Genomic DNA, 228,508 nt, shown 5'->3' with positions numbered 1-228,508 from the left:
TCCTGAACACCCTGCGGTCCCCGGATGCCGTGACCAGCCGGGCGAGCCTGCTGCCGTCGAGCCGGCCCTCAATGGCGTCGCCGTCCCAGCCGTCGTGGACGGCCGTGGACAGGACCGCGCCCAGGGCACGGCCCAGCCGGGGCACGTTGATGCCCTGCCTGGCAATGTCGTCGTCCAGCTGCTGCCGATAACCGCGCAGCAGTTCGGCGCGGACCACGTCCGTGGCGTGGAGCTCGCGGTCATAGGCCGTGGTGAACTTTCGGTAGCCGTCCCCTCCGGCTTCCAGCGCATCGCTGCGCCCATACCCGGCGGTGGGGACGGCGTCGTCGTTGCTGTCCTGATCGAAGAGCAGCTGGAACTGCGGCACGCGGCCGCCGGAACGGGAGGGCCGCGCTTCCCGGGCTTCCAGGTGCTCGCTGATGGCAGCGACGGTCTCCGCGATGGCGAGGGCATGGCGGCCGAAGCCCGGCTGGGAGAACCGTTCCCGCCGCAGGGCGGCCAGATGCGTGCCGACGTGCGGGGCAAGCTCGGCCCGGGTGGATTCAATCCGGTCCTCGAAGTCCGGGGACATCGGCTCCGCGGTGATCCTCGCCCGGCAGACCTGGGCCACGGTAAAGAGAATGAGTCCCAGGTCCGTGTCCGCCAGCGTGGACGCCTCGAACGCCCGGGACCATTGCTGGAAGCGGCGGTTCAGGTTGGCCCGGACCCCCGGCATGGCGGCGTCGGCCAGCGACTCGGTACGGAACTGTTCGAGCATCTCAAACACCAGCATTCGTGCCGGCGTTGCGGGGCAGAACTCCGCATGCAGAGCGGCATCGCTGTGCTGCAGCCGCAGCGCCATGCCGTCCGCCGCGCCGCGGAAGGCGTCCAACGTAACGGCGTCCGTTCCCGGGTGGAGATGGGGCGCGGGCATGGCCACCGGGGTGCTCTCCCGGTACAGCGCGGGGCCGCGGAAGTGCAGGCCGCCCTGCCCGCTGAGCCCGCGCATGGCTGCGGCGCACAGTTCAAGGGTCTGCTTGCGGCGGCGCAGCGAGGTGGCTGCGAGCTGCCGGGAGGCGGTCTCCGCCCGTTCCCTCTCCGCCTGCTCCGTCTGTTCCACAAGGGAGGCCATGCGCGGCCCTAGCCGGCCGCGGCGGCAGCGAAGGCGTGGGTTGGCAGGACCTCGGCGGGCAGGTACCCCGAGGTCCGTGGTGCTTCCAGCTCACGGTCAAAGCATCGCTGGAAGAATTCGGCAATGAGCGGCTGCTCGGCTTCATCGCACTTGTTGACGAAGGACAGCTGGAACGCCTTGCCGGGGTCGCCGAAGATCCCGATGTTCTCGGCCCAGGTGATGACGGTGCGCGGGGACATCAGGGTGGACAGATCGCCCACCCGGAAACCGTCCCGCGTCAGCTTGGCCACGGCCACCATGGACGCCACCAGTTTCCGGCCGGCTGCGTCGTCCAGTTCAGGGACCCTCGCCAGTACGATCCCGATCTCGTCCTCCGCCGGGGGATGGTTCAGGGCGGCGACGATGTTCCAGCGGTCGATCTGGGCATGGTTGAGCCGCTGGACGCCGTGGTACATGCCGTTGAGGTTTCCCAGTCCCACGGTGTTGGCTGTGGCAAAGAGCCGGAACCCGGGGTGCACGTCTAGGACCCTGTTCTGGTCCAGCAGGGTCAGCTTGCCGTCGCGTTCCAGGAGCCGCTGGATCACGAACATCACGTCCGGGCGGCCGGCGTCGTACTCGTCCAGGATCAGGGCCACGGGCCGTTGGATGGCCCAGGGGACAATCCCTTCCTGGAACTCGGTGACTTGCTTGCCGTCCTTCAGCACCACGGTGTCGCGGCCCACCAGGTCAAGGCGGCTGATGTGGCCGTCAAGGTTCACCCGCACACAGGGCCAGTTCAGCCGCGCGGCCACCTGCTCGATGTGCGTGGACTTGCCTGTGCCGTGCAGGCCCTGGAGCAGCATCCGCCGGTTCCGGGTGAAGGCGGCCAGAATGGCCAGGGTGACGTCGTGGTTGAAACGGTAGGCGGGGTCCACCTCTGGGACGTGCTCGTCGGCTTCCCGGAAGGCCGCCACCTTGAGGTCGGAATCGAGATTGAACACCTCGCGGACTGAAACCACCTCGTCCGGCATCAGGCAGCTCAGCTGGTCCACAGCTCGTCCTCCACGCCGTCAGTGCGGCCCGCGTCGAGGCCGGCCGCCCCGGCCTGGCTGCCCCCGGTGGTGCTGCCGCCGTCGACGGTTCCTTCCGCGGTGCCGGAACCGGCCTCGGCCTCGATCAGACCGATCGCCGCCGCAGCACGCTGCAGGGCCGGGAGCAGCTTCAGTCCCTTCTCGGGGGTGAGCCGCATGACCGGCGCCTGGACCGCGACGCAGAGGTTGGACACGGTGTTCGTTGTGGGAACCAGCACGGCCACGCACACCATGCCGGGGAGGAATTCCTCGTCGTCGATCGCGTAGCCGTCCCGGCGGACGCGCTGGAGTTCCTCCTCGATCACCTCGGGGTCCGTCACGGTCTTGTTCGTGTAGCGTTCCAGCGGCGCAGCGGCAATGAGGCGCCTGCGCTGTGCCGGGCTGAGCTGGGAGAGGATCATCTTCCCGCTGGCCGAGCAGTGCACCGGCACCCGCGAGCCGGGCTGGAGGGTGATCCGCAGCGGTTCGGACGTTTCGATGCGGTCCAGGTAGACCACTTCGCTGCCGGACACCGCCGTCACGTTGCAGCTCTCGCCCAGTTCCGCGACCAGGTTGCGCAGCACCGCGTGGCGGGCGCCGTGGTGCATGTCATTGATCAGCAGGTTCTCCGCCATGCGCCGCAGCCGCACCCCCGTGCCGTAGTGCCGGCCGTTGTTCTCCCGGATCAGAAGGCCGGAGCTCTCCAGTTGCTGCAGCATGCGGTGCAGCGTGGGCTTGGGTGTGCCCGTTTCCTCCACCAGGCCCTGGAGCGTGAAGAGCTGGTCCTTGGTGGCGATCAGTTCCAGCAGGGAGAACAGCCGCATGGTGGGTGTGTCCCCGGCCAGCTCCGTCGGCGCCTGCAGGGCGGGCTCGCCCAGCCTGTGAATCTCAGCCATTTTGTTGTCCTCCACGTGGTCAAGCCGCACCGAAATTGGCGTCTAGTTCAAGAATATCGTACGCATCGTTCCGAATATTTGAAATACCCGTTGACGTTGTTGTTCTTTTGCCATAATCTCGGCATCATCACCAAAACAGGAACGCTACGTTCCATTTTTTATAATCAAACGTATCTAGGCGAAATCCTGGAGGAGGAGCAATCATCATGAGCCAAGACACCGTCGAACTCTCATCCGTTGCCGACGACGGCACGGCAGAAGCGCTCGTCACCGACTCATCCGAGGGGCAGGGCAAAGGCGCCCCGGCCCAGGCATCGCCGGCCAAGACCGCCCGCGAAGTCGCCAAGGGCGTGCAGAAAATGACACCCTCGGAGGCCTTCGTGGAGACCATGGTCGCCAACGACGTCACTGATATTTTCGGCATCATGGGTTCAGCTTTCATGGACGCCATGGACATCTTCGCCCCCGCAGGCATCCGCCTGGTTCCGGTGGTCCACGAGCAGGGCGCGGCCCACATGGCTGACGGCTATGCCCGTGCCAGCGGCCGCCACGGCGTTGTCATCGGCCAGAACGGCCCGGGCATCAGCAACTGCGTCACCGGCATCGCCGCGGCATTCTGGGCGCACAGCCCCGTGGTCATCGTGACGCCGGAAGCCGGCACCACGGGCATCGGTCTCGGCGGCTTCCAGGAGGCCAAGCAGCTGCCCATGTTCCAGGAATTCACCAAATACCAGGGGCACGTGACCCACCCGGCCCGCATGGCCGAATTCACCGGCCGCTGCTTCGACCGCGCCATGTCTGAAAACGGCCCCACCCAGCTGAACATCCCGCGTGACTACTTCTACGGCGAGATCACTGTGGAGATCCCGCAGCCGCGCCGCGTGGACCGCGGCGCCGGCGGCACCAAGAGCCTGGACGAGGCAGCGGCCCTGCTCGCCACGGCCAAGTTCCCTGTGATCGTCTCCGGCGGCGGCGTCGTCATGGCCGACGGCGTCGAGGAATGCAAGGCCTTGGCCGAGCGCCTGGGCGCCCCGGTGGTCAACAGCTACCAGCACAACGACTCGTTCCCGGCCAGCCACCCGCTCTGGGCCGGACCGCTGGGCTACCAGGGATCCAAGGCGGGAATGAAGCTCATCTCCCAGGCCGACGTCGTGATCGCCCTCGGCACCCGCCTGGGCCCGTTCGGCACCCTGCCGCAGTACGGCCAGGCGTACTGGCCCACCGAAGCGAAGATCATCCAGATCGACGCCGACCACACCATGCTGGGCCTGGTCAAGAAGATCAGCGTGGGCATCTGTGGCGATGCCAAGGCCGTGGCACTTGAACTGGGCAAGCGCCTGGACCAGCTCACCCTCGCCTGCGACGCCACGAAGGCCGAGCGTGCCGCCACCATCAAGGCTGAGAAGGAAAGCTGGGAAGAGGAACTCACCGCGTGGACGCACGAAAAGGATGAGTACAGCCTCGACATGCTCGAGGAGCACAAGAACGAGGACGGCAACTGGCTGTCCCCGCGCCAGGTCCTCCGCGAGCTCGAGAAGGCCATGCCGGAGAACGTCATGATCTCCACGGACATCGGCAATATCAACTCCGTGGCCCACAGCTACCTGCGCTTCGAGAAACCGCGCAGCTTCTTCGCCCCGATGAGCTTCGGCAACTGCGGCTACGCCCTGCCGACCATGATCGGCGCCAAGGCCGCGGCCATGGACCGTCCCGCCGTGGCCTACGCCGGCGACGGCGCCTGGGCCATGAGCATGGGCGAAGTCCTCACCGCCGTGCGGCACGACATCCCGGTTACCGCCGTCGTCTTCCGCAACCGCCAGTGGGGTGCGGAGAAAAAGAACCAGGTGGAGTTCTACAACCGCCGCTTCATTGCCGGCGAACTGGACAACGGCGAAAGCTTCGCCGCCATGGCCCAGACCATGGGAGCCGAAGGCATCGTGGTCGACCAGCTCGACGAGGTGGGCCCCGCTCTCAAGCGTGCGCTCGCCGCCCAGATGGAAGAGGGCAAGACCACGGTCATCGAGATTATGTGCACCCGCGAACTGGGAGACCCCTTCCGCCGCGATGCCCTCGCGAAGCCGGTCCGTACGCTCGAGAAGTACAAGGACTACGTGTAAATCCTCAGGTCAGTCCAGCCTTGCCTGTGGAGGTCTTCCGTGTGGAGGCCTCCACAGGCCTGCTTCTGGAGTTGCAGCAAGACGGAGGCGGACGCCGTGGTCCTGACTTACGGCTCCTCCTGCACGGTGCTGGTCCAGCAGCTCAGTCTTCCAGGGCCCGGCCGCGACAGGGCCAGATTTCTCGGCCCGACCCCATAGAAAAGGACGCTCATGAGTATCCAGTCAACGACCAACTCCCGGACCTCGCAGCAGGCGCTTGACGCCATCGCCACGGTCAGCACCGGCCTGTTCATCGACGGCGAATGGGCCGAAGCGGCGTCCGGGGCCCGTTTCGACGTCGTAAATCCCGCCACTGAAGAGGTCATCGCCACGATAGCTGACGGCGGTCCCGAAGACGCCCGCCGGGCCATCGAAACCGCCGGCCGCGTACAGAAGGAATGGGCCAAGACCTCGCCGCGCGAGCGGAGCGAGATTCTCCGCCGTGCCTACGACCTGATCACGGCCCGCCAGGATGAGCTCGCTCTCATCATGACCTCCGAGATGGGCAAGCCGTTCCCGGAGGCCAAGGGCGAAGTGGCCTACGCCGCGGAGTTCTTCCGCTGGTTCTCCGAGGAGGCCGTGCGGATCGGCGGCGACCTGACCACCACCGGCGACGGCAAGAACCGCATCCTCGTCTCCAAGGAGCCCGTGGGCCCCTGCGTGCTGGTCACGCCGTGGAACTTCCCCCTGGCCATGGGCACCCGGAAGATCGGCCCGGCCATCGCGGCCGGCTGCACCATGGTGTTCAAGCCCGCCAACCTCGCCCCGCTGTCTTCCCTGGCGCTCGTGGACATCCTGATCGAGGCCGGCCTGCCCAGGGGTGTGCTCAACGTTGTCTGCACCACCAAGGCTGCGGAGGTGGTGTCGCCTTGGATGGCCAGCGGCATCGCCCGCAAGGTCAGCTTCACGGGCTCCACCGAAGTCGGCGTGCGCCTGCTCCAGCAGGCATCGCAGCACGTCATGCGCTCCTCGATGGAACTGGGCGGGAACGCCCCGTTCATCGTGTTCGAGGACGCTGACCTGGACCGCGCCGTGGATGGCGCCGTCGCCGCGAAGATGCGCAACATGGGCGAGGCCTGCACGGCAGCCAACCGGCTCTTTGTGCAGCGCCCCATCGCGGACGAATTCGCCCGACGGCTGGCCGCCCGCCTCAGTGCCCTTTCGGTGGGCGACGGAGCCGACTCCGGCACCGACGTCGGGCCCCTCGTCGAAGAGAAGGCACTCACTAAAATGCAGGAACTGGTGGACGACGCTGTGTCCAAGGGCGCCACGGTGGTGTGCGGTGGCTCCCGCCCGGACCGCCCCGGCTACTTCTACACTCCTACTGTTTTGTCCGGCGTCAGCCCGGATTCCGACCTGATGAGCCAGGAGATCTTCGGGCCCGTGGCTCCTGTGGTTCCCTTCGACACCGAAGAGGAAGTCACCCGGCTGGCCAACGACACCCCGTGGGGGCTGGTGGGCTATCTCTTCACACAGGACGTGGACCGGGGCTTCCGCATGGGCGACGCCCTTGAAGTTGGCATGGTTGGGCTCAACACTGGAATTGTCTCCAACCCTGCGGCGCCCTTCGGCGGCATCAAGGCCTCCGGCCTGGGCCGCGAGGGTGGCCGGGTCGGAATCGAGGAATTCCTCGAGACCAAGTACATGGCTATTCCCCGCGTCTAAGCCCAGGCTAAGGCGCGGCCGGCTGCTGCCGTGGGGCTACCAGAAGCTGGTGCCCCACGGCATACCGGGATGTCTGGCGGCAATGTTCTCCGCCGCATGCCTGCCGGACCACAACAGCGCCCGCAGCGGGGCATCAGCCGTTCTGGTGTCTGATGGGCCCCGTCAGGCCGCTATCCAGCGGCGATTTTGGGTCTGCCGTCTCTCCCGGCAATCAGGATCTTTGCTTCCTCGCCGACCACTGCCAAACCCTCCGCAATTGAGCGCGAGGGAATGGCGCCAAAACCAATCCTGAAGCAATTCCGCGGTGCGTCCGGTTGGATGAAATAAATATCGCCACGTTCAATGAGCACTCCGCGCTTTTCTACGGCGCGGACCAACTCCAAGGCATCCAGCCCGGGTGGCCCCTCCACCCAAAGACTGACGCCGCCGGGCGGGTAGGGGCCCTGCTCCCACGGCAGGCACTGCGCGGAGATCTCGGTGACCGTCTCCCAGCGCGTCTTCAGCTGCCGGCGGTGGCGGCGGAGGGCGCGGTGGTAGTCGCCGCTGTCGATCATCAGGGCGAGGGCGCGCTGCATGTGCCCGGGAGGGTGGCGCACCTGGTACCGCCGCACGCGGCGCAATTCGGTGATCAGTTCCGCGGGCCCTACCAGGAACCCGAGCCGCAGCCCGGGGGAGAGGAACTTGGAGAATGTGCCCAGGTACAGCACGTCGCCGGTGGAGTCCAGCGCCTTCAGCGCGGGGCTGGGGCTGCCTTCATAGCGGAATTCGCTGTCGTAGTCATCCTCGATGAGCACCGTTCCGGAAGTGGCGGCGAGCTTGAGCAGACGACGGCGGCGCTCCATGCTCAGCGTGACGTTGGTCGGGTGGTGGTGGCTGGGGGTGACATACAGGAGGGCGGTGCCGCTAAGGGTCCCGGGGAGGCAGAGTCCGTCCCCGTCGACGTCGATGCCGTAGACCTGGGCGCCGGTGCGCAGGAAGATGTGGCGGGCGTCAAGATAGCCGGGGTTCTCGATGCCCACGCGCTGGTGGGGGCCGAGCAGCGTCCTGGCCAGCAGGTCCAGACCCTGCTGGGAGCCCACCGTGATGAGGACTTCATCCGGCCCGGCCTCAATGCCGCGTGCGGGAAGGATCTGGCGGCGGATCATCTCGATGAGCATGGGGTCGTCCGCGCCTACGCTGTCCTGGAGGCTGGCGAAGCGGTGGGGCTGGTACAGGGCTTCGCGCAGGCTCCGCACCCAGGCGGTGGCAGGGAAGCTGTTGACATCCACCTGGCCGGCGACGAACGGGTATGGGTAGGTGTACCAGTCCGGGGTCTTTTCCACCTCCGGGATGTCTTCGTCGGCGTAGCGCCGCATCCGGGAGGACCAATCGATCATCGAATCCGTGGCGGGCACCTCGGCCTCGGCCGCGGCCAGCATTTCCGGGTTGACGAAGATCCCGCTGCGCTCATGGCTGATCACCAGGCCCTCGGTGAGCAGCTCCTGGTAGGCCAGGTTGATGGTGTTGCGGGCAACCTTGAGCTCGGCGGCCAGCTCGCGGGAGCTGGGGAGCCTGCGGCGTGAATCGAAGATACCGACGGCGATGCCGTGCTCGATGACGCGGCGGACCTGCCGGTACAGGGGTTCGCTGGAACTGCGGTCAATCTCTATGAGTGTCCGTGGCACGATTCGCCTCCCAAGCAGCGCGATGAAGTATCAGGACCGAAAGAAGCGGGGGAGTTCAGTATGAACTCCCCCGCCAAGAATTTCTCTTTGTACTTTAGCTACGGGCCAAAGATTCCAGTGAATCAACGACGTCGATGCCATGCGCCGCGCCGACCGCGGTGTTGGTCAGGCGGCCGCCCAGGGTGCTCAGGCCTGCGCGCAGTGCAGGATTCTCGGCCACGGCCCGCTCCACGCCCTTGTCGGCGATCTGCAGAACGTACGGAAGCGTGACGTTGGTCAGCGCGTAGGTGGAGGTATGGGGGACGGCGCCCGGCATGTTGGCCACGCAGTAGAAGACGGAGCCGTGGACGCGGAAGGTGGGTTCCTGATGCGTGGTGGGGTGCGAATCCTCGAAGCAACCGCCCTGGTCAATGGCGATGTCCACCAGTACGCTGCCGGGCTTCATACGGGAGACCAGCGCGTTGGAGATGATCTTGGGTGCCTTGGCCCCGGGGACCAGAACGGCGCCGATGACCAGGTCGGCCTGGATGACCTCCTGCTCGATGGCGAGCTGGTTGGCAGCCAGGGTGCGGACCCGGCCCTGGTACATGCGGTCCGCGGCGCGCAGCTTGTCCACGTTCTTGTCGAAGAGGACCACGTCCGCCCACATGCCGGCGGCCACGGCAACGGCGTTCATGCCGGACACGCCGGCGCCGATGATGACCACGCGGGCAGGTGCCACGCCGGAGACGCCGCCGATCAGTACGCCGCGTCCGCCCTCGGGGCGGGTCAGGCACTGTGCGCCCACCAGGGGAGCCAGCCGGCCGGCCACCTCGCTCATGGGGAACAGCAGCGGCAGCGAGCCGTCTTCGAGCTGGACCGTCTCGTAGGCAATGGATGTGCTGCCGGCGTCGAGCAGGGCCCGGGTGCAGGCCTCGTCGGCGGCCAGGTGCAGGTACGTGAAGATCGTCAGGTCCGGACGCATGCGGTGGTATTCCTCGGCGATCGGCTCCTTGACCTTAAGCAGCAGATCGGCGGCGGCCCAGACCTCGTCGGCCGTCTGAAGGATGGTGGCTCCCGCTACCGTGTACGCATCATCGGAGATGGACGAGCCCTCTCCGGCGCCGGCCTCGATGAACACCTCGTGGCCGTGGGCAACGAGCTCGTGGACGCCGGCCGGCGTGACGGCTACTCGGTATTCGTGGGACTTGATTTCCTTCGGGATGCCGATCTTCATTGTGACCTCCGGGTTGTTGATGGGTTGCGCTGCAAGTAAGTCCGCTGCGCGGGCTGCGCAGCATTATCGAAGTATGGTCCGGTCCAGGATGGGACCAGAAGCACCAGATGCGCGTCGACTGACGGGACCAGACTGGACCCGTCAGACGGGCACCATGTGGCCCTGATGCCCGGGGTGGCCCCCAGCCTAGGCTTCGATCATCGCTACTCACCTCGACAAGAAGGAGATAGTCTTGGACGCCTCAACACTCCGGGCCCAGGCCCGGCGCCACCTCGGACCCCATTTCACACGCAAGGACACCTGGGACAGCGAGTTCCCGATTTTTGTCCGCGGCGAAGGAAGCTACCTCATTGACACCGAGGGGGACCGTTATCTGGACGGCCTCGCCGGTCTCTTCTGCGTGAACATGGGCCACGGCCGCCAGGACATTGCCAAGGCCGCCAGCGAGCAGATCAGCACCCTGGCCTACGCCTCCAACTGGGGCTCGGCGCACCCGCCGGCCATCGAGGCCGCCGCGCTCATCGCGGACCTGGCCCCCGGCGACCTGGGCACGACGTTCTTCGTCAACTCCGGCTCCGAGGCCGTGGAGACGGCCCTGAAGTTTACCCGCCAGTACTTCCGCAGCCAGGGCCAGCCGCAGCGGACCAAAGTCATCAGCCGTGACATGGCATACCACGGCACCACCATGGGGGCCCTGTCCATTACGCAGCTGCCCAAGATCAAGGAGCCGTTCGGCGAGCTCCTGCCGGGCATCCGCAGCGTCCCGAACACCCTCGGATTCACCGGCGACTGCGGCCCGGTCACGGAGCTCGACTGCTTCCGCGCCATTGAGCGGGTGGTCCTCGAAGAGGGCCCGGAAACCGTTGCGGCCATCTTTGTCGAGCCGGTCCAGAACGGCCGCGGAGCCCTCGTGGCGCCGGACGGTTACTGGCCGGCACTGCGCGCACTGTGCGACAAGTACGGGATCCTGCTGGTCTCCGACGAGGTGATCTGCTCCTTCGGCCGGCTGGGCCACTTCTTCGGCCACGGCGTCACCGGCGTGGTCCCGGACATGGTCACCTTCGCGAAGGGCTCCACCTCCGGCTACGCCCCGCTGGGCGGCCTGATCGTCCGCGAGCAGCTGGTCCAAGAGCTGTTCAATTCCTCCACGGGCGGCGTCTTCACCCACGGCGCCACCTGGGGCGGGCACCCGGTGTCCACCGCCGTCGCGGTCGCCAATATCACCGCCATGCGCGACGAAAACGTCCTGGGCAACGTCCAGGAACAGGGCCCCAGGATCATGGAGGCCCTGGAATCCCTCAAGAACTCGCACCGCTGCGTCAAGGCAGTGCGGGGCACGGGCTTCTTCTACGCGATCGAACTCATGGCGGACAGCTTCAGCGGCCGCGAACTGACCCAAGCAGAGTCGCTGAAGGTCCTGCGCGAGGTGCTCCCCGAGTCCTTCAAACGCACCAAGGTGATCCTGCGCGGCGACGACCGCGGCGCCACCATGATCATGATCTCCCCGCCCCTGGTAGCCGACGCTGAGGTCCTGTCAGCGCTGCTGCACGGCGTGGACGGCATGCTCACCGACATCGAGAAGGCCATCCAGCCCTAAACCACCGCATCCGGTTCTTCGCCTGATGTGGCCTCCGCAGGTTCGAGATGAGAGGTACAACCATGGCGACGGCGATTGTTGAGAAGCGCCTCCCGCAGGCAGCGTCGCCCGCGGGAAGTGCACTGTTTGAGCGCTGGCGCCAGGAGCTGTCCGGCCGCGGCCGGGTGGTCGGATTCGCCGACGGCGAGGACGAGCGTGCCGTCCGCGCTGCCAGTGCGTTGTCAGCGGAAGGAATTATCAGTCCCCGCCTCATCGGCAGAGCCAAGGAAATCCGGCGGCTGGCGGCCGAACTGGACTGTGTGCTGCCCGGCGACGCCATCCTCGACGTCGGCGGGCTGGCCGGCGACAGCAGCATCGCCGCTCTGATCGGGGAGGCTTACTCCCGCAAGCCCGAGCAGTTGACCCATGCCAGTCAGGAACCGGTCCATATTGCCGCGGCCGCGTTGCGGGCCGGGTATCTGGACGCCTGTGTTGCCGGTGCCGGGACGCCCACGGCGCTGGTGCTCCGGGCCGCGCTGCGCGTGGTGGGCCTGGACCCCGGCTGCACCACCCTGAGCAGCTCGTTCCTGATGCTGCTGCCCGACGGAAGGGAACTGACGTTCGGCGATTGCGCCGTCGTTCCCGATCCTTCCGCCGAACAGCTGGCGGACATCGCCGCCTCGGCAGCCGCCATGCACCAGGCGCTGACGGGGCAGTCGCCGAAGGTGGCCATGCTGTCCTTCAGCACCCGGGGCAGCGCTATCCACTCACACGTGGACAAGGTCAGGTCCGCGATGGAAATCCTGCGGACCCGCCACCCGCTGCTGCACGTGGATGGCGAGCTGCAGTTGGATGCCGCGCTGGTCCCCGCCATAGGGGCGGCGAAAGCGCCCGGCTCGGAGGTGGCGGGTCAGGCAAATGTGCTGGTGTTCCCCAGCCTGGACGCCGGAAACATCGGCTACAAGATCACCGAACGGCTCGGGGGAGCCGTGGCCGTGGGCCCGATCCTGCAGGGGCTGGCGGCGCCCCTGAACGATCTGTCCCGTGGTTGCAGCGCCGGGGACATCGCGTCCGTTGGCCTGTTGAGCGCCATGCAGTCGCTCTCCGTACTCGACAGAAAGGAGATCCGGCCTGAGCACGGCGCAAGCCCGCTCCGGGAGGATCGTAGACGACCATGACACAAGACGTTGCCACGCCCGTAGGACGCGACAAGCCGGAAGAAAGCGGCAAACAGCGTGGATTTCTCCCGCGAGGCCTGCGGGACAGGCGGCTGCCCGGGCTCGCACTGGCGGCCGCTGCCGTGGCCGTCGCGTGGCTTATCCACGCGGCCGTCCCGGTGCTCCCCTTCCTCACGGTGGCCGTCATCCTGGGCATCCTTTCCGCCAACCTGCCCGGGATCGGCCCGGCAGTCGAAGGAGTCATGCAGCCTGGGCTGGTGCTGGCCGCCAAGAGGTTCATGAGGCTCGGAATCGTGCTGCTCGGACTGAAGCTGAGCCTCATAGACGTCGCGGCCCTCGGCTGGGCGACGCTGGGGATCGTGGTGGGCATCGTGCTGCTGACCTTCGTGGGCACCTTGCTGCTGGGCAAGGCGTTCAGGCTTCCGGGGGACCAGCCCTTGCTCCTGGCCGCAGGCTTTTCCATCTGCGGCGCGTCCGCCATCGGGGCCATGAGCGGAGTGACCAGAACGGATCACCGCGGCACCGTGGTGCCCATCGCGCTCGTGACCCTGTGCGGGACGCTTGCCATCGCCGTGCTACCGGCCCTCAAGGGTCCTCTCGGCTTGGACGAGGTGCAGTTCGGGCATTGGGTGGGGGCCAGTGTCCATGACGTGGGGCAGGTTGTCGCGACGGCGCAGACGGCAGGCACCGCGGCCCTGGCCGGGGCCCTGGTCATCAAGCTCACCCGTGTCCTGATGCTCGCCCCGATGGTCACCGCTGCCGCTTTGGTGCAGCGCTGCCGCAATCGTTCCCGGCGCAATCGTTCCCAGCACAGCGAGGCGGCCGCCGGCATCGAAGAAGGCAAGCTCAAATTCCCACCCTTGATCCCGCTGTTCGTGGCCGGGTTCATGGCGATGATCGTGTTGCGGACGCTGGGAATCCTGCCGCATGCGGTCCTGGAAGGTGCTGCGCTCGCCCAGGACCTTCTGCTCGCTGCGGCGCTGTTCGGGCTGGGAGCGTCCGTGCAAATACGGTCAATTCTTCACACCAGCGGCAGGGCGATCGTCGTCGCCATGCTCTCCTGGGGTCTCATCGGAGTACTCGCCTACGTGGGAGTGCAATTCATCTAGGAACGGACATCATGACCACCTCGGAACTCATCATCGCGGCTCTCATAGTTGCCGTCGCCGTGGTGGCACAGGCCGGCACCGGGTCCGGATTCGGCATCGTCTCCTCGCCGCTGCTGCTGATGATCAGCCCGCAGCTGGTGCCCGGCCCGCTGCTTCTCGTTTCGGTGGTGGTCATGCTGTTCGTGAGCTGGCAGAACCGGAGGGGCCTACGGCACGTGGATCTCAAGGTGGCCATTGCCGGGTGCGTGCCCGGCGCCGTTGCCGGACTATGTGTATTGCCCCTGTTGAACGGCAAATGGACCGGAATGATCGTCGGCGGCCTGGTGGTGGCCAGCGTTCTCACCGGACTCAAGGGGTTCCGCATCCCGCAAAACCGCTTCTCCCTGTTCGCGGCCGGCCTGCTCGGCGGAGTCCTGGGTACGGTTGCCTCCACCTCAGGGCCGCCGCTTGTGGTGGTTTACCGGAGCGAGGACGCGGCCCGCTACCGTGCCAACCTCTCCCTGTTTTTTCTGGTCTCGTCGTTGGTCTCGCTGCTTGCCCTGGCGGGCGCCGGTTCCTTCGGCATGGAGGAGCTGCTGCTCACCGGCTGGCTGTTACCGGGCGTTGCCCTCGGGGCGCTGGCATCGCGGCGGGTGGTGAAGCGGATTTCCGCCGCCGCCATCCGTCCCGCGGCCCTCAGCCTGTGCCTGGTTGCCGGGGTGAGCCTGCTGATCAGAGGCGCTCTGGCCTGACGGGCACGGGTCCCGACGCCGGCGTGTCCTCGGTGGCTGGCTCAGTGTTCTTGCCCGCCGGCAGTGCCTTCAATCCCGCCGCGCAGGCCACAATCCCCGCGATGAACAGCACCTTCAACAAGCTGAAGGGTTCGACGCCGGTGGCCATCGCCCAGCCCACCGTCAGGGCAGCCCCGATCCCCACCCAGACGGCGTAGGCAGTGCCGAGCGGGATGCTGCGGATGGCTAGGCCGAGGCCGATCATGCTCAGGGTGGCGGTTACGCCGAAAACAAGAGTGGGCAGGGGCCGGGTGAAACCGTCGGACTGGCCCAGGGCGGTGGCCCAGACGGCTTCCAGCACGGCGGAGGCCAGCAGCATCAGCCACGCAGCGGAACGCTTGTTCATTACGCCACCACCTTCAGGCCAACCACGCACGCGGCGATGCCGGTGAGCAGTAGCAGGCGCGCCGTCGTCGGACGTTCCGCCTTGGTGATGATCGCGTAGGCGGAGGTCAGCACCACGCCCACGCCCACCCACACGGCGTACGCGGTGCCGGTGGGGATGGACTGCATGGCGATGGCGAGGCCGGCCATGCTGGCGAGGACGGAGACCAGGAAGAGGAGGGCGGGCGCGAGCCAGCGTCGGCCGGAGGCTTGGAATGTCCGGTGCAGGGCTGCGGCCCAGACGGCTTCCAGCGCTCCGGAAAGAATGAGAATTAACCACGACATGACAGATCCTTTGGCCAGTCTTGTCGCGTGCCGGGTACTGAACCGTCGTCCGGAGGGTCCTGTGCGGAGCCTTGTTCCCAGCATAGCAACGCCCGACGGCGGGTGGCCGGGTTGGTGGCCAACCTCACCGCCGGGCGGGGCGGAACCTTAGAGCGCGCCGCCGGCAGCTTCCGGCGCGGAAGAGTCGCGGCCCCCGTTGCCCACGGTTTCGCGGGCGATGAAGTTCTCGATGTCGAACAGGTTGTCCGCGCGCTCGGCGATGTTCAGGAGGGTGGTCATGGCGGCGACCTCCTCCACCTGCTCCTTGAGGAACCAGAGCATGAACTGCTCGCCCAGAGCATCGTCCTCGGTGCGGGCGGCGCGGAACAGGGCCTCGATCGCGGACGTCACTTCCTTCTCCTGCTCCAGCGCCAGGGCCAGCGGCTCGGTCACGGAGGAGAATTCGTTGCGCACGGTGGGGACGCCCGGGATGGTGAATTCAATGTCGCGGTCCAGCATGTACTGCACCATCATCATGGCGTGGTTCCGCTCTTCCACCGACTGCCGGTAGAAGTAGCGGGCCAGCTGCGGGAGGTCCTGGTTGGCGAACCAGGTGGCCACGGCAATGTACTGCTGCGAGGCCGCGAATTCGTTGCCGATCTGGGTGGACAGGAGCGCATTAAAGGGTGTGGAGGTCATAGCCAGAGTCTAGGAGCGCCGCGTGCCGCTGACCAGTGTGGAAAGGCTCAGATAACGAAGGCGAGGCTAGCCTGCAGCGCTGGATCAGGCAGTCACGCGGTCGATCGACACCACGGCCAGGAAGCCGCGGCCCAGAATCTCGGGGGTCCCGGTATCGGAGCCAACGACGGCGTCATACCGGTTGAGTGCCTCGGGTTCCGTGGGGCTGGGGGCAGCTTCGTCGGCGTCGGCTTCCGCGGCGGTTGCAGATTCCGCGGTGCCCGCGGTGGCGTCCGCGGCTTCCGGGGTGACGCTGAGGTTGCCCGTGCTGACGGCGGCCTGGCCCTGCAGAAGTACAGCGAGCTGGCCCTCAAAGACCGGGTGCGCGCGCTTTTTGGAGAGCTCGATGATGGACGTGAAGCCCTTGAAGGAACCCGTCCGGGTGATGACATTCAGGTCGCGGATGTCCCCGGTGGGCAGGTCCCCGTGCGCAGCGGCTTCGCCGGAGAACCTGAAGGGCCGGTACTTCTCCAGCGGGTGTTCGTCGCCGTCCACGGTGAGAAGGAGCAGCTCGCCGTCGATCACGGTCAGCACACGTTCCATGCCCGGGAACGCCGAGAAATCCCCGGCCTTGCTGACGTCGGCGATGCTGACGCGCCAGTCCCAGGCGCCGTCCTGCGCCGAGGCGGCCTTCGGGTGGCTGGCAAGCTCCCGGGTCACCCCGCCGCCGTTGCGCCACGGTTCGGACCTGAGTTCTGCGAAGCGGATGATCTCCATCGGACCAGCCTAGTTTGTTTGGGCGTCCCGGCCACGCGTGGCATGCTGGGCAAATGCGCCAGGGGATCACCGAGGAACAGAGCCGGCTGCTGACATCCTGGCTTGGGGAATTCAGCGTGGTGCAGGATTGTTCGTGGCCCCTGCATGACACGAACGTCCTCCACGTTGTCACGTCGTCGGGCGAAGGGTTCATCGTCAAGGCGAGCACCACAAGTCACCATATCCGCCGCGAGATCGCCGCCCATGCCGGCGGGTTCGAAGGGCTCCGCGGACGCGTCCCGGCGTTACGGCATGCCTCCGTGGAAGCCCGGATCCTGGTTACGGAGTTCCTGCCGGGAGTCCTGGTCGAAGGGACTCCGGCCGAGGATGATCCGGAAACGTACCGCCAGGCGGGGGAGCTGCTGGCGAGGATTCACCGGCCGGCCGGGGACTCGTGCACGTACGCAACAGCCCTCGCGGCAAAGACCCGGGCGTGGATGGACCGCGCCCACGGGCTGCTGCCGGAATCGCAACTGGAAAGCTTTGAACAGGAACTGGATGCCCTACGGCCGGGCGTGGCGCAGCTCGTGGCAACTCACGGCGATTACCAGCCAAGGAACTGGCTGCAGGACAACGGGCAGATCAAAGTCATCGACTTTGGCCGCGCTGAACCGCGTCCGTGGGTGCACGATCTGGTGCGCCTCAGTCACCAGCGGTTCGTTGGCAGGCCCGACCTGGCGGACGCGTTCCATTCCGGCCTGGACAAGATGGTGGCACCGGCGGAGGCTGACCTGTGGCGGCTGGAGAACCTGAACCAGGCCATCGGCACGGTGGTGTGGGCCAACCAGGTGGGCGACACGGCGTTTGAACAGACGGGCCGCGCCATGGTGGAGCGCGTGTTGTCCGGCGCCTGAAATGGAACCGACCCACATCGGCGCAGGGGGCACTTCCCTGTTACTCTCCTCCCGGGGGACGTCACGAAGACAGAGCCTGAAGGAGCCGAAAATGTTCGTCAAAGTCTGTGGTCTCAGTACGCCCGAATCAGTCAGTGCCGCCGTGGAGGCTGGGGCGGACGCCGTCGGGTTTGTCCTGACGGCCAGCCCGCGGGTGGTCTCGCCGTCGCAGGTTTCCACTCTTCTGGCCGATGTGCCGGAAGGCGTGGTTGCCGTCGGCGTTTTCCGGCATGAACCTGTTGCCGATGCCATTGCCATTGCCCGTTCCGCCGGACTCAAATGGGTCCAACTCCACGGGGACCTCACGCCGGAAGACGTCACAACAGTGCACGACGCCGGCATGAAGCTGATCAGGGCGGTCACCATGGCAGCCACTGCGGACGCGTTCGCCGACTGGGGCGAGGAAATCCTGCTGATTGATGCCGCCGTGCCCGGCTCCGGAGAAGCCTGGGACTATGCCTCCATGGTGGACGTGACGGCGCTCCAGGACCGCAAGTGGCTGCTGGCCGGCGGGCTGGATACGGACACCGTGGCGCACGCCACTGCAGCCTCAGGCGCGTGGGGCGTGGACGTCTCCTCCGGCGTCGAGGTTTCCCGTGGTGTGAAGGACCTGGACAAAATCCGCGCGTTTGTTAAGGCCGCCAAGGGCTGAGGCCCGGTCCAAGTTCCAGGGCCTAAGATCAGGGGCCAATCAGGGCAGACCCCTACGTTTTTGTCAGACCCCGCGGGGCACAATGGACAGATGAAGACACTGCTCAACATCATCTGGCTGGTATTCGGCGGACTCTGGCTTGCCTTGGGCTATTTCCTGGCTGGGATCATCTGCTGCCTGCTGATCGTCACCATCCCGTGGGGCATCGCGTCGTTCCGGATTGCGGCGTACACGCTCTGGCCGTTCGGGCGCATGGTGGTGGACAAGCCGGGCGGGACGGGCGGGTTCCCGCTCCTGGGGAATGTCATCTGGCTGGTGGTGGCGGGCATCTGGATCGCAATCGGCCACGTGCTGACGGCCATTGCCATGGCGGTCACCATCATCGGCATCCCGCTGGCCATCGCCAACCTCAAACTCATCCCGGTCAGCCTGATGCCGCTCGGCAAGCAGATTGTTCCCACCAACAGCCCGTTCGTTACCGCGTACCGTTAGCCGGCGGCATTCCCAGGGGCTTCGCTGAACCCGGGGACCAGTCCTTGGGCTTCGAGTTCTTCTGACCGGAGCGCCCGCAGAACACAGAATTCGTTGCCGTCCGGGTCGGCCATGACCGCCCACGTGACCTCCGGCCCCTGCCCGACAGAAATGCGCGACGCGCCGAGGGCTTCCAGCCGCTGCACCTCCTCGGCCTGGTCATCCGGACGCAGGTCCAGGTGCAGCCTGTTCTTGAGCTCTTTCCCCTCGGGAACCTTCACGAACAGCAGGTCCGGGCTGACGCCGTCGGCCGGGCTGCCTGCGGGCGGCTCCAGTACGATTTCGTCTTCCACCTCGTAGGTGCGGCGCCACCCCAGGGCCTTCTCCCAGAAGTCGGCGGGCACTTTGGGGTCAGTGGAGTCGACGCTGACGGCTTGGATGCGCAGGTTCATCCGAGCAGTCTTGCACCGGCCGGGGCGCCCGTAAAGGCTTCGGGCGGTTGCGCGAAGAGTCAGGCCAGCTCGCCCTGCAGGTTCCGGCGGGCGGCGTCGAGCCACAGTTCCCGGGCGCGGTCGCTGTGGAACAAGGGTTCCAGTTCCAGCAGGTGACGGACGACGGCGGCGCGACCGGCCGCGAAGTCGGCGTCGCCGATGTGCGCATAGTCTTCCCGGACGGCGGCCACATACCTGGCGTACGGCTCCGGTTCGCCGCCGAGGACTGACAGGTCCGCATCGCAGAGGAGGGCGCCGTCGTGGTCCCCTGGTTCCGGGCGGTGGTCCGACGTCAGCCTGACCAGCCGCGCCACCTCCTCGACATCGGCGGCCGGGAGCCCCGCGTCCGGGAGGCGCTCCTCGGCGAGGCGGGCCGATTCCTCCTCGTCCTGGCCGGCGACCCCGCGGTACACGGCATCGTGGAACCAGGCTGCGAGCAGCACGGTCCGCGGCGGATCGGCCGGGTCCGCGAGCAGGTCCAAAGCCTCAAGAACTGCCAGCAGGTGCGTGCAGCCGTGATACCGCCGGTGGTCCTCGCTCCAGCGGTCCAGCAGGTCCAGGAAGAGGGCGTCGTGGCCGGGCATGATGGTTTGCCAGCGGTTCAGCAGCGGGACCTTGAGGGACTTGTTGCGCTGCCGGGCCGGTATGCGCAGCCCGCTGGCGATGAGCTTGCGGACCAGGATCCGGCCTTCCACCGGAATGGCGCCCGCAGCTACGAGGTCGTCGAACCGGCGCTCGGCGACGTCGTAGTGGTCGCCGTCGAACGCCCGGTCCGGGACGCCGGCCGCGGCGGCGAACGCGTGCAGTTCCGCCAGCGACATGTCCGAGATGAGGTGCGAAAAGTGCGTGCCGTGGGCTGGCCACACGGGCGGATCCAGGTAAATCGCCATGGGGGAAGTCTAGTGCGGCTCTCCGCAGGGCCGCTCAGGAGCCGGCCGGCAGGATGTTCTGGTTCCCCTGGAAGACGTTCCGTGGATCGAAGTCCCGCTTGACCCTGGCCAGCCGCGCGTAGTTCCCGTTGCCGAACGCGGCACGGATGCGCTCCTGGCCTTCGTTGCCGATGAAATTGAGCCACACCCCGCCCGAGGCATAGGGCGCAATCTTGCCGCGGAAGTCCTTCACCCACGCCTTGGCCAGCTCGCCTTCCTCGGGCGTGGGGGAGATGCCGTACGGGTGGCTTACCCAGGCCGCGTTCCGGTTGATCAAGGGCGTGGCCGCCCCCGCGTTCCCGCCCACGGCGCCGCCCCAGCGGGCGATGAGCTGCTGCGACGTGGCATCGGGAAGGTTCCGCGCCGATTCCACAAAAAGATCCAGAGCCGCATCGGGAAGTTCGTTGTGGTAGTCCGCGCTCCAGTAGTTGTAGTGGTCCGGCGGATCATCCAGGGAGCTGTTGAACTCTGCATAGCCTGTGTCACCCACCAGGTTGACGGCCGGTCCGAGTTCGCGGAACGGCCGGGCATGTTCGGAGCCTTCCTCGGGGTCACCCGCGTAGACGTAGCCAATGGCGACGGCCATTTTTCCCACCAGATGCTCAGGCACAAACGGCTCCGGCGGCGCGGTCATGTACAGCAGCCCCACCCCGACGCCATCGGGGGCTGCGAGGGCCAGGTCCCGGAACGCCCGGGAAACATCAGAGGCTGCCTCCCCAGGCCACAGCCATATCCCGGCGTGGACCACGGGGCCGAGCCGGTGCGCCTGGAACGTGAAGGACGTGGCCACTCCGAAATTGCCGCCACCGCCATGGAGTGCCCAGAAGAGTTCGGGGTTTTCCCGGGCGCTCGCGGTGACGCGCTCGCCGTCGGCCGTCACCAGGTCCACCGAGACGAGACTGTCGCACGCGAACCCGAAGGAGCGCTCCAGCCACCCGGATCCGCCGCCCAGGGTGAAGCCGGCGACGCCGGTGGTGGAGGCCCGCCCGCCGGTGACGGCCAGGGCATGCTCCTGGGTGGCGCGGTCGAACTCGCCCCAGGTGACGCCTGCCCCGGCGGTGACGATGCCGGATTCCGGGTCCACGTCGATCGACTTCATGGGCCGGACATCGATCACCAGGCCGTCGTTGTTCATGGACATTCCGGCCACTGAGTGGCCGCCGGCACGGACAGCAATGGCGAGGGAATTTGCCCGTCCATAGCGCAGGGCTTCGGCCACGTCCGCGTCATTTGAACACTGGGCAATCACCGCCGGCCGCCGGTCAATGCTGGCGTTGAAGACCTTCCGGGCCGGGTCATAGTCGGGGCTGTCAGGCCTGATCCACTTCATCACAAACGCTCCTCAGCGACTGCGGCCCCTCCCCTCCACATAGCGTAGGACTTCGGCCCGGGACGTTCCATAGGCAGCCCAGGTGAACCCTCGAGCGGGAGCGAAACCAGCATTGGCGTCATCTTCGGATACGCGGCGAAAACTACTAAGAAAACCCGCAAATGCGGACTAGGATCATGAAATGCCCACTATTCGCGTATCCGAAGCCGCCCGGTTCCTCGGCGTCAGTGACGACACCGTCCGGCGCTGGACAGAGAACGGCAGCCTCACCCCGGTAAAGGACGACGCCGGCCGGCTGGCAGTCGACGGGCTCGAACTTGCCCGGCACGCCCAGAAGCTCGCGCAGCTTCCCGAGGACCCGCACCGTTCAGGGAGTTCGGCGCGCAACAGGTTCGTTGGCCTCGTCACGGGCATCACTGCGGACAAGGTCATGGCCCAGGTGGAACTCCAATGCGGGCCGTTCCGGGTGGTGTCGCTGATGAGCAGCGAAGCCGTCCGTGACCTGGGCCTGGAACTCGGCTCCGTGGCCACCGCGGTGGTCAAAGCAACCACAGTCATCATCGAAACCCCGCATGGAAAGAGCATCATTTGAGCACCCGCAAACACTGCGCAGCCGCCGTCATCTCAGCCGCCCTTATGCTGGGCCTCGCCGCGTGCGCACCCGCTTCCACGACGCCCACGGCCTCACAGCCCGCCGCGTCGCAGTCCCCGGACGCCGCCGGGCAGGTCTCCGGGACCATCACGGTCTTCGCGGCCGCGTCGCTCAAGGCCACGTTCACCCAGCTGGCCACCGACTTCGAGGCGAAGAACCCGGGCACCAAAGTCATGCTGAGCTTCGCCGGTTCCTCGGACCTGGTCACCCAGATCACCCAGGGCGCACCGGCGGATGTCTTTGCCTCCGCCGACACCAAGAACATGACCAAACTGGCCGATGCCAAGCTCCTGGACGGGACCGCGAAGAACTTCGCCACCAACGTCCTGGAGATCGCCGTCCCGCCGTCCAATCCGGCGTCGCTCGCGTCCTTCTCCGACCTGGCCAAACCCGGCGTCAAGGTGGTTGTCTGTGCCAGCCAGGTTCCGTGCGGGGCCGCCGCGGATACTGTGGCAAAGGCTGCGGGTGTGACCCTCTCGCCGGTCAGCGAGGAATCATCGGTGACGGACGTCCTGGGCAAGGTCACCTCGGGCGAGGCCGACGCCGGCCTGGTCTACGTCACCGACGTCAAAGGCGCCGGAGACAAGGTCAAGGGAATCCCGTTCGCCGAATCCGGCAAGGCGGTCAATACCTATCCCATCGCCACAGTAGGCTCGAGCCGGAACAAGGAACTGGCCGCAGCCTTCATCGCCATGGTGACCGGTGCCGACGGGCAGAAAACCCTCGGTGAGGCTGGCTTCGGCGCCCCGTAGCAACCCGCCCCACAGGCAACCCGGCACCGTAGGCAACCCGCCCCCAAGGAGACCATGAAACAGGCCAGGAACGGCGGATACGGCGGCGTCCCCCGCTGGATTTACATCCTTGCGGCTGCCGGCGGCCTGTTCGTGGTGCTGCCGCTGGCGGCCATGGTGGCCAAGGTCAACTGGGCCCAGTTCATCCCGCTGATCACGTCGGAAGCGTCGCTGCAAGCCCTTGGACTGAGCCTGCGCACGTCCGCGGCCAGCACCGTCCTGTGCATCGTGCTGGGTGTGCCGCTCGCCCTGGTCCTGGCCCGCGGTAGCTTCCCCGGCCAGCGCGTCCTCCGCTCACTGGTCCTGCTCCCGCTGGTCCTTCCGCCGGTGGTGGGCGGCATCGCGCTGCTCTACACGTTCGGGCGGCAGGGGATGCTGGGCCGGACGCTGGAAGTGGCAGGCCTGCAGATCGCCTTTTCGACGACGGCGGTCATCCTGGCCCAGACGTTTGTGGCCCTTCCGTTCCTGGTGGTCAGCCTCGAAGGCGCCTTGCGGACCGCCGGGAACCGGTACGAGGCGGTGGCCGCGACGCTCGGCGCGGGTCCCACAACGGTGCTCCGCCGGGTCACTCTCCCGCTCGTGCTGCCGGGACTCGCGTCCGGCGCGGTGCTGTCCTTCGCCCGCAGCCTGGGCGAATTCGGCGCCACCCTCACCTTCGCGGGCAGCCTCCAGGGGGTGACCCGGACCCTGCCGCTGGAAATCTACCTGCAGCGGGAAACAGACGCCGATTCCGCCGTCGCGCTTTCCCTGGTCCTCGTGGCGGTGGCAGTGGTTGTGGTGGCACTCGCGTACCGCAGTCCCCGCGCCGCCGAACGGGCCCCCACCCTGAGCGGCCAACGTACGACGACGGCGCGCGCCCCGGGCGGTGAAGCCCGGTGACTTTCTCGGTTCAGGCCGCCGTGGCTGGCCGCGGGTTCGAGGTCTCCCTCGCGGTGGGCCCGGCCGAAACAGTTGCCGTTATGGGAGCCAACGGCGCGGGCAAATCCACCCTGCTGAACGTCATCGCGGGCCTGCTGCACCCGGACTCGGGCACGGCCGAACTGGACGGCAGGACCCTGTTCCACCTCAGCGCGGGGCGAGGCGAATGGACGGCTCCGCACCGGCGCGGCACGGCCCTCCTGGCCCAGGAACCGCTGCTTTTCCCGCACCTGAGCGTGTTGGAGAACGTGGCCTTCGGGCCCCGGAGTGCAGGCGCGTCAAAACAGACTGCCCAGGAGTCCGCCCTGAAGTGGCTCGCGGAAGTCGAGGCGACGGAACTGCAGTCCCGCCGCCCGGCCGAGCTCTCCGGCGGCCAGGCGCAGCGCGTAGCCGTGGCGCGGGCGCTCGCAGCCGACCCCGGCCTCCTGCTCCTGGATGAACCGATGGCCGCGCTGGATATCCATGCCGCGCCGCTGCTCCGGCGCCTGCTCAAGCGCGTGCTGGCCGGCCGCCGCGCCATCATCATCACGCACGACGTCCTCGATGCCCTGATGCTGGCCGACCGTGTGGTCATCCTCGAGAACGGCCGGATCAGCGAGGAAGGCCCAACCCGCGGAGTCCTCCAGCGCCCGCGCAGCCGGTTCGCGGCCGGCCTCGCCGGGCTCAACTTTGTGGCGGGCCACATCACCGAACACGGTCTGCGGGCAGGCGCCCTCAACCTCTATGGCCACCACGACGTAGCCGGCCCGCTCCCCACCGGACAGCCGGGCGTGGCGGTCTTCCCGCCGTCGGCCGTTTCCGTTTTCCTCACCGAGGCGCATGGCAGCCCGCGGAACTCCTTCGCCGTGACCATCACCGACCTTGAGCCGCACGGGGACGGGATCCGGGTCCGCGCCGGGGACGGCGGTCAGCTGAGCGCGGACATCACGCCGGCGGCGTCTGTCGATCTCGGGTTGGCGCCGGGCATGCAGGTGTACTTCGTGATCAAGGCCGGCGCCGTGGCCATCTACCCGGGCTGAAGGGGTGGGAATCCGCGGGTAGGCTGGTCAGCGTCGTCCGGACGTGGCGGCGGTATTGGGGGAGAACCATGAAGAAAATTACGACGGCGGCTGCCGCCATTGCGCTGCTGGCGGGCCTGTCCGGATGCAGCCTGTTCCCGTCGCCGACGCCGCTGCCGGACATCGCCCCGGCAACGCCCGCGTCCATGCTTCCGCCGGAGTGCCCCTTTGTGGGCCGGGACGACGTGTCGCCGGTCCGGATCCCCAAGGGCACTCCGCGCGAAACCATCGGCAGCGTCCTGAACGCCTACAGCGGCTGGCTCAACGCCGGCTCCGAGCTGGTCACGGCGTGGAGACCGGGCAAGGCTGTGTCGGAAAACTGCGTCGCCGATCTCGCGGCGAAAAACGCGGAGGCCTATTCGAGAACCCTGTTCACCACCCACAGCGACGTCGCGTGGCAGGAATACTTCGCGTCGGTCAAGGTGATGAACCAGCAGAACCTGGCAGCGGTCCGCATTGCCGAGGCAGGTACGGGCGGGCGGGGCACATTTGCGCTGCTGCAGGAGGTCGATTCGAGCGCCACGGACAGCGGCACGTTCCTGAAGTTCGACGCCGTCTACCGCCCCACCGTTGCCGGGCAAGGCAGCTGGGAGGACCTGGACAAGCCGACGCGCTGGTATGTGGAACTCGTCCCGGCGGGGGAGTTCCTGGTCATCAACTACATCGAAACGAAGCCCGCTGCCGGCTATCCCTGAGTCCGGGTGGTCCGCTCCTGAAATGTAGTTGACTGATTTTGTCATTTAACGTGACAGACTTCACATCTGGCAGTAATGTCGCCTGTGGATCGCCCGCACCGATGGCCGGTCCATCCACTGGAACTGACCCGGCTGACGGCTGACCGCTGATGGCTGCGGGTCCACTCGCGAAGGAGCTACCCGCTTTGAAGATCGCCCGAATCCTGGCCGCGGCCGCAGCGGCCGCAGCGACCGCTGCCCTGCTGACTCCCTTGACCGCCCACGCTGCACCCGCAACCGGCGGTGATTCGGCCAGCCCGGACATCGCCGGAGGCACCACCACCACGATTTCCGCAGCCCCTTACGCCGCCCAGATTTCCTTCGATTCCACCGGGACCAACGTGGGCTGCACCGGCAGCCAGATCTCCGCGAGCTGGGTCGTCACGGCCAAGCACTGCAACTCAACATCGCTGAAGTCCGTCAGGCTGGGCACAACGTACCTGGAAACCGGCGGAACCGTGAAAACCGTGGCCGCCCGCTATGCCTCCAGCACCGGCGATGTCCTGCTCCTGAAGCTTTCAACCCCGCACTACGGCTCGTTTGTGGGGCTCTCCAGTTCGTTCCCGGCTACGGGCGCCTCGGCCAAGGTCTACGGCTGGGGTGACCAGACCGAAGGTGCGGGCACCATGTCCTACTACCTCAAAACGGCCAATGTCACGGTTGCCGGACAGGGGGTGGACACCTACGGAGGGCCTTCCGTTCGAACGCAGTCACAGTCCGGCCACACTCTGGGCGGCGACTCCGGCGGCCCGCTGATCGTGAACGGCAAGCTGGTGGGAGTGCTCTCCACCTCCAGCATCCTGCCGCCGCAGAACCCGTCCGACTACACGCGTTACTACAACGACCACGCCTCGATCGCCGGCAACCTGGCCTGGATCACCAGCGTCTCGGGGGTTGCCGGCTCCTGATCTGATCGGCCTAAACAGACCACCGGGCGGGTGGCTCCTTGGGGGAGCCACCCGCCCGGGATGCTCTAAGCCCGGCGCCCTACATTCCCGGGACATCGAGGGTTTCGTGGATATGGATGGTGGCGCCTTCGCCGGACATGAAGTGCGGGTGGCCTTCCATCAAGGCAACGGCGGCGTCCAGATCCTCGGCCTGGATGAGTCCCTGAGGTCACAGCATGATCCTAGGACTTTGCGGGCTGCTGCGGCAGTGGTGCCGGGAGCGGATTTCCGCTCGGCAGCGCGTGGCTCTGGACAGGCAGTTCGCCGTCGGCAAACATGGCCATGGAGGGAGTATCCTCAAAGTTGAGCGATATAGGCTCAACTTAGCGAAAAATGCACAGCCCGGAAGGAGCTCTCTTTGGACGTCAAATTCACCACCAAGAGCCAGGAGGCTCTTTCGGCAGCAGCCATGAACGCCTCCACGGCAGGAAATCCCCAGGTGGAACCTGCCCATCTGCTTAAGGCGCTGATGGATCAGCGGGAGGGCGTCGCCGTCGCGCTTCTCCGCGCCACCGGCGCAGACCCGGATGCCATCAGTGTGCAGGCGAGCAGTGCCATCAAGGCGCTGCCGGCAACGTCGGGCGGCTCCACGCAGCAGGCCCAGCTGTCCCGGCCCGCGCTGCAGGCCATCCAGAACGCCAAAAACGAGGCCGACAGACTCGGCGATACCTATGTCTCCACCGAGGTCCTGCTGCTGGGGCTCTCTGCCGGCAGTGACGCCGTCGGGCGGTTAATGCGCGACGCCGGAGCCTCCCATGAAGCGTTGCTCGCCGCCCTGCCGGGCGTCCGCGGCGACCGTAAGGTCACCACGCCGGACCCGGAAAACACGTTCCAGTCGCTGGAGAAGTTCGGCACGGACCTCACCGCGATGGCGCGTGCGGGCAAGCTGGACCCGGTGATCGGCCGCGATACCGAGATCCGACGCATCATCCAGGTGCTGAGCCGCCGTACAAAGAACAACCCCGTCATTATCGGCGAGCCGGGGGTGGGCAAGACCGCGGTGGTTGAAGGGCTGGCCCAGCGGATCGTGGCCGGGGACGTCCCGGAAAGCCTGCGGGGCAAGACCCTGATCGCCCTGGACCTCGCCTCCATGGTGGCCGGGGCGAAATACCGCGGCGAGTTCGAAGAGCGGCTCAAGGCCGTCCTAGAGGAGATCAAGAATTCGGACGGGCAGATTGTCACGTTCATTGACGAGATCCACACCGTGGTGGGTGCCGGTGCCACGGGCGAGTCCTCGATGGATGCCGGCAACATGCTCAAGCCCATGCTGGCCCGTGGCGAGCTGCGGCTGATCGGTGCCACCACGCTGGACGAGTACCGCGAGAACATCGAGAAGGACCCGGCCCTGGAGCGCCGGTTCCAGCAGGTGTACGTGGGTGAGCCCAGCGTGGAGGACACCATCGGGATCCTCCGCGGCCTCAAGGAACGCTACGAGGCCCACCACAAGGTGACAATCGCCGACTCAGCGCTGGTAGCCGCGGCTACGCTGTCCAACCGCTACATCTCGGGCCGCCAGCTGCCGGACAAGGCCATCGACCTGATGGATGAGGCCGCCTCCCGGCTGCGGATGGAGATCGACTCCGCGCCGGAGGAGATCGATCAGCTGCGCCGCGTCGTGGACCGGCTCACCATGGAGGAACTGGCCCTCGCGAACGAGAAGGACGCCGCCTCGGTGGAGCGCCTCGCGGCCCTCCGCGCCGACAAGGCGGACAAGAGCGAAGAGCTGGATGGACTCAACGCCCGCTGGGCAGCCGAGAAGGCCGGGCTCAACCGGGTGGGTGACCTGAAGGCGAAGCTGGATGAACTCCGGTCCACCGCGGACAAAGCCCAGCGCGAAGGCGACCTGGAAACCGCGTCGCGGGTGCTGTACGGCGAGATCCCGGCCTTGGAACGCGAACTCAACGCCGCAGCGGCCGCTGAGGAAGCGAACACGGACAAGTCGGGCCAGATGGTGGCCGAACAGGTCACCGCGGACGACATCGCAGAAGTCATCTCCGCCTGGACCGGGATCCCGGCCGGGCGCATGCTGCAGGGCGAAAGCCAGAAGCTGCTGCACATGGAAGAAGAGCTCGGCAAGCGGCTCATCGGCCAGGCGAAGGCTGTCACGGCGGTTGCCGACGCCGTCCGTCGTGCGCGGGCCGGCATCAGCGACCCCAACCGGCCCACGGGTTCGTTCCTGTTCCTGGGGCCCACGGGCGTGGGGAAGACTGAGCTGGCCAAGGCGCTCGCGGGTTTCCTGTTCGACGACGAACGCGCCATGGTGCGGATCGACATGTCAGAGTACGGCGAGAAGCACTCGGTGGCCCGGCTCGTGGGTGCCCCTCCCGGCTACGTGGGCTACGAGGAAGGCGGCCAGCTGACTGAAGCTGTCCGCCGTCGGCCGTACTCGGTGATCCTGCTGGACGAGGTGGAGAAGGCCCACCCCGAAGTCTTCGACATCCTCCTGCAGGTGCTCGACGACGGCCGCCTCACCGATGGGCAGGGCCGCACCGTGGACTTCCGCAACGCGATCCTGGTGCTGACATCCAACCTGGGCAGCCAGTTCCTGGTGGACCAGTCTCTGGACCCGCAGGCCAAGCGCAACGCCGTGATGGCCACGGTGAATGCGTCCTTCAAGCCGGAGTTCCTGAACCGGCTGGACGAGGTGGTGCTGTTCGACGCCCTGTCCGTGGACGAGCTGGCACGCATTGTGGAACTGCAGGTGGCCGAACTCGGCAGGAGGCTGACCGGCCGGCGGCTTACCCTGGAAGTGTCCGAGGGCGCCCGCGCCTGGCTGGCCATGTCCGGCTTTGATCCCGCCTACGGTGCCCGGCCGCTGCGCCGGCTGGTGCAACGCGAGATCGGCGACCGCCTGGCCAAGGCCATCCTGTCCGGTGGGATCGCTGACGGGGACACCGTGCTGGTGGATGCAGCGGCCGACGTCGACGAACTCACCATCGAAGGACTGGAGGCTCTGGCAGGGCCCGACGGCGGTGCTCCGGCCGGCACGGGCCTGGTGGTGCGGCCGAAGGAATAGGCACCCGGTGGGTTAGCCTGCGGTTTGTGCCTGGGAGGGCACAGCGGTGAGTTGCTGTTTGATGTCCTCCCAGTTCGTCGCCACACGGCGTTCCACTATGAGTCCATCCACCACCCGCTCCAGGGTCAGGCTCTCGCTGGTAATGGGGGCTCCGGTCGGGGCGATCCCTTGGAATTCGCCGCCGCTATGCACTGCATGCATGGTCACTCGGCACGCGACCATATCTCCTTCGGCGATTTGGTCCGCCAGGGTGAAGCTGGTCCCGCTGAACGTGATGTTCCAGCCCTTGATGGCCGTCAGCATTGTGTCCCGGTCCACTGGTTCAGTGTTTCCGTGCACGAACGCTTGGAGTTTGGGCGACAGTACCCGGGTGAGCTCGGCCTCGTCTTGGTCCTCAAAGGCCCGGAAGAACCTGCGTACCACTTCCTTGTTCTGGTCAGTAGTCATTGGACTTTCCCTTTCGATGCTTATCCGGGAAGCTCCGGATAAGCACAGATTAGGATCATGCGGCACAGCCCAACTCCGTGTACGCACGTAGTTGGGAGGGGGAATCAGCGACGCCGCGGAGGGTTTTGGTGGAGGACCGCCAAGGTGTCCTGCTCGGGCCCCAGAGCGTGCCGGAACGCGTAGTTGGCGGCAGCCGCGCGAGCTGCCGGGCCCTCAACGCCGATCTTAAGGTAGAGGTTGGCCGCGTGCCGCTCGACTGTCCGCACGCTGAGCCCCAACTCCGATGCGATGGATTGGTTGGTCTCTCCTCCGGCAATGAGGTGGAGCACCTGGGATTCGCGTGGCGTCAGGCGAATGCCCGGCGAACCGGGGGATCCTGCCAATGATCCTGGCGGCGGCGGTTCCTGCAGTTCCTTCACCAGGGAATCGGTCTCTTGGGTCGTCAGAGTTCTGCCCTCCCGGAGGTATTCGCGGAAGGCATCCTCCCCGAGAAGGGCGGTGGCCGTGGACGCAGTACGGACGAAATCGGCCTGGTCCAGCCCTTCTGGATCCTGCCCGCCCTGGCCCTGTCAAAACTCAAGCTCAAGGACATTATGGGTTACACCGTGATCATGATGTTCTGGGTTGGCATCATCTACATCGCTGCCATCCTGCTCTGGGGCTACCTGGGCTAAAGCCCTTCCAACAAGAAAAGAGAACCAATGCTGTTCCTGGTACGCATGGACGTCAACCTTCCCGCTGACATGCCTTCTGAGGAGGCGGCCGCCATCAAAGCAGTGGAAAAGGCCTACTCCCAGGACCTGCAGCAGCAGGGCAAGTGGCGCCACATCTGGCGCGTTGTGGGCGAGTACTCCAACTACTCGGTCTTTGATGCTGAAAGCAACGACGAGCTGCACAACATGCTCTCGGGCCTGCCGCTGTTCCCGTACATGGACATTTCGGTCACGCCGCTGGCGAAGCACCCGTCAGACATCAACTGACGCCCGCTGGTCCGGATCGGTACCAACCGATCCGGACCGGCGTGTTTTGTGGGTTGTTTAGGGCAGCGCGCTGGCGTTGATGACGTTCCCGCCGTCGGCCGTGACGTAGCAGTCCACGCGCCGGTCGCCTGATTCCCAACTGGTGCTGCTGGGGTAGGCCCGCTGGAAGTTCAGCGTGTACTCGTTCGCTGCCGGTGCCAGCTTCGCCGCCTGGCAGGCCTCCAGGGCCTTGGCGGCCAGGGCCTCCCGGCCAGGATAGGAGCCGACGGCGGGGTAGCGGAAGACGGCCACAAGCTGGGCTGAGTGGCCGGTATCGCAGGCCACCACCGTTGACCGCAAAGCCTTCGGGTCAAAATCCTTGAAGCAGTCGCCCAGCCGGTAGTCCGGCGGCTCCACACCCTCACGGGGGAGGGGGAGCGGGGTGGCCAGGGGAGTGGGTGTGGTTTCCACGACCACGGAGCCGCCGTCGCCGGTCGTTTCCGGTGCCCCGGAATCCAGCCACGCGGCGAGCCACACCAGGCCTCCCACCACACCGAGCAGAACCACCACGAAGACAGTCTTCAGGAGCGTAGATGCGACCCGCCGCGGCTTCCGTGCCGGGGGTTCCACGGCAGTTGCCGGAACAGCCACGTGCGGCAATCCGGCGGTGGGCGGAGCGGCAGGTTTGGGCGGGACGGGGCGCGGTTCCTGGTTGTCCATCCGGATACCCCTCCTGGGTGTCGCCTCGGGATGCTGGATTCTCCGGGCACCCGGATCGGCAGCTGATGAAGAGACTCTATCCAACAAAAAAGCCGGGAACCGTGCGCGTCGCGGCGGAAAGGGTACCCGACATGGCGTCCGCGCGCACGGGCCGGGGCGCACCGTGCGCGGAAAGCATGTAATCTAGGTGTTACGACAAATTGACCAAACATTCCGGGGCCTCACCGATAGCCAAGGTGACCACCTCCGGTCCGAGTACAAAAGGGGGTCACGCCATGGGGCGCGGCCGTCAAAAGGCAAAAGCTACCAAGCAGGCTCGGGATATTAAGTACTATTCCCCGAACACTGACTATTCGGCCCTTCAGCGAGAGCTCAAAGGTCCTGAAGGTCGTGCCACGAGCCATTTCGCGAATGACCCGGTTGAACCGGACTATTCGGCTTATGTGGATAAGTACGCGGACGATTTGGAAGAAGACGACGACGAGGTACACACCCGTCGGATCGGCTAGTTGTTGCACGCCGGTCCCGCCGCAAGGCGCCCGGCCCCGCGACGCTGCAGTACGTTCGGACGCCGTTCGTTAGTACAGCGCTTCTTTTCAGCACCCCGGATCCCAGCGGACCCCCGGTGCTGGCCTCAGTTATCAGGCCCGTTGCCTGCGCCGGAACCCGGTGCCGGCGGCGGGCTTTTTGGTGTTGACTGGAGGCGTTGATGCGCTGTGCCGCCCGCGAAAGGACCTCCCATGCCAGGAACCTCCTCATCCCCCAGCTACCGCCATGGTGAACCGTGCTGGGCTGACGTCCAGACCCGGGACGTGGAGGCAGCCAAGGCCTTCTACGCAGCGGTGTTCGGATGGACCTTCAAGGACCTGCCCACGCCCGATGGCCGCAGCTATGCCCAGGCGTTCGTGGGGGAGGACCTGGTGGCCATGGTGGCGCCGCAGAACCCGCACCAGGAATCTCTCGGCACGCACGCCCAATGGAACATCTACTTCGCGGCCGAGGACGCCGGTGCGCTGGCCGAGGAAGTTCCCCACGCCGGCGGCGCAGTGCAGTTCGGCCCTGAGGAAGTGGCGGACACCGGCGTGATGGTGTTTGTGGATCCTCCCGGCGGCGGGACCACCGGCGTATGGCAGCCTGGGACGCACACAGGCTCCGGCCGGTACAACGAGGCCGGTGCGCTGTCCTGGACGGAACTGCTGACACCCGAGCCGCGGGCCGCCGTCGGGTTCTTCCAGCAGCTGTTCGGCCACGAGGTGACCGAGTATCCCCAGGACGACGGCGGGACGTACAGCACGCTGATGGTGAACGGCGCGGAGGTGGCCGGAATCGTCGCGGCCGAGGCGCCTGCCAGGTGGCAGATCTACTTCGGCGTCACAGACGTGGCCGAGGCCGTGCGGAAGGCCGTGGCCGCGGGGGCGGAAGTGCTGATCGCGCCGGAGCCGGATGACGACGATACGCCCGGCGCCACGGCTACCCTCCAGGACCCGCAGGGCGGTGTCTTCAGCCTGCTGGAGGTTTAACGCATCGAGTGCTCCGTAGCCGCCGTTTTCAACGTTCAAAAGGGCGGTTGCGGAGCTCGACGAGGGTTTAGGCGTAGGCGTTGACCAAGCGGACGGCGCCGCCGTCCACACCCTTGGCACCCTGGACGTAGTCCGGACCGGTCTTGAGGATGGAATCCGAGTCCGCGGTGACGGTGCCCATGATCCAGGACGGCACGCCGCGGTCGTTGAGGCGGGCCACGGCGGCGTCGGCGGCTTCGGCGGACACGATGGCCACCATACCCACACCGAGGTTCAGGGTGCGCTCCAGGTCGGCCAGCGGCACGTTGCCCAGCTCGGAGACCAGCTTGAAGATGGCCGGAAGTTCCCAGGTGGCGCGGTCCACGGTGGCCACGAGGCCCTGCGGCAGGACGCGGGCCAAGTTGGCGGCCAGGCCGCCGCCGGTGACGTGGCTGAAGCCGTGCACGGCGTTGGCGCTGTTCACCGGGAAGGCGCGGGCAAGGTCCAGGCAGTCGGCAGCGTAGACGCGGGTGGGTTCCAGTAGTTCCTCGCCCAGCGTGCGGCCGAGTTCGGAGACCTGGCGGTCCAGTGCCCAGCCGGCGTGGTTGATGACGCGGCGGACCAGGGAGTAGCCGTTGGAGTGCAGGCCGGAGGAGGCCATACCAATCACAACGTCGCCGGCGCGGACACGGTCCGGGCCCAGCAGGTCGGAGGCCTCGACAACACCGGTGGCGGCACCGGCAACATCGTATTCGTTCTCGCCCAGCAGGCCGGGGTGCTCGGCGGTTTCGCCGCCCACCAGGGCGGTGCCGGCCACGGAGCAGGCCGCGGCGATGCCACGGACGATGTCCGCGATACGCTCCGGGACAACCTTGCCGCAGGCAATGTAGTCGGTCATAAAGAGCGGCTCGGCGCCCACGACGACGATGTCGTCAACCACCATGCCCACCAGGTCAAAGCCGATGGTGTCGTGGATGTCCATGGCCTGGGCGATGGCGACCTTGGTGCCGACGCCGTCGGTGGACGTGGCCAGCAGCGGGCGCTTGAAGGTCAGCAGGCGGGAGACGTCGTACAGGCCGGCGAAGCCGCCCACGCCGCCGATGACGGAGGAATTGTGGGTGGCCTTCACGGCACCCTTCATCAGCTCCACGGCGCGGTCGCCGGCTTCAACGTCAACACCGGCGGAGGCGTACGTGATGCCTGCGGGGCTCAGGGGGCTGTTACCGGCGGCGGGGGTTGCGGAAGTCATACGGACTCTTTCTTTTCAGCGCCGGGGGTGGTGGCTTCGTGGTGGATCGCGGGCACGTGGTCCTCTTCGGTGAGCAGGTTCTCGAACTCGGCGTCCGGACCCGGATCGCAGCCGGTGGCGCCCGGCTTGTCCGCCGGGTCCTCCTCGGCGTCGATCGCAAGGGCCGCCGTTGCGCCGGGGAGGGCAGAGGGCGACGGCGTGAGGCCGCCGAGGTCGGTACGCTCCAGCAGGTTCTTGCCCAGTTTGTCCGCGCCCGGAAGCTCGATGGGGTACGTGCCGGTAAAGCAGGCGGTGCAGAGGCGCTCGCGCGGCTGCCTGGTGGCGTTGATCATGCCGTCTTCGGAAATGTACGCCAGGGAATCGGCGCCGATGGCCTGGGAGATTTCCTCGATGGTGGCGCCGTTGGCAATCAGTTCCGCGCGGGAAGCGAAGTCGATGCCATAGAAGCACGGCCATTTGACCGGCGGGGAGGAAATCTTGATGTGGACGGACGCGGCGCCGGCCTCGCGGAGCATCCGGACGATGGCGCGCTGGGTGTTGCCGCGGACGATCGAGTCATCCACCACCACCACACGCTTGCCACGGATCACGGACTCGAGGGCGTTCAGCTTGAGCCGGATACCCAGCTGGCGCAGGGTCTGCGAGGGCTGGATGAACGTGCGGCCCACGTAGGAGTTCTTGACGAAGCCGTGCGCGAAGGGAATGCCGGATTCCTCGGCGTAACCCACGGCCGCGGGGGTGCCGGACTCCGGGACCGGGATGACGATGTCCGCGTCCTGGGTGTTTTCGCGGGCCAGTTGGCGGCCCATCTCCACACGGGACTCGTACACGGAGCGTCCCGCGATGGCGGCGTCCGGACGCGCGAGGTAAACGTATTCGAAAACGCAACCAGCCGGCGTCGCCTCCGCGAAGCGCTTGGAACGCACGCCGTCCTCGTCGATGGCGATGAATTCGCCCGGTTCGATTTCACGGATGAAGCTGGCGCCGACGGTGGCCAGGGCGGACTGCTCGGAGGCAACCACCCAGCCGCGCTCCAGCCGGCCCAGGACCAGCGGGCGGATGCCGTAGGTATCGCGTGCTGCGTAGAGGGTGCCTTCGTCCATAAACACGAAGCAGAAGCCGCCCTTGATCTTCGGCAGCAGCTCCATGGCGGTCTGTTCGAGGGTCTTGCCCTCCTCGCCTTCGAGCAGCGCCGTGACCAGGGCCGTGTCCGAGGTGTTGCCCTGCTTCATTTCGCCGCTGAGCTGGCCGCCGTTGCGTTCCATGATCATGGCGTTGAGCTCGGCCGTGTTGGTCAGGTTGCCGTTGTGCGCCAGGGCAACCGTGCCGGTGCTGGTGGCGCCGAGGGTGGGCTGGGCGTTGGCCCAGTGGCTGGCTCCGGTGGTGGAGTAGCGGCAGTGTCCCACCGCCAGGTGCCCGGTCAGGGTGTTCAGCGTGGTCTCGTCGAAGACCTGGGAAACGAGGCCCATGTCCTTGTAGACGTTGATCCGCTTGCCGTCACTGGTAGCTATACCAGCCGACTCCTGACCGCGGTGCTGCAATGCATACAGCCCGTAATAGGTTAGTTTTGCTACTTCTTCACCTGGTGCCCAGACCCCGAAAACGCCACAAGCGTCCTGAGGTCCCTTTTCGCCAGGGAGAAGATCATGAGAAAGTTTTCCATCGCCGCGTGCCACTGGTCGATTATCTCACGAGATGCGGTACGACTTTTCCGCCGCCGGCATTGTGACTGTGCACGGAGGCCGGACGACGGTGTTGGAACCTAGGGCTGCGCGCCGTCGTCGGGCTCTGAATCCGGGACGGCTTCCACGATGGCGCGTTTCTGCCGCTTGACGCTCCGCCGGTCCAGCAGCAGGGCCACCACGGCGCCCAGCACCGCGCCGCCGGCGCCGAACATCACCAGGAAGAAGCCGAACACCGAGCCGCGTTCGAAGGATTCGTCACCGGGGAGCCCGTATGCGACGGCGGCAGCCGCCGCTGCGCCCACCAGGGCGCCGAGGATGAGGAACGGCACATATTTCGGTGCCCGGCGGACGGTGACCTCGCGGCGTTCAGCGGGGGTTTCTTCAAAAGCCATGCCCTCTAGCCTACTCATCATTGGTGTCAGGGCTGTGACGTCCGGGACAGGATCCAGGTGTTGGTGCCGTCCTGGCGTTCGAAGGTCACGGTGGTGACCAGCGCCTCGATGAGCGCCAGGCCGCGGCCGGACTCGGAATCGTCGTCCGGGGTTCCCGGTTCCAGGGGGCCGAACGGCGGATTGGCGAAGAATGCGCTGACCCGGGCCTGCAGGAGCCTGGGCTGGACGCTGATGTCCACTCCCAGCTCCACCGGTTTCTTTGCCTTGGCCGGCTGGGCGTGCTGGACGATGTTGGACGCGGACTCGATCACCGCCGTGGTGAAGGTCATCTGGTCCATGGCCTGGACGAACGGGGCGTCCGCCCAGAGGCCGTCCAGCTCGTTGTGGACGGCTTCGATGGCCTCGGCCGTGGACAGTCCCCGGAAGCTCCGCTGGGCCAGGATCTCAGTCATTGCTGAACGCCTCGTCGGCGGAGGCGTAGGCAGTCAGCACCCGGTCCATGCTGGTCAGCTCGAGCACCATTTTGACCTGCGGCTGGACGGCGGCGATGCGGAGGTCCCCGCCGGCCTGACGGGCGGCCTTGAGGCAGCCGATCAGCGCGCCGAGGCCGGAGGAATCCATAAACGCTGTGTTCTCCAGGTTCACCACGATCCGCGAGGAACCGCCGGCGATCACATCGGTGACGAATTCGCGCAGCTTGGGCGCGGACACCATGTTCAGCCGCCCGTCAGCCTTGACCTCCGCGTACGAATCCTTGACCTCGTAACTAAACTCCATCGGCTTTCCTCTCTCCAGCATCAACGTTCACAGCGGGTTCGTAGCCCTTGTACAAAACAGCTCGGACCAGGATGCTCATGACCACCAGGTCAAAAATAACCCAACCCACGTTCACCAGCGTGCCAAGCGGCTCGGCCAGTCCCGTGGCCAGCCGGATAATCCCGACGACGACGGCCACCGCCAGCAGCACACTCACCACAATCTGGGGCCGGATGAGGCTCCAGCTGGGGCCGCCGGTCTGGCGGGCTTTGGGGGTGACGGCGAACCCGAGGGGGCGGCCGAACCAGACGTTCCGGGCCGCCGTCGAACACGCTTTGATCCAGGTGGGGAACAGTGCCAGGCTGTACTGCTGGCCGCGCCAGGTGGGTATTCCGCGGCCTGCCACCGCGAAAAGCAGCTGGTTCGCGACCATAAACGGGATGAACCGCAGGAAGAAGTCCCAGCTGAGGCTGGACACGGGCAGGACGCCCAGCAGCAGGTAGATGATGGGGGCGGCGAAGTAGACGACCGCCGCATAACCGCTCAGGTAGGTCCACATCGTGGCAAAGTACATCAGCCGCTGGCCGATCTTCAGGCCCTTCTGCACCAGCGGGTTCTCGCGGAGCAGCACCTGCATGGTCCCCTGCGCCCAGCGGAGGCGCTGGGTGAGCATGGTCTTGAGGTCCTCGGGCGCCAGACCGTAAGCCAGGATCTCGTGGTGGTAGACACTTTCCCAGCCCATGGCATGCATGCGCATGGCCGTGGCCATGTCCTCGGTGACGGAGATGGTGGCCAGCGGCATGACCGGCTGGGCTTCGTCGTTCCGCTCCACGTTCAGGGCATCCAGGACAGCCTGCACGGATTCCAGCGCGCCGAGCGGCGACCAGTCACGGGCCGACATGCGCTGGACGGCGTCGTCGGCCACCACCGGGACGCCGGCATCACCCACATAGGCGAGTTCCATGGCGGCGATCTCTTCGAGGTCGGCCTGCAGCGCGGACATGTCAGCCTGGACCAGCGTCTGCACGGCCGCGTCCACGCGGCGGCGGACCCGGTACGTGATCTCGCTCAACGGCTGTCCGGCCGCCAGCTGCTCCTGGGCTTCGCGCGTAGCGGCCTCCACCGCGTCCAGCACTTCAGCTACGAGCGGGGTGTCCATGTCAGCGGATTTCCGCGCCTGGCGGATGGCGGACCGGGAAGCCGTGAGGGCCCGGCGGATGCTCTTTTCAGTCTCCTTGACGTAGCCCACCAGGCCCAGCTGCATCAGTGCTTCACGGCGCAGGATGGCGTTGGAGCCGCAGAAGAACGCCGCGTTCCAGCCGTCCTTGCCCTGCTGGATGGGCCCGTAGAACAGGGGTGCCTGGCTGCCGAGGGGATCGTGGGCGGGCACGTTGCTGAAGTACTGCGGCGTCTGGACCAGGGCCACCCGGCGGTCGTTGAAATAACCCAGGGTTTTTTCCAGGATATCCGGCTCGGGGATCTGGTCGGCGTCCAGGATCAGCAGGAATTCGCCGTGAGTGACCATCAGGGCGTTGTTCAGGTTGCCGGCCTTGGCGTGGCGCGGCACGTTGCTGGTCCAGTCCTCGCTCCGCGTCACATAACCCAGCCCGTGCTCTTCGGCGAGGGCCTTCAGCTCGGGGCGGGCGCCGTCGTCGAGAATCCAGGTGCTGTGCGGGTGCCGGATCTTCTGGGCCGCCAGGGCAGTGGTCATCACCATGTCCAGGTCTTCGTTGTACGTGGTGATAAAGACGTCCACGGTGGCATCGTGGGGCGGCGCGGGGGCTCCCTTGCGGATCTTGAGCTGCCACACGGTCATCCCGAACAGCATCACGTCGATCAGGCTGTAGGTCTCAGCCAGCACCAGGGGCACCGCGATCCACCAGGCATCCCAGTTCAGCGACGACGCCCAGCGCCAGCCCACATAGTTCAGGCCGAAGATGACCGTCAGGACCACCGCCAGGCGGGTCCAGAAGCGCGTCATGCCGGGGCTGGCTCAGGCAGGCGGCGGACCACCACCACTGTGACGTCATCCTCGGCGGTTTCGGCAGGGGCCAGGGCCATGATGGCGTCGCTGGCGGATTGCGCGGAGACCTGGCCGTGGGCGGCGGCGAGCACTGCCTCGGTGAATTGTTCCACCGACTCAAAAACGTCCAGCACGCCGTCGCTGACCACCACCAGGGAGTCCCCCGGGGCCAGGCCGACGGCGGACTGCGGCCAGGCGGACCCAGCCCAGGCGCCCACGGGCGGGCCGCCGCTGGGAAGACGGTCTGCCGACCCGTCGGCGGTGACGTGCAGCGCAAGTCCGTGGCCGGCGTCGACATAGCTGACGACGCCGGATGCAGCGTCCAGCCGGGCGTGGAAGAGGGTGACAAAGGAGTTGGAGGAATCCAGGTCCGCCGCGATAGTGGTGCTGGCGGAGGCGAAGGCCGCGTCCAGGTCCTGGCGCTGTCCCGTGGACCGCATGACCGCCCGGACGGTGGCCGCGATGAGGGCCGCGCCCATGCCCTTGCCCATGGCATCGGCGAACGTCAGGTGCAGGCCCTCGGGCGTCCGGTACCAGTCGTAGAAGTCCCCGCCCACGCTGCGGGAGGGGCGGAAGACGCCGGCGACGTCGTACCCGTCCACCCGGACGTCCTCCTGGGGCAGCAGGCTCTTCTGGACCTCGGTGGCGCGTTCCAGCTCGCTCGCCGCGGCCGTGTCAGCGGCCGTGTCTGCGGCGGACGGCTGCCGGCGGCGGAACAGGGCGTTGATCCTGGACTGGAGTTCGCGCGGGCTGAACGGCTTGCTGATGTAGTCATCGGCGCCGTTGTCAAGGCCGGTGAGCTTGTCCAGTTCGTCGGCGCGGGCGGTGAGCATCACGATGAAGGCATCGGAGAATTCACGGAGGAGTTTGCAGACTTCCAGCCCGTCCACGTCAGGGAGGTTCAGGTCCAGTGTGATCAGATCCGGTTTGGCGCGGCGGACCTCCTCCACGCCGGGCAGGCCGGCCTCGGCGTGGGTGACCTCGAATCCCTGCTTGGCCAGGATCCGGACAAGGAGGCCTCGGATGTCCGGATCGTCCTCAATCACAACGGCACGGCGCGGGTCGGGCATGGAAGGCATGACTCTATTTCTACCGTATTAGGGCGGTGAAGCATGTCATTTGCCGTGACTACGACGGTTGTAGTCGGTGAAGCTCCGGGCATTCCGGGGAGGGCGGCCATCAGTGTGAAGCGGTCTTGCCGGAATACTTGCCCGCCCTTGATGGGACCTTGAGGCTCCTTGGCCACACTCGAAGGACCAGCTTTGAAGGAATGTGCGGATTGCCGGAGGATGGTGCAGGACTTATGGAACCAACGGAATCCGTCAGACTGCCGGGCAGGCTGGCGCGCTCGTGGCGGCTCTTGAAGCAGGGCCGCCGCCCGCGCAGCACCGTTCACTACCTGAGCCATTCCTGGAAGCTCCGCTCGCTGTCCCGCTCGCTGGCCCAAGCCCTGGGGGAGTCCTGGGAGGCCTCGAGCTGGCCGGGGGACCGGCTGGCCGTCGGCGTGGAGCTTTCGGAAAAAGTTGAACAGCTCACCCGCCTCCTCAACCGCGAAACCGAACTTCACGGCCGCCTGGCGGCGCTCGCAAGGTAGCCGTTCCCTGCTGACCCTTTCCGTGCCAAACTTGAGGACAATCAAGTGGCTGGGGGATACCAGGTCAGGAGATTGCCGTGCATTGGTACACAGGGTGGGCTTACCTTTTAGCTGGGCTGATTACCATGGACACGCTTCTGCTGGTCCTGTGGGCGATCGACTCAGACTGGCCCAATCGCTGGTGGAAGAAGCCCTGATCGACGCAGGTCCAGGCGCATCAGGACGCGCGGGAATCCGTTGAGTACCGAATCCGTATCAGCGGCCTTGACGAACCCGGCCTTCTCGAAGAGCCTGCGCGTGCCCACGTAGGCCATGGTGAGATCCACTTTGCTGCTGCCGTTATCCACCGGGTAGCCCTCAATGGCGGGCGCGCCGTAGCTGCGGGCCAGCTCCACGGCACCTTTGAGCAGGTGATGGGAGATTCCCTTGCCGCGGTAACCGGGCCGGACCCGGATGCACCAGACAGCCCAAACATCCAAGCCGTCCACGTGCGGGATCCTGCGGTTGCGGGCAAAACTGGCGTCGGCGCGTGGGTGGACAGCTGCCCACCCAACTACGTCGTCGCCGTCGTACGCCAGAACCCCTGGTGGGGGATCCTGCGCCACCAGCTCCTTCACCAGGTCGCCGCGGGCCGTTCCGCGCAGCGCAAGGTTCTGCTTGGACGGAATGCGGTAGCTCAGGCACCAGCACACGTTGGCATCGGGCCGCTTAGGGCCACCCAGCGTTTTGACGTCCTCGAACAGTGTTCCCGGACGGACTTCGATCGCCATGCCTGACTCCCGGTTGGTGGGCTACCTGTGCCCCGCCAGACTAGACCCCCAGGGACTCCCGCAGGGCAGCGACGTGACCCTGCGCCTTGACCTGGTACTGCGCCAGCGCCACGTTGCCCGCCGGATCCACCACAACGGTGGAGCGGACGAGGCCCTCGACGATCTCGCCGTCGACCAGCTTTTCGCCCCACGCGCCGTACGCGAGAGCTACTGCGTGGTCCTCGTCGGAAAGCAGCGGGAAGGTCAGGTTGAAGTCGCCGGTGAAGTTGGCCAGCTTCACCGGGGCGTCGGGGGAGATGCCCAGGACTTCATAGCCGGAGCCCTGCAGGGATGAGAGGCTGTCGCGGAAATCGCAGGCCTCGGTGGTGCAGCCGGGGGTTGCCGCCTCCGGGTAGAAGTACACGACGACGTTCTTGCCGCGGTAGTTGGCCAGGGAGGTTTCCCTGCCCTTGGCGTCCTGCAGGGTGAAATCGGGGGCCTGGGTACCTGGCTGAAGTTTGATGGTCAGTTGGGGGCTCATGGCGTTCCTTCGGGAGACTCTGATGGCAAAACACAGGAAACCAGTGAATCGGCTTTCCAGTTTAAACAACAACTCCGGCGTCATTTGAGGTATTCCGGCTGGTCCAGGGCAGGGACCTGTGCAGGGGACCCATTTCGGTCCCGCGAATGGCCGGCGATCCATTGACTTGAGGCGCCGGATGGATACGGTTAGAGGTACACATTACTGGTCTCCGCAGTACGTGATCCGCACTACGTAGGCGCTAGCCGGCATCCACGCATAACAGGCATCCACGCACAACCGCTTGGTCCCAGCCCTAAGCGCCCGCCGCAAATAATCCCAAGGCTGTTTCCCCATGACCGCAAATTTCATCAGAGTACTGGCTGTTAAATCCTTTGACATCCCGGACAAGAAGCGGTGTCCGGACAAAGCTGAGTTCGATCTCGTCACCGTTGACGACTACTCAGTGGCCCGCCTCATCCTCGCTCCCGGCTGGCGCTGGTCCGAGTCCGCCAAGCCCACTGAACTGACGGACTTCTGCGAGCACAACCACCTCGGTTACTGTGTCTCCGGCAGTCTTGAGATTCAAACGTCCGACGGCGTGAGGTCCACCATCCGCGCCCATGACACCTATGCGTTGCCTCCCGGGCACGATGAGTGGGTGGTTGGCTCCGAGCCGTTCGTCGCTATTGAATTCCTGGGTACGGCGTCCTTCGGCCGGCCGCGGAGCAGGGGATCCCACGCGCTGATTTGAGCGCGCTGATTTGAGCCGGAGCTTGCCTGGGCTGGAGCCGGTCTGAGTCCGAGCCGGTCGGGGCAGGAACCGGGCCTAAACAGCCACGGGAGTTTCCGCGCGCACGATCCGCTTGAGCCTGGCCACAACCTCTTCCGGCGTACAGTCCGCGTCGAGCTGGACGAAGCCCGGGTATTCCGGCATGGAGCGGTAGGCATCGCGCAGATCCACCAGGTCAGCCAGCGTCTCCGAATCGGTGCCGCGGGCCACGATGCGCTCGAGCGCCAGTGCAGGCTCAACGTCCAGGTGCACCACCGCGTCAGGTTCCGGTAGTGACGAAATCAGCCAGGGAAGCAGGCGGCCGCGCGACAGACCTTTGGCGGTGCGAAGAGCCAGCTGGCAGTGGAGGTGCCGGTCCATCACCACCAGTCCGTCGAAGCGGCTGGCCCGGGCATGCGACATGAGCACGTTGGCCACGCGGAGGGTGGTCTCCACGGCGTCGGCCAGGCGGCGTGGCCAGCGGATGCCCAGCCGTTCCGCCAGCACGGACATGCTCCGCCTGCCGGCGTGGTTGCTGAGCAGCAGGGTGTTTTCGCCGTCAGCCTGGGCCGCATCCACCAAGGCGCGGGCGGCCGTGGATTTTCCCGAGCCGTCGATTCCGGTTAAGACAATAAGCACATGGCCTCCTTTCGCCAATGGTTTAACGGAAGGGACAGCGTGATCGTCCCGTCATGAGGCGGAGGTCACAATAAACTGACATCCGGGCGGTGCCTGCAACGGGCCGGCAACCGCACCAAGGGGAATGGGATCTTCGATGCAGCTAGCCCAGTTTGCCGCGAATACCGCGTGCGTACTTTTGGCCGCGCTCGCGGTTTTTCAGGCCGCCCTGATCGCGGGGGCACCGCTGGGAAGGTTCGCGTGGGGCGGCCAGCACAACGTCCTCCCCACCAAGCTGCGGATCGGCAGCGCCACCTCGATCATCCTCTACGTCCTCTTCGCCTACGTTGCGCTGGCCAAGGCCGGCATGGCGGCCCCGCTGGTGAATCAGGGTTTCACGGGCGTCTTCTGTTGGGTGCTGACGGCCTATTTCGGGCTGGGCATCGTGCTGAACGGAATCTCCCGCAGCAAGCCGGAACGCCTGGTCATGACACCCACAGTGGTGATCCTGACAGCCCTCTACCTGGTCCTGGCCCTGAACTAAGGCCGGCAGCAGGCCCTTGAACCACGGCCGGCACCAGAGGCCCGTACCGGTGGCGTCAGTGCTGTGGTTCGAGGGCGAGCCGCAGCCCGAAACCGATCAGGACGGTGCCGGTGATGCGGTCGATGATCCGGAGGCTGCGGGCGCTTTTCAGCCATTTGGAGGCGAAACCTGCTCCGAAAATCAGGAAGGTCAGCCACGCAAGGCCCAGGACGCAGTGGACGCCGGCCAGCAAAATTCCCATCAGCAGCGGTGGAGTGCCCGGCGGGATGAACTGGGGAATTGTGGCGATGTAGAACACGCCGACCTTCGGATTGAGCAGATTAGTGCCCGTCCCGGTCAGCCAGCCTTGGAACAGCTGATGGCGGGAGGCAGCGGGGACCTCAACGTCGGCAGCTGGCGAGGCGGACGGCGCGTCATTGGTCCGGCTCGTCCACAGCAGGGAGGCGCCAAGCCAGACCATGTACGCGGCGCCGGCGATGGTGAGCGCCCGGTACGCCAGCCCCGATGCTGCCAGCAGCGCCGAAACGCCCACGGCTGCCGCGATTCCCCAGACCATCAGTCCGGTGGAGATGCCCAGGGCCGTGGCGAAGGCGAAACCGCGCGTTCTGGCGAGGGACGAACGGAGCACCAGTGCCGTATCGATGCCCGGAACCAGTGCCAGGAGCCCGGCCACAAGGCCGAACGAGAACAGAGACTGATAGAGATCCACGAGCCAAGGATAAGCCGACGACGGCGGCCAACCGGCCGCCGTCGAACGTCAGCGCAGCAGGCGTCTTAGCTGCAGTGCTTCGTGAAGGCGGCGCCGGCTTCCTGGTACTTGGCCTCCAGCTCGGCGATCTTGGCCTCGTCCGGGGCTTCCTTGGCGGACTCGTCGGTGAACTCGATGATGGATCCGAGCGCAGGCTTGAGGTCATCCGATGCCACAACTTCGATGGGCCGGATCTGGTTGGCGAGACGCACCAGGCCGGTCTTGCCCACGTTGTTCGCGGGGTTCGCCAGGACAGCCTTGACGCGGTCGCAGGTTTCGGGGGTGGAAAGTTTGGTGGGCGTGGTGCATGCAGAAGCGGAAAGCACGAGGCCGGCAGCGATCAGGGCGGTGGCGAGTTTCTTCATGGGTCCCTCAGTAGTTGATTGAGGTTTCGATTGTAAGCAGAGACCACGGCAGGTTGCCGATCCGGGGGCTGCGGAGGGCGGAGTATGACCCGGCAGAGAAGGGGCTCCGGGCTCTGGCGGGCCGGTTCCCAGGGTGCATAGACTGGCAGGACAATCGTGCGGGCCTGCCGCAGGTTGGCCCGTGCGGATCACCTAAATTCAAGGAAGAATCATGGCCCGCACAACCCAGAATTCAGTAAAAGTACAGCGCCGTACCGCCATTGGGTTCATTGCACTCATGGGGCTGTTGGCGCCTGTCCTCCCGGCCTCGGCGTCGCCGCCGGATGACTCAGTCATTGTGCTCAAGGGCGCCACTTCCGCCGAGGGGATCGCCGCCGGCAGTGGAACCACCTTCTACGCCGGCGACCTGGCACTGGGAGACATTTACCGCGGCGACATCCGGAAGGACAAAGCGCGGTTGTTCATCGACGTATCGGACTTTGATTCGCAGCCCAGGGCCGCCGTCGGGATGAAGGCCGATACCCGCAATGACCTGCTGTTTGTAGCGGGTGGCGGGACCGGCAAGGCCTTTGTGTACAACACGGAATCGGGCGAGCCCGTTGCGGACTTCACCCTCGCTCCGGGCTTCGTCAACGACGTCACGCTCACCCGGGATGGTGCCTGGTTCACGAACTCCGCCGCCGGTGAGCTGTACTTCCTGCCAGTGGGCAGGCACGGAAAGCTGGGCGACGTACGGACCCTGAAGCTGAACGGACCGGCGGGAGAGTTGACAGGTCCCTTCAACCTCAATGGCATTGCCGCTGCCAAGGGCGACCGCGTCCTCATCGTCGCGCATTCGACGAACAGAGCCCTCTATACCGTGGATCCGGAGACCGGCGACAGCGCCTTGATTGAGGGTGTGGAGGTGCCGAATGTTGACGGCATCCTGGTCCGGGGTCATACCGTCTGGGCGGTGCAAAACTTCTTGAACCAGATCGTCCGGATTGACCTCTCCAACGATCTCTCCTCCGGCGAGATCGAGGACACCATCACCAGTCCCCACTTCGATGTTCCCACCACGGTTGCGCAATTCGGGAACACCCTGGCTGCCGTGAATGCACAGTTTAGCCAGCCGGCCAGTCCGCATGAAGTGGTGCTGGTGCCGGCCCGCGATTAGGCAGCTTACGTAGGGACGGTGCTGCCCCGCTTGAGCGGTGCGGGGCAGCGCCGCTCGTGCGGGGTCGCGCGTCCGTTGGTGGCGCTGCCAGTCAGCGGTCGCCCAGGTTGCCGCCGAGCGGCGGGATCGTGCCGCCGTCGTCCGGTTTGTGGACGTTGCGTTCAGCCGCGCTGCGGATCTCGCCGTCGGTTGTTCCGTCTGACTCCCCCTCAAGATCCACCAGGGCGCCGGTCTGGTCGAACGGATGCGTGTACCGGTTGTACGCCGACGGCTCGCCTGTCGGGACGGATTCCCGCCACGCCCCGGTGGCGTGGCCCTCGTGTTCGATGAATTCCTTGAACTGCTTCAGGTCGTGCTCCGCCTGGCGGGCCACCAGGTGGAGCAGGTCGCCCACCTTCTCCACCATGCCTTCCGGCTGGTACTCCAGGGTGAGGGACAGCTGGGTTTTGTTGCCGCCGGCGTCGGAGAATTCCACGGCACCTGAGTTCGTGGCCCCATCCGTGGACGCCCACTCAATCCTGCGGTCCGGGACTTGCTCCACGATGGTGGCTTCCCACTCCCGGCGGACCCCGGCGATGTGGGCCACCCACTTCAGGCGGTCGTCACTGAGCTGGGTCACGCTCTCCACGCCACCCATGAACTGCGGAAAATCCTCGAACTGGGTCCACTGGTTGTAGGCCGTACTGAGGGGAACATCGACCACAATCTGCTTCTCCACTTTGCTGCTCACAACGTCTCCTTCGACTGGAACGGGCTGTATATAGTCAGTAGCCTTACCGTATCGCCGTCGGGGCGCGTGGGCCAGAGGGGAGGGCGGCTAGTCTTCGTCCGTGTCGGCGCCCTCGGCGGGTTCCTGCGAGTGCACGCGGATGTCGGTGGGATCCGCGGACTCGTCCCCTTCGGCCGGAGCTTCGCTGTGGATGCGCTGCGCCACTACTGGCTTTTCCTTCATGTCAACCGCTCCCGTGGTGTGTGGAATGTGCCTCAATCATCATTCAGCGCCTCCCGGAGCGGGGTGTCAATAACCTCTGTCCGCGGCTCGTGTTCTGTGCTGGACTGGGGAAGCGCTGTGCCCCGCTTCATCCTGTAAAAGCTCTACGCCCAGCCGGTCCTACCGGCTGTCGGGAAGGAATAATCTCATGGCAACGCAGGAAATCGGATACTTCGTGGGGAGACTGGCAACCGGCTCCATTAACCGCACGCTCGCCAAGGCCCTCATCAAGCTGGCCCCGGCGGACCTTGAATTCACCGAGATCCCTATTAAGGACCTGCCCCTCTACAGCTACGACTACGACGCCGATTTCCCGCCGGCAGGCCGCGCCCTCAAGGACGCGATCGAGGCCTCGGACGGCATCCTGTTTGTGTCCCCCGAATACAACCGATCCATTCCGGGGCGCTCAAAAACGCAATCGACTGGGCGTTGCGGCCCTGGGGCACCAACTCGTTCGCGCGGAAACCCACCGGCATCATCGGAGCTTCGCCGGGCAGAATTGGTACGGCTGTGATGCAGTCCTCGATGCGTAGCGTGCTCAGCTTTCTGGACGCGCCCCAGCTGAACGCCCCGGAGGTCTACATCCACTTCAATCCGGAAGCCTTCTCTGCCGAGGGCGAGGTGCGGGATGAGGGCACGGCCAAGTTCCTGCGGCACTACATGGAGGAATACGGCGCCTTCGTGGAGCGAGTGGTGGCGGCAAACGCACCGGGCCACATCGGCGATCTGGTGCCGGACCCGGAAAAGCTGTCCCGGTAAGTACTGTCCCGGTAAGCGGGTCAGTCCAGGGGTAGGGTTACCGTTACGGTGGTGCCCTGCCCTGGCTTCGAACAGACGCTGACGGTGCCGCCGGCCTCATGGACAGCCACGGACATCAGCCGCAGCCCGTAGCCGTGGTTCTTGCCGCTTAGGGCGAGGTCGCAGTCAAAGCCCGTGCCGTCGTCGGACACCACAAGACGGATGCCGTGGCCAACCGCGGATAACTGGACGGTGAGCTCGGCGGCGTCGGAGTACTTGAAGGCGTTGCTCAGCGCTTCGCGCGCCGACTGGTAGAGGAGGGAAGCGCAGTCCGCCGGGATCTCGATGCCCCAGTGCGGAGTATCCCAGCGGACTGCTGTTCCTTGCTGACGGAGAGGCCCGGTCAACCGGTCAATGCAACCGGCCAGCCCCAAGGTGTGGAAGTCGAGCGGGTGGTGATCAGTGATCACTCCTCCCACCGCGACTACCTCGCCCAGAGCTGATTCGTTCCCCATGAATCTTCCTGCTTCCCCGCCGTTTTCTGTGGTGATGGGTCCAGCCTGAACCGCCAACTGCATGGGTTGCCAAGGGTTGGCTCAAGTTTGGATCAATATTCCGCGGAGCCTGCGGTGATCTGTCCCATGGGCACCGGTGGACGCCGCCCGGCCCCGGCGGTCAGGGCTGCATTGGCCGCTGCGATCAGGAAAATGCCGGCCCACTGCACAACACACAGGGCTTCATCCAGAGCCAGAGCCCCCACCAAAGCCGCGAAAACGGGGTTGATGCTCATCAGAACGCCGAACAGGCTGGTGGGGATGCGGCGCAGGGTGATCACGTCCGCGACGTACGGGACCACGGACGCGAGGACTCCGGCGCCTGCTGCGCAGAGGATAGTGAACGCGTCGGGCTGGTGGTTGATGAACGTCATCAGCCCCACGGGGAGGAAGAGCGCGGCCGACAGGCCGGTGGCGGCAGCCGTCCCCTGGATGCCCGGGATCCGCTTGCCCACTGTCCTGTTCAGGAGAATGTAGGCGGCCCAGCTGCAGGCGGCCACCAGTCCCAGGCCGATGCCCACGTAGTCCGTGGACGCCTCGGGCTGGGTGATGGCCACAACCCCTCCAGCGGCCAGGAGGGCGCAGGCGGCGCTCGCTTTGGTCCGTGAACCGATCAGGGCGAGGGCCAGGGGGCCCAGGAATTCGAGAGTCACCGCGAGGCCCAGCCCGATGCGCTCCACCGCCGCGTACAGGGAGAGGTTCATCGTCCCGAACACCAGCGCCAACAGCAGAACGGGCCACCATTGGTGGCGCGTGAAGGAGACGATGCGGGGCCGGACAAGGGGCAGCAGCACCGCCGCGGCAATGAGCTGACGCGCTGCGACTACGCCCACCGGGCCGATTGCGGGGAAGGCCAGTGAACCGCTGGCCGCACCCAGCTGGTTTGAGAGCGCGCTCGCAACGAGGATGGCGCCGGCCCGGCCTCGGCCGGCAGATAATATGTTATCCATCCTTGGAGTGTGGGGCCGTGCGGGCATGCGCCAAAATGCATAGACGGGCGATCTTATGCGTCCAGCGTATGAATAGAATGGCCTTATGGATATGGAGCTGCGGCACCTGCGTTGCCTGGTTGCAGTGGCCGAAGCGGGCACGTTTACTGACGCCGCCATTGAGCTGGGCATCTCGCAGGCGGCGGTGTCGCGCAATATCGCTGCGCTGGAGCGCGCTTTGGGGGTCCGCCTGATGCACCGCACCACCAGGAGAATTGAGTTCACCGCCGCCGGCGACCGGACCGTCCGGCATGCCCGCCGTGTTCTCTCGATTCTGGAGGCCATCCAGCAGGAGGCGGCCGACGGCGGCGGCACCGTCCGGATCGGCTACGCCTGGTCCGCCCTGGGCAGGCACACCACGGAGTTCCAGCGCAGGTGGGCTGACGCGTTTCCCAACACCGAGCTGCGCCTCATCCGGACCAACACCCCGACGGCGGGACTGGCGGAAGGAACCAGCGACCTCGCCATCCTGCGGAGGGTCCCTGACACAGCGGCCATCAGCCTTGTCCTCATCGGGCTGGAGAAACGCTTCTGCGCCATGGCGGCGGATGACGCCCTTGCCGGAAAGCGAAGCATCACCCTTGCCGAAGCCGCGACCAAACCGATTGCCCTGGACCGGCGCACCGGAAGCACGCGCCTGGACCTGTGGCCGGAAGGCCGGCAGCCGCAGCGCACCATCGCCACGGACGACGTCGACGACTGGCTGACGGTGATCGGCAGCGGCAAAGCGCGGGGCATCACGGCAGAATCAACCGCGCACCAGTACCGGCGCAAGGGTGTTGTGTACCGGCATGTGCGGGATGCCGCCCCGGTCCCCGTTTACGTCGCCTGGTCCAAGACGGACCCGCCCGTGGGTTTCCAGGGCGTCGTCGAGCTGCTCGCGGCGCTCTATTCCTGACCCGGCCGGCGGGCGGGATCCGTTCGTTATCCCCGCAACGGTTCGGTGCCAATCGGGCCGCCGTTGGATCCTTGTGCGGCCGGCAGCATGACAATTTAAGGACCAAAAAAGGTCAGGCCCAAAGGAGGGTGTGATGCGCAGTCCGGCCACGCGAAGCGCGGCAATTCCCCTAGCTATTCTGATGGCGGTGCTGCTGGCGGGGTGCGGCCCGCAGGCAGGACCAACGGCGACGGCAAGTCCCAGCCCCACCGTCACCTCCGCGGCCACCGGAACCACCACTGCCGTGCCAACGACGACAGTCTCGCCGAGCGCCACCGGCACCGCACCGGCGTCGGCCGCCTGGTCCAGCTACACCACGGCAGACGGCCAACTGACGTTCGAACACCCGGCCGCGTGGAGCGTCCGGGACCCGGCCGGCGAACTGCCGGAGGGCGGCGGCGCCTTCGCCGAGGTGGCCAACCAGGCAGGCAAGCCGCTGGCGACGCTCCGGACCAACATGGCCACCGGGTCCATGTGCCTGGAGCGGTTCCCGTACGAGGTGCTGGAGTCTGAAGAATTGCCGCTGCTTGCGCAGGGCGGCGCGGCGCCCTGGTTTGTTTTTGAGACCCGCGGCAACGACGCTGCGCCGGGTCCGGCCAACACGCCGGCCGCGGCCTACGGCATCGCGTGGGCGGCGCCCACGGGCGACTCGGCGTGCGCCATCTTCCACTTCTTCACCTGGCCACCCACCGCAGCGATGTTCGGTGCGTTCTACAACCCTGGGAACAACGTGACGCCAGGGGCCGAGTCCCTGCCGTATCTGGAGCAGGCCAAGAAGTACGCGGAGACCCCGGAGTACCGGGACATCAAGCGGATGATCACCTCATTGCGGCCAGCGGATTAGGCGCCTGGGGTTAGGCTGCCCGGCTCGATGCGGGCCGGCTCAAGGTTCACACAAGATTTGGGCGAGACAGCGTTTTCCGTCCTTGCGTCCGGGCAGATTCGATAGATTGATCCCGGTTTCGGGCCCCCCACCGAAACCCGGAAGCCCCCGCGCTCGAGTCCAACTCGCGTGGGGGCTTCCAACCAAAAACCAAAAAGGGGGGGACGACGGCGAGACCGCGCATGCGAACCACCAACCAGGCAGCAGAGCCTATCGGTGCGTCCTCAGTTGCGCGGTTTCGTCAGGGCAGAGACCCGGCCCGTGCCGTCGTAGCCACCCGCCGGGGACTTGAGCCCGTAGATGCTGCCAACGGTGGGCGCGACGTCGATGGTCCGGGCGGCCTCGGAGGACACCGATCCTTTTACTACCAGCGGGCTGCCGCCTGATATGAAGAAGGGAATGGGCTCTGTGGCGGGGTGACCGTGGTTGCCGGGGATCGGGTTGGACGCGACGTACGGGTCGGAGAAGCGCCAGCCCGCCCGGCAGTAGGCCACCAGGTCTCCGGCCTCGTGGCCCAGCCGCAGGTCCGCCGGCTTGTTGACCGAGAGCACGCTCTCATGGGCTCTGACCAGCTGTTCGACGGCGGCCAGTCCGGCCATGCGGTCCGGCTCGGGGCCGGTCCAGTAGAGCAGGTCCGCGCCGCCGTTCTGGGCAATCGTGATGTTCGACTGCAGCTCCGGACGGGACTGGAGGATGAGGTTGACCGAGATGAGGTTGCTGGGGATGGACCAGTCCATGGAATGGTCGGCAAGCACCATCACCACGCTGGAGTCCCATTTGCCGGCGTTCTTGAGGTGGTCGATGAAACGCCCTACCTGCAGGTCTGTTTCCGCCAGGGCAGCCTCGCGCGCCGCCCGCAGCGTTGTTCCGGAAACGTCTGAGTGGCCTACGCGGTCGATGTCGCCCAAATTGGTGAACACAAAGTCCGGGTCCGGCCCGCTCACCATGGCCAGCAGGGCGTCCATGGTGGCGGCGTCGGGCGCGTGGCCGGTCACCGGAAGCACCGGCTGGGGTTCCCACCGGTAGCTGGCGCGGGCACCGAAGATGCCGTAAAGGTACTTCTTGCTAAGCACGGAGCCGGTCGTCAGGCCGAGCTCCTGCAGCCGCTCCAGGAGGGTCGGGAAGTGCAGGTCCGTGGACCGGTCGAGGTCGCGGACAACGCCGTCGGTCCGGTCGAAGATGGAGTTGGCTGGCACGCCCGAGCGGTCCGGGCGGACACCCGTCATCATCATGGCGTGGTTGGGGATGGTCTCCATCACCGGAAGCGAACGTGCCGCGGGGAAATTGGTGCCTGCATCGCGCAGTGCAGCCAGCCTCGGAGTCAGTGCGGGCGTAATCTCATCGGGCCGGCAGCCGTCCACCACCAGCACGTAGCTTCGCGTTCGTCCAGCGGCGGGGGCAGCCCCGGCGGTGCCCTGTGCCGCTGAAAGGACGACGGCGGCCCCGCCGGCGGCGGCGATTTGCAGGAACTGCCGGCGTCCCGGCGTCGGAAGTCTGCTGCTGGCGGGCGTGCCCTGCTGCGGTGAACGGCTCACTGGAGTCCTCCCTGCGTCGGGGTGACTTTGCCGGAGTTGGCCTGGACGTTGAATGATGTGGACAGCGTAGCTCCTGAGCTGGCGGAGGTGCGTTCAGCGAGGACGTACCAGTCCATCCGAACGCCGGCGGCTGTTACGTCCAGGACGGAGTAGCCGTGCGAGTCGAAGTCCAGGTACTTCACGTGCGGGTTGGCCGCCTTGATGGCGTTCTCGACGCCGACGGATCCGGTCCGGGGCGGAACGTTCAGGATGTCGTCGAGGTTGTCGCTCGTGACGGAAGTGCAGACGAGTTCCGTGGCCACGGAATCGCCGGTGGCCGGGTAGCTGGCCGGATCCGCGGGGATGTCGCAGGCCCAGCCGGAGTGGATGTCGCCGGTGAGGAACACAGTGTCCTTGACGGCGTTATCCCGCAGGTGGCGGACCACGCGGTTGCGGTCCGCCTCGTAGCCGTCCCATTGGTCCACGTTATAAGGCACGCCGCTGATGCTCGTCCCGCCCATCAGCTTCTGCACACCGGCCAGCTCTGCGGTGTTCAGGGTCGAGGGAACGCGGACGGGCGCAATCATGACGGGATTGCCCACCAGCTTCCATTGCGGGCCTGTGGACTTGAGGTTGCCCAGCAGCCACTCCATCTGTGCGGCGCCGGTGATAGTGCGGGCGGGGCTGCTGACGGAGGGATCCGCACCGTTGGCGGCCTGCTGGTCACGGTAGGAGCGCAGGTCCAGCATGGACAGGCTGGCCAGAGAGCCGAAGTCCAGCCGGCGGTACAGTTGGCCCCCCGGCTCATAGCGCACGGGCATCCACTCGGCGTACGCCTGGTGCGCGGCGGCGATCCGTTCGCTCCACGCGCCTTCGGTGCCCTCGGTGTGGTTTTCGGCGCCGCCCTTCCAGGTGTCGTTGGCCGATTCATGGTCATCCCAGGTCACGACGAACGGGGCGGCGGCGTGCAGGGCTTGCAGGTCAGGGTCGGTTTTGTACTGGGCGTGACGGCGCCGGTAGTGCGCCAGCTGTGTCATTTCGTGGGCGGGTTCGTGGGGGCGGACGACGACGTTGCGCGCCTGGTATTCGCCGGGCCCATATTCGTAGAGGTAGTCGCCGAGGTGAAGCACGGCGTCGAGGTCGCCGCGCGCGGCGAGATGGCGGTAGGACGAAAAGTAGCCCGCCTGCCAGTTGGCGCACGACACGACGCCGAACTTCAGCCGGTCCACGGCCGCACCCGCTGCCGGGGCGGTGCGCGTACGGCCCGCTGGCGATACGGCCTGTCCCAGCTTGAAGCGATACCAGTAGTTGGTGGCGGGGGCCAGCCGGCCCGCGACGACCTTGACCGTATGGTCCCGGGCCGCGCCGGTGGCGGCAGTACCCCTGGCCACGATCTTCTTGAAGCCAGCGTCCGCAGCGATTTCCCAGCCGACGGACACATCCGGGCCCAACCCGGTGCCTGGCAGCGCTGCGGGCGCTGGCGTCACGCGGGTCCAAAGCAGCACGCTGTCCGCCATCGGGTCTCCCGAGGCGACCCCGTGGCAGAAGACGCCGCCCTGGGAGGCGGAAAAGCCACTTGCTGCGGTGCTGGAGACCATGGCCCCAGCCACGGCAGCAACCCCTGCTGAGCGCAGAACTTGACGACGAGTAAAGTTAGTCATGCCTTCCAGTATCCGCACGCTCAAAGGGTCAAGGGGCGGCTTTTTGACGTGGTTAGCCAGACGTTCACCCAGTGTTTTCCGTGGCGCAGTCCGTATCCTGGCTTAGCCAGCGCTAGGGAAGCGAGAGGTTCTCCGCGCACATCCCCTCGCTGGTTGGCATCCGCAGTGGATTGACGAGGCCCGCCGTGCCGGCCCAGTCACTGGCCCAGGGACTTCAATCCACTGGCGCAGACGCAGGACCGGCGAATGATGAGCTCTGCGGGGAACAGTTAGACCTTGCCGTCTGAATGGTTGGCAGAGAGCGAGCTGCGGACCATCCGGCTGCCGGTCTTCAGCCAGGGGGCACTGCCGGTGGGCCCGCAGCGGCTCGATCCACGCGACTCGATCCACGCGAGCCCGCCGCGCTGGAGTCCGCAACGTGCGGCGAGCACGGCGTCACCGCCGAGGCCTTCGTCCTGAGCGCCGACGACGGTGCCCTGTTCATTCCGCTCAGCCGCGCCGCCGACGTCGCGGACGTGGCAGCCACGATCCGTGACACCGAACGTTCCCAGGCCGCGAAGATGAACCTGGGCACCACGTTCCGGACCCAGGCCCGCCTGGGGGAGTACCTCGCAGCCCGGACCTCGGATGCGACCATCACGTTCCGGCAGCACCTGCGCGCGTTCGGCGGCGAGATCGAAGAGTAGCGCTGGCTTCAACGCGGTTGGGCCGGCGTCGGCTGCTGTCACTTGCTTAGTTCAGCCAGTTCCTCAACGCTCGTTGTGGAATCCTCTGGACGCCCGTCGGTTTGAACTCCCGGCTCCCGCCTTTTGCCCGGCGATAGCCTGGGCGTCGCGGCAATTAGAAGAGCAGCCACGGCCACCGCGGCGCTCAGGATCAAGCCCGGTCGGTACTGTTCCAGCATCGCGGCCGCATTGACGGCGGCACCTGGTTCGGGCGCATTGCCGTGACCGCTCACCATTGCCGTGGTGACGGCAAGTACCAGGGCGGCGCCGACTTGGGTGCTGGTCTGGATCAGGCCTGCGGCCAAACCTTGCTCGGCATCCCGGATGCCTGCGGTGGCCTGGACATTGATGGACGGGAAGGCCAGGGCGAAACCGACGCCCAGGAGCAGGACGGACGGGAGAATGTCGGTCACGTAATTGGGCGAGGTACCCACACGAAGGAACAGCACGTATCCGAGCGTCAACGCCGCCAGACCGGTCAGGATCAGCCGCGGGGCGCCGAATCTCTCGATGAGCCGGTCCGCGAACGGTGCGCTTGAGGCAACCAGCAGGCCGGTCGGGAGCAGCGCCAGGGCCATGCCAAGGGGGCTCCATCCCAGTACAGACTGCAGGTAGAGCGTCAGGATGAACTGGAAGCTCAGGTAGGAACCGAACAGCCCCACGGCGCTGAGGTTGGCCCGGGCAACCCAGCCTTCCTTGAGGATGCTGAACCGGATCGGGGGGTGCCTGACGCGGTTTTCGATCACGCCGAACGCTGCCAGCACCCCGGCGGAGGCCACGAATCCGGCGATAGTTGCCACAGATCCCCAGCCGTTCCCCGGGGCCGCTACCAGCGTGTACACGAGCCCCAGCATGCCGGCCGCGAGCGTGATGGCGCCCCAGACGTCATGCCCGCTCTCCTGCTCCCCGTTGGCAGCCTGGCCTGCGGCTCCGTCCCGGGGGATGTACCTCAGGCCAAGGATCACAACGGCGACTGCCACCGGAACGGAGACCAGGAAGGTCCAGCGCCAGCTCAGGGCGGTCATGAGGCCGCCTACAACCAGGCCGAGGGAGAATCCGCTGGCGCCGAACGTGGTGAAGATGGACAAGGCACGGTTGCGTTCGCGCCCTTCAGCGAAGTTGGTGGTGATGATCGAGAAGCCAGCGGGAGCCGTGAATGCGGCGGCCAGGCCCTTGACGAAGCGGGTGGCGATCAGCAGGGCCGGGTCATCCACCAGCCCGCCGAGCAGGGATGCCGCGGCGAAGACGCTGAGCGCAATCAGGAAGATGCGCCGCCGGCCGAGCAGGTCCGCCATTCGTCCGCCCAGCAGGAGCAGGCTTCCGTAGCCGAGTACGTAGGCGGAGACGATCCACTGGAGGGATTCGGTTCCGAGATGAAGTTCGTTGCCGATCGAGGGCAGGGCCACGCCGACCATTGATACGTCCAGTGCGTCGAGTGCCAGGACGGTGCACAGGACTAGGAGGAGCATCCATTGTGCGCGCGTCCAACGCACAGCTGTAAGCCGGTCTCCGGCTGTTCTTTCAAGGGTGGAAGTTGAAGTCATGGCAACAACTTATATGACACGTCATTGAATGACAAGGAATATTATGACGTGGACTTTTAATTGGTAATGAACTAGAATCGCTGCATGGCAAAACCGCAGGACCGCCAGTTGGTTGAGCAATGGCGCAGCATCCAGACCACGTATTTCCACACGGCGGGCGCGCTGGAGCGTGCGCTGGAGTCGAAGTTCAGCATCGGCCTGACGGAGTTTGAAATCCTGGACCTCGTGGCCGAAAGCGCCGATGCGGCATGCCGCATGAAGCAACTCGGTGAGCGCACCCCTATGACCCAGAGCGCCATGTCCAAGGTGGTGGACCGGCTCGACAAAGCCGGACTGATTTCCCGCCAGTCCTGTGAAGATGACCGGCGCTCACTGTACCTGGAACTCACCGAGGCCGGCCGCGCGCTCCACAGGCAAGCCGCCATCGAGCACCGCGCCCTGCTCAGGGAAAACCTGGGCAAAGACTAACCGTCAGCCCTTGCCGTCCTGGCCGGGCTCTTCCGCATCCGAGGTCGCGGATTTGAAATGGCGCGTCAGTGATCGTCGATGGAGATCTCTTCGATCTTCAGGTCGAACAGCTTAGCGAGGCGGAAGGCGACTGGGAGGCTCGGGTCGAACTTTCCTGTTTCGATTGCGTTGATTGTCTGCCTCGACACGCTGACACGCTGAGCCAGGTCGGCCTGCGTCCAGGCGCGTTCGGTCCGAAGGTCTGTGAGGCGGTTCTTCATCGGTACCTGATCATGCCGACGGCGAAGGTGATCAGGTAGACGACGCCCAGGAGCGTGGGGAAGCCCGCGAGATTGACGTCGTACGCGACGAGGCCGGCAGCGTCCGCGACGACATAGGCGAATCCGCCGACCCACCCCAGTCCGAAGGTGACCACCCGCGCATCCTGGATGATCTTCCGCTGCAACTCATCAATTCCCCGGAGAAATCGCGTGAAGCCTCGAGGTCAAGCCTTCAGCGGCCACCAACAATTCTTCGACGCGCGCGATTTAGACTGCACCCATGTCCGAAACTGAACGAACCATCACAGACCCGGTCTTCGAGGCTGCCTACGAGGCCGCACAAAAGAGCCTCCGAGAGGGCGGCATCCCGATCGGTGCTGCCTTGGCCCGGGGCGGGGTCGTCATTGCCAGCGGTCACAACGAGCGTGTCCAGCATGGCGATCCAATCGCCCACGGCGAGATGTCTGCGTTGCGGGCTGCCGGACGCCAGAAGAGCTACCGGGACACAACCCTCTACACCACCCTAGCGCCGTGTGCGATGTGTACCGGGACCATTATCCAATTCAAGATTCCGCGCGTGGTGGTGGGCGAGGCCGAGACGTTCTCCGGCGAATTCGAACTTCTCCGCTCACGCGGCGTCGAAGTGGTGGTGTTGAATGATGTCCGATGCGTTGAGATGATGCGCACCTTCCAGGACGAACACCCTGAACTATGGGCGGAGGACATCGCCGAGTAGTCCAGGCACAAAGGAGCGCCGGTGAAATAGATCAGACCCGGCCAAAGCTATCGCGTGCCGCGCATTCATACGCCTGTGGTCTGTGGCGGTCCTGCACCGCAGGCGTTCTTCTCCTTTTTGCCAGCCTCTCGGCGCGCTCGCCTTAGCGGCCACAGCCGTGTGAGCGCGGCTGCGGGGGAGGCCCGTCTGGGTCCTTGTCCTGACCGGCCTCCCCGCGGTGGTGGTGGTGGGCGGGCTGGCGTATGAGCTTCCCGACGGGCCTATACGTCCACCTCGCCGGACAGCACGCACAGTAGGCGCCCCCGCAGGCATGGCGAATACGCTGTCGGAGAACCGGCCCATTTTCCCCGTCGCCCGCCCGGATGAATCCCAGCCACCGGACGTAAACTGACCTTCGCACCACCTCCAGCTCGAACACCAGCGGGACAGAACCATTTGGAGCCGCCATGCTCTGGAAACTGCTTGTTGAATACCTGCGGCCGCACCGTCAGCTGCTGATCGCCGTCGTGATTTTCCAGCTGGCGCAATCCATCGCGTCGCTGTACCTGCCCACCCTGAACGCGGACATCATCGATGAGGGCGTGGCCAAGGGGGTCACCGGCGTCATCCTCAGCCTGGGCGCCCTGATGCTGGAAATCACGCTGCTGCAGATCATCTGCGCCGTGATTGCCGTGTACTTCGGGGCGAAGGCGGCCATGGGCGTGGGCCGGGACTTGCGCGGCGCCATCTTCACCCGTGTGGGGGAGTTCTCCGAGCAGGAAGTCACGAAGTTCGGCGCGCCCAGCCTGATCACCCGCTCCACCAACGACGTCCAGCAGGTCCAGCAGCTGGTGCTGATGGCCGCCACCATGATGGTGGCCGCGCCCATGCTCGCCATCGGCGGCGTGATCATGGCCGTCCGGCAGGACGTGCAGCTGTCCTGGCTGATCGCCGTCGCCGTGCCCGTGCTCATGATCGGCGTCGGGCTGATCATCACCCGGATGGTGCCGCTGTTCCGGAAGATGCAGAAACGGATCGACACCGTGAACCGGGTGCTCCGCGAGCAGCTCACCGGCATCCGCGTGGTGCGCGCGTTCGTCCGCGAGGACATCGAGACCGCCCGCTTCGCCCAGGCCAACGAGGACGTCACGGACACCGCGCTGCGTGCCGGCCGGCTGATGGCGCTCGCGTTCCCCGTGGTGATGCTGGTGCTGAACGTCTCCAGCGTGGCCGTGATCTGGTTCGGCTCATTCAGGATCGAGGACGGCTCCATGCAGGTGGGCACGCTCATCGCGTTCCTCAGCTACCTGATGCAGATCCTGATGTCCGTCATGATGGCCACCTTCATGGCCGTGATGATCCCGCGCGCCGCGGTCTCGGCGGACCGGATCGGCGAGGTGCTGGGCACCGAGTCGAGCGTGCGGCCGCCGCTAAAGCCAGTGAGCAGCGCGGTTCCGTCCGGCGGGCGGCGCCGCGGGGAGCTGGAAATGCGCGACGTCGGATTCGCCTACCCGGGTGCCGACCAGCCCGTCCTCTCCGGGCTCAGCTTCACCGCCAAGGCAGGGCAGACGACGGCGATCATCGGCAGCACGGGTGCCGGCAAGACAACCCTCGTGAACCTCATGCCGCGCCTGTTTGACGCCACCACCGGCTCGGTCCGGATGGACGGCGTGGACGTCCGCGAACTGCACCCGGACCTCCTCTGGGGGCACATCGGCCTGGTGCCGCAGCGGCCCTACCTGTTCACTGGCACCGTCCGCAGCAACCTGCAGTACGGCAAGCCGGACGCCACCGAGGACGAGCTCTGGACCGCCCTGGAGATCGCCCAGGCCCGGGACTTCGTCGAGGAGATGGAGGGCGGGCTGGACGCGCCCATCTCCCAGGGCGGCACCAACGTCTCCGGTGGCCAGCGGCAGCGGCTGGCCATCGCCCGGGCCCTGGTGAAACGGCCCGAGCTGTACATTTTCGACGACTCGTTCTCCTCGCTGGACACCGGCACCGACGCCCGCCTGCGTCAGGCCCTCAAGCGCAGCACCGCCGGCGCCACCCTGGTACTCATCGCCCAGCGCGTGTCCAGTATCGTGGATGCCGACCAGATCCTAGTGCTCGACGACGGCAGGATCGTGGGGCGCGGAACGCACCGCGGGCTGCTGGAGACGTCCGAGACGTACCGGGAGATCGTCTCCTCCCAGCTGGCAGCGGAGGAGACGGTATGAGCACGCCGCACCGGCCGTCGTCGGGCGCTGGTTCCAACGCTGGAACCGCACCCGGCTCGAAAACCGGGACTGCCGACGTCGTACGCATCCCCCGACCGGCGGGTGGACCGGGACGCGGCGGACCGTTCGCGGGGATGAACGTCCCGGCGGAGAAGGCCATGAACTTCGGGCGGTCGGCCAAGCGGCTGCTGGGTACGCTGCGGCCGGAGCGGGCGTGGCTGCTGCTGGTGCTGATCATGGGGGTGGCCAGCGTGACGCTGTCGGTGATCGGGCCGCGGCTGCTGGGGGAGGGCACTAACCTGATTTTCGCGGGAGTAGTGTCGCGGGAGCTGCCCGCCGGGGTGAGCAAGGCGGAGCTGATCGCGCAGCTGCGGGCCGCGGGGGAGAACCAGCGGGCGGACATGCTCACGCCGATGGCGGTGACGCCGGGGGAGGGGATCGACTTCGCGGCGCTGTCGAGTGTGCTGCTGTGGACGCTGGTGCTGTACGTGCTGGCGTCGGCGTTTATGTGGGTGCAGGCGTATGTTCTGAACGGGGTGGTGCAGCGGACGATGTTCGGGCTGCGCGAGGAGATCGAGGCGAAGATCCACCGGCTGCCGCTGCGGTATTTCGATTCGATCCAGCGCGGTGAGCTGCTGAGCCGGGTGACGAACGACGTGGACAACATCTCGCAAAGCCTGCAGCAGTCCATCAGCCAGGCGGTCACGTCGGTGCTGACCGTGGTGGGCGTGCTGGTGATGATGGTCATCCTCTCGCCCACGCTGGCGCTGATCGCGCTGGTGACCGTGCCGCTGACGCTGGGGATCACGGCGCTGATCGCCAAGCGCTCGCAGAAGCTGTTTGTGGCGCAGTGGAAGCACACGGGGGAGCTGAACGGGCAGATCGAGGAGACGTACACCGGGCATGCGCTGGTGAAGGTGTTCGGCCGGCAGCGCGAGGTGGAAGAGCGGTTCCGGCAGAAGAACGTGGAGCTGTACGACGCGAGTTTCGGGGCGCAGTTCATTTCCGGGCTGATCATGCCGGCCATGACGTTCATCGGGAACCTGGTCTATGTGGGGATCGCGGTGGGGGGTGGCCTGCAGGTGGCGTCGGGGGCCATGCAGCTGGGCGATGTGCAGGCGTTCATCCAGTACTCGCGGCAGTTCACCATGCCGCTGGCGCAGCTGGGGTCCATGGCGAACTTGCTGCAGTCCGGGGTGGCGTCGGCGGAGCGGGTGTTATCGTTGTTGGATGAGCCGGAGGAGTCTGCTGATCCTCCTAGTGGTGCTGCTGGTTTTGGGCGTGGCCGGCTGGTGTTTGAGGACGTCTCGTTCTCCTACTCGCCGGACAAGCCGCTGATTTCTTCGCTTTCTTTGGTGGCGGAGCCGGGGCAGACGGTCGCGATTGTGGGGCCGACCGGGGCGGGCAAGACCACGCTGGTGAACCTGATGATGCGGTTCTACGAGCTGGATGCGGGCCGGATAACGCTCGACGGCGTGGACGTCACCTCAGTGCCCCGGCGCGAGCTGCGCTCGCGACTCGGGATGGTGCTGCAGGATACGTGGCTGTTCGGCGGGACCATCCGGGACAACATTGCGTACGGCCGGCCTACGGCTACGGAGGACGAGATCCTGGAGGCGGCGCGGGCGACGTATGTGGACAGGTTCGTGCGCTCACTGCCCGAGGGGTACGACACGGTGTTGGAGGACGAAGGTTCGAATGTGTCCGCGGGCGAGAAGCAGCTGCTGACGATTGCGCGGGCGTTCCTGGCCCGGCCTTCTGTTTTGATCCTGGACGAGGCGACTTCTTCAGTGGACACACGGACCGAGGTGCTGGTGCAGAAAGCGATGCGCGCTTTGCGGTCTGACCGGACGAGCTTCGTGATCGCGCACCGGCTGTCCACCATCCGCGACGCCGACCTCATCCTGGTGATGGAGGCCGGGCAGATTGTGGAGCAGGGGACGCATGCTTCACTGTTGGCTGCGGGCGGGGCTTACGGGCGGCTCTATGAGGCGCAGTTCGCGGCTCCTGTGGCGGAGGTTTAATGTGGCGGAGGTTTAATGCAGTGTGAGACTGCCGACTACTTCAGCTTGACCTGTTGTTTTTTCAGATGCGGGTAACACGCTATGTCGTCATCGAACTCAAGACCGGCAAGTTCCAGCCAGATAGGCAGGCGTTTCCGCGGCCCTGTGTCAGATTGGGATTCAAGAGTGTCCACTGGGGTCGTGCGGGAAACACCTTTTGGACCCTATTCTGACGGTGTTTGAATAGCTGCCTGACGTCAGGTTGGGGTGTACTTCGCATTTTTCGGGAACTGGTCGCCTCCGAGAGTGCTGGCCCGGGCCGTGTGGGGCCCGGGCCAGCACTGATGTCTGCGGAAGACTCAGCTATGCGACGCCGCGGAGTGCGTCCGTGGATTCCTGGTCGATGATCCCAGCGTCATCTACAACAACACCGTAGTGTTCACGGGCTGAAGCAACGGACACATATCCAAAACGGACTTCTTCAGCTACCCGTGCGGCCGGGCGCACCCGGGGATTGCCGAATCCGCCGCCGCCGCCGGCGAGCTGACGATACAGCGTCCCAGCCGGCAGCCCTGTGATCAAGTCTTTGGACTTCGGGATGACCACGTCACCGTCCGGATAAGTGAACTCGATAAGGTTAACCGACCCAGGCATCCCCTCGTTGAGCCCCGGCGCGGCCGATTCGTCTGTATCGCCATCCCCGAAGATGCTGGCCTGGATACTGGGGGCTTTGAACTCGAAGATCGACTCAACACCCAGTCCTCCGCGCCACTCTCCTGCGCCCCCGGAGTCCTGCAGGTATTCAAATTTCCGGATGAAGATGGGCATCATCAGTTCGAACATCTCGGGGTCCTGCGCACCGAGGGCACCACCGGAAGCGATGAGCCCCACATGGTCGTAACCGTCGGCACCCTGGGTCCCGCCTCCGCCGCCCTTACAGGCGTTGATGAGTATGTCCACAAAGGGTGAATCGTTCCGATCTTCCTGGCCGTTCAGAATGGAGCACAGCAGCGGGTTCCAGCCGGCGGTTACCCGCTCCGGAAGGGCCTCGGAGAAGGCCAGCATGATGGCTGAACAGATCTGGTCTGAAAGGTGGTTACCGAATCCTGACGCCGCCGGATATTGGCAATTCAGGATGCTGCCCTCGGGTACTTTGACCTCGATGCAACGCATGATGCCGTCGTTGTGTGGAATTTCCGTATCCGCCAACATAAAGAAGGAAATCATGACGGAGGAGAGGGTCACCGCCAAGGGAGCGTTGACGTATCCGGGTGTCTGAGGATCCGTTCCGGCAAAATCGAAGACGAGCTGGTCGCCCTTGACCGTAATCTCAACCCTGATCTGCATGGTGCTGTCAGGGGTGATGCCGTCGTAATTGACCTGCCACTGGGACTTGTAGACACCATCCGGCATCCTGGTGATGATCTGACGGGCCATGGCCTCGGCAGAGTCGAGCATGCTGTCGACCACGGCTTTGAATGTCTCAACTGAGTAGCGGTCCACCAGCACCTGTAGTTCGCGTTCGCCAACTGTGCAGGCGCCGATCATTGCGCGAATGTCCTCTTCAACGACGCCAAGACGGACATTGCCGAAGATCAGGTCCCATACGTCATCGCGCAGGACGCCGCCGTCGTAGACCTTGACTGCAGTCAGCCTGAGCGCTTCCTGCCAGAGATCCGTGGCGTTGGGGTTGTATGACCCCGGAACCGCGCCGCCGACGTCGGCCTGATGGGCTGTAATGACAACCCAGGCAATGTGTTCCCCCTCATGGAAGACCGGCTTGGTGACCTTCCAGTCGGAGGCCTGATTGCCGCCGGTATACGGATCATTGTGCAGAATCACGTCTCCCTGCTTGACTCTGCCTTTGAATTTTTCGGCGATATGCCGCATTGCCGGCGCAGCGGCATAGCCGAGGATGGGAATGTATTCCGTCTGCTCGATAAGCCGCCCGTCCTGGTCATAAATGCCTAACGAGAAGTCGCGGCCTTCCACTAACAGGGGGGATCTCGTGCTTCGTTCAACCACTACGCCCATGCGTTCGCCAATAGCCTTGATCCGGCTGGCTATGACTGAGGTAAGGATCGGGCTGAGGGCCTTCCTCGCCTGTGCTTGTACCTGTGACATGTCTACTTTTGTCCTTCCGTGAGCAGAGACGAGGCGTCAAAGTTTTTCCGCGTCATGACGTAGCTACCCGAGCCGTCGAGCTCAAGGTCAAAGAATTCCGGGACAAACACCGTCGTGGTTGGTTCCTCAACGATGGCCGGGCCTACAATCTGCTGTCCCACAGGAAGTGATTGCCCGTCGTAAACCGGCACTGATTCCTTCCGGCCCAGCGACTTGAGGTAGACGTCGCGGCGCCCCTTGGGAGCAGCTTCAGACTCGAACCCGGTACCCTTCTCAGTGAGGTCGAGCGCCGGCCTGCGGCCGACCGCTGCCACCCGGAGGCTGAGCATCTCCAAGTCGGCACCGGCGGCTGAAAAACCGTACAGCTGTTCATGCCGGGAGTGGAAAAGCGCGGCGACCCTGCCCGGCCCCGCCGGATCCGCTGGATCCAGATCTGCGGCGTTGAAGCTGACAATCACCTCGTGGTGCTGTCCGATGTAGCGCATGTCGGCAGAAACGATGACGGCGCGATCCTCAGCGGCAACCCCTTCGAGGTCCAGCAGTGCGTCGCCCTCATGGGACATTTCCGTGATCAGCGCGTGTGCCCGGTTCAGGTCGATCTGCGAGAACCTAGTACTGAAAGCACGGACAAAATCGTGTCGCAGGTCGGCCATCAACATACCTGCTGCACACAGCACCGAGGACAGTCGCGGGATGACCACTACAGGTATCTCGAGCTCATGGGCAATCATGCCCGCGTGGACGGGTCCGGCGCCGCCAGCCACCACCATCGGGAATTCCCGGGGGTCGTAGCCTCGTTCTACGGAAATGTTTTTGGTTCCCGCCGCCATCTCCAGGTTGACCATCTCGTAGATACCGGCAGCTGCCTCTTCGACTGAAAGGCCCAGCGGACCGGCGACCTTGTTCGCAATGGCCGCGGCCGCCAGATCACTCCGAAGCTTCACCCGTCCGCCCAGGAAGTAGTCGGGGTCTATATAGCCGAGGACAACGCCGGCGTCCGTAACTGTTGGTTCCTCACCGCCCTTGCCATAAGCAACGGGCCCCGGATCGGCGCCGGCGCTCTGCGGACCCACGCGCAACATGCCGCCGTCGTCGATCCAGGCGATGGATCCGCCGCCCGCGCCGATGGTATTTACGTGCGTTGTCGGCAGGGAGATCACGTGGCGGTTGATCTCGCCTTCACGGGTGATCTGGACTTCACCGTCCTTGACCAACGAGGCGTCAAAGCTTGTGCCTCCCATATCAACCACTGTGCAGTCTGCCCAGCCGCGCTGTGCCACGTAGGCCAATGCGGCCACCGGACCGGCCGCAGGCCCGGACATCGTTATTGAGGCTGGCAGATGGGCCACGGTCGCGGGCAACGTGATTCCGCCGTTGGACTGCATCACCATCAGCGTCCCGTGAGCGCCACGTTCGGCCAACCGCCCGACAATCTTCTTCATGTACCGCTGAACCACAGGGCCAAGGTAGGCATTCATTGCCGTGGTGCTGATCCGTGGGTAGAGCCGAATCTGCGGCAGCACTTCAGAGGAGATGGACAGGAAGACCCCCGGCGCACACTCTTCGATAATCTTCCGGGCTTCCTGCTCATGTGCCGCGTTCTGATAGGAGTGGACGAAACAGACGGCGATGGCCTCAACGCCCTCGGCGACCAGTTCCGCGACTGCTTGACGAAGTGATTCCACTTCCAGGGGTGTCACGACGCTGCCATCTACATCTACGCGCTCGGAAACAGTCTTACGCAGATCCCGGGGCACAAGAGGTGCTGGCGCTACGTACTTGTTGTCGTAAAGGTGCTTTCGGCTCCGAATGCCGCGGCGCATCTCCAGGATGTCGCGGAACCCCTCTGTCGTGATGAGCCCCGTCTTGGCGCCCCGCCCTGTCAAGACCGCATTTGTGGCTACGGTAGTGCCATGCACGATGAGCTCAATCTGCGAAAAGAAATCCTGTTCCGATAGCTCTTCGAGAACCGCCAATTCCGACAGCCCGTTCAGGATCCCATTGGAGGGGTCCGCAGGAGTCGTCGAGGTCTTGTGCTGGCGCTTCGCGCCTGTTGCCTGATTGACCAGCAGGAAATCTGTAAACGTTCCGCCGACGTCGACACCAACTTGATAGGACATTAGTTTCCCTCTCCGATCTGGAATATTTCTTGAGCAATGTTGGAAGCCTGCAGGGGAGCGCCCTGCCGGATGATGAAGGTATCTGCGACGCTTGCCCCTTCAGTGAGTTGTGAATTCACGAAATTCGGGTGCAATGCCAGGACCATGCCCTCGAGCAGCATCGTGTTGTCGCTCTCGGTCAGGACGGGCGTGTCATGGTCGATGCCAACGCCATGACCGTGCCAGATCCCGAAATCGACGCCTTCCGGCGCCGCAATCTTTTCAATCGCGGTTGCTACGTCAGCTGCAGTCTTGCCCACCCGCATCTGGGTTTGCGCGGCCTCATGGGCGGCCAGTGTGGTCTCGGCCATACGGCGCTTCTCGCTACTGATCTGGCCGATGGCGAACAGGCTTGCCTTCTCTACCCAGAATCCGTTGGGCCCGGTGATTTCCACGTAGACGCTGGCGAGATCGCCTTCAACGAGCGGATCAGCCGTTGGAACGTCGTTGAAGTACGGTTTGGTCCCCACCATGATCAGGACCTCACGTGCTCCCCTCCGGCGGACCTCGCGCTGCATGTCCCCCCACAACTCCCAGCCGGAAACTCCGACGGCCGCGCGTTCGTGGAAGACTTGCAGGCCTGCATCGGCAATGACTGCGGACCGCAGGACTTCATCGATTTCCTCCTGGACCTTCACGGCCTTGATCCGGCCCACCAGTGCGGTTGCGTCAGTCAGTTGCGCATTTGGAAGGGCGGCCCGCAGCATTTCGTAGTCTCCGACGGGAACGATGTGACGAAGGCCTACGACCCCGATCTTCCCGCCGTCGGCGTGGTGTTCATTGACGACGGCGGCGATCACCTGGGGAAGGCTGTCCTGGTCAGAGATCACATCACCTTGGCCCGCTGCCCTGACGTCTGTCAGCTGTGTGGCCTGTTTGGCGAACCACGCATCGGAGGTGGTGGGCAGGACCATGATCGGTTCCTCGCCGGGGATGACTACTGCATAAGCCAGACGAACCTGCGGGCAGTAGCCTGTCACGTATTCGAGATACCCGTATTGGGTGATGAGTCCTCGTCCTGCCACGATCAGTGCGCCCAGGCCTTCAGACTTCATCTCGGCCCACAGGGCCTCGATCCGGCCGTCCCGTATCTTTTTCTTTAGCGGGCTAAAGGCTGAAGTCAGCAAACTTGATGTAACCATTTTCGAGCTCCTCATTAGAAAAATCTCAGGATTTTCAGCAATTCTTCATTTCGCGGCGACCGACTCAGGAAGGTCGTCAAACGGCGCCCAGGCCGCGGCGGCGTCGCTGTACGTGGTCCATGTAGACGGCCACGATGAGGATGGTTCCGGTGATGGCCCCCTGCCAGAAGTCCGGGACCCCGGAGAGTGTCAGGCCGTTCTGGAGCACACCCATCATGAGGACGGCCATGACCGTACCGCCCAGCCCGCCGGAACCGCCGGACATGATGGTCCCGCCAAGCAGTACGGCGGCAATGACCTGCAGTTCGATTCCGGTGCCCACGACGGGGGAGGCTGATGTGAGTCTGCCCATCTGAATAATGGACGCCAGTGCAGCCAGCAGGCCAGAAGTCACATAGACGGAGAGCAGGACACGTTGGACCCGGATGCCGGCCAACCGTGCCGCTTCCCTGCTGGAGCCGACCGCGTAGATCTTGCGTCCCCAGCTCGTATGAGCGAGGACAAAGTAGCCAAGGGCCACCACGATGGCGGCGATCAGCACCGGAATGGGCACGGGCCCAAGGCTTCCGTCACCAATTTGGAGGAACAATGGCGCATCCCCGAGCTGGATGGATTTCCCCTCCGAGGCCACCAGGGCAAGACTTCGATATCCGGACAGCGTTCCCAGGGTGACCACAAAGAATGACATGCCCAGGACACCTACCAGGACGCCGTTAAGCAGGCCCAAGGTCATGCCTGCGAGCAGGGTGATGGCGATGACCGCGACCGCAGGGACTCCGGCCTGATACAGAGATCCCGCGATAATTCCGGAGAGAGCCAGGGCGGATCCGATCGACAGATCAGCGCCACCGGTCAGAACGACCATTGTCATTCCCACGGCTAATATCAGGGGAACTGTTTGAAGACGCAGGATGTTTACAAAGTTTTCAATGGTCAGGAAGTTGGGCTGGAATGCGGCAAAGAAGATAATCAGTAAAACAAGGACAATGGAGAGCGTAACTTTTGGGCTGAAGGAAACGATCTTTGCTGCCGGCTTCTGAGCTGCAGGGGTGTTCTTGGCAGAATTCGTGGTCTGCGGTGTTGAGATTGCCATGATCAGGCCATTTCCCTAGCTTGTTCTGAATGAAAGGCCAACGCAGCAATGCGCTCTTCTGTTGCTGATTCCCGATCGAGGTGTCCGACGATTCGTCCCTGCGAGAGGACGTAGATGGTGTCACAAAGGCCAATTAGTTCTGTGAGCTCGGATGAGGCCACCAAAAAGCCCATACCCTTGGCAGCGGCCTGGGCGATCTGTTCGTAGATTTCGGCCTTGGCTCCGACATCGACGCCGCGCGTTGGTTCGTCGAGGACCAGGAGTTTCGGTTCACGAAGGATAGAACGAGCCAGCAGTACTTTTTGCTGATTGCCGCCGGAAAGCGCCTCAATGCGGTCCTCAATGTCGGCGCATTTAACGCCAAATTTTGAAATGGCCTTTCGGGTGAGACTTTTTTCGCGCGTCGCAGACATGACTCCGGCCTGGGAGTTCTTGGCCAGATTGGCGGCGGACATATTCTCCCGTACGGATCTGCCGGGAAAGATTCCCTGAGCTTTCCGGTTTTCCCCGACGAACCCGACGCCGGCTTTCAGCGCCTGGGCGGGGTGCGTGAATCTGACCTCCCGCCCGTCAATCCTTACGGCCCCGGAAGTCCGCGGGACGGCGCCGAAAATGGTCTGGGCCAGAGTGGAGCGGCCGGAGCCCATCAGCCCGGCCAAGCCAACCACTTCGCCTGCGTGCACCGTCATGGTCACGTCTTCGATGAATTCGGCAGCGCACAAAGCCTCAGTCTGGAGGACGATTCGTTCAGTGACCGTCCGTTCCGACGTGAAGACATTATCCAGAACGCGCCCGACCAGCATCTTGACGACGTCCCCGTCTGAGACATCTCGCATGGGGGCCGCACCGCTGACGCACGCATCCCGAAGGACGACGATCCGGTCGGCGATTTCGCGCATTTCACGCATGCGGTGGGAGATGAATACAATCCCCATGCCGTTGTCCTCCTTGAGCCGCCGCAGGGTGCCAAGCAGCCGGTCGGTCTCATCTTCGGACAGCGAGCTGGTTGCCTCGTCCAGCAGCATCAGGCGGGGCCGGCGTGAAAGGACACTGCCGATTGCCACCAGTTGTTGGATATTGATGGGTAGCTGCCCCACGATGGCCTTCGGATCGACATCAATCTCGAGGACATCCAGAATCTCCCTGGCACGTTTCCGGACCTGAGTCCAGTCGACGCCCAACCCGATTCTGCGCCGCGTGGGAAGGGCCCCCAGCAGGATGTTCTCCGCAACGGTCAGGTGAAGAGCGACGGCCAGCTCCTGCTCCACAAGTCCTATACCCGACGCAACCGCATCGCTGGGACTGCTGAACTTCACTGCCTTCCCGTCAACCTGGAGTTGGCCGGAATCGGGCGCCAAATGGCCTGCAATAATCTTCATGAGGGTTGATTTCCCGGAGCCGTTTTCGCCGGCGATGGCGAGTATTTCGCCGGAGGAGATTGAGAGGCTTACGCCGTCCAACGCCGTCGTTCCCGGGTACGTCTTCACCAAGCTATTGATCTCGAGCATCATGGTCCTTCCGAGTCGCTGGAACGGCGGACACTATTTGATGGGGAGGCCAAGGTATTTTCCTTCGGCGATCTGTTTCACCCGTTCGGACCACGGCACGAACGAAGCAACATTCTCCGGTGTGACAATTGCTACATCCATCTGGTAGAAGTGCCCGATCGGCTTCTTTTCCACCACTGAGGTTTGGATGAGACGGCCCAAGGTTTGGCCGACTTCTACTGGCTTGTAGTCCCACGTTGCATCGATGCTTCCGTTCTTCACGGCATCGAGTCCGTCCTGGCTGGCGTTAAAGCCGGTCACAACAACGTTCTTGGACTTGGCGGCGGCAGAGGCCGCGGCTGCCGCGCCGATGGCGCTGGGATCGTTGTACGTATAGATGGCGGACAGAGTCGAGTACTGGGTCAGGAAGGCTTCGGCCAACGGCCGCGCTCCAGCGGCGTCGTCAGTCGGGTTGCCTTTTTGACCGGCAAAAGCCAGCCCATTGTGCGCCTTCAGCTGCTCCTTGAACTGGTCCAGAAGGTAGATGTTTGTGGTCACCGGGGCCGCGATGCCGATCGCGCCGACTTCACCGGTGCCACCCGTCTTTTCCGCGATGAATTTGGCTGCCTCCTGAGCCTGCTGCTTCCGTCCGGTCACTACCTCGGCCCGAATGGGGGCAAGGGCCTCGGCGCCGGCGTCTTCCATCAGCGCATCATGGGCAAACAGCGGGATGCCGGCCTTGTCCGCCCGGCCAAGCACACTCTTCAGCGTGGGAAAGTCCAAGGGAAACACCATAATGGCGTCGACCTTCTGCGTGATGAACTGGTCAATGTCCCCGATCTGCTTGTCGATGCTCAACTGGCTGTCAGCCGTGATGAGTTTGCCGCCGTGCTGTTCGAGCTCGGCCCGGAGGCCTTCGGCAATGCCCTGGATGGTCGAGTTCTGCGCCGTCGGCAGGGTCATTCCCACTGTGAAGACATGCTGTCCGGAGGTGGTGCCGGCGTTCGTGGTCCCACCGCAGGCCGACAGGGCGAGGGACAGGGTCGCGGCGAGAGCAGCTGCGGCTAGGTAACTTTTTTTGCGGAACATGTTGTCCGTCCTTAATAGGTTTAATCTTGATTTCGGAAATGCCCCTGGAATTTGATAGTCCTTCAAGAGGAATACATTCAGAACGGCATTTTCCGCAGAGTCCGACGCTGAAGTCGTCGAAGAAGCTGCAAATACTTCGAGGTGCGGGGCTATTAATTCGAGCGCACCGGCTAGGGTGATGAAAGTACATCAGGAGACGGGGTGTCTCAACAAGGGGTTATAGGTATCGATTAGCGGAGAATTGATAAGCGCAACTTATCAATCTGACAATGCAAACCACTAAGCACTGATTGGGAATTCTTGATCCAATATTTCAAGAAACCGTGAAATGGCTGGCAGGTCGTTTCCGACCCTCCAAGCGGCCACAAGGTTCATCGGGATAATCGGACTCGACAGGGGCCGGATCACGGCGCCGTCGACCCGCACGTGGCTCACGGAATTTGGCACCAGTGCCATTCCCAGGCCAGCCGCGACCAGACTGACCATAACTGAGGTCGCATCGACTTCCTGGTGTACAACCGCCTCAAAGCCGGCCTGTTGATACGCGCTCGAAACGATGGTGAATGTGGCTGGGTCGGCACTGGGGCTGTATTGGATGAACGACTCATTGGCCATGTGTGCCAAGTCGATCGACTCTTCGCCTGCCAGCGGGTGGGAGGCAGGAATGAGGAGCGAAAGGTAATCGGTCCGTACAATCCTCTGATGGAACTCTTCGGAAATGGGGGGCCGCAGGAATCCAATATCGATGGCGTTTGACCGTAGCGCTTCGATCTGACTAGCTGTGGCCATCTCGCCGCGCAGCACCAGCGAAACCCCGCTCATCTTTTCCCCGACGGCGCGCGCGATCCGTGGAAGAAGATCGTAGGTCGCCGAACCCGTGAACCCCAGGGTGAGTCTTCCCGTCTCGCCGGTGGCCACTCTTGCCACAAGATCCTTCACGGACTCCACGTTCGTCAGAATCTCCAGGGCATGTTTCCTGAGTGAAGCCCCAGCGAGCGTCAGTTCCACCTTTCTTGTGGTCCTGATGAAGAGTTCTACATTGAGTTCTTTTTCGAGTAGGCGCACTTGCTGGCTGAGAGCCGGCTGCGCAATATGAAGTCGCTTCGCCGCGCGGTTGAAGTGCAGTTCCTCCGCCAGGACCAGAAAGTACCTGAGGTGCCGGATCTCCATTGATCGCCTCCACGCAGTTGGATTCTGAGCCGGTTGGTGAACCTTTTGTCAGATGCCCAGAGGATCCAGGGTGAAGTTGTAGGACACCTCGTTTCCTGTTCCGTCAGCCTTCTGGCTCGGAGCGATGATCAGCTCGGGCTTCACTGCTGTGGCGATGTCATCGTCGAGATGTTCGTCCCCTTGGAAATAGAGCTGGGCCGTCAGAAGTTCGTGTCCGGGTGCAGAGACTTTGAGGTGGAGGTGGGCCGGACGCCACGCGTGCCAGCCGGCGGCCTCGATCAGTCTGCCGCAGGAACCGTCAGTCGGGATTTGGTAGGGTGCCGGCTGAACGGTGTTGATTTCGAAATGGCCGTTGTCATCGGTGATGATGGTTCCGCGCAGGTTCCACTCCGGCAGTCCGGGTGCATACTGCGAGTAGAACCCGAAGTCATCTGCATGCCAGAGTTCGATTTTGGCGCCGGGTAACGCATGGCCGCTGACATCGGTGACTTGTCCCTGGAAGAGCAGGGGGGTTCCGGGCTCGTCTTCGCGCATCGGCAGGGTGCACACTGCCGCCAGTTTGGGGGAGCCGGGTACATAATATGGCCCCTCGATGGATCCCTTGGAACCTTCGCGGTGGTCGGTCGCAACCTCCTCCACCACGTGTTCAACCCAGACATCCATGAACAGCGGCCACTCGCCGTCCTCACCAACCTGGATCAGCCACCCCTTCACGGCCTGATATTCGTCGTAGGTGACCTTGTGCCGGCGGATCACATCATGGACCGCGGTCAGCACCTCCGTCGCCAGTTGGCTAACCCTTTCCTTGGGTGTCTCCAGGTTGGTGCCATGGTTCTCAATAAAGCGTTCAGTGGCCTTTTCCCCGGACTCGGCGGCCGTGGCTTTAACTTCGGTGACTTCTTGTGACATTGCTAATTCCTCAGACTTTCTGTGGTTGGTTCTCCGATAAGGGTTTTGAGCGGCTGGTCGGTGTCAGCGGCTCTGAAGCGATCGATGGTCGATCCCAGAGTCAGTGCTCGTTTGGCGGCCATGAAGTCGTGGGGACTGTTCACGGCGTCTGCGGCGATGAAGTGTCCGTCGCGGTAGTAAAGGACGGTGAAGTGTTCGGTGTCAGGCTCCCCCCGGACAAGGAAATCGTCGTATCCGTTGGAAAGCCCTGCGATCTGCAGTTTTAGGTCTCCCTGGTCCGACCAGAACCAGGGAACAGCGGGTGCGGCGGGCGGTTCACCTAAGAGGCTTGAGGCCGCCGTTTTGGCCTGGTCCACGGCATTTTGGACTGATTCCAGGCGGATGCTTTCGGCGGGGTAGCGGGGGTGGGGCTGGATGGTGCAGTCGCCGGCAGCGACGATGCCCGGGTTGCTGGTGCGTGCGCCGTTGTCGACGATGATTCCGCGGTCGCATGCCAGGCCGAGTTTTTCGGCTAGTTCCGTGCGGGGTTCGACGCCGATACCGACGATGACGAGGTCTGCCGGGATGATTGTCCCGTTGGACAGTTCTACGCCGGAGACCTTCTTGTCGCTGCCATGCAGCGCCGTGACGCCGGATCCGAGGATGATGTGGATGCCGCGCTTCTCGTGGGCCTTCTTGTAGAAGTCAGAGATGGGAGGGGCAGCGACCCGCTGAAGGAGTCGGTCAAATGTTTCAACGACAGTGACGGCCAGTCCTCGTTGGCGGGCAACCGCGGCGGCTTCGAGCCCGATGAATCCGCCGCCGATGACCACGACGCGGCTGGCTTTGGCCAGTCTGGTGCGCAGGCTCCGGGCATCAGGGATGCCGCGGAGGTAGCAGATACCGTCAAGATCCTTGCCCGGCAGGTTCAGTTTGCGGGGCCGGGATCCGGTGGTGAGGGCGAGCTTGGTGAAGGATATGGCGTGGTCGCGGGAAGTTGTCGCTACGCCGCCGTGTCCTTCCTCGTGAAGGGCGATATCGGTGATGCGGGTGCCGGGCAGGACATCGATCTCGTTTTTCGAGTAGAACTCCTCCGTCCGCAGTGCAAGATTTACCTCGTCCATATCACCGCTCAGGAAGGCTTTGGAGAGTGGCGGTCGCTGGTACGGGGCGTGGTCCTCCGAACCGATAAGGGTCACGGGATCGGTGTAACCCTTTTGGCGGAGGGAGACTGCAAGCTGTAGTCCGGCTTCGCCGGCACCGACGATGAGTGTGCCGGCAGTGCGGCTTCCGGGGCGCTGGTTGGTCATGGATTTCTCACTGTTCTGGAGCGATGTCGATTTCAAGGCCGTCGAGTTCGTCGGTCATGCGGATCTGGCAGGAGAGCCGGCTGGTGGGTCTACGTTCGGCGGCTGCATCGTCCAGCATTTCGTCTTCAAAATCGTCCGCCGGGCCGGTCATGCCAATGCATGATTCGGCGATGTAGACGTGGCACGTGGCACAGGAGAGAGCTCCGCCGCACTCTGCGACGATGCCCTGCACTCCATGTTTTACGGCCGTTTCCATCACTGATGCGCCGAGACGGGCATCGAGGGTGTGTTCGCTTCCGTCCGGAGAACGGAGAATGATCTTTGGCATGGGGCTTAGTCCTACTTATCGGTCCGGAGCGTGCCGGCACCTCCCGGTACGGGGCGGTGCCGGCACGCGGCAGCACTGTTGGAACGGATCAGAACAACTCGAAGTATTCGCGGTGCTCCCAGTCCGTCACGCCGTTGACGTACTCCTCGGCGTTGGGGTTCTCGGCTATCCAGGCGCCGTGACGGGACACCTCGCTCCGCTTGATGGCGACGAGGTAGTCGATGAACGCGTCGCCGAAAGCTTCCCGGTAGAAGGTGTCGGCCTCCAACGCATCGATTGCCTCCGTCAGTGTCGTCGGCAGTTGCGCAACGTCCTGGCTGTAGGGGTCTTCGCTGAGCGGGCCAGGTTCGGTCTTGTTCAGGATTCCGTCCAGACCAGCGGCTGCTTGGGCGGCCATGTAGAGGTACGGGTTGGCGGCGGAATCACCCACGCGGTTCTCGACGTGCGATGAGCGGTCACCGGGGGCTGAGATCACACGCATCATTGCTGCGCGGTTGTCCTGGCCCCAGGTCAGCCGATCGGGTGCAAGCGAATACGGCCGGCGGCGGCGGTAACCGTTGATGGTGGGCGTAGTGAACACGGAGGCGGCAATGCCGTGTTTCAGGGTGCCGCCGACATAGTTCTGTCCCAGGCCGGACAACGGCTCGTCCAGGAACGGCACCATCAGGTTCTCGCCTGTCTCCAGGTCGACGACGGATGTGTGCAGGTGCCATCCGCTGGCATAGAACCCCTCGATGGCTGGCGTGCACATGAACGATGCGAGGTGTCCGTGGCGCTTGGAAATCTGCTTGACCGTCATCCGGAACAGCACCGCGGCGTCGGCGGCGGCCAGGGCGTCGAGGATGTCGAATGTGGTCTCCACCTGGCTGGGTGCCCACTCGTCATCAAGGGTACGCAACGGCAGACCCATGGATACGAGCGCCTTACGGATCGGCCGCAGGATGTCATCGATCTCGTCCAGATGATCGGTGAGCAAGTAGTTGTACCCTCGGGCGACGGGTGCCACCTTCGGTGGATCAGCCGGTGACCCCGGTGCGCCGAGAGATCCGTTCTGGAGCATGTCGTCGACGATTTTCGTCAGGTACCATTCCATTTCGATGCCGGCAATCAGCCGGTAACCGTTCTCGGCCATCTTGTTGAGCGTCTGTTTCAGGATCGAGCGAGGGGCGAAGGGGAACAGTTCACCGTTTGACATGTACAAGTCACAGATGACGACGGCGGTTTCTTCGACCCACGGCAGGACCTTGAAGGTGCCGGGGTCCGGGACCATCTTGACGTTGGGGCTTCCGCCGAGACCTTCTATGGCGAATCCGCCGTTAGCGGAGAACGGGTTCATGACGATCGCGTTGGCCGTATCAAAAAAGAACGGTGCCATGGTGATGTCGATTCCGGATTCCAGTGCTGCCAAGTAGGCGTCCTTGGTCAGGGACTTACCACGGAGCAGGCCGTGCTGGTCGGGGAAGACGAGCCGGACGATCTCGATGCCCTCGGTGTTCAGGGCCTGTCGGCTGCGTTCTGCGGCCTCCAGCTGCTCCTCGTTGTAGAGGCCGTGTTTCTGGATGAACTTACTGCTACTGGTCATGACGCTCCTTAAAGTTGGCACAGCGGTTGAAGCGCTGTTGCGCTGCCGGGGTTGAGTGTTTCTAGAAATTCTTGGTGTTGGCGAGCCAGCCGCCGACGACCCGTTGGGCCTCGGCCCAGGCCGCGTCGTGTGCCGACACTGCCTCGGCCACGAGACCGTCAACGTCGACGCCGTGGTCCCGCAGTTTCGTTTCCTCTACGGAGACTAATTGCCGGACTCCCGCCGGGGAGATTTCCGGATGGAACTGGATGGCCAGTGCCGACCCGAGGCGCCACGCCTGGGGGTACTGGCTCGAAGTGGCGAGCAGTTCGGCTTCGGCCGGCAACACGAACGTGTCTGTATGGAAGGAGAAGAACCGGCCCTGAAGCCCGACGGGTTCTCTCCCCGACTGGTCCGGTGCGGGCAGGACATCGATGAATCCGCATTCCAGCCCCTGGGTGCCAGGGATCGCCTGGCCTCCGAGGGCTTTTGCCAGGATTTGTGCGCCCAGACAGATTCCCAACACGGGAACGTGTTCCTGAACCGCCCGCCGCAGAAACTTCTGTTCGTCGATGAGGAACGGATGCTCCGTGTCCTCATAGGCGCTCTGCGGACCGCCGAGGCAGATTACCGCCGCCGCGTTTTCCGGCTCCGGCAGCAGTTCGCCTGCAAACGGCCGGACCAGCACCGGTTCCATGCCCTGCTCCCGGATGAGCTGGTTTGTCCAGGACAAGTCCGCGCCGTCAAAGTGGGTGATCACCAGGACCTCGCGGCCGAACGTGCTCATGGCTGGGGCCTTGGTTCTATCCTGGACTGCCAAGGCCGCCAATGGTCAGTTCCGGCTAAGGCCCGCATGAGCTCTGTGGCGCTGGCCCGGTCCAGAGCCAGCCAGGAATCGTCTGGTATGACCCCGTATGGAGTGAAATCCCAGATTTTCAGCCGTTTGACCTCGGCTACAACGGGCTGCATGCTTGCGGCCTCGCGCTCCAGGCGCCGTACCTTCTGCTGCAACATGCCGTTTTCCCGTCGCAGCGACTCCAGTTCAGCGGATTGTTGGTTGTGCTCAGTCATTTCTTCGCCGACCCTAGAAAACCAGCGTGAGGTTCTCATGGATGTGTTCGGAGTCCAGCAGGTTGGCCTGCTTGAGCCGGATACGCCAGCCTGCGTCCCCGGCGGTCAGCACGTGCCCGTACCATCCGCTGTAGGTCTTGTGGACCCCGGCGCGGAACTCGTTGACGATGAAGTTGGACCGGATGAAACGCAGCCCCTTGGAGGGTTCGTCCAGAACTTCTACATTGGTGATGACCCGGCGGGTCCGGGACTGCGGTATCTGGCTAAAGGCCAGCCCTGTCCGGAGCCAATAGACCCTGTCGGTGAGTCGGCGGCAGTCATCAAAGGCATGTGAGACTTCCAAACGGGGGTTCCCTCCGCCCGGAGTGATGGGCACCCAGTAAAGGCAATCCGCGCTGAAAAGTTCGAGCCAATCGTTAAAGCGGCCCTCATCGATGAGGCGTGCCTCTTGGGCCAGAAATCCTTCGCCCCGCCGGGCAATTTCGACGGCGGCTACGGGCCAGTCGGAGTTGAGAACGTCCCTGAAGTTGTCCAGATCCGCGTAAAACGATTCGTTCACATGGTACGACCAGCTCGACGTATCGGAGTAGTCCTGGATTTTCTGGCTCATTTGGCTTCTCCGTTCATCAGACGCAACCATTCTTCGTAGTAACCGCGCATGTGGATTTCATCGGTCACGGCAGTGACGATGACACCGTTTTCGTCCATGGTTTGCCAGCCGTCCACGTTCAGACCGCGGTTCATGAGGATCCATTCCTCTTCAGAGACGGCAAGTCCCCGCTGGACCTCTTCGAAATTGGCCTGGTCATCAGGTTCGCCGAAGGCCGGGAAATCTTCCTGGGTGCGCATGCGCATCGTGTTGACTTCTTCGGGTACGCCGCCGATCGATGTTGCATTCCATGTCAGCTGTGTCCGTTCCACACCCAGTGGCTCGATCACCTGGATCTGGTTCCCGATGAGCAGAAGGTTCGGGAAGATGCTCAAATTGATCTGGGCACCGGCGCTGACATCCAGAAGCCGGTCGGCGTCCTCCGGGTACTTGCTGCGGATCATCTCCTCGAACTTTTCCCGCCCGGGCTGGGGACGCTGATTTGCCCAGATACTGCCCGGACCTTCAAAGTTTGGCCGCTGGTCGATGACGCTGTGGCCGTTGCCCAGCGAGTAGACCTTCATGGGGCCGTCGTCGGGGGTCTTGCCGAAGTAGGACATGTCTTTGCTGTCGCCCATTCGCGACGCCATCTCCAGCAGCGAACGATGGGAAAACGAAGGGTGGTAGCCGTCCCCCGCATTGTCGAAGGCAAGCTTCCAATTGCCGCGGTAGCCCATGCGGTGAGCGGCGCTTCGCACGATCACCTCGCCATCCGGGGCGCGGTCGATCCAGTAGTCAAGCCAAGGCTTTGCTTCACCAAGGTAGTCGGGCAGCGACGGCGCCGACTCGCTCAGGGTACCGAAGATAAACCCGCGGTAGGACTGGACCCTGGTGACCTTGCCAAGCCCGAATTTGGATTTGTCGAAATCGGCGCCGTATCCCTGGGGCCAGGGCGCACCGACAAGCTCCCCGGTATTCTTGAAGGTCCAGCCATGATAGGGGCACTGAAAACTCTTGGCGACGCCGGCTTCCTCGCGGCAGACCGTTGCCGCGCGGTGTGCGCAACGGTTGAAGACCGCGTGCAATTCCCCGTGACGGTCGCGGGTTACGACAATCGGCCGCAGCCCCAGTTTGGTTGACACAAACGAATTGGGCTCTGGAAGCTGCGACTCATGGGCCAGGTACACCCAGGTATGGCCGAATACCTTGACCATTTCTTCGTTGAAGACGCGCTCATCGGTGTACAGGGTCCGGTGGACCCGGTCCGCTTGAACATAGCCGTCCCACGCTCTTTCGCGTGTTGCCTCAGCCTTATAGCGTGAGATTTCGGGGGAAACAACCATCAGAATGCCTCCTCAATGTGAACCAGAAGTCTGGTTGGCAGATGGGTTGCAACCGAGCGTAGGGCCCCCATTTTAGGTCCGTCTACAGTCTTGTTTGTTATTTCCCTCAGGGAAATAAGCCGTGCGAATAGTTTCCCGTACTGCATAGTGGGCTATTGAGTGTTGGTGAACATCTCCTGAGGCTTGGCAATCTCCGTTTCGGCGACAATCACGGCAGCGCGCAGCGCCTCCGCGTATTCCGGGATTCTCTTCCGGTTGAAGCGGATGCTTGGGATAGCAACTGAGATGGCGGCAACCGGATAGCCCGCCGGATCCTTCACACAGGCAGCGATACCGGCAATGCCTTGAGCAGCCTCCTCCTGGTTCAATGCGTAGCCCTCCTGGCGGACGGTGACGAGGTGCCGCTTGAGGGACTGCAGGGTAGTGATCCTGGCTGAACGCCACGGGATGAGGCCATCGGCATGGATGGAGTCCAGCTCGGTGCGTCCCAGCTCGGCAAGCAGCGCTTTGCCGCCTGCCGACGAGTAAGCCGGCACAAGGTCCCAGACGCCGGTTCGCACACTTAGCGGCTGGGTGCTTTCCAGTCCATCTACGTAGCTGACGCGTGGACCGTTCAGGACCCACACCTGGATTGTCTCGTTGAGTGTCCTGTTGAGCTCTTCAATGGCCGGGCGGAGAACGATCCGAAGCTGGCCCGGCGAAAGAGTGCCTTGGTGACGGCTGGCGATTTCGGTGCCTGCGCGATAGCGGCGGTCCCCATCCTGGCTTGCGAAGCCGTCGTAGCACAGCGCCACCAACAGGCGGTAAGCAGTTGAGGGGACCACCTCCAGCAATTCGGCGGCATCCTTCACCGCCAGGGATCTTCCTGCACGCAACACCTTGATCAACTGCAAGGCCCTGTGGACGGAATCTAGCGGGGGAGTCTGTTCGTCATTTCGCATAGGGAAATAATGACAGAAATTATTGTCGCATGGGAAATGCACTTGTACAGTTTTCTCATCCGATGCCAGTGATTGGCGTCACAACTCCGGCTTCGGTCTCCCGTGCCTCGCCCACGGCCGACGCAGTCGGCTTAGACAGGCTCGGTCACTCGCTTTCACGTCGACAAGTGCAGACGCTGCAGCTGCGTCCTCAGTGCGTGATCAAAAAGGCATTCCTCACCGAATGCGAAAGGTGGACAAGTGCCCAACTCTCTATCAGAGCGAAACCGCAGATGGGATCTGCTCAACAAATCCATGCAGGAAAACGACGTCGATGCACTCATTTTTGCGGCCAATGATTACCGCGGCCACAAAGGGGCGCTGCGGTACGTTGCCGACTACAACCTTTTGCACCGTTCCGGCAACGCCGTCATGTTCAAGGATGAGGAGCCGGTCGTGGTTCTGTCCGGGAACCTGGTCGGAGCCCGCAAACCGGCTTCGGGGTGGGTCAGCGACTATCGGTGCCCCGGAACCATTGCCAGTGGCCTGGTGGATGCCCTCAAGCGCCGAAAGACGTTCTCCAGGGTCGGCATTATCGGACTTGGCCAGATCATGAAGGTCGACGAGTACCTGGCTCTGACCTCCGCATATCCGCAGGTGGAATTTATCGACTACTCCGCACAGTTTGAACTGATCCGCGCCATCAAAAGTGCTGCGGAAATCCAGGGAGCCCAGGAATCCGCCTACATCCTGGACCAGTGCTTCAGCCGGTTGCTGGAAATTGCCCGCCCCGGAATAACAGAACGGGAAATCGGCGCCGAGATGTACAAGGTAGGACACATGCTCGGTGGCGAAGACCCGCTGTTCCTGACCATGTATACAGAGACCGACGGCGATCAGACCAACGCCACGTTCGGCCCGCCACGGGACCGCGTTCTTAACGCCCATGACGTTCACACCTTTTCGTTTGAAATCGTGGGCCCAAAAGGCTACTGGACCGAGCTGTCCCGGATGGTCACCTTTGCCCCGCCCACGGATGATACCGACCGAATGGCTCGTGCTGTCACTAAGGGCCTCGCTGCCGCGGCCAGGGAAATGACACCGGGCGCTTCTCCCTCAAAGGTCCAACGAGCCGTGCTGCATGCGATCGAATCCGAAGGCGCGAGCTCCTCCTATTGGTCCGGGCATTCGTTGGGCCTGGACGTTTTGGAACATCCATGGATCGGCCTGGATGTCGTCGAGGACGGAACACAGTCAGAGGACACCATGTTGCAGGCCGGCTATCTGCTGGCCGTGCACCCCATGGTGCGGGACGACGCTGCGAAGACCACCGGCTACATGGCCGATTCCTTCGTCATCGAGGATTCCGGGAGCCGCAAACTCTCCGAGCACGCCACTGGTTTGTACCGACTTTCGAAAGGTGAAGTAAATGTCAACGAATATTGAGAACAACATCGACGCGATCACCGCGTCTGTTCTCCAGCGTCGCGTAGACGCCATTGCCAAGGAAATGGCGACCATGCTCATGCGCTCCTCCCGATCACCGATCTTCAACGAAATCGGCGACCTGGTGACCGTGGTCTTCGACAAGGACGGCAACACCCTGGCCCAGGCCGAGTTCGCGGCCATCATCGCCTTTGGTGCCCACCCGGCGCTTGAATACATCATCAAGTACTACGGGGACGACATCTACGAAGGCGATGTCATTATCCACAACGACGTCTACCATGGTGGCAATCAAAACGCGGACACCGGCATTTTCATGCCGATTTTCTCCCAAGGACAGTTGGTCGGGTGGACTGCGGCCAAGGGCCATATGGCCGATATCGGGGGGATGACGGCCGGCGGTTACGACCCTAACGCCCGGGACATATGGCAGGAGGCCCTGCGCATCCCTCCAGTGAAGGTGGCGGAGAAGGGCGTCTTCCGCAAGGACGTCTGGGACTTCATCTCGGCCAACATCCGCTTCGATTTCGTCATGGAAGACGTCAAGTCCATGATCGGCTGCTGCACCATCGGCGGCCGACGGCTGGTCGAACTGATTGAAAGATATACACTGCCGGTCTACGACAACCATATGAACTACATCCTGGAGAGTTCCGCACGCCAGGTGCGGGCCGAAGTAAGCCGTTGGGTGGACGGGCACTATTACGGTGAAAGCTGGATGGTATCCGACGGCTTCGATACCACCAAGCGCTACAAGGTTGCCTGCAACATCGAGATCAAGGGCGACGAAATCACGTTTGACTTCTCCGAAAGCGACGATCAGGCACCCGGAATCACGAATATGCCCCCGGCCTCGGCCAAGGGCGCCGTGCGCATCGCGTTTCTAATGCTCTTGGCCAGCGGGGACATCAACATCCCCACTAACCAAGGGCTCTTCGAACCCATCAAAACGGTCTTCCGGGAAGGCTCAATACTGAATCCGCGTTTCCCAGCGGCCACAGTCTTCGGCAATCAGATGGCCGATGAAGTCGTTGAGTGCATCATGACGGCGCTGGCCGGCATTCTCCCGGATCGCGTTTCGGCCGGATGGAACAAGTACATGTGCACGTCCACCAACGGCGTGGACCCCCGCACGAACGAGGAATTCGGCACGCTCACCGTCTTTCAGCGGACCGGCCCCGGCGGCGTCCAGGGCACCGACGGCTGGGACGCACTAGGTTTCACGGGCACCGCTGGACAGATGCGAGCCCCTGACCCGGAGATGTTTGAACTGACGTCCCCGCACTTTCTGGAATACCACGAGTATCTGCCAGATTCAGCCGGTGCCGGCGAATTCCGTGGCGGTATGGGGACACGTTCCGCGTGGATCAGCTACGGGGAGAACCAGCACGGCGTGACCCTGGGTGACAACGTCCGCTCCGAGGGTGCGGTTCCGGCGCGAGGTCTCTTCGGCGGCAAAGACTCCGGCCTCAATGACATGACTGTCACTTTCCCGGACGGCACTTCCCATATGTGGGGGTCCAAAGAAATCATCGCTCTACCCTCGGGTACCCGCATCGAGTCGCTTCTCGGAGGTGGCGCCGGATACGGCGACCCATTCAACCGGCCAGCCGAGAAAGTCCTGGCCGAAGTCCGGGACGGCATCGTCTCCGCAGAGAAAGCCCGCTCGGAATACGGCGTCGTTCTCACCGCCGACGGGGCCGCCGTCGACACAGCACAGACCACAGCGCTCCGCGCAGAAGCTTAGTTGGAAGGTCAATTACCATGAGCATCAGAATCGGTATCGACGTAGGCGGCACATTCACCGACTTTCTCGTCATCTACCCCGAAGGCCAACGGCGCATCCACAAGACCAGTTCGGTCCCTTCGGACCCGCCGCTGGCGGTGTATAACGGACTGCAGGAGATCGCCGCGCTGGACAAGAAGTCCATCGAGGAATTCCTGGCCGGCGTAGAGCTAATTGTGCACGGCACCACCGTAACCACGAATGCCCTGCTCACCCGCAGAGGGCCGAAGACTGCGCTGCTGGGCACAGAAGGATTCCGGGACGTGCTGCCGATGCGTCACGGCACCCGTGAGGAGCCCTACGACAATCGCCTGGAGCAGCCGGATCCGCTGGTGCCCCGCCACCTGCGCCTCCCGGTCGGGGGCCGTTTCGACTACAAGGGCGACGAAGTCACACCCCTATCCGAGCGGGATGTGCGGGAAGCCGTCGAAATCATGCGAGAGCAGGACGTCAAGTCCGTGGCCATCTCCTTCATGCATTCGCACGCTGCTACGGCTCATGAGGACCGCGCGGCGGAGATCGTGGCGGAACTCATGCCCGATGCCTACATCACCAAGTCCTCCGAGTTGCTGGGTCAAGCCCGCTACTATGAGCGCACGAGCACTGCCGTATTGAACTCCTACGCCGGACCTATCATCAGCGGCTATTTGACCAAGCTGCTGGAGTTGCTCTCAGGGGTAAGGTTCGACGGAATTCTGTTGATGATGCAGTCCAACGGCGGAGTCGCCACCCCGGACCAGCTGGCCAAACGAGCCGCGCTGTCACTGTTGTCAGGCCCGGCCTCCGGACCCACAGCAGGGTTGCTCGTTACCGCCACACACGGCTGGGATTCCTGCATCACCGTGGACATGGGCGGCACGAGCTTCGACGCCGCGGTCGTCAAGGACAACAAGCCCCTGGTGATGACCGACGGGGAGATTGATCGCTGGTCCCTCGCCCTGCCGGCAGTGGACATCCACACGATCGGCGCGGGCGGCGGATCCATCGCGACGGTGGACGAAGGCGGCTTGCTGCGGGTTGGGCCACAGAGCGCCGGGGCCGTGCCCGGACCTGCCTGCTACCGCCGCGGGGGAGTGCATGCAACCACCACGGACGCCGACGTGGTCTTGGGATACATCGATCCGGACACTTTCATGAACGGTCAGATTGGTCTGGACCGGGAGGCCTCCATCCGGGCCATAAAGACCGATGTTGCGGATCCGTTGGGCCTCAGCGTGGAGGAAGCTGCGGCAGGTATCTATGAGATCGTCAACGTCACCATGGCAACGGGTGTGCGGGACATCACCGTTCGCCGCGGCCTGGATCCACGAGATTTCCCGATCGTCGTTGCAGGCGGCGCCGGTCCGGTGCACGCGGCGGCCATCGCCCGGGAACTGGAAATTCCTGTGCTGATCACGCCGCGCGATTCCTCCATCTTCTGCGCCGCAGGCATGCTGGTCTGCGACTTCAAACATGACTACGTCCAAAGCGCCAACCAGCGTCTGCACACCCTCAGCGGCGAGAGCTTGGTTAGCGTATGGAAAGGGATGGCGGAAGAGGGCCGAAACACACTGCTGGCCGAAGGGGTCGCTGAAACCGACATCTCCTTTATCCCTTCTCTCGACCTGCGGTACAAGGGCCAGTGGTATGAACTTAACGTTGAGGTAAACGCCTCAAATCTGGAGGCCCCCGATTTCGCGGAGTTCGCCAAAGCCTTCCACAGCGAACACGAGGTGCTTTTCGGGTACAACAACCTGGAGATGCCGATCGACTTGCTTCATATCCGTCTCTCCGCAATCGGCCACACGCCCAAGGACCGGGTGACCCTGACCGGCACCATCTCCGCCGATGCCGTTCGGGAGCCAAAGCGCCGCAACATCTGGTCTCCCAAGCAGCACCGCATGGTGGAAGTGGACGTGCACCAGGGTGGGCCGATGGGCCCGGGAGAAGAAGTGGAAGGTCCGGCCATCATCGAATTGGGCACGACCACGATTGTGGTCCTCGACGAATACAACACCGTTGTCGACAAAAACGGCTCATTTGTCATGTACCTCCGGGATCAGAAGGAAACACTCAAGGCACGATTGCGTCTCATCTGACTCCTATGTCGGGGCGATCAGCCCTTCAGTCCAAGGAGCCAGCCCTGCCCCAACATAGCTAGGCCTCCACCCCCGGTCCGGGGGCGCACCTCGACGTAGACGAACCAACTCAACAGTCCGGTTGTCGACAAAAAGCGATGCCCGGCGGTGGTCCATGCCCGGGCCCCTCCGGCAACCCTTGTGGTCCCAGCAAGAATCCAGGCGCTATCTGCTGGCTTCCCGGGGAATTCGAATGACGGACCCGTGCTAAGACCAGCATTAATCAGCCAGGAAATTGTATTTAAAGGAGAAACGCAATGACTTCTGAATTATCCCCGAAGACCCCATCACCGAGCCTCAGGCAAAAGATGGAGGACAATGTGCTGAATCCTGTCGCAGAGAACCTTCGCGTGGGTGGATGGTCCCTTCTTTCCAACACGGCAGGGGTCGGAACGACCCTCGCCATGCTGATTATTGGTGGGACCGCCAGCTATATCGTGGGTGTGCAATGGACAATTGCGATGGCGGCGGTATCGGCCATCTTTGGTGCCCTGGTCGGTACGTTCACGGCCCGGGTCAGCCAGAGTACCGGTATGTCATCGACCGTCACGATGCGCTTTCACGGCTTGGGGGCTACCGGATCCGCCCTTGCATCACTAATTTTCGCCTTCATGATTCTGGGATTTCTTGCCTTGGAGAATGTCCTTCTCTACTACGGCACGCTCTTCATGCTGGGCTGGTCGCCGAACCTTGGCAATGCCGTTCTGATTTACGGCGCCCTGACTCTGCTCTGGATCCTACTGACGATGTTTGGCATGAAAGTGGTGCAGAAGACATCGTTCTTCCTGACGATTATCGCCGGCGCGCTCATGCTGTGGGTTGGATTCCTCGCTTTCCAACAGTCGGACCTTTCCGTGGGAAGCGTGCTAAGCGCCCAGCCGTCCTCAATCGGGCCCGTCCAAATTATGGGAGTCCTGAGCAGCATGATTGGTATGGCAGGTGCGCTGGCTCTCGTGGGTGCCGACTTCGCCCGCTACGCCAAATCGCCGAAGGATGTCCGGATTATGGCCATCGGCGGCAACATCATTGTCAACTTCGGCGTGGTTTCATTGGGCGCACTGCTCTACCAGGCCGGCGACACGGTGGTTGCCCGGTTCCTGACGGACCCGGCGAATTCCGATGTTGCCGCAGCCCAGTTGGGCGGTTCAATCTTTGAGAAGGTCCAATACCTGGCCCACTCAAACCCGGGCGCTTACTTCATCATCCTCGGTGGGATCGTTGGTTTCCTGGTCATGTACGCCGCACAGATCAAGGCCCAGGTTATCAATACCTATTCCGGATCCCTCGCGCTGTCCAACCTCTTTGATGCGGTTCTGCGGAGGAAGCCCAACCGCATTCTTATGGTTGTCCTGGCCAACGTGATTGCACTTGTTTCGGTCTGGGCCAACATCCTCGGCGTGCTTCTGCAGTTCCTCGGTCTCCTCGGAATTCTGACCTTCTCGCTTGCCGCACTCGTAATCGCAGACTTCTACATCGTACGAAAGCGCAAGGCCGTCCAGACTGAGCTCGTCGAGCGATTCAATTGGTCGGGACTCATCGCCCTGGTCGTCGGATCTGGTACCTCTTATCTCTTGACCGCCACGGGAATCTTCCCCTTGGGTTTCCTCGTCACCCTCGTACTCACCCCGTTGCTGTACGTGGTCCTTCGACGGACGATCCTCCCGGAGGGATCAGGAACCGACTTCATCGAGGGAACAGCAGCTCTGAAGGAAATTGAAGGCACGGCGGACTTCGAAGATCAGAACGAAGAAGTCACAGCCCCTTGATTCCTCCCGCAGCCATTCAGGCTGATCCGCAGCTGCACCCGGGATCACGCCGGTCCTCCTGAAGGGCAGCCCTGGTTCTGCGATTCACTCACCGGGAGTTACCACCATGGGAGGTTGCCGTCTCTGAGCGGACCCCGCCGGACCGCCGGGGTCCGCTCAGAGATATCGCCGCACCAGGACGTCGGGGTGCCTGCCGCCTGGCATCGAGCCATTTTGACCCGGCCGTGACCGTCGTCATCTTCTGACGGTCAGACGCTGAAACCGTCGTGCCGGGCGGCGGAAGCAGTTTGTGCGAGGCGGCGGCAGGAGGGTCCTTCAGCGGTGGTGCCAACCGACCTCGAGACAGACAGCCGCGGAACCAAACTTCATGGCTAGGCCGAAACCCCGCGATATTTACCCGCTTCTCACTCCACGCCAAACTAGTGACCACGGCGCGGATCACCACTTTGAGATCAAAGGATTTGCGATCATGCAAGTACTGCCCGATTGTCTTGTCATAGCTGTTCACACTCGAACGGAATTGGACGAGGCCCTGAATAGAGCAGTGGAACTATTAAGGCCCGTGGCCATGACCGAACAGGTCGGTATTTCGGTAACGCGGCTTGCCCCTGGCCAGTACGAAGCACGCGTGAACAGTGAAGTTCCACCGGGAACGACAACACAGATCTGGGGCTTGTCCAATAGTGACGGATATTCGCGGCGGCAGCGGTGAGGCGCCCAGCAGTGCACGTCCGAGGCACCACCGAATCACGTGTTCGTGGCGCACACCAGCTGTCGGCATAGTGTCAGGGAAACATGGATCGAAGGATTCGCTCACGCGATGCGAAGTTGAAATGTTCCTGTCCCTGGACCGAGGCCACCGCATCGCGGTCCGCGACCACGAAACCGGCGAATTCTGGCACGGGTCGGTTGACGTGACCTTCCCTGAACAGGGATTTGTATGGGTTATTTCGGATCTCGGCGAGCGGAAGCTTCTCGACATCAGCGTGCACACAATTTGGCGATCAGACAGGCCTCGAGTGTTCGCAGACACAGAGTGAAGGGGCCCCGGAACGGAAACCGGATCCGCCCCGCCGGATAAGTCTTCGCCGCCGAAAAACCACTCACACCGTTGACGGCCGAGCCATTCGACCCCCGTCCAGCCCTGAGGCCGATGGCGGATCGGTTGTCCTTGGTCACCGTTCAAATGGTGAAGTTCGTGCCAGTGCATAGACCCCAGGGCCAGAGTCTCCCTCCGAGCCTCCGAGGTCTTGGTCTTCGAGTTTCCGGAACTGCATGGTGCAGGAGGCTAGGAAGACATCTAAACCGTGCTGTCGCTGGTGGCCGCTGTCATGGGAATCGCACTCGTGCCCATCACTTCCAGAATGATTTCTTTCAAGGTGTCGTCCGTCGCCCGCTTCGGCACGGCTTCGTGACCCTCTTCGATTCACTGCCCAATTCCCAGCCCCGCATCCGCCGCAAAGGAACCACTCCGTGAAAATTGAACGCATTGAGGCCATCCCCTATTCGATCCCCTACGCGCGGCCGCTGAAGTTCGCCAGCGGTGAGGTGACTGCCGCCGAACACGTGCTGGTCCGGATCTACACGGACACCGGCATCTGCGGTATCGCGGACACCCCGCCGCGGCCCTACACCTACGGCGAAACCCAGGATTCGATCGTCTCGGTGGTGACCAAGGTCTTCGCCCCGCAGCTCATCGGGCTGGACCCGCTGGACCGCTCAAAGGTCCAGCAGCTGCTCCGCCGCACGGTCAACAACCCCACGGCCAAGGGAGCCCTGGACATCGCGCTCTGGGATGCCATCGGGATCTCGCTGGGCACCCCGGTGCACAAACTGCTGGGCGGCTTCACCGACAGCATGCGGGTCTCGCACATGCTGGGCTTCAAGCCCGCCGCCGAGCTCCTCGAAGAAGCCTTGCGGTTCCGCGAAACGTACGGCATCAACACCTTCAAGCTCAAGACCGGCCGGCGGCCCCTCTCCCTCGACATCGAGGCCTGCCATGTGCTGCGAGAGGGCCTCGGCGAGGACACGGAGATCTACCTCGACGCCAACCGCGGATGGACGGCGAACGAGGCCATAGAGGTCCTCCGCCGGACCGAAGGCCTCGGCCTGTCCATGCTGGAGGAGCCGTGCGATGCCGGCGAAGCGTTGGGCCGGCGCCGGCTGGTGCAGAGCTCCAGCATCCCAATCGTGGGCGACGAAAGCGTCCCCACCCTCGGCGACGTCTCCCGGGAATTGCTCTCCGGCGGCAGCAACGCGATCTGCATCAAAACCGCGCGCAGCGGCTTCACCGAAGCCCAACAGATCCTCGGCCTCTGCGAAGGCCTCGGCGTGGACGTCACGATGGGCAACCAGATCGACACGCAGATCGGCAGCCTCGCCACGGTCACCTTCGGCGCGGCCTTCGAGGCCAGCTCCCGACGGGCCGGGGAGCTCTCCAACTACCTGGACATGACGGACGACCTGCTCGCCGATCCGCTCAAAATCAACAACGGCGCCATCCGGGTCCGCGAGGCCCCCGGCGTCGGGGCAGCCATCGACGCCGACAAGCTGCAAAAGTACCGGCAGGACTAGGCCTGGCCTGTCCCGGCCACCACCTGCCCTCAGAAAGCCCCCACACCGCAAGGAGAACCACATGCTGTACCTGGTCCGCATGGACGTCAATATCCCGCCGGACATGCCCAAAGAACGCGCCGACGCCATCAAAGCGGAGGAACGGGACTATTCCCAGCAGCTCCAGCGCGAGGGACGCTGGGCGCATTTATGGCGGGTTGTGGGCGAGCACTCCAACTACTCGGTGTTCGACGTCGTGGACAACGACGAGTTGCACATGCTGCTGTCCGGTCTGCCGCTCTTCCCCTACATGGACATAAAGGTCACGCCCCTGGCCAAGCACCCATCCACCGCCGAATAGCTCTCATTTGCTGCCGATGACGTGCTCGGCTTCCGTCTCCCGTCCGTTAGATGACCCGCATGCAAAAAGTCTTCGGCGTAGGCATGCGGAGATGCGGGGCGATCCTCCGAGTTTCCCGCGCTATTGGCCGGTGTGGACGGCTCGAGCATGTCACTTTTTGGCCTCTGTTTCACCGGCGCGGCAGCAATGCCGTGACCCGAGGCGTTCTCCTGGCCGCGGTCTCGTGGGATGGCTGCGCACGCGTCGGAAAGACGGGCGTCAGGCTTCCTGACTATCCGGCAGCCTGGCAGGGTCGCTGGGACCTGTGCGGGCATCGGAGGTTCATCCCTCCGATGGGGGATGCAACTCACGCCGCCCGAACGAGTGATTCCCGGGCCGAACCGGAAAATCTAGACTTCTCAGTAATGTGCAGCACTTCAACGACCGAGGCACCCGCCCCAACGTGAGGAATCAATCCCATGCACGAAGTTTCTATTATCGGAGCCGGACATAGCGGCACGCTGCTGGCCGTCGGGCTGACCAAGGCTGGCTACAAGGTGCGTCTCTACAGCGATAAGGACGCCGAGGGCATCCGGGATAATACATCCCCCACCGGCACCGCTGCCATCTTTGCCGATTCCTTGGCGGTGGAGCGACGTCTCGGTGTAAAGGACTATGGGTTCGAAGCGAATCCGATCGATGGCATCCACGTCTTCTTCAGTCCAAAGATCGGCCAGGAACTCATCGACTTCGGCTCTCCCCTGGGGACAGAGACCGCAGGGGCTGCCGTGGATGTCCGGCTACGTTCGTATGACCGCATGGTCCAGCTGGAGTCGCTGGGGGCCGAGATCCACATCGGCGCCGTGGACGTGGACGGCCTGGAGCGGATAGCCGCGGGTTCGGATCTAACCGTGGTGGCCACTGGCAAGGGCGGCCTGTCCGGGCTCTTTCCCCGGGATCCTGTGCGCAGCGTCTTCACGGCACCGCAACGCAAACTTGCGATGATTCTGGTTCGCGGCATTCCCACTGATGGCTCGGCCTTCTCCAACCGGATTCCCGGCCACACCCCGGTCTGCTTCAACCTCTTCGGTGACGCAGGAGAGATCTTTTGGGTGCCATTCCTGCACAAGAGCGGGGAAAGGGTCTGGTGCCTCGTCTTCGAGGCCCGGCCAGGCGGGCCCTTTGACCGGTGGGACGAGGTCAAGGACCTGGCTGGAGCATTTGCCACCGCAAAGTCGCTGGTTAAGAAATACACCCCCTGGGACTGGGCCGCGATGCAGCATATGGAACCAATGGTGGAGGATTCATTCAGCTGGCTGAAAGGTGCCTTCCCTCCCTCCGTGCGTGCAGGTTCGGGAGCTACCCCCGGCGGACATGCCGTGATGAGCCTGGGAGACAGCACCGTCAGCTATGATCCGATCTGCGGCCAAGGGGCAGGCAGCGGGGTACGACAGGCCGGCCACATCTACGATTCAGTCCTTGCCCGCCAAGACGCTCCGCTGAGCCGCGGATGGATGCAAGAAACGCAGGAAGCGTTTTATCGCAGCCATATCGATCCGACCTACCGGTTCACCAATACTTTTCTCGAGCCGCCAGCCGCCACGGTGCGGATCCTCACAGCGGCGTTTGCCGACCAAAATGTGGCCAGCCAGCTCCTGAAGTCCTTCAACCGTCCGGCGGATGCCTTCCCCATGCTGGCCGATTCCACTGCAGGCAATGACTGGATCCGCCAGCTCACCGGAAAGTCAGGGGGGTCGATAGTTGGTAGGGGCAAGTTGAAGGCCATGGCCGCCATGGCGCGGAACACCCTCAAGGGGCAGAATTTCCAACGGGCTCAAGCTAGCGATCCCGTCCGGGATCGGGCAGGAACGCCCACCTAGTCCAACGGTGACGCGGGGCCGAACAGCAGGAGAACAATGTGCAGAATCATAATGAGCGGGATGCCGCCGAATCCGCTGGCAAGATGATTACCGCCGGCCTTTCGTCCTTCTGCGACGCCATTACGGAAGCGAAATCCCAGCAGGAAATCCAGGACGTTTGTATGTCGGTGCTGCCCGAGATGATCGAGGCCAAATCCTACGGCATCTACTTCTTTGAGAATCCCGGCTCCAGCTCCCGACTGGCCAGCGCCTCCGGTGTCAGTGACAGGTTCCTCAAGATCTATGAGGCGGTGGGGAGAAACCTGGATCCGGTCCTGGACGCGGCACTCACCCGCCGCCGTCCAGTCCACAGCAGGGACCTGATGTCGGAAGAAGAGTGGACCAAGTCGCCATTCTTCAGCGATGTGCTGGCAGTGCATGACATGCAGGTCCTGCTGGAGGCCCCTATTCTCTACCGCGGCCATGTGGTTGGAACGCTCAACTTCTCCGACCGGGATCCGGGCAAGCTGGGCTCCCCGCTGGACTACGCCATGCTCGGGACCATCGGCAATCTGGTCGGCCTGGCGGTGGGAGGCATGGCCGAGCGGGACGAGCTGCTCAGCGAACGGGACCAACTACTGGAGGCCTTCGAGACTTCCGGACAGGCTACGGTGCTCAGCGACACGGGCACCGGCAGGCGCCGCGTGAATGCGGCCGCCCAGCAGATTCTGGCCGTTTTGGAACCGGACAAGCCGGAGGTGTTCTTCGAGGGGCTGATGGCCGCAGCCCGCACCCGGGACGGGCTCTGCCAGCTCTACCGCTGCCAAGTGTCCGTCGGAGCTGAGCTGCGCCAACTGACGCTGCGGAATCTCACTGGCGCCTCCAACGCCAAGGACATACTCGTCAGCATCCTGCAGCTGAGCCGGCCAGCATCAGGGCGGCTGCCGGATCATCTGAGCCGGCTCCTGTCCAAACGGGAGGCCGAAGTGGCGGGAGAGGCCGCGTTGGGGCTGACGGACGAGGAGATTGCCCGGAAGCTGTTCCTGAGCCCCTACACGGTCAAACAACATCTCAAATCGACCTACCGGAAAGTCGGCGTGCATTCCCGGGTGGAGCTGACCCGTGAGGCACTGACTTTCGATCAAAACCTGCCAGAAGCCTGATTCGCCAGACCCCAATGAATACGGAGTACATTATGACCCACCGTGGAAAGAAAATAGTTGTCACCGGAGGTGCCACCATCATCGGTGCGGCGGTGGCCCGGAACTTCGTGGAGGCCGGAGCGCAGGTCGCGATCTGGGATATCGATTCACTCAACGGAGCGGCGGTTGCCGAGAGTCTTGGCGCCGCAGCCAGCTTCACGCAGGTGGACATCACCGACGACGACGACGTCTCGGCGGCCGCTGCGGCCTTCGCCGGGGCGGACGGCTGCATCGACACACTGGTGAATCTAGCCTGCAGTTACCTGGACAACGGGGTGAAGACGTCCCGCGCGGACTGGCTCAGCGCGCTGAACGTCAACCTGGTGAGCGCCGCCTGCCTGGCGGAAGTGCTACTGCCCAACCTCGTCGGCCGGGCCGGCGGTTCCATCATCAACTTCACGTCCATCTCGGCGAAGGTGGCCCAGCCGGGCCGCTGGGTATACCCCGCCAGCAAGGCCGCCATGGTGCAGCTGACCCGCAGCATGGCCATGGACCTGGCCCCGCAGGGTATCCGGGTCAACTCTGTCTCCCCGGGCTGGACGTGGTCCTCGGTCATGGACGCAATGACCAGAGGAGACCGTGCCAAGACGGACGCGATCGCCGCCCCTCTGCACCTGATCGGGCGCACTGCCGATCCGGCGGAGGTGGCCGCCGTTGTCTCATTCCTCGCCTCCGCGGCGGCGTCCTGTGTCACCGGTGCGGACTTCGCGGCGGACGGTGGCTACTCGGCGATGGGGCCCGAGCGCTCCGAGGAACTGATGGCACAGCTCGCCCAATGATCAACCACAAGCAAAGAGGAGACCTCGCATGACAACCATGTTGCTTCACGACCGCCCGGACTTTGACCCGATGGACCTACGCCGTTCCCTCGGCCGATTCGCCACCGGCGTCACTGTCATCACCACCCGGGGTACGGACGGCACGCGAATCGGGATGACCGCCAACTCATTCACTTCCGTCTCTATGGATCCGCCGCTGCTGCTGTTCTGCGTGGCAAACAACGCCCCCAGCTTGGAGCACTTCAAGGCATCAGGGGTCTTTGCGATCCATGTGCTCAGCTCCGAACAGCGTCACCTGTCCAGCCAGTTCGCGCGGCCGGCAGCGGACAAGTTCGCGGGTCTGGAGGTCGCCGTGGATGAGGACGGAGTGCCGGCAATAAAGGGGGTGCTCGTTCGTTTCGCGTGCCGGACTGTCTCCAGCTACGTGGAGGGCGACCACACGATCTTTGTGGGCCGGGTAAATGCGCACACCCGCGGGGAAGGCGATCCCCTGGTGTTCTTCTCCGGGGAATACAAGATCACGGGGGACCATCCGGAAATACCCCCTCTTCGAGGCTCCACCGAGTCTTAGGGGCGTGTGCGTGGCGCACTCGTCTTCGATTGCACACGCCAATGCGCGATTAGGCGGTTCGAGGGAATGATTCCCAACCTCACCCGGGTGACCGCATTGCGAGCTTGATGATCAATTCAGGTCTTACCGTTGGAACAACTCCCGACGTGATGTCCCGCCGCGATAGACAGCTCTACAAGGGGCAGCGGCCCAGGTTGCGTGCACCGTTCACAGGCAGTCCAATCTACAACGGGGTCATCATGACGACGGAAACGCAGGCCACCGCCGTCGCTTCGGGCGCAAGGGCAACAGCCCGCTTCAGGGAGAGCAAGCAGGTCGCCGCCGGCAGAGCCAGGAGCATGTCGGCGCCGCCCTCGCTGGCGGGCTCATCAAGGCCGTCACTGACATAGTCACGGCCGAGAAAGTCACGTACGACGAGTGCAACGCCCTTCAAGACCCGGCCAATCAGCGTCGGTGAGACCGGCGAATGGCCGCTGTTCCTTGTCCGTTCTCATCAAATCTGTCAGTAACGACGTGGGAACTGACAGATTGGATGAGACGAATCGTCGCCCTGGGCGTCTCATTCAAGTTGTCAGTTCCGAATCAGTTTGACGACCTCATCTATCCGCCGCGACGCCGCTGGAGAGGGGTTTCGCGATGAGGTATCCCGGGGCCCGTCCAGATTTACGGCCCTTGCGGTGCCTGAAGCCGGCGGAGAGTTGGTGAAAGCGCTGACAGGTTAACTGAGCCAGCTACAGAATCCGCAGGCTGACCGATTCAATGAGAAAACTGCCAACTATGTTGAGGCCGAACAGTTCCTGGACGTCTGGGCTGAGCACTCCGTGGCGGAGACCTCTACGTAATACCCGCTATCGGCGGGCCGACTGACATGTCGGGCCGGATGGGGAGTGGTCAGCGGGTGCAAGGCGTGACGTGCCTTTCATCGTTGAAGGGTTCGAACCAGTGCTGCCAGCGAGCGTGGAGGATCAACGGCAGCGTCGCCAAGCGCCGCGCCGCCGTCAAGGACGTGGGAGGCCGCAAGCAGCAATTCACGAAGAGCCGGATTCGGAACTCCGTCGTCTAGTCGACGACGGCCAGCCACCCATGTGGCCAGCGATATACAGGCACGTCACCGGCGACTCTCCACTGGAGAATCCCCGATCTGGAGCCCCGCCGATGGCACATGGTGCGGTCTTGCCGGGAGAGTCACCTTTGAGATGAAATCCGCGCTATCGGTTAGCGAGAAATAGCAAGCGCAGCGCGCGCGTGTGCGAGCTGCTGACAAAAACCGTTGCCTCAGGCAACTTTACATAATCTTCACTATCGGCAATCGGGATGGACAGTCACCAGACGAGGGAGTCGCGCATCTGACGCGGGATAGCCGCGACTGCCTGCGAGTTCCCCGGACATGAAGGCCTGGGCTGACTAAGGACTTATCGTTGATTGGGGCGGGCCCGGCCGAGCGAATCGAGGGTGCTGAATAGTGGGGTATTCTTTCGGGCGATCCTCCGGGTGAGCCACACGACCGCCCCAGGCGACCACCCGCCGCCGTAGTACACGGAAACACGGCGCAATGTTCAGGCTCCGCCCGTAATCTGTTTAGATGCCCCGTTTTGCGCTTGATATTGAGTCCGTGCCCCGCCCCGTCCGTTCCCAGGAGCTGCTGGATGCGGTGAACCACCGGGTGGTCATTGCCGATGGGGCGATGGGCACCATGCTGCAGGGCAGGGAGCTGTCGCTCGAGGACGACTTCCTCGGTCTGGAAGGCTGCAACGAGATCCTCAATGCCACGCGACCGGACGTCCTCGCGGACATCCATGACGCGTACTTCGCTACCGGCATCGACGCGGTCGAAACCAACACGTTCGGCGCGAACTGGTCCAACCTCTCCGACTACGGCATCGACGACCGGATCGAAGAGCTCGCCCGGAAGGGCGCGGAGATCGCCCGCGAGCGGGCAGAAGCGGCAGAAAGAACAGACGGCCGGATGCGGTGGGTCCTGGGCTCGATGGGACCGGGCACCAAGCTCCCCAGCCTCGGGCACACCAGCTACGACTACCTCAAGCAGACCTTCGCCCTGCAGGCCGAGGGCCTCATCGACGGGGGAGCGGACGCATTCCTCATCGAGACCAGCCAGGACCTCCTGCAGACCAAAGCCGCGGTCAACGGCTGCAAGCAGGCCATCGTGACCCGCGGCGTCCGGCTCCCCATCTTCGTTACGGTGACCGTCGAAACCACCGGAACCATGCTGATGGGCTCCGAGATCGGCGCGGCGCTCACCGCCCTCGAGCCGCTCGGCGTCGACGCCATCGGCCTGAACTGCGCCACCGGGCCGGACGAGATGAGCGAGCACCTGCGCCACCTCGCCAAACAGTCCTCCGTGGCCATCGCCTGCATGCCCAACGCCGGCCTCCCGGTCCTCGGCCCCAACGGCGCGCACTACCCCCTCTCGCCCAGCGAACTCGCCACCGCGCACGAGCAGTTCGTGCGCGAATTCGGCCTGGGCCTCGTGGGCGGCTGTTGCGGTACGACGCCGGAACACATGGCCGCCGTCGTCGAGCGTCTTGCGCCCTTCCGCACCAGCGCCGCCGTCACCAGCGGCGGCAGGGGCGCCGACGGCAGCCGCGTTCCCACCGAGCGGGAAGCTGGCATCGCTTCCCTCTACCACCACGTGAATTTCGACCAGGAGTCTGCGTACCTCGCCATCGGTGAGCGCACCAACGCGAACGGTTCGAAGGCGTTCCGCCAGGCGATGCTGGAGGAACGCTGGGACGACTGCGTCGACATTGCCCGCGAGCAGGTCCGCGTCGGCGCGCACCTGCTCGACGTCTGCATCGACTATGTGGGGCGCGACGGCGTGGCCGACATGAAGGAGATCGTCTCGCGTTTCGCGTCCGCCTCCACGCTCCCTCTGGTCATGGACTCCACCGAACCGGCCGTCCTTCAGGCCGGGCTCGAACACATCGGCGGCCGCCCGGTGGTCAACTCCGTCAACTACGAGGACGGCGACGGCCCGGACAGCCGCTTCGCGCGCATCATGCCGCTCGTGAAGGAACACGGCACCGCCGTGATCGCCCTGACCATCGACGAACAGGGCCAGGCACGCACCACCGACGGCAAGGTGGCCATCGCCTCGCGCCTCGTCGACGCCCTGGTGGGCGAATGGGGGATGCGCGTCGAGGACATCATCGTCGACGCCCTGACCTTCCCCATCGCCACGGGCCAGGAAGAAACCCGCCGGGACGGCATCGAAACCATCGAGGCCATCCGCCAGATCACCACGAAGTACCCCGGCATCCAAACCACCCTCGGCGTCTCGAACGTGTCCTTTGGACTGAACCCGGCAGCGCGCATGGCACTGAACTCGGTGTTCCTGCACGAGGCCGTGCAGGCGGGCCTGACGAGCGGCATCATCGACGCCGCCAAGATCGTGCCGCTCGCGTCACTTCCGGAGGAACAGCGCAAGGTCGCGCTGGACCTCGTCTGGGACCGCCGCGAATACGATGCCGACGGCAACGTCACCTATGACCCCTTGAACAGCATGCTGGACCTGTTCGCCGGCGTCGACACTGCAGCGCTCAAGGATCAGCGCGCGGCCGAACTTGCGGCGCTGCCCACGGGCGAACGCCTGCAGCGGCGCATCATCGACGGCGAAGGCAAGGGCCTGGAAGCGGACCTGGACCTCGCCCGCAGCGAAGGCATGTCCCCGCTGGCCATCATCAACGACCAGCTCCTCGAGGGCATGAAGGTCGTCGGTGAGCGCTTCGGCGCCGGCGAGATGCAGCTGCCGTTCGTGCTGCAGTCCGCCGAGGTCATGAAGAACGCCGTGGCCCTGCTCGAACCGCACATGGAGAAGTCGGACTCGTCGGGCAAGGGCACCATGGTGATCGCCACGGTGCGCGGCGACGTGCATGACATCGGCAAGAACCTGGTGGACATCATACTCACCAACAACGGCTACAAAGTCATCAACATCGGCATCAAGCAGGGGATCGCCGAGATCATGGCCGCTGCGGAGGAGCATAACGCCGACGTGATCGGCATGTCCGGCCTGCTGGTGAAGTCCACCGTGGTGATGAAGGAAAACCTCGCCGAGCTGCAGTCCCGGGGCCTCGCGAAGAAATGGCCGATCATCCTCGGCGGCGCAGCCCTGACCCGTGCCTACGTGGAGCAGGACCTGGCGGAGCAGTTTGAAGGAACCGTCAGGTACGCCAAGGACGCCTTTGAGGGCCTGGCGCTTATGGAACCGCTGGTGCAGGTGGCCCGCGGTGCTGACCCGGATGCCGTCGGCCTTCCTCCGCTGAAGAAGCGGATCCACAAGGGAGGCCCGAAGTTCACGGTGACCGAACCGGAGGCAATGCCCGGCCGGTCCGACGTCGCCGCCGACAATCACGTGCCCGCGCCGCCGTTCTGGGGCACCCGCATCGTGCGCGGCGTGGCACTGCACGACTACGCTGCCTTCCTCGACGAACGCGCCACCTTCATGGGGCAGTGGGGGCTCAAGCCCGGCCGCGGCGATGACGGCGCCTCCTACGAGGAACTCGTGGAAGCTGAGGGCCGGCCGCGCCTGCGGTACTGGCTGGACCGCATCCTCGGCGAGGGAATGCTCGACGCATCCGTCGCGTACGGCTACTTCCCGGTGGTCTCCGAGGGGGAACAGGTGGTGGTGCTGCACCACGGGGAGGACCGCGACGGCGTCCTCGGCACCGCGGGGCTGCTCGCCCCCGACGGCGGCTCAGGCGGCCCGGTCGGCACCGACCGGCTGCGGTTCGACTTCCCGCGCCAGCGCCGCGACCGGCACCTGTGCCTCGCCGACTTCGTGCGCTCACGCGAATCGGGGCAGATCGACGTGCTGCCGGTGCAACTGGTCACCGCCGGCTCAAAGATCGAGGAGGTGACGTCCGAGCTGTTCGCCGCCAACCAGTACCGCGACTACTACGAGCTCAACGGCCTGGTCATGCAGCTCACTGAGGCGCTGGCGGAATTCTGGCATGCACGCATCCGCTCCGAGCTGGGCTTCGCGGCCGAAGAGCCGAAGGACAAAGCCGGACTATTCAAGCTCGACTACCGCGGAGCGCGGTTCTCACTCGGATACCCCGCATGCCCGGACATGGAGGACCGCCGCAAGGTCACGGAGCTGCTGAAGCCCGAGCGCATGGGCGTGGTCCTCAGCGACGAGCTGATGCTGCACCCCGAACAGTCCACCGACGCGTTCGTGTTCCACCACCCGGAGGCCAAGTACTTCAAGGTGTGAGTTGAAGCTGGTTCCTGGCCTGGCCGGAGCGCGCCTCCCTCGGCGCGGCAGACGGGCTGGCGCCACGCGGGGCAGCCAGAAAACCAGGAGCGGGCCCAGCCGCGAAGGCTTCTGCTTGGCGAAAGAAGGTAACAGTGGCTTCCGGATGGTAGGACGAGCGGACCTGCCTTGCTTAACAGCCGCATAGCACAACGTCCTGGACGAGCGGGTTCGCTTCGCGGATCCCGTCGTCGCCTCTCTGGCGGCACCAGGCGACAATCTAGTTTGACCCAAATCAGTGGCTCTCCGTCTCAGATGGGCGCCCCACGTCGAAATTGACGTAGCCGATGCCCGAGCAGCCATGACGATGGTCAACGAAGTCTGCAACGGCGTCGATCCGGCGTACTGGTCGATATGCCTAGCTGCCTTCGGAAGTCCGATGCCGCTGAGATGTTTGACATCACCCATCCGCGAGCGCAGCCGCCCCGAATTGACTCTGTCAGTACTTTAGTTAATCCAGTTGGAGGCTAGTCATGAAAAAAGCGCTCGCTCAACTCTTCATCGCCACTGCTATAGCCGGAGGCCTAATGGCTGGGACCGCGGGGGTCGCATCGGCCGCCCATTGCCAGAACGCGGAGATGACCTCGCCCGGGTTCTCTTACTTCGGCAATGACCACGTCCAAGAGGCGACCCACGCTGAGGGCGGAAACCCCGGGCCTCATGCCGGGACGTCAGGGGCCTCCAACTGCCAGTCGACTACGGGAAGCCCGTCAGAGCGCGCACCCGGACAGAACTAACTAGCCTAGGAAACCCTGCCCAGCACCGGACGGACCTGTTCCTTAGTGAGAGCTCGTCCGCCCGGTGCCGGGCAGGATTTGAACCGACCGGCTTGCGAGCAGGGAGGTGGGCTGGCTCCTGAAATTCCTGAGATTAGGAGCCAGTCTCCTTCACCGTACCGTGAGGCAGGCAGTGCTGAATTTCATGGCTCGACGGGTGCATCGGATGGCTTCCTGGGTAGGAGAAAACCTCCCCGAGATTGAGGTTCACGCGTGGCGAGTTTCGCGCAGCGTGCGGGTTTGGGTTCCAAGGTTGACCTCAGACCTTGAGTTTTAGCCGGTCCCTCGTGTCGGTGGCTGGAGCCTTCGTGGCCTGCCCACCCATGCCGGCGACCGGCTTCACCCGCCGCAGCGCGGCGAGAATGGCCCGCCCCACCACAGCGATTCCGACGATTGTGGTGACGGCACGCACCGTGTCCCAGCCCGCCGTCGACGTCACCAGCGAGTAGAGCAGGAAGCTGGCGAGGTTGGTTTCCAGCGGCGCGCCGGGCACGTAGGAAATGCCCGTGCCGGCGCCTACCGCGAAGGGCCAGAACCACAGGTTTGTCAGGAGTCCGAACAGGTATGACGCCACGATGCCGTAGCCGCAGAGCATCCACAGTTCCGCCTTGCCCCGCACCCGCCGGGGGAGCAGGCCCGCCCCGGCGCCCACCCACGCACAGGCGAAGATCTGGAACGGCGTCCACGGCCCGATCCCGCCCCACAAGGCGCTTGAGAGGGCAATTGTGGCGGCGCCGAGAAGCATGCCGAAACGGGGACCGAAGGCCCGGCCGGCCAGTATCAGCAGGATAAAGACTGCCTCCACGCCCCCGACGCCGGTGCTCGCCACCCGTATCGCCGAACCTACGGCGGCCAGGACGCCGAGCAGCGCCACCGTGTGTGCCGAGCTCACCGACCCGTCGAGGGACACAACGACGGCGACGACGGCGAGCGGCGCGATCGCCAGCGCCGCGTAGGGGAGGGCCGCGGCGGCATCCTCCGGGAAGGCCGCGGCGAGCAGCGGCCAGCAGAACGCCGCGAGGGCCAGAAGGTTTGCGGCGGCGAGGACTGCGAGCTCGGCAGCCCGCGGCATCCGGAGGCGGTGCCGTCTTACCGCGCCCTGGGATTCTGTTGGTTCGTCGATGGTCCGTTGCCTCGGTCCGGCATTTGCCTGCCGGGGAAGCAGCGGGACCGGTTCCAGAGCATCGGCCGGCACGGAAGAGGGTGCGACGCCGTCATGCATCGGGAGGATCCGGGCGCCGAGGCCGTGGGCAAAGTCGTGGTCATGCGTTGCGATCAGGACAGCGGTACCGGAGTCCGCTGCGGCCCGCAGCGCGGCCGAAACTGCCGTGCGCGCCGCGGGATCGAGCCCGCGCGTGGGCTCATCGATGAGGAGAACCTGGGGATCGTCCATGGTCTGCAGCGAGATGGCTAGGATCCTGCGCTCCCCTGCTGAGAGGTCCCGGGGATGCTCATGTCCGATGGGGATCGTGACGTCGCCGCGCAAACGGGCAAGGCGGGATGCTGCGGACCCAGGCGCAGGTTGCGCGCCGTTCTTCCGGTGCGCAAGGCGCCGCTCCGCCGCACGAAGCTCCCCCGCGACGGTATCCCTGGTGAAGAGGTCGTCGGAGGCGTCCGGCACCAAGGCGACCCGGCCGCCGTCGGCCGTGCCGCCGTCGTACGTAGTTGATCCGCCCGTACCTTCACCAAGTGCGAGTGCCACCAGGAGGGACGACTTCCCGGCCCCGTTCGGCCCCACCAGGGCCACCACTTCGCCGCGGTGCAGCGTCAGGGACGCGTCGCGCACGAGCGGCTTGCCCTTGCGGTGCACCGCAAGATTTGCCGCGGTCAGCACGGGCGCGTGCTCTGCTGGCCCTGCCGGCGTTGGACCGGCAATGACGGAGGGAGGAGCGGAGGGCGCGGCACCCGGTAGCAGGGCGCCGTCCTCGATGGTCCACCACGAATCGGCAACCGGGATGAACTGCGCAGCCCTATGCTCCGCCACGATGACACAGACACCGCTGTCGTGGGCGAGGTCGTTGAGCACGGCGATGACGTGACGGCGTGCCGAGGCATCGAGGTCGGCCAGGGGCTCGTCAACCAGGAGCAGGGGAGGTTGTTCCACCACGGCGGCGGCGATGGCTACGAGCGTTGCCTCACCCGCCGAGAGGGTGCTGAGATTTCGGTCCAAGAGCGCCGTCACGCCAATCTGCCCAGCAACTTCCAGCACGCGGGCCTTGGTGGACGCGGATGGCATGCCGCGCAGTTCCAGGGCGAGAGAGATTTCGTCCCGGACCCGGGTACTGGCAAAAGCGGCGCGGGAATTCTGCAGGACGACGCCGATGAGGCGCGCGGTGTCGCGCGGCGGCGTGGTGGCACGGTCCAGTCCGGCGACGCTCAGTGTGCCGGTGACCTCTCCACCGTCTACGTGTGACAGGAGGCCGGCGATACCCCGCAGGATGGTGGATTTTCCGGAGCCCGTGGGCCCGGTGATGACGGTGACTGACCCGGCCGGGGGCTGGAAAGCGGCGATCCGCACCTGAGCGTCTCCGATGCGGAACCGGGCGTCGCGCACCAGAAGCGGGCCGCCGTCGTAGTTCATGGGCCGGTGCGTCGCCCGGCTGCCGAAGCCGCGCAGCTCCAGCGCCGCGGCAACCCGGACCGCGTGCTCAAGGGTGCGCTCGAGCACGGGCACCAGGGCGCGGGGGCCAAAGCGTTCGCCCCGCAACCGGAACGCCAGGCGCACGGAGGTAACGGCGTCGGCAAGGGCAGGGAGTGCCGCCCAAGCCACCACAAGCGTCCGGGCCAGGCCCTGCATGGGGCCGCGGCGGGCCATGTGCACGAAGCCGCGGGCCACGTCCACAAACGCGTTGAGCAGGCCGAAGCCGAGGAACATCCCGGCAATCGGCAGGGAGGACAGGACCGCCGCCCCCAGGCCTTGTCCCGTGACCGGACCAAGGAAGACCACGTGGGCGTACGGGGCAGGCAGCCGAACCGCCGGCAGGTCGAGCAGGACCGGTCCGCCAATATCCGCCCCGTTGAAAAGAATGCGGTAGATGACCCGCGCCGCGATGAAGACGACGGCGAGAGCCGCCGCCGCGCGTAACGGCGCGGGTCGAAAGGTCATGCCGCGGGGGCGGCCGGGTTGCCGTCGACCGTGAAGAGCAGTTCCAGGCTCTCGCCCGGGCTCACCTTCAGGGTGGCGAGGCCTTCCTGCGCGTATGCCCAGGCACCGGAGGCGGGCTTAACCCAGAGTGACCAGTAGGCAAAGGCGGCGGGCATCTTGCCGCACTCTTCCCGGTATGTTCCGCCCTTGTGCTTGATGTCGAAGTCCGCGGCGGGCACACCGTTCACCCGGCACGCCAGTTCCTTCGGATAGGTCACCGTGCCTTCGGTTTTCACGTCGGCTTCCTCGAGCACCTCGGATGCGAGCGTCGGGGCGTCCACGGGTACGCACACGGACTTATCAGCCGCGTCCTGCTTCAGGGCGCCCGAATCGACGATGACCTTCACGCCGTCGCAGGGCCCGGAGGCGCTGGGTGAGGCGGTTGCCGATGGCGCCGGGGCGGAGCTGGTTGGCGGGGTGGCGGCCGGTGCGGAGCAGGCGGCGAGGGTAAACAAGAGACCGGCGGCGGCGAGGGAGCTCGCGGCGGCGGTGCGCATCTTAGTCAAAGTCACCTGTCAAGGGTAGGTCGTTGCCTGCCCGGAGCGGGATGCCGTCGCGTTGTGTGACGTCAGGTCGCCACTGGCCGTGGCACCACACGGAAGCGGACGAAGGCGGGCGCCGACCCGCCGTCGTCCGCTTCCTGACGTTACACGAACGGAAGTCACATGATTCCTGTGGTCACGGGCAGGTTCAAGGCAGCGCCGGAGGGCAACGCATCACCGGTTTATGGCCGGCCCTTCGGCTCTACCGGGATGACGATGGAAGGCCTATCTTTGATCTGTCACAGACCCAGGGAAAGGAACAACGATGTTCACCTTGCAGATCAGCTATCCAGTCCGGGACTACGAGGCTTTCAAGAAAGTATTCGACAGCGATCCTGCGGGCCGCGCCGCCTCGGGCGCCAGGTCTGTCCGGCTGTTCCGGGATACGGACGACCAGAACAGCGTGGCCGTGCTCCTTGACTTCGACACCAAGGATGCTGCGACCGTCTTTCTGGAACGGCTCCGCAGCGAGGTGTGGGACAAGCCCGAGGTGATAGGGCAGCTGATGACGGCAGCGCCCACTGCAAGGATCCTGGAGGAAGTGGCCCGCGAGGGTGAGGGTGCGGGCTGACCACTGAGTATCCGGGGTTCCCGCCGAACCACTTCATTGCGGCCCGAGAGGGCGGTCAAACCAGCGGCCACGGGTAGCGCATGCCGGTGCGGTCAACCGGCAGTACCCCTTCGCGCAGCAGGCGCTGCACCCGGCGCTCCAGGGCGGTGACCTCGTCGTCGTCGAGGAGCTCGGCCACGTTGGGAGGCACGGCCTCTGCCAGCGGTGCTATGTCCTCGAGCAGGGCGTCCGGGATGGGTTCACCGGCGAAGTCCCAGATCACGGTGCGCAGCTTGAAGCTGGCCGAGAAGCACAGTCCGTGGTCGATGCCCCACACCCGGCCGTCATCGCCGCGCAGCACGTGCCCGCTTTTACGGTCGGTGTTGTTGGTGACGTAATCGAACAGGGCGATGCGGGCCAGCTCGCGATGGGTCTCGGGGGCGTCGGCGTACAGCGTGAAGTAATGCTCTTGAAAGTCGCACTCGATGAACCACTGCAGCGAACCGACCCCCAACGGCGCCTCCTCGCGGATCACCGTCGGCGGCACGAGGCCCCACCCCAGCGACTCGCTGAGCAGGTAGGCGGCGCGTTCCCGCCGATAGAGGCCGGGTTCGAAATCGGACAGCGGCCGTTCCCCGGCCTCCGGCTTGTAGACCGCGTACGCGGAGTGGTCCGCGCCGGAGACCTGGACGAAAAACGTCTCGTTGCTGCTGCGCGGGATGCGTCCCACCAGCTCGACTGTGCCCTCGGCGAGCAGCGTCAGCTCCCGGGCGGACACCGTCTGCCCCGTTTCACCGTCTGTCCCACCGGAAGTTTCCACTCACGGCCCCCGCAGTCCGCTCAGCGGTTCCGACGTCGAATTCACCATCAGCACGGCCGGGGCCTGGTCCTCCACAAACGAGATGGCCGAAACCGAGCCCGGGCTGATGACGATCCGCTGGAAGAGGTCCAGGGGCGTGCCCAAAGCGTGGGAGACGGCGGCCTTGATGGGATCGGCGTGCGAGAAGCACACCACCACGCCACCAACGTGGGCCGTGCGCAGTGCCTCCAGCGATCCAACAATCCGCGCCTGCATTTCTGTGAAGCTCTCGCCGTTCGGGAAGCGGAAGGTCGAGGGGCTGTGCTGGACGGTTTGCCATTCCGGCAGCGCGGCCACGTCCGCCAGAGTAGCCCCCGTCCAGTCGCCGAAATCGCACTCGAGCAGGCCGTCGTCGTGCTTCACTTCTTGTCCTGTGCGCGCCGCCGTCGGCTCCGCCGTCTCACAGGCGCGCTCCAGCGGCGAGGAATAGACGGCGTCCACCCGAAGGTCCCCGAGACGCTCCGCGACCTTATCAGCCTGGGCGCGGCCGGCATCGGACAGATGCAGCCCCGGCGCCCGCCCCGGCAGCACCCTGCCCGTCGTCGGCGTCACCCCATGGCGCACCAAAAGAATCAAGGTCCCCGGCGCACCTGGCGGCGGTCCCGGTGGTGGTGCCGGTACTTCCGGCTGTGTGGCTGCAGTCATCAGGATCAAGCGTAAGACGCACCCGAGGCAAGTGAGCAGGGAATCTCAACAAATCCCTCGATTCCCCGCCCGGTGGAGGTCTACGGTGGAGGGGTGAGTGATCGCCCCGATATCTTCACTGTTGGTGAACTGCGTGCCTCCGGCCACGTGCACAAGGACCTGCGCCGCGAAATCCGCGACAACCTGCTCGCCGCGCTCGCCGCCGGCCGCGATCCGTGGCCCGGGATGTTTGGCTTCAGCCGGACCGTCCTGCCCCAGCTGGAGCGTGCCCTGCTCGCCGGGCACGACGTGGTCCTGCTCGGCGAACGGGGACAGGGCAAGACCCGGCTCCTGCGCACCCTGGCCGGGCTGCTGGACGAGTGGTCGCCCGTAATCGAGGATTCGGAACTCAACGAACACCCGTACGAACCCATCACGGAGCAATCCCGTGCCCGCGCTCTCACCGAGGGGGACCGGCTGCGGGTGGCGTGGCGCCATCGCTCCGAACGGTACGTCGAAAAGCTCGCGACGCCGGACACCTCCGTCGCCGACCTGATCGGCGACATCGACCCGATGCGGGTGGCCGAGGGCCGGCGCCTCGGCGACCCGGAAACCATCCACTACGGACTGGTCCCGCGCTCCAACCGCGGAATCATCGCCATCAACGAGCTGCCCGACCTCGCCGAGCGCATACAGGTCTCGATGCTCAACGTGATGGAGGAACGCGACATCCAGATCCGCGGCTACGTGCTGCGGCTGCCGCTGGACGTCCTTGTGGTCGCGTCCGCCAACCCGGAGGATTACACGAACCGCGGCCGGATCATCACGCCGCTGCGGGACCGCTTCGGCGCCGAGATCCGCACGCACTACCCCCTGGAGCTCGACGACGAGGTGGCCGTCATCAAGCAGGAGGGGCACCTGGTGGCCGGCGTCCCGCCCGTCATCCTCGAGATCCTGGCCCGCTACACCCGGGCCCTGCGGCAGTCCCCGGCGATCAACCAGACCTCAGGGGTGTCCGCCCGGTTCGCGATCGCGGGCGCCGAAACCGTCGCCGCGGCAGCCCTTCGCCGGGCCAGCGTGCGCGGCGAGGACGAGGCGGTGGCCCGGATCATCGACCTGGACGCGGCGGTGGAAGTCCTTGGCGGCAAGATTGAGTTCGAATCCGGTGAGGAAGGGCGTGAACAGGAAATCCTCGACCATCTCCTGCGCATGGCCACCGCGGAAGCCGTGCGGGCGCACTTCCACGGCATCGATATGGGCCAACTTGTGGCCGCGCTCGACGGCCACACCACGGTGACCACCGGGGAACTGGTTACCGCGCGGGAGTTCCTGGCGAACCTCCCGTCCCTCAACGGCTCCGGCCTCTACGACCAAATCAGTGAGCGCCTGGGTGCCACGAACGACGGGCAGCGAGCCGCCGCCGTCGAACTCGCTTTGGAAGGCCTCTACCTCGCCCGGCGGATCGCCAAAGAGTCCGACGACGAGGCGACGGTTTACGGCTAAGAAGTTCCACAGCTGAGGACAGGAGGGCCATGAGCGTTCACAACCGATCCCGGTACAGCCGGTACCGGGGCGGACCGGATCCGCTCGCCCCGCCGGTGGACCTGGCCGAAGCACTTGACGCCGTGGCCGAGGACGTCATGGCCGGCTACTCGCCCCGGCGCGCCCTGCAGGAGTACCTGCGCCGCGGCGGCCGCAGCCGCGAAGGCCTGGACGACCTCGCCGCCCGGGTCCAGCGGCGCCGCAAAGACCTGCTGGGCCGGCACAAGCTGGACGGCACCCTCAACGAAGTCCAGAAACTGCTGGACACCGCGGTGCTGGAGGAGCGCAAACAGCTGGCCCGCGACGCCATGATGGACAACACCGACCGATCCTTCCGGGAGATGCAGCTGCAGAACCTGCCCCGGTCCACGGCGGCGGCAGTCAACGAACTGGCCTCCTACGATTGGCAGTCGACCACGGCACGGGAAGCGTACGAGCGGATCAAGGACCTGCTGGGCCGCGAGGTCCTTGACCAGCGGTTCGCCGGCATGAAGCAAGCGCTCGAGAACGCCACGGACGAGGACCGTGCGGCCGTCAACGAGATGCTGCAGGACCTCAACGAACTCCTCGACAAACACCGGCGCGGCGAGGACACCGACGCGGACTTCCAGAACTTCATGGCCAAGCAAGGCCGCTTCTTCCCCGAGAATCCACAGTCTGTCGAGGAGCTGATCGACGCCCTCGCCCAGCGCGCGGCAGCCGCCCAGCGGATGCTGCAGTCCATGTCCAAGGAACAGCGGGAGGAACTGATGAACCTCTCCGCCCAGGCGTTCGGCTCGCCCGAACTCATGGCCCAGCTCGGCCAACTCGACGACACCCTGCGCGCCCTGCGCCCCGGCGAGGACTGGACCGGATCCGAACGCTTCGAAGGTGAGGAAGGGCTCGGCCTGGGCGACGGCACCGGCGTGCTGCAGGACCTCGCCGAGCTGGACGAGCTGTCCGAACAGCTCTCCCAGTCCTACAACGGGTCCAGCCTGGACGACCTGGACCTCGACGCCCTGGCCCGCCAACTCGGGCAGGATGCCGCCGTCACGGCGCGCACCCTCGCGGAGATCGAGCGGGCAATGCACGACGGCGGGTACCTCCACCGCGGGGCGGACGGGGATCTCCGGTTGTCACCGCAGTCCATGCGGCGGCTCGGGAGGGCGCTGCTGCGGGATACCGCCAAGCAACTGTCCAGCCGGCAGGGGCGCCGGGACACGCGCGTTGCCGGGGCGGCCGGGGAACAGACGGGCTCCAGCCGCCCCTGGGAGTTCGGCGACGCCGAGCCGTGGGACGTCACGCGAACCATCACCAACGCGATCCGCCGCACCATTGCCGACGGCGGCGACCCGGGCAGCGGACTGCGCCTCGCCGCAGACGACATCGAGGTGGCGGAAACTGAGGCGCGCACCCAGGCCGCCGTCGTCCTGCTGGTGGACGTGTCCTTCTCGATGGCCGCCCAAGGACGCTGGGTGCCCATGAAACGCACCGCGCTCGCCCTGCACCACCTCATTTCAACGCGCTTCCGCGGCGACCGGCTGCAGCTGATCACGTTCGGCCGCTACGCGCAGACCACGGACATCGGCGAGCTCACCGCCTTGCCGCCCTTCCAGAACAAGGGAACCAATCTGCACCACGGCCTACTGCTGGCGGGCCGGTTCTTCCGCAAGCACCCGTCCATGCAGCCCGTCCTCCTAGTGGTGACCGACGGCGAACCAACCGCGCACCTGCTGGGCGACGGTGAGACCTGGTTCGACTACCCGCCGCACCCGGAGACCATCCGGATTACCGTGGCCGAACTGGACCGCCTAGGGCGTGCCGGCACACAGGTCACGTTCTTCCGGCTCGGCGACGATCCCGGCCTCGAGCGGTTCGTCCAGCGCATGGCGCGCCGGGTAGGCGGCCGGGTGGTGGCGCCCGACGTCGGTGACCTGGGGGCTGCCGTGGTGGGGGAGTACCTCCGCGCCCACTTCCGCGGCCGCCCCTACGACGACGCCGACTGGGCCAAATAGAAGGCTGTTCGGCACTGATTCTTACAGGCGGAGTTCCATGAACACGCTGTTGGGATCCAGGACATAGTCGGCAAAGGGAAGGCACTCGCTGAAACCGTTGCGGACATACAGGCGCCGAGCGGGAGCGAAGTAGTCCTCGGTTCCTGTCTCAAGGTAAATGCGCCCGAAGTTTCGGGTCCGGGCTTCGTCCAGGATGTGCCGGAGCATGAGCGTCGCCACCCCTCGCCCACGCGCCCCCGCTGCGGTGCGCATGGACTTGATCTCGCCATGTTTCGCCGGGCTGTCCGGGAAATCGAGGAGCTTGAGCGCGCCGCAGCCAAGGAGCTCATCTTCCTCGCGGGCCGTCCAAAACGTGATCGACGGTGCGGACAGCGCAGAATGGTCCAGCGTGTGCACACTTTCGGCGGGCGACGTGGCGAACATGTCTGCCAGGTGCTCGCTCAGTAGTTCATGGACATCCGCTCGTGTGGGGTCGCCCTTCGCAATGTGAATCATCGCCTCCAATTTACCGGTGCCCCATCCGCTCCCTGGGACCTGAACTATATTCGGACAAGGGAAGGGCCGGATTGCATTGAGGACAAGGAAGGCGGGTCTCTGAATGGCGGGAATGCCACCAGCCACGGTGGAAGTGGATGACGCCGTCGTCCAGGGACTCGTCCGGGACCAGCGGCCCGACCTTGCGGATCTTGCTCTAGTGCGGGTTGCGAATGGCTGGGACAACGCGACCTTCCGGCTCGGCGATCAGCTGGCCGTCCGGCTGCCGCGCAGGGCGGAGGCCGTGCCGCTGATACTGCATGAGCAGCGATACCTTCCCGACATAGCCCGCCGCTCCGCGGTGGCGGTTCCTGTGCCCGTCCATGCCGGCCGGCCGACGTCGGACTTTCCCTGGCCGTGGAGCATCGTGCGGTGGATCCCTGGCGCAGCCGCGGCCGACGTCGACCCAGCTGAGCGCGGGCCGGCCGCTGAAGGCCTGGCTGAATTCCTCCTGTCGCTCCACGCGCCCGCCGAAACCGGCGTCCCCGTGAATCCTTTCCGCGGCGTGCCGCTGAAAGATCGTGACTCGGCGGTGGTGGAACGGCTCGGGGACCGCGAACGTTACCCTCAGGCAGCAGCACTCGGCGCCGTATGGGCGCAGGCCTGCGCCGCTAATGCCTGGGATGGTCCGGCGATGATGCTCCACGGGGACCTTCACCCGGGCAATATCCTGCTGGCGGACGACGGCTCGCTGGCCGGCATCATCGATTTCGGCGATGTCGGGGCAGGGGACCCGGCCGTCGATCTTGCGGTGGTATGGCTGATGTTCGACGCCGGCGCCCGCCACCGCTTCATCGACGCCTTTGGCCCTGCGTTGGAAGGGGACACCTGGATGAGGGCCCGGGGCTGGGCTCTCATCCTGTCCACCGCCATGCTGAGCAACTCCGACGACAATCCGCGGATGTTCGCCGTAGGCGAGTTCGGGATCAGGCAGGTCCTGGAAGGCTGACTTGGGGAACCTCCACACTGAAGGTAGCGACGGCGGAGGGTCCCGCCGTCGTTATCATCAATGGCGGTGGCGGGGACTATTGACCCCTCAAGAGCGATCCGCAAGCATGAGATATGGCGTGGACGGCCTCGCCGAGGAGATTGAAATGGGAGCGTCCACTTAGCTGAGGGCGGGCGGGAAACGGCGGATAACGACCTGAATTAGTGCGCTGGCCGTGTTGGGCGCATGGCTCCCCGGAGCAATACCAGTGATCCAGGTGGCTCGCCCTTCCGCTACCCGGCGTTTCCGGAGCAGGTCGTTCTGACTGCTTCCGTCTCCGCGGCTGCCGCCATCCAGGCAGCCGTGGATCGGTTCGGCCGGATCGACGTCCTGGTGAACAACGCCGGTAACTTCTACGCCGGGTTCTTCGAGGAAATCACTCCGGCGGACTTCCGGGCACAGATCGAAACCACCATGTTCGGACCCATGAACGTCACCCGCGCGGCCCTGCCTGTCCTGCGCGCCCATCGCTCCGGCCTGGTGGTCACCATCTCCTCCACCGCTGGCCTGGCGGGCGGGGAGTTCCTGTCCGCCTACGCCGCGTCGAAGTTCGGCGTGGAGGGCTGGGCGGAATCGCTGGCCCCCGAGGTGGCACCGTTCGGCATCCGCTCCATGATCGTGGAGCCGGGGTTCTTCCGCACCGAGCTGCTCACGCCGGAATCCACCAGCTACGCGGAAGCCACCATCGGGGACTACGCCGAACGCACCGCGCAGACCGTTGCCGGCTGGAAGGGCATGAACGGCCTGCAGGGCGGGGACCCGGCCAAGCTCGCCGACGCGCTGATCCAGCTGGCCGAACTGGACGAGCCCCCGCCGCGGTTCGCCGTCGGCGCCGACGCCGTGGGCGCCTTCGAGGCCCGGGGCAAGGCCCTCCAGGTCCAGGCCGACGCCCACCGCGAACTCTCCAGCAACGTCGCCCATACCGACGCCTGACAAACGAAAGTGAACGACGGCGGGTGCCTCCCGCCGTCGTTCACTAAGTAATCTGCGACGCCCCCGATCCAGGAGCAAGAGTCGCTAGTCCTCAATGGTCACGCCGCGCCAGAACGCGATCGGGTCCACGCAGAAGGCCTGGCCGTCACTCGGGTGTTACGTAAGCGCCTGCGATGCCGCCATCAACCAGGAAGGTTGACGCGGTGATGAAGGATGAATCGTCGCTGGCGAGGAAGGCCACTGCTGCTGCCAGTTCTTCCGGTTCAGCGAACCTGCCCAAGGGAACGTGGACGAGGCGGCGGGCTGCCTTCTCGGGATCCTTGGCGAAGAGTTCCTTCAGCAGGGGCGTGTTGACGGGTCCCGGGCAGAGTGCGTTGACCCGGATTCCCTGTCGGGCGAATTCGACGCCGAGTTCCCGGCTCATGGCCAGCACTCCGCCCTTGGATGCGCTGTAGGAGATCTGAGAAGTGGCAGCACCCATGACCGCAACGAACGACGCAGTATTGATGATTGAGCCCTTCCCTTGCGCCTGCATGTAAGGGAGGGCGTATTTGCAGCAGTAGAAAACGGAGGTCAGGTTCACTTCCTGGACCCTGCGCCACGCATCGATTCCTGTATCGATGATTGAGGCATCGTCTGCCGGCGAGATTCCGGCGTTGTTGAAGCTGATGTCCACGCTTCCGTACGTTTCATTGGTGACGGCGTAGAGGTTCTTTACTTCCTCTTCGCTGGTGACATCCACCTTCACGTAGAGGCCGCCCACCTCGTCGGCTGCGCGCTGCCCAGCGGTGGGGTCCAGGTCGGCGATGACCACGTGGGCGCCTTCTGCGGCGAAGCGGCGGGCTGTGGCCAGTCCGATGCCGCTGGCGCCGCCGGTGATGACAGCGCTGCGTCCCTTGAGGCGGTTGGAAATTACTTCAATCATTTTTTCTTCCTTTTGTGGTGAGGACGTTATGGATTGGTGGAGATGAACACGTTTTTTGTTTCGGTGAACGCGTTCAGGGCGTCCGGGCCGAGTTCCCGTCCGAGTCCTGACTGCTTGAATCCGCCAAAGGGTGTGGAGTAGCGCACCGAGGAGTGGGAGTTGACTGAAAGGTTTCCCGACTCGAGTCCCCGGGCCATCCTCAGCGCCTGACCGATGTCCCGCGTCCAGATGGATCCGGACAGGCCGTAGATCGAGTCATTCGCCAGGCGGAGTGCGTCGGCTTCGTCCTTGAAGGGAACGACTGCCACGACGGGGCCGAAGATCTCCTCATGCATTACCCTGTCCTCGCGGGAGGGAGTAAGAACGGTGGGGGGGAACCAAAACCCCTTGCCGTCCGGCGCGGATCCCTGGAAAGCCACAGATGAGCCGTCCGGGACGAAGCCGGAGACTGTGCGGTGTTGGGCTGCGGAAATCAGCGGCCCCATGAACGAAGCCTCGTCGCCGGGGTCGCCGACCCGGAGGGCTTTCACTACGGGTTCCAGGAGCTCGAGGAAATTTTCATAGACGCTGTCCTGGACCAGGATTCTGGAGCGGGAGCAGCAGTCCTGCCCGGCGTTGTCAAAAGCGCCTCCGGGTGCTGCTGCAGCAGCGGCTTCGAGGTCCGAATCCGCGAAGATGATGTTGGCGCTCTTGCCGCCCAGTTCCAGGGTCACAGGCTTGACCTGCTCAGCGCAGCCGGCCATGATCCGTTTACCGACGTCGGTTGAACCGGTGAAGACAACTTTCCGCACTGCAGGATGGGTCACGAATCGTTCCCCGACGACTGAGCCCTTGCCCGGGATGATCTGCAGGACTCCTTCGGGCAGGCCTGCCTCCCTTGCCAGCTGTCCGAGCCGGATGGCAGTCATGGGAGTCAGTTCCGCCGGTTTCAGAACGACAGTGTTGCCAGCGGCAAGGGCGGGGGCGAAGCCCCACGCGGCAATGGGCATGGGAAAGTTCCAGGGAACGATTACTCCAACGACCCCGAGGGGTTCGTTGAAGGTGATGTTGACCCCTCCAGCTACTGGAATCTGCTGGCCAAGGTGCCGCTCGGGGGCTGCGGAGTAGTACGTCAGGACATCGCGGACATTCCCGGCTTCCCAGCGGGCATTACCGATGGTGTGCCCGGCGTTGCGTACCTCCAGCTGGGCAAGATTTTCCACGTCGGCGTCTACTGCCGCAGCAAACCTGCGCAGCAGGAGAGCCCGGTCTGCGGGGGCAACATGGCGCCAGGTCTCGAATGCCTGGACGGCTTTTTCGATTGCCCTGTCGGTGTCCTCAAGTGTTGCAAGGGTTATGGTCTCGATTACCTCTTCCGTTGCCGGATTCAGTACGTCAAACGTGCTGGTGGACATTGCCGGGGCTCTCCGTTCGATTTTTGCGGTAGTTGGTTGCAGCCTCAATGAACCCATTGAAAAGCCGGAGGTCGTTGGGATTCTGTTCCGGGTGGAATTGGACCCCTAGTGCCCATCCGCCCGTTGCCGTTTCGAGGGCTTCCACCGTGCCGTCGGCCGCCGCCGCCGTGACGGAAAGGCCGTCAGCGATCCGGTCCATGGCCTGGTGGTGGTAACAGGGTGCGCTGGCCGATGGTCCCAGCAGATGCCGGCTGATGCTGCCCGGCGCCGTCGTGAACTCCACGTTGCCGAATACACCCGGTGCCGGTTGGTAGTCCGCCTCCGGGTTCACATCGGGGATGTGCTGAATCAGCGACCCGCCCATGGCGACATTGAGGATCTGGGCTCCCCGGCAGATGGCGAAAAGGGGGACTTCGGCGTCCAAAGCTGCCTTGGTCAGGGCGATATCGTGCACGTCCCTGGCCGGTTGGGCGCGGGTGAGCCGGTGGGGCTGCGCCCCGTACTGTTCCGGGCCCACGTCGCTGCCTCCGGAGATGATCAGTCCGTCCAGGACCTCCACGATCGATGGGTCAGTGCCGACGGGCGGCAACAGGACAGGAGTGCCGCCGGCAGCGACGACCGCCTGGACGTAGGTTCCCGGCAGAACTGCCGCATCCGCTGTCCAAACGCCCCAGGAAGCGTTCTGAAAGTAGGTTGTCAGCCCGATCCGTGGGCGGTAGCTATCAGAGCCGTTCAAAGACACGCTTGCGCTCCCAGTCCGTTACGGCGCTGTCAAAAGCCTTCAGCTCGACATCCGCTGCGAAGACGTAGTGGTCCACAACTTCATCGCCGAAGGATTTGCGTGCAATCTCGCTGTTGGTCAGCAGCGCACGGGAGTCCCGCAGGTTGGTGGGGATGCGATCCGCGTCGGACTGGTAGGCGTTACCGGTCATGATCGGTTCGAGGGGGAGCTCATTCTCGATACCGTGGATGGCGGCGGCGATAAGCGCGGCGGCAGCGAGATAAGGGTTGACGTCCCCGCCTCCAACGCGGTTTTCCACCCGGAGGCTGGGACCGCGGCCGACGATGCGCAGTGCACAACTGCGGTTGTCCAGCCCCCAGGCGATGGCTGTGGGAGCGAAGCTGCCTTCTACGAAGCGTTTGTAGGAATTGATGTTCGGGGCCACGAAGTAGGCCAGCTCCTTCAGCCCGGCGAGTTGGCCTGCGATGAAGTGCTCCATGACAGGGCTGAAGCCATGCTCGCCGTCCCCGGCCAGGACCGGATTGCCGTCCAGGTCGGTCAAGCTGAAGTGGATATGGCAGGAACTGCCTTCACGTTCGTTGTACTTCGCCATGAACGTAATGCTCTTGCCCTGTTGCGCGGCGATTTCCTTGGCCCCGTTTTTGTAGAAAACGTGGTTGTCGCACGCAGTAAGCGCTTCTGCGTATCGGAACGTGATTTCCTGCTGGCCCAGGTTGCACTCGCCCTTGGAAGATTCAACGACCAGGCCTGCCTTTTCCATGCCCGTTCGAATGCTTCGGATGACCGGTTCCAGCCTTGCCGTGGCCAGGAGGGAGTAGTCCACGTTGTAGCGGGTTGAGGGGGTGAGTCCCTCGTATTTTTTGTCCCATGCTTCTTCGTAGCTGTCGTCAAACATGATGAATTCGAGCTCGGTGCCGATATGGGCGCGGTATCCCAAGGCCTCCAGGCGTTCGATCTGCGCGCGCAGGATCTGGCGTGGGGACTGGGAGACGGGGCGACCGTCCAGCCAGAAGATGTCGCACTGGATCATGGCAGTGCCTTCCAGCCACGGCACCCGGCGCAGGGTGGAGACGTCGGGCCGCATCACCATGTCTCCATAGCCGTTCGCCCACGAGGACATGGAGTACCCGTCAATGGTGTTCATCTCCACATCCACGCTGAGTAGGTAGTTGCAGCCTTCGGCCCCGTGCCCGAGCACGTCTTCGAGGAAAGACCTTGCCCCGCAGCGTTTACCCTGAAGGCGTCCCATCGAATCGGTGATGGCAACAACAACGGTGTCGATGTCACCGGAGGCGACCAGGTCCCGCAGTTCATCGACGCCGAGTTGGCCTTGGGAGGATGTTCCGGTTGTTTGATTCGTCATTTGATTTCCGTAACTTTGATCGTATTTATGAGGGAGAGGTTTGGACCGTGACGGGACGCGTGTCAGCTTTTGAGTTCGGCCTCGGCTGCGGCCAACTGCGCGAATTCCTCTTCGGGAGCGCCTGCAACGATGCGGTGCCGGCTGTAGAACCAGTAGTAGAGGAGCGCCGCGCCGAAGATTGCAGCTGTTATGGATGCGGCGAATACGTCGACCACAAATGTTGCGACGACCGCGACCGCAGCAAGAACCAGCGCGATTGAGGTGGTGGCGACCCCGCCGGGTGTCCGGTAACCGCGGGGCAGGTCCGGTTCCTTCCTCCTCAGCACAATGTGCGAGAGGTTCAGGAGGACATAGGAGACTGTTGCACCAAAGACGGCGATGTTGATCAGGAGTGCGCCGTCACCGGTTACTGCTGCCAGCAAAAAGCCGATTGAGCCAGGGACGATCAGTGCCCAGTAAGGGGTCCGCCGTTTGCCTGTCAGGGACAGCCATTTGGGAAGATACCCTGCCCGGGACAGCGCGAAGAGCTGGCGGGAATAGGCATAAATGATGGAGAAGAAGCTGGCTACGAGCCCTGCGAGGCCAGCATAGTTGACGAAGTCTGCCAGGAAAGTGTTGCCACCGTACGCCAGGCGCAGGGCCTCCGGGAGGGGGTTATCGGATTCACTCATTGCCGCTGACCCTGCGGCGCCCGGAACGAGTACGAGCATCAGGGCCCCAAAGACGACCAGGATCACAACAGCGACCATGATGCCCCGCGGCATGTCCTTCTTCGGATTGGCCGTCTCCTCAGCGGCCAGGGGAACCCCTTCGACTGCAAGGAAGAACCAGATGCCATACACGAGTGCACCGACGGCGCCGCTGATTCCCATCGGGAGAAAAGCGCTCGAGGTGGGCGAGCCGTCAGGGACTATGTCAAAGAGGTTCTGGGCGTTGAAATGTGGGATCAGGCCCACGACGACGGCGGCCAAGGCGACGACGGCGACTGCGGTGATGCCGAAGATCATCTTCAGAGCCTCTCCCACTCCGCGGAGATGGATGCCCACAAAAACAGCGTAGGTCACCAGATACACCGGCCAAGAGTTGGTCAGGCCAAAGAGTCCCAGCGCTTCAACGTAGCCGCCAATGAAGATGGCTATCGCAGCCGGCGCAACGGCGTATTCAATGAGCACGGCCATTCCGGTGGCGAATCCGCCCAAGGGGCCCAGTGCGCGACGGGCGAAGCCATATCCGGCGCCTGTGGCAGGAAGCGCCGAGGACAGCTCGGCGAGTCCGAAAGCCATGCAGGTGTACATGACGCCCATAAGAACAAATGCGATGAGGAGACCGCCCCAGCCGCCTTGGGCGAGGCCGAGGTTCCACCCTGCGAAGTCGCCGGAGATGACATAAGCAACTCCGAGTCCGGCAAGCAGGATCCACCCCGCGGCCCCGCGTTTCAGTTGCCGGTGCTGGAGATATCGCTTGTCGTCGGTAAGCTGGGCTGAATCAGAGGATGCCACTGTAGTTCCCATCGTCCAAGGGTATTGGTATGAAATAAGACCATAAGCTCGTTACAGTGTGTGCCAGATCACGAGCACGGTCAAGGGGTTCCTTGATCTCGGCCAACTTTTCCCCGGTTCAGCTGTGCTTCCGGCCGGTGCGGCGGTTTTCCCGCTTCAATGGGCCCTCTGCCATAGGCCTGTTTTTGGACCGATTAGGATAAGCGTATGGAAGAGGAACTGCTCGGAAGCCCCGCCCCGATTCTCCGCCCTGTCCGGCACGGCAACGCCTTCGAGGAGACCATCGAACGCTTGCTCCAGAACATCAAACTCGGTCTGTTCGGTGTAGGGACCAAGCTGCCAGCTGAGCGGGAACTTGCAGAGATGCTGGGCGTATCGCGCGCCACCCTGCGGGATGCCCTGGCCGAGCTGCAGAAGGCCGGATACGTTGAAGTTCAGCGCGGCCGCTATGGAGGAACGTACGTGTGCAGCCGCCCCCCTGCAGGTTCGGGGTCCTACCCGGAACTCGATCCGGCCGAGGTAGACGACGTCCTAACCTTTCGCGGCGTACTCGAGCCGGCGGCCGCATCCTTGGCGGCCAGGGCGACGTTATCACCTGCCCAGCGCGGTCACCTGCTAAGGACTTTGGCCGAGGTGGCCAGTGCACCTGCGAATCTGTACCGGCCGAAGGACGCAAGGTTCCATGTGGCGATCGCAGAAGTGGCAGGATCGCCAAGCCTTGCAGTCGCGGTGGCGGATGTCCGCTCAAAGGTAAGTGACCTGCTGGACCGGATACCTCTTATCCAACCCAACCTGGAACATTCCAACCGGCAGCACCAGGAAATCGTGGACGCCATACTCCGGGGCGACGATGAGGCAGCCTTCAAGGCGGCGCAAGATCATCTGCAGGGAACAGCGTCGCTGCTACATGGATTCCTCGGATCTTCCCAGCCTGAAGTTTCTCCGCGGCCGACTGCACCACAGCGTTGAGTTGACAGGCCTTCCCCGCTGACCGCGACACCGCAGCGCTGGGGGAGTGGCACCCACCGCGAGCGGACGATGGCGAGAGATCCCGCCGTCGTCCGCTCTACCTGTTGCGAAGCTTAGGGTCAACTATCTCTGTCCGGATCACTGCCGCCAGCGTCTGGACCGTTGTGGTGATTCCGGTATTCCGCTTGATTTCCTTTCGGATGATGTCCAGCACCGAGTCGGACAGGATGACGTCCAGCAGCGCATCCGGCGATGTTGCCGCGCGGTGCTTCCACAGCTCATCGATCCGACGGCGCTTCAGCGCCTCCCGGTGGAGGAAGAACATTTTGTCCGCTTTTGCCTCCAGCGATTCAGGGCCGAGGAGGTCAACCTCGAAGGCGAGATTCAAAATCACGGGGAGCCCACCGGTCAGGTGGTAGGCCTGCCAAACCTGGCCGTTGGTGAGGATCATCCATTCCACACCCTCGTTGACCGCATACATTTGGACCTGGCGAAGGTGGCGCTCATTGAGTTTCTGGCTCACCCGCTTGACCTCTATGAAGGCAATCAGCTGCTTGTCAATTCTGACGCCGTAGTCCGCGAAATCCTGCCTGACCATGTATTCGGTGGTCAGGTCGCGGAATTTGTCATAGCCCAAACCCTCGCAGAGCATGTCCGTAATCAAAAGGCGGGTGTCGCCCTCATTGGCATCACGGGTGAGGAGATCGTGGAGTGGTTTGGTGAATCGCTGAACGGCGTCTTTAACCTGCTCATGGGCCTCGGACTCCCACTTCGGTCCCTTGGCAATTGGGGGAGCGGGTTTGATCTCCGCGATGACTGTGACGGCTTCGGCGGCGTGGCTGCTTCCGTGTTCCGTGTCCGGGGAAACGACCGCCACGAGGCTTAATTCCATCGCCGGCGGCGCTGGCGCGTCGGCTGAATTTTCGTCGGGTGGAACGACTTGGAGAGCGTGGGCCGCACGCACGGGCCGCGACAATTCGTCGGGGAGCTGGACATGTGGGTCCACAACACCAAAAGCCGCCTGTTTCAACAGCCACTGGATTGTCGGCAACCATGGCTGGACGGCCTCCCTGCTCACACCCGGGGCATCAACGGTCCTCGCCGCGGAGATGGCCTCCAGATCGGCGATGCGCGGAACAAGGTGACCCTGCCCAGCTGCTTCAGTCGCCCACTGAGACAGCACCTGCAGACGCGCCTGATACTTGATGTCTGTCATTTTTCCCCCATTTGAATTCAATCCCTACTGGAAATTGACTTCGTGTGAATGCCTTCCGGCAAGAGCCGTCCTGCTTTTGAGATTCGCCAATTAGACGAGACCATACACGGCCGCCTTGTCCGGCTCCGCCCGCGCCACGGCTTCGCCATCACCTCGATTCCGGCTAGGATCGCTCTCGAACCCGCCTGATCGGCATGGTCCGCGTCCTCGCCCCCACTAACTTCACATGTACGCACGGAACTAGCGCACGGCCGGAGTCGTTGGGACCTGAGAACTCGAGTATTCAAACTAGCTGGAGGTTGAGAAAATTATGGGATTGAGCTTGCAGAAGGGCCAGTCGCTGTCGCTGACCAAAAAAGACGGCGGATCGCTCACTAAGACCAAGATGGGGCTGGGCTGGGACTCGGCGGCCCCGGTCAAGAAGGGCTTTTTCGGAAAGGCCAAGTCGGTGGAGGTCGACCTCGATGCGTCGGCCATTTTCTTCGACGCGGCTGGCAAGTCGCTGGATCAGGTCTGGTACAACCAGCTGCAGAGCAAAGACGGCTCCACGCGTCATACCGGGGACAACCTGACGGGCGACGGCGACGGCGATGACGAGACCATCCTGGTCAATTTGGAGCTCGTCTCCCCGGCAGTGGCACACATCGTCTTCGTCATCAGCAGCTACACCGGCCAGACCTTCGACCAGGTGCAGAATGCCTTCTGCCGGCTGGTGGACGACTCCACGCCAGGAAGCCCGGAAATTGCCAAGTACCAGCTGACCGACTCGGGGACCCATTCGGCCATGATCATGTCCAAAGTATCCCGTGACGGCGCGGGCTGGACCTTTAAGGCCATCGGGGAGCGGGCCCAGGGCCGCTCGGTCGCGGATCTGATCGCACCAGCTGCCGCCGTCCTCTAGTCGTTCGAGGCTCCCTTCTGCCGTGTGCTGAACCAGGACACGGATCAGGAAGTGGTCCGCTACGATTTGAGCGAGGACGCGGCACCTGAAACGTCGATGATTTGCGCCGAGATTTACCGCAACCGTGCCGAATGGAAGTTCCGGGCGGTTGGCCAAGGCTATGCCACGGGCCTCCACGGCATCGCCACCGATTTCGGCATTTCGCTGGACTAGTTCGCAAGATCGATTCAACACGAAGGATATGGTACAAACATGGCAGGACTAACCCTTACCAAAGGCAGCAATCTGTCCCTGACGAAGAGCGCACCAGGCCTGACGAAGGCTGTGGTCGGGCTGGGCTGGGACCCGCGTACGACGACGGGAGAACCTTTCGACCTCGACGCCTCCGCCCTCCTGGTGGCGGCCGACGGCAAGGTCCGGTCCTCCGCGGACTTCATTTTCTACAACCAGCCCGCTGCCGCGGACGGCTCCGTCAGCCACCTGGGGGATAACCGGTCCGGCGAAGGCGCCGGCGACGACGAACAGATTCTGATCGATCTCTCCCTGGTTGCTGCCGACGTCGAGCGTGTTGTCATCGTGGTCTCCATCGACCAGGGTGAAACGCGCGGCCAGAACTTCGGCCAGGTGCGCAGCGCCTACTGCCGGGTGGTCAACCAGATCGATGAGAAGGAAATCGTCCGCTACGACCTGAGCGAGGACGCGGCGCCCGAAACGTCGATGATTTTCGCCGAGGTCTACCGCAACAACGGGGACTGGAAGTTCAAGGCCGTCGGACAGGGATACGCCACCGGACTCGCCGGCATCGCCAAGGACTTCGGCGTCGACCTTAGCTGATTAGTGTCCCGGACTGATTAGAGTCCGGACTGACTACTTCGGCTCCGCATCGTTTCCACCTGAGGTGGTGTCCCGGCCAATCGAAACCGGGACACCACCGACCTCTTGAAAAGGCAGCATCATGAATTCTCCGTTGACTCCCCCCGACGCCGCAGAGGCTTCATTGGTGCTTCAGGCTCCGGACGCCCCTGCCATAGTTCAGCCCGAAGACGCTCCCGGCATGGTGCCGGTCCCCGACGAACGACGGGCCGAGATCAATAGGCAGGCCAGGGAGTTCGTGGCCGGTCTGGCCCAACTGGACGCGCGCAGCCCGGAGTTCTCCGCGCAGGTCGATGGCATCAATAAGATCGGCAGCGCCGAGATCACAGCGTCCAGCAACTCCTCCAGCAGGCTGCTGGAGCGTTCCTCGACGTCCATTGCCGGCGCCAAGAAGTCCGGGAACAGCGCTCAGGTTGCGGTCGCCAACACCCTGGGTGAGCTGCGGAGCACGGTGGAGGAGCTCACTCCCAACCAGGCCAACATGAGCGTTGGCAAGAAGATCCTGGGCTTCATCCCCGGCGGCAACAAGCTGGCCAAGTACTTCCAGAAGTACGAGTCGGCGCAGACCCAGCTGAACCAGATCATCAAGGCCCTGATGACGGGCCAGGACGAGCTGCTCAAGGACAATGCCAGCCTGGCCAACGAAAAAGTCCAGCTCTGGGAAACGATGCAGGCGTTGAGCGAATATGCCGTCTTCGCCAAGGCACTGGATGCCGCCTGCATGGAGAAGATCGACTCCACCCGCGCCGCCGGGCAGATTACCGAGGCGCAAAAGATGGAGGCGGACGTCCTGTTCCCCGTGCGTCAGCGCCACCAGGACATCCTGACCCAGCTCGCCGTCTCGGTGCAGGGGTACCTGGCGATGGACCTGATCCGCAAGAACAACGTTGAACTGATCAAGGGTGTGGAGCGGGCGCGGACCACCACCATCTCGGCCCTGCGTACGGCGGTGATCGTGGCCCAGGCCCTGGCCAACCAGAAGATGGTCCTGGACCAGATCGACGCCGTCAATACCACCACCAACAACATGATCTTGAGCACCAGCGAAATGCTCAAGGACCAGACTTCCCGAATCCACCAGCAGGCGTCCAGCTCCGGGGTCAGCGTGGAGACGCTGCAGAAGGCCTTCGACAATGTGTTCGCCACGATGGATGCCATCGACACCTTCCGGTCGGAGGCGGCCAAGAACATGGAGAGCACCGTCGGGGCCCTCGAAGCCAGCGTGCTGAAGGCCAAGCCGTACCTGGAACGCGCGCGGCAGGGCAAGACAGACTAAGTGACGGCAGAAAGCAGCAGGCGGTAACGCAGTGATTGGTAAGTTCATCGGCTCCCTGTTCGGCGGCGCCCCCGTGCCGGGCATCACCGAACAGGCTCCCGAGCCAACGGCCGACGCCGAGATGGCGCAGACCGCCGGATCCCTGGACAACCTGCGCAGCGCCATCCGGCGGGCCGGCGCTGAGCTGCCGACGTCGGTGTCCTCGCAGTTGCGCCAAATCGACGATGTGCTCCGCCCGCTGGTGAGCCATATGGTCGAGCAGGGGGCTTCGATGGAGCAGCAGGTGCTGTTGAATTCCATCGTCTGCAGCTACATCCCGGATCCCCTGCGCACTTATCTGGCGCTCCCGGACAGTGCCAGGACTGAGGAATCCGGGCCGACGCGGCTGCTGGCGGAACAGTTCGCCACGCTCGAGGAAATAGCTCGTGACCTGGCCAACCAGGTGCGGATCGGTGCCATTGCCGAGCTGTCCACCCACGGCCGGTTCCTCGAGGATAAGTTCGCGCCGTCCAGCCTTCGTCTGGAAGGCCGCTGATGGGCAATCTTGTGGCCGGGGCCAACGCCGCGCTGACGGCCGAGAACCCGGGACTGAGCAAGATCCTGGTCGGCTTGGGCTGGCAGTCCATTCCCAGCCGGGGGCCCCAGTCCGAGCCGGTTCCGCTGGCGATCATGTGCGACGCCGGCGGCCGTGCCGTCTCGAACGATCACCTGGTGTTTTTCAACCAGATCGCCAGCCCGGAGGGCTCGGTGGCCTTCGCCGGCACCGAGGACCAGGAGCAGATCGACGTCGACCTGTCCCTGGTGCCGGCCGGCGTCGCCAAGATTACGTTCATTGTCTACGTGGACCCCGATCTCCGCGGGCCAGGCACCTTCTCCGCCATCCGCAACCAGTACATCCGGGTGGCTACCGCACAGAATCAGGAGCTCGTGCGCTTCGATATTCCCCAGTCCCCGCAGGACAACATCACCGCCATGATGTTCGGCGAACTGTACCGCCACCGCGAAGACTGGAAGTTCCGGGCCCTGGGCCAGGGCTACACGACTGGCCTGCGCGGCGTGGCAGCCGACTTCCGGTTCGATGTCTAGGCGATGGCACTGAACAGGTCCAGCACCCGCACGGACATCACGTACCTCAGCCGCCGGGTCAAGCCGGCCGCCCGCGCTGAAACATCCGCCCCGGCAACAGCGCCGCCGTCGTCTCCGGTGTCCCCTGCGGCCGTGACGTCGCTGTCCCTAAGCCGATCGTCCGCGCCCACATCGCCAGCACCAGCCACGTCAGCGGCGACCCCATGGGCCGGAGCCCGGCCTGCAGCCGAGACCCGGCCCACCAGGCTCTTTCCGGCTCCCGGGATCGGCGAGACGAGGCTGCTCAACGCCCAGACACCGATGATCCGCCTCGACCGGCGCCAGTCGGCGATTGGCAGCCTGCTGGTGACGGGGGCAACCTCGGCGGCATGGGAAAGCCCAGAACGCGTGACCGGGGCAATGACCGTGGACGGCGCCGTCTCCGGCACTTCCATCAAGTGCTCGGGAAACCGCCCGCTTGTGGGCTACATGGACGGGACCGCCGTCGTGGCACTTCGGCATATCCGCGAGCTGCGCCGGGCGCTTTTTATCGGACAGCCTTCGGCCCCGCTGACCGTGGAGATCTTCGACGGCGGCACCGGGACGCTGCCCGCGGCCAGCGGGGAGCTCAGATACATCCTGTCCCTGACCGCGATCGATGGAGTCATCGAGCTGCGCGCCGAACCGGTGCCGGCCCGCGCCGACGCCGCCGAGCTCTGGCAGGAATTCGGCTTTTCCATGACCACCAACGCTGCCGCCCGTCGGCAGGGACACTGACGGGACGGCATGCGCCATTTCAGTTTTCTTAGCGACGAGAATGCCTCGCGCCTTTTCCACATCGCTCCGCAGGAGCTGAGCCTGGGCTCGGCGCCAGCGGTGCTGGCCGTGGCCTTGGGCGCCACGCTCTACACTCCGGCGGACCGCCCGAACCTGGCTCAGGATATCCGCAAACAGGCTGCCCGCGGCTGCCTGAGCATGGTGATCTGCCTCGAGGATTCCATCGCCGATGATGCGGTGGACTCTGCAGAGACCAACGTCGTGAACACGCTGACCCGGCTGCATGCCGGTTCCGCCGGGCCGCGCCGCGGGAGCGGCATCGGCAGCGACGACGACAGGAGTGGCGACAGCGGCAGCGACGCTGTCGGCGCCTTCCACTCCGACGAGGGGCCGTTGCTGTTTCTCCGGGTCCGCACGCCGGAACAGATGCTGAGCCTGGCCAGCCGCTGCGGTAAGGCACTGGACCTGCTGGTGGGCTTTGTCATTCCGAAGTTCGAGAATGAGACCGGCCAGGCCCAGCGGTTCCTGGATGCCCTGCATACCATCAACGATTCACGCGGGGGCGGCCGCAGGCTGCGGATCATGCCCATCATGGAATCTCCGCTCGTGATCCACGGCGAGACCCGGGCCAGGACTTTGTCCGGTATCTGCGACGTGCTGCAAGCCAACAAGGAGGATGTCCTGGCCGTCCGCGTGGGCGCCACGGACATGTCCAGTGCTTTCGGCCTGCGCCGCTCCCGGGACCTGACCATCTATGACGTCAAGGTGGTCGCCTCCGTGATCGGGGACATCGTGAATATGCTGGGCCGGCCGGACAACGGATTCGTGATCTCCGGCCCGGTCTGGGAGCACTACAGCAACAGCGAGCGGGTGCTGCGCCCCCTGCTGCGGCGCACTCCCTTCGCCGACGCAAATGAGATGCCGCTGCGCGATCGGATTCTGACGGCCAACCTCGACGGGCTGATCCGCGAAATCGAACTGGACCTGGCCAACGGGCTGCTGGGCAAGACGGTCATCCACCCCACCCATGTCCCGCTGGTCCATGCCATGTGCGTCGTCAGCCACGAGGAATACGTGGACGCGCTGGAGATCGCCGGCAAGAACGGCGGCGGCGCCTCGGCCTCGCCGTACGGCAACAAGATGAATGAGATGAAGCCCCATCAGGCCTGGGCCGGCCAGACGCTGCTGCGTGCCGCAGCGTTTGGTGTTGCCGCCGAGAACATCACTTACGTTGACCTTCTGGAAGCGAGCATGAATTGAGCCAGGACATCTGGACCGGCGGTTTTGTGCGGGACGCCCTCGGCGTCGGCATCACGACGGACCACTCCGCGAGCCTGCTGCCGGTCGAGGACCTCGTGGGACTGGCACTGCGCCGCAACCCCAAGCGGGCCCACCTGCTGGTGTCCCGGGTGCTCGGCAAACACGTCCCCTCTGAACCCGGGCTGGTCATAGCCGCCGGTGAGTTGCTGGGAGTGCTCGTCGGCGAGGCTCTGTCCGATACCCCGGAATCCGTATCCGTCACTCCGACCATTGCGGCCGGGCTCGCCGCGCTCCTGCGCGGGGAAACGCACGACGGCGGCCGGCGGGCCGCGTTGCAGAGCCTCCGTCTGCAGCTCGCCGGGTTGAAGACCCGCAACCCGCAGATCATTACCATCGGCTACGCGGAGACGGCCACCGGCCTGGGACGGCTTGTGGCTGACACGATCGGCTCGTATTACATCCATTCCTCCCGGCACGCCCCGGCGGGCGCCGCCGCCTACGGGTCCTTCGAGGAATCACATTCGCACGCCACCTCACACCGGCTGCTCCCCACGGATCCGCGGCGCCTGAACGCCCCTGAACCGGTGGTGCTGGTCGACGACGAACTCAGCACCGGGGCCACGATCATCAACACCATCACCGAACTCCACGCCTTGGCTCCCCATCCCAGCTACACGGTGGCTGCGCTCGTGGACCTGCGGACACCGGGGGACCGGGCCCGGTTCGACGAACTCGCGGAGCGGCTCGGGACCCGCATCCGGGTGGTGGCTCTGGGCACGGGGCAGATCACCCTGGGCGCGGACATTCTCCAGCGTGCCGATGAGGTGGTGGCCGCACTGCCGCAGGCGCCGGCAACCCCGGATTGGGCACCCGGAACGGTGACCTTCCTCAGGCCCGGGACGGTCGGCGCAGCTGTCCGCAGCGACCGGTTCGGCAACGGCGGTTCCCCCGCCGCGGCTACGCTGGCCGACGTCGGGGAGTCGATCCACCGGGCCCTTCCGCAGGCGGCCGGCGCGGAGTCCGTGCTGGTCCTGGGCAGCGAGGAGTTCATCCACGTGCCCCTGGCCGTGGCCGATGCACTGGACCGGCTGAATCCGGACCGCGGCGTCCGGTTCTCCACTACCACCCGATCCCCGATCGTCGCCCTGGACCGCCCGGATTACGCCATCACGGGCACGGTGCGGTTCGCCAGCCATGACGTCACCGTGGACGGCCCCGGTGTGCGCTTCGCCCACAATGTTTCCTCCGTCGGCCGCAGATTCGGCACGATCGTCCTGATGCCCGAACCCGGGACCCCCGCGGAGGTCCTCTCGGGTCCCGGCAGCGTGACGGAGGCGCTTGTCGCCGTGTGCAGCGCGGTCGTGGTCGTCCTCCTGCCCGCCTCACCCGTCCTCCCGGCGCCGCTGGCCGGACCGGCGTTCGGTTCCTACGCACCGGAGGAAGTCACCTGGTTGCTCCAGGACATCGGTGATGCCGCGCTGGAAGCGCCCGCGGCCGATCGTGAAGCCGCGATGCAATCGGGCGGGGCGAGCTATGCAGAGTCCCTGCCGATCGAATATTCGCCCTCGCAGCAGTACCAGCAGCTGTACCGGGACGCCTTGAAACGCTCCGCCGCGCGCGTCGCGCAGGCCGTGGGCACCGTGACCGAGATGGCGCTGGCCGCGCGCCGGAACCGGCCTGTGTTGGTTTCCCTGGCCAGGGCCGGCACACCGGTCGGCATCCTGATGCGCCGCTGGGCCCAGCAGATCCACGGCATCGACCTTCCCCACTACACGATGAGCATCGTGCGCGGCGTCGGGCCGGACCAGACGGCCCTGCGATACCTGGCCGCCCACCATGACCCGGAGCAGATCCTCTTTGTGGACGGCTGGACCGGAAAGGGCGCGATCACCCGCGAGCTCTCGGCCGGCCTCGACCGCTTCGCCGAAACCGGCGGTGTTGCCTTCCCCAAGGACCTCGCCGTGCTCGCCGATCCCGGGCACTGCGCCGCCATGTACGGCACGCGCGAGGACTACCTCATACCCTCCGCCTGCCTGAACTCGACGGTGTCCGGGCTCGTGTCCCGCACGGTCTTCAACACGGAGTTCATCGGCCCCGACGACTTCCACGGGGCCAAGTTTTACCACCAGCTGCGCGGTGACGACGTCTCGCGGGAGTTCTTGGCCGCCGTCTCTGGCCATTTCCCAACCGTCGAATCGTTCGCCCGGGCAGAAGCCGGGGCGCTGCTGGCCGCGGACCGGACGCCCACCTGGGCCGGCAGGCTCGCCGTGGAAAGCCTCGGCCGGGAACACGGGATCGACGACCTGAACCTCATCAAACCCGGAGTCGGCGAGACAACACGCGTGCTGCTGCGCAGGGTGCCGTGGAAGATCCTGGTGCGTCCTGATGCCGCGCCCGAGATAGCCCACATCCTGCTGCTGGCTCAGCAGCGCGATGTACCGGTGCTGGAGGTGCCGCACCTGCCCTTCAGCTGCGTGGGGCTCATCGATCCGACGTTCAGCGGGGTATCCGGCGCTGATGGAGTCACTGCGGCGGCCGCCCTGTGAATTCCGTCCTGCTGGCCTCGGACCTTGACCGGACCCTCATCTACTCCGCGAAGGCCTTCTTTCTGGACGTCCCCGACCACCTGGCACCGGACATGGTGGTTGCGGAGCTCCACGAGGGGGTGCCGATCTCGTTTATGACCCGCACCGCCGAGCGGCTGCTGCTCGAACTGACCCGGACAACCATCTTCGTCCCAGTGACCACCCGGACCGAGGCCCAGTACCGGCGGGTCCGGCTGCCCGGTGCCGTGCCTGAATACGCGGTCACCACCAACGGCGGTGTCCTGCTCAAGAACGGCGAGCCGGACATCGAGTGGCAGACCACAGTCGGGCAACGGGTCTCGGAGGGCTCGGCGCCGCTGGCCGTCATCGAGGAATTTTTGTCCCGGGAGGCCTACCGGTCCTGGATTCTCCGGCTGCGCCAGGCCGAAGAGCTCTTCCTCTACGCCATCGTGGACCGGGAGCTCATGCCCGCGGAATTCGTGCGGGAGCTGGACGCATGGTGTGCCTCGCTCGGCTGGACGGTGTCCGTCCAGGGCCGCAAGCTCTACTGTGTGCCGCACGCGGTGACGAAGAACAGCGCCGTCGCAGAAGTCGCCCGGCGGACTGGGGCCTCCCGGGTGATCGCCGCCGGGGATTCGCTGCTGGACGGGCCGATGCTGGCCGAAGCTGACGTCGCCTTCCGTCCCTCCCACGGAGAACTCGCCGACGTCGACTTCCGCAGGGATCACCTGCGCGTCACCGATGCCCGCGGCATCCTGGCAGGCGAAGAAATCTCCCGACGCATACATGCGCTGGTCCAGCGCTGAGCACACGTCTACAGGCGGCCACCTGCCCAGCCTTGGCCTGACCAGGAACTCGGCCGTGATGTACGGGCCCAAGGGCCTGCGCTTCAATGCAGTGGACCCCGGCCCCACCATCACCAACATCAACGGGGCCATCCTTGCGTCCGACGGCAGGAGGTCCCGCCGTCGTCCGCTCGCCTTTGTAAATCCTCATTGTGGTGGGCGCCCAACAGGGCCACCATGTTCGTATGGACGCTGAAACACCGAAGGCGGCGGAGCTGAACCTTCCCCAGGCCTTCCTCCTTCTGGCAACGAACGACATGAACGGCAAACCTGAAGTGCCGGTGTTCGCACTCAGGACCACTGTGGCAGGTGCAATACTGGCCGAGCTGGACCTGATCGGTGCGATCGAGCTGCAGGGGAAGCGCGTCAGGGCCACCGGAGACGCCCCGCAAACGGATTTCCAGCGCGAGCTGGAAGTCATCCGTGGCAAATCCCGGCCCCACACTCCCAAGGGGTGGGTGGGTATGCTGGAGGGCCGCGCCGTCGTGCAGCGTGTCTACGAGGGCATGGCGTCACTGGGCATCGTGGAACATGTCGGCGAAAAGCACCTGGGCCGGTTCCGGGCCGTGCGGTACCCGGAGAAGGACCACGCTCCGGAGGCGGCGCTCCTGGAAAAGATCCAGGCCGCCCTCAGCGGCCCGCCGTCCGATCTCGAGGCGCCTGATTCCACGGCGTCCGACGCCGGGACGGCCGATGTGAGGACGACTGATGCCAAGGTGCCTGCTGCCAAGCCTGATTCGAAGGCGCCCGATGCCAGGATCATCGTGCTGATCGCCCTGCTTCAGGCGGCCGGAATGCTCGGCAAGCTCTTCCCGGCGGCAGATCTGACCCGGGCAACTGAGCTGTCGAAGGACTATTGGCCGTCCCGCGCGGTGGAGGACGAACTTCGGATGATCAGACTGGCGGAGCAAGAAGCCGCAAACCTGTGATGCTTCCCGAAACCGCTAGGCATGGGAGTCGCCGGCCGGCGTAGACTCCAGCAGCCCGCCGTGGGCCTGACCAAGAGTTCGGCCGTTATGTTCGGGCCGAAGGGCCTGCGCTTCAACGCCGTGGCTCCCGGCCCCACCATCACCAACATCGTGGCCAACTGGGGGATCCCAGCTCGCGGCCGAACGCCTCGGACCGCTGATGCAGGCCACCGTCCCCACGCCCGCCACCGCGGCGCAGCTCGCCGCCTCCATCGCCTGCATCCTCAGCGACGACCGCACCAACGTCAACGGAGCCATCCTGGCGTGCGACGGCGGCTGGTCGGCGCTGTAGGGGAGCGGCACCAAAAGCAAGCGGACGACGGCGGGACGTCCCGCCGTCGTCCGCTTTCCCCATCTACGCCCGTAGTTCACGCGCCACCCGTGACGCAGGAAGGCCGGGAGCGGGAGGGGCACCCATTTGTGGAACTCAACAGATGCTTGACTGCGGGGTTTCACGCTCAGATAATGCAACTTAGGGTCCCGACTGCCCATCCCGAGGCCCATTTAGGGAGTGCGCCATGCGTCCTGGCTTCCGGATTATCGTGGCGACGTTGCTCGCGTTGGCGACAGTAGGCGCCATCTATTTGTTCACCAGCGTGGACTCACTTGAGACAGGCCAGCGGCCCCAACCCCTCATAACGGACTCACAGCCAACGACGCCGACCCCTTCTCCGACACCGACTCCCGCGCCGACACCCACTGACTCGATCTTGCTGCCAGTGGTCGAGAACGCTGGGTTTTCAGGGTCAGGGGACATTTCGGATGACTCTGCCATCTGGGTTGACCTGGCGAATCCCGCCAACAGCGTAGTGGTTGCTGATAACAAGGCGACTTCCGGTGGTGGCATTGGTGTGTTCGGGATGGACGGCAGCTTGATACACTTCCGGGGCGACGGGATGATCGGCAACGTTGACCTGAGGCCCGGGTTCTCATTATCGGGGCAATCAATTGTGCTGGTCGGGGCGAATAACCGGACGAACAACACCCTGGCGTTGTGGTCGTTGGATACAACCAGCAGAACGCTCACGCCGGTCACTGCCCGCAGCATTCCCACGTTCGCGCCGAACTACGGTTTCTGCATGTACCGCAGCGTTAGCGGCAGGTTCTATGCCTTTGTCACACCCAACGGCCCGGGTACGGTCCAGCAATTCGAATTGATTGACAACGGCGCGGGCAAGGTTGACGCCGTCCCCGTCCGATCGCTGCCGATCAGCAGTATCACGGAGAGCTGTGTGGCTGATGACGAACTCGGCCACCTGTATGTCGGCCAGGAGGACGCGGCCATTTGGAAGTACGGCGCCGAACCCGGCGCTGGAGCTGGCCGACTGTCCGTTGACGCTGCGGGAGCAGGGCGCCTCGTGGCCGACATCGAGGGGATGAGCATCGTTTATGGCGCAAACGGTTCCGGATATCTCTTCGTGTCCAGCCAAGGCGACTCCAGCATAGCCATCTACGACCGCGCGGGAAACAACCCGTTCATCAGGAAATTCAAAGTCGGCGCCAACGGGACAATCGACGCCGTGACGGGCACAGATGGCATCGATGTGACCAGCCTGAACGCGGGGCCGCAGTTCGAACAGGGGCTTCTAGTAGTCCATGACGAAACCAACCCCGGCGGCGCCACCTCGAATCTGAAATTCGTTCCGCTGAGTGCCGTCCTTGGGTGACATTCGCCCTGATGGGCACACCGACGCTATGAACGCCGACGCCCACAAGATTCAGCGCATCTATCTCACGTTGACGCTAGCCAACTGGGGATCCCGGTTCGCGGCCGAACGCCTCGGCCCGCTGACGCAAGCCACCGTCCCCACGCCCGCCACCGCGGCCCAGCTCGCCGCCTCCGTCACCTTCCTGCTCAGCGACGACGGCACCAACGTCAACGGCGCCATCCTCGCGTCCGACGGCGGCTGGTCGGCGCTCTAAGGGAGCGGCACCAAACGCAAACGGACGACGGCGGCGGGAGGCCCCGCCGTCGTCCGTAACTGGCCGGCAGGAGGGTTAGAGGTCCAGCACCAGGACGGGGCACGTGGCGCGGGAGACGCAGACCATCATGCAGCTGTTTTCGGCTTTTTCTTGGTGGGTGAGGACGGAGTCGCGGTGGTCGACCGTTCCCTCGACAATGGGGGTTTCGCAGGTGCCGCAGGTTCCTTCGCCGCAGGAGGAAAGGATGCGTGTGCCAGCCTCTTCGAGTACACGGAGGACGGATTTATCCGCCGGGACGGTCAGCCGCACGCCGCTCGCTGCCAGTTCGATTTCGAACGCCACATCCTGCGCGGTGTCCACCTTCTTGGCCGTGAACCGTTCCAGGTGCAGGGACCCGGAGGGCCATTTCTCGGCACAGATTGCCTCGACGGCGGCCAGGAGCGGCTCCGGACCGCAGGCGTAGACGGCCGTGCGGCGGTCCGGTGAGCCCAGGGCCGTGTGCAGATCGATGATCCCTTTCTGGTCCTGGGGCCACAGCGTGGTTCGGGTGCCGTGGGCTATTAGCTCATCCCTGAAGGCCATGGAGGAAAGTGTCCGGCCCCCGTAGACGAGGGTCCAGGGCTTCCCCTGCTCCTGTACCTCACGGATCATCGCGGCAATGGGGGTGATTCCGATACCACCGGCGACGAACAGGTAGCCGGGGGCTTCGACGAGCCGGAAGTGGTTCCGCGGACCGCGGACAGTCACCGCATCGCCGGCGGCCAGCAACTCGTGAACGAACTGCGAGCCGCCGCGGCTGTTGGGCGCATTGAGGACACCAACGACGTAGCTGCTCCGATCTGCCGGATCGCCGCAGAGGGAGTACTGCCGCGTCAGGCCGTTCGAAAGAACCAGGTCGATGTGGGCGCCGGGACGCCACGGCGGAAGGTCTTCGCCGTCCTGGTGCTGGAGGGTGAGGAGTACGACGTCGTCGGCTGCGTGGGTTTTCGCAGCGACGCGGGCAACGAAATGGGCCTCTTCGAGGGTGAGGTCCGAAATTGGCCCGGAGATGGTCTCTGTTTTGCTCATGGTCCTGCTCTCAATCTGAAAGTCGTCGCGTGGGATGCGGTGCGGGGAAGTGTGTTCTAGTACTGCGTGAGTGACAGGCGGCTGAGCCGCCCGCCGATGAACCACTCGGTGACGTAGAGCCAGTGACCGTCGACAGCGATTCCGTGGGGGCTGTTGAAGAACCCCGGGTCCACAACCGGTCCGTCCAGGCCCTCGGGAGTGCTGCGGTTGGGCCAGGCATCGTCCTCGTTCGACCGGGGCCGGGCCCGTTCCAGGACGCGGGTGAATGCATCGCCGTCGAACCTCGCGACTCCGCCGAAGAGTTCGGTGACGTAGATCCGGTCCCCGACGAGAACGAGCGAGGACGGGCTGTCCAGGACGCCTTCGCCCAGGATCCGCGACTGCATTCCGTTCCGGTCCATGACTACGATTCTGCGGTTGGCGCGGTCCGCCACATAGATTTCGAGGTGCCCGTGGTCAGTCCGCAGGAGTATCCCGTGGGGGCAGGCGAAGGCGGTGCCTGTTTCAGCGCCGTCTCGCGTACCGAGGTAGTGGCCCGAGGCGTCGAAACGGTGCACCAGGCTGGCGCCGTACCCGTCGGCTACCCAGATGTCACCGCTACCGGTGTATCGGGAATCGTCGATAGCGATCGACGTCGGACGCCATTGCTCCGTGGCGTATTCCGGCAGTGGCGGGCATTCCAGTTCGAGGAGGACGCTTCCGTCCCTGTTCAGGATCACTGCGCGCCCGGGCGAGAAGTGATCGGCGTAGGCCGACGCATTGGCGGGATCTTCGACGAAGCGGTGCCCGGGGTCGGCCACCGCGATGACTTCCTCGCCGTCGCGTTCGCAGGTGAAAATGCTGTGCATTTCGGTCAGGGACGTTGGGATGGTTTCGGCGCCACCTGAAGGGTCGATAACCAACAGGTCGCGGCCCTCCGGGTGGGCGCAGAGGATTCTGCCGTCGCTGAGGACGGCGACACCGGAGTGCATCCAGCCGCGTGACTGTGGCAGCAGGCCGGAGAGGTCCTCCCAGCCGTTGACCTCAGTCAAGGAACTTCACCGGAAGCTTTGCGAAGCCGCGGACCATTTGCTTTGCCCAGCGCTCCGGCAACCCGACGACGCGGATCTCAGGGCCTTCGAGGAGAGTCTCCACGAGGACGCGTCCGGCAAGCCTGGCCAGGGGTGCGCCCAGGCAGGCGTGGATGCCGTCGCCGAAGGTCATGATGCGGTTCTCCGGCGTCAGCTCGCGGCGGATATCAAAGAAGTCCGGGTTCTGGAAGACCCGGTCGTCCCGGTTGGCGGAGCCCAGCAGGAACATCACACGGGAGTCCGCCGGTATGGTCACGCCGGCGATGGTGATCTCGGCGGTGGTCTGCCGGCAGAGGTTCTGGCCGGGGGTGTCGAAACGGAGTGTCTCCTCCACAAAGGCGGGAATGGCGGCCGGGTCCTCCGCTAGGCAGCGCTGGAAGGCCGGGAACTTGTCCAGGGTGGCCACGAGGTTGGTGATGAGGGCGGCGGGCGCGTCGATGGCTGCCGACAGAATCAGATGGGCGAGGCCCACCTGTTCATCCGGCTGCACCTTGCCGGCGTGCATGCCAGCAATGATCTGGGTGATGGCATCCGACCCTGTGGCGGTGCCGCCGGCTTCGACCTCTTCGCTCCGCTTCCCAAATACTTCCGCGATGTGCTCTTCGGCTTCCTGATTGGAGACGGCGGCGTCGTCCGGCACGCCGAACTCGCCGACCGTCCGCACCATGGAGCGCAGGAGATGTTCCTGTAGCATTCCGCTGTCCTCGGCGGCCATGCCAATCATTTTCGTCGCCGCACCGATCGCCAACGGAAGCGCCACCTCAGTGGCAAAATCACCGCCCCCGTTCTCACGGAGTTCCGTGATCAGGTGGCGGGCCAGTTCCCTGATGCCGTCTTCCTTGGCCAGTATCTCGCGACCGACAAAGACGCGACGGACGGCCGATCGCAGAGAGGTGTGCCGGGGAGCGTCGACCATGATCAGGTTGCCCGCCCCATAGGACGCATGGGTACCGTCCATGTCATTGCCCAGGGCGCTGGAAAGCTGCTCGTGGTTTCGCAGGCCTGCCTGGACATCGGTGTAACGCGAGACGACGTACAGGTCGCGGCGCTCGTTGTAGTAGACCGGAGCCTTGTCCCGCAGGATTTTGTACAGCTCATAGGGATGGTCATAAGCGGCGTAGGAGAGCGGATCGTAGAAGACTCCGGGATCTGTCTCCAGGCCGGGATTCGGGCCAATCCTGGGCGCCGTAGCAGGGTCCTGCGTATGTGCTTCTTCGCCGGCGAGTGTGGTGCCGTTGAACGGGCATTGCTGGATGTCGGTGGTGTTCGGATCAGTGGCTAGCGACATTGGTAGGCCCTGCTTTCGTGGGTTTGCGTGGATGAGGGAACGAGACCTCAGCCGTGTGAGGAAGGGGGATCTGAGCGGGATTTCCTAAAGACTAGCACGTGCCAGTTTTTCGTCAAGGGATGTCCTGACAAACCCGGCGGAGAGCCATCTACCCTCCGCGTATAGGATGTCCAAGTGATCTCTAAACGGCCGACCATGATGGACGTCGCCACTCGCGTCGGCGTTTCACGGCAGCTTGTGGGGCTCGCCTTCCGCAATGAGGCCGGCGTCAGTTCCTCGACGAAGGAACGCATCTTTGAGGCGGCTTCCGAGCTTGGATACAGCCCGGACATCGCGGCGCGGTCACTTCGCCGGCGGAGCAGTAACTACATCGGCGTGCTCTTCAATCCCGCCCACTCATCCGCGGACGACATTGTCGAAGCCCTCTATGCGGCGGCCCATGAGCGTGGCTACAACCTGATTCTCGGTGCCTTGACGGCGATGCGGGACGAGCGGGATGCCATCACGGAACTGCTCGGGTTCCGCACTGAGTCCGTCATTCTGATTTCGCCGGAAACGCCTGTGAACGAGCTGCGGAAACTGGCAAAGAGACTGCCGGTGGTCAGCATCGGCAGACCACTGCCGCAGGGTGTCTGCAGTGCTGTCCGGTCAGACGGGCAATGGGGGATCTCGGCGGCCGTGGACCATTTGGTGGAACTAGGGCACCGGGATATTGCCTACGTGCTGACGCGGTCACTTCCCGAATTCGCTGCCCGCCACCAGGGGTATGTGACAGCAATGGACAGGCATGGACTGCCCTCGCGGGTCCGGGAGATTGGCGGGGACTTCACCGAGGAATCCGGTGCCAGCGCCGCCGAGTCGCTTCTCGCGGAGCCTGTCATGCCCACCGCGGTGGTCTGCTCCAACGACCACGCTGCCATGGGCCTGATCCATAGGCTTCTGCGTGCCGGATTGCGGGTGCCCGAGGATATTTCGGTCACGGGCTATGATGACAGCCGCATCGCCAGGCTGTCGTTCCTTGACCTGACGAGCGTCCGCCAGGATCCCGCGGAAATGAGCACGGCAGCCGTTGAGGCCGCCGTTCAAATGATGTCAGACCAGGAGTCAGCGCCCCAGGAACGCATGATCGTTCCCACGCTGGTCATCCGGGGAAGTACCGGCCAGCCCCGGTCAGGGGCGCAACTGCACCCCAGGTGAGCCGGCGCTGACGTCGACGTCCCGGCGCAGCTTCTCACGCGGGAGGTGTATGCCCGCATCCGAAATCCTCACCGTGTGCCCTGCGTCACAAACTAGCACGAGACAGTTTTTATTGAAAAGGTCTTGCACGTGCCAGTAATTGGGCGTAAGAATGTCCTGACAATAAGTCGAAGATCGGCACTCCCAAGGAGCATCAGTTCTGGATGGAGGCAGGCTTCGGCACCTATGAGAAGGACACGACGAAGTGAAACCTATTTCTACGTTCAAGCGAGGACTCGGCGTAATTGCCATGGCGGGCGTGGCAACGCTGGCACTGGCAGGCTGCACCGCAACGTCCAATGCATCATCAACCACCGGCCTGGCCGACAAGTTCGGCAGCCGCGCCGAAAACCGCAGTGTGTACTTCCTGACGTACTACAACCCTGCCGGCGACGCATTCTGGGCCCAGATCCTCAAGGGCGCGGAAGACGCCTCCACTCTCGGTGGCCTGCAGTTGACGCACCAGACCGCCGATGCCGATCCGGACAAAATGGTGGACCTCGTGGCAACAGCCACCGCGTCCAAGCCCGCCGTCATCGTGATGCCGTTCAACGAAGGCGAGAAGTGGGTCAAGGTGGCGTGTGACGCCTCGAAGGCAGGCATCAAGGTGGTCGCCTACAACGTGCCGGCACCCGAGAGTGCCGCCGACTGCGTCAGCGGTTTCGTGGGCCAGGACTTCTTCGAGGTGGGCACGCTCGTTGGCGAGCGTCTGGCTGCGGAGGCCAAGCTGGGCGCCGGCGACAAGGTCCTCTTCCCGGCGGAAGAGCCCGAGCAGAACTACGCCATCCAGCGGGGCGGCGGCGTGCAGAAAGCGCTCGACAAGGTGGGTGCGAAGGGCGAGTACCTCCGGACCTCCGCGTCCGATGAGGAAGCTCTGAACTCCCTTACCTCATGGCTCATCGCCAACAAGGACGTCAAGGCGGTGGCGCCTCTGGGAGGCACCCCGCACCGCAACATCCTGGCTGCCATGGAGGCAGCCGGCGTGAAGGTTCCTATCGTCGGCTTTGACACCTCCCCCCAGGTTATCGACGGCATCAAGGCCGGGGACATCATCGCCACGGCTGACCAGCAGGGCTTCGTCCAGGGATTCCAGTCGCTGATGCAGAGCGCCCTTGCCATCGACTTCGGCCTGGCACCGGCGAACATCAACTCCGGCGGCGTCTCCCTCATCGACAAGACAAACGTGCAAAACCTCGAGGCACCGGACCTCCAGGGCGTCCGCTGGTAACTGCGTCATAAGGGGGACGGGGCGGCGGCAACGCCCCCGTCCCGTCCCCCGTCCGGGACTCAGTGCCCACCTCTTCCATTCCGCGGCATCGACGCCGCTGCCATCGAAAGTTCAGGTCATGTCACCACAAGACACAGGCACCGACCAACACGTCCTCACGGCGCCGTTGGAAACAGGGGCCATCACCAAAATACGCCGTCTTGCCGATAACCAACCAGTCACAACAGCCGAGAAATTCAAGGACTACATCCGCTACACACGTGGCCGCGGAGCCCTCGAAATCGGCGCGATCCTGGCGGTCGTCATCATCGGCTTCGTCATCGCCAGCATCGCCAGCCCCGCCTTCCCGTTCCTGTCGTCCAACAACCTCTCGGGCGTCATTTCCCAGAGCATTCCGGTATTGGCCATCCTGGCCATCGGAGTCGGGATCCTGATGATCGCCGGCGAATTCGACCTCTCCCTGGGCGCGAGCATCGGGTTCTCTTCCATCACGTTCATTCACGTCTCCAACTCGTTCGGCTGGGGCTGGGGGGTCCTGGCCGCAATCGCTGCGGCCACCGGTATTGCCCTGATCAACGGACTGATCGTGGTCATCACCGGCATCCCGTCCTTCATCGCCACTCTGGGCATGGCGTTCTTCTGGACCGGCGCCAGCATCTTCATCAACGGCACCGCGCCGGCACTGCTGCGCAAGGGCAAAGACGAAGCACTCGTCACACTCTTCGCCGGCGATTTCGGCTTCTTCCGCTCGCAGCTGGTCTGGATGATCGTGGTGGGAGTAGTGGCGTGGTTCTTCCTGCACCGCCACAAGCTCGGCAACCACATCTTCGCCGTCGGCGGCAACGCATCGGCCGCCAGGGCGATCTCCATCAACCCGCTCAAGGTCAAGCTTCTCTCCTACGCCCTTTTCGGAGCGATGGTGGGCCTGGCGAGCATCCTGATCTCGGTCCGGACCTCCTCCATGCAGCCCGGGTCCACTGAGGATTACACCCTGATGGCGATTGCCGCTGCCGTGGTGGGCGGAACCTCTCTTCTCGGAGGACGGGGAACCATCATCGGCATGATTGTCGGCGCAGCGCTGATCCGCATCATCGAAAACGGCCTGATCCTGGGCAAGGCGCCCGGCTTCTACATCCAGCTCTTCGTCGGCCTGATCATCGTGGTCGCCGCTATCTTCAACAAGCTCATGGAAGGCAAAGCATCATGACCATCAACGAGGACTACCTGCTCCGGATTGAGGGCATCACCAAGAAGTACGGCGTCAACACCGTCCTGGACGACGTGTCTTTCGACATCGGAAAAGGCGAGGTTGTGGGCCTCCTTGGCGACAACGGTGCCGGCAAGTCGACCCTGGTCAAGATCATGTCAGGCGTGGTCCCAGCCACCGCAGGCGACTTCTCCTGGGACGGCACCAAGCACCCGCACGTGAACAGGGCCCTGACCGAGAGCCTGGGCATCGAAACGATCTTCCAGGACTCGGCACTGGTCCCGCAGATGTCGATTAGCCGCAACATCTTCATGGGCCGTGAGATCACGAACCGCCTTGGTTTAATGAAGATCAAGGAGATGGACGCCATTACCTCCGAAATCCTGGACTCCGTGGTGACCATTGAGGGCATCAAGAGCTCCAAGCAGCTTGTCTCGTCGCTGTCCGGAGGTCAGGCGCAAGCGGTGGCCATTGCCCGGGCCGTCCACTTCAAGCGCAGCCTCCTGATCCTTGACGAGCCTACGTCCGCGCTCGCGGTGCGCGCCACCGAAGCATTGCTGGACTACCTGCGGGCACTGAAGGCCGACGGAATCAGCTCCGTGCTGGTCACCCACAACCTCCACCACGCCTTCGAAGTCTGCGATCGGCACATCGTCATGAACCACGGGCGCAAGATCCTCGACGTTCGCCGCGAAGACACGAGCGTCGAAGAACTGACTGCCGCCGTCGTCGAAGGTGAACTTGGCATCCGCCGATACCGTGAGAACGCCACCGCGGCCTGACCCGACAAGCCGGTGATCACGGGACCCGGCACCCGCCTCGGAAGAGGTTCCTCGGCGACGGCCCTGCCCCTGGTGCGGCAGGGCCGTCGAGTCGAGCAGACGTCACGGTTTCTCCCCGCCAACGGACGTCCGCCGGCTTCCTGCCCCTACCCGTTCGCGACGTCATTCCGGAGGACCACAATGCTGCAGGATCACATCGTCTTGCCCGAGGACCTTTTCGTGGATGTCGACCGCAGAGGTCCCGTTCCCCTCTACTTCCAGGTCTCGTCCTGCATTGAGCAGGCAATTCTCACCGGCCACCTGCCCGCCGGTGCGCGCCTGGAGAACGAGATGGTTCTGGGGCGACGGCTGGGCCTCTCACGGCCAACCATCCGCCACGCGATCCAGGAGCTCGTCGACAAAGGGCTCCTGGTGAAAAGCCGGGGAATCGGCACCCAGGTTGTCCACGGCCAGCTCACCCGGGATGTGGCACTGTCCAGCCTCTTTGAAGACCTGTCCAGGATTGGCAAGCGCCCGAGTTCAAGCGTTCTGACGCACGAACTCGTAACAGCCCCTCCGCACGTTGCCGAAGCCCTCGACACGGGACCTGGCGCGAAGGTCTTCCACCTTCGCAGGGTTCGGCTCGCCGGCGGAGTTCCGTTTGCCATACTCGAGAACTATCTGCCGGAAAGGTTCGCAGCCTTGTCCCCCGGGCAGCTGGAGCAAGGCAGCCTCTACCGGCTGATGCGAGCCCGCGGCGCAACCATGCGGGTGGCCAAGCAGAACATCGGCGCCCGTACAGCCGAGCCAGACGAGGAGCGGCTCCTTGAGATGCCTCCCGGAGCTCCCGTCCTTACCGTCAACCGCCGGGTCTATGACAGCCTCGGGAAGGCTGTCGACATCGGCCGCCATTCCTACCGTCCGGACCTGTACTCCTTCGACATCACACTGGTCGACAAGTAGCCGGGTTAGGAAGAACGACCAGCCCATCGGCGACGAGCCTGCCTTCGTGGATGACGGTGCGGTCGGCGCTGCGGTCCATGACGGTGCTCGTGATGGTCTCGCCGTCAACCAGGACGATGTCGGCCCGGTCTCCGGGAGCCAGCCCCGGCCGGTCGTCGGGACTGGTGAGGCGCTGGACGGTGCGGTCCATGATGGACGCGCCTCCAATGGTGGCGATCGCCGCACAGTGCTCGATCAGCCGGTCCTTGCGCAGCCGGTGTGTGAACGCCAACTGCCACGTGCGGTCGAGCATGTCGCAATTGCCGTATGGGCTCCAGTAGTCCCTCTGCCCGTCCTCGCCCAAACCGACACGGATCCCCGCCTCCGTCATCCGGGTGAGGTCGAATTGCGTGCCGCCGCTTGCGGGGGCGACCGTCGCCCAGGCAACGTCGAGTTCCGCCATCTGCTCCACGAGCCGGGCGGTCACGTCGGGGTGGACATTGGCCAGATCGTAAGCGTGGGACAGCGAGACGCGTCCCTCCATACCCAGCGCGCGGGTGCGTTCGAAGACAAGTTCCGCGCTGAACACCCCCAGGTGGCCTGGCTCGTGCAGATGAATGTCGACGTCGACGCCGTACTTCTCAGCCAGACCGAACACGATGTCCAGATGGCGAACCGGGTCTCGGTCCAGCTGGCAGGGATCAATACCGCCGATGGTCGTCGCACCCGCGCGGAGGGCGGCCTCGAGGAGCGGGACAGTGCCGTCCTCGAGCAGGAGGCCTGCCTGGGGGAAAGCCATGACTTCTACATCGGCGGCGTAGGCGAAGTGCTCCTTCGCGGCCATGACCGCCTCGAAGCGCTCAAGCTTGCAGTCCACGTCGATCTGGGCGTAGGAACGAACGCGGGTGGTGCCCCGCGCAATCATTCGTTCCAGCGTTCCCGCCACTACATCCCCGTAGGGGATGGGGGTGTCGCGCCAGTTTTCCCGGTCGTTGCACATCATGTTCCACACACCGGGCGAGGCTGTGTGCTCCCGGAACGGCAGCCCGATCCGGGTCGAGTCGAGATGGACGTGCACGTCGGTGAACGCGGGCACGGCGATCCGGCCCCGTCCGTCGACTGCGCCGCCGGCGGCGTCTGCGACCACGACGGCGGTCCCCGCGGGGTGAACGGCCACGATCCGCCCCTGCAGAACTTCTAGGTCTACGGCGTCCCCGCCCCAGGGGCGGACGTTGGTAATGAGCATTGTTCATTCCTTTCGGCTGGGCCAAGAGTGACGGCCGGGGAGGCGCCGATCCCGCAGGACCGGCGCCTCCCCTGCCGCAGCATGTACTAGAAGCAGCATGTACTAGAAGTGGAAGGCAACCTGCGCGATGACTGCTGCGGCGACGAAACTCGCCGTGAACGTCATCAGGGCGACGATGACGATCTTCCAGCTCAGTGAGCGCAGGGCCTTGACGTCGCGGCCGAGCGACATGCCGATCAGGGCGATCATGGGCAGGCCGGCAAAGAGGACGTTGATGTGCTGCGTGGTGGAGGCGACGAAGGGGCCGATGGGTAGGAACGTCGCCGAGGCAAGGGTGGCCAGAGCCAGGACCCAGATGCTGGACGGAACCACCGGGACGAGCTTCGCGAGCACAAGCGCGACGGCGGTGAGGGCCAGGAGGATGAGGACGCCGACGGCATCCAGCGGCAGCACGGAACCGGTGCCCAGGGCGTTAAGCAGGAAGCCGGCCACACCGGTCGCGGCGAACGCGACGAGCCACGTCTTGGGCGTCCGTACGACAGTGGGGTCCTCTTCGATGCCGTTGACGTCCACGGTGTCGATGCCCGGTGCCTCACCGGACTCGAGCACTGGGCCGCCCTGGCGTGCCGGGCCTGAGCTGACCGCTTGGGTTCCAGCAGCAGCGCCAATGAGGGCGCCGCGCCGGACACGGCGGCCAAGGTCGTCCCGCCCGAAAATGCGGGACCACATCTTGTAGAGCTTCTGGCACATCGGCAGCGCGATAAAGACACCTGCGTAGAACCCGACGATGTTGGTGACGAGGTTGGACAGTGCGGCGAGGGCCATGATCTCCCCTGCCATCTCCGGATACAGGATGGACAGGGCGCCCACGCCCCCGAGCATCATGGAGGCGGACCCCAGCCCCAGGCCCAACGCGAGGGCCCGGGGATCAAAGAAGTCCATTCCGCCCAGCAGACCGGCCAGGAGGGAGATGAACACGGCGCCAAAGACGCTGCCCAGCACCCACACCGCGAACACGCCGCGGTACTCGGGGGAGCGGACGCCGAAGCGCTGGATGGCGAAGGCAAGGTAGGACTCACGGTCGATCGACCAGGTGGCGCCGATCGCAGTGCGGCCCAAGCCAAGGGCCACCGCGACCGGCAGGGCCAGGATCACCGTGCCCACCACGTGCCCGACCTCCTGCAGGAGGATCGCGGGGCCGAGGCCGGTGAACTTCGTCAGCGACGGGCCTATCTGAGTGCCAAGGCCTGCCAGGAAGAAAACAATGGACACGTCCATCAGGTGTGTGGACACCGCACGGGCACGCCCTCCGATGGGTTTCCATTTCTGGACACCGAGGAATCCGCCGATGAGCACGGTCCACAGGATGGGCATCAGGACGATGGCGGCCGGGCCGAGGTGGAACTTGTGGGTTCCGATGGTGATGGCCACGGCACAGATGGCAGTGGAGAGTGCGATCATCGCGAACCACATGGCGGGGCGGGCACTGAAAGAACGGGACGGCGGCGCGTCCACTAGGGCGGACACGGAGCCGCCTGAGGTCTTCGCTTCATTGCGCATGGCGCAGGCCTTTCGAGGGGGATCAGGGATCAGAACAAAAACATCCCGCATCGCGGAATCCGACGCTTGGTATACCAAGTGACTGTATACTCGTACCCATTGAGAGGCAAGTCACATTTTTCGGCAGTTCGCCTAGGAGGCACGTTGTACAAGAAAATCTCGGCCCGGTATGTTCTGGGGTTCGACGGAACACGGCACACGCTTATCGAGGACGGCGAAGTCGTCTTCGAGGGGGATTCCATCGTCTTTGTGGGGCGCAACTACGGGGGCCCGGTGGATGAGGAGCGCCATTATGGCCAGAGTTTGGTCATGCCTGGCCTGATAGACCTGGACGCCCTCGCCGACATCGATCACCTCATCCTGGACTCGTGGCCCTCGCCCGATGTCGCCGCCGGCCACCTGTGGTCGGAGGACTACTTCGCCAACCGTCGCCGGGACGTGTTCACGCCCTCGGAGCGCGCCACGGTCCGCGAGTTCGCCCTGGCGCAGCTCGCCCTGCACGGCATTACGACCTACATGCCGATCGCCTCGGAGATCCACAGTTCCTGGGCTGAGGGCTTTGATGAGCTCGTGGACATGGCAGAGACAAGCCGGCGGATCGGACTGCGCGGCTACCTTGGGCCGGCCTACCGTTCCGGGGTCCATGTCATCACTGCCGCAGGCGACCGCGAGGTCCACTTCGACGAGGCCCGGGGGCTTGCAGGCCTGCGCGACGCAGAGCGCTTTATGGACTACGCCGCGGGTCTCGCAGACCCGCTCGTCACCGGGGCCTTGCTGCCGTGCCGCATTGAGACGCTGTCCGAAGACCTCATGCGGGAGACGGCGCGGATCGCCAGGCAGCGGGACGCGCTCGTCCGGCTGCACTGCCTCCAGTCCCCGCTCGAGGACGAACTCCTGCAGCATTCCGCTGGACGTGGCGTCCTGGAACTGCTCGAATCCACCGGCCTGTTCGGCACACGGCTTCTCATTCCGCATGGTGTGGTGATCAACGGCAAGGACCCTGCCGCGTCAGCGCCGGGCGGCCCGCTTGACACGCTGGCCCGCCACGGCGTCAGCATTGTCCACTGCCCGCTGACATCGTTCCGCTACCAGAAGCAGCTTGTATCGTTCGACCGGTTCCGCCAGGCGGGCATCAACATTTGCCTGGGTACTGACTCCTTCCCGCCGGATCTTGTGCGCGGCATGGACGCCGGCATGCACCTGACCCGGCTGGTCGAGGGGAGGCCTGACGCCGGGACCCTGGCCGACTACTTCGACGCCGCGACGCTTGGCGGCGCCCGGGCCCTCGGACGGGCTGACCTGGGGAGGCTTGCCCCCGGCATGCAGGCCGACATCACGGTGGTCTCCCTGGCCAACTTCGGCGACGGTGTCGTCGAAGACCCGCTGCGCACGCTCGTGCTTAACGGGACGGCGCGCCAGGTGACCGATACGTTCGTGGCGGGGCGCGCCGTCGTGGTCGGCGGCGCCCTGCCCGGCATCGACCTCGACGCGCTGCGGGTCGAGGGGCAGAGGCTTTTCGACGGGATGCGGGCGGCCTACTCGGTACGGGACGCCCGGCTCCGGGAGCCTGACGAGCTGTTTCCGCCCACCTATCCGCGGGCGGAAATCGCTCAGCCGGTCGCTGCCCCGTAACGACCGCGACCTTCGATTCTTCAGCTGATCAATTCATCTAATCAATCTTGGCTTGGTATACCAAAAGCGGGTATGATGAGGGCACTGAGGGCTGCCAGCACATTGCGGGGGAAGCTCATCCGCCCTCGGTAGAACCACGACTTTGACCTATTGACACCGGACCCGCGCTCCTCGGCAGGGCCCTTCCCATTGGAGAGAACAATGTGCCTGCACGATCACACCCCTGCTGCCCTGCCTCCAACTGCCGTTCCGCGCCGCGGCATCCTGGCCGGGGCGGCCGCCCTGGCGGGAATCTCGGTGGCAAGCCTGGCTGCCCAGCTTGGAAGTGCCCCGGCAGCGAGGGCAGAGGGCAACGCATCAAACCCCGGCTACCCTGACCGCCCCGTCTCGCCCCCGCCCATGATCATCGAGGGCGGCACCATAGTGGACCCCAAGACGGGCAATGCAGTGCAAGACGGCGTCCTGGTGCTCGAAGGAGGCAAGGTCACCGCGGTGGGCACCCGGGAGGAAACACGGCGTGCAGTAGCCGCCCTTGCAGGCCGCGCCCGCATCGTGGATGCCTCCGGCCGGTGGGTCCTTCCCGGCCTCATCGACGTGCATGTTCATGCGAACGCGCTTTCGGATGCGCGGGCCATCCTGCAAGGCGGGGCGACCAGCGTCAGAAGTGGTTCAAGCAGCTTCTATCAGGACGTCGCCCTCGCTGCCCTGCCCACCTGGGCCGCCGGCGCCTCGCCCCGGATGAGCCCCGCCGGGCTGTTCATCTCACCCGATCTCGGGGACTCGCTCCTCGCAGACCCGGACCTTGCACCTCTCGCGTCCCTGTCCGGAGGAGTCAGAGAACCAAGGGACCTTGCCTACCTCACCCGCGTCAACCTGAAACGCGGTGCCCAGGTGATCAAGACCCGAGCCAACCCCCGGGCGGGCCTGGCGGAACAAGACCCCCGCGAACTGGTCTACAACGACGAACAGCTCTCCGCGGTGGTCAAGGCCGCAGGCAAAGCAGGCGTGCTCTGCCACGCCTACAGCGCCGAGGGGATAGATGGTGCCGTCCGGGCCGGTGTGCGCAGCATCGAGCACGGCGTCTTCGTCAGCGAAGAGACCATCTCCCAGATGGCCCGCCGGGGCACTTACTTCACACCCACTTTGGACGCCATCACGAGCATGGCAGGCTCTTCCAACCCGATCCTTGCCGCCCGAGGCAAGGAGTACACGCCCATCATCAAAGCGGCGGTGAAGGCCGCCCATGAAGCCGGCGTGACGGTGGTCGCAGGGACGGACTCGTTCGGATCCGATGTGACCCCGATAGGCACGGAAGCGCGTCTGCTGGCTGAGGCCGGGCTTTCACCACTGGACGCGCTAAGGGCCGCGACAGTCAATGCCGCCGCCCTGCTCGGCTGGAGTGAGAATGCAGGACGCCTGGTGCGCGGTTCCTTTGCAGACGCCGTCATCGTGGACTCTGATCCCTTGAACAGCGCCTCGGCCCTGGAACAAATCAGCGCCGTAGTGGCGCAGGGGGTCCTGGTACGGAATGACCTCTGATCGGTCGTTAGGGATAAGCGCGACGCTGTCCCTTGCCACCGTCCTCCTGCCCGGGCAACGCGCCCGCCCAATCCAGAAAGCCACCCATGACCTTGATTCTTAAAGCCTCCGAGCTCCAGACCCTGGCCGACATGCCCGGGACCATCGCCGCCGTCGAACGCGTCTTTGCCGGACTCAGCCGAGGCACCGCCGTTCAGCCTGCGCCGGATTCCCTCCTCCTGCCGTCCTCGGACGCGAGGTTCTTGCCGATGGCAGCGCTGTCCGGCGCCGAGGAGCTGGCATCCGTCAAATTACTGGCGGACATCCCGGCAAACCGGGAATCCAGCCTGCCCACGCAGCGGTCCACGATCATGCTTGTCTCCCAGCTAACCGGCGAAACCCTGGCCATCCTGGACGGCAAAGTCCCCACACGGGTCCGCACTGCCGCCGCCAGCGCGGTGGCGACGAAGCTCCTCGCGAGGCCCGGCAGCACCACCCTGGGACTGGTCGGTGCAGGCGCCCTTGCCGTGGCACACGTGGAAGCCATGCTGGCCGTCCTCCCGATTGAAAAAGTGGTGGTGTGGTCCCGTTCCGCGGACACCGTGGCCGCCTTCTGCGGCGAGATTTCCCATTGCGGCCTGAACGTCACGCGGGCCGCCAGCGTCCGGGAAGTTGTGGAGGCTGCTGACGTGCTGTGCACCCTCACGCCGGCCGTTGAGCCTTTGGTTAAGGGCGAGTGGTTCAAGCCCGGACTGCACGTGAACGCCGTCGGATCCCGCCCGCGGGCGGACCACCGGGAGATTGATTCAGCGGGCATGGTGAGGGCGCGGGTCTTCGTGGACAGCCTGGCCACGGCCAGAGCCAAATCCGGCGGGCTGATCATCCCGGTGGCCGAAGGTGTGATGAGCTTTGAGGACGTGGTGGCCGAGCTTGGTGACGTGGCGGCGGGGACAAAAGCAGGTCGCCTTGGTGATGAGGACGTAACCTTGTTCAACTCGGTTGGTATCGGTCTGCAGGATCTTGCCATCGGGCGGCTCCTGTACGACGCTGCGCTCCATCAGGGGGTTGGCACCCGCGTGGAGCTGAATAACTGAGTAAGCGCGGAAGTATGCAATAACGGGAGGCATGAATGACAGTCCAAGCGGAAGCCCCCGCGTCCTCGGCTGACACTGCCCGGGCGCGGATCCGGGAATTGATCATCTCCGGTGACTTCGCGCCGGGGTCCCGGCTCAGGGAACGTGAGCTGTCCCAGACTCTGGCTGTTTCCCGGGTACCCGTCCGGGAAGCCCTCCAGCAGCTCGAGGCCGAAGGCTTCATTGACGCCTCCCCACGGCGTGGTGCCACCGTCAAGCAGATCACCCTGCGCGACGTCAACGAACTCTTTGATGTGCGGCTCAGCCTGGAAGTCCTCGCCGCACGCCTCGCCGCCCAGGCCGCCGCCGGAGGCCAGTCGTCGACGCGGCTGCGGCAGATGATGGACCAGGCAGAAGAAGCAACCCTGCGCCACGACCATGCGCAGATACCGCTCAGCAACACAGCCCTGCATGCAGAGATCGTAGCGATGGGGGGCAACTCGCTGTTGGAGTCCGCCATGAAGCCCCTGCTGGGCAGGATGCAGTGGCTCTTCACTTTGACCGGGCACCGAGACCCCCAGGTTCAGTGCGCGGAGCACCTGAGCCTGTGCAAGGCCATTTATGACGGCAAGGCGGACCTGGCGGCGGTGCTGGCCTTCGCACACGTGGAGCTGGGCCGTGAACCGTCGCTCCAAGGACTGGCAGGACGCCTCCCCGAAAGCTGACCGTCACGGGAGTTGACGCTGCTTTGTGCCTGGCGTGGTGGGGAACGGCCCCTAACGCAAGCGGACGACGGCGGGAGGTGCCGCCGTCGTCCGTTCTGACACTTTGCAGTGCCGGAGTGAGTACGACCCGCAGGTACGTCCTTACTCATCCGGAGAGGGCGATGCCGCCGTCTCCGGCGCTTCGGCAGCCGCCTGCGCGTACGACGCCGAGACCCCGCGGTAGACCGGCGTCAGGAAGGCCAGCAAGGCGGCGGCGATCATGATGATCCCAGCCACCAGGAACACCAGGGCGATGCCGCGGGAGACGCCCTCGCCCAGCAGCGGGGCGAGCTGGGCGGCGCCCTCAGCGGACCGGGCGTACGGGATGATCCAGACTTGGGCGATCGGCGCAATGAGGAACGCGGTGATCGGCGCTGCCGCGGACTCGAACGCCATGGCGAATCCGAAGACCCGGCCCTGCCGGGGCAGAGGCACCAACTGCTGGATGACCGTCTGCTCCGCGGCCTCCGCGAAGGGCATCAGGACCTTGTACAGCCAGATGCCGGCGACGAACAGCCATGCCCACTCCCGCAGCGTGAACACCGCACCGAGGAACCCCACCAGGATCACCGCGATGAGCATGGTGCGCAACGGGTTGGATCCGAGCCCGAACTTGCCGATCAGCGCACCGCCCACGATTAACCCGGTGGCGCCGAGCGCAAAGTAGGTCCCCCACAGCTCCACGGGGAACATCTCCAGGCCGTAGGGATCAATCAACGCCATATATACGCCAGCGCTGAAGTTGTTGAACGTTGCGAACAGGATCAGCGCAAATAGTCCGGAAATGGCCAGCACGGCGGCGAGGGAGCCGCGCAGGTCGAATCCGCCGTGCGCGTCGGTGGCTGCGATGCGCATCTCCTCGGGTATGCGCAGCGTGAGGAGGTGCGCGAATGCCAGCGCCGTGAGCACCAGGGCGACGACGATCGTCCAGCCCATGCCCAGCAGTCCCACCGACAGCCCCGAGAGCACGGAGGTGACGAGGAACATCAGGCCCTGCACCATGCCCACCAGCCCGTTGGCGTTGGCCCGGCGATCAGGCTCGATAAGGATGGTGACCGTGGTGGAGAGGGCGATGTTCCGCATGTTTTCCACCACTGCACCGATCAGGATGATCATGGCGAAGATCCAGAACCACGGCTGTGTCAGGTCCAGCATGCTGGCGGCAGGTGTCAGCAGGAACATAACCCCGGACAGGACGAACATCACCAGCGTGAAACCGGCAGCGAAGCGCATCACGGCCAGCTTGCGGTAGCGGTCCACGAAGGTGCCGAAGCTGATGCTGGAAAGGGCGATCAACAGCATGTACGCGCCGCCGATCACCCCGGTGGCGATCACGTTTCGCGTCTCCAGGTAGACCCAGAACGTCAGGGCGAACCACAGGTAGCTGGTGGTGACGTTGGCGAGGGCGGTGTTCACCAGGATTCCGGCGAACGTGCGGGACCGCTGCGCCGAAGTGCGTAACGACGTGTCGATGGCGTCGGCATCGGCCGGGCCTGGAGCCGCTGCGACGCCGGCGGGGGCCGGTTCGTGCTCGGTCATGCGTCCCAGTTTAGTGACACCCGACGGCCGTGGACACGGTCACAGCGATGTTTCTCGCCCAGTGCCGGACAGTCGATCACGCGGGAACCGGCGCCCGCCCGGACCCAACCCTGGCCGTCGGCAGCCACCTCGCCGACACCTTTTAACTGAAACGGACGACGGCGGAAGGTCCCGCCGTCGTCCGCCCCGGCACCCTTGCGCTCTTACTTTATTCGCCGTATAAAGTAAGTATGTTACCTGGATCACAGCGCAGCGCCCCGACGGGGAGGGATGCACTGCGCAGAATCCGGGTCAGCGCCATCTTCAGCACCCTGTTGGAGGCAGGCCCCCTGGCCCGGACAGACCTGGCGCACCGGACCGGATACAGCCCCTCCACGGTCACGGGCATTGTGCAGGACCTCAGCGACGCCGGCTACCTGCGGGTCGTGGGGCAACAGGAATCGACCGGCGGCCGGCGGCGGACCTTGATCGAGCTCAACCGCTCCTCGGTGACCATCGCCGTCGTCGGTCTCCGGGGCGCCCGGATCTGGTGCGCCCTGGTGGACCTGGACGGCAACCGCCTGGATGCTGCTGAACAGGATTTCGATCCCGCGGACCCGGTGGGCAGCACGGCAACCACGGTGATGTCACTCCACCGCCGGGCGGTGATTCCGCCCGTGCACGTGGTGGTGGCACTGCCCGGCGTCGTCGCCTCCGACGGGTCCGTGGCACTGGCGCCCGCGTTCGGACCCGTTGCCCACCTCCGCCTCGTGGACGAACTCGAAGCCACAACAGGGCTCCGCACCACGGTGGAAAATGACGTAAACCTCATCGCCTTGGGGGAGCGGGTGGACGGCGCGGGCAACGGCGTGGAGGACCTGGTCCTGATCCATGTTGCCGAAGGCATCGGGGCGACGATCATCGCCGGCGGAGAGGTCCTGGAGGGATCAAGCCGTTCCGCAGGCGAAATCGGCTTCCTTCCGCAGGGTTTGGCGGCCAGCCCGCGCGGGGAACGCGGAGACTACGAACGGCGCTGGACCGCCGCCGGCATCCGCGAGTCCGGCGCGCTGCTCGGTCTGTCGCTCGCTGAGGAAACGGTGGTTGAATCCCTCTGCAGCGCCGATTCGCCGGCGGCTGTTGGGCTCCTCGAGGATGTCATTCAGGCCTGGGCCTTCGCAGCCATCATCTGCGTTTGCGTGGTCAACCCCGCACGCGTGATCTTCTCCGGCGATGCCGTCCTCCTGACCCGCGATGCGCGGGAAAGGCTCCGCGGCACGGTCCAGAGGTCAGCGCCGTCCCTGACCGAAGTGGTCTTCGCCGAGCTGGGACATGAGGCAATCCTGCATGGCGCCATTGCCAAAGTGGTGAGGAGCCCCGCGACCCTCTTCACCGAGGTCGCCGGATGAACGAACCACGATTCCTTTCCACCCATCAGCCAGACAAAATTATTAGGAGAAACCAATGACGTCACGTCCATTGCGATTCGCGCTGCTAGCTGGCGGCCTCGCACTCACGCTTGGAATGTCTGCCTGCGGACTCGACTCTCCCAAGCCCTCCGGAACGTCGGCCGGTGCCGAGGACACCGGGACCCTGACGATTTACACGGCACGGGACAAAGCCCTCGCTACCGAAGTGGTGGCAGATTTCGAAAAGGCCAATCCGAAGTACAAGGGCAAAGTCCAACTGCTGACACTTGGCGCCCAGGAGGCCCTGGAACGCGTCAAAGCCGAAAAGTCCAACCCGCAGGGCGACATCTGGTGGGGCGGCACTCAGCAGCAGATGCAGCAGGCCGCTGCCGGGCAGGTCCTGTCTCCTGCGCCGAAGGACGTTATCGACGCCGTCCCCGCCGAACAGCGCGACGCTGACGGACTCTGGGTGGGTGAGATGAAGCTGGCCGAGGTCATCTTCTACAACAAGGACATGCTCACCGCCGACCAGGCTCCCAAGGACTGGGATGACCTCATCAGCCCCGCGATGAAGGACAAGATCGCCATCCGCGACGTCCTGGCATCCGGCACCATGCGCAGCATTTATGCGGCGATGATTGACCGCCAATTCGACGCCGCGGGCAGCCCCGACGCAGGCTACGAGTGGCTCAAGAAACTCGATGCCAACACCAAGGTCTACGCCGCCAACCCGACGGACCTCTACCTGAGGATCACACGCCAGGAAGCTGCAGTGACTGCCTGGAACCTGCAGGATGTCATGCTGCAGATCCAGAACCAGAAGGCACCTTTCACGCCGGTCGTACCGGCCTCCGGGGCGCCGATGCTGATTGACGGTGTGGCAAAGATCAAGGATGGCCCGTCTCCTGCCGGAGCGGACGCCTTCCTGTCCTTCCTCATGAGCAAGGAGGAACAGACCAAGCTGTCGGAAACGTACTTCCAGATCCCGACGATCTCACTGCCCAAGGAACCGGCCTGGCTGGCTGACCTGGACCTAAAGGAAATGAAGGTCAACTGGGAACGAGTCAACAAGAGCGAGCCAGAATGGAGCGCTTACTGGGCCGCCAACATCAAGGGCCAAGGCAACAAATAGCACCGCACGGCGGGGCGGCCACCGGCTGCCCCGCCGGACACGACGCCCGGCCAGCACACAACTACCACCCCTGTGGAGCAACCATGACACGCGTCTTCCTCAACGCCATCAGCAAGCAGTACCCGGGGGCCAAACCGGCGGTATCCAACCTCACGGTCACCATTGACGACGGCGAGTTCTTCACCCTGCTGGGTCCTTCCGGCTGCGGCAAGTCAACAACCCTGCGGATGGTGGCTGGATTCATCCAGCCTTCCAGCGGAAGCATCCACTTCGGCGACAAGGACGTCACCAACACGGCACCCAACAAGCGGGACACCGGCATGGTCTTCCAGAACTACGCCTTGTTCCCGCACATGAGCGTCCGGGGAAACGTTGCCTACGGCCTGAATGCGCGCAATGTGCCCAAGCAGGACAAGAACAGGCGGATCGACGAGGCACTCGCCCAGGTGGGACTCCAGGAGTTCGGCGACCGCCGGATCGACATGCTTTCCGGCGGGCAGCAGCAGCGCGTGGCTTTGGCCCGGGCCCTGGTGATCCGCCCGGCGGCCCTGCTGCTGGACGAGCCGCTCTCCAACCTGGACGCGAAGCTGCGCGAGGAAACGCGTACCGAAATCAGGTCCACGCAGAAGGCGGCAGGCACCACGTGCCTCTACGTCACCCATGACCAGGCCGAGGCAATGGCGATGAGCGACCGCGTGGCGGTGCTTAATGAAGGCGAGCTCCATCAGGTCGGGTCACCCCGCGAGGTCTACAACCGCCCCGCCACGGCCTTCGTCGCCAGATTCATCGGCCGCTCCAACGTGCTGCCCTGTACCGTGCTGGGTTTGGACGGCGGCGTCGACGGCGGCTCCGTCAGCGTCAGCCTGGCCGACGGTACCGTTCTCAAGACACCCCGGGTGGAGGGATCGATATCGGCCCGGGTCTCCGCCGGGGACCATGCCGCGGTGTCGCTCCGGCCGGAATCCATCGGCCTCACCGTCAGCCCGGGGAAGGAGACGGAGGGCCAACTCGGCGGGAGGGTCCTTACCGCGGAGTTCACCGGCGCCGTCAATATCTACGAAATCGACTGGCACGGCGAGCAGATCGTTGTTTCTGCGCCGGACACCGTGGACCGCGCCGAACCCGGGGACCTCGTATCGATGGCACCGCACCAGGACCGCGTGTGGCTGGTGGAGCCGTGACGGTCACCGTTCCGAAGATCCGGTTACGGTCCTCCCTCACGTCGTCGGACCGGTTCGTCTACTTCCTCGCCGCCCCGGTGGTTCTGGTGCTCCTGGTGTACATCGTGGTGCCGATGCTTGTCACGGCCACCACCAGCGCCGAGGGCGGGGGGAGCGCCTACAAGGGATTCATCAACGGCTCATCCGCCACGGCGCTGGGACTTTCGGTGGGCATCTCGGTGGGATCGGTCCTGACTACTGGTGTACTCGGGACGGCGCTCGCCGTTCTGCTGTCGCGCTTTGATTTTCCGGGCCGCAGGGTGCTGCGGCTCTTCGCGCTGCTGCCCATGGCGCTGCCTCCGCTGATCGGCGCCGTGTCCTTCTACTTCCTGTACGCCGAAAGCGGCATTGTTCCGCGCTTCCTGGAGCGCTACTTCGGCGCCGACGCCGCGGCGGTCTCCGCCAACGGCGTTTGGGGTGTCCTCCTGGTCCACACCATGACCATGTACCCCTATTTCTATCTCGCCGTCTCCTCGGCGCTGGCCGGATCTGATGCCTCAATGGAGGAGGCAGCGCTGAACCTGGGCGCGAGCCGCTTCCGCATGTGGCGCACGGTCCTCCTGCCCATGCTCACCCCGGCACTGGTCTCCGGAACGCTGCTGACCTTTATGGTCTCGATGGCATCCTTCACCGCGCCCCAGTTCTACAACGTGCAGACCCTGACCATGCAGATCGTCGCCTCACGGACCAGCGGCGCGTACGATGTCGCCGCGGCCCAGGCCGTGGTCCTCTCCGTCGTGTCAATCTTCTTCCTGCTGGCCATGCGCTGGTACGAAAACCGGCGCCTCCACCGCGGTTCCTCCAAGGGAACGCCCCAGGCCGTGAAGGTCCTGCACGGTGTGCTGCCCCGCACTGCTGCCGGCGTCGGATCGTTGCTGCTGGTCCTGTTCCTGATGGCGCCGCCGGCCACGATCGCCCTGCTGTCCTTCACCGTGGACGGGTCGTGGACCACGCAGATCCTTCCGCCGGACTACACCCTGGACAACTTCACCCGGATCTTCACGGACCCCGTCACGCTGCGCCCCATCCTGGTCAGTGCCCAGATGTCCTTCGTGGCCATGATCGGCTGCATCCTGGTCGGGGTCCTCGCCGCCTGGGTGGTCACCCGCTGGAAAGGCCCGGGCAGGGGCCTGCTCGATGTGATGGTGATGCTCCCGTGGGCACTCCCCGGCACTGTGATCGGCGTCAACATCGTCACGGCCTTCGCCACCCCGGGCCCGTTTAATCTCGGCCAGGTCCTGATCGGATCCCTGTGGATCCTCCCGGTGGCCTATTTCGTCCGCTTCCTGCCCCTGGTGTTCCGCTCAGCCAACGCGTCGCTGGCCCAGATCGATCCCAGCGTCGAGGAAGCAGCACGGAACCTTGGCGCGGGTCCCTGGCGTGCCCTGCGGACCGTGACGGTGCCGTTGATGTCCCGCGGCATCCTGGCCGGTGCGCTGATGGCGTTTATCCAGGGCTTCGGCGAATACGTGGCGTCCGTGGTGGTCTACCCGGCCCGCTTTGCGCCGCTGTCCGTGGAGATCTACAACCGCATCTACTCCAACGAGTTCGGCACGGCCGCGGCCTACGGCACGCTTCAGATGGCGTTGATCCTCATTGTGCTGGTCATCGCCCAGCGGCTGGAGACACCCCGCCGCGACAGGAAGGCACTGGGCGGGCAGCCAGCCGGCGCGCCCCTCACTCCCGTTATGGCCCCCACACCCACCTGATCCATGGAACCGGAGATACGAATGAACACCCCAACCGATCCGTCCATGCCGCGCCCCGACCTCAAGGACCAGGAAAACCTCAGCATCTACTGGGACAACCACCTGCGGGACGCGTTCGACGAAGCAGCACCGCACATCTACCCGGGCATGGTCGAAGCCAGCCTGGCCCACGTCCTGATGCTGACCCGGCAGGGCATCCTGCCGCGTGGCCGGGGGGAGGCCCTGCTGAAGGGGTTGCTGACCCTGTGGGCCAGGACCGAATCGGGCGAGCAGGCGTACGTTTTCGATGGCAGCGTTGAGGATCCGTACTACTTCCTCGAGCAGCAACTCGCCGCCGAGTGCGGGATCCCCACCTCCGAACTCGACGTCCAGCTGGCCAGGAGCCGGAACGACCTCGACGCCGGGGTGTTCCGGATGGTCCTGCGCCGCCAACTGCTGGACCAGACAGCCCTGGTGGTCCAGGCGGCCAAGGACGCGGCCGTGCAGGCCGCCGCGAACGCGGACAGCCTGATCATCGGGTTCACCCACCGCCGCCCCGCGCAGCCGACGACGATAGGCCACGTCCTCGCCGGTCTTTCCGAAGCGATGCTCAGCCAGGCAAAGGAAATGCTCAGCATCTACGACGAGCTGAATGTGTCCCCGCTGGGATCGGCGGCGTTCACCGGCACCGACCTGCCGATCGACCCGCTGATGGTGGGCGAGCTGACCGGATTCGATTCCAGCTTCACCTCCAGCTACGAGGCCGTGGCGGGAGCAGAGCACTTCATGCGGCTGGCCGCCGTCCAGGCCCGCATCACCGCCACCGGCGCCCGCTTCGCCCGGGTGCTGCTCGAATGGATGACCTTCAAATGGGTGGAAACGCCAACGGCCTACACCCAGGGTTCGTCGATCATGCCGCAAAAGAAGAACCCCGTGGTGCTCGAGCACATGGTGTCCATGGCCGGCGTCACGGCGGCGGACATGGCAGCCACCTACGCCAACATCGGCTCCGCCTGGTACGAGGACTCCAACAACGCCACCACGGACGTGCAAAAGCATCTCTGGCGCGCCGGGGAACGCGTGGTCCGTTTTATGCGGATGATGGACGGGCTGCTGCTGGACCTGAAGGTGCTCCAGTTGCCGGACCGTGCGGAAATCGTCGCCTCCGGGGCCACCACCACCGCCGTTGCGGAGGCGCTCGCCGCGCGTGGCATCCCCTGGCGGACGGCCCACGACGTCGTCGGCAGCCTGGTGCGCGCCGACGCGCCGGCGGACTGGACCGCGGACGGGGTCGCGAAGGCCTTCGAGGACGCCGGCATCGACGCCGCAGAGGAGCTGGTGGCCACGACGCTGAGCGCCGGACAGCAACCGGAACTGATCCTTGCCCGGACGCAGGACGGAAGTCCCGGCAGTGAGGCCGTGCGCCGCAACGCCGCAGAGTCACAGCAGCGCGCAGACGCTTTCGGCTGTGAGGTCCAACGCAGGCGGAGCCTGATTGACTCGGCCAGGGGACGGCTGATGGCAGCCGCCGCGGATGCCGGAAGAGGCCATTGGTGACTGATGGAATCACGATCATCGGGAACACGAATATCGATGTCGTGGTGGCCGACACCCGGGACCTGCCCGAGCCGGGAACCGAGCGCGTGGTGTCCTCGGTCTCCCTCCGGCTGGGCGGCTCGGCGGGCAACTTCGCTGTCCGGTGCGCCGGCCTGGACTTCCCCACCACGCTGGTCAGCCGCGTTGGCGACGACACGTCGGTGATGGTCCTGGAAGCGGAACTCCGGCTGCCGTCGCTCCAGGCGTGGCTGCTTCGGACCCCGGGTGAACCCAGCGGCATCACCGTTGCCGTGGAGGCTCCGGGGCGCGACCGTGCCTTCATTTCCTCCCTGGGCGCCATGGCGTCGATGACTCCTGACGACATTACGGAAGACATGCTTTCCAGCGGGTACGTCGCACTGGCCGGCTACTTCCTGTTGCCCGGGATGTGCGGCCCCGCGTCGGCGGATCTGTTCGGACGGGCCGGACTGTCGGGCGCCCGGACGGTGTTGGACACCGGCTGGCCACCGGAGGGATGGACCCCGGCCACGCGGCAGGAAGTGCTCAGCGTCCTTGCCTTGGTGGATATCTTCCTGCCCAACGACGACGAACTGCACGGCCTGATGGATGACGGGAACACCGAGCGAGCCGCCCGCCGGTTGTCCGTGACCACGAATACGCTCGTTGCGGTCAAGATGGGCGCTCGCGGCGCTGGCCTTGCCTCCCCTGACGGGGGATGGTCCGCCCAGCCGGCGGCACACGTTAAAGTGGTCGATTCAACGGGGGCGGGGGACGGGTTCAACGCAGCATTTCTCGTGTCAGCGGCACGCGGCGCAGTCTGGCCGGACGCCCTGGCATCCGGAGTGCGCTACGCCACCGAAATGGTGGCCACCGCACCGGAACGCCGGGCCGCCGTCGTACTTCCAACCGCGACACTGAGCTGAGGGGAAAAATAGTGCAAACGGACATCATTAATGGCCGCCCCACCGTCCAGGGGCTTTCCATCATCGACTTCCACTTGCATTTCCGGATGCCCCACGACCCCTTGACCCACTCCCTGGCAGGCGGCCAGTTCGGGCCGGGCGGCGGCGCCGACGCGAGAAACGGCTGCGAGGAATACGACGCCGGTCAGGCCGTCCGGTCCGCAGCCGTCGCCAGGACCTCTGCCCAGTGGCGCCGGAGCTGGGACTTCCCCGACCCCGAACCGTTGTCGGCGGATGCCGGCTGGGAGGCGGAAGCTGACCGCTGGACCAGGGAGCTGGACGACAACGGGATCGAGTACGCCTCCTTCGTGACCGCCGGCGGGAACGATGCGATGGTGGACCTGGTTGCCCGCGGCGCCGGAACGTTCCTGGGCATGGCCGCAATGGCGGACCCGTTCGCGCCGGGAGCTGCCCGGGAGTTCGAAAACGCAGCGGCCCGGGGACTCCGCGGGCTGAAACTGTTCGCGCCCCTTGCTTCGTCGCGGATGGACGATCCGGCGGCAGACCCCGTGTGGGACGTCGCGTCCCGCCGCAACGTCCCCGTTCTGATCCACTTCGGCCACTGCGGATCGGCCGGCGGCATCGCGCAGAATGCGTACAGCAACCCCGCCAGTCTCGAACGCGCTGCCAAGAGGTACCCGGAAGTCACCTTCGTGATCCCGCACTTCGGAATCCAGCACGTCCAGGAGGTGCTCTTCCTGATGTGGGCCTGCCCCAACGTGGTGGTGGATACTTCCGGTTCCAACCAATGGGTCAGATACATGGCGCATCGGCTGACCCTGGAGGACCTCTTCCGCCGTTTCTACGAAACCATGGGATCCGAACGCATCATCTTCGGCTCGGACTCGTCGTGGTTCCCGCGCGGTTTCGCGCGGCGGTACCTCGTGGACCAGCTCAGGATCTGTTGGGAAATGGGAATGCCCGCCGCCGGGCTTCAGCAGATCTTCGGCGAAAATTCCGCGCGGCTCCTCAAGCTGGACGGCTGGCGGCCCGCGTCAGCCGGGCCCTGATAACGCAAGCGGTTGTTCAGGCGTCCAGGAGTCCTCCGCTGGCCCAGCGCCGTACGGCGAGCTTCTCTGCGGCGTCGAACTCCAGCAGAGCCACGCGGCAGAGTTCTTCCACATTCGCCGTCCAGGCTGCCGCGAGGCCTTCCGCCGTCGCCTCGTCGGTGAGCGGGAAATTGACGTAGGCCAGGCCTTGAAGGACAAAGCTCACGGCGTTGCGGGAGACCGGCTGGTCCGCGTTGACGCAGTCGTCCCTCACCATCCGGGACAGTTCGGTGCGGTTGAGCGGATGCTCGCGGAGCCTGGCTGCCATGGCCTGGAACATCTGGCGGAACTGGGCTGCAGAAAGTGCCGGCACATCCGTGACCCTGATGACCTGCTCCTCGATGCCGGGCTGCAGGTCCGCGGGCGCAGGTAGGTCCTCGCTCGAGAAGCGCTTCGCGTCCCAGACCCAGCCACCTTGTGCCGGGGCATATTCGACGCCCTGGCCGATCTGGGACACCCACGTCCCAAACTTTCCCCAGCCGCCCCAGTCCGTCTTCAGGGATGGCTCTGCCGTGAGCGCCCGGTGGGCCACCATCGCGCCGTTTACCGGTCCGGGAGCGGCGCGGACAAACTCGAGGACCTCACGGATGGCGGGTGACGCCGCCTTTTTCTTCGCTTTCGCGGCGGCTGGAACGTGCTGTTCCTTCCCGGACGCCACCGCATGAACCGGCTCGACTGTTGAGCCGTTGAGGATGGCGACGAAGTCGTGGGATTCCACCACGTGGTCCGCCATCTCGCGGTACGCGAAGGCCACGGCGCCGGCTGCGATGACTGTGGTCATCCGGTCAGCAGCCCGGAACCGCTGGATCAGGGACGTGAAATCGGCATCGGCCGAGGCGATGAAGAACTCTTCGATGCCAACGTTCCCGGACAGCGCGTCCATGGCGTCAAGCACCAGATTGATGTCCGTGCTGCTCTTGCCGCGCTGCGTCAGCGACGGGCAGTCGATCACGCGGAAGCCGGCGCGGGTCCAGTAGGTCCGGTACTTCGAATACACCACCGGGTTCAGGTAGCAGTTGCGGATCAGGAACCTGCGGGCGTCCTCTCCGGAACCGCCGGCTGACAACGCGTCAGCCCAGTGCTTAGGGTCCTCGGCAAAGCGCTTCGCCGCGACAGGATCCAGTGCCTGCAGGCCGGTGAAGACGTTGTCGAAATCAACAAACATCGCAGCTCTGATGCCTGGCCTGCGGGACGGTGGGAGCGCCTCATTCATTGGCCCAGTGTGCCAGTAACGTCGCGGACTGGCGACCGTTCTGGCTGCGCCGCGCCAGGAGCTTGTCGATGCCCTGTCCATGCCGAAGTGATTTTTCCCCCTTGAAAAATTTATGGTGATGCTTACCGTAGCGCAGCGAGGAGCGAAGTTGATGAAGCAACAAAATGTACTTGAGGTTGTCGTAAATTTCGCTCACGTAGCTGTTGGCAGAGTCACCGCCGTTGAGTCCCGGAGGCTGATGCTGGGGGTGGAGAATGATTCTATGAGGATCGAATTGCTCCACATCGACGAGTGCCCCAACCTTGCCAAGGCGCAGGAGCGTCTGGAATCAGCCCTGACCGCCTTGGGACACAGCGATATTCCAGTGACCATACGACTCCTGGAGTCCGCGACCGATACAGTGGGCACTGGATTCGCGGGTTCCCCCACGATCACCCTCAATGGGTCCGACATTTTTCCGACCGGTGCCACTGCAGACGACCTGGCCTGCCGGATATACGCGACTCCAAGCGGGCTGGCAGGCCTTCCGACGACCAGCCAAATAACCGAAGCGCTCAAAAACAATGGACTCCGAAGGGACCTGCAGATGCTCCTGCTGCGGCAGGGCGATGAGTCGCAAGAAGCTTCATGCACTCGGAACCGAACCCGCCTACATTTGCCGGCGCTGCGGTTTATGGGTTGCCCTCAGGCTTCGGCCAGACAGCCCTGAAAACACTGCCTGACCTGCAGATTACGAAGCGATGTGCCGCTAGGGCAGTTCCTGCACGCCGGCAGGCGGTACGTCGGCCGCGCCTGTTGGGATCCCGCTCAGCGTGCCAATGTAGTCCAGCGTTTTGGGACTGACATGCCGCACGAGCGCAAGGGCTGCCCGGAGAGCGGCACCTTTGGCGTGGTCCTCGAGCGTGCCACGGAGTTCCGCTACCGTTTCGATGCCCTCACGCTCGAATACTTGCGTGATGTCCTCTACCTGGGCCAGGCGGCCGGGCGACGGCCAGTCGATGACTTCCGAGAGCGTCCCCGAATCGAGGTGCTCGCGGAATCCACTCGTGGTAGCGGCATCCGGCCATTCCGCGACGAGGGCTTCGACGCGCGGCTTGACGGTTTCGTTGTAGTTCTGGCGGCGCTGAAGCGTGGCATCCACAATGATGGCCCCGATGTGGTCCCAGCCACGGCTGATATCGGTCGGGGCATCTGTGCCGGGTGAGTCCGTTGGCGCCGGAAGGTTGGCATCATCATTGTCGATAGTCATACCTGAATACTTTCACGTGCCCGCGAAGGCGGCTGGTCGGCGCCTTAGATCAGCGGTACGGGCGAAAGCGGACGACGGCGGGGCCTCCCTCCGTCGTCCGTGGCGCCATCCCGATACGACACGGTGTCTCCGTCCAAGGAGGCGGGTCCGGCGGACCGCGGGGGAGGATGGCCACCCCAGCCGAGAAATGATCCGGGGTGGTTGCATCGGTCTCGCCAAGGACACGATCCTGTTTGGCCACCTACCCGACATCCTTCTCCGTTAAATGTCAGACCCCCACTAGATGATGGAGTTATGGGAAACGCGGCGGTGGCGAACGCATATGAGGACATCTTTGCCGCCATTGATGTGCTGAATTCCGCACTGGACGGGGATGACGAGTCTGGTTCTGAAGCGTCATCGGAGGCTGATCCTTTGCCTGGCATGGGTGATACGTGCCTGGACATCCTCTCCGGCGCCGCGGGAGTGGAGGCGCGGGTGGCGGGACTGAAGGCCCGGGCTGCAGTGAAATATTCGGACGCCGCCCAAGCCTTCGCTTCGCCCGATGCACCTGTTCGGGCACAGGAGATGGCGGTGACCGCGGAGGTCGCCTGCGTACTGAACATCGGTGACCGTGCTTCGGGGGCCCTGCTGAAGCAGTCTCATATGCTGACGGCTGCCCTGCCGCTGACCCTGTCCGCTCTGCAATCTGGCACCATTTCGTGGCAGCACGCGCGGGCCATGGTGGACGAAGTCGCAACCCTCGACCCGGACGGTGCCGCGGCCCTGGAAGCCCACTTTTTGGACCCGGATGCGCCGAACCCGGCCGGCGGTTGTCCCGCAGGGGAGATGCCGGCGTCCCGGTTCCGTCACAGGGCACGCATCTGGCGCGAGCGCCACCACACCGAGAGTATCGAGAAGCGCCACGCAAAGGGTGTCCTGGACCGCCGGGTGGAGTACGCCCCGGACCAGGACGGGATGGCCTGGCTCTCTGCATACCTTCCCGCCGACCAGGCCGCAGCAATCTGGAACCGGACCACTGCCGTCGCCCGCGGTCTGCAGGGCCCAGACGAGCCCCTGACCCTCACCCAACTCCGGGCCGACGTCCTCGCCGCCGCCCTTCTCAGCAGCGGGAATCCGGCAGAACATGATCCCGGGCAGCTTCCGCCGCCTCGGGCCCACGTTTTGGTGACGGTCCCTGTGTTTTCACTGCTCGGCGCTACCGAGGAGCCTGCGATGCTTGACGGCTACGGTCCGATCCCCGCGTCGATGGCAAGAGATCTCGTGTCGAACGGGGCCGATTCGTTCTACCGCGTCCTGGTTGACCCGCGGGACGGGGCGCCCCTGGAGATCGGTCGAGCCAACTACCGTCTCACCAAGGCCATGCGGAACTGGCTCCGGCTGCGCGACGGTAAGTGCCCGTTCCCGGGCTGTTCCAACCACTCCCTGGACAACGAAGCGGACCACATCCTCGCCTGGCATAAGGGCGGAACTACCGGTGTATCGAATTTGGGACAGCCCTGCCCCAAACATCACCGCCTGAGACACACCAGCACCTGGAGACCCACAGCGGCGAGCAAGAACGAACCACCCGGCTGGATATCGCCCACGGGCCGGCACTACAAGAGCGAACACCAGGATTGGGAACCTCCACACTGGCCAAGAGAACCAAAACCGGAAGCGCGCACGAACGGGCATTGGCTCCCCACGCCGCGCGAAGGTTGCGGCGATCGGGATTTTGTTCACATCGGACTGTCTCTTGGAGAGAACGGCGTGGAACGGTTCCTCCACTCCACCGGTTGATGCGCGCCCAAGGCAGTCTCCCTGTGCCTGTGCCTGTGCCTGTGCTTGTGCCCGTGAACCGTGCACAATTCACGCCCCAGCCTGCCTCAGGGTTTCCGCCGCCGGTGATCGCAACCCGGGCGCCCGGCAATCCTGGAGTCCGGAACCCCCGCGCACCCGGCAACCTTGGCGCCCGGCAACCCCGCCGCGCACCAGAGACGAGCGGACGACGGCGGGACCTCCCGCCGTCGTCCGTGGCGTCTTCCCGACACTGACGCACGGTGGGACGATTTCAGTATGACTGAGAAGATCCCTGACGGCCCGCAGGATCACGGCCCATACCAGCACGCCCACGCCGCTCCGACAACCCAACAAATGCGGACCGTAGGTCAACGCCGCCGAGAGGCGGAGGAGAAACTGGAGCACCACCTCCAGGAAGCCAGCCACAAGGACGATCCGCACCCCGATGTGGTGCCTGAGTCCGAAGGGGCCGGTCCGGTGGATAGTGGGGGCGAAGGATCCCCAGCGGAGAAATGATCCGGGGCACGCTGCTTAAAGGAAGCGCAGGACCACATTGCCCCGCTTGCGTCCGGTGTCCACGAAGCGGTGGGCCTCGACGACGTCGGCGAGGTTGTAGGTCCTGTCGATGACTGCCTGATACTTGCCTTTCTCCGCGAGGCCCACGAGGTGAGCGACGTCGTCGGCGGTGTAGGTGAGCTTGAGGCCGCCAAAAGTGACCAGCTTGCCGCTTCGGCGGCTCTGTCCTCGCGCGCCGAGCATGCCTTTGAGGTCGGCGATGACCAGGAGCAGGGCACCTCCCGGCGCGATGCTCCTTTGTACCCTCGCGAACGGGGCGTTCCCCACGCAGTCCATGACGACGTCGTACGTTGTGCCGTCTGCGGTGAAATCCGCTGCGGTGTAGTCGATGAAGCCGTCCGCGCCGAGTGATTCCACCAGTTCCCTGTTGGCCCCGCTGCTCACAGCGGTGACGTGGCGCCGAGGTGCTTGGCCAGCTGGATGGCGGCCGTTCCCACAGCTCCGGAGGCGCCGTTGATAAGAACCGTGTCGCCGGTCTTGATAGCCGCCATTCCCAGGAACGTTTTCGCCGTGAGTCCGCCGAAGAGCAGCGTGACGGCCTCCTCAAAGCCCATGTTCCGCGGCTTGGCGGCGATGGGCCCATTCGCCGGAACGGACACGTACTCCGCGTGGCCGCCGAACCCTGCGCCGAGCATCGCAATAACCTCATCGCCAGCCCGGAAGGCGGTCACGCCCGGGCTGATGGACTCCACCACCCCGGCCACGTCCATGCCGAGGACACGGGTCCGCGGGCGGAAGAGGCCGAGGGTCAGGGCCGTGAGAGCCCCGAGTCCCTTGGGGACATTGCGGCTGCGGACGCGGTGGTCGGCGACGCTGACCGTGCTGGCCATGACTCTGATGAGCACCTCTCCGGCGCGCGGAGCGGGCTGTGCGATCTCCTCGACGCGGACCACATCCGGCCCGCCGAACCGGCGGTTGGTCGCGGCTTTCATGGTCCGTGCTCCCGCGGCTGCAGCTACCGCCGGCTGGCTTGGGTTCATGGTTTGGCTCCTCGATTTTCCATGAGGTGTACTACGTACACCTATCTGATGGGACTGACATTAGGTGTACTTAGTACACTTGTCAATGGAAGATGTTTGCAGCGTCGGAAGCAGGGAACAGTGACTCAGCAGATTGCCGTGGAACGCCGGCCGCGGTTGAACCGGGATCGTGTGCTGCAGGCGGCCGTCTCCCTCGCCGACGAGGTGGGGATCGGCCCGCTGAGCATGCGCCGCCTCGCCCAAGAACTGGACGTGGTGCCGATGGCGCTGTACAAACACGTGGCCAACAAGGAGGAGCTCCTCGACGGCATGGTGGACGTGGTCATCGGCGAGGTTGACCCTCCCGTTGCCGGTGCTGACTGGAAGAGCACGGTGCGTCTGCGGGTGCTCTCTGCGAGGCGGGTGCTCCAGCGCCACAGGTGGGCCAGGCGCGTCCTGGAAACCCGCACCAACCCGACCCCCGCCGTCCTTGGCTACATGGATTCGTTCATCGGCATGTTCTTCGCCGGGGGCTTCTCCGTTGACCTCACGCACCACGTGATGCATGCCATCGGAAGCCGGATGTGGGGTTTCACGCAGGAACTGTTCGACTCCACGGCCACTTCCGATGACGACGCTCCCGCGCCGGTGGCACCGGAAGTCCAGGCTGCCATGTTCCAGGAAATGTCCGCCAGCTACCCGAACGTCCTGCAAGTGGCGACTGCTGCCAGCCACGATGACGGCTCGGTAGTCGGCAGCGGCTGCGACGACCAGTTCGAGTTCGAGTTCGCCCTGGACCTCCTCCTGGACGGCATCGAACGGCTCCACCAACGGGACTGGACGTCCAGGGGTGCGCGGCTGGAGCGGGGATAAAACGGACGCGGACGACGGCGGGACCTCCCGCCGTCGTCAGCTTGCGCCTGTGGGTATCATCGGAGCACCTGTCCCTTTGAGAGTGGAGTTACCCATGCAGCTCGGCGCTTTTTCGATCAGCCTTACCGTCAAGGACATCGCGGCGTCGGCTGCGTTCTACGAGAAACTGGGCTTCACCAGTTTCGGCGGCGACATCACGCAGAACTGGCTGATCCTCAAGAACGGCGAGACAGTCATCGGCCTCTTCCAGGGGATGTTCGAGAAGAACATGCTGACGTTCAACCCGGGCTGGAGCCAGAACGCGGAAGCGCTGGATGCCTTCACCGATGTGCGCGAGCTCCAGCGGAAACTCAAAGCCGCGGGCACGGAGTTCGTTTCCGAGGCTGATGAGGCGACCACCGGCCCGGGGAGCTTTATCGTCGTGGATCCGGACGGCAACCCGGTGCTGGTGGATCAGCACGTCTGACCTGCCGGCGGCTCACTCTCACTAAGGCGGCGCTTAGCTAGGGCAGCCGCGACGCCCGCAATAATGTGGCTTCACCGGCGCGCTCAGGCTCCAACGGCACGGGGCTAACCAGCGCCGCCGGTCCGCGGTGCAGAACGCCGTCGGAAAGCACCCGGCACCGCACGCCACCGCGTCCGCGCATTGCTTTGTGCGCCCCCGGGGCGAGCATCTCATCCATCCAGACGCAGGGATGGGCGGGCCGCCCGGCCGTGAGCCGCGCCAGGTCTCCCTGGGATTCCAGCGCAAAGTCGTGCCCCAGCAGCGGAGCCAGGTGGGCGCCTCGGAGCACAACGTTGCGCCGGGTCAGGAGCGGGTCAAGCGGCCCCGTTCCCAGCTCTGCGACGATGGCCTCAAGGGACTCGATGGCAAACAGCGTGACTGCCGCGTCCATGTGCGCGGCCTTGCCGAAGAACCGGTCACCGACGATGCCCTTGCCCGCCACCAGCTCCACCCGCCCGGCATCCGTGGTGGGAACATCCGCGGCACCCTCGCGGGCTCGGCCAAAGTAGGCGTGCTCCGGAGATACCAGCAGATGCAGGACCTCCACGTCGTACCGATAGGTTTCCGTCATGCCACAAAACTACTCCGCCGCGCGGGGGCTTAACTGACCGTTCGCGCACGCCCCAAACGCAAACGGACGACGGCGGGAGGTTCCGCCGTCGTCCGCTTGCCTTACTGCTACGCGGGCAGATCGCGCCTTTCGTGTGTCTGCCCGTAGGGGACATCGCGGCTGACGGCGACCGTGTAGCTGGTGTAGCTGTGCTGTGTGACCAGGATGCCGTGGCGGCTTTCCGTCATGGCGTGTTCGCGGGCCATTTCCACGGCGGTGTTGAGGTCGTTTTCGACGGTGTCAGGATCGTGGGCTGTGATTGCCAGGACGAGGTCAGAGTGGCGCTTGATCATGGTGGTCTCTTTCTCGGCGGGATCCCGGGACTCTGGGTGGGCACAGGCTTCCGGGGCCGGGCGTACCCAGGAGGCGGAAAGCGGTCGTTCCAGTGGGGTTGCCCGGCATCTCTGATGGGGCGGTGGCCGGCCGAATTGTCCGGCGGGCTGGATCGGCGGAAGCGTTTGTTCCTACGGATCTGTAGCCAGTGTGCCTGAAGCGACGGTCCCTGGGCAATAGGTGGGCCGAAAAAATCGGGGGAGCCTGACTAAGCGCCAGAGTACGACGGCGGGAGGTCCCGCCGTCGTACGGCTCTAGGCCTAGGCCTGGACCAGCAGGCCGGTGGCGAACATCAGTCCCATGCCCAGCACGATGCCTGCGCCGGTGAGCGGGGTGAAGGTCTTGCCCGCGGTGTCCTTGAGCATTGGCAGGAGTTTGACGGCCACCTGGGCTACGGCTCCGGCTCCGATGCCGAGCAGGAAGGCCGCGAGGGCCGGCTGGTAAACGGTCGCCCCGATGAGGGCTCCGGCGGCCGCGGGGGCTCCTGCGATGAGTCCCAGGATCACCAGGCGGCCCAGGCTGGGGGCTTGTTTGGCGAGCGGGGTGACGATCGCCAGGCCCTCGGTGGTGTTGTGGACGGCAAAGCCGACGATCAGGGAGGCGCCCAGGGCGAGTGAGCCCACCGCGTAGGCGGATCCTATGGCGAGGCCTTCGCCGAAGTTGTGCAGGCCGATGCCGATGGCGATCAGCAGAGCCAGGTGCTGGGGCGGCAGGGCTGAAGGTTGGCCCGCGGTAGTCGAGTTCTGGTGCCGGCGCATCCACGCATCCGTTCCCTCGAGGATGAGATAGGCGGTCACGGCGCCGAGGAAGACGACCATGGGGCCGCCGAACGCGCCGCTGCCGGCCACGAGTCCCACGGCTTCGAGGGTCGCGTCGATGGCCAGGAAGGCCAGCAGCCCGACGGTGACTCCCAAGAGGACGCGGACCCAGGACGCGGACGAACGGCGCACGAACGGCATCCACAGCATTCCCAGGGCCACGGGTATCACGCCAACATAGATCCCCATGAGCAACATAAGTCCGAAGAAGGAGCTGCCGCGCTCCGGACTCAGGGCGGCCGCGTCAATAACCGCCGGGATCTTGCCGCCGTTCGACGTCACCAGCGCCACCTCGTAGGGATCCCCTTCCACCCAGTTGTAGATGATGGTGAGAGTGGTGGACTCCAGCGGCGCCATGGTTTCCCGGGTCTGCGTGAACACGGCGTAGTAGTCCGAGACATTGACCTGCGCGATGGACACCGGATCCGGTCCCTCGTTCCGGACGGTAATGGTGATCTGGCCGGCCGTCAGGCGGACGTCTTCGACGGCGACCTCCTCCTTCGGCGGAACACCCTCGGAGAGTTTGTTGAGACCGGGTGCGTTGAGCAGGGTGAACAGACCCAGCAGGATGGCGATCAGGACCAGCGGTCCAATGCCGAGCAGCCACCGAGGGACGGGCGGCCGCCTGTGGGGTGCTGCGGCCAGAGCGGCAGCTGACTTTTCGTCAAGGCTCATGATGGGCTCACATCGAAGAAGCCCATCCAGCCCAGTTCAGCGAACTCGGTCTTGTGGGCGTGGAACATGTATTTGCCCGGGTACGGGAAGCGGAGTTCAACGATGCCGCGCTGGCCCTGCACCTGGGAGATGGTGTCGGTGTATTCACTGGGAGTCAGCATGGTCCCGGTGGGGTAGTAGTGGAAGAAGTTCCCGTGCACGTGGAAGGAATTGATGGGGTCGTATTCGAGGACGTTGATGAGGTGGATCCGGACGAGCTCGTTTTGCTTGACCTGGACAGGGAAGTCCATGAAATGGAACGGCAGGCCGTTGACGGAGTAGAACTCGTTGTCGTCGCCGCCGTCGGTGTTGTAGCCGTTCATCACCATGACCATTTCGTTGTTGGCTTTCGGCCGGCCTTCTTTGGGTTCGATGATGAAGCCGCCGTAGAGGCCCTTGGCGATGTGCGGCGCCAGTGGTGACTGGTGGCAGTGGTAGAGATGCGTGCCGAATGGTGTGGCATCAAATTCGTAGGTGAAGCTTTGGCCCGGGGCGATGGACCCGGCGCCGATCCCCGGAGTGCCGTCCATCTCGGCCCGGTGGATCCCGTGGAAGTGGATGGTGTGGGGGTGCGCGCCGGCGTTGGTGAAGTGGATCCGGAGGGCATCGCCTTCCTGCGCCCAGAGAGTCGGACCAGGGATCCGGCCGTTGTAGCTCCAACCCGGGAACGTCACCCCAGGGGCGATCTCGAAATCTTTATCCACCGCGACGATGTCCCATTCCCGGAGGGTGCGGCCGTCCGGAAGAGTGCTGGTTTTGCCTCGATCGAAATCGTGCAGGATCGCGGTCGGGTCCATCCCGGCGCGCTCAGGCGGGACCGAACCGCCGGCGAAGCCGGCGTGACCGGCATGGTTCGCCACGTGGCCAGCGTCCGTGCGGGGCGAACCAGCGCCCGCCGCTGAGGAACCGTCCGTGGAGGTCTTCGCTGCCTGACCGGACATCGTGCCGTGTCCGGCGTGATGGCCGGGATCCTTGGAATCCAACGGCACCCAGCCGGCAAGCGCAGGCGCGGCGGCGATGGCCGCCGCTCCCGTGAGCATGGCACGCCGGGTCGGCAGCGTCTTTCCCACTGGTTTCGGCATGCCGTCCATCTCATCTCCATTGATCAAACACTTTTGTTAGACCAGTCTAACATTCATGTTCGGCTGGTAATATGGGGTTATGACCGTCTCCGAGCTGACAGCTGCCGCGCAGGACTACCTGAAGATGATCTGGTCCTCAACGGAATGGGCCGAGGCTCCCATCACCGTTGGCGCCATGGCCGAGCGGATGGCGGTCAAACCGTCAACCGTTTCCGACGGCATCCGTCGGCTGGCAAAGCAGGGCCTGGTCACCCATGCCCCCTATGGCAGCATCGAGCTGACGCCCGCCGGCCGGGCACACGCCGTCGAAATGGTGCGCAGGCACCGCCTCCTGGAGACATTCCTCGTGCAGATTCTGGGATACGGCTGGGACGAGGTGCACGACGAGGCCGAGATCCTCGAGCACGCCGTTTCCGACACCATGATCCAGCGCATCGACGAGAAGCTCGGCTTCCCCACCAGGGATCCACACGGCGACCCAATTCCCTCGGGAAATGGGCTACCGCACCCCCCCGCAAGGGGATCCCCTGACATCCGTGGAACCGGAACGGACGGTCACCATCACAAGAATCTCGGACGCGGACCCGGACATGCTCCGGTACTTCACCCAACTCGGGCTGGGACCGGACACCCGGCTTCAAGTATTGGCACACCGCCCGTATGCGGACGTGACCACGATTCGGGTCGGGGACCGCGACGTTGACCTGGGCCCCTCCGCAGCAGAAGCCATCTGGGTAGTGGCAAACTAAGGGCCCTCCCGGACAGCGTGCCGGGATGGCCCGGTATATGCCCGCCGTGCCCCACACCGCAGCGGCCTGACCGCTGGAAAGATAGAGTGTCACGGTGAAGATTGCCCTGGCTCCCGACGGCGCCGAGCTGGCATGGGCCGAAGAGGGCAGCGGCGAGCCCCTGCTCCTGATCGCCGGCCAGGCAATCGCCATGGACGGCTGGGGACCCACGGCGGAGGCCCTGGCACAGCATTTCCGCGTCATCCGCTTCGACCACCGGGGGATCGGCGGGAGCAGCAATGGCGATGCCGGCCGCTACACCACACGGCTCCTTGCCGCCGATGCGGTTGCTGTCCTCAAATCCGCTCGCGCTGAGTCTGCACACGTGTACGGGCACTCCATGGGCGGGCGGGTGGCCCAGTGGCTCGCCATCGATCATCCGCAGAATGTTCGTACGCTGATTCTTGCTGCCACCAGCGGAGGCAAACTGGCCGGAGGAGAGCCCACCAGGTACGCCATGGAAGCGCTCGTCAGCGGTGATATGGCGCGGCTGGAGCCCCTGTTCTTCGCTCCGGAATGGGCCGCGGACCACTCCGACGCAATACACACTTTCTTCAATTCGAGGGCCACCGCCTGGGCCAAAGCACGCCACTTCCGGGCCAGCCGGGACCACGACGCATGGAGCCGGCTCGGCAGCATCGAATCGCCCACGCTCATCCTCCACGGCACCGACGACGCCCTGACGCCCATGCCCAACGCCGTCCAGCTGCACCAGCACATCCGCCGCTCCACGCTGGTCAAGGTCCCCGGCGCCAGCCACGGCCTCCACCTGGACCGTCCGGAAACCATTCAGTGGATCCGGCAGTTCATCGCCGCTAAAGCGGCCCGTTAAGGCAGAAAGCGGACGACGGCGGGAGGTCCCGCCGTCGTCCGCTCCGTTGGCGTTACGAAGATGGCCGCTCAGCTCGGTTGGAGCACTCAGCCAATCTGCTTGGCAAGCAGATGGGGGGAGTTCAGTCGATTGCCTCGATGCCCAGCCGTTTGAGTTCTTCAAGGTGGTTCCGCATGCTCTGAAGCACCTCGGGGGAATGTGGCTGCCAATCCAAGAACTCGTCAACTACTCGCAGGGACTCTTGGGTGCGGTAGGACCTCGTCGGGTTGCCCGGGAACCTTTTGTCCGTCAGATTGGGGTCATCCTCATAGGGTCCCGTGGGCTCCACGCGGTAGATCCTGCCTGGTCCCTCGCCCACCCCGAGCTCCGCTCCCCAGGTCGCCGCATCCAACGTGGCGGTCAGGTAGATATAGTTCGCCGTCTTTCCCTCCCCGAAATTCGACGTAAAGCCGGGTTTCAGCAAGTCCCCAGGCTTCAGGTCAGCTTTGGTGCCGTAGTAGAAGGGCCCGGGATCCCTGGCCTCGGACGGCATCGGTTCCTTCTCCATGAATGGCCTCTTCGAAAGTGGGCTTCCACTCTAGCTCGCAAACGCCTGACTCCGGTTGCTCCGGCACTTGCGGGAGACTGGCGGGATGGCTTTCGAATCAATACTGCTGGCCGCGATTCCCGCCGGCACCGTGGAGCTGCGCGGTGCGCGGTCCGGTTCCCGCCGGGAAGTCATGCTGCATCCCTTCGAGATCGGACAGATCCAGGTCACGTGGGCGGATTGGGTCGCGGTGTTCGAGAGTGCCGGTACACCCGACTCCGTGCTGAAGACTCCGGCACATCCGATGTGGGCATGCCGTGCAGGGACGCTCGGACCCACGTACGGGCTGCTGATCGGCGTAGGGTCGACATCCGTGGTCCCCTTCCGGTCGGGTGGACACGGCTCCGGGACTGATCCGACGGCGGGAGGTCCCGCCGTCGTGCGTCTGATCGGCTAAGGCCCCAAGTGTCCGTTCGCGCCGGGTTCCGGGGAAGGACGAACAACAACGAGCATGCTGCAGCCGGCGCCGCTGACGTATGGTCCGTGACGCATGCCGGGCGGACGGCATGCCTACATGCCGGGAGTAAGAGCCTTCCCGAGGGTCACATCAGTGAGTTCCCCCGAGAGAATCATGACCTCCTCCGTAGTTGTGGACGATCACGCCGCTGGCTATGGTGTCGGCACCGGGCTCATAGCGTTGGAGCAAGGTCGAGTCTCCGCTAAGAGCGTCCGCAGCGAGTATCTGCTCCCAAATTCCATGTTCGGCGTCGCCGTTCGTCTTCTGCCAGCCAACGTGCGGTTCATGGAACTCCAGCTTTGGTTTGCGCATTGCATCTCCTTCAGTCCCCACCGGCGGTCATTGTTGTATACATAGAGTATGCGAGGGTTGTTCCACATAAAGTGTTGAGATGAGGAAACCAAAGATGACCATCCCAGAGGAAATCGACACACCTGAGATCATCATCGACCGGGACGTGCTCCAGCGAAACATCGACCGTATGGCAACTGCCGTCCGGGCCAAGGGCCTGGACCTTCGGCCACATGTCAAGACGCACAAAGTGCCCGAAATCGCGGAAATGCAGCTGGCGGCCGGAGCCGTCGGGCTGACAGTGGCCACCCTCGGAGAGGCCGAAGTCTTTGCAGAGCACGGGGCCAAAGATATCTTCATCGCGTATCCACTCTGGGTCGGTCCCCGACAGGCTGAACGGCTCCAGCGCCTTGCAGCAAAAGCCAGGATCGCAGTAGGTCTGGACTCACGGGAAGCAGCCGAAACCATGGCCGCGTCGCTGGGCGATGCCGTCGGTGAGATTGAAGTGGTGCTGGAGATCGACAGCGGCCATCACCGCAGCGGGATAGCACCCGACGCCGTCGTCGACGTCGCCCAGGCCGCAGCGCGGGGTGGGCTGCGCGTAACGGGAATTTTCACGTTTCCAGGGCACAGCTATGCCCCCGGCATGCCGTTAAAGGCTATGGACGAGGAACGGTTGGCCCTCGGCGAGGCCGCCGACCTGCTCACCGCGGCAGGTTTCCCCATCACCCACCGCAGCGGCGGGTCCACACCCACCGCCACCCTCACTGCCGGCAACTCCGGAGCCACGGAAGTCCGACCCGGCGTGTACGTTTTCGGAGATGCCCAACAACTGGAACTGGAACGCTGTGCGGCCGAAGACATCGCACTGACCATCGCGGCAACAGTCGTCAGCCGCCATGAAGGCACCGACCTCATACCGCGAAGGGTCATCCTGGACTCCGGCAGCAAGATCCTCGGTGGGGACAGGCCCGGCTGGACCACCGGCTTCGGGCGGCTCCTTGACTACCCGGATGCACGAATCACCGCACTGTCAGAACACCATGCCACCGTTGTATGGCCGGCGGAGGCAACGCTGCCCGCTCTCGGAGACCGGCTGCGTGTGGTCCCCAACCACGTCTGCATCGCCATGAACCTCGTCGACGACGTCACCGTGATCAGCGGCGGCGAAATCGTGGACCGCTGGCACGTGGCCGCACGCGGACGAAACAAATAGCCCCCAAGAAGCAACTACGACGGCGGGAGGTCCCGCCGCCTTGCGTTCGCTCGGCTAGGGCGCCAAGTGTCCGTTCGCGCAGGGTTCCTCAGAGGCCGAGCTCTGCCTTAAGCGCTGCGACGTGGCCCTGGGCCTTAATCTGGTACTGGGTGAGCGTGACGTTGCCTTCGGCGTCCAGCACCACGGTGGAACGGACCAGGCCGTCAACCACTTCGCCGTTCACCAGCTTTTCGCCCCAGGCGCCGTAGGCCAGCGCCACGGCGTGGTCTTCATCCGAGAGCAGCGGGAACGTCAGGGCGAAGTCGCCGGTGAAGGCTGCCAGCTTCTCCGGCGCGTCCGGGGAGATGCCCAGGACCTCATAGCCGAAGGACTGCAGGCTGGCGAGGTTGTCGCGGAAGTCGCACGCCTCAGTGGTGCAGCCGGGGGTGGCGGCCTCCGGGTAGAAGTACACAATGACGTTGCGTCCGCGGTAATCAGAGAGGGAGACCTTCTGGCCGTCGGCGTTGAGCAGTGCGAAATCGGGGGCCTGGGTTCCGGCGATGAGTTTCTGGGTCATGTTTCGATCCTTGACTTGTGGGGCAACCGCCGTGGCCGGCGATCATCTATCGGTGCAACGGGCTGCCTAGATGCAGTATTCCGCGGGTCCGCGGACCGTGCTGCCCGGTCCGGGCACAAACTGGTAGCCGCCCCCGCGCACCGTGGCGATGGCGTGGCGGGCCGAGCCCAGCTTGCGCCGGACGCGGCCAACATACACGTCGATGGAGCGGAATGCCGCGCCGGGGCAGTCCAGGGACTCGAGGACGCGTTGCAGTTCTTCACGTTGAATCGTCCGCGACTGGTTTTCCACGAGGTACCTCAGGAGGCTGAATTCCATGTGGGTGAAGCTGACCGGGACACCATCCAAAAGGACGGTGTCCGCGGCCAGATCCACTGCCACGATGCTCCGCCGCCCGGCCAGGGAGACTGGCGGGGCGACGAACGCGGCGGTGCCGTTTCCGGCGTCGGACGCCGTTTCCGAAACATCAGCGCCGCCGTCGGAAACGTCGGGACCGTCTGAACTCTCGACGCCGGTCGTCCCGGTTCCGGCCGCGGTCCACAGGTGGATTCCGGCTTCCGGAGCGAGCTGGCGGGCACGCGCCAGGACCGCTTGGGCGGCCTGGGCCCAGACCGCCGGGTCGATGTGCTGTCCTTCACAAGGCTGGAGCCACACCGCCAGGCCGCGCGGCTGAAGCCCTGGCTGGAGGCCGGGCCGGGCTCCCGGACTGAAGCCACCGCGGGCGCCGGCGCGCGGCCGCGGGTACGGTGCATGGACGTTGACGGCCATCGCGCTGCGCCTCAGACGCCGCCGCGGCGGATCAGCTTGCCGCTGGGCGTGCGGCCGTCGATCTCGTTGCCGCGAAGGAACGTTTTGCGGACGACGCCGGAGAGCGCCTTGCCGTCGTAGGGCGTGATGGGGTTCTTGTGCTTGAGCTTGGTGACGTCGACGACGAAGGCGTCGTCCGGCGCGAAGATGGAGAAGTCCGCGTCGTAACCGAGGGCCAGCTGGCCCTTGTTGTGCAGGCGGGCCAAAGCGGCGGGCTTCTCAGCCATCCAGGAAACCACCTGTTCCAGGGTAATGCCGCGGTGCCGGGCCTCGGTCCAGATCAGGGACAGTCCCAGCTGCAGCGAGGAGACGCCGCCCCAGGCCACGGCGAAGTCGCCGTTTTCCAGGTCCTTCAGATCCAGGGTGGAGGGGGAGTGGTCCGAGACGATGCAGTCGATGGTGCCCTCCTGCAGGCCCTTCCAGAGCAGCTCGCGGTTGGAGGCCTCACGGATCGGCGGGCAGCACTTGTACGCCGTGGCGCCGTCGGGGATTTCCTCGGCCATCAGGGTGAGGTAGTGCGGGCACGTCTCCACGGTGAGGTGGACGCCGTCGCGCTTTGCGCTCGCGATCATGGGCAGCGCGTCGGAGGAGGACAGGTGCAGGATGTGGGCGCGGGCGCCGGTCCAGCGGGCGCGCTCGATGACCTCGGCGATGGCCTTGTTCTCGGCGCCGCGCGGGCGGGAGGCCAGGAACGTTTCGTAGTGGTCGCCGCCCGGGTGCGGCGCGCGGTCGATGGCGTGGGAGTCCTCGGCGTGGACGATCATGAGCGAGTCGAAGGACTTGAGCTCGGCCATGTCCTCCTCCATCTCGTCCGCTTCGAGGTGCGGGAACTCGTCCACGCCGGAGTGCAGGAGGAAGCACTTGAAGCCGAACACGCCCTCGTCATGCAGGCCGCGGAGGTCCTTCTTGTTGCCCGGTACGGCGCCGCCCCAGAATCCGACGTCCACAAACGCCTGGTCCTCGGCCACCTCGCGCTTGAGCTTGAGGCCTTCCACCGTGGTGGTGGGCGGGATGGAGTTCAGCGGCATGTCGATGATGGTGGTGACACCGCCGGCGGCAGCTGCGCGGGTGGCGGAGGCGAAGCCCTCCCACTCGGTGCGGCCGGGCTCGTTCACGTGGACGTGCGTGTCCACGAGGCCGGGGATCAGGGTTTCGTCGTCGGCCAGGTCAATGACCTGAGTGCCGGTGAGGCCGTTGCCGAACGGCTCGATGGCGACGATCACGCCGCCGCGGATGCCGACTTCGCGGGCGGTGATGCCGGCAGTGGTGAGGATGCGCTGGCCGCGGATGACCAGGTCAAACGAGCCGGCCGCCGGGGTGGTTTCTTCAGACATAGACGTTCTCCTTGGTGTCGGTACGCGCTGCACCCGTAGGCAGGTGCACGCCGATGTGCTTACCTAATTCTTCAAGCAGCGGGCCTGCTTCGGCCATACATTTTTCTACATTGGACTCAAAATCGGTCAGGGCGTGAACGGCTTTGAATCCGGCTTCGGTGAGTTGTTCCGGGCTCAGCGTACTGCGGCCGCAGACGGCAATCACAGGGATTCCGGCACGTGCCGCGGCGCGTGCCACACCCATGGGCGTTTTGCCGAGCAGGCTCTGTTCGTCCAGGCTTCCTTCGCCGGTGATCACCAGGTCCGCGCCGGCCAGCCGCTGCTCCAGTTCAGTGAATTCGAGGACGACGTCGATGCCCGGCCGGCGTGCCGCGGCCAGCGCCGCGATGGCAATGTAGCCGACGCCGCCGGCTGCTCCTGCGCCGGGTGCGACGGCGGCCCTCTCGGCGCGGATGCCGATCTCGCCGCCGAGGACCGAGACGAAGTTCGCCAGGGCAGCGTCGAGGGCGATGACGTCGCTCGGCGTCGCGCCTTTCTGCGGTCCGAAGATCGCGGCGGCACCGCTGGGCCCCAGAAGGGGATTGTCGACGTCGGACGCCAGGGTGAAGCGGGAATCCTCCAGCCGGACGTCCAGGCCGGAGAAATCGATCCGGTCCAGGCGGGCCAGGGCGGCCCCGCCGCCGGGCAGCTCGTTGCCTTCTTTGTCGAGGAAGACCGCCCCGAGGCCCTGCAGGACGCCGGCGCCGCCGTCGGTGTTGGCGCTGCCGCCCACACCCAGGATGAACTTCCGGCAGCCCAGGTCCAAGGCGGCCCGGATCAGTTCGCCGGTGCCCAGGCTGGTGGCGGTGGTGGCCGTCCCGGAGTTCGGGCTGCCGCCTTCGATAACAGAGGGCAGCAGCGCGAGCCCGGAAGCTGCGGCCATTTCGATCACTGCCTCCCGGCCGCGGATAGCGAAGTCGGCCCGGACCGGCTGGCCCATGGGGCCGGTGACCGTGGCGGTTCGGCGGGTGAAGCCGGAGCCGACGGCGGCGTCGAGGGTTCCCTCGCCGCCGTCGGCCACCGGAATGAGCGTGGTCTCAAGATCCGCCACAACCGACTGCAGTCCCGCGCTCAGGCGGCTGGCGACGTCGGGGGCGGACAGTGAGCCCTTGAATTTGTCCGGGGCGATGACCACACGCATTCCGGTACCTCCTTCTTTATGTGTCGAGTACGGGCGCTAGTCCAGCATGGCGATGATCGAAGTGGGGGCGTCCGCGCCGCGGGCCGCCAGGTCCTCGAACTCGTTCACGGCGTTGATTTCCACGCCCATGGAGATGTTGGTGATCTTTTCCAGGATCACTTCAAGCACTACGGGAACCTTGAACTCGCCCATGAGTGCCTTGGCCTTGTCGAACGCGGCCGGCAGATCGGACGGGTTTTCCACCCGGATGGCCTTGCAGCCCAGGCCCTCGGCCACCTTGACGTGGTCCACGCCGTAGCCGTTTGTTTCCGGGCTGTTGATGTTCTCGAACGCCAAGGACACGTTCTGTTCCATCTCGAAGCCGCGCTGCGACTGGCGGATCAGGCCCAGGTACGAGTTGTTCACCACCACGTGGATGTACGGCAGGTTGAACTGCGCGCCCACGGCCAGCTCTTCGATCATGAACTGGAAGTCGTAGTCACCGGACAGGGCAACCACTGTCTCGTCCGGCTTGCCGCGGACCACGCCCAGGGCGGCCGGGGCGGTCCAGCCCAGGGGGCCGGCCTGGCCGGCGTTGATCCACTGGCGCGGGCCGAAAACATGCAGCAGCTGTGCGCCGGCGATCTGCGACAGGCCGATGGTGGACACGTAGGTGGTGTCCTTGCCGAACGCCTTGTTCATTTCCTCGTACACGCGCTGCGGCTTGATCGGCACGTTCTCGAAGTGCGTCTTGCGCTGCAGGGCGCCCTTGCGTGCGGTGCACTCGGCAACCCAGCCGGCGTAGTCCGGCAGGGACTTAGCCGCCTGGCGCTCGCGTGCCAGCTCAATCAGCCCGTCCAGCGCCGCACCGGCGTCGGACGCTATGCCCAGGTCCGGCGAGAACACGCGGCCGATCTGGGTGGGCTCGATGTCGATGTGCACGAACTTGCGCCCGGCCGTGTAGGTGTCCAGGCCGCCCGTGTGGCGGTTGGCCCAGCGGTTGCCGATGCCGATCACGAAGTCGGACGCCAGCATGGTCTCGTTGCCGTAGCGGTGGCTGGTCTGCAGGCCCACCATGCCGGCCATCAGGACGTGGTCGTCCGGGATGGTGCCCCAGCCCATCAGGGTGGGGATAACCGGAACGTTCAGCAGTTCGGCCAGTTCCACCAGCTGCGCGGAGGCGCCGGCGTTGATGATGCCGCCGCCGGCCACGATCAGCGGGCGCTCGGCTGCGGTCAGCATGTCCAGGGCCTTTTCCAGCTGCTTGCGGCTGGCCTTCGGCTTCTGGACCACGATGGGCTCGTAGGCGTCGATGTCGAATTCGATCTCGGCCATCTGCACGTCGAACGGCAGGTCCAGCAGGACCGGGCCCGGACGGCCGGAGCGCATCAGCTGGAAGGCCTTCTGGAAGGCGCCCGGAACCTGGCCCGGCTCCATCACGGTCATGGACATCTTGGTGACGGGGGCGGCGATGGTCTGGATGTCCACGGCCTGGAAGTCTTCCTTGTGCAGCTTGGCCACGGGGGCCTGGCCGGTGATGCAGAGCATGGGGATGGAATCCGCCCAGGCCGCGTACAGGCCGGTGATCATGTCCGTGCCGGCGGGGCCCGAGGTGCCGATACAGATGCCGATGTTGCCATCCTTGGCCCGGGAGTAGCCGTCCGCCATGTGGCTGGCGCCTTCAACGTGGCGGGCCAGCGTGTGGCGGACCCCGCCGTTCTTCCGCATTGCCGAGTAGAACGGGTTGATTGCCGCGCCTGGCAGGCCGAACGCCTCGATGGCGCCTTCCTTTACCAGGATTGCGACGGCAGCGTCAACGGTGCGCATCTTAGTCATTGTGTACTCCTTGAAAGTCTGTTTTTGGGTGTGCTGAAGTAGCCCGGCGAAACCGTCGCGGGGCACTTTGGGGGAGTCGGCGTCGTAAATTACGACGGCGGCCGGCGTGTCCGTGTCGAAGTGCCCCGTCACCGGATCCGGTGGTTGAGCCTGTCGAAACCTACTTGCGGCCGGAAAGCTGCAGGACCTGCTTGAAGAGGCCGGAGTGGTCGAGGCCGCCGTCGCCCTGGTTGACGGTGGCGGCGACGAGCTGTGCGACGACGGCGCCAAGCGGGACGGCGACGTTCGCTTCGCGGGCTGCGGAGGTGACGATGCCGAGGTCCTTGTGGTGGAGGGCCAGGCGGAAGCCGGGGTCGAAGTTGCGGTCCAGCATCTTCTGGCCCTTCTGGTCGAGGACCTTGGAACCGGCCAGGCCGCCGCCGAGGACCTTGAGGGCTGCGTCGGTGTCCACGCCGTAGGCCTCAAGGAAGGCGATCGCTTCGCCGAGGACCTGGATGTTGACGGCCACGATCAGCTGGTTGGCTGCCTTGACGGTCTGGCCGGAGCCGGAGGGGCCAACGTGGACGATGGTCTTGCCGACGGCGGTGAGGACCGGCTGTGCTGCCTCGAAGTCGGCTGCCTCGCCGCCCACCATGATGGAGAGAACGGCGTTGATGGCGCCCTGTTCGCCGCCGGAGACCGGGGCGTCGAGGGGGCGGATGCCGGCTTCTTTAGCATCGTCGGCGAGGCGCTTGGCGACATCCGGGCGGATGCTGCTGGCATCGATCCACAAGGTGCCCTTCTTCGCGTTGGCGAAGACGCCGTCCTTGCCGCTGACTACGCCCTCGACGTCGGGGGAGTCCGGCACCATGGTGATGACGACGTCGGCGTCCTTGACGGCGTCGGCGATGCTCGTGGCACCCTGGCCGCCCTCGGAGACAAGCTTGTCGATCTTGTCCTGGCTGCGGTTGAAGCCGGTGACGGTGTGGCCGGCCTTGACGAGGTTGATGGCCATGGGGAGGCCCATGATTCCGAGTCCGATGACTGCAACGTTGCTCATTCTGGTTCCTTTACTGAAAGTCTGTGTGGTGAATCCGGGTGGGCCGGTGGTTGAGCTTGTCGAAACCTAGCGGCTGGCCCGCTGGCGGATGGCCCAGGCGAACGCGGTTTCCGCCGGTTCCTTGTATTCGAGGCCGATGTAGCCGTCGTAGCCGAGTTCGCGGCTGCGGGCGATCCATTCCCCGAGGGGAAGCTCGCCGGTTCCGGGAGCCCCGCGGCCGGGGTTGTCGGCAATCTGGATGTGGCCGAAGTCCTTGGCGTGGTTTTCGATGACGGCTGCGACGTCGTCCCCGTTGACTGCCAGGTGGTAGAAGTCCGCGAGGAGCTTAACGTTCTCTGCGCCGGATTCAGCCTTGACGCGGGCGATCACCTTAAGGGCGTCCGCTGCCGTGAGGAGCGGGTACTTGGCGGCGCCGCTGACGGGTTCGAGGAGGACAGTGCCGCCGATGCCCGCGACGCCGGCAGCTGCCGCGGCGAGGTTTTCGGCGCCGATGGCGTCCTGCTTCTCGGCCGATTCGCCGTCGACGCGGTTGCCGTAGAGGGCGTTGAACGCCTTGCAGCCGAGGCGCTCGCCGATGCCGGCAACGACGTCGATGTTGTCCAGGAATTCGGTGGAACGTGCCGGCCAGGAGACTAGACCGCGGTCGCCGCCGGGCATGTTGCCGGCGTTGAAGTTCAGGCCCGTTAGCTGTACGCCGGCATCCTTGATGGCGTTCTCAAACCCGGTGACCTGGGCGTCCGTGGGAACGGAGGTGTCGAAGGGCCACCAGAACTCGACGGCGTCAAAACCGGCAGCCTTCGCGGCGGCGGGGCGCTCGAGCAGGGGAAGCTCCGTCAAGAGGATGGAGCAGTTCACTGTGTACGTCATCGTAGGTCCTTCCGAGGAGGGCTTTGATCTATCTTCCGGCTTGCTTGGCTCTTCTCGAGTTTCCGCTTTGTGGAATTTAGATTCTGCTTTATGAAAAGTTTAGGGAAGGTGGGGGCGGGAGTCAAGGGGCTGTGTGGGTCGGGAGGGGGTGGGACAGCAAACTCTTCCCGTCCGGGCATAAGAAACGGGCGACTCCTGGCAGAGCCGCCCGTTCGATTGATCGTACTTAATGCCGCTTGAAGGCGTGCCTGATCTTTTCGCCGGCTTGCTTGAGGTCGGCCCGGACTGCGCGGGCCTTGCCTTCTGCCCTCATGCGGTCGTTTCCGCTGACCTCACCGGCGGCCTTCTTTCCCTTGCCGTGAAGCCTCTCCGCGGCGTTGTGGATCCTGTCACCCAAACCCATTGCGGTCCTCCTTGTGGTGCGGCCGGTTCGGCTGATTGCCGCCTATGCCGCCACTTAAATTGTAGAAAGGAATGGCCCCCACGGACCTGTGGGCAGCCTAAAAGATCTGCGGGAATGCGGGGGATCGAGGTAGTTCTGGTACCGGCCTCGCGGCTGAGTCCGGGCCTTCAGCGACGCCGACGCCGGCGGGCTAATTCCCGGACGGCCGCGCCTGCCAGCGCGATGGCCAATGCCAGGAGGACGGTCGGGCCGGCCCCGCCGTCGGGCCCGAGCGTGGCCGTCAGGATCTGTCGGATCATCAGGACCATCTCCTGCGGGTCCCGCCCCGGCAATCGTGTGCCCAGGACGTAATTGACGGAGATGAACAACGCAGGAACCACCCACAGAGCGGCCAGGTTCACCAGCCACACCACTGCGCGGCAGGCGGGCCGGAGGCCACACCATGCCAGCGCCACACCGACCAGCACCGCGGGCAACCACCGCAGTAGTGTCATAACCGGGGCGGAGAGGTTGCCCGCCCCGGCCAGGTTCCCCGCCCACTCGCCGACCCACGAGCCAAAAGGCACGGCGACGAGTCCGACACCCAGGGCTGTCAGGGCCCTGGACTTCGCCGCGATGAGCAGGAGAGCCAGCATGCCCGCGACGATAGCGGCTAGCACCCCTGCGAGCAGCCCGGCGAAATAGACGCCTGACATCGCTCCGCCCGCCAAGCCGGCGTCGAGCACTGAAAACGCCTGAACTGTCACCGTGGCCTGCACCGCGAGAACGCCGCCGGCGGCACACCAGACAACCAGCCGTCGTCGGACGGGTGACCAGAGCCGCACTGCCAGGCCGGCGGCTGCCCCTCCCGCGGTCATCAGCGCAACGAGCGTGGTGAGTTCGTATTGGCTCAATGGCAGGAGCGACAGGGGCATCTGCTGCGGCAGCAATTCCGCGCCCCAAAGGTTCTGCAGAGGAAGCTGCGCGCCGGTGACCAGCCACGGGGCCAGTCCAAGCAAACCCGCCAGAAGCCCGATCAACAAGGCGAGTGCTACGTCCTTGCCGATGGCGTGGGGTGGCATTTCGGCGCCAGAGGCAGGCCGCGCGGCCTGGTTGTGGTTGAGGTGGCTCACGGAAATCCTTCGGTGTCAGGGATCAGCGTTGGGCCGCGTCGGGGCCGAGAGAACGTGGATCACCCTGAATAATACGTCGAATGGATTAATTACTGCGCGGCACAGGTCGGCACAGGCCGGCACCGCCCGCCAAACGTCAGACGGTCCGTGGCGCCTTGGCCAGGGTCTCGCTGAGTTCAGCAGCGTTCTGCCGCACCACATTCGCCGGACGGCCTGGCTCCGCGCGCCAGCTCTCGGAGAGCGGGCCGAGGTCCACCGTGTCGAAGCCGAACTCGTCATATAGCTTCGTCACGAGCTCGCTGGCCTCGGCGTAGTCGCTTGCGGTGGCCAGGGCGCGGCGGTTCGGGGTGCTGGCAGGCGTGCCGTCCGTGGTGATCTCGCTGTACCGGATGTGGTTGAAGCCCTTCGCCACCTTGGACGTGGGCAGGTGTTCCTGCACCAGCGCGGAGGACGTCGCTTCGCCGGCGTCGAGGGCCGGAACATGGCCGTCGCGCTTCCAGTAGTAGTTGCCGGTATCGATCACGATCTTCCCCGCGAGCGGCTCCACGGGGATGCTGCCGAGGCTCCTGAAAGGAATGGTCACGACGGCGAAATCGCCCGCCGCTGCCGCTTCGGCCGGCGTCGCGGCCCGGGCACGGGGTCCCAGTTCTGCCACGAGTGCGGCCAGCGTTTCGGGGCCGCGGGAATTGCTGATCACCACGTCGTAGCCGAGTTCCACCGCTTTGCGGGCAACCTCGCTGCCAATGTGTCCTGCTCCGATGATTCCGATGATTCCGATGGTTGTCATATCGGGGGCAACACCGGCGCCCGTGGGGATATTTCGCCCCAATGGTCGCGTGCCATACTCAAAACGTGGCGCTGGAGTATTCGTTCACGGCCAGGCTGTGGCTCTATCCCGGAGAAGCCGGGTGGTACTTCCTCACACTCCCGGAGAAGCTTGCCGCGGAGATCCGGGAGGACACAGCACCGTTTCGTCGAGGCTTCGGCTCAGTCAAGGTCACGGCAGTCATCTCCGGGGCCGGCTGGTCCACGTCGCTCTTCCTGGACAGCAAGAGCGGCTCCTACGTGCTGCCCGTCAAAAAGGCCATCAGGACCACGGTCGGCATTGGTGTGGGCGATCAGGTTCACATTCACCTTGAGGTGTCCGAGCCAGCGTGAGCCGCGGACGAGTCGGGTAGTGTGAAATTCACAAGATTCACAAGATACACAGACATTCACAGGAGCCCTGATGGAGAACCCTTTTCGGCCGACCGCGGGAGCGACTCCGCCTGACCTCATCGGCCGCGGGGGAGTGCTCGACGAGTTTGCCTACGGGCTGCGTATCGGATCAGGGGCGCCAGGTCTTCTGACAATCTTTACCGGTGCCAGGGGCATCGGCAAGACCGTGATGCTGGGTGCGGCAGAAGACTTGGCACTGAACAACGGCTGGGCAGTAGTTTCCGAAACGGCCACGGGAGGATTTGTGGGGCGGATCGGAGAGTCGATGCGCCTGCTCACGAACGATCTGGGGGATGGGCCTACAGGCCGCCGGGTCACGGCGTTGTCCGTTGCCGGATTCTCCGTCACGACCCAGCTCGCGCCCGAAGAGCAAGTCGACTGGCGCGCCCGCGGTGCAGCGCTTCTGCGTCTGCTGGCTCAACGCGGGACCGGAATGGTCATTACCGTCGACGAAATCCATGCAGCAGATCGGGCAGAGTTGTCCCGGCTCGCCGCAGACGTGCAGCACTTCATCCGTGAAGGCCTTCCCATTGGCCTCATCTTCGCCGGGTTGCCCGCTGCGGTGTCGGACTTGCTCAACGAAGGCGTGGCTACCTTCCTCCGGCGTGCTGACCGCATCGATCTCCACGCGGCTTCCATCACCGAAGTGGAGCGCTCATTCTCTGAAACGTTCGCTGAGGCCCGGATCCCGTTGAGCGCCAATCTTGCAAGGGAAGCGGCAGAGGCGACCGGCGGGTATCCATTTCTGATCCAGCTAGTCGGCTACCACTTGTGGCAGGAGTCGGAAAGGGCTTCCGACGATCTGGATGCCGAGGCCGTGGCTCGGGCCGTGGCCGCCGCCCGACGCCGGAACGAACGTGTGGTCATCGAAGCGGCACTTTCAACCACGTCCGGCAGGGACCGGGATTTTCTGCAGGCTATGGCCGAAGACCGCCGTGCGTCGTCGACCACGGACATCGGCGCACGCACCGGAATGCGGCCAAACGCGGTAGGCAATTACCGCGCGCGCCTCATGGATGCCGGACTCATCGAACCCGCCGGGCACGGGCTCGTGGACTTCGCCATCCCAGGTCTCCGCGAATACCTGACATCGCACCCCATTGCTCGCTGATTCAGTTCCTGCTCGTGCCGTCAGAGCACCACCGTCCCGGCCGCGCGATCGTGCGGTCCACGGCCTGTGAACACCACCATGGCGATGTAAACCAATGCCGCGGCAGTTGAAGCCTGCAGCCCCAGAAAAACCCACACGGGCGGCGCGGCTTCATAGCCATGCTGGTAGAACGTCCACATCATCTGCCACACGAAGAAATGGGCTGCCTCCCACGGCAGCAGCTTCACCACAGTGCGGACCAGGATCCGGCGGCGGGAAGGCGCCGCACCGTCGATGCCCACCACCGTCAGGCCCATCCGGCGCTTGCCCCAGGTTGCGTGGTGCGGGCCCGACTCGCAGCGATACAGGTACGCACCAACAACGAAGGTCAGCAGAAAGAAGTACAGCACCTGGCTGCCGAGCGGCCCAAGCGTTCCCAGGTTGTCCGGCAGGGATCCCAACACGAGGTAGGCCAGGAACGAGAGCAGCCCGAGGAACGCCATCTACGCCAGGATGACGCCGTAGTCCAGAAGCAAAGCGAGGAGCCGCCGCCCTACCCCGGCCGGCTTGAGGTCCCCCGTTCCGGCCGCCGCTGGAGCCCCTGAAGAACGTGTCATGGAATCACCCTGTACCTTGCCTCGTGTTTGGGGGGATTCTATCGCCGGATGCCCGGCGAAGGTCTATGCGGGCGATAGCCTGAACGTTGAACCCAGCCCCACCCCGGAACGAGGATTTCCCCATGATCACACGCACCGACGTCGACGAGGCCGCTGCCCGGATTGCGGGGAGGATCCGCGTCACGCCCGTGCTGGCGGCAGACCGCGGCGCGTTCCCCGGCGAAGTGTGGCTCAAGTGCGAGTTCATGCAGCACACCGGCACGTTCAAGGCTAGGGGCGCGTTCAACCGGGTCCTAGCCTGCCGGGAGCGCGGCGAATTGAAGGACGACGTGGGCATTGTGGTGGCCTCCGGCGGCAACGCCGGCCTCGCGAACGCGTTCGCCGCGGCCCACGTCGGCGTGCCCGCCACCGTGTTTGTGCCTGAGACCGCCCCCGCCGTGAAGGTCAAGAAGCTCATGGCCATCGGCGCCAACGTGGTCCAGCGCGGGGCCGAATACTCCGAGGCCTATGACGCCGCGATGGCTTACGCCGCCGAAACCGGCGCCGTCTACTGCCATGCCTACGACCAGGCAGAGATCGCCGCCGGGGCCGGTACCATCGGAACCGAGCTGCTGGAGCAGCTGGGCGACGTGGACACCGTGGTGGTGGCCGTGGGCGGCGGCGGGCTCATGGCAGGAGTCGCGGCCGCCGTCGAGGGCCGGGCCAAAGTGGTGGGCGTCGAGTCCGAATCCACGCCCACCCTGCACGCCGCGCTCGCGGCCGGGACCCCCGTGGACGTGGCCGTCTCCGGGATCGCCGCCGACTCCCTGGGGGCCCGGCAGATCGGCCGGATCGGTTTCGACGTGGCCGTCCGTACCGGCGTCCGCGCCGTGCTGGTCTCCGACGAGGACATCGTGGCCGCCCGGTCCCTGCTGTGGGAGCAGTACCGCATCATCGTGGAGCACGGCGCGGCCACGGCCTTCGCCGCCCTGCACTCCGGCGCCTACGTCCCGGCCGACGGCGAACGCGTGGCCGTGATCCTCTGCGGCGCCAACACGGACCCCGCCACGGTCTGAGGTTCTATTGGTCCACCGCGACGACGTCCCTGCCGTTGAGCGGCTGGACCGGCCGGCTGTTGCCCGCGTGCGCCGCGCGCAGTGCGGCGAGCTGCCCGCCTCCCAGCTCGATGGGGGTCTCGAGGAGCAGCCAGCGCACGCCTTCCGAGCAGGGCGGAGTGGTCAGGCTGCCGTCGTACGCGAAGTGGTCCAGCGATGCCGGGAACAGTGCAGGCAAGTCCACGACGCCGGCCGCCACCTTCTGCCCACCGGCTGCGGCCGGCACGCCGTCCGTGAACGGCGCCCACGCCGCATTGGTAGCCCCCACCGTGGCGAGGATCCCGACGACGGCCAGCCCGCCGTCATCGGCCTGGTGGACGAAGTGGAACTCGGCATCGTAGCGGGCGCCGTCCAGCGTGTGCTCGGACGGGGCATGGAAGTGCAGCTGCTTGAAGGCGTACTTCTTGCCGCCAACCGTGATGCCCTGGGCCGTGAGGGCGCGCAGTTCGGTGGTGTGGCCGTTGTCGGTGATCTCGCCTTCGGAGGCGGAATAGTCGACGGCGAGGGGCGCCGAGGAAAGGCCCGAACCGCCGCCGACGTCGATGGGGGACTGGGCGGTGCCCGAAGAGCAGGAGCCGAAGTCGGAGCTCAGGGTGCCCCAGTGTTCAGGGCCCTCGGCGCCGTCATAGGACCAGGTATGGGGAGCTGCGGAGGCGGACGTGCTGCAGCCGGTGACAAGTGCCAGCAGCCCCAGGCTGGATCCAACTATCAAAGACTTCCTGGTCATTACTGTGGCGCTGCGCATTTCCATCCTTCGGGTCGTCGTAGGTCCGCACCGGAGAGCCCGGTGCGGACCTACGACGACTACCACGGGGGCCGGTGGCAGGTCTTGTCACAGACGCTACGCGCAGGATGTGACACCGTGGGGGCCGTCACCCAGGCCTTCCGGAAGTCAGGGCCCCTTGGCGGCGCCGGAAGCGTCCGTGTCTTCTGTTGCCCGCTGGGCTTCCGCAGCGGCCGGCACTTCGGCGCCGAAGCTGCCGAGCAGGGTCAGGGAATCGGCCGACGGCGAGTCCGGCTTCGCTGAATACACCCTCAGCACCTGGTCTGAATCGTCGGGAAGCGTCAGGTCTTCGAAGTTCAGTTCCAGGTCCCCGACGACGGGATGGTGCAGCCGAACGCTGCCTGCGGACCCCGTGGCCAGCCGGTGTCCGGCCCACCATTGGCGGAAGCGTTCGCTGTGCACTGCGAGTTCGCCGACGAGTTGATTGGCTTGGGGGTCGTTGGGGTGCCGGCCGATATCCGCGCGCAGGGTCCCGACGGCTTCGGCCGCCACGGTCTCCCAGTCCCGGAAGAGATCGTGGGAGCGCGGATCGAGGAAGATCCAGCGGGTGAGGTTCCGCTCCGCCGCCGGCATAGCCGGGAATTCCGCAAGCAGAAGGAACGCCAGGCGGTTGCCGGCCAGAACATCTGTGCGGCGGCCCAGGATCAGGGCGGGAACGTTGCCCACGGCGTCCAGGAGTTGGCGGAGAGCCGGCCGAACAACCTGTTCCGGAATGGGTGAATGCTGGGACTTCGCGCAGTTCTCCAGAAGGTCGAACATGTGCGCCTGCTCGCCAGGATCCAGGCGCAGGGCCCTCGCCACTGAATCCATCACCGCCCGGGACGGGTGGATGTTCCGGCCTTGTTCGAGCCGGGTGTAGTAGTCGGTGCTCACGTCCGCAAGGCGCGCGATTTCCTCGCGTCGCAGCCCGGGGACGCGCCTGCCACCGGTGGTCGCGGCTATCCCGGCCTGCTCCGGCGTCAGCCGCGACCGCATTGCCTTCAGGAACTTTCCAAACTCCGCGCTCTGACCCATGCCTTCCATTGTCCAAGCCGGCGTCCCCGCTTTCCAGTGACGAAGGTAGGACTGCCAGTCCTAGGAAAAGGAGGGAATGGCATACCTGCTGACACGGCCTGCCGGCGTGCCTAGCGTTGAATGCATAACCCGCCCGTGCAGGGCTGTTCGAGCAAACAACACAACCACGGGAAGAACTGATGATGTCCCAGCCACAGGAAATTACCATCCCCACCGTGACCCTCAACAACGGCGTCCAGATCCCGCAACTTGGCTTCGGCGTATTCCAGGTCCCGCCGGAAGAAACGCAGCGCATCGTCGAGGACGCCCTCGAAGCCGGCTACCGCCACATCGACACTGCCGCGGCGTACCGGAACGAGGCCGGCGTCGGGGCAGCCATTGCCGCTTCGGGCATACCCCGCGGGGAACTCTTCATCACCACCAAGCTGCGCAACGGTGAACAAGGAATGGCCCACCAAGCCTTCCAGAACAGCCGCCAAGCCCTGGGCCTGGACTACCTGGACTTCTACCTGATCCATTGGCCCGTGCCCGCACAGGGACTCTTCACGGAGGCTTGGAAGGCCATGGAAAAGCTGTACGCAAACAACCAGATCCGCGCCATCGGGGTTTCGAACTTCCTGGCTGACCACCTGGACACGCTCCTGCCGGCGGCGGATATTGTCCCGGCCGTCAACCAGATCGAAATCCACCCCGCCTTCCAGCAGCAGGAACTGGCGGCCAAGAACCGCGACCTGGGCATTGCGGTGGAGGCGTACAGCCCGTTGGGGCAGGGCGCCGATCTGGCAGCGGCCAACGTGAAGTCCTTGGCCGCCAAGTACGGTGTCACACCTGCCCAGATTGTGCTCGCGTGGCATCTCAGCCAGGGCACCATCGTCATCCCGAAGTCGGTCCAGGCCGCACGCATGCGGGAAAACCTGGGCGCTGCCGCCGTGTCGCTAACGCCGGCGGAGGTAGCCGAAATCACGGAAATGGAGTCGGGCGCCCGCACCGGCGGGGATCCCGCCGTCGCCGCGCACAGCCAAATGTAGCCAATCCGCGCCAGGGAAGTGCAAACCAAGAGAGCCAGAGCCCCACCGAACAACCGCGCGCACAAGTTCAGTGCCCGCCATAAATGACAAGAAGAGAACCATCGATAATTCGCTGATGATGGCTTGGGTAGTCGTCCACCTCATAAACAACGACAGCCGCAGCGCCTTGCCGGATGCACCCGTTGTGGCACCACGACAGGCCGGACGCGCACGCAGGAGACTGGCCCGCTTCCAGCGGCGGCTGGCCAGTCTCCTGCACGAAGCCGCGTGGGCAATTGAACCTGAACCGCGGACGGCTACTGAGCCCTGACCGTGAGGCAGGCCCACAAAGCCACACGGCACCCGCCAAAACCTGAGGGGCGGGGGCACCGGAGATCCGGTGCCCCCGCCCCTCATCTTTGGGTTGCTCGGAGGCAGGCCCCGGGTTACAGAACCTTCTCGAGGAACGACCTGATGCGCGGGTTGTCGTTGCTTTCGGAGAAGAACTCTTCAGGCGGCAGGTCGGCGGCGATCGTGCCGCCGTCGATGAACACCACGCGGTCGGCCACCTTGCGGGCAAAGCCCATTTCGTGGGTGACCACCACCATGGTCATGCCGTCGGCGGCGAGGCCGGCCATGACGTCCAGGACATCGTGGACCACCTCGGGGTCCAGGGCGCTGGTGGGCTCGTCGAAGAGCATCACCTTGGGGTTCATGGCCACGGCGCGGGCGATGGCGATGCGCTGCTTCTGGCCACCGGAAAGCCGGTTCGGGTAGACGTGGGCCCGGTGGGTCATGTTGACCTTTTCGAGCAGCTCCATGGCCCGCGCTTCCGCGTCTTTTTTGCTGAGCTTCAGCACATCCATCTGCGGAAGCATGACGTTTTTCAGGGCCGTCATGTTGGGGAACAGGTTGAACTGCTGGAACACCATGCCCATGCGGGAGCGCAGGCGGTCCAGGTCCACCTTCGGCGCCAGGAGGTCCTCGCCGTCGAACACCACGTGGCCGGACGTGGGCATCTCGAGGAGGTTCAGGCAGCGCAGGAAGGTGGACTTGCCGCCGCCGCTGGGGCCGATGACGGCGACAACTTCGCCCGGCTCGATGGTGAAATCGATGCCCTTGAGGACGTGGTGGTCACCGTAGGACTTGGTGATCTCTTTCGTTTCCAGGAGTGCCATTAGATGTAAACCGCCATCTTCTTCTCGATTGCGTTTGCGGCCAGGCCGATGATGTTGGTGAGGACGTAGTACACCAGGCCGATGAAGACGTACACGGTCAGTGCATCGAAGGTGCGGGAAATGATGGTCTGGCCCACCAGGAACAGTTCGCTGATGGTCACGAAGGACACCAGGGCGGAGTTCTTGGTCAGGGACACAAACTCGTTGCCGAGCGGCGGGAGCATGCGCAGGAAGGCCTGCGGGATGATCACGTGGCGCAGCGCGGAGGCGGAACTCATGCCGCAGGACCGGGCGGCTTCCATCTGGCCCTTGTCCACGGACTGGATGGCGCCGCGGACGATTTCCGTGACGTACGAGCCGCTGTAGAGGCCCAGGGCCAGGATGCCGGCCACCATCGGCGAGAGCTGGATGCCCAGCTGCGGCAGGCCGAAGTAGATGAAGAACAGCTGGACGATGAACGGCGTTCCACGGACCACGGAGACGTACACCTTGCCGAGCCAGCGGATGGGCCGGATGTGCGAGAGTTTGGCGAAGCCGCCCATCATGCCGAACAGCAGGCTCAGTGCCAATGAAAGGGCAATGATCTGCAGTGTGGTTCCCAGGCCCTGCATGAGCGGGCCCCAGGAATTGGTGATCGAGGCGACGTTGAAGATGCTGCGTTCCTTGGCGGGACCGGTGGCGGTGCTGGTTTCGTCGCCGAACCACTTGGTGGAGGCCTTGGTGAAGTCGCCCGAGTCCTGCATGCCCTTCAGCGCCGTGTTGAACGCCTCGCGGATGTCCGAGTCGGTCTTCTGGAACGCGAACCCGTAGTTCTCGTTCGTCAGGCGGTCGCCGACCTGCTTCAGGCCGCCCTGCTCGTGGATGAAGTACCGGCCGCCGGGCTGCCCCGTGACCACGGCGTCTGCCTGGCCGAGTTTGACGGAGGAGAACATCTGGTCGTTGGTCTGGACCTGCACCAGCTCGGCCTGGGGCTGGTTCTGGCGGAGCCACTCAACGGACTTGGTGCCCACCTGCACGGCAACCTTCTTGCCGGCGAGGTCGGCCAGCGACTTGACGGTGTCGTTGGTCGTGGAAACGAACATGCCCAGGCCGCCGGGGTAGTAGATCTCGGAGAAGTCCACCACCTTGGCGCGCTCGGGGCTGATGTAGATGGCGGAAGCGCCGACGTCGATCTGGTTAGCCTGCAGTGCCGGGACGATGTTGCCGAACGGCATCTGCACGAACTCGACGTTCTTGATGCCAGCCTTGGCAGCGAGGTCCCGCACAACGTCGATGTCGAAACCGATCTTGGTGCCGTTGGCATCGGTGAATTCGAACGGCGGGAAGGAGGCGTCAGTGCCGACCTTGAGGGTGGTCTTGCCGGAGCGCAGGTCTGCCATCTTGCCGGCCGACGGGGTTGCCGGCGTCGTCTCGGCCTGGGCTGCCGGCGCGGCCAGCCCCAGCAACGCGGCAAGGAGGGCGGCCGTCGTGGCAGCCCATCCGAAACGCGAGAATCGGTTCGTCATGTGTGCTCGTTTCTGGGGAGGGGAGGAGGGCTTCCGGCTACGCATGCCGGTGCCCGGATCGCTCTGTGGCGATCGTGTGAATGAGGCGTGCGGCCGTGCGTGCCGTGCGGGAGTCGATGTCGAACCTGGGGTTCAGTTCGACGACGTCAACGACGGCGAGCTTGGGGGAGCGGGCCAGCTGGCGGCACACTTCCAGCACCACGGAGAGCGGAACCCCGTACGACGCCGGTGCGCTGACACCGGGGGCGACGTACGCGGGGAGGACGTCGAGGTCGATCGTCAGGTAGACGACGTCCACGGAATCGATGAAGTCCTGCGTGAACTGCCGGACCTGCTCAGTCCTGGACTCGGTGCATTCCTCGTCCAGGAGGTACTTGACGCCCAGCTCCCGGGCCGTCTGGAACAGGGCCTCGGTGTTACCGGGCTGGCTGATGCCCACCACCGTGTAGCTGAATTGGTGGCCGAGGGCACGCTCGGCCTCGGCCACCTGCCGGAACGGCGTGCCGGAGGACGGGATGGCCTCCGCTCGGAGATCGAAATGCGCGTCCAGGTTGATGATGCCGATCCGGCGCCCATCGGTGACCTGGCTGGCGCGGAGGCCCGTGTAGGTGCCAAAGGCGGTTTCGTGGCCGCCGCCCAGGATGATGGGCAGGTGGCCCGCGTCCAGGGCCTGGCGGACGACCGCGCCGAGGCGCTCCTGGCCGTCCTCGAGGTTTCCGTCCACCACGCTGGTGTCGCCAAGGTCGTGGACCAGGAGTTCCGCCGGTGCCGCCATGGGTGCCAGGGCGGAGCGGATGCTTGCGGGACCGTCGACGGCGCCGACCCGGCCTTTGTTCCGGCGGACACCTTCATCGCTGCGGAACCCAAGGACGGCGATCCCCGTGGTGCCGGCCTGGGCAGTGTTTACTGCGTGGTGCCAGCGCCGGTGTTCGGGGCCGGGGCCGTCGTCGCGGCCCGTCCACGTGTGCTGGGTGGTGGGGTTGGTCATCGGGATCCTTCTCCGTGTCCGAGCGCCAATGCGGCGTCACGGGTGCTTGCTATGAGTTGCTTTTCGCGCCGGACCGCCCGGTCCGCCGGAGCCATGGTGCTGACGGCACCCAAAAGCCGGCCGCCGTCGTCGAACACTGGGAAACTGACGCCCCAGACGCCCGCATCCACCGCCCCGTAGCTGAGGCCGAAGCCGCGGCCCTGGACGAGCTGGAGCTCGTGGTTCAGGTTGTCTGCGTCCTCCGCGCCCAGTCCGAGCCCGGCCACGATCCTGCTCTGCTCCTGGGGGTCCAGGTGCGCGAGCAGGGCCATCGCGCTGGCGCCCTTGAGCAGGGGGAGCGAGCGGCCCGGCGAGTAGCTGCAGCGCAGCATCTGGGGGCCTTCGATGGCATCCACACACAGTGCCTCCGCACCGCGGACCACCAGGTAGGCGGCCAGCTCCTGGGTTTCATCCGAGAGCAGCTGTAGTTGCTCCGAGATGCGGCCCTTGACCATGGCCTCCTGGTGGAAGTTGGCGGCGAGGCGCAGGGTTTCCGGGCCGGCGCTGTACTGGCCGCGGCGCCTGGTCTGCGCCACCAGCCCGGACTGCACCAGCAGCGCCAGGTGCCGGTACACGGCGCTGGCGGGGATGCCCGTTGTTGTGCTGATCTGGGCTGCAGTCAAGGTCCGGTGCCGCGCGAATTCGAGCAGGATGTCGACCGACCGCGAGGCGTTGCCTTCCGCTATCACGGGATGGCTCGGATCTGTATGCATGACACCGACGTTAGTGGCTGGCATCACAGACGGCCTTAAAATGTTCCCATATGGTGGGAATTTATTTTCCGCCGGGTGGGAATGTGCCGGGGAACGCCTGGGGAACGGTCGCGACCTACCGTTAAGCGAAGAATCTGAAAGGAGGTGAGAACAATGGCAGACCACTATGCCTCAGGAACCTGGCAGGTAAAGCAGGGCAGCGAGCAGGAATTCATAGACCGGTGGACCGAGTTCCTTCAGTGGTCCCGGGCGAACTACCCGTCGATCCTGGTGGCGAACCTCATTCGTGACCGACGTGTCCCTGGTCATTATGTTTCGTTCGCGGAGTGGACCGACGAGGCGTCCCGGGACGCGTGGAAGCAGAACCCGGGTTTCATGACCCACTTCGATGCCTGCGTTGCGCTGTGCGAGCACATGAGCGGTGCTGATTTCGACCGGGTAGCGACCGTGTAGGGCATGGACTTTACTACTCGGTGCCCTGCCGTTCTGAGGTTGCCCGGCGCGCGGCGGCGAGCGCCCGCAGCGCACCGAGTTGCTCGAACGCAATGGCAGAGTCGTCCAGCAGGTGCCGGTCAGCCGGACAGCCCGCGCCGGCCAAAGCGGCCTGCAGCCGGCAGCGGGCGGACCAGAAAGGCTGATGGGCCCTTTCGTAGAGGCGCGCCGCGGAGAGGAACCGTTCGCGTGCCCCGCCCGCGTCCGCGTCGGTCAGCGCCAGGGAACCGCGGGCAGACTCGGCCATGGCAGTCCACGCCGAACTTTGGAAGGAGCGCCCGACCCGCTCGGCCGCCTGGGCGAATACGGTTGCGCCCGCCCTGTCGCCGAGCGCAGCGAACGCTTCGGCCGCCATCGGATACAGCAGGGCCGTGCACGTCGGACATTCGCCGTAGCGCGCCGTGGTCGCCGCCGCGGACCGGACTACGCGGACTGCCTCGGCCGGATCGCGGCGCTCCAGCGCGTCCAACGCCGCTGTCGCATAGAGCCGGCCCCAGGCGTGCCGGGCCAAGGGCGACACCACGGCGATCGCCATCCCGTGACGAAGGTACGTCGCCGCCGCGATGCTATCGCCTCGCATTACCGCGAGTTCGGCAAGCCGCTGCCAAGGCAGCGCACCGGAACGGGCATCGAGCTCAGCGTACAATTCAGTGCTGCGCTCCAGGCACCCCGCGGCCTCATCCCAGCGCCCCTGCAACAGGAGTGATTCCCCGAGCAGGCACCAAGCGAACGCCTGAGCGTGGCGCGCACCCCGGTCGATGGCCAGCGCCAGCGTGCCGCGGGCATAGTCTTCGACCGTCTCGCACAGTCCGTCCCCATACAGATGGTATTCACCGATGCAGCAATGGAATTCGAAGATCCTTCCCAGCCGCGGATCCTCGTCGCCCACATCACCCAGCCGCTCGATCTCGGCCTGAAGACCAGGCCGCCATGCTCCGCGCATATGACAGATGATGGCGAGTGTTTCCTGCACCGCGGCGACGTCCTCGCCCGTTCCGTGGACCTCGGCCGCCGCCAGGCTAGCCTCCGCTGCGGATTGTGCTTCGTCGTAGCGCCCCACGGACCACAGCCAGTTCGCGCGCGCCTCCATAATCCGCGCCTTCTCGGCCTCGTCCTTCCTGCCTGCCAGCAGGCCCTCGGCCGCCCGTAAGTGGCTCTCCGCGGCAGCCGCGTCCTGCATCATAAGGTGGGCCTGCGCGGCTTTGCGGTGCAGCCGGGCCGACCGGTGATTGGCGCTGGAACCGCGCAGGCGCGCAATCGCCGCAACGAACGCTGCGATCGCACCCTGAAAATCGCCCGACACCAACCGCAGGCCACCGACCTGCTCCAACAACTCGCTGGCCAGCTCAGGCTCCGACGACAGGCCTGAGCGGATCTGCTCGAACAGCCGTTCCGTGGCAGGGTCCGGCTCGATGCCTAGTTCCCGGTCCAGCGCTGCGCGCAGGCGCTCATGTTCCTGCATCGCCTCGTGTCGCCGGCCCGCCAGAGCGTGCACCCGCATCAACGCGACACCTGCCTCCTCGTGGACGGGGTCAGCTGCAATGACCCGCTTCAGTGCCGATACGGCGCCGTCGAAGTTCGCGCGGGCCTCCAACAAGCGCGCCTGTTCGACCAGCAGAGCGAGGAAATCCGACCGGAGCGACTCCTCCCTGGTTATTGCCCAGTCCTCATATCGGTCCTCGGGCAGGAGATCCCCGTCGTACAGTCGGATCGCAGCCGCATACGCGGCCGGGTCGCCGGTCCGGCGTGCCCGCATAGCCGCAGCCTCGAACGCCTCAACATCCACCCACGTCGACTCGGGGTCCAGCCGGAGCTGCTCACCCGAGATGAGGTACCGGTCCAACGCCGACAGGCTCGGATCCAAGACAAGGCGGGCCTCGTGGACCACCTTGCGAAGCTGACCGCCGGCCGCATCCGGGTCCAACCCGGGCCACAGATAATCCAGCACCTGCTCCCGCTGCAACCGGTGACCCGGTGCCAACGCCAGAAGTTTGACCACGGCCTTGGCCTTACGCAAACGCCATTCGCCATCCGGGATGTCCCGCGAACCCACCGACACGCGGAAGCCGCCAAGCAACCGAATTCGAACCTCGCCCTCGACCAACGCCGTCACGCTTCCAGAATCCCACCACCGCACTGTCAATGACAGGGCTGGCTGCGAGCCCTCGGCGGCGGATCGGGAAAGGACCCGCCTAGCTGCCGAGCCGCTGGTACGAACGACGACGGCGGCACTGAAGCGCCGCCGTCGTACGTTGTGTCCAAGCCCGCCCCCGGCGGCCTAGGTCAGCTTGATCTGGCGGTTCATGTCCTTGTAGAGCAGGTAGCGGAACTCGCCCGGGCCACCCGCGTAGCAGGCCTGCGGGCAGAAGGCGCGCAGCCACATGAAGTCGCCGGCCTCCACCTCAACCCAGTCGTTGTTGAGCAGGTACATGGCCTTACCCTCCAGGACGTACAGGCCGTGCTCCATGACGTGGGTCTCCGGGAACGGGATGACCCCGCCCGGCTGGAACGTCACAATGTTCACCTGCATGTCGTGGGCCAGGTCGCTGGAATCCGTGAAGCGGGTGGTCTTCCAGACGCCGTTGGTGTCCGGCATCGCAGTGGGTTCCACCTCCGCGTCACTGGTGACGAAGGACTTGGCCTCGTAACCCTCCAGCCGCTCGTAGGCCTTGCGGATCCATTGGAAGGAGACGATGTCGTCGGAGACGTTCTCCAGGCCCCAGGTGGCACCGGCGGCCAGGTAGGCGTAGCCGCCTTCCTCCAGCTGGTGCAGTTCGCCGTCGAGGGTCAGGTTGACCTTGCCCTTGGTGACAAAGACAACGCCCTCAACGCCGGGCTCAAACTCGGCCTTGGGGGCACCGCCGCCGGGGCCGATCTCCACGATCAGTTGCGAGAACGTGGTGGCAAACCCGGAGATCGGGCGGGCCAGGATCCAGGAGCGGGTGTTGGAGAAACCCGGCAGGGTGCTGGTCACGATGTCGGTCATAACGCCCTTGGGGATGACCGTGTAGGCCTCCGTGACGATGGCCCGCTCCGTGGTGAGGTGGGTCTGCGGCGGCAGGCCGCCTTGGGGGTAGTAGTACTTGCCCATCATGGGTTCCTTACTTCGAAGTGGAGTGTGCCAGCCGCGGGTGCGCCAGCGCGGTCAGCTGGGAAAGTTCGACGCCGGCGAGCGCCTGGACCTCTTCGGTCCCCACTGCGCCGCACTGGACGCCGCGCAGGGCGAAGGCGGCCAGGGCCCGGGCGGTGGCGGGTTCGTCCATGACCCCGCCTTCGGTGCCGTCTGCGTTGTCTCGTTCCACGTAGGTGCGCAGGCGTGCCGCTGCGGCCGGAAGCCCCTCGCGGTAGAAAGCGTACGTGGCGGCGAAACGGCTGGGCAGCTGGGCGGCGTGCAGGTCCCAGCCCTGGTAGTAGCCACGCTCCAGCGAGCGGCGTACGAGCCGTCCGTGCAGCTTCCAGGCATCTTCGACGGCGTCGCCCACCGGGATGATGTTGGTGGAACCGTCGGAGAGGCGGATGCCCGTGCCGGCGACGGCCAGCTGCATGACTTCCTTGGCGTAGTCCGCCACCGGGTGCTCCATGGACTGGTACTCGGCCGAGATCTGCAGCGAGGCGGAGTAGTCGTACGTGCCGTAGTGCAGGGCGCTGATGCGTCCCGGAACCACGTGCGGCAACTGCGCCACCGGGGAGGTGCCGTCCGGTCCGAGGATCAGCTGCGGCGTCTCCACCTGTACCTCGAAGCGGAGCCGGCCGACGGGAAGCCCGTGGACTTGCTCCAGCCGGGACACGGCGAAGTCCATCGCCTGGACCTGGGCCACGGTGGTGACCTTGGGCAGGGTCAGGATGAGGCCCTCGGGCAGCTCGCCTGCGGAGGCCAGCGTCGAAACGAACAAGTCCAATGTCTTCAGGCCGCGTGCCCGGGTGGGCGCCTCGAAGCATTTGAAGCGGATACCGATGAACGGGGGAGCGCTGCCGGCCGCGACTGCCGCTGCCACCGTGTTGGCGGCCCCAACCGCTGCCAGGTCCTCTGCCTCATCGCCGCGGTCGCCGAAGCCGTCCTCGAAATCGAGGCGCAGGTCCTCGATCGGTTCCGTGTGCAGCTTGGCGCCGACCCGTGCGGCGACGGCGGCAGCGAGCTCCGGCTCCTGGCCCAGCAACGCCCCGAGCTTCTCGAGCCCGCCGTGCGCCTCTGCCGTCGTGAGCGCCTCGGCACCCCAGTCGGCAGCGAACGACGGCGTGAAACGGTCCGCCGGCACGTACACGGTGTGCACGGGCTGGCGAGTGCCGTCGTCGCCCGGGTAATTACGTTCCAGCAGCTGGTCCGTGGCGGCCAGCTGTGTGTCGATGGCGGCAAGGTCCGCCGCGGAGAGCGACGGCGTGGGGGAAACCGCCATGACTCAGCCCACCAGTTCGTAGGCCGGAGTGGTGAGGAAATCCGTGTAGTCCTCGGACAGGCAGATCTCGGCGATCAGCTTGCTGGCCGGCTGGTAGTACAGGCGGAAGGCCTCGTCGCCGAATTCGGTCCGGAGCCGTTCCGTTTCCTCGCCCAGGATCTTTTCGACCAGTTCGCGGGTGACGGTGTTTCCCGTGTCGGCGAGGATGGACTTGTTGCGGATCTGCTGCCATACCTGCGAGCGGGAGATCTCGGCGGTGGCGGCGTCCTCCATGAGGTTGTGGATGGCCACGGCGCCGTTGCCGGAGAGCCAGACGGCGGTATAGGCGACGGCGACATACAGGTTCAGCCGCAGCCCGCCTTCGGTGACCTGGCCGTCAGCCGAGGCGATGTCGATCAGCTGGTCAGCGGTGACCGAAACTTCGGGGCGCTGCTTGTCCAGCTGGTTGGGGCGCTCGCCGAGCGCGGCGTCGAACACCTCGCGGCAGGTGGGGACGAGGTCCGGGTGGGCCACCCAGGAGCCGTCGAACCCGTCGTTGGCCTCACGGGTCTTGTCCGCGCGGACCTTGGCGAAGGCGGCCTCGGTGACCTCGGGGTGCCGGCGGTTGGGGATGACGGCAGCCATGCCGCCCATGGCGAAGGCGCCGCGCTTGTGGCAGGTCTTCACCAGCAGCTCGGTGTAGGCGCGCATAAACGGAGCCGTCATGACCACGGAGGCACGGTCCGGCAGCACAAATTCCTCGCCGGCGTCGCGGAAGTACTTGATGATGCTGAACAGGTAGTCCCAGCGGCCGGCGTTCAGGCCCGAGGCGTGGTCCCGGAGTTCGTAGAGGAACTCGTCCATTTCGAACGCGGCCGGGATGGTTTCGATCAGCATGGTGGCGCGGACGCTGCCCTGCGGGATGCCGAGGAAGTCCTGCGCGAACACGAAGACCTCGTTCCAGAGGCGCGCCTCGAGGTGCGATTCCATCTTGGGCAGGTAGTAGTACGGGCCGTGGCCGTTGAGCAGCAGCTGCTTGGCGGTGTGGAAGAAGTGCAGGCCGAAGTCCACCAGCGCACCCACGGCGGGTTCGCCGTCGATCAGCAGGTGCCTTTCCGGCATGTGCCAGCCGCGCGGACGGGCCACCACAACAGCCAGCGGCGCGTCGGTGCGGAGCGTATATTCCTTGCCTTCGGGCGAGGTGTAGGCCAAGGTGCCGGTTGCGGCGTCGCGCAGGTTCAGGATGGCGTCGATGACGTTGGCCCAGGTGGGCGTGCTGGCGTCCTCGAGGTCCGCCAGCCACACCTTGGCGCCGGAGTTCAGGGCGTTGATGGCCATTTTGGCCGGGGTGGCCGGGCCGGTCATCTCGACGCGGCGGTCCTGCAGCGCGGCGGGCGCCTCGGCGACCTTCCAGTCGCCGTCGCGGATTTCCCGGGTCTCCGGGAGGAAGTCCAGGCGGCTGGTGCGGGCGACGCCGTCGCGCTTGGCCTGGCGGGCCTCGAGCAGCTCGTTGCGCGTGCCGGCGAAGCGCCGGTGCAGTTCCTCGACGAAGGCCAGGGCCTTGGGGGTGAGGATCTCTTCGGCACGGGCGACCGGCTGGCGGTCAGTAACAGTGATAGCCATATTCGTAAGTCCTTTTCTAGAGAGCGCGGGCGGCGTTTGAGTGCGCAGCTGCCGCTACCGCTGCGGCCACATCGGCGGCGACATGAGGATCGAAGACGCTGGGGATAATGTAGCTCGCGTTGAGCTCGTCGTCAGCTACCCGGTTGGCAATGGCGTCTGCGGCGGCCACCAGCATCTCCGGCGTGATGTCGCTCGCGCCGGCGTCGAGCAGGCCCCGGAAGAAGCCCGGGAAGGCCAGCACGTTGTTGATCTGGTTGGGGAAATCGCTGCGGCCCGTGGCCACCACAGCGGCGTGCTTGGACGCAATGACAGGGTCGATCTCCGGGGTCGGGTTGGCCATGGCGAAGACGATCGCATTCTCAGCCATAGCGGCGACCTGCTCTTCGCCGATCACGTGCGGAGCGCTGACACCGATGAAGACGTCGGCCCCGGCCATGGCTTCGTGCAAGGTTCCGGAGAAGCCTTCCTCGTTGGTGTTCGCGGCAATCCAGGCGCGGTGCTCGTCGTCGTACTGCTCGCCCGAGTGGATGGCTCCGGAGCGGCCGGCGGCAACGATGTGCTGGGCGCCCTGGGCCTTGAGGAGCTGGATGATGGCCGAGCCGGCGGCGCCGACGCCCGAGACAACAATGCGGACCTCGGAGAGCTTCTTGTCCACCACCCGCAGGGCGTTGTGGAGAGCTGCCAGGGTGACGATGGCAGTGCCGTGCTGGTCGTCATGGAAGACGGGGATGTCGAGTTCATCGCGCAGGCGCTTCTCAATTTCAAAGCAGCGCGGTGCTGCGATGTCCTCAAGGTTGATGCCGCCGTAGACGGGGGCCATGGCCTTGGCGATCATGATGATTTCCTCGGTGTCCTGGGTGTCCAGGCAGACCGGCCAGGCGTCAACGTTGGCGAACTGCTTGAACAGGGCGGCCTTGCCTTCCATAACGGGCAGGGCCGCGGCCGGGCCAATGTTGCCCAGGCCCAGGACGGCCGAACCGTCGGTGAGGACGGCGATGGTGTTGCGCTTGACGGTCAGGTTGCGGGCGGCCGACGGGTCCTCCGCGATGGCGAGGCAGACGCGGGCGACGCCGGGCGTGTAGGCGCGGGACAGATCGTCGCGGTTGCGCAGGGCTACCTTGGGGACCACCTCGAGCTTCCCGCCGAGGTGCATGAGGAAGGTGCGGTCCGAGACGTGCTGGACCGTGACGCCGTCGAGCGCGTTCAGGGCGTCCTTGACGCGGGCGGCGTGGTCGTCGTCGGTGGTGTTGCAGGTGACGTCCACAACCAGGGTGTCGTGGTGGGATTCCGTGACGTCAAGCGCCGTGATGGCTGCGCCGGCCGCGCCGACGGCGGCAACGAGCTCACTCGTGGCGGTGAAGCTCGACGGCGCCGCGACGCGCAGGGTGATCGAATTTCCGGGGCTCGGGTTCGCCATTGAATTTCCTCCTCGTTGGGTCCGTTCCCGGACCGCTCGTGCAACCGAATGTTTTCGTATTATGGATATTATTATCTGCAAAGTGGAAATGCAACCCCCTGGCGGTCATGTTGGGGGACATCGCCCGGGGCCTGGTTGTGCTGTATGTTGAGTGTTCTAAGCAACTCTTTTCACGATGTGGATAAGAGATGTCAGAATCTGAGCCATAGGAGACAACGGAATGGCTGAAAAAGCCTCCGGAGGCGTGCAGTCCGTCGAGCGCGTCTTCGAACTGCTGGAACTCATCACAGACGCGGGCGGTGACGTGACGCTCAGCGAGCTCTCCTCCTCCACGGATCTGCCCCTGCCCACCATCCACCGCCTGCTGCGCACTTTGGTCTCGCTTGGCTACATCCGCCAGCTGCCCAACCGCCGTTACGCACTGGGTCCCCGGCTGATCCGGCTTGGCGAAGCCGCCAGCAAGCAGCTTGGAGCCGTGGCCCGCCCGCAGCTGAAGAACCTCGTGGACCGCCTCGGCGAAACCTCCAACATGGCCGTGCTGGACTCGGACATGGTCATCTACGTGGCCCAGGTGCCGTCCATGCACTCCATGCGCATGTTCACCGAGGTGGGCCGCCGCGCCCACACGCACGACACCGGCGTTGGCAAGGCGATCCTGGCCCAGCTCGACGACGAGGTGGTGCGCGGCATCGTGGCCCGCACCGGCATGCCCACCCCCACGGCCAAGAGCATCGGCGACATTGAAGCCCTCCTTGCCGATCTCAAGCTGATCCGTGAACGCGGCTACTCCATTGACGAGGAAGAGCAGGAGCTCGGCGTGCGCTGCTTCGCGATGGCCGTGCCCAACGCACCCACGCCTGCCGCCATCTCGGTGTCGGGGCCGATCAGCCGCGTGGACCAGAGCTTCGCCGACCGTGCCGTGCCGCTGCTGCGCCAGGCCGCGATGGCGATCTCGGCGGAGCTCAACCAGAACTGACGCTTCCACCCAAAATAGCGCGACCCACAACAGCGCGCTCATAGCGCGAACGGACACTTGAGGCCCTGGAATCTGCGGATTCCGGGGCCTCAAGTGTCCGTTCGGCCGGGAGATGGTTGGTGGGGAGGTTGGTTTGCCTAGTGGTCAGACTTCGACGACGACTCCACCGGGACTTCCTTGCCCTCTGCGTCGATGAGCTTGCCGCCCTCGTAACGGTCGCCGTCGGCCAGGCATTTCAGGTCAGCCTCGGTGACCACCCGCGCGGTGCCGGCCACAAACACTGACTGGTTGTCCGAGTTTCCGGCCTTGAGGTGGTTGAAGAGCAGGTTCAGCAGGATGGCCATGACGGCGGCCGAGCTGATGCCCGAGTGGAAGATCGTGGAGAACCAGGACGGGAACTGGTCGTAGAACTTCGGGGCCGCAATCGGGATCATGCCAAAGCCGATGGATGCGGCCACGATGACCAGGTTCATGTTGTTTTTGTACTCCACCTTGGCGAGCGTGCGGATGCCGCTGGCGGCCACCGTTCCAAAGAGTACGACGCCGGCGCCGCCCAGGACGGGTGTCGGAACCGCTGCGACCACCCGGCCGAGGATGGGCAGCAGGCCCAGAATCACCAGGATGAGCCCGCCGGCACTCACCACGAAGCGGCTCTTTATGCCCGTGATCGCCACGAGGCCCACGTTCTGGGCGAAGGCGCTCTGGGTGAAGGAGTTGAACAGGGGCGAGATGGCGCTTGACAGCATGTCTGCACGCAGGCCGTCGCCGATGCGGCGTGAGTCCACCTTGGTGTCCACGATCTCGCCGACGGCGATGATGTCCGCCGAGGTCTCGGTGAGAGTCACCAGAATGACAATCAGCATCGAAATGATCGCCGCAATCTCAAAGGTCGGCAGGCCAAAGGCGAACGGCGTGGGGAAAGCGACAACGTCGCCCTGGCCCACTTTGGAGAAATCCGCCATGCCCGTGAACAGTGCGATCACGGTGCCGATCACCATGGCGAGCAGGATGGATAGGCGGGAGATGGCGGCGTTACCCACCTTGCTCAGCAGCAGGACGATGCCCATGGTGGCTGCGGCGAGGCCGATGTTGGCCACGCTCCCATAGTTCTCGGCCTTGGCGTTGCCGCCCATGGCCCAGTTGGCGGCGACCGGCATCAGCGTCAGGCCGATCGTGGTGATGACGGTGCCGGTGACCACGGGCGGGAAGAACTTGATGATTCTGGAGAAGAGCGGCGTGATGGCCAGGCCGATCAGGGACGCCACAATGACCGAGCCGAAGACGGCCTGGATGCCGCCGCCGCCCTGCACGATCGCCACCATGGTGGAGACTCCGGCGAACGAGACACCCTGTACCAGCGGCAGTTGCGATCCGAAGAACGGGATGCCGACGGTCTGGAGGATGGTGGCGAGGCCGCCGACAAACAGGCAGGCCGCGATGAGCAGGCCGATGTCCGTGGCGGACATGCCGGCCGCCGCTCCGATGATGAGCGGCGGGGCGATGATGCCGCCATACATGGTCAAAACGTGCTGGAAGCCGTACGCGAACGTGCTTCCGATGGAGAGGCGCTTGTCCTCGGGGCGGGCTTCCGCTGGGCGGGATTTCTTCTTGCTGTTCATGGCAGACTTTCTTGGTTCATGGCAGACGCCTTCGTCTGGCTAACAATGTCTGGCTAACAATTTGGAGCTTTGGGGCCGGTGGATTTCGACAAGCTCAATCACCGGAGACGGGCCCAACCACCGGGGTTGGTCCGGTGGTCGAGCCCGTCGAGACCCGGTGGCAGATCAGCAGAAGCCGGCGATGCCGTTCCAGGCGGCGGGGGCGGAGCCTGAGTTTTCGCGCTGGACCGTGGCCTCGATCAGGCCGTAGGGGCGGTCCGCGGCGAAGAAGACCTCGTTGGGGTTGTCGAGCCCGAACGGGCTGAGGTCAACCAGGAAGTGGTGCTTGTTGGGCATCGAGAACTTGATCTCGTCCACTTCGCCGTGTGCTTCCAGGACCTTCTTGCCCATGTCGAACAGGGTCTGCTGCAGGGCGTGGGAGTAGTTCTCCGTGAAGCCCTCGAGCAGCAGGGCCTTGATGTCCTCGTAGCTCTTGTTGAAGTCCGTGGCCGTGTGGTCCAGGCCCGTGCTGTAGCGCCAGCGGGCGGAAACATCCGTGGCCAGGATGCGGTCCGTGGTCTCGGGCAGGGTGGTGTAATTGTCTCGCGGGTAGCCCACAAAGCCGGACTGGGTGGTCTTCAGGACGGTCAGGTCCTTGAGCCCGGAGATCAGGTGCGTGGTGTTGCCGTCCCGGACCACGACGGCGGTACGGACTTCCTGCCCGTTCCGGACAAAGCTGTGGTCGTGTTCGGAGCCGTGCGACTGGATGCGGTCCCAGGTGTAGGACTCGGCTTCCCAGCGGCCGCCCGTAACCCAGTCGAAGCCTGACGTGAAGTGCTCGCTGAGGCGAAGAAGGAAGGCTTCGGGGGAGCCAACGCCCGCCCTGGCGAAGGCGTAGATGGTGTTCTTCTGGGTGTCCGTGGCGACGACGTGGGCGTTGTCGCCTTTGAGGTGCGCAGCCTCGAAATCGCCGCGCAGCTGCGAGGTGACGTTCAGGTCTTCGATCTGGTGGCGGTCGGTGTCGCGGGTGACTTTGACGACGCGGACTTCTGCCTTGCCGTACTGGTTGTCGCCGAGGACGATTTTGTTGCTCATGGTCATATCCCAACTTCTACGAGGTGGAACCTTCAAGGTCCACCAACGAAATTAAGCGCGTATTTCCAACGCGTTTCTGGTGGAGCCGACCCAACAAAAAAGAGCCGGCATCCATTGATGCCAGCTCATTACGACCCTGCCTGCTGCTCCCAGGTTACGTGACCTGCGCCACGAAGTGAAAAAAGCGTAGCCCACTCTTGCCAGTGGTGTACATCACTTCCCGGGGATTGTTATGTACTTTCCGATTGTGACCGGCCGGGGTGCGTCCCTGCGGCCGAGGTCTTGACGCCGATCCCAGACCCTCATAGAATTTCCACATAACAATAAAAGTTTTCCGAAGTACGGAAAAGCTAAGCAGCAAGAACGAGGAGGAACAGATGGACCCGAAGGATAAGAACAACGTCGTGGATTTCCCGGCACCCGGCCAGGAGCTGTACCTGCCGTTCGGCGCCACCGATCCCGACTTCTACATTCCGGCCGACTGTGACCGTGCAGGCGGGTTCTCCCGCTGGATGCGCGCGCTCCCGGTATTCGGCCGGCAGCGTCCCTAAGAGTCCATCCCCAGCAGCCCCCTCTCCTCGCAAGCTCGGACAGGGAACCCTGCAGCTGTGGGCCCTGTTCAGGGCGGACTCTGCGCAACAGAGCCAACGGGCGGGTGGCACCTGGGGAGGTGCCGCCCGCTTTTGCGTGCCTGGCCGTTCACGAGCCTCCGTGCCTGCGCCGATTCGATGGTTCCCTGCGCACTCGATGGTTCGAACCGTCGTGTGCGCAGGGAACCGTCGATCCGGCGTTATCCACATAGGACGAACTCCGGCTGTCGTCGGCTGGTGGTGCCGTCCGAGGCTTGACCCATGACGAACAACGCGCAGTTGACGATGCCGACGGGTGGCATGCTGCCCACCGGAATGGACCTGTGGCGGACCGGCGAGCTGCAGGAATCCGGGCTCAACGCCCGCAAAGTATCGGCTTTGGTGCGGGCCGGCGACTTGGTCAGGCTCCGCCGAGGTTGTTACATCCGCGGCAGCACATGGGCGGCCCAAAAACCTTGGGTGCGCAGCCGGCAACTGATCGCCGCGCACGCTCACGGAACGCTCACGACGTCGGGCGGCGGCTTCGTCTACAGCCACACCTCGGCTGCCCGCCTCCACCGGCTGTACCTGTGGGACGTTGACGATTATGTGCACATCACCCAGGAGTCGGCTCCTTCGCGCACTTCCCATGGCCGTGACGTAGTTACCCATACCAGGTCGCTGCAGACAGCGGACATTGTCTTTGTGGACGGCATGCCCTGCACCTCGCTGGAGCGCACCGTGGTGGATTGCTGCCTCATGCTGACCTACAGGCAGGCCTTGGTGTTGATTGATCATGCCCTCAGGATGGGTGCTGACCTGGAGAAAATCCGTCGGATGAGTGCTTCGTTGGCGGGACGCAATGGCGTACGAACGTTGCGTCGAGCCATTGAGAACGCCGACGCGCGGTCGGAGTCACCGGGCGAGACCTTGACGCGGGAGTTGATTCACCGGCTCTGCATTGAACCGCCCGAGCTGCAGGTGGTCGCATGGTCGGCGGACGGCCAGTACCGGCTGGACTTCGACGGCAGGGTGAAGTACTTCGACTACGAGCCCACCGATGAGGTCATCTACAAGGAGCGGCAACGTGAAAAGGCGCTGACCGAGGAGGGGTGGACGTTCATCCGGATCAAGTGGCAAGACCTGTTCCAGGAGCACGAGTTCAAGATGCGTGTCCTGCGGGCCCTCCGAAATGTAAGTTAGCCGGCACCGTTTCGATGGTTCCCTGCGCACCCGATGGTTCGAACCATCGAGGCGGCAGGGAACCATCGAAACGGTCGGCAAAGAGCTACCCCGCCACGAGCTTTCGCGCCGCTGCCGAGTGCTCCGCGATGAGCCCGGCCACGTCCAGGCCGGGGATCTGACCGTCCACCACGCGCCATTCGCCGCCCACCATCACGCGGTCTGCGCGATCCGCCCCGCACAGCAGCAGCGCCGCCACCGCGTCGTGGCTGCCGGAGAAGCGCAGGTCGTCGAGGCGGAAGAGTGCCAGGTCGGCCTGCATCCCCGGCGCCAGTTGACCAATATCGGAGCGTCCCAGCACGGCTGCCGAGCCCCGCGTCGCCCAGCCGAGAGCGCGCTCCACCGGCACGTCCGCCCCGTAGCGCAGCCGCTGCAGGTACAGCGCCTGCCGGGCCTCGAGGATCATGTTGGAGGCATCGTTCGACGCCGATCCGTCCACTCCCAGCCCCACCGGGACCCCGGCTGCCTCAAGTTCCAGAACACGTGCGGTGCCTGACGCGAGCCGCATGTTCGACGTCGGGCAGTGCGCGACGGCGGTGCCCGCGGCGCCGAGCCGGGCGATCTCGTCGTCGTTGAAGTGGATGCCGTGACCCAGCCAGGTGCGGTTGCCCAGCCAGCCGACACTCTCCAGATAGTCCACGGTGCGCAGGCCAAACATCGAGAGGCAGAAGTCTTCCTCGTCGATGGTTTCGGCGAGGTGCGTGTGCAGCCGGACGTCAAGCCGTTCTGCCATGGCTGCGCTCTCCGCCATGATCTCCTTGGTCACCGAGAACGGCGAACACGGGGCCAGCGCAATCTGGATGAAGGCGCCGTCGCCGCGCTCGTGGTACTTCGAAATGAGGCGTTCGCTGTCCGCCAGGATGACCTCCGGCCGCTGCACCGTGGACTGTGGCGGCAGGCCGCCGTCGTCCGTTCCCAAAGTCATAGAGCCGCGCGTGAGGGTGGCCCGCATGCCGAGTTCGCGCACGACGCCGACCTCCACGTCGATCGCGTCCTCGAGTCCCGCGGGAAACAGGTAGTGGTGGTCGGCTGCCGTGGTGCAGCCGGAGAGCAGCAGCTCGGCCAAGGCCACCTTCACCGCGAGTTCCAGGCTGTCCGGTGTCAGGCGTGCCCAGACCGGGTAGAGGTTGTGTAGCCAGGGGAACAGCGGGGCGTTGGCCACCGGACCCCAGGCGCGCGTGAGGGTTTGGTAGAAGTGGTGATGCGTGTTGATCAGGCCCGGCATCAGGACATGCGCGGAGGCGTCAAACGTCGAGTCGCAGGGCGCCGACGGCTGGCCGCCGGCCGGAACCAGCTCGGTGATGATGCCGCGGCTAATCACAATGCCGCCGCTGGCATCGAGCCCGTTGGCGGTGAAAACGGCGAGCGGGTTCCTGATCCAGAGGCTGGACGGGGATAGGGCCGGGGACGGGGAATGCGGGTGGGCCATGGATGGCTCCTTGTCTGGTCGGCAACAAATGCGTTCCAGCTCAGTGATGCCCTGTCTGCTGATCCAGGATGCCGGTTGCCCATGGGTAGCCGGTGGCAATCAGTGTAGGACGCACGCGGAAGCGCGTCAATGTGACCCGCTTGAAACCTGAATTTCACATCACGAAATTAAGTTTCCAGAAACTATGGTGCTGATCACAGGTCCGGTGCTAATCTCGATCTTGCCAAAGGCGGGCACCCGGACTCCGGGAAGCTATCTACCAGGCGAACCTTCAAAAGCACATGCTGAAGCCTGGTAGCCATATCACTGGCGCGTCCCCGTCTCAGGGTTACTGGGCTTCCTTGCCACTAAGGAAGTCGCAAAATGAGCACAACCGTCACGGCCGAACATTTCCTGGCCGCATCCATAAACCTGGCAACAGCCAACGTCCTGAACAGCGGCGGCCCGTTCGGCGCCGTCGTTGTCACCGCAGATGGCCACGCCTTCGAAGGCGTCAACCGGGTCACCGCCACAAACGACCCCACGGCCCACGCCGAGGTCACCGCCATCCGCAATGCCTGCCGCGAACTCGGCACCTTCGATCTCAGCGGAGCCACCCTCTACACGAGCTGCGAGCCCTGCCCCATGTGCCTGGCCTCGGCCCTCTGGGCCCGGATCGGCAACGTGGTCTTCGCCGCAGACCGGCACGACGCCGCCTCCGTGGGCTTCGACGACGCGGTCTTCTACGAGTACTTCGAGAACGAGGACCGGGATGTACTGATGCCCGTCGCCAAGCTGGAACTGGGCGACCCCCAGGCCCCCGCCATCCTGGAACCGTTCAACACCTGGAACACGCTCGATTCCAGGATTGACTACTAGGGCCGGTGGCTGACATGACAATCCTGGACCCCGCAGAAATGCGACCGGCAGCTGAAGAGCAGGCTGCGCCCGCAGGCGCAGGGCACACAGCGGCACCCCGGCCCCCGGCGTCGAAATCCCTTCTGGATGGTTTCTTCCAGATCACCAAGCGTGGCTCCACGCTGGCCCGCGAATTCCGCGGCGGCATTGTCACGTTCTTCACGATGGCCTACATCGTGATCCTCAACCCGCTGATCCTGGGCGGTTTCTCGGCCGAGAACGCCCCCACCGACGTCGCCGGCGGCTGGCTCCCGGCAGCACAGGTGGGCGCCGTCACCGGACTCACCGCCGGCGTCATGACCATTGTGTTCGGCCTCGTCGCCAACCTGCCGTTCGGGCTCGCGGCGGGCCTGGGCATCAACTCGTTCCTGGCCGTGGCCGTCATCCAGGACGTCACCTGGCCCGAAGCCATGGGCCTGGTTGTCATCAACGGCATCCTGATTGTCCTCTTCGGCGCCACGGGTGCCCGGACGGCGATCTTCAAGGCAGTCCCCAAGGAACTCAAGGCCGCCATCACCGTTGGCATCGGCCTGTTCATCGCCTTCATCGGCTTCGTCGACTCCGGTTTCGTCCGCCCAACCAAAGGCGGCCCACCGGTCCAGCTCGGCAATGACGGCTCCATCACCTCCATCCCCACCCTCGTCTTCATCGTCGGGCTGCTGGTCATGGGCATCCTCGTGGCCCGCAAGATCCAGGGCGGCCTCCTGATCGGCATCGTCGCCACCACCGTCCTCGCCGCCGTCGTCGAGGCCGTTATGAACATCGGGGCCGGCAGCGCCGACAACCCCGGTGGCTGGCACCTCAACGTGCCCGTGCTCGCTGGCCAGCTGGTCTCCGTCCCGGATCTCAGCCTGGTGGGGCAGTTCGACCTCTTCGGCTCGTTCTCAAGGATCGGCGGCCTGGCGGCCACCATGCTGGTCTTCACCCTGGTGTTCACCAACTTCTTCGACGCCATGGGCACCATGACCGGCCTCGCCAAGAGCGCTGGCGTGGCACACAAGGACGGCACCTTCCCCAAGCTGAAGTCGGCCTTCATCGTCGAAGGCCTCGGCGCAGTGGCCGGTGGCGCGACGTCCGGGTCTTCGAACACCGTTTACATCGATTCCGCCGCGGGAATCGGCGAAGGTGCCCGTACTGGCCTGGCCTCCGTGGTCACCGGTGTGCTGTTCCTGGGCTCGATGTTCTTTACGCCGCTGACCTCGGTGGTGCCGCTCGAAGTGGCGGCTGCCGCCCTGGTGGTGGTGGGTGCCATGATGATGGCACAGATCCGCGAGATCAAGTTCAGCAAGTTCTCGATCGCACTGCCGGCCTTCCTGACCATCATCACCATGCCGCTGACCTACTCGATCGCCAACGGCATTGGCGTCGGATTCATCTCCTTCGCGGTCATCAGTGCGGCGTCCGGCCGGGCCAGGAAGGTCCATCCGCTCATGTGGGTGGTCACCGCGGGCTTCATCATCTACTTCGCCCGCGGGCCGATCAACGCCCTTCTGGGCGCGTAGGTCCCGGCGCAACCGCCCATTCGGGCGCCCTAAACGGCGGTCCATCCGCACCCACCGCATCGAGTAGGCGTCCGCCGCCGTGGTCCACCGCACCGGAACCCACGACGGCGGGCGGCGGTGGAGTGCGGCTGGGCCGTCACGGACCGGGGCGGGATTAGAGGCCCCGCCCCGGTCCCCTCAAACAACTCCCCTGACTTTCCCTCTACACCAGCAAGGAATGAGATTATGAGGCAAGACCGCGCACTGTTCCGGACAGGCTTCCCGTCCGGAACCTCAGTGGTAAAGGACGTGTTGCCATGCTGGACCTAATACCTTCACTGGGAGGCTGGCGGCCCGCGGTCTCCGGCCAGCGTTGCGCCGTCGCCACCATCGTGGCCGCGGGAGGCTCCGTGCCCCGGCCGCTCGGCACCTCCATGCTTGTGTCGGAACACGGGGACGTCCTCGGCAGTCTCTCCGGCGGCTGCGTGGAGGGCGCCGTGGTGGACGCCGCCCTTGAGGCCATGCGCGACGGCGGCATCCGCCTTGAGTCGTTCGGCTACAGTGCCGAGGACGCGTTCGCCGTCGGACTCTCCTGTGGAGGAGAACTGGAAGTACACATCCAGCCGCTCGGTGTTGGCTCCCCTGAACTATCTGTATTGCGCGGTTTTGGTGACGCTGGCCGCAACGTGGCCGAAGGCCCCGCAGCCCGGGGGCTTGCCGCCCTGGCAGTCATCCGCCGGCTCGATGCGGGCGGAGGCGTGGTGGTCGTCGACGATCCTGTGAGGTTCCGCGCCATGGAGTCGCCGGAACTCGCAATGCTGGTGGGCGACCATCCCGCTACTGTTTTTGCGGCGGCAGCCCAACTCGAACCACTGCTCCAAGGCGGCCGCGCGGGCCTTATCCGGCTTGCACCTCCCGCCGGCTGCACCGGCGGCTCGGAGGCGACACAGCCCGAACCCATCACGCTGTTTGTGGAAAGCCGGCTCCCCGCCGCGCGTATGCTCATTTTCGGCGCCAACGACTTCGGCGCCGCGCTGCTCCCGGCCGGGAAGCTCCTCGGCTACGACGTCACGCTCTGCGACGCCCGCCCCGCGTTCTCCCGGCAAAGCCGCTTCCTCGCCGCCAACCAGGTGGTCACGGACTGGCCGCACCGCTACCTTGCCGCAGAAGCAGCCGCAGGCCGGGTGGACGGCCGCACCGTGGTGTGCGTGCTGACCCACGACCCCAAGTTCGACATCCCGCTGCTGGAAACCGCGCTCGGCCTGGGCCTCGCCTATGTGGGGGCAATGGGTTCGCGGCGAAGCCACCGCCAGCGCATCGACGCGCTGCTCGCGTACGGCACGCCGGCCGAGGCACTGGAGCGGCTGCATTCGCCCATCGGACTCGACCTTGGGGCTGTCACGCCTGCCGAGGTCGCGGTGTCCATTACGGCCGAGATCATCGCCTCCCGTGGCCGGGCCGGACGAGGCAGCACCACGCCGGCGCCGCTCAAGGCATCCTCGCTCAAGGACGGCAGCGGCCCCATCCACCCCACATCGACACCCCGCACGCACGAAGCCCGCCAGGAGAACCCATGGACATGAACACCATCGAGGCCGTCGTCCCCACGACGGACCCCGCCGACTGGCGCGACGGCGATGCCTGGCTGGCCGGTGGCACGGTCCTGTTCTCCTACGGGAGTACTGTTTTGAAGCGGCTGCTGGACCTGGGCGAAGCGGGTTGGCCGGCCGTAACCGTGAGCGACGCCGGGATCGAGCTGGCCGCGACATGCACCGTCGCGGAGCTCTACGCACTGCCGGATTCGGAGGCCGTCGCCGGCAGGAAGTGGCCGGGCCTGGACTTGTTCCGGCCGTGCTGCGACTCCTTCGTGGCATCCTTCAAGATCTGGAACATGTCCACGGTGGGCGGCAACCTGTGCACCTCGCTGCCGGCCGGGCCCATGATCTCGCTCTGCGCCGGGCTGGACGCCACCGCCACCATCCTCGGCCCCGGCGGCAGCAGCCGCACGGTCCCGGTGGCCACGTTCATCACCGGGGACGGGCAAAACAGCCTGGCACCCGGGGAGCTCCTGCGCAGCATCCACCTGCCGGCGTCGGCCCTGTCCTCGAAAGTGGCCTTCCGGCGGCTTTCGCTCAGCAACCTCGGCCGTTCCGGGGTGCTGCTGATCGGACGGCGCGACGCCGACGGCGGCCTGGTCATCACCGTCACCGCCGCGACCAAACGCCCCGTGCAGCTGCGGTTCGCCGCCGCCAAGATGGCCGGCCCCGCGGCCCTGGCGGCCGCCGTCGGGAAGGCCATCCCGGCGGAGCTGTACCACGATGACATCCACGGGCTGCCCGAATGGCGCCGGGACATGACCCTCCGGCTCGCCGAGGAGATCCGTGCGGAACTGCTGGAAGAACGGCTCACCGTGTCGGGAGATTTCTGGACCGGCCAGCCGCACGCCTTGTCGCCGCAGCCAAGCGCGCAACCCGAAACAACACAGAACAAGCAGCAGAAGGAGGCCTGAGCATGGCAATCGAAATCAACGGCACCGCCACCCCGGCCACACCCCGCCCCGGCCAGTGCCTGCGCACGTTCCTGCGCGAACAGGGCAACTTCGGGGTCAAAAAGGGCTGCGACGGCGGCGACTGCGGTGCCTGCACCGTCCACGTGGACGGCACCCCCGTACATAGCTGCATCTACCCGGCCGTCCGCGCCGACGGCAAGGCCGTCACCACCATCGAAGGCCTCGCCCAGGGCGGTGCACTGCACCCCGTGCAGGAGCAGTTCCTGGCCGAACAGGGCTTCCAATGCGGCTTCTGCACCGCCGGCATGATGATGACCGCAGCCACCTTCGACGACGAACAGAAGGCCAACCTGCCCCGCAGCCTCAAAGGCAACCTCTGCCGCTGCACCGGCTACCGTTCCATCGCGGACGCAGTGTGCGGGACCCGCGACAAGCACAATCACGACGGCGGCGCGGCAGCTGGCGCGGCCCGTCCGGCTTCCGCGGCCGGAACCACCGCCGCCGGCACCACGGCAGCCCGGGCGGGGCAGCTCGGCGACAACGTGCCCGCCCCGGCGGGCCTCGCCGTCGTCACCGGCACCGCCCGCTACACACTCGATGTCCCCGCCGACGAGCTAGAAGGCCTGCTGCACCTGAAGCTGCTGCGCTCACCCCACGCGCACGCCCGGATTGTCTCCATCGACCGGACGGCCGCGCTCCAGGTGCCCGGCGTCGTCGCGGTCTTCACCCACGAGGACGCCCCGGCGCAGCACTTCTCCACGGCCCAGCACGAGCTCTACACGGACGATCCCGACGACACCCGCGTCCTCGATGACGTGGTGCGGTTCATCGGCCAGCGCGTGGCCGCCGTCGTGGCCGAATCGGTGGGTGCAGCCGAGGCCGGGGCCCGCGCCCTGCACGTGGAATACGAGGTGCTGGACACCGTCTTCAGCCCGCAGGACGCCATGCTTCCCGGCGCTCCGGCCCTGCACGGGGACAAGGACGCGGTGAAGGCCAGGATCTCGCGCCCGCGGCAGAACGTGGTGGCCGAGCTGCACTCGGAACTGGGCAGCGTGGCGGACGGTTTCGCCGCTGCCGACTTCGTCCACGAGCACACCTACCGGACGCAGCGCGTGCAGCACGTCGCCCTGGAAACGCACTCCTCCATCGCCTGGCTCGACGACGAAGACCGCCTGGTCGTCCGGACCTCCAGCCAGGTCCCGTTCCTGGTCAGGCGCACGCTGGGCCGCGTGTTCGATCTGTCGGAGGACCGGATCCGCGTGTTGGCCGGCCGCGTGGGCGGCGGCTTCGGCGGCAAGCAGGAAGTGCTCACCGAGGACCTCGTTGCCCTCGCAACGCTCACGCTGCGCCGGCCCGTGCAGGTGGAGTTCACGCGCACGGAGCAGTTCACCGCTACCACCACTCGGCACCCCTTCACCATCAAACTCAAGGCGGGCGCCAGCAAGGACGGGCTCCTCACCGCCCTGCAGCTGGACGTGGTCACCAACACCGGCGCCTACGGCAACCACGCCCCCGGCGTGATGTTCCACGGCTGCGGCGAATCGCTGGCCGTGTACAAGTGCGCCAACAAGAAAGTGGACGCGCATGCCGTCTACACCGACACCGTGCCGGCCGGGGCCTTCCGCGGCTACGGGCTCAGCCAGGTGATCTTCGCGATTGAGTCGGCCATCGATGAGCTGGCTGTCGGCATCGGCATGGATCCCCTGGAATTCCGGCGCCGAAACATGGTGCGCGAGGGCGATGACATGCTCTCCACCACCCCTGAGCCTGAGGAGGACGTCCACTACGGCAGCTACGGCCTGGACCAGTGCATCTCCCTGGTGCGTGATGCCCTGGACCGCGGCAAACAGCGCTACAGCGACGCCGGCCTCGATGACCTCGGTCCGGACTGGGTCACCGGCGAAGGTTCCGCGCTGTCCATGATCGACACCGTCCCGCCCCGCGGCCACTTCGCCCACACCCGCGTGAGCCTGCTCCCGGACGGCACGTTCGCGGCCGACGTCGGGACCGCCGAATTCGGCAACGGCACCACCACGGTGCACGCGCAGCTGGCCGCGACGGCGCTGTCCACCACGGCAGCCAAGGTGGCCGTGCGGCAGTCCGATACCGACCTGGTGGAGCACGACACCGGTGCGTTCGGTTCGGCCGGGACGGTGGTGGCCGGCAAGGCCACCCTGATGGCGGCTACCGAACTGGCCTCCCGGATGGTCACCGTCGCCGCGGCGCTGACCGGCGTTCCGGAGACCGAGTGCGTGCTCGACGACGGCGGCGTGGACTGTGCCGGGCGGCGGGTTCCGCTCGCAGACATCCACGACGCCGCGCGGCACCAGGGCGTGCAGCTCGCCGTCGAGGGCAACTGGGACGGGACCCCGCGATCGGTCGCGTTCAACGTCCACGGGTTCCGGGTGGCGGTCAACACCGGCACGGGGGAGCTACGGATCCTGCAGAGCGTGCAGGCAGCCGACGCCGGCGTGGTGGTTAATCCGCGGCAGTGCCGCGGCCAGATCGAGGGAGGCATCGCGCAGGCGCTGGGCGCTGCACTGTATGAGGAGGTCCGGGTGGACGACGCCGGCCGGGTCACCACGGACATCCTGCGGCAGTACCACATCCCGTCCTTCGCGGACGTGCCGCGCAGCGAGGTCTACTTCGCCTCCACCAACGACCAGGTGGGCCCGCTCGGGGCGAAGTCCATGAGCGAAAGCCCGTTCAACCCGGTGGCCCCGGCCCTGGCCAATGCGATCCGGAACGCCACGGGGGTCCGGTTCGCGGAGCTGCCGATCGGCCGAGACAAGATCTATATGGGTTTGAAGGAAGGAGGTCCAGTTCGGTCCCGCTGACACCATTGCTGACCGTTTGTGACCGGGCGTGATTCGGCGACCCCTTGACTGATGCGTGACCTAGGTCATACCGTTATTTCACTACTCGATACCCATCTTCCGCATTATGGAAATTGCAATGACGCTCCTGCCGGTAGTTTCCGGCGCGAATCCCATTGCGGAACGCATGGAAGACCTCTTCAAGAAGTGAGATAACGATGCAAACACCACCGTTGACCGGCGTTGACCCGGCACCCGAGACAGAAGCTGACCTGGGCAAAGCGGCCCACCCCTCTATGGGTGTCGACGCGCTTTGTGATTCAGCCACCGCCGTCTCAGGCCAGGCCATCAGCCCCACCTTGTACAACGTAGACCTTGCCCCCACCAAGCGTGAAGGCCGCCGGTGGACCGGCTATAGCATCTTCACGCTCTGGGCCAACGACGTCCACAGCCTCGGCAACTATGCCTTCGCCATCGGCCTCTTCGCCCTTGGGCTTGGAGGCTGGCAGATCCTCCTTGCCTTGGGCATCGGAGCCGTGCTGCTCTTTGCCCTGCTCAACTTCTCCGGCTTCATGGGGGTCAAGACCGGTGTACCGTTCCCGGTCATGAGCCGGATCAGCTTCGGTATCCGCGGTGCCCAGATCTCCAGCCTGCTCCGCGGCGCCGTCGCCATCGCCTGGTTTGGGATCCAGACGTACCTGGCCTCGGTGGTCCTCCGCGTAATGCTCGTGGCCATGGTGCCCTCCCTCAAGGAGCTGGATGGCAACTCCATTATGGGCCTGTCCACACTCGGCTGGATTGCCTTCGTTGCACTGTGGATCGTCCAGCTGGTCATCGTCAGTTTCGGCATGGAAATGATCCGCAAGTATGAGGCCTTCGCCGGGCCCATCATCCTGGTGACCATGGCTGCCATCGCCATCTGGATCTTCGCGGAAGCCGGCGGCTCCATCGCCTGGGCACCGGACAATGCGCTCGAAGGCGCCGACATGTGGCGCACCATCTTTGCCGGCGGCGCACTGTGGGTCTCCATCTACGGAACCTTCGTCCTGAACTTCTGCGACTTCACACGCTCGGCGGTCTCCAAGAAGGCCGTGGTCCGCGGAAACTTCTGGGGCATCCCCATCAACATGCTCGTCTTCGGTGCCATCGTGGTCGTCATGGCAGGCGGCCAGTTCAAAATCAGCGGCAAGATCATCGAGAGCCCCTCGGACATCGTCCAGACCATCCCGAACACGCTCTTTCTTGTCCTGGCCTGCCTGGCCCTGCTGATCCTGACCATCGCCGTGAACCTGATGGCCAACTTCGTGGCCCCCGTCTATGCACTGACGAACCTGTTCCCCAAGCACCTGAACTTCCGCAAGGCGGCCTGGGTCAGCGGTGCGATCGGCCTCATCATCCTTCCCTGGAACCTCTACAACAACCCCTTGGTCATTGTGTACTTCCTCGGCGGATTGGGCGCGCTGCTGGGGCCCCTGTTCGGCGTGGTCATGGCAGACTACTGGCTGCTGCGCCGCGGCAAGGTCAACGTGCCGGAGCTCTACATCGAGTCGCCCACGGGAGCCTACTTCTACAAAAAGGGTTACAACCCTAAGGCGATCATGGCACTGATACCGGCTGCCACCGTCGCCCTCGTGATCGCTTTTGTCCCGGCCTTCGAGGGAGCCGCCCCGTTCTCCTGGTTCTTCGCAGCCGGCATCGCGGCAGTGGTGTACTACCTGATTGCGGATCGCAAGCAGCAGTTCGACGACGTCGACGGCGAGCCCATCGCCATCGTCAGCACCCACTAACCAACCCGTCCCGAAAGGGGAAAGCACCATGCGCATCCTTGTGGCCAACGTCAACACCACACAGTCCATGACCGACTCCATCGCCGCCTCGGCCCGCAGTGTGGCGGCACTCGGAACGGAAATCATTGGAATCACGCCCCGCTTTGGTGCCGATTCCTGCGAGGGAAACTTTGAGAGTTACCTCGCCGCGATCGCGGTGATGGACGCCGTGGTCAACTATCCGGAGCCGTTCGACGCGGTCATCCAGGCCGGCTACGGCGAGCACGGCCGCGAAGGGCTCCAGGAGCTCCTGGACGTTCCGGTGGTGGACATCACCGAGGCGGCCGCGAGCACCGCGATGTTCCTGGGCCACAAGTACTCCGTGATCACCACCCTGGACCGGGCCGTGCCGCTGATCGAGGACCGGCTGAAGCTGGCCGGCCTCGACGCCCGGTGCGCCTCGGTCCGGGCCAGCGGCATGGCCGTCCTGGAACTGGAGGAGGAGCCGGAGCGCGCTGTGGAAGCCATCATCGAACAGGCGCTGCTGGCTGTCCGCGAGGACAAGGCGGAAGTCATTGTCCTGGGGTGCGGCGGCATGGCCGGTCTGGACGAGGAAATCCGGAAGCGTGCCGGAGTCCCCGTGGTGGACGGCGTGGCTGCTGCCGTCACCATCGCTGAATCGCTGGTCCGGCTTCGGCTGAGCACCTCAAAGGTCCGGACCTACGCCACCCCGCGGCCCAAGACAGTCATAGGCTGGCCCATAACGGCAGCGGAAGTGCCCGCTGCACCTTAGCCCGCCATCAAAACAAGGAGCGACCCCATGACTGCAACCCACCGGCCCGTACAACCCCACCGGCCGGCGCCGGTCGCCGTCGTGACCGGTGCAGGCTCCGGGATTGGCAGGGCGGTGGCGCGGCTCATGCTGGCCGACGGGTACCGCGTGGTGTTGGCCGGCCGCCGTGAGGCTCCGCTGCTGGAGTCCGCGGCCGGCCACCGCCAGGCGCTGACGGTGCCCTGCGACGTGACAATGCCCGACGACGTCGAGCGCCTTTTCGCTGCGGCTCTCGGAAAGTGGGGGAGAGTTGACGTCCTGTTCAACAACGCGGGCGTGTTCGGCCCGGCCGCGTCGGTGGATGAAATCAGCGCGGCCGACTGGGACGCGGTGGTGGCGGTGAACCTGACCGGCTCCATGCTCTGCGCCGCCGCTGCCGTACGGGCCATGAAATCCCAGGAGCCGCAGGGTGGCCGCATCATCAACAACGGGTCCATTGCAGCGCATTCGCCGCGGCCCCGGACGGTGGCCTATACGGTCACCAAGCACGCCATGACGGGTCTGACCAAGAGCATCGAGCTGGACGGCAGGGACTTCGGCATCACCTGCGGCCAGATCGACATCGGCAACACGGCCACGGACATTATGGGCACCATCGGCGTGGACTCCGGCGCCCTGCAGGCTGACGGCAGCCGCAGGGTGGAGCCCACGTTCCCGGTGCAGGACGCCGCGCGTGCCGTGCTCCTGATGGCAGGCATGCCGCCGTCGGCCAGTGTGGGCTCGGTGGTGATCACGGCCGCAGGGATGCCGTTCATCGGCCGGGGGTAGCTAGATGTACTGACCGGACACGTTGATCAATCGTGAGAAGGGCGGCTGGCTGCCGCATGCGGTGTGGGGTCGGTGAGGGTTGTAGTAGTGCAGCCAGCCATGTAGCTCCCCACGACGCTCAGCCTTGGAGGTATGGCAGCGGGCGTAGGCCCAGCCGTCGGCCAGTGTGCGGTGGAAGCGCTCGATCTTGCCGTTCGTCTGTGGGCGATACGGGCGGGTGCGCTTGTGCTTGATTTCAAGTTCGGCGCAGGTGTCCCGCCACACGTGTGAGCGGTAGGCGCCACCGTTGTCAGACAGAACGCGCTCGACGGTGATGCCCCGCTGGTTGAACCACTCGACAGCGCGAACGAGCACCGCTGTGGCAGTTTGGGCGGTTTCGTCATCATGGATTTCGGCGTAGGCGACGCGGGAATGGTCGTCGATGACGGTGCGGACGTAGGCGTAGCCCAGAAGTGGGTCACTGTGTTTGTTGCGCGGCTTGCCGGGTGTCTTGGCGCGGTTCTTCTCGCCTTGTCGGCGGCCAACGTAGCGCCAGCCTCCGCCGTCGGGGATGTTGCCGAGCTTTTTCACATCTACATGGATCATGGAGCCGGGGTGGTCATGCTCGTATCGACGGATCGGTTCACCGGTAGCACGGTCGACATGCGACAGGTGGTTCAGGTGAACCGAGGTGAGGATGCGGTGAACCGTCGACGGGGCAATCCCAAACGGAAAGCCAACTGAACGGGCCCCTCGGGGAGACGCAAACGAAGGGTGATGCATCGACGACTGGTCTTCGCGCTGGTTTTGTTCGGCGAGTGGTGTGGCCGCGAGGATCGGTCCTGCATCGACTGGCCTACTCGGTACCGCTCGACCCATCTCTTGACCGTGGGCCACGAGACCTGGAATCGGGCGGCAACTTCGCTGATCGGCCAACCGTCATCGACGACGAGGCGGGCGACCTTTAGCCGGTGGCGCGGTGTGAGGGCAGCGTTTGGGTGGGTCATGAATTCCCTCGGAGACGGAAAGGGGCCAGCCGGATTCGGCTGCTCGAGCAGGGCACGTAGTGTCAGCCGGCCGCTAAACTGTTCCGCCGATGACCAACAAGTTCATGTGCCTGGTCAGCCGGTCCGGTCTGAATCGGACGGGTCCGCCGCTGTCAGCGAGCCGGAGTGGGCGCGTGCGGTGGGGTCCCTGCGGACCTTGATCAGGCTTGCGACTGTGGTCACTGTCAGGATGACTGCGATGACGATGAGGCTGATGTTGGTGCTGATCTCCGGCACGCGGCCATCGATGCCGTGCCCCCAGTGCAGAACAAGTTTCACGCCGATGAATGCCAGAATAAGCGCCAGACCTGTGGAGAGGTAGACCAGGCGGTCCAGAAGCCCCTTAACGAGGAAGAACAGGGCCCGCAGCCCTAGCAGGGCGAAGGCATTGGCGGTGAAGACAATATACGGTTCGGCGGTAATACCGAAAATAGCCGGGATTGAGTCGAGCGCGAACAGCAGGTCGGTGCTGCCGATTGCGAGCAGCACAATAAACAGGGGCGTCACTGCCCTACGGCCGGCGCTGCGCGTGAACATCCGCCCGCCCTCGTAGTCCTTTGTGACGGTCAGCGCGCGGCGGGCCACACGGACCAGCACGTTGTCATGGACATCCGGGTCGGCGTTGCGGTGCCGGTAAAGCTGCACAGCCGTCACAATCAGGATCAGGCCGAAGATCAGGAACATGAAGGAGAACAGCTGGAGCAGTGCTGCGCCCAGGGCGATGAAGATCGCCCGCAGGACCAGGGCCAGTGCTATGCCGAAAATCAGGACTTTCTGCTGGTACTTCTCGGGGACGGCGAAGGTCGACATGATGATCACGAAGACGAAGAGGTTATCGATGGAGAGGCTTTTCTCGACGATATAACCCGCGAAGTATTCTGCGCCGAAGTCCCAGCCCACCTGCATTGCGAAGACCAGTCCGAAGGCAATGGCCACGGCAATATAGAGAATCGATGAAATTGCGGCCTCGCGGAACGTCACGACGTGCGGCCGTGCGGCAGCCAGTCCAAGATCCAGGGCGAGCAGCCCGAGAATAAGTCCGATGGTGATAGTCCAGCGAAGTACACTGACTTCGAGCATTGGTGGCCTTTCTTGTCATCAACTGAAACTGGCTGATTGCTTTCCCTGCGCTCCCGGCCGCCGACCGGGCGCCTGCGGGTCCGATGGACTATTGTCCTTGAAATGGCAACCAAGGATTTTGACTCAGGGACACCCGCCGGGGCCGCCGCCGAGACGCAGTGGACGTTCCTCACCAACCATGCCCACGTCCTGCTCACTATCGCCCGCGATCCGCAGATTCGGATGCGCGACGTCGCCACCCGGGTGGGCGTTACGGAGCGTGCTGCGCAAAAGATAACTGCTGACCTTGTGGAGGCCGGCTATATCACCAGAACCCGTGCCGGACGGCGCAACAGCTACACCGTCGCCACCGGTCGTCCTCTCCGCCATCCCCTCGATGCCGGCCACGAACTGGACGAACTCCTCGCGGTCCTCGTCCCGGAATCCACCTCCCAACCCTAGACACATGAACTACAGTTCGCTAATCTGAGTTCAGTAGTTGAATCATACGCTACCTGCATCAGGTGGCGGGATGGCCGGCCGGAGTGTCTTCGGCACGGCCGAGCTGAGTCGGTCTGGAAGGAGCTCGCTCTTGAATAATCGAGAGGCACATGTCAGACCGCCACCTCCAGCCGGTGTTCCCGCCACCACCGCGGATTCCGCAGGGCCGGTGCATCTCGTCGTCGTGGCCGAGTCCGACGCCGCAGACATTCTGGTCGCGGCGGCCGCACAGGCGCGCAGCGCCGGTGCCCGCCTGCTGATCGCTCTCGCCCGGCCCCGTTTGGGCTTCACAACCGACGCCGCCCTGGTCCGGTCCGTCATCGCACGCAGGCAACAGGAGGTGCTCCGATTGGAGCGCCTCGCGCACCAGGCCCTGGACCACACCGGAGTCACATTTGAAACTGTCCTGATGACCTACCGGGGCGGCGGCTCTGAGTCCGGGCGGACCCGTCGCATTGCCTCAGCAGTGAATCGCCTGGCCCTCGGCCGCGGGGCCATCGTCTGCCGGCAACCGGCGTTGTTGCGACCTCCGACAGCATGGAGAACCATCAGTGAGCCATGAAAAGTCGGTTGATGGACTGAATCCGGCACCGGGCAACAGCATCGTCGTAGGGCACGATGGATCTGACGGTGCAGATTATGCATTGGCCACGGCTCTTGGGCTCGCGGACGAGCTGCAGGTCGCTGTCGTCATCGTCCTCGTGCGGGCCTGGTCTCTCTCCACTGCCCCGCGGCCGCCCGATTGGGAGTTCGGGTACGTGTCGTCGTTTGATGAGTACGCAGCGGCCGTATATGAGGAGCTCGTGCAGGATGCACGCATCACCCTCGACAAATACCCCATGGTCCCCATTAGCTACAGAGCCGTTCACTCCAGCGCAGCCAAGAGCCTCATTGACATCTCACGAAACGCCCGCATGCTGGTTGTCGGATCGCGCGGTCACGGCGGTCTCGCCGGGATGTTGCTCGGCTCCGTAAGTGACCAGTGCGTCCGGCATGCGGCCTGCCCCGTCCTGGTGGTGCGTCCTCGGAGCTGAAGCCACGGCACTCGGGGCATCCATTGACTCCTTTGCATCGGTCCGGCGCGAGCGCCCGATCAGGGTCAGAATTTCTCCGGGCGCAAAACGTCGACGTCACTCACGAACAGAATCATGGCGTAGTCCTCGTAATAGTGCTCCTGAAGGTAGGCGGAAATTGCGCTGGCCGTCTCTTCGTCGCACACCACCTCAATGCGGATGTTACTGTTCGCCTCCCAGCCGGCACTGCGGACGCCCCGGTGGCCTTTGCCGCGGGCATCGGTGATGGTGTATCCGTGAGCATTGAGCCGGTCGATCTCACGGGTGAGAGTGGCCTCAAGGGCTGCTTCGGTGACGACGGTCAATAGCTTGCGTGTATGCCTTTGCATCGGTTTCATCCTTTCGCGAAAGTATGTGCCCACACGGCCAGTGCATGGTAGATCGGGATACCAAACAGTACATTGAACGGGAATGTGATCCCCAGCGAGGCTGCCAGCGACAGGGTGGGATTGGCCTCGGGTACGGAGATGCGCATGGCCGCCGGGACCGCGATGTACGAAGCACTCGCCGCCAGTGTCGCAAGAACGGCCGTACCGCCTATGGAGAGGCCCAGGACCCACCCTAGCCCGGTCCCCACCAGGGCGGAAAAGAGCGGCATGCCAATTCCAAAGGCCATCAGGAATGGCCCGTACCGGCGCAGGCTTCCTACCTGTGTCGCGGTGATCAGCCCCATCTCCAGAAGAAAAAGGGCCAGGATCCCCTTGAAGAGATCGAAGAACAACGGCTCGATCGACGACAGCCCGTCCGGCCCGGCTGCCCAGCCGATGAGCAGCCCGCCCAGTAGCAGCACAATGCTCTTGCCCAGGAAAACCTCGTGGGCGACCGACCTCCACCGGGTTTCGCGTGAGAGGCCCCGCGCGAGGACAATTCCCACAATGATGGCCGGCACTTCCAGGAGCACCAGAAGCAGGGGCATGTGCTCTTCGAACGCGATCTGGCGGCTGCCGAGATAGGCGACCACCACGGCATAGGTGCCTACGCTCACCGAGCCGTAGTGGGCGGCGAGGGAAGCTGCATCCGCGCGTTTGAAGCGGCCCAGGTAGCGCAGCACGGGGAAGGCAGCCAGTGAAAGGAAAAAGCCCAGCGCCACCACGGCCAGCATTTGCGGCAGCAGGCTGCCGAAAGGCTGCCTGGCCAGTTCGATACCGCCCTTGAGGCCGATGGCCAGCAACAGCACGATGCTGACGAACTCGTAGATCGCGGCCGGTAGCCGCAACTCCGAACGCAGCAGGCCCGCCGTGGCGCCAAGCAGGAAGAAAAGGATGATGGGATCGATCATGCGGTGACTCTCTTGTTCGTTTCCGGCTGTTGTGAAACCGGAGCGCGGTCAACGGCCCGTACCTGGCATCGTTTGGCTGTAATCCGTTCGACGCCACCGGTATGCCGGCAGTGCCATTAATACACGCTATATGATTCATGAGACAAACTTCATGTATTCTGGCACGTAACATCTGCGGTTGCGGGACGGCCACAGGGACTTTTCCACCTCATCGCGTGCACATGACAGGTGTGCTGTGAAAACGTCGGCATGGGGTGAGGAGAATTGCAGGAGCAGCAGCCGTCACCGGATGTGCCACTCATCCCGCAAACCTGCGGTTCCCAGTCGTTCCCCCTGGAGTGAAAGGTCAGTTGTGATCAGCACTGAGTCCGGCAATTCAACCCCGCCTTCCGTCTATTCCGGTGAACGGATTTCTCTGCTTACCCAGCATGGCAAGGAGCGGGTGATCGTCCCGGTGCTCGAGCGTGCGCTCGGCTGCCGGCTCGAACACGTCACGGGCTACGACACGGATCTGCTCGGTACTTTCACCCGCGAGGTCCCCCGCGCCGGCTCACAGCTCGAGGCTGCGCGCAAGAAGGCGCAGGTGGGCATGGAATTGTCGGGTTTGCCGCTGGGTATCGCCAACGAGGGCTCGTTTGGCCCGGATCCGGCCATGGGGATGTTCCCCTGGAACATCGAACTCATGATCTGGATCGACAGTGAGCGCGAACTGGAGGTCGTTGGAACAGCCGAAGGCAAGACGAACTTCTTCCACCTGCTGACCGCGGACTGGGCGGAGGCCCAAACGTTCGCCCGCGAATCGAAGTTCCCCGAACACCACCTGGTCGTTCGCCCGGACGGCGAGCACGACCCCCGCATGCATAAAGGAATCGCCGCCTGGCCCGAGCTGGAGCTCGCCTTTTCGAGGGCGCTGGCCCGATCGGCCAACGGCAAGGTTTTTCTCGAGACCGACATGCGCGCCAATGCCAATCCGACGCGCATGGAAACCATCCGTCTCGCGGCCGAAAACCTCGCACAGAAACTTCGCTCCAGATGTCCGTCCTGCGACACCCCGGGATTCTGGAAAGTGGAGCGAGTGGCAGGACTCCCGTGCACGGGCTGCGGCGAGCCAACGAGCGAGACCCGCGCCGAGATTCATGGATGCCTCACCTGCGGGCACCGCTCCACCCGCGACGTAACTGACCCACCACGCGCCGACCCGCGTTTTTGCAACTGCTGCAACCCCTAACACTGCCCATAACCTCGACGCGTCCCATTGCCCAACGCGTTCAGAGCGATACGTAGCTTCAAATCAACACCGGAGGAAAGATATGCAACCATCACATTTAGTGGACCTCAAGCCCCGCAGCCGGGTGGTTACCGACGGCATTCATGCGGCCCCCGCGCGTGGCATGCTCCGCGCTGTGGGTATGGGGGACGATGACTTCGCCAAACCCCAGATCGGCGTGGCAAGCTCCTGGAACGAAATCACTCCCTGCAACCTCTCCCTGAACCGTCTCGCCCAGAGCGCCAAGGAAGGTGTCTTCTCCGCCGGCGGGTTCCCGATGCAGTTCGGCACCATCTCCGTCTCGGACGGCATCTCCATGGGCCATGACGGCATGCACTTCTCCCTGGTCTCCCGCGAAGTCATTGCCGACTCCGTGGAAACCGTGATGCAGGCCGAGCGCATCGACGGCTCGGTCCTCCTGGCCGGCTGTGATAAGTCCCTGCCGGGCATGCTCATGGCAGCCGCCCGCCTGGACCTGGCCAGCGTGTTCGTCTATGCCGGTTCCATCATGCCGGGCTGGGTCAAGCTGGAGGACGGCTCAGAAAAGGAAGTCACCCTCATCGACGCCTTCGAAGCCGTCGGTGCATGCGCCGCGGGCAAGATGAGCCTCGAAGACCTGACCCGCATCGAAAAGGCCATCTGCCCCGGCG

215 protein-coding genes, 4 pseudogenes and 1 riboswitch (1 of these 220 cut by a window edge) are annotated in these 228,508 nt (G+C 65.0%); of the genes and pseudogenes, 109 read left to right on the top strand and 110 right to left on the bottom strand.

Translation table 11 applies throughout. The features are described 5' to 3' along the window. The 3 genes in view from NG701_RS14820 to NG701_RS14810 are tightly spaced (at most 8 nt apart) and all read right to left on the bottom strand, a layout consistent with a single transcriptional unit that may run on beyond the window. Positions 1-1,111, bottom strand: the 5' portion of a protein-coding gene (locus tag NG701_RS14820) for a cobaltochelatase CobT-related protein (protein WP_252568567.1). The gene continues 680 nt to the left of window position 1, outside the view; only the first 1,111 of its 1,791 coding nucleotides appear in the window; it begins with the start codon at positions 1,109-1,111; the stop codon falls past the left edge of the window. 8 nt (positions 1,112-1,119) lie between these two features. Next, positions 1,120-2,142 carry an AAA family ATPase gene (locus NG701_RS14815; protein WP_252568566.1) on the bottom strand — a complete coding sequence of 341 codons (1,023 nt, stop codon included), beginning with the start codon at positions 2,140-2,142 and terminating at the stop codon, positions 1,120-1,122. Next, positions 2,130-3,056, bottom strand: a complete 927-nt coding sequence (locus tag NG701_RS14810; protein ID WP_252568565.1) for an IclR family transcriptional regulator — start codon at positions 3,054-3,056, stop codon at positions 2,130-2,132. The genes NG701_RS14815 and NG701_RS14810 overlap by 13 nt, the downstream gene beginning before the upstream one ends. Positions 3,057-3,262: 206 nt before the next feature. Between NG701_RS14810 and xsc the strand changes: the two genes are divergently transcribed. Together xsc and NG701_RS14800 are read left to right on the top strand one after the other, a co-directional pair. Then, entirely contained in the window at positions 3,263-5,173 is a 1,911-nt protein-coding gene (gene xsc / locus NG701_RS14805) for a sulfoacetaldehyde acetyltransferase (protein WP_252568564.1), read from the top strand. Between the two features lie 210 nt (positions 5,174-5,383). Then, the gene (locus tag NG701_RS14800) at positions 5,384-6,877 is read left to right on the top strand and encodes an NAD-dependent succinate-semialdehyde dehydrogenase (RefSeq protein WP_252568563.1); all 1,494 of its coding nucleotides are present in this window, start codon (positions 5,384-5,386) and stop codon (positions 6,875-6,877) included. A gap of 170 nt (positions 6,878-7,047) precedes the next feature. Here the strand turns inward: NG701_RS14800 and pdxR are convergent, their stop codons facing one another. Further along, the gene (gene pdxR / locus NG701_RS14795) at positions 7,048-8,541 is read right to left on the bottom strand and encodes a MocR-like pyridoxine biosynthesis transcription factor PdxR (protein WP_252568562.1); all 1,494 of its coding nucleotides are present in this window, start codon (positions 8,539-8,541) and stop codon (positions 7,048-7,050) included. Positions 8,542-8,635: 94 nt separating this feature from the next. Next, on the bottom strand, positions 8,636-9,757 hold the full coding sequence (ald, locus tag NG701_RS14790) for an alanine dehydrogenase (RefSeq protein ID WP_252568561.1): 1,122 nt from the start codon (positions 9,755-9,757) through the stop codon (positions 8,636-8,638). Positions 9,758-9,989: 232 nt separating this feature from the next. Here ald and NG701_RS14785 point away from each other — a divergent pair, with 232 nt between their 5' ends. Genes NG701_RS14785 through NG701_RS14770 form a run of 4 tightly spaced genes read left to right on the top strand, consistent with a single transcriptional unit; the run spans position 9,990 to position 14,351 of the window. After that, positions 9,990-11,354 carry an aspartate aminotransferase family protein gene (locus NG701_RS14785; protein ID WP_252568560.1) on the top strand — a complete coding sequence of 455 codons (1,365 nt, stop codon included), beginning with the start codon at positions 9,990-9,992 and terminating at the stop codon, positions 11,352-11,354. Positions 11,355-11,401: 47 nt separating this feature from the next. Further along, positions 11,402-12,511, top strand: a complete 1,110-nt coding sequence (locus NG701_RS14780; RefSeq protein WP_252568559.1) for a phosphotransacetylase — start codon at positions 11,402-11,404, stop codon at positions 12,509-12,511. After that, positions 12,508-13,620: a YeiH family protein gene (locus tag NG701_RS14775; protein WP_252568558.1), complete on the top strand. Its 1,113-nt coding sequence runs from the start codon at positions 12,508-12,510 to the stop codon at positions 13,618-13,620. The genes NG701_RS14780 and NG701_RS14775 overlap by 4 nt, the downstream gene beginning before the upstream one ends. A gap of 11 nt (positions 13,621-13,631) precedes the next feature. After that, a complete protein-coding gene (locus tag NG701_RS14770; RefSeq protein WP_252568557.1) occupies positions 13,632-14,351 on the top strand; it encodes a sulfite exporter TauE/SafE family protein in 720 nt (239 codons plus the stop codon). Here NG701_RS14770 and NG701_RS14765 read toward each other — a convergent pair. From NG701_RS14765 to NG701_RS14750, 4 genes are all read right to left on the bottom strand, one after another. After that, on the bottom strand, positions 14,332-14,736 hold the full coding sequence (locus NG701_RS14765) for a DMT family transporter (RefSeq protein ID WP_252568556.1): 405 nt from the start codon (positions 14,734-14,736) through the stop codon (positions 14,332-14,334). The two genes, NG701_RS14770 and NG701_RS14765, sit on opposite strands and share 20 nt — an antisense overlap. Continuing rightward, the gene (locus tag NG701_RS14760; protein ID WP_252568555.1) at positions 14,736-15,059 is read right to left on the bottom strand and encodes a DMT family transporter; all 324 of its coding nucleotides are present in this window, start codon (positions 15,057-15,059) and stop codon (positions 14,736-14,738) included. The genes NG701_RS14765 and NG701_RS14760 overlap by 1 nt, the downstream gene beginning before the upstream one ends. 9 nt (positions 15,060-15,068) lie before the next feature. Then, positions 15,069-15,134: riboswitch (guanidine-III (ykkC-III) riboswitch) on the bottom strand. Positions 15,135-15,206: 72 nt separating this feature from the next. Beyond that, the gene (locus NG701_RS14755) at positions 15,207-15,737 is read right to left on the bottom strand and encodes a ferritin (protein ID WP_252568554.1); all 531 of its coding nucleotides are present in this window, start codon (positions 15,735-15,737) and stop codon (positions 15,207-15,209) included. 84 nt (positions 15,738-15,821) lie between these two features. Then, complete coding sequence (locus NG701_RS14750; protein WP_252568553.1) at positions 15,822-16,493, bottom strand: HutD/Ves family protein; 672 nt, start codon at positions 16,491-16,493, stop codon at positions 15,822-15,824. A gap of 53 nt (positions 16,494-16,546) precedes the next feature. On the opposite strand from NG701_RS14750, the gene NG701_RS14745 reads away from it, so the two are divergent. The 3 genes from NG701_RS14745 to NG701_RS14735 all read left to right on the top strand — a co-directional run bounded on the left by NG701_RS14745 (position 16,547) and on the right by NG701_RS14735 (position 18,569). Beyond that, positions 16,547-17,386, top strand: coding sequence for an aminoglycoside phosphotransferase family protein (locus NG701_RS14745; protein ID WP_252568552.1), 840 nt, complete (start codon positions 16,547-16,549; stop codon positions 17,384-17,386). Between the two features lie 91 nt (positions 17,387-17,477). Further along, positions 17,478-18,077, top strand: coding sequence for a phosphoribosylanthranilate isomerase (locus NG701_RS14740; protein ID WP_252568551.1), 600 nt, complete (start codon positions 17,478-17,480; stop codon positions 18,075-18,077). A gap of 90 nt (positions 18,078-18,167) precedes the next feature. Beyond that, positions 18,168-18,569, top strand: a complete 402-nt coding sequence (locus tag NG701_RS14735; RefSeq protein ID WP_252568550.1) for a YccF domain-containing protein — start codon at positions 18,168-18,170, stop codon at positions 18,567-18,569. Here the strand turns inward: NG701_RS14735 and NG701_RS14730 are convergent. The 3 genes from NG701_RS14730 to NG701_RS14720 are packed head-to-tail and all read right to left on the bottom strand — an operon-like array spanning position 18,566 to position 21,298. Beyond that, positions 18,566-19,000: a VOC family protein gene (locus NG701_RS14730; protein WP_252568549.1), complete on the bottom strand. Its 435-nt coding sequence runs from the start codon at positions 18,998-19,000 to the stop codon at positions 18,566-18,568. The genes NG701_RS14735 and NG701_RS14730 overlap by 4 nt on opposite strands. A gap of 59 nt (positions 19,001-19,059) precedes the next feature. Continuing rightward, positions 19,060-19,929: a DUF4031 domain-containing protein gene (locus tag NG701_RS14725; protein WP_252568548.1), complete on the bottom strand. Its 870-nt coding sequence runs from the start codon at positions 19,927-19,929 to the stop codon at positions 19,060-19,062. Between the two features lie 34 nt (positions 19,930-19,963). Continuing rightward, positions 19,964-21,298 (bottom strand): FAD-binding oxidoreductase, encoded by a 1,335-nt coding sequence (locus NG701_RS14720; protein WP_252568547.1) that lies wholly within the window; start codon positions 21,296-21,298, stop codon positions 19,964-19,966. 181 nt (positions 21,299-21,479) lie between these two features. Between NG701_RS14720 and NG701_RS14715 the strand changes: the two genes are divergently transcribed. From NG701_RS14715 to clpB, 7 genes are all read left to right on the top strand, one after another. Then, positions 21,480-21,890, top strand: a complete 411-nt coding sequence (locus NG701_RS14715; RefSeq protein ID WP_056341185.1) for a TOBE domain-containing protein — start codon at positions 21,480-21,482, stop codon at positions 21,888-21,890. 44 nt (positions 21,891-21,934) lie between these two features. Next, entirely contained in the window at positions 21,935-22,702 is a 768-nt protein-coding gene (gene modA / locus NG701_RS14710; RefSeq protein WP_252568688.1) for a molybdate ABC transporter substrate-binding protein, read from the top strand. Between the two features lie 54 nt (positions 22,703-22,756). Next, a complete protein-coding gene (locus tag NG701_RS14705) occupies positions 22,757-23,620 on the top strand; it encodes an ABC transporter permease (protein ID WP_252568546.1) in 864 nt (287 codons plus the stop codon). Beyond that, positions 23,617-24,678 (top strand): sulfate/molybdate ABC transporter ATP-binding protein, encoded by a 1,062-nt coding sequence (locus NG701_RS14700; RefSeq protein WP_252568545.1) that lies wholly within the window; start codon positions 23,617-23,619, stop codon positions 24,676-24,678. The genes NG701_RS14705 and NG701_RS14700 overlap by 4 nt, the downstream gene beginning before the upstream one ends. Before the next feature lie 68 nt (positions 24,679-24,746). Beyond that, positions 24,747-25,412, top strand: coding sequence for a hypothetical protein (locus NG701_RS14695; RefSeq protein ID WP_252568544.1), 666 nt, complete (start codon positions 24,747-24,749; stop codon positions 25,410-25,412). A gap of 185 nt (positions 25,413-25,597) precedes the next feature. Next, the gene (locus NG701_RS14690) at positions 25,598-26,359 is read left to right on the top strand and encodes a S1 family peptidase (RefSeq protein ID WP_252568543.1); all 762 of its coding nucleotides are present in this window, start codon (positions 25,598-25,600) and stop codon (positions 26,357-26,359) included. Positions 26,360-26,756: 397 nt separating this feature from the next. After that, on the top strand, positions 26,757-29,414 hold the full coding sequence (gene clpB, locus NG701_RS14685) for an ATP-dependent chaperone ClpB (protein WP_252568542.1): 2,658 nt from the start codon (positions 26,757-26,759) through the stop codon (positions 29,412-29,414). Between the two features lie 12 nt (positions 29,415-29,426). Here the strand turns inward: clpB and NG701_RS14680 are convergent, their stop codons facing one another. Then, positions 29,427-29,861 carry an ester cyclase gene (locus tag NG701_RS14680; RefSeq protein WP_252568541.1) on the bottom strand — a complete coding sequence of 145 codons (435 nt, stop codon included), beginning with the start codon at positions 29,859-29,861 and terminating at the stop codon, positions 29,427-29,429. Positions 29,862-29,965: 104 nt separating this feature from the next. Then, a complete protein-coding gene (locus NG701_RS14675) occupies positions 29,966-30,244 on the bottom strand; it encodes a helix-turn-helix domain-containing protein (protein WP_252568540.1) in 279 nt (92 codons plus the stop codon). 51 nt (positions 30,245-30,295) lie between these two features. Here NG701_RS14675 and NG701_RS14670 point away from each other — a divergent pair, with 51 nt between their 5' ends. After that, on the top strand, positions 30,296-30,535 hold the full coding sequence (locus NG701_RS14670) for a TIGR00366 family protein (protein ID WP_252568539.1): 240 nt from the start codon (positions 30,296-30,298) through the stop codon (positions 30,533-30,535). Positions 30,536-30,562: 27 nt separating this feature from the next. Beyond that, positions 30,563-30,841: a muconolactone Delta-isomerase gene (gene catC, locus NG701_RS14665; RefSeq protein WP_252568538.1), complete on the top strand. Its 279-nt coding sequence runs from the start codon at positions 30,563-30,565 to the stop codon at positions 30,839-30,841. Positions 30,842-30,898: 57 nt separating this feature from the next. Here catC (NG701_RS14665) and NG701_RS14660 read toward each other — a convergent pair whose 3' ends face one another. After that, on the bottom strand, positions 30,899-31,540 hold the full coding sequence (locus NG701_RS14660) for a septum formation family protein (RefSeq protein ID WP_252568537.1): 642 nt from the start codon (positions 31,538-31,540) through the stop codon (positions 30,899-30,901). A gap of 275 nt (positions 31,541-31,815) precedes the next feature. Between NG701_RS14660 and NG701_RS14655 the strand changes: the two genes are divergently transcribed. Both NG701_RS14655 and NG701_RS14650 read left to right on the top strand, forming a co-directional pair. Next, entirely contained in the window at positions 31,816-32,049 is a 234-nt protein-coding gene (locus NG701_RS14655; RefSeq protein WP_056341155.1) for a DUF3073 domain-containing protein, read from the top strand. A 231-nt stretch (positions 32,050-32,280) separates the two neighbouring features. Beyond that, the gene (locus NG701_RS14650; RefSeq protein ID WP_252568536.1) at positions 32,281-33,060 is read left to right on the top strand and encodes a VOC family protein; all 780 of its coding nucleotides are present in this window, start codon (positions 32,281-32,283) and stop codon (positions 33,058-33,060) included. A 67-nt stretch (positions 33,061-33,127) separates the two neighbouring features. On the opposite strand, the gene purM is transcribed toward NG701_RS14650, so the two are convergent. The 7 genes from purM to NG701_RS14615 all read right to left on the bottom strand — a co-directional run bounded on the left by purM (position 33,128) and on the right by NG701_RS14615 (position 40,223). After that, positions 33,128-34,288, bottom strand: a complete 1,161-nt coding sequence (gene purM, locus NG701_RS14645; protein ID WP_252568535.1) for a phosphoribosylformylglycinamidine cyclo-ligase — start codon at positions 34,286-34,288, stop codon at positions 33,128-33,130. Beyond that, a complete protein-coding gene (purF, locus tag NG701_RS14640; protein ID WP_252568534.1) occupies positions 34,285-35,964 on the bottom strand; it encodes an amidophosphoribosyltransferase in 1,680 nt (559 codons plus the stop codon). The genes purM and purF overlap by 4 nt, the downstream gene beginning before the upstream one ends. An 86-nt stretch (positions 35,965-36,050) precedes the next feature. Beyond that, positions 36,051-36,365 (bottom strand): hypothetical protein, encoded by a 315-nt coding sequence (locus tag NG701_RS14635; RefSeq protein WP_252568533.1) that lies wholly within the window; start codon positions 36,363-36,365, stop codon positions 36,051-36,053. A 26-nt stretch (positions 36,366-36,391) separates the two neighbouring features. Beyond that, a complete protein-coding gene (locus NG701_RS14630) occupies positions 36,392-36,817 on the bottom strand; it encodes an ATP-binding protein (protein WP_252568532.1) in 426 nt (141 codons plus the stop codon). Continuing rightward, positions 36,810-37,142 carry an STAS domain-containing protein gene (locus NG701_RS14625; RefSeq protein WP_058930966.1) on the bottom strand — a complete coding sequence of 111 codons (333 nt, stop codon included), beginning with the start codon at positions 37,140-37,142 and terminating at the stop codon, positions 36,810-36,812. The genes NG701_RS14630 and NG701_RS14625 overlap by 8 nt, the downstream gene beginning before the upstream one ends. Further along, positions 37,132-39,102: a glycosyltransferase family 2 protein gene (locus NG701_RS14620; RefSeq protein WP_252568531.1), complete on the bottom strand. Its 1,971-nt coding sequence runs from the start codon at positions 39,100-39,102 to the stop codon at positions 37,132-37,134. The genes NG701_RS14625 and NG701_RS14620 overlap by 11 nt, the downstream gene beginning before the upstream one ends. Then, positions 39,099-40,223, bottom strand: coding sequence for a PP2C family protein-serine/threonine phosphatase (locus NG701_RS14615; protein WP_252568530.1), 1,125 nt, complete (start codon positions 40,221-40,223; stop codon positions 39,099-39,101). Before NG701_RS14615 ends, NG701_RS14620 begins: the two co-directional genes overlap by 4 nt. Before the next feature lie 224 nt (positions 40,224-40,447). Between NG701_RS14615 and NG701_RS14610 the strand changes: the two genes are divergently transcribed. Continuing rightward, entirely contained in the window at positions 40,448-40,738 is a 291-nt protein-coding gene (locus NG701_RS14610; RefSeq protein WP_252568529.1) for a hypothetical protein, read from the top strand. A gap of 161 nt (positions 40,739-40,899) precedes the next feature. On the opposite strand, the gene NG701_RS14605 is transcribed toward NG701_RS14610, so the two are convergent. Both NG701_RS14605 and bcp (NG701_RS14600) read right to left on the bottom strand, forming a co-directional pair. Beyond that, entirely contained in the window at positions 40,900-41,508 is a 609-nt protein-coding gene (locus tag NG701_RS14605; protein ID WP_252568528.1) for a GNAT family N-acetyltransferase, read from the bottom strand. A 40-nt stretch (positions 41,509-41,548) separates the two neighbouring features. Next, positions 41,549-42,028, bottom strand: coding sequence for a thioredoxin-dependent thiol peroxidase (gene bcp / locus NG701_RS14600; protein ID WP_252568527.1), 480 nt, complete (start codon positions 42,026-42,028; stop codon positions 41,549-41,551). 334 nt (positions 42,029-42,362) lie between these two features. Between bcp (NG701_RS14600) and NG701_RS14595 the strand changes: the two genes are divergently transcribed. Beyond that, positions 42,363-42,761: a cupin domain-containing protein gene (locus NG701_RS14595; RefSeq protein ID WP_252568526.1), complete on the top strand. Its 399-nt coding sequence runs from the start codon at positions 42,363-42,365 to the stop codon at positions 42,759-42,761. A gap of 75 nt (positions 42,762-42,836) precedes the next feature. On the opposite strand, the gene NG701_RS14590 is transcribed toward NG701_RS14595, so the two are convergent. Beyond that, positions 42,837-43,418, bottom strand: a complete 582-nt coding sequence (locus NG701_RS14590) for a dTMP kinase (protein ID WP_252568525.1) — start codon at positions 43,416-43,418, stop codon at positions 42,837-42,839. Between the two features lie 136 nt (positions 43,419-43,554). Between NG701_RS14590 and NG701_RS14585 the strand changes: the two genes are divergently transcribed. Beyond that, positions 43,555-43,941: a hypothetical protein gene (locus NG701_RS14585; protein WP_252568524.1), complete on the top strand. Its 387-nt coding sequence runs from the start codon at positions 43,555-43,557 to the stop codon at positions 43,939-43,941. Positions 43,942-43,996: 55 nt separating this feature from the next. On the opposite strand, the gene NG701_RS14580 is transcribed toward NG701_RS14585, so the two are convergent. Together NG701_RS14580 and NG701_RS14575 are read right to left on the bottom strand one after the other, a co-directional pair. Next, the gene (locus NG701_RS14580; protein WP_252568523.1) at positions 43,997-44,650 is read right to left on the bottom strand and encodes a LysE family translocator; all 654 of its coding nucleotides are present in this window, start codon (positions 44,648-44,650) and stop codon (positions 43,997-43,999) included. A gap of 65 nt (positions 44,651-44,715) precedes the next feature. Beyond that, entirely contained in the window at positions 44,716-45,054 is a 339-nt protein-coding gene (locus NG701_RS14575) for a hypothetical protein (RefSeq protein ID WP_252568522.1), read from the bottom strand. A gap of 211 nt (positions 45,055-45,265) precedes the next feature. On the opposite strand from NG701_RS14575, the gene NG701_RS14570 reads away from it, so the two are divergent. Continuing rightward, complete coding sequence (locus tag NG701_RS14570; protein ID WP_252568521.1) at positions 45,266-46,210, top strand: SMP-30/gluconolactonase/LRE family protein; 945 nt, start codon at positions 45,266-45,268, stop codon at positions 46,208-46,210. Positions 46,211-46,301: 91 nt separating this feature from the next. On the opposite strand, the gene NG701_RS14565 is transcribed toward NG701_RS14570, so the two are convergent. Both NG701_RS14565 and NG701_RS21005 read right to left on the bottom strand, forming a co-directional pair. Then, complete coding sequence (locus NG701_RS14565) at positions 46,302-46,940, bottom strand: SRPBCC family protein (RefSeq protein WP_252568520.1); 639 nt, start codon at positions 46,938-46,940, stop codon at positions 46,302-46,304. A gap of 87 nt (positions 46,941-47,027) precedes the next feature. Next, complete coding sequence (locus NG701_RS21005) at positions 47,028-47,162, bottom strand: hypothetical protein (protein WP_256472220.1); 135 nt, start codon at positions 47,160-47,162, stop codon at positions 47,028-47,030. A gap of 187 nt (positions 47,163-47,349) precedes the next feature. Between NG701_RS21005 and NG701_RS14560 the strand changes: the two are divergent. Further along, positions 47,350-47,960, top strand: a pseudogene (locus NG701_RS14560) (NADPH-dependent FMN reductase). A 20-nt stretch (positions 47,961-47,980) separates the two neighbouring features. On the opposite strand, the gene NG701_RS14555 reads toward NG701_RS14560, so the two are convergent. Then, positions 47,981-48,454 (bottom strand): sensor histidine kinase, encoded by a 474-nt coding sequence (locus NG701_RS14555; protein WP_252568519.1) that lies wholly within the window; start codon positions 48,452-48,454, stop codon positions 47,981-47,983. Between the two features lie 92 nt (positions 48,455-48,546). After that, entirely contained in the window at positions 48,547-49,443 is an 897-nt protein-coding gene (locus NG701_RS14550; RefSeq protein WP_252568518.1) for an EamA family transporter, read from the bottom strand. A gap of 85 nt (positions 49,444-49,528) precedes the next feature. Here NG701_RS14550 and NG701_RS14545 point away from each other — a divergent pair, with 85 nt between their 5' ends. Further along, positions 49,529-50,380 (top strand): LysR family transcriptional regulator, encoded by an 852-nt coding sequence (locus NG701_RS14545; protein WP_252568517.1) that lies wholly within the window; start codon positions 49,529-49,531, stop codon positions 50,378-50,380. A 133-nt stretch (positions 50,381-50,513) separates the two neighbouring features. Beyond that, positions 50,514-51,263: a hypothetical protein gene (locus NG701_RS14540; protein ID WP_252568516.1), complete on the top strand. Its 750-nt coding sequence runs from the start codon at positions 50,514-50,516 to the stop codon at positions 51,261-51,263. Positions 51,264-51,526: 263 nt separating this feature from the next. Here NG701_RS14540 and NG701_RS14535 read toward each other — a convergent pair whose 3' ends face one another. Continuing rightward, positions 51,527-52,837: an alkaline phosphatase family protein gene (locus NG701_RS14535; protein WP_252568515.1), complete on the bottom strand. Its 1,311-nt coding sequence runs from the start codon at positions 52,835-52,837 to the stop codon at positions 51,527-51,529. Next, positions 52,834-54,477, bottom strand: a complete 1,644-nt coding sequence (locus tag NG701_RS14530) for an alkaline phosphatase D family protein (RefSeq protein WP_252568514.1) — start codon at positions 54,475-54,477, stop codon at positions 52,834-52,836. The genes NG701_RS14535 and NG701_RS14530 overlap by 4 nt, the downstream gene beginning before the upstream one ends. A 287-nt stretch (positions 54,478-54,764) precedes the next feature. On the opposite strand from NG701_RS14530, the gene NG701_RS14525 reads away from it, so the two are divergent. Beyond that, positions 54,765-55,163, top strand: a complete 399-nt coding sequence (locus NG701_RS14525) for a hypothetical protein (RefSeq protein WP_252568513.1) — start codon at positions 54,765-54,767, stop codon at positions 55,161-55,163. Between the two features lie 38 nt (positions 55,164-55,201). Here the strand turns inward: NG701_RS14525 and NG701_RS14520 are convergent, their stop codons facing one another. Then, complete coding sequence (locus tag NG701_RS14520; protein WP_252568512.1) at positions 55,202-56,746, bottom strand: MFS transporter; 1,545 nt, start codon at positions 56,744-56,746, stop codon at positions 55,202-55,204. 84 nt (positions 56,747-56,830) lie between these two features. On the opposite strand from NG701_RS14520, the gene NG701_RS14515 reads away from it, so the two are divergent. Further along, complete coding sequence (locus NG701_RS14515; protein ID WP_252568511.1) at positions 56,831-57,214, top strand: MarR family winged helix-turn-helix transcriptional regulator; 384 nt, start codon at positions 56,831-56,833, stop codon at positions 57,212-57,214. A 65-nt stretch (positions 57,215-57,279) separates the two neighbouring features. On the opposite strand, the gene NG701_RS14510 is transcribed toward NG701_RS14515, so the two are convergent. Together NG701_RS14510 and NG701_RS14505 are read right to left on the bottom strand one after the other, a co-directional pair. After that, positions 57,280-57,474, bottom strand: coding sequence for a helix-turn-helix transcriptional regulator (locus NG701_RS14510; RefSeq protein ID WP_252568510.1), 195 nt, complete (start codon positions 57,472-57,474; stop codon positions 57,280-57,282). Then, positions 57,471-57,659 carry a hypothetical protein gene (locus tag NG701_RS14505; RefSeq protein ID WP_252568509.1) on the bottom strand — a complete coding sequence of 63 codons (189 nt, stop codon included), beginning with the start codon at positions 57,657-57,659 and terminating at the stop codon, positions 57,471-57,473. Before NG701_RS14505 ends, NG701_RS14510 begins: the two co-directional genes overlap by 4 nt. Positions 57,660-57,754: 95 nt before the next feature. Between NG701_RS14505 and NG701_RS14500 the strand changes: the two genes are divergently transcribed. The 3 genes from NG701_RS14500 to NG701_RS14490 all read left to right on the top strand — a co-directional run bounded on the left by NG701_RS14500 (position 57,755) and on the right by NG701_RS14490 (position 62,429). Then, positions 57,755-58,210 (top strand): nucleoside deaminase, encoded by a 456-nt coding sequence (locus NG701_RS14500; RefSeq protein ID WP_252568508.1) that lies wholly within the window; start codon positions 57,755-57,757, stop codon positions 58,208-58,210. Positions 58,211-58,656: 446 nt separating this feature from the next. Further along, positions 58,657-60,405, top strand: a complete 1,749-nt coding sequence (locus NG701_RS14495; protein WP_252568507.1) for an ABC transporter ATP-binding protein — start codon at positions 58,657-58,659, stop codon at positions 60,403-60,405. After that, positions 60,402-62,429 carry an ABC transporter ATP-binding protein gene (locus NG701_RS14490; protein ID WP_305884422.1) on the top strand — a complete coding sequence of 676 codons (2,028 nt, stop codon included), beginning with the start codon at positions 60,402-60,404 and terminating at the stop codon, positions 62,427-62,429. The genes NG701_RS14495 and NG701_RS14490 overlap by 4 nt, the downstream gene beginning before the upstream one ends. A gap of 342 nt (positions 62,430-62,771) precedes the next feature. Here NG701_RS14490 and NG701_RS14485 read toward each other — a convergent pair whose 3' ends face one another. The 15 genes from NG701_RS14485 to NG701_RS14415 form a co-directional block, all read right to left on the bottom strand. Further along, a complete protein-coding gene (locus tag NG701_RS14485; protein WP_252568506.1) occupies positions 62,772-64,532 on the bottom strand; it encodes a hydantoinase B/oxoprolinase family protein in 1,761 nt (586 codons plus the stop codon). 2 nt (positions 64,533-64,534) lie between these two features. Further along, positions 64,535-66,652: a hydantoinase/oxoprolinase family protein gene (locus NG701_RS14480; RefSeq protein ID WP_252568505.1), complete on the bottom strand. Its 2,118-nt coding sequence runs from the start codon at positions 66,650-66,652 to the stop codon at positions 64,535-64,537. Next, positions 66,652-67,833 carry a M24 family metallopeptidase gene (locus NG701_RS14475; RefSeq protein ID WP_252568504.1) on the bottom strand — a complete coding sequence of 394 codons (1,182 nt, stop codon included), beginning with the start codon at positions 67,831-67,833 and terminating at the stop codon, positions 66,652-66,654. Before NG701_RS14475 ends, NG701_RS14480 begins: the two co-directional genes overlap by 1 nt. Positions 67,834-67,909: 76 nt before the next feature. After that, positions 67,910-68,926, bottom strand: coding sequence for an ABC transporter permease (locus NG701_RS14470; RefSeq protein ID WP_252568503.1), 1,017 nt, complete (start codon positions 68,924-68,926; stop codon positions 67,910-67,912). Between the two features lie 2 nt (positions 68,927-68,928). Further along, the gene (locus NG701_RS14465) at positions 68,929-70,434 is read right to left on the bottom strand and encodes a sugar ABC transporter ATP-binding protein (RefSeq protein WP_252568502.1); all 1,506 of its coding nucleotides are present in this window, start codon (positions 70,432-70,434) and stop codon (positions 68,929-68,931) included. Between the two features lie 33 nt (positions 70,435-70,467). Next, on the bottom strand, positions 70,468-71,502 hold the full coding sequence (locus NG701_RS14460; RefSeq protein WP_252568501.1) for a sugar ABC transporter substrate-binding protein: 1,035 nt from the start codon (positions 71,500-71,502) through the stop codon (positions 70,468-70,470). A gap of 279 nt (positions 71,503-71,781) precedes the next feature. After that, complete coding sequence (locus NG701_RS14455; protein ID WP_252568500.1) at positions 71,782-72,672, bottom strand: LysR substrate-binding domain-containing protein; 891 nt, start codon at positions 72,670-72,672, stop codon at positions 71,782-71,784. Between the two features lie 48 nt (positions 72,673-72,720). After that, on the bottom strand, positions 72,721-73,581 hold the full coding sequence (gene catA / locus NG701_RS14450) for a catechol 1,2-dioxygenase (RefSeq protein WP_252568499.1): 861 nt from the start codon (positions 73,579-73,581) through the stop codon (positions 72,721-72,723). Positions 73,582-73,583: 2 nt separating this feature from the next. Continuing rightward, entirely contained in the window at positions 73,584-74,870 is a 1,287-nt protein-coding gene (locus NG701_RS14445; RefSeq protein ID WP_252568498.1) for an NAD(P)/FAD-dependent oxidoreductase, read from the bottom strand. A gap of 7 nt (positions 74,871-74,877) precedes the next feature. Next, positions 74,878-75,198: a 2Fe-2S iron-sulfur cluster-binding protein gene (locus NG701_RS14440; protein ID WP_252568497.1), complete on the bottom strand. Its 321-nt coding sequence runs from the start codon at positions 75,196-75,198 to the stop codon at positions 74,878-74,880. An 88-nt stretch (positions 75,199-75,286) separates the two neighbouring features. Further along, positions 75,287-76,780: a glutamine synthetase family protein gene (locus NG701_RS14435; RefSeq protein ID WP_252568496.1), complete on the bottom strand. Its 1,494-nt coding sequence runs from the start codon at positions 76,778-76,780 to the stop codon at positions 75,287-75,289. A gap of 61 nt (positions 76,781-76,841) precedes the next feature. Next, positions 76,842-77,546, bottom strand: coding sequence for a type 1 glutamine amidotransferase (locus NG701_RS14430; protein ID WP_252568495.1), 705 nt, complete (start codon positions 77,544-77,546; stop codon positions 76,842-76,844). Positions 77,547-77,843: 297 nt separating this feature from the next. Beyond that, positions 77,844-78,440, bottom strand: a complete 597-nt coding sequence (locus NG701_RS14425; protein WP_252568494.1) for an aromatic-ring-hydroxylating dioxygenase subunit beta — start codon at positions 78,438-78,440, stop codon at positions 77,844-77,846. Then, positions 78,437-79,762, bottom strand: coding sequence for an aromatic ring-hydroxylating oxygenase subunit alpha (locus NG701_RS14420; protein WP_252568493.1), 1,326 nt, complete (start codon positions 79,760-79,762; stop codon positions 78,437-78,439). Before NG701_RS14420 ends, NG701_RS14425 begins: the two co-directional genes overlap by 4 nt. 152 nt (positions 79,763-79,914) lie before the next feature. After that, positions 79,915-80,703 carry an IclR family transcriptional regulator gene (locus NG701_RS14415; protein ID WP_252568492.1) on the bottom strand — a complete coding sequence of 263 codons (789 nt, stop codon included), beginning with the start codon at positions 80,701-80,703 and terminating at the stop codon, positions 79,915-79,917. 240 nt (positions 80,704-80,943) lie between these two features. Here NG701_RS14415 and NG701_RS14410 point away from each other — a divergent pair, with 240 nt between their 5' ends. The 10 genes from NG701_RS14410 (at position 80,944) to NG701_RS14365 (ending at position 95,101) form a co-directional block, all read left to right on the top strand. Further along, positions 80,944-82,128 carry a M24 family metallopeptidase gene (locus NG701_RS14410; protein WP_252568491.1) on the top strand — a complete coding sequence of 395 codons (1,185 nt, stop codon included), beginning with the start codon at positions 80,944-80,946 and terminating at the stop codon, positions 82,126-82,128. Beyond that, positions 82,112-83,875: a hydantoinase B/oxoprolinase family protein gene (locus tag NG701_RS14405; RefSeq protein ID WP_252568490.1), complete on the top strand. Its 1,764-nt coding sequence runs from the start codon at positions 82,112-82,114 to the stop codon at positions 83,873-83,875. The genes NG701_RS14410 and NG701_RS14405 overlap by 17 nt, the downstream gene beginning before the upstream one ends. Positions 83,876-83,892: 17 nt before the next feature. Further along, positions 83,893-85,992 (top strand): hydantoinase/oxoprolinase family protein, encoded by a 2,100-nt coding sequence (locus tag NG701_RS14400; protein WP_252568489.1) that lies wholly within the window; start codon positions 83,893-83,895, stop codon positions 85,990-85,992. A 296-nt stretch (positions 85,993-86,288) separates the two neighbouring features. Beyond that, positions 86,289-87,797 (top strand): purine-cytosine permease family protein, encoded by a 1,509-nt coding sequence (locus tag NG701_RS14395; protein ID WP_252568488.1) that lies wholly within the window; start codon positions 86,289-86,291, stop codon positions 87,795-87,797. A gap of 1,473 nt (positions 87,798-89,270) precedes the next feature. Then, positions 89,271-90,371 (top strand): mandelate racemase/muconate lactonizing enzyme family protein, encoded by a 1,101-nt coding sequence (locus tag NG701_RS14390; protein ID WP_252568487.1) that lies wholly within the window; start codon positions 89,271-89,273, stop codon positions 90,369-90,371. Positions 90,372-90,432: 61 nt separating this feature from the next. Continuing rightward, positions 90,433-90,711, top strand: coding sequence for a muconolactone Delta-isomerase (gene catC / locus NG701_RS14385; protein ID WP_252568486.1), 279 nt, complete (start codon positions 90,433-90,435; stop codon positions 90,709-90,711). Positions 90,712-91,169: 458 nt separating this feature from the next. Next, a complete protein-coding gene (locus NG701_RS14380) occupies positions 91,170-92,570 on the top strand; it encodes a styrene monooxygenase/indole monooxygenase family protein (protein WP_252568485.1) in 1,401 nt (466 codons plus the stop codon). A 38-nt stretch (positions 92,571-92,608) separates the two neighbouring features. Further along, on the top strand, positions 92,609-93,712 hold the full coding sequence (locus tag NG701_RS14375; RefSeq protein ID WP_252568484.1) for a LuxR C-terminal-related transcriptional regulator: 1,104 nt from the start codon (positions 92,609-92,611) through the stop codon (positions 93,710-93,712). Positions 93,713-93,744: 32 nt separating this feature from the next. After that, positions 93,745-94,530, top strand: a complete 786-nt coding sequence (locus NG701_RS14370) for an SDR family oxidoreductase (protein WP_252568483.1) — start codon at positions 93,745-93,747, stop codon at positions 94,528-94,530. A gap of 28 nt (positions 94,531-94,558) precedes the next feature. Beyond that, positions 94,559-95,101 (top strand): flavin reductase family protein, encoded by a 543-nt coding sequence (locus NG701_RS14365; RefSeq protein WP_252568482.1) that lies wholly within the window; start codon positions 94,559-94,561, stop codon positions 95,099-95,101. A gap of 223 nt (positions 95,102-95,324) precedes the next feature. Here the strand turns inward: NG701_RS14365 and NG701_RS14360 are convergent, their stop codons facing one another. Beyond that, on the bottom strand, positions 95,325-95,534 hold the full coding sequence (locus NG701_RS14360) for a hypothetical protein (RefSeq protein ID WP_252568481.1): 210 nt from the start codon (positions 95,532-95,534) through the stop codon (positions 95,325-95,327). Positions 95,535-96,683: 1,149 nt separating this feature from the next. Here NG701_RS14360 and metH point away from each other — a divergent pair. Further along, positions 96,684-100,334, top strand: coding sequence for a methionine synthase (gene metH, locus NG701_RS14355; protein ID WP_252568480.1), 3,651 nt, complete (start codon positions 96,684-96,686; stop codon positions 100,332-100,334). Positions 100,335-101,408: 1,074 nt separating this feature from the next. Here metH and NG701_RS14350 read toward each other — a convergent pair. Both NG701_RS14350 and NG701_RS14345 read right to left on the bottom strand, forming a co-directional pair. Next, positions 101,409-104,255, bottom strand: coding sequence for an ATP-binding cassette domain-containing protein (locus NG701_RS14350; protein WP_252568479.1), 2,847 nt, complete (start codon positions 104,253-104,255; stop codon positions 101,409-101,411). After that, entirely contained in the window at positions 104,252-104,806 is a 555-nt protein-coding gene (locus tag NG701_RS14345; protein WP_252568478.1) for a hypothetical protein, read from the bottom strand. Before NG701_RS14345 ends, NG701_RS14350 begins: the two co-directional genes overlap by 4 nt. A gap of 295 nt (positions 104,807-105,101) precedes the next feature. Here NG701_RS14345 and NG701_RS14340 point away from each other — a divergent pair, with 295 nt between their 5' ends. Then, positions 105,102-105,407 (top strand): hypothetical protein, encoded by a 306-nt coding sequence (locus NG701_RS14340; RefSeq protein ID WP_252568477.1) that lies wholly within the window; start codon positions 105,102-105,104, stop codon positions 105,405-105,407. A gap of 55 nt (positions 105,408-105,462) precedes the next feature. On the opposite strand, the gene NG701_RS14335 is transcribed toward NG701_RS14340, so the two are convergent. Both NG701_RS14335 and NG701_RS14330 read right to left on the bottom strand, forming a co-directional pair. Further along, positions 105,463-106,164, bottom strand: coding sequence for an SCO1664 family protein (locus tag NG701_RS14335; RefSeq protein WP_252568686.1), 702 nt, complete (start codon positions 106,162-106,164; stop codon positions 105,463-105,465). Positions 106,165-106,206: 42 nt separating this feature from the next. After that, positions 106,207-106,890, bottom strand: coding sequence for an MSMEG_4193 family putative phosphomutase (locus NG701_RS14330; RefSeq protein ID WP_256475854.1), 684 nt, complete (start codon positions 106,888-106,890; stop codon positions 106,207-106,209). 93 nt (positions 106,891-106,983) lie between these two features. On the opposite strand from NG701_RS14330, the gene NG701_RS14325 reads away from it, so the two are divergent. Both NG701_RS14325 and NG701_RS14320 read left to right on the top strand, forming a co-directional pair. After that, positions 106,984-108,372 carry a sigma 54-interacting transcriptional regulator gene (locus tag NG701_RS14325; protein WP_252568476.1) on the top strand — a complete coding sequence of 463 codons (1,389 nt, stop codon included), beginning with the start codon at positions 106,984-106,986 and terminating at the stop codon, positions 108,370-108,372. 29 nt (positions 108,373-108,401) lie between these two features. Next, complete coding sequence (locus tag NG701_RS14320; RefSeq protein WP_252568475.1) at positions 108,402-110,405, top strand: vWA domain-containing protein; 2,004 nt, start codon at positions 108,402-108,404, stop codon at positions 110,403-110,405. Between the two features lie 21 nt (positions 110,406-110,426). Here the strand turns inward: NG701_RS14320 and NG701_RS14315 are convergent, their stop codons facing one another. Then, on the bottom strand, positions 110,427-110,900 hold the full coding sequence (locus NG701_RS14315; protein ID WP_252568474.1) for a GNAT family N-acetyltransferase: 474 nt from the start codon (positions 110,898-110,900) through the stop codon (positions 110,427-110,429). 103 nt (positions 110,901-111,003) lie between these two features. On the opposite strand from NG701_RS14315, the gene NG701_RS14310 reads away from it, so the two are divergent. Beyond that, positions 111,004-111,888 carry an aminoglycoside phosphotransferase family protein gene (locus NG701_RS14310; RefSeq protein ID WP_252568473.1) on the top strand — a complete coding sequence of 295 codons (885 nt, stop codon included), beginning with the start codon at positions 111,004-111,006 and terminating at the stop codon, positions 111,886-111,888. A 225-nt stretch (positions 111,889-112,113) separates the two neighbouring features. Next, positions 112,114-112,860, top strand: coding sequence for an SDR family NAD(P)-dependent oxidoreductase (locus NG701_RS14305; RefSeq protein ID WP_252568472.1), 747 nt, complete (start codon positions 112,114-112,116; stop codon positions 112,858-112,860). 145 nt (positions 112,861-113,005) lie between these two features. Here the strand turns inward: NG701_RS14305 and NG701_RS14300 are convergent, their stop codons facing one another. The 5 genes from NG701_RS14300 to eat all read right to left on the bottom strand — a co-directional run bounded on the left by NG701_RS14300 (position 113,006) and on the right by eat (position 118,795). After that, positions 113,006-113,785 carry a 3-oxoacyl-ACP reductase gene (locus NG701_RS14300; RefSeq protein WP_252568471.1) on the bottom strand — a complete coding sequence of 260 codons (780 nt, stop codon included), beginning with the start codon at positions 113,783-113,785 and terminating at the stop codon, positions 113,006-113,008. A 26-nt stretch (positions 113,786-113,811) separates the two neighbouring features. Beyond that, positions 113,812-115,179, bottom strand: coding sequence for an aldehyde dehydrogenase family protein (locus tag NG701_RS14295; protein WP_252568470.1), 1,368 nt, complete (start codon positions 115,177-115,179; stop codon positions 113,812-113,814). Beyond that, the gene (locus NG701_RS14290; RefSeq protein WP_252568469.1) at positions 115,160-115,921 is read right to left on the bottom strand and encodes a gamma-glutamyl-gamma-aminobutyrate hydrolase family protein; all 762 of its coding nucleotides are present in this window, start codon (positions 115,919-115,921) and stop codon (positions 115,160-115,162) included. Before NG701_RS14290 ends, NG701_RS14295 begins: the two co-directional genes overlap by 20 nt. After that, positions 115,902-117,284, bottom strand: a complete 1,383-nt coding sequence (locus NG701_RS14285; RefSeq protein WP_252568468.1) for a glutamine synthetase family protein — start codon at positions 117,282-117,284, stop codon at positions 115,902-115,904. Before NG701_RS14285 ends, NG701_RS14290 begins: the two co-directional genes overlap by 20 nt. A 62-nt stretch (positions 117,285-117,346) precedes the next feature. Beyond that, entirely contained in the window at positions 117,347-118,795 is a 1,449-nt protein-coding gene (gene eat, locus NG701_RS14280; RefSeq protein ID WP_252568467.1) for an ethanolamine permease, read from the bottom strand. A gap of 195 nt (positions 118,796-118,990) precedes the next feature. On the opposite strand from eat, the gene NG701_RS14275 reads away from it, so the two are divergent. After that, entirely contained in the window at positions 118,991-119,752 is a 762-nt protein-coding gene (locus tag NG701_RS14275; protein WP_252568466.1) for a FadR/GntR family transcriptional regulator, read from the top strand. Between the two features lie 97 nt (positions 119,753-119,849). On the opposite strand, the gene NG701_RS14270 is transcribed toward NG701_RS14275, so the two are convergent. Then, positions 119,850-120,968, bottom strand: a complete 1,119-nt coding sequence (locus tag NG701_RS14270; protein ID WP_252568465.1) for a type I restriction enzyme HsdR N-terminal domain-containing protein — start codon at positions 120,966-120,968, stop codon at positions 119,850-119,852. A 310-nt stretch (positions 120,969-121,278) separates the two neighbouring features. Here NG701_RS14270 and NG701_RS14265 point away from each other — a divergent pair, with 310 nt between their 5' ends. From NG701_RS14265 to NG701_RS14240, 6 genes are all read left to right on the top strand, one after another. After that, a complete protein-coding gene (locus NG701_RS14265) occupies positions 121,279-121,869 on the top strand; it encodes a TerD family protein (protein WP_252568464.1) in 591 nt (196 codons plus the stop codon). A gap of 24 nt (positions 121,870-121,893) precedes the next feature. Then, complete coding sequence (locus NG701_RS14260; protein ID WP_374208695.1) at positions 121,894-122,082, top strand: TerD family protein; 189 nt, start codon at positions 121,894-121,896, stop codon at positions 122,080-122,082. Positions 122,083-122,121: 39 nt separating this feature from the next. Beyond that, on the top strand, positions 122,122-122,703 hold the full coding sequence (locus tag NG701_RS14255; RefSeq protein ID WP_252568463.1) for a TerD family protein: 582 nt from the start codon (positions 122,122-122,124) through the stop codon (positions 122,701-122,703). Positions 122,704-122,824: 121 nt separating this feature from the next. Continuing rightward, positions 122,825-124,018, top strand: a complete 1,194-nt coding sequence (locus tag NG701_RS14250; protein WP_252568462.1) for a toxic anion resistance protein — start codon at positions 122,825-122,827, stop codon at positions 124,016-124,018. Between the two features lie 31 nt (positions 124,019-124,049). Then, positions 124,050-124,553 carry a hypothetical protein gene (locus NG701_RS14245; protein ID WP_252568461.1) on the top strand — a complete coding sequence of 168 codons (504 nt, stop codon included), beginning with the start codon at positions 124,050-124,052 and terminating at the stop codon, positions 124,551-124,553. Continuing rightward, positions 124,553-125,104: a TerD family protein gene (locus NG701_RS14240; protein WP_252568460.1), complete on the top strand. Its 552-nt coding sequence runs from the start codon at positions 124,553-124,555 to the stop codon at positions 125,102-125,104. The genes NG701_RS14245 and NG701_RS14240 overlap by 1 nt, the downstream gene beginning before the upstream one ends. Here the strand turns inward: NG701_RS14240 and NG701_RS14235 are convergent. Next, positions 125,101-125,391 carry a hypothetical protein gene (locus NG701_RS14235; RefSeq protein ID WP_252568459.1) on the bottom strand — a complete coding sequence of 97 codons (291 nt, stop codon included), beginning with the start codon at positions 125,389-125,391 and terminating at the stop codon, positions 125,101-125,103. The two genes, NG701_RS14240 and NG701_RS14235, sit on opposite strands and share 4 nt — an antisense overlap. Positions 125,392-125,404: 13 nt before the next feature. Here NG701_RS14235 and NG701_RS14230 point away from each other — a divergent pair, with 13 nt between their 5' ends. The 8 genes and pseudogenes from NG701_RS14230 to NG701_RS14190 form a co-directional block, all read left to right on the top strand. Beyond that, positions 125,405-125,860 carry a hypothetical protein gene (locus NG701_RS14230; RefSeq protein WP_252568458.1) on the top strand — a complete coding sequence of 152 codons (456 nt, stop codon included), beginning with the start codon at positions 125,405-125,407 and terminating at the stop codon, positions 125,858-125,860. 9 nt (positions 125,861-125,869) lie between these two features. Then, positions 125,870-127,120, top strand: a complete 1,251-nt coding sequence (locus tag NG701_RS14225) for an HpcH/HpaI aldolase/citrate lyase family protein (RefSeq protein ID WP_252568457.1) — start codon at positions 125,870-125,872, stop codon at positions 127,118-127,120. Beyond that, entirely contained in the window at positions 127,117-129,666 is a 2,550-nt protein-coding gene (locus NG701_RS14220) for a phosphoribosyltransferase domain-containing protein (RefSeq protein WP_252568456.1), read from the top strand. The genes NG701_RS14225 and NG701_RS14220 overlap by 4 nt, the downstream gene beginning before the upstream one ends. Beyond that, a complete protein-coding gene (locus tag NG701_RS14215) occupies positions 129,663-130,472 on the top strand; it encodes an HAD family hydrolase (RefSeq protein WP_252568455.1) in 810 nt (269 codons plus the stop codon). The genes NG701_RS14220 and NG701_RS14215 overlap by 4 nt, the downstream gene beginning before the upstream one ends. Positions 130,473-130,696: 224 nt before the next feature. Further along, entirely contained in the window at positions 130,697-131,440 is a 744-nt protein-coding gene (locus NG701_RS14205) for a GOLPH3/VPS74 family protein (RefSeq protein WP_252568454.1), read from the top strand. 199 nt (positions 131,441-131,639) lie between these two features. Beyond that, a complete protein-coding gene (locus NG701_RS21180) occupies positions 131,640-131,771 on the top strand; it encodes a hypothetical protein (protein WP_308291977.1) in 132 nt (43 codons plus the stop codon). A gap of 226 nt (positions 131,772-131,997) precedes the next feature. Next, the gene (locus NG701_RS14195; RefSeq protein WP_252568453.1) at positions 131,998-133,146 is read left to right on the top strand and encodes a phytase; all 1,149 of its coding nucleotides are present in this window, start codon (positions 131,998-132,000) and stop codon (positions 133,144-133,146) included. A 79-nt stretch (positions 133,147-133,225) separates the two neighbouring features. After that, positions 133,226-133,402, top strand: a pseudogene (locus NG701_RS14190) (short-chain dehydrogenase); the annotation flags it as partial. A gap of 75 nt (positions 133,403-133,477) precedes the next feature. Here the strand turns inward: NG701_RS14190 and NG701_RS14185 are convergent. The 3 genes from NG701_RS14185 to NG701_RS14175 are packed head-to-tail and all read right to left on the bottom strand — an operon-like array spanning position 133,478 to position 136,828. After that, entirely contained in the window at positions 133,478-134,470 is a 993-nt protein-coding gene (locus NG701_RS14185) for a PDR/VanB family oxidoreductase (protein ID WP_252568452.1), read from the bottom strand. Positions 134,471-134,526: 56 nt separating this feature from the next. Further along, positions 134,527-135,501, bottom strand: a complete 975-nt coding sequence (locus tag NG701_RS14180) for an NHL repeat-containing protein (protein ID WP_252568451.1) — start codon at positions 135,499-135,501, stop codon at positions 134,527-134,529. Then, positions 135,494-136,828, bottom strand: a complete 1,335-nt coding sequence (locus tag NG701_RS14175) for a cytochrome P450 (RefSeq protein WP_252568450.1) — start codon at positions 136,826-136,828, stop codon at positions 135,494-135,496. The genes NG701_RS14180 and NG701_RS14175 overlap by 8 nt, the downstream gene beginning before the upstream one ends. 174 nt (positions 136,829-137,002) lie before the next feature. Here NG701_RS14175 and NG701_RS14170 point away from each other — a divergent pair, with 174 nt between their 5' ends. The 5 genes from NG701_RS14170 to NG701_RS14150 all read left to right on the top strand — a co-directional run bounded on the left by NG701_RS14170 (position 137,003) and on the right by NG701_RS14150 (position 142,223). After that, complete coding sequence (locus tag NG701_RS14170) at positions 137,003-138,025, top strand: LacI family DNA-binding transcriptional regulator (protein ID WP_252568449.1); 1,023 nt, start codon at positions 137,003-137,005, stop codon at positions 138,023-138,025. A gap of 244 nt (positions 138,026-138,269) precedes the next feature. Continuing rightward, entirely contained in the window at positions 138,270-139,292 is a 1,023-nt protein-coding gene (locus NG701_RS14165; protein WP_252568448.1) for a substrate-binding domain-containing protein, read from the top strand. 118 nt (positions 139,293-139,410) lie between these two features. After that, on the top strand, positions 139,411-140,499 hold the full coding sequence (locus tag NG701_RS14160) for an ABC transporter permease (RefSeq protein WP_252568447.1): 1,089 nt from the start codon (positions 139,411-139,413) through the stop codon (positions 140,497-140,499). Further along, a complete protein-coding gene (locus NG701_RS14155; RefSeq protein WP_252568446.1) occupies positions 140,496-141,281 on the top strand; it encodes an ATP-binding cassette domain-containing protein in 786 nt (261 codons plus the stop codon). Before NG701_RS14160 ends, NG701_RS14155 begins: the two co-directional genes overlap by 4 nt. Positions 141,282-141,461: 180 nt before the next feature. Next, the gene (locus NG701_RS14150; protein WP_252568445.1) at positions 141,462-142,223 is read left to right on the top strand and encodes a GntR family transcriptional regulator; all 762 of its coding nucleotides are present in this window, start codon (positions 141,462-141,464) and stop codon (positions 142,221-142,223) included. Here the strand turns inward: NG701_RS14150 and NG701_RS14145 are convergent. Both NG701_RS14145 and NG701_RS14140 read right to left on the bottom strand, forming a co-directional pair. Next, entirely contained in the window at positions 142,204-143,448 is a 1,245-nt protein-coding gene (locus NG701_RS14145; RefSeq protein ID WP_252568444.1) for an amidohydrolase family protein, read from the bottom strand. The genes NG701_RS14150 and NG701_RS14145 overlap by 20 nt on opposite strands. A 102-nt stretch (positions 143,449-143,550) precedes the next feature. Continuing rightward, complete coding sequence (locus tag NG701_RS14140; RefSeq protein WP_252568443.1) at positions 143,551-145,008, bottom strand: DUF3100 domain-containing protein; 1,458 nt, start codon at positions 145,006-145,008, stop codon at positions 143,551-143,553. A gap of 144 nt (positions 145,009-145,152) precedes the next feature. Between NG701_RS14140 and NG701_RS14135 the strand changes: the two genes are divergently transcribed. From NG701_RS14135 to NG701_RS14120, 4 genes are all read left to right on the top strand, one after another. After that, entirely contained in the window at positions 145,153-146,640 is a 1,488-nt protein-coding gene (locus tag NG701_RS14135) for an amidohydrolase family protein (protein WP_252568442.1), read from the top strand. Between the two features lie 201 nt (positions 146,641-146,841). Beyond that, the gene (locus NG701_RS14130; protein ID WP_252568441.1) at positions 146,842-148,179 is read left to right on the top strand and encodes an amidohydrolase family protein; all 1,338 of its coding nucleotides are present in this window, start codon (positions 146,842-146,844) and stop codon (positions 148,177-148,179) included. Between the two features lie 86 nt (positions 148,180-148,265). Then, positions 148,266-149,252: an ornithine cyclodeaminase family protein gene (locus NG701_RS14125; protein WP_252568440.1), complete on the top strand. Its 987-nt coding sequence runs from the start codon at positions 148,266-148,268 to the stop codon at positions 149,250-149,252. 35 nt (positions 149,253-149,287) lie between these two features. Beyond that, positions 149,288-149,956, top strand: coding sequence for a GntR family transcriptional regulator (locus NG701_RS14120; protein WP_252568439.1), 669 nt, complete (start codon positions 149,288-149,290; stop codon positions 149,954-149,956). A gap of 141 nt (positions 149,957-150,097) precedes the next feature. On the opposite strand, the gene NG701_RS14115 is transcribed toward NG701_RS14120, so the two are convergent. Then, entirely contained in the window at positions 150,098-151,534 is a 1,437-nt protein-coding gene (locus NG701_RS14115) for an MFS transporter (protein WP_252568438.1), read from the bottom strand. Positions 151,535-151,764: 230 nt separating this feature from the next. Between NG701_RS14115 and NG701_RS14110 the strand changes: the two genes are divergently transcribed. From NG701_RS14110 to NG701_RS14080, 7 genes are all read left to right on the top strand, one after another. Further along, complete coding sequence (locus NG701_RS14110; RefSeq protein WP_252568437.1) at positions 151,765-152,919, top strand: ROK family transcriptional regulator; 1,155 nt, start codon at positions 151,765-151,767, stop codon at positions 152,917-152,919. Between the two features lie 55 nt (positions 152,920-152,974). Then, on the top strand, positions 152,975-154,051 hold the full coding sequence (locus NG701_RS14105) for an extracellular solute-binding protein (protein WP_252568436.1): 1,077 nt from the start codon (positions 152,975-152,977) through the stop codon (positions 154,049-154,051). 83 nt (positions 154,052-154,134) lie between these two features. After that, entirely contained in the window at positions 154,135-155,232 is a 1,098-nt protein-coding gene (locus NG701_RS14100; protein WP_252568435.1) for an ABC transporter ATP-binding protein, read from the top strand. Continuing rightward, the gene (locus NG701_RS14095; RefSeq protein ID WP_252568434.1) at positions 155,214-156,980 is read left to right on the top strand and encodes an ABC transporter permease; all 1,767 of its coding nucleotides are present in this window, start codon (positions 155,214-155,216) and stop codon (positions 156,978-156,980) included. The genes NG701_RS14100 and NG701_RS14095 overlap by 19 nt, the downstream gene beginning before the upstream one ends. A gap of 21 nt (positions 156,981-157,001) precedes the next feature. Beyond that, complete coding sequence (locus tag NG701_RS14090; RefSeq protein WP_252568433.1) at positions 157,002-158,516, top strand: lyase family protein; 1,515 nt, start codon at positions 157,002-157,004, stop codon at positions 158,514-158,516. After that, positions 158,513-159,439, top strand: a complete 927-nt coding sequence (locus tag NG701_RS14085; protein ID WP_252568432.1) for a carbohydrate kinase family protein — start codon at positions 158,513-158,515, stop codon at positions 159,437-159,439. The genes NG701_RS14090 and NG701_RS14085 overlap by 4 nt, the downstream gene beginning before the upstream one ends. 11 nt (positions 159,440-159,450) lie before the next feature. Then, positions 159,451-160,488, top strand: coding sequence for an amidohydrolase family protein (locus tag NG701_RS14080; protein ID WP_252568431.1), 1,038 nt, complete (start codon positions 159,451-159,453; stop codon positions 160,486-160,488). Positions 160,489-160,504: 16 nt separating this feature from the next. Here the strand turns inward: NG701_RS14080 and NG701_RS14075 are convergent, their stop codons facing one another. The 3 genes from NG701_RS14075 to NG701_RS14065 form a co-directional block, all read right to left on the bottom strand. Then, a complete protein-coding gene (locus NG701_RS14075) occupies positions 160,505-161,740 on the bottom strand; it encodes an NYN domain-containing protein (protein ID WP_252568430.1) in 1,236 nt (411 codons plus the stop codon). Then, complete coding sequence (locus tag NG701_RS14070; protein ID WP_252568429.1) at positions 161,733-161,936, bottom strand: hypothetical protein; 204 nt, start codon at positions 161,934-161,936, stop codon at positions 161,733-161,735. The genes NG701_RS14075 and NG701_RS14070 overlap by 8 nt, the downstream gene beginning before the upstream one ends. 552 nt (positions 161,937-162,488) lie before the next feature. Beyond that, positions 162,489-162,989 (bottom strand): hypothetical protein, encoded by a 501-nt coding sequence (locus NG701_RS14065; RefSeq protein ID WP_252568428.1) that lies wholly within the window; start codon positions 162,987-162,989, stop codon positions 162,489-162,491. Between the two features lie 294 nt (positions 162,990-163,283). Here NG701_RS14065 and NG701_RS14060 point away from each other — a divergent pair, with 294 nt between their 5' ends. Together NG701_RS14060 and NG701_RS14055 are read left to right on the top strand one after the other, a co-directional pair. Next, positions 163,284-164,771 (top strand): HNH endonuclease signature motif containing protein, encoded by a 1,488-nt coding sequence (locus NG701_RS14060; protein ID WP_252568427.1) that lies wholly within the window; start codon positions 163,284-163,286, stop codon positions 164,769-164,771. Positions 164,772-165,047: 276 nt separating this feature from the next. Then, positions 165,048-165,287, top strand: a complete 240-nt coding sequence (locus NG701_RS14055) for a hypothetical protein (RefSeq protein ID WP_252568426.1) — start codon at positions 165,048-165,050, stop codon at positions 165,285-165,287. 15 nt (positions 165,288-165,302) lie between these two features. Here NG701_RS14055 and NG701_RS14050 read toward each other — a convergent pair whose 3' ends face one another. Beyond that, entirely contained in the window at positions 165,303-165,731 is a 429-nt protein-coding gene (locus tag NG701_RS14050) for a zinc-binding dehydrogenase (RefSeq protein ID WP_252568425.1), read from the bottom strand. Then, positions 165,728-166,327 (bottom strand): NAD(P)-dependent alcohol dehydrogenase, encoded by a 600-nt coding sequence (locus NG701_RS14045; RefSeq protein ID WP_252568424.1) that lies wholly within the window; start codon positions 166,325-166,327, stop codon positions 165,728-165,730. Before NG701_RS14045 ends, NG701_RS14050 begins: the two co-directional genes overlap by 4 nt. Before the next feature lie 120 nt (positions 166,328-166,447). Here NG701_RS14045 and NG701_RS14040 point away from each other — a divergent pair, with 120 nt between their 5' ends. Both NG701_RS14040 and NG701_RS14035 read left to right on the top strand, forming a co-directional pair. Continuing rightward, complete coding sequence (locus NG701_RS14040; protein ID WP_252568423.1) at positions 166,448-167,179, top strand: TetR/AcrR family transcriptional regulator C-terminal domain-containing protein; 732 nt, start codon at positions 166,448-166,450, stop codon at positions 167,177-167,179. 94 nt (positions 167,180-167,273) lie between these two features. Continuing rightward, positions 167,274-167,645 (top strand): VOC family protein, encoded by a 372-nt coding sequence (locus NG701_RS14035; protein ID WP_252568422.1) that lies wholly within the window; start codon positions 167,274-167,276, stop codon positions 167,643-167,645. 37 nt (positions 167,646-167,682) lie between these two features. Here NG701_RS14035 and NG701_RS14030 read toward each other — a convergent pair whose 3' ends face one another. The 4 genes from NG701_RS14030 to NG701_RS14015 form a co-directional block, all read right to left on the bottom strand. Continuing rightward, a complete protein-coding gene (locus NG701_RS14030) occupies positions 167,683-168,255 on the bottom strand; it encodes an MOSC domain-containing protein (protein WP_252568421.1) in 573 nt (190 codons plus the stop codon). A gap of 107 nt (positions 168,256-168,362) precedes the next feature. Continuing rightward, the gene (locus NG701_RS14025) at positions 168,363-168,587 is read right to left on the bottom strand and encodes a hypothetical protein (protein ID WP_252568420.1); all 225 of its coding nucleotides are present in this window, start codon (positions 168,585-168,587) and stop codon (positions 168,363-168,365) included. Between the two features lie 300 nt (positions 168,588-168,887). After that, positions 168,888-170,120: a ZIP family metal transporter gene (locus NG701_RS14020; protein WP_252568419.1), complete on the bottom strand. Its 1,233-nt coding sequence runs from the start codon at positions 170,118-170,120 to the stop codon at positions 168,888-168,890. Further along, positions 170,117-171,241 carry a multicopper oxidase domain-containing protein gene (locus tag NG701_RS14015; protein ID WP_252568418.1) on the bottom strand — a complete coding sequence of 375 codons (1,125 nt, stop codon included), beginning with the start codon at positions 171,239-171,241 and terminating at the stop codon, positions 170,117-170,119. Before NG701_RS14015 ends, NG701_RS14020 begins: the two co-directional genes overlap by 4 nt. 79 nt (positions 171,242-171,320) lie before the next feature. On the opposite strand from NG701_RS14015, the pseudogene NG701_RS21175 reads away from it, so the two are divergent. The 3 genes and pseudogenes from NG701_RS21175 to NG701_RS14005 form a co-directional block, all read left to right on the top strand. Then, positions 171,321-171,668 (top strand): annotated as a pseudogene (locus NG701_RS21175) (metal-dependent transcriptional regulator); the annotation flags it as partial. A 67-nt stretch (positions 171,669-171,735) separates the two neighbouring features. After that, entirely contained in the window at positions 171,736-171,990 is a 255-nt protein-coding gene (locus NG701_RS21170; RefSeq protein WP_308292605.1) for a FeoA family protein, read from the top strand. 94 nt (positions 171,991-172,084) lie between these two features. Next, complete coding sequence (locus tag NG701_RS14005; protein ID WP_252568417.1) at positions 172,085-172,861, top strand: alpha/beta fold hydrolase; 777 nt, start codon at positions 172,085-172,087, stop codon at positions 172,859-172,861. Positions 172,862-172,982: 121 nt separating this feature from the next. Here the strand turns inward: NG701_RS14005 and arr are convergent, their stop codons facing one another. Continuing rightward, entirely contained in the window at positions 172,983-173,408 is a 426-nt protein-coding gene (gene arr / locus NG701_RS14000; protein WP_252568416.1) for an NAD(+)--rifampin ADP-ribosyltransferase, read from the bottom strand. Positions 173,409-173,493: 85 nt separating this feature from the next. On the opposite strand from arr, the gene NG701_RS13995 reads away from it, so the two are divergent. Continuing rightward, positions 173,494-173,844 (top strand): hypothetical protein, encoded by a 351-nt coding sequence (locus NG701_RS13995; protein WP_252568415.1) that lies wholly within the window; start codon positions 173,494-173,496, stop codon positions 173,842-173,844. A 150-nt stretch (positions 173,845-173,994) separates the two neighbouring features. On the opposite strand, the gene NG701_RS13990 is transcribed toward NG701_RS13995, so the two are convergent. After that, a complete protein-coding gene (locus NG701_RS13990; RefSeq protein WP_252568414.1) occupies positions 173,995-174,216 on the bottom strand; it encodes a hypothetical protein in 222 nt (73 codons plus the stop codon). Positions 174,217-174,310: 94 nt separating this feature from the next. Between NG701_RS13990 and NG701_RS13985 the strand changes: the two genes are divergently transcribed. Further along, complete coding sequence (locus NG701_RS13985) at positions 174,311-175,411, top strand: D-TA family PLP-dependent enzyme (RefSeq protein WP_252568413.1); 1,101 nt, start codon at positions 174,311-174,313, stop codon at positions 175,409-175,411. An 88-nt stretch (positions 175,412-175,499) separates the two neighbouring features. On the opposite strand, the gene bcp (NG701_RS13980) is transcribed toward NG701_RS13985, so the two are convergent. The 10 genes from bcp (NG701_RS13980) to NG701_RS13935 form a co-directional block, all read right to left on the bottom strand. Continuing rightward, the gene (bcp, locus tag NG701_RS13980) at positions 175,500-175,967 is read right to left on the bottom strand and encodes a thioredoxin-dependent thiol peroxidase (RefSeq protein WP_252568412.1); all 468 of its coding nucleotides are present in this window, start codon (positions 175,965-175,967) and stop codon (positions 175,500-175,502) included. Positions 175,968-176,033: 66 nt separating this feature from the next. After that, positions 176,034-176,735, bottom strand: a complete 702-nt coding sequence (locus NG701_RS13975) for a winged helix-turn-helix domain-containing protein (protein ID WP_252568411.1) — start codon at positions 176,733-176,735, stop codon at positions 176,034-176,036. 11 nt (positions 176,736-176,746) lie between these two features. Continuing rightward, positions 176,747-178,108, bottom strand: a complete 1,362-nt coding sequence (gene allB, locus NG701_RS13970; RefSeq protein ID WP_252568410.1) for an allantoinase AllB — start codon at positions 178,106-178,108, stop codon at positions 176,747-176,749. Beyond that, entirely contained in the window at positions 178,101-179,288 is a 1,188-nt protein-coding gene (locus tag NG701_RS13965) for a glycerate kinase (protein WP_252568409.1), read from the bottom strand. The genes allB and NG701_RS13965 overlap by 8 nt, the downstream gene beginning before the upstream one ends. 36 nt (positions 179,289-179,324) lie before the next feature. Continuing rightward, the gene (gene gcl, locus NG701_RS13960) at positions 179,325-181,103 is read right to left on the bottom strand and encodes a glyoxylate carboligase (RefSeq protein WP_252568408.1); all 1,779 of its coding nucleotides are present in this window, start codon (positions 181,101-181,103) and stop codon (positions 179,325-179,327) included. A gap of 160 nt (positions 181,104-181,263) precedes the next feature. Beyond that, entirely contained in the window at positions 181,264-182,142 is an 879-nt protein-coding gene (locus NG701_RS13955; protein WP_252568407.1) for a 2-hydroxy-3-oxopropionate reductase, read from the bottom strand. A 66-nt stretch (positions 182,143-182,208) separates the two neighbouring features. After that, complete coding sequence (locus NG701_RS13950) at positions 182,209-183,009, bottom strand: hydroxypyruvate isomerase family protein (RefSeq protein ID WP_252568406.1); 801 nt, start codon at positions 183,007-183,009, stop codon at positions 182,209-182,211. A gap of 226 nt (positions 183,010-183,235) precedes the next feature. Further along, positions 183,236-183,412 (bottom strand): CsbD family protein, encoded by a 177-nt coding sequence (locus tag NG701_RS13945; protein WP_056340807.1) that lies wholly within the window; start codon positions 183,410-183,412, stop codon positions 183,236-183,238. Positions 183,413-183,579: 167 nt separating this feature from the next. After that, positions 183,580-184,524 carry a hypothetical protein gene (locus tag NG701_RS13940; RefSeq protein WP_252568405.1) on the bottom strand — a complete coding sequence of 315 codons (945 nt, stop codon included), beginning with the start codon at positions 184,522-184,524 and terminating at the stop codon, positions 183,580-183,582. A 136-nt stretch (positions 184,525-184,660) separates the two neighbouring features. Next, positions 184,661-185,311 carry an NADPH-dependent F420 reductase gene (locus NG701_RS13935; RefSeq protein ID WP_252568404.1) on the bottom strand — a complete coding sequence of 217 codons (651 nt, stop codon included), beginning with the start codon at positions 185,309-185,311 and terminating at the stop codon, positions 184,661-184,663. A gap of 65 nt (positions 185,312-185,376) precedes the next feature. Between NG701_RS13935 and NG701_RS13930 the strand changes: the two genes are divergently transcribed. Continuing rightward, complete coding sequence (locus NG701_RS13930) at positions 185,377-185,682, top strand: DUF1905 domain-containing protein (RefSeq protein WP_252568403.1); 306 nt, start codon at positions 185,377-185,379, stop codon at positions 185,680-185,682. A gap of 70 nt (positions 185,683-185,752) precedes the next feature. Next, entirely contained in the window at positions 185,753-186,853 is a 1,101-nt protein-coding gene (locus tag NG701_RS13925) for an ATP-binding protein (protein WP_252568402.1), read from the top strand. Between the two features lie 20 nt (positions 186,854-186,873). Here NG701_RS13925 and NG701_RS13920 read toward each other — a convergent pair whose 3' ends face one another. After that, positions 186,874-187,335, bottom strand: a complete 462-nt coding sequence (locus NG701_RS13920; protein WP_252568401.1) for an RDD family protein — start codon at positions 187,333-187,335, stop codon at positions 186,874-186,876. Between the two features lie 236 nt (positions 187,336-187,571). Here NG701_RS13920 and NG701_RS13915 point away from each other — a divergent pair, with 236 nt between their 5' ends. Further along, positions 187,572-188,504 (top strand): threonine/serine dehydratase, encoded by a 933-nt coding sequence (locus tag NG701_RS13915; protein WP_252568400.1) that lies wholly within the window; start codon positions 187,572-187,574, stop codon positions 188,502-188,504. A 4-nt stretch (positions 188,505-188,508) separates the two neighbouring features. Here NG701_RS13915 and NG701_RS13910 read toward each other — a convergent pair whose 3' ends face one another. Continuing rightward, positions 188,509-189,288, bottom strand: a complete 780-nt coding sequence (locus NG701_RS13910) for a carbonic anhydrase (RefSeq protein ID WP_252568399.1) — start codon at positions 189,286-189,288, stop codon at positions 188,509-188,511. A gap of 147 nt (positions 189,289-189,435) precedes the next feature. Continuing rightward, entirely contained in the window at positions 189,436-190,341 is a 906-nt protein-coding gene (locus NG701_RS13905) for a helix-turn-helix transcriptional regulator (RefSeq protein WP_252568398.1), read from the bottom strand. A 182-nt stretch (positions 190,342-190,523) separates the two neighbouring features. Between NG701_RS13905 and NG701_RS13900 the strand changes: the two genes are divergently transcribed. Further along, positions 190,524-191,369 carry an aldo/keto reductase gene (locus tag NG701_RS13900; RefSeq protein WP_252568684.1) on the top strand — a complete coding sequence of 282 codons (846 nt, stop codon included), beginning with the start codon at positions 190,524-190,526 and terminating at the stop codon, positions 191,367-191,369. A 425-nt stretch (positions 191,370-191,794) separates the two neighbouring features. On the opposite strand, the gene NG701_RS13895 is transcribed toward NG701_RS13900, so the two are convergent. The 4 genes from NG701_RS13895 to NG701_RS13880 are packed head-to-tail and all read right to left on the bottom strand — an operon-like array spanning position 191,795 to position 195,771. Continuing rightward, positions 191,795-192,526: an amino acid ABC transporter ATP-binding protein gene (locus NG701_RS13895; protein WP_252568397.1), complete on the bottom strand. Its 732-nt coding sequence runs from the start codon at positions 192,524-192,526 to the stop codon at positions 191,795-191,797. Continuing rightward, positions 192,526-194,031 (bottom strand): ABC transporter substrate-binding protein/permease, encoded by a 1,506-nt coding sequence (locus NG701_RS13890; protein WP_252568396.1) that lies wholly within the window; start codon positions 194,029-194,031, stop codon positions 192,526-192,528. The genes NG701_RS13895 and NG701_RS13890 overlap by 1 nt, the downstream gene beginning before the upstream one ends. Positions 194,032-194,068: 37 nt before the next feature. Beyond that, entirely contained in the window at positions 194,069-195,019 is a 951-nt protein-coding gene (gene hutG / locus NG701_RS13885) for a formimidoylglutamase (RefSeq protein WP_252568395.1), read from the bottom strand. Continuing rightward, on the bottom strand, positions 195,016-195,771 hold the full coding sequence (locus NG701_RS13880; RefSeq protein ID WP_252568394.1) for an IclR family transcriptional regulator: 756 nt from the start codon (positions 195,769-195,771) through the stop codon (positions 195,016-195,018). The genes hutG and NG701_RS13880 overlap by 4 nt, the downstream gene beginning before the upstream one ends. A gap of 153 nt (positions 195,772-195,924) precedes the next feature. Between NG701_RS13880 and NG701_RS13875 the strand changes: the two genes are divergently transcribed. Continuing rightward, positions 195,925-196,224, top strand: coding sequence for an antibiotic biosynthesis monooxygenase family protein (locus NG701_RS13875; RefSeq protein ID WP_252568393.1), 300 nt, complete (start codon positions 195,925-195,927; stop codon positions 196,222-196,224). A gap of 13 nt (positions 196,225-196,237) precedes the next feature. On the opposite strand, the gene NG701_RS13870 is transcribed toward NG701_RS13875, so the two are convergent. The 5 genes from NG701_RS13870 to NG701_RS13850 all read right to left on the bottom strand — a co-directional run bounded on the left by NG701_RS13870 (position 196,238) and on the right by NG701_RS13850 (position 203,676). Then, a complete protein-coding gene (locus tag NG701_RS13870; protein ID WP_252568392.1) occupies positions 196,238-198,376 on the bottom strand; it encodes an AfsR/SARP family transcriptional regulator in 2,139 nt (712 codons plus the stop codon). A 165-nt stretch (positions 198,377-198,541) separates the two neighbouring features. Beyond that, positions 198,542-199,354 (bottom strand): bifunctional allantoicase/(S)-ureidoglycine aminohydrolase, encoded by an 813-nt coding sequence (locus NG701_RS13865; RefSeq protein ID WP_252568683.1) that lies wholly within the window; start codon positions 199,352-199,354, stop codon positions 198,542-198,544. 10 nt (positions 199,355-199,364) lie between these two features. After that, the gene (locus NG701_RS13860) at positions 199,365-200,657 is read right to left on the bottom strand and encodes a DUF6986 family protein (protein ID WP_252568391.1); all 1,293 of its coding nucleotides are present in this window, start codon (positions 200,655-200,657) and stop codon (positions 199,365-199,367) included. 3 nt (positions 200,658-200,660) lie between these two features. Then, a complete protein-coding gene (aceB, locus tag NG701_RS13855) occupies positions 200,661-202,259 on the bottom strand; it encodes a malate synthase A (RefSeq protein WP_252568390.1) in 1,599 nt (532 codons plus the stop codon). A gap of 16 nt (positions 202,260-202,275) precedes the next feature. Then, complete coding sequence (locus tag NG701_RS13850; RefSeq protein ID WP_252568389.1) at positions 202,276-203,676, bottom strand: NAD-dependent malic enzyme; 1,401 nt, start codon at positions 203,674-203,676, stop codon at positions 202,276-202,278. A gap of 220 nt (positions 203,677-203,896) precedes the next feature. Between NG701_RS13850 and NG701_RS13845 the strand changes: the two genes are divergently transcribed. Continuing rightward, positions 203,897-204,652: an IclR family transcriptional regulator gene (locus NG701_RS13845; RefSeq protein ID WP_252568388.1), complete on the top strand. Its 756-nt coding sequence runs from the start codon at positions 203,897-203,899 to the stop codon at positions 204,650-204,652. 137 nt (positions 204,653-204,789) lie between these two features. On the opposite strand, the gene NG701_RS13840 is transcribed toward NG701_RS13845, so the two are convergent. Both NG701_RS13840 and pucL read right to left on the bottom strand, forming a co-directional pair. Continuing rightward, on the bottom strand, positions 204,790-206,271 hold the full coding sequence (locus NG701_RS13840) for a nucleobase:cation symporter-2 family protein (RefSeq protein ID WP_252568387.1): 1,482 nt from the start codon (positions 206,269-206,271) through the stop codon (positions 204,790-204,792). 165 nt (positions 206,272-206,436) lie between these two features. Beyond that, positions 206,437-207,351 (bottom strand): factor-independent urate hydroxylase, encoded by a 915-nt coding sequence (pucL, locus tag NG701_RS13835; RefSeq protein ID WP_252568386.1) that lies wholly within the window; start codon positions 207,349-207,351, stop codon positions 206,437-206,439. A gap of 371 nt (positions 207,352-207,722) precedes the next feature. On the opposite strand from pucL, the gene NG701_RS13830 reads away from it, so the two are divergent. Both NG701_RS13830 and NG701_RS13825 read left to right on the top strand, forming a co-directional pair. Continuing rightward, positions 207,723-207,896 (top strand): hypothetical protein, encoded by a 174-nt coding sequence (locus NG701_RS13830; protein WP_252568385.1) that lies wholly within the window; start codon positions 207,723-207,725, stop codon positions 207,894-207,896. Between the two features lie 300 nt (positions 207,897-208,196). Then, a complete protein-coding gene (locus NG701_RS13825; RefSeq protein WP_252568384.1) occupies positions 208,197-209,117 on the top strand; it encodes a type IV toxin-antitoxin system AbiEi family antitoxin domain-containing protein in 921 nt (306 codons plus the stop codon). Positions 209,118-209,202: 85 nt separating this feature from the next. Here NG701_RS13825 and NG701_RS13820 read toward each other — a convergent pair whose 3' ends face one another. After that, positions 209,203-210,585: an 8-oxoguanine deaminase gene (locus NG701_RS13820; protein WP_252568383.1), complete on the bottom strand. Its 1,383-nt coding sequence runs from the start codon at positions 210,583-210,585 to the stop codon at positions 209,203-209,205. Positions 210,586-210,948: 363 nt separating this feature from the next. Between NG701_RS13820 and NG701_RS13815 the strand changes: the two genes are divergently transcribed. The 8 genes from NG701_RS13815 to NG701_RS13780 all read left to right on the top strand — a co-directional run bounded on the left by NG701_RS13815 (position 210,949) and on the right by NG701_RS13780 (position 221,654). Next, on the top strand, positions 210,949-211,443 hold the full coding sequence (locus tag NG701_RS13815) for a nucleoside deaminase (protein ID WP_252568382.1): 495 nt from the start codon (positions 210,949-210,951) through the stop codon (positions 211,441-211,443). A gap of 14 nt (positions 211,444-211,457) precedes the next feature. Continuing rightward, positions 211,458-212,984: an NCS2 family permease gene (locus tag NG701_RS13810; protein ID WP_256475856.1), complete on the top strand. Its 1,527-nt coding sequence runs from the start codon at positions 211,458-211,460 to the stop codon at positions 212,982-212,984. A 296-nt stretch (positions 212,985-213,280) separates the two neighbouring features. Then, entirely contained in the window at positions 213,281-214,546 is a 1,266-nt protein-coding gene (locus NG701_RS13805; protein WP_252568380.1) for an XdhC family protein, read from the top strand. Further along, positions 214,537-215,472 (top strand): FAD binding domain-containing protein, encoded by a 936-nt coding sequence (locus tag NG701_RS13800; protein WP_252568379.1) that lies wholly within the window; start codon positions 214,537-214,539, stop codon positions 215,470-215,472. The genes NG701_RS13805 and NG701_RS13800 overlap by 10 nt, the downstream gene beginning before the upstream one ends. 2 nt (positions 215,473-215,474) lie before the next feature. Beyond that, a complete protein-coding gene (locus tag NG701_RS13795) occupies positions 215,475-218,309 on the top strand; it encodes a molybdopterin-dependent oxidoreductase (protein WP_252568378.1) in 2,835 nt (944 codons plus the stop codon). Between the two features lie 197 nt (positions 218,310-218,506). Continuing rightward, the gene (locus tag NG701_RS13790; RefSeq protein WP_374208694.1) at positions 218,507-220,075 is read left to right on the top strand and encodes an NCS1 family nucleobase:cation symporter-1; all 1,569 of its coding nucleotides are present in this window, start codon (positions 218,507-218,509) and stop codon (positions 220,073-220,075) included. A gap of 28 nt (positions 220,076-220,103) precedes the next feature. Next, positions 220,104-220,847, top strand: coding sequence for an aspartate/glutamate racemase family protein (locus tag NG701_RS13785; protein WP_252568377.1), 744 nt, complete (start codon positions 220,104-220,106; stop codon positions 220,845-220,847). A 27-nt stretch (positions 220,848-220,874) separates the two neighbouring features. After that, on the top strand, positions 220,875-221,654 hold the full coding sequence (locus tag NG701_RS13780; protein WP_252568376.1) for an SDR family oxidoreductase: 780 nt from the start codon (positions 220,875-220,877) through the stop codon (positions 221,652-221,654). On the opposite strand, the pseudogene NG701_RS13775 reads toward NG701_RS13780, so the two are convergent. Both NG701_RS13775 and NG701_RS13770 read right to left on the bottom strand, forming a co-directional pair. Continuing rightward, positions 221,655-222,640 (bottom strand): annotated as a pseudogene (locus NG701_RS13775) (IS481 family transposase). Between the two features lie 114 nt (positions 222,641-222,754). Next, positions 222,755-223,759 (bottom strand): TerC/Alx family metal homeostasis membrane protein, encoded by a 1,005-nt coding sequence (locus tag NG701_RS13770; protein WP_252568375.1) that lies wholly within the window; start codon positions 223,757-223,759, stop codon positions 222,755-222,757. Positions 223,760-223,861: 102 nt separating this feature from the next. Between NG701_RS13770 and NG701_RS13765 the strand changes: the two genes are divergently transcribed. From NG701_RS13765 to NG701_RS13755, 3 genes are all read left to right on the top strand, one after another. Further along, positions 223,862-224,200, top strand: coding sequence for a helix-turn-helix transcriptional regulator (locus NG701_RS13765; protein WP_104063511.1), 339 nt, complete (start codon positions 223,862-223,864; stop codon positions 224,198-224,200). 130 nt (positions 224,201-224,330) lie between these two features. After that, a complete protein-coding gene (locus NG701_RS13760) occupies positions 224,331-224,801 on the top strand; it encodes a hypothetical protein (RefSeq protein WP_252568374.1) in 471 nt (156 codons plus the stop codon). Beyond that, positions 224,791-225,273, top strand: a complete 483-nt coding sequence (locus NG701_RS13755; protein WP_252568373.1) for a universal stress protein — start codon at positions 224,791-224,793, stop codon at positions 225,271-225,273. Before NG701_RS13760 ends, NG701_RS13755 begins: the two co-directional genes overlap by 11 nt. A 65-nt stretch (positions 225,274-225,338) precedes the next feature. Here NG701_RS13755 and NG701_RS13750 read toward each other — a convergent pair whose 3' ends face one another. After that, positions 225,339-225,641, bottom strand: coding sequence for a P-II family nitrogen regulator (locus NG701_RS13750; protein WP_069952889.1), 303 nt, complete (start codon positions 225,639-225,641; stop codon positions 225,339-225,341). 5 nt (positions 225,642-225,646) lie between these two features. Further along, complete coding sequence (locus NG701_RS13745; RefSeq protein WP_069952888.1) at positions 225,647-226,591, bottom strand: sodium-dependent bicarbonate transport family permease; 945 nt, start codon at positions 226,589-226,591, stop codon at positions 225,647-225,649. A gap of 352 nt (positions 226,592-226,943) precedes the next feature. Here NG701_RS13745 and NG701_RS13740 point away from each other — a divergent pair, with 352 nt between their 5' ends. Further along, a complete protein-coding gene (locus tag NG701_RS13740) occupies positions 226,944-227,819 on the top strand; it encodes a DUF6671 family protein (RefSeq protein WP_252568372.1) in 876 nt (291 codons plus the stop codon). Between the two features lie 82 nt (positions 227,820-227,901). Further along, positions 227,902-228,508, top strand: a 607-nt coding sequence (locus tag NG701_RS13735) for a dihydroxy-acid dehydratase domain-containing protein (RefSeq protein WP_252568371.1), incomplete at its 3' end; no start/stop codon positions are given.

This window comes from Pseudarthrobacter cellobiosi (assembly GCF_023913815.1).
GTDB lineage: Bacteria > Actinomycetota > Actinomycetes > Actinomycetales > Micrococcaceae > Arthrobacter > Arthrobacter cellobiosi.
The sequence above is the reverse complement of the archived record's forward strand: the minus strand, read 5'-3'. Positions and strand labels throughout refer to the sequence as shown.

Coding starts and splice junctions, on each gene's coding strand:
- NG701_RS14810 (WP_252568565.1), bottom strand. CDS start 3,056: ATGGCTGAGATTCACAGGCTGGGCGAGCCCGCCCTGCAGGCGCCGACG.
- xsc (WP_252568564.1), top strand. CDS start 3,263: ATGAGCCAAGACACCGTCGAACTCTCATCCGTTGCCGACGACGGCACG.
- NG701_RS14800 (WP_252568563.1), top strand. CDS start 5,384: ATGAGTATCCAGTCAACGACCAACTCCCGGACCTCGCAGCAGGCGCTT.
- ald (WP_252568561.1), bottom strand. CDS start 9,757: ATGAAGATCGGCATCCCGAAGGAAATCAAGTCCCACGAATACCGAGTA.
- NG701_RS14780 (WP_252568559.1), top strand. CDS start 11,402: ATGAGAGGTACAACCATGGCGACGGCGATTGTTGAGAAGCGCCTCCCG.
- NG701_RS14775 (WP_252568558.1), top strand. CDS start 12,508: ATGACACAAGACGTTGCCACGCCCGTAGGACGCGACAAGCCGGAAGAA.
- NG701_RS14770 (WP_252568557.1), top strand. CDS start 13,632: ATGACCACCTCGGAACTCATCATCGCGGCTCTCATAGTTGCCGTCGCC.
- NG701_RS14765 (WP_252568556.1), bottom strand. CDS start 14,736: ATGAACAAGCGTTCCGCTGCGTGGCTGATGCTGCTGGCCTCCGCCGTG.
- NG701_RS14760 (WP_252568555.1), bottom strand. CDS start 15,059: ATGTCGTGGTTAATTCTCATTCTTTCCGGAGCGCTGGAAGCCGTCTGG.
- NG701_RS14755 (WP_252568554.1), bottom strand. CDS start 15,737: ATGACCTCCACACCCTTTAATGCGCTCCTGTCCACCCAGATCGGCAAC.
- NG701_RS14750 (WP_252568553.1), bottom strand. CDS start 16,493: ATGGAGATCATCCGCTTCGCAGAACTCAGGTCCGAACCGTGGCGCAAC.
- NG701_RS14745 (WP_252568552.1), top strand. CDS start 16,547: ATGCGCCAGGGGATCACCGAGGAACAGAGCCGGCTGCTGACATCCTGG.
- NG701_RS14740 (WP_252568551.1), top strand. CDS start 17,478: ATGTTCGTCAAAGTCTGTGGTCTCAGTACGCCCGAATCAGTCAGTGCC.
- NG701_RS14735 (WP_252568550.1), top strand. CDS start 18,168: ATGAAGACACTGCTCAACATCATCTGGCTGGTATTCGGCGGACTCTGG.
- NG701_RS14730 (WP_252568549.1), bottom strand. CDS start 19,000: ATGAACCTGCGCATCCAAGCCGTCAGCGTCGACTCCACTGACCCCAAA.
- NG701_RS14725 (WP_252568548.1), bottom strand. CDS start 19,929: ATGGCGATTTACCTGGATCCGCCCGTGTGGCCAGCCCACGGCACGCAC.
- NG701_RS14720 (WP_252568547.1), bottom strand. CDS start 21,298: ATGAAGTGGATCAGGCCTGACAGCCCCGACTATGACCCGGCCCGGAAG.
- NG701_RS14715 (WP_056341185.1), top strand. CDS start 21,480: ATGCCCACTATTCGCGTATCCGAAGCCGCCCGGTTCCTCGGCGTCAGT.
- modA (WP_252568688.1), top strand. CDS start 21,935: ATGCTGGGCCTCGCCGCGTGCGCACCCGCTTCCACGACGCCCACGGCC.
- NG701_RS14705 (WP_252568546.1), top strand. CDS start 22,757: ATGAAACAGGCCAGGAACGGCGGATACGGCGGCGTCCCCCGCTGGATT.
- NG701_RS14695 (WP_252568544.1), top strand. CDS start 24,747: ATGAAGAAAATTACGACGGCGGCTGCCGCCATTGCGCTGCTGGCGGGC.
- NG701_RS14680 (WP_252568541.1), bottom strand. CDS start 29,861: ATGACTACTGACCAGAACAAGGAAGTGGTACGCAGGTTCTTCCGGGCC.
- catC (WP_252568538.1), top strand. CDS start 30,563: ATGCTGTTCCTGGTACGCATGGACGTCAACCTTCCCGCTGACATGCCT.
- NG701_RS14660 (WP_252568537.1), bottom strand. CDS start 31,540: ATGGACAACCAGGAACCGCGCCCCGTCCCGCCCAAACCTGCCGCTCCG.
- NG701_RS14655 (WP_056341155.1), top strand. CDS start 31,816: ATGGGGCGCGGCCGTCAAAAGGCAAAAGCTACCAAGCAGGCTCGGGAT.
- NG701_RS14650 (WP_252568536.1), top strand. CDS start 32,281: ATGCCAGGAACCTCCTCATCCCCCAGCTACCGCCATGGTGAACCGTGC.
- purM (WP_252568535.1), bottom strand. CDS start 34,288: ATGACTTCCGCAACCCCCGCCGCCGGTAACAGCCCCCTGAGCCCCGCA.
- NG701_RS14635 (WP_252568533.1), bottom strand. CDS start 36,365: ATGGCTTTTGAAGAAACCCCCGCTGAACGCCGCGAGGTCACCGTCCGC.
- NG701_RS14630 (WP_252568532.1), bottom strand. CDS start 36,817: ATGACTGAGATCCTGGCCCAGCGGAGCTTCCGGGGACTGTCCACGGCC.
- NG701_RS14625 (WP_058930966.1), bottom strand. CDS start 37,142: ATGGAGTTTAGTTACGAGGTCAAGGATTCGTACGCGGAGGTCAAGGCT.
- NG701_RS14620 (WP_252568531.1), bottom strand. CDS start 39,102: ATGACGCGCTTCTGGACCCGCCTGGCGGTGGTCCTGACGGTCATCTTC.
- NG701_RS14615 (WP_252568530.1), bottom strand. CDS start 40,223: ATGCCTTCCATGCCCGACCCGCGCCGTGCCGTTGTGATTGAGGACGAT.
- NG701_RS14610 (WP_252568529.1), top strand. CDS start 40,448: ATGGAACCAACGGAATCCGTCAGACTGCCGGGCAGGCTGGCGCGCTCG.
- NG701_RS14605 (WP_252568528.1), bottom strand. CDS start 41,508: ATGGCGATCGAAGTCCGTCCGGGAACACTGTTCGAGGACGTCAAAACG.
- bcp (WP_252568527.1), bottom strand. CDS start 42,028: ATGAGCCCCCAACTGACCATCAAACTTCAGCCAGGTACCCAGGCCCCC.
- NG701_RS14595 (WP_252568526.1), top strand. CDS start 42,363: ATGACCGCAAATTTCATCAGAGTACTGGCTGTTAAATCCTTTGACATC.
- NG701_RS14585 (WP_252568524.1), top strand. CDS start 43,555: ATGCAGCTAGCCCAGTTTGCCGCGAATACCGCGTGCGTACTTTTGGCC.
- NG701_RS14575 (WP_252568522.1), bottom strand. CDS start 45,054: ATGAAGAAACTCGCCACCGCCCTGATCGCTGCCGGCCTCGTGCTTTCC.
- NG701_RS14570 (WP_252568521.1), top strand. CDS start 45,266: ATGGCCCGCACAACCCAGAATTCAGTAAAAGTACAGCGCCGTACCGCC.
- NG701_RS21005 (WP_256472220.1), bottom strand. CDS start 47,162: ATGAAGGAAAAGCCAGTAGTGGCGCAGCGCATCCACAGCGAAGCTCCG.
- NG701_RS14555 (WP_252568519.1), bottom strand. CDS start 48,454: ATGGGGAACGAATCAGCTCTGGGCGAGGTAGTCGCGGTGGGAGGAGTG.
- NG701_RS14550 (WP_252568518.1), bottom strand. CDS start 49,443: ATGGATAACATATTATCTGCCGGCCGAGGCCGGGCCGGCGCCATCCTC.
- NG701_RS14545 (WP_252568517.1), top strand. CDS start 49,529: ATGGATATGGAGCTGCGGCACCTGCGTTGCCTGGTTGCAGTGGCCGAA.
- NG701_RS14540 (WP_252568516.1), top strand. CDS start 50,514: ATGCGCAGTCCGGCCACGCGAAGCGCGGCAATTCCCCTAGCTATTCTG.
- NG701_RS14530 (WP_252568514.1), bottom strand. CDS start 54,477: ATGACTAACTTTACTCGTCGTCAAGTTCTGCGCTCAGCAGGGGTTGCT.
- NG701_RS14525 (WP_252568513.1), top strand. CDS start 54,765: ATGGTTGGCAGAGAGCGAGCTGCGGACCATCCGGCTGCCGGTCTTCAG.
- NG701_RS14520 (WP_252568512.1), bottom strand. CDS start 56,746: ATGACTTCAACTTCCACCCTTGAAAGAACAGCCGGAGACCGGCTTACA.
- NG701_RS14515 (WP_252568511.1), top strand. CDS start 56,831: ATGGCAAAACCGCAGGACCGCCAGTTGGTTGAGCAATGGCGCAGCATC.
- NG701_RS14510 (WP_252568510.1), bottom strand. CDS start 57,474: ATGAAGAACCGCCTCACAGACCTTCGGACCGAACGCGCCTGGACGCAG.
- NG701_RS14500 (WP_252568508.1), top strand. CDS start 57,755: ATGTCCGAAACTGAACGAACCATCACAGACCCGGTCTTCGAGGCTGCC.
- NG701_RS14495 (WP_252568507.1), top strand. CDS start 58,657: ATGCTCTGGAAACTGCTTGTTGAATACCTGCGGCCGCACCGTCAGCTG.
- NG701_RS14490 (WP_305884422.1), top strand. CDS start 60,402: ATGAGCACGCCGCACCGGCCGTCGTCGGGCGCTGGTTCCAACGCTGGA.
- NG701_RS14485 (WP_252568506.1), bottom strand. CDS start 64,532: ATGTCACAGGTACAAGCACAGGCGAGGAAGGCCCTCAGCCCGATCCTT.
- NG701_RS14480 (WP_252568505.1), bottom strand. CDS start 66,652: ATGTCCTATCAAGTTGGTGTCGACGTCGGCGGAACGTTTACAGATTTC.
- NG701_RS14475 (WP_252568504.1), bottom strand. CDS start 67,833: ATGGTTACATCAAGTTTGCTGACTTCAGCCTTTAGCCCGCTAAAGAAA.
- NG701_RS14470 (WP_252568503.1), bottom strand. CDS start 68,926: ATGGCAATCTCAACACCGCAGACCACGAATTCTGCCAAGAACACCCCT.
- NG701_RS14465 (WP_252568502.1), bottom strand. CDS start 70,434: ATGCTCGAGATCAATAGCTTGGTGAAGACGTACCCGGGAACGACGGCG.
- NG701_RS14460 (WP_252568501.1), bottom strand. CDS start 71,502: ATGTTCCGCAAAAAAAGTTACCTAGCCGCAGCTGCTCTCGCCGCGACC.
- NG701_RS14455 (WP_252568500.1), bottom strand. CDS start 72,672: ATGGAGATCCGGCACCTCAGGTACTTTCTGGTCCTGGCGGAGGAACTG.
- catA (WP_252568499.1), bottom strand. CDS start 73,581: ATGTCACAAGAAGTCACCGAAGTTAAAGCCACGGCCGCCGAGTCCGGG.
- NG701_RS14445 (WP_252568498.1), bottom strand. CDS start 74,870: ATGACCAACCAGCGCCCCGGAAGCCGCACTGCCGGCACACTCATCGTC.
- NG701_RS14440 (WP_252568497.1), bottom strand. CDS start 75,198: ATGCCAAAGATCATTCTCCGTTCTCCGGACGGAAGCGAACACACCCTC.
- NG701_RS14435 (WP_252568496.1), bottom strand. CDS start 76,780: ATGACCAGTAGCAGTAAGTTCATCCAGAAACACGGCCTCTACAACGAG.
- NG701_RS14430 (WP_252568495.1), bottom strand. CDS start 77,546: ATGAGCACGTTCGGCCGCGAGGTCCTGGTGATCACCCACTTTGACGGC.
- NG701_RS14425 (WP_252568494.1), bottom strand. CDS start 78,440: ATGAGCCAGAAAATCCAGGACTACTCCGATACGTCGAGCTGGTCGTAC.
- NG701_RS14420 (WP_252568493.1), bottom strand. CDS start 79,762: ATGGTTGTTTCCCCCGAAATCTCACGCTATAAGGCTGAGGCAACACGC.
- NG701_RS14415 (WP_252568492.1), bottom strand. CDS start 80,703: ATGCGAAATGACGAACAGACTCCCCCGCTAGATTCCGTCCACAGGGCC.
- NG701_RS14405 (WP_252568490.1), top strand. CDS start 82,112: ATGTCAACGAATATTGAGAACAACATCGACGCGATCACCGCGTCTGTT.
- NG701_RS14400 (WP_252568489.1), top strand. CDS start 83,893: ATGAGCATCAGAATCGGTATCGACGTAGGCGGCACATTCACCGACTTT.
- NG701_RS14395 (WP_252568488.1), top strand. CDS start 86,289: ATGACTTCTGAATTATCCCCGAAGACCCCATCACCGAGCCTCAGGCAA.
- catC (WP_252568486.1), top strand. CDS start 90,433: ATGCTGTACCTGGTCCGCATGGACGTCAATATCCCGCCGGACATGCCC.
- NG701_RS14380 (WP_252568485.1), top strand. CDS start 91,170: ATGCACGAAGTTTCTATTATCGGAGCCGGACATAGCGGCACGCTGCTG.
- NG701_RS14370 (WP_252568483.1), top strand. CDS start 93,745: ATGACCCACCGTGGAAAGAAAATAGTTGTCACCGGAGGTGCCACCATC.
- NG701_RS14365 (WP_252568482.1), top strand. CDS start 94,559: ATGACAACCATGTTGCTTCACGACCGCCCGGACTTTGACCCGATGGAC.
- metH (WP_252568480.1), top strand. CDS start 96,684: ATGCCCCGTTTTGCGCTTGATATTGAGTCCGTGCCCCGCCCCGTCCGT.
- NG701_RS14350 (WP_252568479.1), bottom strand. CDS start 104,255: ATGACCTTTCGACCCGCGCCGTTACGCGCGGCGGCGGCTCTCGCCGTC.
- NG701_RS14340 (WP_252568477.1), top strand. CDS start 105,102: ATGTTCACCTTGCAGATCAGCTATCCAGTCCGGGACTACGAGGCTTTC.
- NG701_RS14330 (WP_256475854.1), bottom strand. CDS start 106,890: ATGACTGCAGCCACACAGCCGGAAGTACCGGCACCACCACCGGGACCG.
- NG701_RS14320 (WP_252568475.1), top strand. CDS start 108,402: ATGAGCGTTCACAACCGATCCCGGTACAGCCGGTACCGGGGCGGACCG.
- NG701_RS14315 (WP_252568474.1), bottom strand. CDS start 110,900: ATGATTCACATTGCGAAGGGCGACCCCACACGAGCGGATGTCCATGAA.
- NG701_RS14310 (WP_252568473.1), top strand. CDS start 111,004: ATGGCGGGAATGCCACCAGCCACGGTGGAAGTGGATGACGCCGTCGTC.
- NG701_RS14305 (WP_252568472.1), top strand. CDS start 112,114: ATGGCTCCCCGGAGCAATACCAGTGATCCAGGTGGCTCGCCCTTCCGC.
- NG701_RS14300 (WP_252568471.1), bottom strand. CDS start 113,785: ATGATTGAAGTAATTTCCAACCGCCTCAAGGGACGCAGCGCTGTCATC.
- NG701_RS14295 (WP_252568470.1), bottom strand. CDS start 115,179: ATGTCCACCAGCACGTTTGACGTACTGAATCCGGCAACGGAAGAGGTA.
- NG701_RS14285 (WP_252568468.1), bottom strand. CDS start 117,284: ATGACGAATCAAACAACCGGAACATCCTCCCAAGGCCAACTCGGCGTC.
- eat (WP_252568467.1), bottom strand. CDS start 118,795: ATGGGAACTACAGTGGCATCCTCTGATTCAGCCCAGCTTACCGACGAC.
- NG701_RS14275 (WP_252568466.1), top strand. CDS start 118,991: ATGGAAGAGGAACTGCTCGGAAGCCCCGCCCCGATTCTCCGCCCTGTC.
- NG701_RS14270 (WP_252568465.1), bottom strand. CDS start 120,968: ATGACAGACATCAAGTATCAGGCGCGTCTGCAGGTGCTGTCTCAGTGG.
- NG701_RS14265 (WP_252568464.1), top strand. CDS start 121,279: ATGGGATTGAGCTTGCAGAAGGGCCAGTCGCTGTCGCTGACCAAAAAA.
- NG701_RS14255 (WP_252568463.1), top strand. CDS start 122,122: ATGGCAGGACTAACCCTTACCAAAGGCAGCAATCTGTCCCTGACGAAG.
- NG701_RS14250 (WP_252568462.1), top strand. CDS start 122,825: ATGAATTCTCCGTTGACTCCCCCCGACGCCGCAGAGGCTTCATTGGTG.
- NG701_RS14240 (WP_252568460.1), top strand. CDS start 124,553: ATGGGCAATCTTGTGGCCGGGGCCAACGCCGCGCTGACGGCCGAGAAC.
- NG701_RS14230 (WP_252568458.1), top strand. CDS start 125,405: ATGATCCGCCTCGACCGGCGCCAGTCGGCGATTGGCAGCCTGCTGGTG.
- NG701_RS14225 (WP_252568457.1), top strand. CDS start 125,870: ATGCGCCATTTCAGTTTTCTTAGCGACGAGAATGCCTCGCGCCTTTTC.
- NG701_RS14205 (WP_252568454.1), top strand. CDS start 130,697: ATGGACGCTGAAACACCGAAGGCGGCGGAGCTGAACCTTCCCCAGGCC.
- NG701_RS21180 (WP_308291977.1), top strand. CDS start 131,640: ATGCAGGCCACCGTCCCCACGCCCGCCACCGCGGCGCAGCTCGCCGCC.
- NG701_RS14195 (WP_252568453.1), top strand. CDS start 131,998: ATGCGTCCTGGCTTCCGGATTATCGTGGCGACGTTGCTCGCGTTGGCG.
- NG701_RS14185 (WP_252568452.1), bottom strand. CDS start 134,470: ATGAGCAAAACAGAGACCATCTCCGGGCCAATTTCGGACCTCACCCTC.
- NG701_RS14175 (WP_252568450.1), bottom strand. CDS start 136,828: ATGTCGCTAGCCACTGATCCGAACACCACCGACATCCAGCAATGCCCG.
- NG701_RS14160 (WP_252568447.1), top strand. CDS start 139,411: ATGTCACCACAAGACACAGGCACCGACCAACACGTCCTCACGGCGCCG.
- NG701_RS14155 (WP_252568446.1), top strand. CDS start 140,496: ATGACCATCAACGAGGACTACCTGCTCCGGATTGAGGGCATCACCAAG.
- NG701_RS14150 (WP_252568445.1), top strand. CDS start 141,462: ATGCTGCAGGATCACATCGTCTTGCCCGAGGACCTTTTCGTGGATGTC.
- NG701_RS14145 (WP_252568444.1), bottom strand. CDS start 143,448: ATGCTCATTACCAACGTCCGCCCCTGGGGCGGGGACGCCGTAGACCTA.
- NG701_RS14140 (WP_252568443.1), bottom strand. CDS start 145,008: ATGCGCAATGAAGCGAAGACCTCAGGCGGCTCCGTGTCCGCCCTAGTG.
- NG701_RS14130 (WP_252568441.1), top strand. CDS start 146,842: ATGTGCCTGCACGATCACACCCCTGCTGCCCTGCCTCCAACTGCCGTT.
- NG701_RS14125 (WP_252568440.1), top strand. CDS start 148,266: ATGACCTTGATTCTTAAAGCCTCCGAGCTCCAGACCCTGGCCGACATG.
- NG701_RS14120 (WP_252568439.1), top strand. CDS start 149,288: ATGACAGTCCAAGCGGAAGCCCCCGCGTCCTCGGCTGACACTGCCCGG.
- NG701_RS14115 (WP_252568438.1), bottom strand. CDS start 151,534: ATGACCGAGCACGAACCGGCCCCCGCCGGCGTCGCAGCGGCTCCAGGC.
- NG701_RS14110 (WP_252568437.1), top strand. CDS start 151,765: ATGTTACCTGGATCACAGCGCAGCGCCCCGACGGGGAGGGATGCACTG.
- NG701_RS14105 (WP_252568436.1), top strand. CDS start 152,975: ATGACGTCACGTCCATTGCGATTCGCGCTGCTAGCTGGCGGCCTCGCA.
- NG701_RS14100 (WP_252568435.1), top strand. CDS start 154,135: ATGACACGCGTCTTCCTCAACGCCATCAGCAAGCAGTACCCGGGGGCC.
- NG701_RS14090 (WP_252568433.1), top strand. CDS start 157,002: ATGAACACCCCAACCGATCCGTCCATGCCGCGCCCCGACCTCAAGGAC.
- NG701_RS14075 (WP_252568430.1), bottom strand. CDS start 161,740: ATGAATGAGGCGCTCCCACCGTCCCGCAGGCCAGGCATCAGAGCTGCG.
- NG701_RS14065 (WP_252568428.1), bottom strand. CDS start 162,989: ATGACTATCGACAATGATGATGCCAACCTTCCGGCGCCAACGGACTCA.
- NG701_RS14060 (WP_252568427.1), top strand. CDS start 163,284: ATGGGAAACGCGGCGGTGGCGAACGCATATGAGGACATCTTTGCCGCC.
- NG701_RS14055 (WP_252568426.1), top strand. CDS start 165,048: ATGACTGAGAAGATCCCTGACGGCCCGCAGGATCACGGCCCATACCAG.
- NG701_RS14045 (WP_252568424.1), bottom strand. CDS start 166,327: ATGAACCCAAGCCAGCCGGCGGTAGCTGCAGCCGCGGGAGCACGGACC.
- NG701_RS14035 (WP_252568422.1), top strand. CDS start 167,274: ATGCAGCTCGGCGCTTTTTCGATCAGCCTTACCGTCAAGGACATCGCG.
- NG701_RS14030 (WP_252568421.1), bottom strand. CDS start 168,255: ATGACGGAAACCTATCGGTACGACGTGGAGGTCCTGCATCTGCTGGTA.
- NG701_RS14025 (WP_252568420.1), bottom strand. CDS start 168,587: ATGATCAAGCGCCACTCTGACCTCGTCCTGGCAATCACAGCCCACGAT.
- NG701_RS14020 (WP_252568419.1), bottom strand. CDS start 170,120: ATGAGCCTTGACGAAAAGTCAGCTGCCGCTCTGGCCGCAGCACCCCAC.
- NG701_RS14015 (WP_252568418.1), bottom strand. CDS start 171,241: ATGCCGAAACCAGTGGGAAAGACGCTGCCGACCCGGCGTGCCATGCTC.
- NG701_RS21170 (WP_308292605.1), top strand. CDS start 171,736: ATGGGCTACCGCACCCCCCCGCAAGGGGATCCCCTGACATCCGTGGAA.
- arr (WP_252568416.1), bottom strand. CDS start 173,408: ATGGAGAAGGAACCGATGCCGTCCGAGGCCAGGGATCCCGGGCCCTTC.
- NG701_RS13995 (WP_252568415.1), top strand. CDS start 173,494: ATGGCTTTCGAATCAATACTGCTGGCCGCGATTCCCGCCGGCACCGTG.
- NG701_RS13990 (WP_252568414.1), bottom strand. CDS start 174,216: ATGCGCAAACCAAAGCTGGAGTTCCATGAACCGCACGTTGGCTGGCAG.
- NG701_RS13985 (WP_252568413.1), top strand. CDS start 174,311: ATGACCATCCCAGAGGAAATCGACACACCTGAGATCATCATCGACCGG.
- bcp (WP_252568412.1), bottom strand. CDS start 175,967: ATGACCCAGAAACTCATCGCCGGAACCCAGGCCCCCGATTTCGCACTG.
- NG701_RS13975 (WP_252568411.1), bottom strand. CDS start 176,735: ATGGCCGTCAACGTCCATGCACCGTACCCGCGGCCGCGCGCCGGCGCC.
- allB (WP_252568410.1), bottom strand. CDS start 178,108: ATGTCTGAAGAAACCACCCCGGCGGCCGGCTCGTTTGACCTGGTCATC.
- NG701_RS13965 (WP_252568409.1), bottom strand. CDS start 179,288: ATGCGTGTGGTCATCGCCCCGGACAAATTCAAGGGCTCACTGTCCGCC.
- gcl (WP_252568408.1), bottom strand. CDS start 181,103: ATGACTAAGATGCGCACCGTTGACGCTGCCGTCGCAATCCTGGTAAAG.
- NG701_RS13955 (WP_252568407.1), bottom strand. CDS start 182,142: ATGAGCAACGTTGCAGTCATCGGACTCGGAATCATGGGCCTCCCCATG.
- NG701_RS13950 (WP_252568406.1), bottom strand. CDS start 183,009: ATGACGTACACAGTGAACTGCTCCATCCTCTTGACGGAGCTTCCCCTG.
- NG701_RS13945 (WP_056340807.1), bottom strand. CDS start 183,412: ATGGGTTTGGGTGACAGGATCCACAACGCCGCGGAGAGGCTTCACGGC.
- NG701_RS13935 (WP_252568404.1), bottom strand. CDS start 185,311: ATGACAACCATCGGAATCATCGGAATCATCGGAGCAGGACACATTGGC.
- NG701_RS13925 (WP_252568402.1), top strand. CDS start 185,753: ATGGAGAACCCTTTTCGGCCGACCGCGGGAGCGACTCCGCCTGACCTC.
- NG701_RS13920 (WP_252568401.1), bottom strand. CDS start 187,335: ATGGCGTTCCTCGGGCTGCTCTCGTTCCTGGCCTACCTCGTGTTGGGA.
- NG701_RS13915 (WP_252568400.1), top strand. CDS start 187,572: ATGATCACACGCACCGACGTCGACGAGGCCGCTGCCCGGATTGCGGGG.
- NG701_RS13910 (WP_252568399.1), bottom strand. CDS start 189,288: ATGCGCAGCGCCACAGTAATGACCAGGAAGTCTTTGATAGTTGGATCC.
- NG701_RS13905 (WP_252568398.1), bottom strand. CDS start 190,341: ATGGGTCAGAGCGCGGAGTTTGGAAAGTTCCTGAAGGCAATGCGGTCG.
- NG701_RS13900 (WP_252568684.1), top strand. CDS start 190,524: ATGTCCCAGCCACAGGAAATTACCATCCCCACCGTGACCCTCAACAAC.
- NG701_RS13895 (WP_252568397.1), bottom strand. CDS start 192,526: ATGGCACTCCTGGAAACGAAAGAGATCACCAAGTCCTACGGTGACCAC.
- NG701_RS13890 (WP_252568396.1), bottom strand. CDS start 194,031: ATGACGAACCGATTCTCGCGTTTCGGATGGGCTGCCACGACGGCCGCC.
- hutG (WP_252568395.1), bottom strand. CDS start 195,019: ATGACCAACCCCACCACCCAGCACACGTGGACGGGCCGCGACGACGGC.
- NG701_RS13880 (WP_252568394.1), bottom strand. CDS start 195,771: ATGCATACAGATCCGAGCCATCCCGTGATAGCGGAAGGCAACGCCTCG.
- NG701_RS13875 (WP_252568393.1), top strand. CDS start 195,925: ATGGCAGACCACTATGCCTCAGGAACCTGGCAGGTAAAGCAGGGCAGC.
- NG701_RS13865 (WP_252568683.1), bottom strand. CDS start 199,354: ATGGGCAAGTACTACTACCCCCAAGGCGGCCTGCCGCCGCAGACCCAC.
- NG701_RS13860 (WP_252568391.1), bottom strand. CDS start 200,657: ATGGCGGTTTCCCCCACGCCGTCGCTCTCCGCGGCGGACCTTGCCGCC.
- aceB (WP_252568390.1), bottom strand. CDS start 202,259: ATGGCTATCACTGTTACTGACCGCCAGCCGGTCGCCCGTGCCGAAGAG.
- NG701_RS13850 (WP_252568389.1), bottom strand. CDS start 203,676: ATGGCGAACCCGAGCCCCGGAAATTCGATCACCCTGCGCGTCGCGGCG.
- NG701_RS13845 (WP_252568388.1), top strand. CDS start 203,897: ATGGCTGAAAAAGCCTCCGGAGGCGTGCAGTCCGTCGAGCGCGTCTTC.
- NG701_RS13840 (WP_252568387.1), bottom strand. CDS start 206,271: ATGAACAGCAAGAAGAAATCCCGCCCAGCGGAAGCCCGCCCCGAGGAC.
- pucL (WP_252568386.1), bottom strand. CDS start 207,351: ATGACCATGAGCAACAAAATCGTCCTCGGCGACAACCAGTACGGCAAG.
- NG701_RS13830 (WP_252568385.1), top strand. CDS start 207,723: ATGGACCCGAAGGATAAGAACAACGTCGTGGATTTCCCGGCACCCGGC.
- NG701_RS13825 (WP_252568384.1), top strand. CDS start 208,197: ATGACGAACAACGCGCAGTTGACGATGCCGACGGGTGGCATGCTGCCC.
- NG701_RS13820 (WP_252568383.1), bottom strand. CDS start 210,585: ATGGCCCACCCGCATTCCCCGTCCCCGGCCCTATCCCCGTCCAGCCTC.
- NG701_RS13815 (WP_252568382.1), top strand. CDS start 210,949: ATGAGCACAACCGTCACGGCCGAACATTTCCTGGCCGCATCCATAAAC.
- NG701_RS13810 (WP_256475856.1), top strand. CDS start 211,458: ATGACAATCCTGGACCCCGCAGAAATGCGACCGGCAGCTGAAGAGCAG.
- NG701_RS13805 (WP_252568380.1), top strand. CDS start 213,281: ATGCTGGACCTAATACCTTCACTGGGAGGCTGGCGGCCCGCGGTCTCC.
- NG701_RS13800 (WP_252568379.1), top strand. CDS start 214,537: ATGGACATGAACACCATCGAGGCCGTCGTCCCCACGACGGACCCCGCC.
- NG701_RS13795 (WP_252568378.1), top strand. CDS start 215,475: ATGGCAATCGAAATCAACGGCACCGCCACCCCGGCCACACCCCGCCCC.
- NG701_RS13790 (WP_374208694.1), top strand. CDS start 218,507: ATGCAAACACCACCGTTGACCGGCGTTGACCCGGCACCCGAGACAGAA.
- NG701_RS13785 (WP_252568377.1), top strand. CDS start 220,104: ATGCGCATCCTTGTGGCCAACGTCAACACCACACAGTCCATGACCGAC.
- NG701_RS13780 (WP_252568376.1), top strand. CDS start 220,875: ATGACTGCAACCCACCGGCCCGTACAACCCCACCGGCCGGCGCCGGTC.
- NG701_RS13770 (WP_252568375.1), bottom strand. CDS start 223,759: ATGCTCGAAGTCAGTGTACTTCGCTGGACTATCACCATCGGACTTATT.
- NG701_RS13765 (WP_104063511.1), top strand. CDS start 223,862: ATGGCAACCAAGGATTTTGACTCAGGGACACCCGCCGGGGCCGCCGCC.
- NG701_RS13750 (WP_069952889.1), bottom strand. CDS start 225,641: ATGCAAAGGCATACACGCAAGCTATTGACCGTCGTCACCGAAGCAGCC.
- NG701_RS13745 (WP_069952888.1), bottom strand. CDS start 226,591: ATGATCGATCCCATCATCCTTTTCTTCCTGCTTGGCGCCACGGCGGGC.